The organism is Clostridium sp. 001 (assembly GCF_019056555.1).
Lineage (GTDB): Bacteria > Bacillota > Clostridia > Clostridiales > Clostridiaceae > Clostridium_B > Clostridium_B ragsdalei.
Genome location: NZ_CP020473.1, coordinates 4,382,317 through 4,613,002, shown reverse-complemented (window position 1 = coordinate 4,613,002; position 230,686 = coordinate 4,382,317). Strand labels below are relative to the sequence as shown.

Below are 230,686 nucleotides of genomic sequence, written 5' to 3'. Positions count from 1 at the left end.
CATAATACATTATCACCTAATTCACGTCCAGGCACTTTCATCTTTGCAAACCACATAGCTGCAAAACTTTGCAGAAAAGTTTCCATAGGTATTCCTGTACATGTGGGAGCTGAATCCATTTCATCAAGTATAGGAAGTTCTGCAGCCTCTATAAGTTTTTCATCCACTAGTTCAGGTCTTCTCCAATAATCAGCAATAGTCATTGTAGGATCTATAAAATTGTAATACATCTGTCCAGAGAGAAATATTGGAATTCTATCTGTTTTCTCCATATTAAGTGCAGCCATAACCCTTTTATTACGTATTTCAGTCATTTCTTGTGGTATCATTTTATTACACCCCCATAATTTTTACATTTCATATACAATTAGTTGTTCATTATTTTTCATTTCAATTGCCTCTATTACAATTTTAGTTATTGACACATTTAATTTATTTTGAGTATAATTTATCTGAGTACTTTAACTGATATTATTAATTTAGAATAAGTCTGGCAGGATTTATACCAAATCGTATCAGTATGTACTCTTTTTTAATAACATTTGTATATAAAACACATCCCTATCTTTTATATTATTATCTTTTATATTATTTTCCACAAGTTGCAGAAAGCATAGCTTTTACATTTTCTACTTTAGCATTTGCAGGAAGCATACACCCTGCAGCCATAATAAATCCGTCAGGCCCAATTTCTTTCATAAGGCGCATACAGTAAGCATGTACATCATCTGGTGTACCTAACGTTAAAAGCGATGGAGAAACATCTCCCATAATGCACATATGACCATCTAAAACTTTTTTTGCCTTAAATATATCTGTTGTACTATCTGGCGAAAAGATGCACTTAGCTTTTGGGAGTTCCAAAAAGTAGTCTAGAAAACGATCCCAACACATGTCTAAATGGAGATATGCAAATGATCCTTCATCCACTACCACTTCAACTATCTTTTTAAGGTATGACCACATAAATCTGTCAAATAATTTTAATGATAAAAAATCTCCAGCTGCACGAGCTGCTCCAACAAACACTGTCAAAGGCTTAACCTCACGTATCTGTTGTCTTAAACTCTCCAAAGTATCTTCTAAAATTACATCAAGGGCAGCTTGTACTTTATCAGGCATCCTATATAGATCCCTCATAAATTTTGAGATGGAACGTGCTCCGCTTATAGTTTCAAAAGGAGGTAGAGCTACAGCTTCCGTTAAAATTGCATATCCCTCATCCACAATTTTTTTATTCAACTTAGGAGCAAGCGGAATAAAATATTCAATATCTTTATAAAGATTTCCCAACCTTTCCTTTATAAATTTCTGTGAAAAATAATTCCATCCTTTATCTATAATCGTATCATAATCTTCTTCTGTCATAAGACCTTTTTCATCGATTTGCCATAAATTATCACAAGGAAGTTCTCTACCTGGAAGCTTAGTTGGTGAAAGGTACACAGTGCCCATCATAGGTGGAAAGTCTGCTCCACCTTGTATGCAATCTACTACTCCAAGAGATTTTACCGCCTTCAAAATTAAGGAGTTTCCATATTCTACATTAGTAACCATATCCGATAATTTTCCACCTGCATATTTAACACAAAAGGCAGATGAATTCATAGAAAAAGGAGGTCTATCATTTTTTTGCAATGTTATAGCTGCCTTTATTCTATTTAATCGTTCACTATATAGTTCTTCTGCAGTTTTCATTTTATTATACCCCATAGCTTTTTTACAGAAATCTACAGTTTGCTGTGCATCTTTACAAACTAAATCTGCACCCATATATTTTCCTGCATTTTCATCTACAGGTCCACCTCCAACAAGAATTTTTAAATCTTTTCTAAGTCCTGCATCTTCTATTTCCTTTATACACTGTTTTACATTGTCAAAACATGTAGTCAAAAGACAGGATATTCCTATTACCTTTGGTTTATATTGTTTTATAGCCTCAATGTACTTTGATGTAGGTACATCAACGCCTAAATCCTTTACATCAAAACCATTGCTCTTCATTACTGTAGTTACTATATTCTTTCCTATATCGTGTATATCATCGTAAATTGTTCCCATTACAAATATACCATTGCTTGATCCAGAGCACTCTCCCAATCCTCCAATAATTTCTGAAGCTTCATTAAAAACTTCTGCCGACATAATAAGTTCGGATAAAAAGTATTCCTTTTTTTCAAATCTGCTTCCTACAATTCCCATGCCTTCCTGTAGATCTGCTATTATATCTAATACCGGTGTTCCATTTTCCTTTTGTGCTTTTACCTCTGATAAAACCACATCTTCATCCAAATCTGCCATTGCATCAATTAGTTTTTTACTCATAACATTTCCCCCTTTAATATAAAGTAATTACTTGTTTAATAACAGAATAACATATATATTATGGGAATTCACCCTGCATAATGACTAAATATAGCATATTTATTTATACATTATGAGTATTTTCAATAATCATAATGACTAAATAAATATGCTTCCTTGAAATAAACAGTTTTATTATTTTAACTATTCATCACAAAGGAAGCATATATAAGTTTTAATTTTCTAATTTTTTACTCTAATTTTTTCTTGCTTTAATTTCTTCTTGCATCTTTTCAAGACTATCAGGTGTAATTTTATAAAGTAACACAATAAAAATCAATCCTACTATCATGATAATTGCTGGAATTAATGCCATTCCATTCTTTATACCTGATATTAATTGAGTTGTAGGCTTCATATTTGCAACATACCCTGCCCCCACAAGGACAGCTGTTATAATAACACTTCTTAAAAATATTGCAATTTTAATTGGGAAACTTATTAGTGACATAATAAATCCTCGTGCATTTTTTCCAGTTTTCCATTCACCATATTCCACAGTAGATGAATACATAGCAACACCTAATGCATCAGGAATTCCATATCCTAAATATGCTACAAACATCAACGCTATAAATGACATATAATTCATTGGCATTGCCCATACAATAAGTAATCCAACTATAAATATTACAAGTGATAAAATATAAGTATTTCTTTCTCCAATTTTTTTAGCCAGCGGATTTGTAATAACAGCACCAAAAAGACACATTATACTAAGACCTGTAAAAAATACAGTAACTACTGCCAAATTATTAACAACATATTTAAAATAATAAAATGCCATTCCAAAAATAATAAACCTTCCTAAATATCTTCCAAGTTCACCTAATAGCAATCCTATAAGAGGTGGATTTACTACTATTTGTTTTAGCATCTCACCTATAGACATTTTTTCTTCTGATTTACCTGTTTGAGTTGAAACTCCAGCATTTGCATAGTCTTTAGTCATAAAAAATAATATATAATAGCATCCCATCATAAGAATACCTGCAATTGCAACGGTAAAAGTATATCCACCTGCAGGATTGCCGATAGCTTTACCTATCATCAATATTAAAGGCATACTTAACAAAGAAAAGCAAATATTACCTAATGAATTAAACATACCTCTGTTTGATGCCATAGCAATTCTTTCTTCCCTTACTTCTGTCATAGAAGAGTTCATTGCTATATGTCCTGCATAAAAAATATTCCAAATTAAATGACTTACTATAAATCCTATTGAAATTATAACTGCATTTACCCCTGCAGAACCTATCTTGGAAAATTGTAAAATATAAAACAATACTGCAAAAGGAGGTCCTACTAATAGCCATGAACGATATTTCCCCCACTTCAGGTTGGTTTTTTCCAATATAACTCCTGCAGTAGGAACCCATACCAGATCAAATATACTTGTAATCATCAATACAGTGCCTGCTAGAGCTGCCGATATTTTTGCGTAATCAGTTAAGAATGCAGCGAAATAATATATTTCCACATTTACAAATAACTGAAATCCAAAAGATGGTACCCCATAAAAATTAATAATAGATTTTTTCAATTTCTTTCCATAATATTCTCCTTTCATAATATATTTTAGAAAAGTATAAACCTTAGTTGAATTTATACTTTACTTGCCTATTGCAGCTGAAATTATAGCTTTTTTACAAAAATCTACAGTCTGCTGTGCATCTTTACAAACTAAATCTGCACCCATATATTTTCCTGCTGCCTCGTCTACAAGTCCTCCTCCAACAAGAATCTTTAAATCTTTTCAATGTATTTTGATGTAGGCACATCAACACCTAAATCCTTTACATCAAAACCATTGCTCTTCATTACCGTAGTTAATATGTGCCTTTAGCTCTGATAAAACCACATCTTCATCTAAGTCAGCCATTGCATTAACCAATTTTTCATTCATAACGCCTCCCCTTTAATAGAATTAAACATTTATGTTAACTTATACTAATAATAGCATATCATGTATATTTTCATAATTCAACTTACATAGTGTTTAAATTTATCATATTTATTTATACATTGTGAATATTTCTATTATATACTATTTTCAGTAAATTGTAAAAATAGAATATATAATAAGAGGAACTATTAAAAATAGTCCCTTATTCAATCAATATCAATCCATAACAATTTAATTCATTTTTGCTTTCACTTTTTTCACCTTTCAATACCTCTATAGGGAAACCGCTTTCCCTTACAGTTGCAAATACATCTATACCACAAGCTTCCATAGAAGGTCTGGCTTCCTGTGGATGTGCACAATGTTCCATATTGCATTTCTCACACAATCTGCAAGGCCCTGCACCAAATCCAAATGCCTTATAATAACCTGAAAGGAAAATTTCATTTTCTAATTTATTTATAATTTTTGTAGTAGCTACAAGATCTGATTTAGATTGCACTATCAATCCAGTACTATAACAATCGATTATATTTTGAGTTTCCTTATAAGAAGGAGTCTTGGGAGGACAACAATAACTTGTATTATAATTTTTACAACCATACCTACACTTTAATATTGTCCATGCCCCTGTTTTTATAGTATCTGTACTTATTATTTTAGCATTATAGGCCCCAAGTTCCTTTGCTTTTTCTACATATTTTGTCATGTCATTTTTCATTTCAAATTTCCCCTTTTCCACAAATATAATTTTTACATATATAAATTATAACATTTCACAATTAGTGTGGTTAATTTATCCTAATATCTGATGCTGCTTTTTTGCATAAAATGCTTTTAAAAATTCATATTTAAAATTTTTATGTACATTCTTATGTGTAAGTTAGTTCCATATTCTTAGCCATGTACTTTAAAATTATATAATAATTTAAAATTTACTTAGAATGTGATATTATACTTATATGACATTCTACTAATTTAAAAATTCATAAATTAGTTTTAACAAAACTTAAATTATAAGAAGGAGAATTTATATGAAGTACTATTCACTTATGGCTATCGGGCTGTATTTACTTATTTTGCTCTTGATAGGCTATTATTCTTACAGGAAAACCCACGACATTTCAGACTATATGCTTGGGAGTAGAAGTCTAAGTCCTATGGTTACAGCATTATCTGCTGGTGCAAGCGATATGAGCGGTTGGATGCTTATGGGTCTTCCTGGTGCTGTATATACTACAGGTATCTCCAGTATGTGGCTTGGAATTGGTTTAACTATAGGAGCTTATTTCAATTATCTCTTATTAGCACCACGTTTTAGAATTTATACAGAAGTCTCAAATGACTCTTTAACTGTGCCAGATTATTTACAAAACAGATTTAAAGATAATGCTAATATGCTGAGGCTTGTATCCGGAATAATAATTCTCGTTTTCTTCACTTTATACGTTTCTTCAGGTATCGTAGCCGGCGGAAAATTATTTAGGGACATTTTTGGATTTACATATACATCAGGAGTAATAGTTACACTGTCCATAGTTGTAATATATACATATTTTGGTGGCTTTTTAGCAGTAAGTCTCACTGACTTTTTCCAGGGAAGTCTTATGTTTGTAGTTCTCGTCATGGTACCTGTAGTTGCATACATGAATATAGGGGTAGATCCTGGAACTTTTGTAAGTAAAGTAAAACATATCAATCCAGCACTATTTGACATACTTAGAGGAACAAGTTTTTCTACTATTATTGGATTTTTAGCTTGGGGACTTGGTTACTTTGGACAACCTCATATTATTGTACGTTTTATGGCAATAAAATCTGCAAAAGAATTAAAATCTGCAAGAAGAATAGGTATAAGCTGGATGGCTATTGGCCTTTTAGGTGCAATAAGCAGTGGACTTATAGGTCTTGTATATTTTACAATGCACAATCAACCTCTAAAAGATCCTGAAATGGTATTTTTGCGTCTTGGTGATATATTATTCCATCCATTTATTACAGGTATAATACTATCTGCAGTGCTTGCTACTATTATGAGTACTATTTCTTCCCAACTTTTAGTTTGCTCCAGCTCTATTACAAAAGATTTTTATCTTACATTTTTAAATAAGAAAGCACCTGAGCACACTCAGGTATTTATAGGAAGAATATCTGTACTTGTAGTTGCAGCTGTTGCAGTTTTATTTGCTTATGTTCCAAATAAAACTATCTTAAGTATAGTAGGACAGGCATGGGCAGGTTTTGGTTCCGCTTTTGGTCCAACTCTTTTAATAAGTCTCTACTGGAAGAGAATGACAAAATGGGGAGCTTTGTCTGGAATGGTTGTAGGAGGACTAACAGTTATAATATGGATTGTATCAGGGTTATCTGCTCATTTATATGAGATGATTCCTGGCTTTACCTTATCTCTCATATCCATCGTAGTTGTAAGTCTTTTGACTAAAAAACCTGATGAAGCTGTAAATAAGGAATTTGAATCTATGGAAGAAAAGTTGAACTTGATGTAATTATTTAAATATTAAAAATGCTGTTTTCAAAAAACAGCATTTTTAATTTAACTTTAATTCTTTTTAAATGTTGTAAATTTAATACTCATCCACCCAAAAATCAATCCGATGAAATTTGCTCCTGTAATCCAAATTGCTGCATTAAGCAGAGCAGGCATTCCTTTAATTGTCATATACGCTCCTGCACCATAACCTATGAACATACATGAATAAGCATTAAAAGACATAAGAGAAATATTCAATGCAGATATTTTTAGTGATATCATTAACAAAAATACTGTAATAAAAACTGAAACTATGGTAGCTGCCATAGCTGGCATAAATCCCGTAAATATATTGATAAGGACAAATGCTAAAATTGCAAGTACTGATCCTGTAATCATCGGTGGTATTCCCTTTGCAATAAGGTCTGGAGTTGCCCCTAAAGTAAAGTACCATGCCCAGCCTATAAACAAAGCCCAAACAGGAACTTTTATATACATAAAAAGACATGATACTGCTGCTAGAACTGCTACCGATACATCTAATGCTTCAATTTTTTTCATCTCTACTCCACCTCCTATGTTTGTCCAAAGTATCCATTCAGGTTTGTAACTGTTACACCACTGTTTTCTAATGATTCCCTCACCGCAGTTGCCACCATAGTAGCATTAGGTGAATCACCATGAATACATACTGTGCATCCATTAACATCAATTAGTTTTCCATCAATTGTATCAATTTTTCCTTCTTTTGCAACCTTAACGGCCCTATCAGCTACTTCCTCTGGAGAACGTGCTTTCTTTACTCTTTCAAGCATCCAGTTTCCATTTTTATCATAGCCAAGGTCAATCAATACCTCTGGTGCTGTCTTCAAGCCTCTCTTTTCTGCACGTTTTAAAGCCTCGCATTCTGTATGAAGCATAATATAAAGATCCTTATTATATTCCTCAATAGTATCGAGAAAAGTATCAATATATTTCTCCTGCTCACCAACCATTCGGTATAATATTCCATGAGGCTTTACATGCTGCATTTTAAGGCCCTGCAATTTTAAAAATGCATCCATTGCTCCTAACTGATATAACATATCGGATCTAAGTTCTTCAACTGAAATATCCATCTGTCTTCTTCCAAATCCCTGCCTATCAGGAAGACCTATATGTGCACCTATTGCTACTCCATACTTTTTTGCCCATTTTATGGTACGTTCCAAAACAAGTGGATCGCCGGCATGAAAGCATGTTGCAATATTTGCAGATGTTACATAAGGCATAAGTGCTTCATCGTCTCCAAGAACATAACGTCCGAAGCTTTCACCCATATCAACATTAATATCTATCTTCATACTGATTCACCTCCATTAAACTTCTAAAATAATCATAGGAGATCCTATATCCATTTCATCCCATTCAGCAACAAGAACTTTCTTTACTACACCTGCTTTTTCTGTCTGGCAGCTCATTTCTGTTTTCATACAGTTAATAACTGCAAGCTCCTGTCCTTCTTCAACCTTGTCACCAACATTTACTACTACTCGAGCTACAAGCCCAGGCATATGTGCTTTTAATGTATATTCCATAATCTTATCCTCCATTTTCCTATTTTTGTTTTTATTAACCAATTACTAAATCAACTGATTCAAACATTGCTTCTCTTTCTTTACGTGCTTTTATTGCATCTTCTACAGTAACCAGCTTAAGTTTTACTTTATCTCTTGCAGGTATCCCCTGGCCAATTTTCCACAAATCTACATTAATAACATTTGCAACACATACAAAACCACCTAATGTAGGCCCATCTGCTATAAGCAGAGAAGGGGTATTTCCAGTTACATTAACTGCACCACGCATATTGTAACCATGATCAACAATATTTGAAGGATGGCTTCCGCCTTTTCCACCATCCTCACGTGCCCAAAAATAATCTGGTACTTCCTGCAAACGATAAGCAGCTCTGTTTGCATTATGTGAGATTTTCATTGGCGTACTAAACAAATAATCCATTCCACTTTCCGTTACGTAGTCAGGTACTGAATTAGGTCCTGGAATAGTTCTTAATTCCCATTCATTCACGTATTCAGGTATATACTTAGGATTTAATTTTTTACCAACAATTCTTGAAACATCTTTTTTATTCACCTTTATAACATCATCTTTTGCAAGCTTGCGCCCTTCAAAACCGCCATAGCTTCCAAAAAGACAAGTTGATTTGCTTCCAAGATATTCTGGCACATCAATTCCTCCTGCTATACACACATAAGCTCTGAAACCAGCTTGTCCAAAGTGTGAAAATTTAAGTATATCACCTGCTTTAACTGCAATTGCCTTCCACATTGGTACAACACTTTCATTAATTGTAGGGCTCATGTCACTTCCTGTTATTGCAATAACTCCGTCTTCTACAATTTCAAACTGGCAATAACCACCAGCAATTTCTAGAGCTGCGTCACCTTTTTTGTTTCCTAAAATTAAGTTTCCAAGCTGTAATGCAAGGTTGTCCATTGCGCCTGCGGCAGCCATTCCAAGTCCCATGTATCCAAGTCTTCCTGGCCAATCTTCTACCAAAACTTCAATTCCACCGTTTATAACTTTAATCATATTTTTTACCTCCTTCTTATATTATTTATTAGAGCTTAGGTGCTATTTTGGAGCCTTGTTCCTGGCGCTTCGCAAATTCTTTGGCACCTTTAACGACTTCTGGTTTTTCAAGGAATTCCAGATAATCCTTAACAACAATTTGGCTTTCCTGAATATCATATACATAATCTGTTTTTTCATGAACATGATCATATATATCTAATATTTCTTTTTCTGAAACTTCTACAAATTTTATGCGATCCCCTGATGGACGATATAAAAATGGTCCGTCTTTAAATTGTGGATGTTTCATTGATAACTGAAATGTAGGAATAGTACGTCCAAATAATTGATATCCACCACCAGTTGCTGTAGTGTAAGTAAATAGACAGGCTCCACCAATACCAACTGCTCCTTCTGGAGTCCATATACGGGGAGGATTGTATTTTGGTACAATCATTTTGCACCTTGGATCCATTGGCCAGAAAAATCCACCGCCCGGCCAGAAACCGCATCCGCTGTTATACCAATAAGTATCTAATAACATATGTTTAATATCATCTACAGTGCATCCATTACATAGAGCCATATAATCAAGATTATATCCATCCTTGCAGTTTGGTGCATCAGGACGAATCTGTTTTAAATACATTTCAACTGCCTTTTTAGTCTGGCTATCTTCAAAAGCAATTGGCAGCGTAATGATTCTTGAATCAATTACCATATCATCAACACCAGCAATAGATTCTTCTGCATCTTTAATTTTGTCAATAAGTTCTTGTGGGGAAATAATGGTAGGATCAAAATGTATCATATTTGCTCTTAAACTTGGTAATGTCTCAATTAATCCCTTGATATTCATTTTCTTAACCTTTGAATCTACTGCCAGAATTCTAAAGGAATCCAGCAGTTCCACCCTCTGTTCATAACCATATTCCACTTGAATAAAGCCATCACCTGCCTGACGGAATAATATTTCAATTCTGTCGCCTTTAGCAGGAAGAGTATCAATAATAACATCATACTTGCTCATACTTTTTCCTCCCTTTTCACATTTAATTATTTGATTCAATTGTGTAATTTATAATAGAAAAGTAACTTACTTTTGCATACACTTATAAATTGCTTTTTCAAAAATATCTAATCCTGCTTCAAGCTGCTTATCTGTAATTACAAGTGGTGCTAAAAAGCGGATAACATTTCCATAAACACCCGAGTTCTCAATCATAAGTCCATTTTGGGCTGCTTCTTGAATAACTGCTGATACAATTTCAGGATTTGGATCTTTCTTTTCTTTGTTTTTTACAAATTCTATTCCAACCATTCCGCCGAGTCCTCTTACATCTCCAACAATCTCATATTTTTCTTTCCATTCCATATAGCGTTTCATTACTTTCTTACCTATTTCCATAGAACGGTCAGCCAAATTATCTCTTTCCATAATTTCTATCACTTTTAATGCTGCTGCACATGCCACTGCATTTCCACAAAAAGTTCCTCCAATTGTTCCAGGTCTTACTGCCTCCATAATCTCTTCCCTTGCTGTTATTGCGCTTAATGGCATACCAGCTGCAATAGATTTTGCAGTTGCTATTATATCTGGAGCTGCTCCTGCTTCCTTCCAATATTCAGAAGCAAACATTTTACCTGTACGGCAAAACCCGCATTGTACCTCATCTGCAATGAGCAATATATCATATTTATCACAAATAGTTCTTACTGCTTTAACCCATTCAATCGGAGCTGGAATAAATCCGCCTTCACCCTGAAGTGGTTCTACTACTATAGCTGCTACATACTCTGGTGGTGAAGCTTGATCAAATACTTTTTTAATGCTTTCTATATAATAATTAATGGTTTCACTTTCTGGCATTCCTTCAGGTCTTCTATATAAATATGGGAATTCTGCACGGTATACACCGTCTGGAAAAGGTCCCATTCCATAGGCATAAGATTTTTTCGATGTCATTGCCATGGTCATAACTGTACGTCCATGAAATGCTCCTGAGAATACAATTATATTTGGTCTCTTTGTAAAAGCTTTTGCTATTTTTACTGCATTTTCATCAGCCTCTGCTCCACTATTTGCGAAAAACGTTTTTTTATTTTCTCCCTTTACAGGAACAATGGAATTCATTTTTTCTGCCAACTTAACATATCCTTTATGCGTAACAATATTAAACATACCATGAAAATATTTCTCTGATTGTTCTTTCACAGCTTCAACCACTTCTGGATGGGAAAATCCAATGTTTAGTACGCCTACCCCCCCAGTCCAATCAAGAAAATAATTCCCATCAACATCCTCAATCACCGCACCTTCTGCCCTTTTTATTACAACAGGATATACACATTTAATTGCGGAAGGTACTGCATCTTTTCTTCTTCGTATTACTTCTGCCGCTTTCGATCCCGGAACTTGATCAGTTATTATTTTAGGTAATTCTTCCTTTAACATTTTTAAGCCTCCTTAACTGGCAACTAATTCTTTAAACATGGCATTTTGTATTAAATTATTTAATTGTTAAATTGTCAATTTCAAATTATGTAAACTGTTACAATGTTTTGTGGCTATTTTTGCAAGAATCAAAATAATAAATTTCAAAATAAAAATTAAAAGTGTAATATTTACTTTTTTTTCATCAATATTGAATAATTAAATACTACAATATTTCATTTTGTATAACAATAGCATATGAACACAAACTTTATTTGTCTAATTTGTGCTGAGTATACATAAGGCGCATGTATAAAGCTTTTCCATATCTTTTTTTCTTTGATCTCGTATATTTTTTAAATAAAATATCATAAATTGCATGATAAATTATTAAAAAAATCAATTTTATATTTATGATTTGTTAATTTTAGAGGTATGTATTTGAAAATTATTGTTAGTTATAATTACCATTTATCAATAAAATTACTATTAAGGAAAATACTTAAATTGAAGAATTGAATTTAACAAAATATTTATCTTATACATCTTTTACCATAATATAACAAGAACTATCTCATCCATATTTTAATATTGATAAGATAGTTCTATATTTTATCCGATGACTACCTGCTCTAATACTCTCACATACTCTGTGAAAGCGACTGTCACCAAATCAAAGAATTTGGGACATCTGCTTTTCTCTAAGTGTACGTTGCGAGTATCTACGTCCCTGGATAACGATTTTTCCTAAAGGGTAACGCCTTCTAAGTGCTGAAGCATTAAGAATCCTGTTAATAAGCATCATGTGGAGTAAAAACTCCATCTGATGCCAAGAACTCTGTTTATCATGCATTTACAATCTCAGATATTCTTTAATATAAAAGGCCATCCTTAAATTAAACTTATCCTCCGTTGAGGTTAAATCTTTTTTTAAAAGATCATGTATTTTCTTCATGCGATAATTGATGGTATTGCGATGGTTATATAGGAAATTTGCAGTTTCCTGAATGCTGCCATCAAAATCCAAATATACTTTCAGAGTTTTTAGCAGTTGGGTGTTATTCTTCCTGTCATAATCTATTATGGGATCAAGCATTTCAAAATATATATTTCGTAGTAATTCTTTGTTAGATACAGAACTCAGTATGCGAAATATACCAAGATCATCAAAATACACACAGTCCTTATTCGAAGCTTTAGCTGTTTCTAAAGCATAGGAAGCAGTAGAGTAGCTAAAATAAAGTTTTGATAATGAAGAAACTTTTTCACCTATTCCTATTTGAGGTCTCAATATTGATGAGTTTAAAGCTATTTCATTATCAATTATTTCAAAATAGTTTTTCATAAGATTATTTAGTAATTTTTTTGAGCATTCCTGCAGAATTAAAATATAATAGTTATTTTTTAAAAATATATGATATTTTATCGACAAGAGATTAATACAATTTTGTAATTTCAACGGCGAACTAATATTAGTTATTTTAGCTGCATAATAAGAAGATTCTGTAGGATAACCATTTGAATTTAAAAGAGGAATATAATTTTTAACATTTTGTGAATCGAATATTACATTGTAAAACAGCTTAGACAAAGTATTTTCCAGGTATTTATCCATAAATATCTTATTACAGTAATCTTGCATAATATCAGAAATGTGTATCTTCCAAGGCATTATAAAAAGAGGGAAATTTTCTGAATTACACAGTTCAATAACTTCTCTAGAAATATCCTTAATAAGAATATATTTATCAGTATTTATTAACAAGCCGCTGCACTTTCGGTAAATTAATTCTCTAATTAATTCATAAAGCCAGCTTATTTTTGTTCCAGCTGACAAACCAGTAGTAATAACTAATTCATTTCCTCTTAGAAAATCTGCATTTTCTATATCTTCAGCAAGGTACACCCAGGTTATATCATTTATGAGGCCTTTTTCCCCTGCGATTAACTTGATCTTATATATTTCTTTTGAAGATGAATAAAATTCGGATAAAAGATAACTCATATTTTGACTCCCTTTTATAATTTTAAATTGATTTTTTAATAGTATATCATAAATTTTTTTATTTGTTTTGTACTCACAGCATAAAAAAATCAGGAAAATTTGTGTTTGTTTACTGTTGTCATAAAATTTAAAATATGCTATAGTTTAATCTAACAAGGACATGGCAATGTATCTGTTATAGTTATTTTTGCCATGTCCTTGTTTTTTATCTGCATAATTTGTAAACTGTTATCTCCCACTTTGATAGAAGTTGGAGTGTTACAGTAGGTAGCCATCAGATAAATGGTTATTGTAAAACTTAATTAATAAAACAATAATTTATTGAAAAGGAGAGCTAACATGATAAAAAAAATTTTAATTGCAAATCGCGGTGAAATTGTAAACAGGATTATTCATACATGTAATAAACTTAACATTGAAACTGTTGTTGTATACTCAGACGCTGATAAAAATGCTGATTACATTAACAAAGCTGCAGAAAGCTATAATATCGGCCCTTCCGCACCTGTTAAAAGTTACTTAAATATTGATGCACTTGTAGATGTTATTAAGAAATCAGGGGCAGATGCAGTACATCCTGGATATGGATTTTTATCAGAGGCAGCATCATTTGCTAATGCAGTTACTGCTGCAGGTGCAAAATGGATCGGACCTGACCCTTCAATTCTAGAAAACATCGAATCCAAATGTTATTGTCGTATTATTGCTAATAAATTAGGAGTTCCTGTTACACCAGGAACAATTAAGCCGATTTCCAGTATAAAAGAAATTTACGATACTGCAGAAAAAGTCGGATTACCTATTTTACTTAAACTGGACAAAGGCGGCGGAGGTAAAGGAATAGAAAAAATCACTTATTTTGAATCTGAAAAAGTCACACAGGCTATTTTCGAAAGCATGCAGAGAATAGGAAATATGGCATTTGCAAGTGGAGATATTTACATTGAAAAAGCAGTACTATCTCCTAGACACATAGAAGTACAGTTTATAGCAGACGACTATGGAAATGTAGTCTGCTTAGGAGAAAGAGAATGTTCTATTCAGAGAAGATATCAGAAGATTATTGAGGAATCACCGTCAACTGTAGTTACTGAAGAAGACAGAAAGAAACTTTATTCATATACACAAAAGATAATCAAGGAAATGAAATATTCCGGAGCAGGTACCATTGAATATTTAAGGGGTGCTGATGGAAACTATTATTTTATGGAAATAAATGCAAGGCTTCAAGTAGAACATCCAGTATCCGAATATGTTGTAAATATGGATTTAGTAGAAAATCAGATTCATGTTGCAAACGGAGAAAAATTGCCATTCAAGCAGGAAGATATTAAACTAAAAGGCCACAGTATTGAATGCCGTATTTATGCAGAAGATCCCAAAACCTTTAAACCTTCGCCAGGTACAATTACAACTTTATCTTTTCCTGATGCCTCGGATGGAACTGTTCGTATAGAGCATGCTATTCACGAAGGATACAAGATTTCTCCATTTTATGATCCTATGCTCTGTAAACTTGTTGTTTGGGAAAAAGATAGAACTACCTGCATTGCCAATATGATAAAAGCATTGAAAAACTTTAAGCTAGACGGAGTTTCCACAACCATAAATACTAATATTACAATAATGCGAAATAAAAGTTTTGTCTCCGGCAACTTTACCACAGCTTTTCTAGAAAATGAAAAGGTAAATATCGGATTAGAGAATTATGTAATAACTATTTCTCGCCAATTCGGGAGCCTGGGGCGTCCCATTGCTAAAAAAATGGCTGAATTGTTAGGTGTTGAATACTACGACAGGGATATCGTAGAAGAAGCTGCAAAGAAGATGAATTTGCCTGTATCTACTATTGACAGTGGAGAAGAAATAGATAAAAATGAATATAAAAAAATGAAATTTCCACTAGGAACTAGTTCAGAAAAGATACAGGAAGAAATATTTGAAGCCCAAAAGAAAATCATTTGTGATCTGGCAGATAAATCATCCTGTATATTTGTAGGAAGGTGTTCTGACTATATTTTAAGAAATCATTCAAATCATTTCAGCATATTTATCTATGCTCCATATGAGATACGAAAGGAAAATTGTATCAATATACTTCATATAAATCCGGACGAAGCAGATAAGCTGATTAAAGAAGTTGATGAAGCACGTCAGCTATACAGCCTAAGTTATGCAAAATCATACAGTGATAATGTACTTTACAAGGACATTTTAATTAACAGCAGCCTATTCGGCGGAGTTGATGAAACAGCAAAGGTATTAGTTAATATGATTAGAAAGAAATTTAATCTTGCTTAATAAAAATGGAGGTATAGATTGTTTTTACACAAATCTATACCCATTCCCTTTCATATTTAATATTCGTACAATTTCGCATCAATATATAGTGTTTATCAACTTATACGCATTCTTCCGATATATCACCTTCTATACTGCTGATAATTACAACTTGATCTGGTAAATCTTCAATTTCAATTTTAATTTCTGTAGATTCGTCTACTATGTCTTCATTACAACTTTTCAGGTACTCATAAAGATTACAAGAATTAATATAACTGTTTTCATTTACATTCACAGTTAATTTGTTTACTCTTGAAAATTTTTTTGATTTACAGCATTCTATTAAGCCTTGGGATATCTTACTCAATAATATGGTATTATCCATGTCCGTGTCCCTCCTCTAAATTTAATTTTCATACCACCCTTATGGCATTTCATCTATAATTTTAAATAAGTTCTTTACTTCAAATATTAATTTTGTATTCCCATCTTTTAAAATATAATTTGTCTATATTAAGTATATAATTTTTATTTGCTAATATTCCTATTTATAAGTAATATTAGCAAATAAAAAAATACCTCTTTGCCTTTAATATAGTGATTCTAATTGAAATTTTAACTTATACATAAAATATACTAACAAAATGGAAATCACACTTAAAAACTTTTTTTATAAGTCTTAGTGAGGTATTTTAGAAAATTTTAGAAGCTTATATATGTCTGAGGTACGAGTTTATATAAGCTTCTTTAGATTTTCAAAATACTGAGCTTTAGACTTATAAGAAGTTTTTAGTGTGATGATTTTTGTTAGTATATGGCTGGCATAAGTAAACTTTCAAACTAGAAACTCTATATAGGGTTTCTAAGTGATAATTTAACTTATACTAGGAAACTTCTAGCATAAGCTAATGAATGAATCTTAGCAAAATTAGAATTAAGTTCGTCAAAAAGAATTTTAATATCTGATACTAATTCCCATATACAACTTCTAGCAGATGGTTTAAACAACTTTGCTTTTAGGTTTCTCCACATATTTTCTTGAGGGTTCATATATGGGGAATACCTTGGTAGAAGTACTACCTTCAATTTATCTTTGTTATCATAGTAAAAGCTTTGCATTAGCTTACTTGTATGGGTTTTAGCATTATCCATAAATATTACAATTTTTTTATTAGGATTAAGTTCCATCAGATATTCTATATGCGACTTAATTTTTTCAGATGTTATAGATTCTTGGGAAGAATAAACATCATTGACAGTATGAAAATTATTTAAAATTGAAGTAGACCCTACAATATTTACCCCTTTATGCGAAGCATTCTTCTCTAGTATAGGGGGATTACCTACAGGGCTCCAAGATGAATAGTTGTCCGACTCTATGCTGATACCAGTCTCATCTAATGCATATACAATAGTATCAGATGAAGACTCTAAAGTATCTAGCAGTTTTGGCATTTTTTTTAAAAGCTTCTTGTTCATCTTTATCAGCTTTTGTAGGTTTAGGTTGAGATCTTTTATAAGATATATTATGAGATATTAAAATGGATCTGATAGTTTCATTACAAACTTTTACTCCATATGTTTTTTCAACATATAGAGCTAAAAGCGCTAAAGTCCAAGTATGACATGTAAAATCAAAATCTATAGGGGATTTTTTTAGAACTACGTCTATAAGATCATCAACTATTTCTGGTTCTAATTTAGCTTCACTACCGCCACGATGATCTTTTATAGCTTTGATGCCAACTTCGTTCCAATTTTTAATATGTTTAACTATAGATACTTTACTTAGACCTGTTTCTATCATAATATCTCTATTTGAGCATCCTCGATATCTCATAGTAACCACAGCTAATACTAATCTAGTAAATTTAGAATTCGTAGTGTTTTTTAGCTCAATTAAATCTTCAATTTTATAATCATACAGTGATTCTATTTCAAATGATTTTCTTCCCATAATTAAAACTCCTTTCTCCGTACATTTAGTATTTGGAGAAGAATTTTAATTATTCTGTATAAGTTAATATTTTAGTTAGAAACCCTATATATTTAAGACAAAAGAGATATTTTTTATTATAAATTTGCATTTAATCTTCCAGCTTACTTCCCCTTTGAAGTGCAGTAAGTCCAGTACGTATAATTTCCTTTATTCCATAAGGCTTCATTAGTTCAATAAAAGCAGTTATTTTCTTTTCATTTCCGGTTATTTCAATTATCATACTTTTTTCATTCATATCTACAATTTTACCTCTAAAAGTATTTACACTCTCCATAATTAGCAATTTATTGTTGGACTCTGCAGAAACTTTTATAAGAGATAACTCCCTATAAACAGATGTATCTTGGTTCAATTCTATTACTTTTATAACTTCAATCAATTTATTCAGCTGCTTACTTATCTGTTCAAACATATAGTCATCCCCAATGGATACAATAGTCATTCGTGATATTTCAGGATCTCCTGTAACTCCTACAGTAAGACTGTGAATATTATATCCCCTTCTACTAAAAAGTCCAGCTACTTTACTTAAAACACCTGAATGATTTTCCACTAGCACTGACATCACATACTTTTTTATAATACTCACCTCTTTCTAAAAAGTTCTCTCATGAGGATCTACAATACACTCTATCAAAAATGCCCTATTTAAATTTAACGCTTCTTTAAAAACTCCGTTAAATTCAGAATCATTTTCTACTCTCTTAGCTTTTAATCCATAAGCTTCTGCAAGTTTTACAAAATCTGGATTAGTCCTAAAGTTTACTCCAAATTCACCAGAATATTTATTGTCTTGTATCTCCCTAACCATACCCAGTCCTGAATTGTTAAACAACACTATAATAATATTTATATTATTTTCAGCAATAGTTCCAAGTTCAAAAAGACTCATTTGAAATCCACCATCACCTGCAAAAGCTATAACTTGTTTGTCGGGGCAGGCAATTTTGGCACCAATAGCTGCTGGTAGAGAATAACCCATAGTTCCAAGGCCTCCGGAAGTTAAAAATTTTCTATTTCCTACCATCTTAAAATTGCGGACACACCACAATTGATTTTGTCCTACATCTGCAGTTAAAATTACCTCTTCCCCTAATATGTCAGAAACAGTTTGCAAAACATACTTAGGATTAACTTTATCTGTAGGTTTTCTTTCTATATGCAAATCTTTCTTCCAATTTTTAATTTCCTCCATCCACTTTTCTATCTGTGGAGATACTATTTCTTTGTTTAAATCTGATAAAATATTTCCACAATCACCGACTACTGGAATATAAGTGTCCAAATTTTTACCTATTTCAGCAGGATCGATATCTATATGAATTATATCTGCATCCTTTGCAAAATTCTTTGCCCCACTGATAGTTCTATCTGAAGCTCTAGCTCCAATAAGTATTAAAACATCTGCATTTTGCACAACTTTATTGGCATAAGCAAAACCATGAGTACCTATTAAGCCTACATAATAATCACTATTTTCATTTATACATCCTTTTCCCATAAGAGTATGGACAACAGGTATATGTGATTTTTTAACAAATTGCTCCAATTGATTTTGTGCATTTGCCAGTATAACTCCACCACCTGCGCAAATAAGAGGTCTCTTGCTAACTTTGATTCTGTCTATTATTTTCTTTATTTGCCCAGAGTGTCCCTTAACAGTAGGTTTGTAACCTCTTATATTAACACTATCAGGATATTCAAAATCAATATCCTCTTCCATTATATCCATAGGTATATCTACAAGTACAGGACCTTTTCTACCAGTTTCAGCTATATAAAATGCTTCCTTTATAGTCTTAGATATGGATTTAGCATCTCTTACAAGAAAATTATATTTTGTAAAAGATTCTGTAGCACCTGTGATATCTAATTCTTGAAATACATCCCTTCCAATTAATGTAGACTTAACCTGGCCTGTAATAATAACAAGAGGAATGGAATCCATATATGCAGCAGCAATAGCAGTAATGAGATTAGTTGCACCAGGTCCTGACGTAACTATACAGACTCCCACTTTTCCAGTGGATCTAGAATATCCACTAGCGGAGTGTCCTGCAGCTTGTTCCTGTCTTACTAATATATGCTTCACATCTGATTTTCTCAAAGCTTCATATATAGGAACCACTGCAGCACCAGGATACCCAAATACCATATTCACATTTTCTTTTTTTAAACATTGGATAACTGCTTCAGCAGCTTTCATAGCCATCTCTCCTTATAAATTCAATTTAATAGGATTTTTGGGTACAAAAAAACAGACTCCTTATGGGGTGAGAAGTCTGTCACGGTACCACCCAATTTTATTACTCAATTTAATAACGGCAAAGCCGGCCCAGCTTACTAACTTCAGCTTACAGCTCAAGGGTGAGTTTCAATATTACATATCTGTGAGTTTACACCAAAACCCTCACTCTCTTTAAAATATTATAATATCTATTTATCCCTTTCAAAGCTTTCATATATTAATACGTATTTTATATTTTCTAATTTACATTTACAAATATTTTCTAAAAATTAAATTACTTAAATCAAATTTAAATTTGATACACTTATACACACTAAATATTTATCTGATGGTTACCTACTGTAACACTCCCACGCGCACAGCGAAAGCGACTATACCAAATCAAAGATTTGGAATATCTGCTTTTCTATCAAAGTGGGAAATATTAGAACCCTTGAGCTTCAGTGATTTAGAGTTCTTATGCTGTGCATAACAGTAGCTACGCCCCTAGATAATTCATCTAAACTTAGTGGGAGAAATAAAATCCCACTAAGTAAGATTCATTGATAATTCAAAGTAATTATATAGGTAATTTTAGGTTAAAAATTAGCACAAAAAAACAGCCTTTCTCTTGAGGCGAGAAGTCTGTTCGCGGTACCACTCAATTTTATTACTTAATTCAATAACGACTCACACCGGTACAGCTTACTATAATTTCAGCCTACAGCTCAAGGGTGAGTTTCAATATGAAATATTTATGGGTTTACACCAGATCCCACTCGCTTTAAAATATACATCACATTTAATAGTCCCTGTCATAGCTTTTATTATTTAAATATGAATATATATTACTATAAAACAGTTTAAATGTCAATAGTTTATTTTAATTTTTTTAGTTAAATAATATATTTACTCAACTTTCACATATATCAAGTTAAGAATTAATAATGAAAAATTAATAGTGAAGGATTATTTTTAGCTGTCGCAAAAAATCTTTAAATTTATATAAATTAGCAATGTTTCGCTTTAGCGAAACGAGTAGTGGTGAAAAGCTTAATCAAAGATTTTTTGTAGTGTAACGGAAAAAAATCCACATTAACTATTAATTCTTCATTCTTAACTATTAATTAAAAATATTGCTTAGCAAAATTTTTAAACTGCAAAAGTTGAGTATATTTGCAAATTAAAAGTAGATTAAAAGTCTATCTTTATTTAAGAACTGCACCTGTATTTGCAGAAGTAACTAATTTTGCATACCTTGATAAATATCCTGTTTTTATCTTAGGTTCAGGCTTTACATAGTTCTTTCTTCTCTTTTCAATTTCTTCTTCACTTACTTTTAACTCCAACTTTTTATTTGTAATATCTACAAATATAGTATCTCCTTCTTCTACAAGTCCTATTAGTCCACCTTCCATAGCTTCTGGTGATACATGGCCTATAGATGCCCCTCTTGTAGCTCCTGAAAATCTTCCATCTGTTAAAAGTGCTACATCTTTATCTAGCCCCATACCAGCTATAGCAGAAGTTGGTGAAAGCATCTCTCTCATTCCAGGTCCACCTTTTGGTCCTTCATATCTTATTACAATTACATCACCTTTATTTATTTCATTGCCAAATATAGCCTTAACTGCTTCTTCTTCAGAATTATATACCCTAGCTGGTCCTTCATGTACCATCATTTCTTTTGAAACTGCAGATTCTTTAACTACAGCTCCATCTGGTGCCAAGTTTCCTCTAAGTATTGCTATTCCGCCTTCACTGCTGTAAGCATTATCTACACTTCTTATAACTTCATAATCAATCACTTTAAAATCTTTTATAGTTTCACCCACAGTTTTTCCTGTAACAGTAAGTGCATCTTCATTTATAAGACCTTTCTTAGAAAGTTCATTCATAAGAGCTGGTATTCCTCCTGCCAGATGAAGATCTTCCATATGATGTTTACCACTTGGACTTAATTTTGTAAGACAAGGTGTTTGTTTACTTATTTCATGAAATAAATCCAAATTAAGTTCTATACCTGCTTCATGGGCAATTGCTGGAAGATGAAGTACTGTATTTGTAGATCCTGCCATAGCCATATCTACTGTTATAGCATTTTTAAATGCATCTAAAGTTAGTATATCTCTTGGTCGTCTATTGTTCTTTACACAATCCATTACATACATTCCTGCATATTTTGCCAGCTGATTTCTCTCACCAGTTTGTGCAAGGGCACTTCCATTCAGAGGTAAACCCATTCCAAGTACTTCTGTAAGACTGTTCATACTGTTTGCTGTAAATAATCCTGAGCAGGAACCACATCCAGGACAAGCTCTCTTAGCTTCCTCTTCAAGTTCTTCCTCGGTTACTTTTCCGTCACTGCAGGCTGCCACCTTTTCAATACAAGTACTAAAGTCAAGTGCTTTATTATTTAGCTTACCTGCCCTCATAGGTCCTCCACTTACTACTACAGCTGGTATATTAAGTCTTGCAGCTGCCATAAGCATTCCAGGTACAATTTTATCGCAGTTAGGAATGAGTACCAATCCGTCAAAACCATGAGCCATTGCCATAGCTTCAATTGAGTCTGCTATTAGTTCTCTTGAAGCAAGAGAATACTTCATTCCAACATGACCCATTGCAATTCCATCGCAAACTGCAATAGCAGGGAACTCTATAGGAGTACCCCCAGACATTGCTACTCCAAGTTTTGCAGCTTTTGCTATTTCATCTAAATGCATGTGACCTGCAACTATTTCATTTTGTGAATTTACTATTCCTATAAGAGGTCTTTCAATTTCCTCTTTTGTATATCCCATTCCATACATAAGTGCTCTTGCTGGAGCTGCCTTAATTCCCTTTTTTACTGAATCACTTTTCATTTTTAGTATCCTCCTTAAATCTGGAAATTTTTTGTAAAAAAATAACCGCCTGCCTGGGTCAAGAAGCTTTGCGGTACCACCCAATTTTTTCTTAATTCTAATAACGGTAATACCGACACAGCCTACTAATTTCAGCTTGCAACTCAGGAGTGATTTTCAAAAGTTTCGCATTCATGAGTTTCCACCTTATCTCAATTCTCTAAAAATACTACACTACTTACTCTTCTCCATCATAGTTTTTATAATACATATATATAATTTCGTAATAATTTTCGCACATTTTATCTGATGGCTACCTACTGTAACACTCCCACTTCTATCAAAGTGGGAGATAACAGTAGCTACGCCCCTAGATAATTCATCTAGACTTAGTTGGAGAAACAAGCTCCCACTAAGTAAGATTCATTGATATTTATAAGCCCTTTTTTATTTACAAGTAATATCTACCTATAATTATTTTGCCCCTAAAAAGATAGATATTGATATTACAGGGATTAGGGGAAAATACCCCTACTTCTCCTGTAAACTTAAGTCATCCGCTAAACGATAAGCCCCCTTATTCATAAGCGTTATTCATAAGTAACTTTTTTATTGATATACTGTTAAAATATTGCCCCAATTTAATCAATATTTTAATACTATCAAATGAACATTCTACTTTTTAACTACTCATTATCAGGATTTTCATTGATCCATGACATCATTGATCTAAGTTGTTTACCAACTTTTTCTATTGGAGCATCTTGTTCTATTCTTCTTCTTGCTGTAAATCCTGGTCTTCCAGTTTGGTTCTCAAGAAGCCATTCTCTTGCAAATGTTCCATCTTGGATCTCTTTAAGAGCTTTCTTCATCTCAGCTCTAGTATTTTCATTTATTATTCTCTTACCTATCTTATAATCTCCATATTCAGCAGTATCACTTATAGAATATCTCATTCTATTTATTCCGCCTTCATATATCAAATCAACTATCATCTTCATTTCATGTAAGCATTCAAAATATGCATTTTCAGGAGCATAGCCAGCTTCAACTAATGTATCAAAACCTGCTTTGATAAGTTCAGCAACTCCTCCACAAAGTACTACCTGTTCACCGAATAAATCAGTTTCAGTTTCAACTTTAAATGTTGTAGTCATAACTCCTGCTCTAGTTCCGCCAATTCCTTTTCCATAAGCTAAAGCAATTTCTTTTCCTTTTCCACTGTAATCTTGATATACTGCATAGAGACATGGAACTCCATTACCTAATGTATATTCTCTTCTAACTATATGTCCTGGTCCTTTAGGTGCAATCATCAAAACGTCTATGTTCTTAGGTGGTACTATTTGATTAAAATGAATGTTGAATCCATGTGCAAAGAACAATGCATTTCCTTCTGATAAATTATCTTTTATGCTCTCATCATAAACTTGTTTTTGTTTCTCATCTGGTAGAAGTACTGTTATAATATCTGCTTGTTTAACAGCTTCAGCTATTTCATATACCTTAAATCCATAATCTTCAGCCTTTTTCCATGATTTACTGCCTTTATATAAACCGACTATTACATCGAGTCCACTTTCTTTTAAATTCAAAGCATGTGCATGTCCCTGACTTCCAAAGCCAAGTATAGCTATCTTTTTTCCTTTCAAGAGATTCAAATCTGCGTCCTCATCATAATAAACTTTTAATTTTTCCATAATACTTTCCTCCTGAATAATTTATTTATACTATTTTTATATATATTGAATTTTTTAATACTTTAAATATTTAAATAATATACTATTTGATATTTAAAAAATGACTTGTAATTCCCATAATTAAGAACTTTATGACTATTACAAGTATATGTATTTCTATAATTATTTTGTCCCTAAAAAACTAGATTATTATATTACAGGGATTAGGAGGGAAAAGTGCCTCCCCTACTTCTCCTGTAAACTTAAGTCGTCCGCTAGATGATAAGCCCCCTTATTCATAAGCGTTATTCATAGTAATTTTTTTATTGATATACTGTTAAAATATTACCCCAATTAATCAATATTTTAATACTATCAAATGAACATTCTACTTTTTAACTACTCATTATCAGGATTTTCATTGATCCATGACATCATTGATCTAAGTTGTTTACCAACTTTTTCTATTGGAGCATCTTGTTCTATTCTTCTTCTTGCTGTAAATCCTGGTCTTCCAGTTTGGTTCTCAAGAAGCCATTCTCTTGCAAATGTTCCATCTTGGATCTCTTTAAGAGCTTTCTTCATCTCAGCTCTAGTATTTTCATTTATTATTCTCTTACCTATCTTATAATCTCCATATTCAGCAGTATCACTTATAGAATATCTCATTCTATTTATTCCGCCTTCATATATCAAATCAACTATCATCTTCATTTCATGTAAGCATTCAAAATATGCATTTTCAGGAGCATAGCCAGCTTCAACTAATGTATCAAAACCTGCTTTGATAAGTTCAGCAACTCCTCCACAAAGTACTACCTGTTCACCGAATAAATCAGTTTCAGTTTCAACTTTAAATGTTGTAGTCATAACTCCTGCTCTAGTTCCGCCAATTCCTTTTCCATAAGCTAAAGCAATTTCTTTTCCTTTTCCACTGTAATCTTGATATACTGCATAGAGACATGGAACTCCATTACCTAATGTATATTCTCTTCTAACTATATGTCCTGGTCCTTTAGGTGCAATCATCAAAACGTCTATGTTCTTAGGTGGTACTATTTGATTAAAATGAATGTTGAATCCATGTGCAAAGAACAATGCATTTCCTTCTGATAAATTATCTTTTATGCTCTCATCATAAACTTGTTTTTGTTTCTCATCTGGTAGAAGTACTGTTATAATATCTGCTTGTTTAACAGCTTCAGCTATTTCATATACCTTAAATCCATAATCTTCAGCCTTTTTCCATGATTTACTGCCTTTATATAAACCGACTATTACATCGAGTCCACTTTCTTTTAAATTCAAAGCATGTGCATGTCCCTGACTTCCAAAGCCAAGTATAGCTATCTTTTTTCCTTTCAAGAGATTCAAATCTGCGTCCTCATCATAATAAACTTTTAATTTTTCCATAATACTTTCCTCCTGAATAATTTATTTATACTATTTTTATATATATTGAATTTTTTAATACTTTAAATATTTAAATAATATACTATTTGATATTTAAAAAATGACTTTTAATTCCCATAATTAAGAATTTTATGACTATTGCAAGTGCATATATTCTATATTTTATAAATTATTTAATTGTAAAATAATTTATTTCAATTTTAAGAACCAGCATTTGAACAATTACCACTAATTTTTTGTATAAAAAAACAACCAACATTCTCTGCTTGGGGCGAGAAGTTTGGTCGCGCGGTACCACCCAATTTTTTACTCAAAGTAATAACGGTTTTACCGGTAAAGCCTACTTAGTTTCAGCTCACGACTCCAAGGCTACCTTCAATAGTCATATTTATGAGTTTTCACCAAAATCTCACTCTCTAAGAAATACTTCCTATTTACTCTTCCCTATCATTGTCTTTATACTCTACAATTGTACCAATTCAAAATATCAATTAGAAATAACCCCCATGGATATAACTAATAAATACCACTATTTATTTTATTAATACTAAAATAAACCTAATTAGTTTTAAATCACTTTGAAAAATTTATTTGTTTTTGAAATTTACTTTATCAATATTTAGTGTATGTGACGATAATAATACCTTATGAGAATAATGTCAATAGTTTTTCTAAAACTTTCTTTGTTTTTTTATTGCATTATGTTTTTCCTACATTATATTACCGTAAAAAATATTTTTCATAATTTCATAAAAGCAAATACTCAAATAAAGTTTACAACTCAAAACTTAACTTATATTCTAAAGCATATTGGTAATATTTCAATTTAAAATGAATACCTTATAGAAAACAAAGCAATATTTATGATTAACAATTTTGAGTAATTATCAATGAATCTTACTTAGTAAGAAAATCGACTATCACCAAATCTTTGATTTGGTGATAGTCGATTTCGCTGTGTGCGTGAGAGTATTACATTAGGTAGCCATCAGATAAATTAAGCAAAATATATAAAAAAATTGTTGACATACATATTTTTTTATAGTATAGTTAGTGCAAATAAAAAAACGATGACGGAGAAGAGTAAACAAAGATATGCTTTCAGAGAATGGGGATTTGGTGGAAACCCATAAGCTACAGTTGTTGAAAATCACTCCTAAGTTGCAGACTGAACTTTATATAAAGTAAGTTATGCCGGCACAGCCGTTATATATACGAGTAATAATTTGGGTGGTACAGCGACAGACCTTCGCCCCATTGGGGTGTATGTCTGTTTTTTTTATACTCTATTTTAAGTTTATTTGTTTTTTAATTTATTTTATCAAAAAAATTTAGTGTGTGTATGTAATTTAAATATTAAAATTTAATACTAATGTATTTTCATATTTTATCTTTTTTATCCAATTATCCGATAACTATAAAACTGCAATTGTATTTTAATTTGTTTTTACGTGTTTACTTTATTATTTAGTAGTGTATAATTTTATTAATTTTAGAAATAAGTGTATCATAGTTAAGTGAAAAGTTGATAATTGAAAGTTGAGAGTAAATGCTAACTCTCAACTATATTATAGCCATATATATAGGAATAACTAGTAAACTTAAGGCCGTTGTCAATGATGTAACCACTGCTGCATATTCATAGTCAGCACCATATGCCTTTGCCACTATAGAAGTATTTGTCATTACTGGCATAGCAGCTTGTATTATAAACACTTTTTTCATGAGCTCAGGTATAGGAAAGAAACCTGCCAGAAATATTATTAAAACTGGTGATATAATAAACCTTCCTATTAGAACAAAAAATATATCTTTACTCATCTTCATTTTCTTTATATCCACATAGTAAATTGTTATCCCTATAAACAACATAGAAAGTGGAGTCGTCATATCTCCAAAGTATTTACATGTATCCATAACAAACTTAGGAAGTTTTATTCCACAAAATATAAATATCATTGCTATTATAAATCCCATAAGTGGAGGAGAAAATATTCTATTTAAAGTTTCCTTTGAAAAAATACTTGTTTTTTTATCAGCTTGTCCATCTGAGCTTATTCCATAAGCACCTATTGTCCAAAAAAAAGTAGTATTTGCTATATAGTATAAAAGCACATAGGGAACACTTTTTGAACCAAACAATGCCAAATTTATAGGGAGTCCAATAAATATGGAATTAGATACAAAAAACATAGACCTAAATGTACCAGTTCTCTCCTTTTTCACCTTTATGATCTTAGAAATCAATATAGCTAGTATATAACCTATAGCCATAGATAGAACTGGTATAATAAGTCCTTTCCCTATATGATCCAATTTATCTCTTGTAAAATTACCCATTAAATTAGAAATCATAAGGCAAGGAAGGGCTACATTGCACACTAATTTTGAAAATACTTTTGATATGTTCTCATTAAGCCATTTAAATTTTGTAAGCACACATCCTGTGCATATCATAATTACTATGCTAAGCACACTTCCAATTGCATTTAATACTACCATCTGTTCATCCCACCATCTTCATCTTTAAATTTACCAAGTGCATCCGCTAATGCAAAAGATGACAGCTTTTGTCCAAAATTGCAGCTGTGGTACACGTAAGTATAGTTATTAATATAAAATTTTGCAGTAATATCATAAGCGTCATATTACATAATATATCCTTTTTCAATTAAGGTCAACTCACTTGTCTTATACTTTCTAATTTGGTCAGTAAAAAACTGAGTTATATATGGTATAACTCAGTTTTTCACAATGGCTTCAATTAAATTAATGTGACTCACTATTTATTAACTTTTCAGAGCTAGAAACTATCTCTTGACTCTTAGCACTTATTTCTTGGATAGTTTCAGATATAGTTAATATATCGTTATTTATGTTATCCATTTTGTTCTGTAATAAATCAGATACTTCAATAACCTTTAAAATAGATTGCATCATTTCATTTTCTTCATTTTTAGTAGATTGTGCAGTAGTTTTAGATTGCTCTGCTAGCTTTTTTACTTCATCTGCTACTACCGCAAAACCTTTCCCATGTTCATTTGCCCGCGCTGCTTCTATTGCGGCATTTAGCGAAAGTAAATTAGTCTGCTCTGAAATAGCCACAATACTATCTGATGAATCCGTGAATTTATCTAACTTTTCATTTATTTGATGAATATTTTCCTTTAACTTACTTGATATATCCATTATTGACTTTAATTCTTCTACTATATCTTGGATTGCAGATGCACTTTCCTCATTCCCTTTACTCACTTCATTTATAGCTGCCAACAGAGTATTTGCAAATTTAATTATTTCATCTGATTTTCGTTGTCTTTCCTCAGCTAATACAGTTATTTGATTTATAGATTCTTTGACCTCTTCATTTTTTTCTTCCAATTCGCTATATTCCATATTGATTTTTTTCTTCACATAATAAATACAATTTTCCTTAGAATTTATACCGTTAAAAATCATCTTTACCATTTCTTTGCAAGTACCATATCCACAAGCAGAACAGTTAAATTCTTTTCCCAAAGTTGTAGTTTTCATCATCTCATTAAATATGTTGTCATAATCTTTTTGAGTAGGTTCAATTATTTTTTTAACCTTCTGTGCAGTATACTTCCTTACGAAATCATTTAAATTAAGATTTTTATCAAAGTACTCATCTATTGATTTGATTTTTTTCTTAAACAGGCCAGTTTTTTCTCTTAACTTTTCCATCTTCATATCATGAAACCTATATTGAATATCATATTCTGTTAAATTGTCTAAGGAAGCTGTACCTATATTACATCCATTTTTGCAATTTAAAATATCTAGTAAACTAGGTAGAAGCTTATTAGCTTTAACTCTATCAGAGTACTTATTCAAGTACTCTATTGCCTCTTTATGTCCCTCTACCTGAAGAACATGTAATTCTTCAGTTCTAGCTTTTACATTTGCTTTTAATCCACCTGGTAAACTGTAAACAACCCCAAGGGAAGCAGGAACATTATCAAATTCAACTTCATCGTAATTGTTCAAATTCACATTATTATCTCTCAAATAATCTAAAATCTTTTTATAGGTTACATTATATTTCACATACCCATCTGTATTCTTATCATTGATTTCAATTAGCTTGCCAATACAAGGTGACAGAAAAGCTATATCTTCACATATATGCTTATATTTTTTCAAGTAAACAGCAGTACACATCATAGGACTGTGTATAGGAGCTAAATATTCTATTAATTCAGGCTTATATTTTTCAATATAATTAACTACAATAGGGCATGGCTGAGATATTAAAGAAGAAATATTATTCTCCTTCATTGCTTTTAGATAAGCCCAGGTAGTAATATCTGCACCGAAAGAAACATCATAAATTATAGATATTCCTAAAAATTTAAGATATCCAAAAAATTTCTTGTAATTTTTAATATTAACTATAATAGATGGTGCAGCTATTACTGTTATTTTTTTGCCTCTTTTCAAATCCTTAAAAAAGTCTTCAGTACTATCTTTAAAGTCTCTAGCCCCATGTTCGCAAACCTTTACACACTCACCACATCCAATACATTTTTCCTCATCTATGTAAACCTTACTTACACCATTTTCAGTTGCTGTAACATTTGCACCAAGAATAGGACAAGTTCTTATACACTTATTACAACCTGTACATTTTTCTTTTAAAACAGTTACAGGACTTTTATTCACACTAAAACCCCCTCAATTTCCCCTAAGCTTCAATGAATTTTACTTTAAACTCAATTCTATTCTATTTTACAATAAACTAATTGGCATAACAATGCTATAATGATAATATTTACCCATTTTTTAAAAAAGCGTAAAAAAATATACCCTTAAAAGGGTATAAAATTTACCTATTCAATTAACTTTATTATATTTAAAAGTGTCCTGTTAACAGGAGTGTCTACACCATATTTCTCTCCTAACTTACAAACAGTACCTGCAAATATATCAACTTCAGTTTTTCTGCCATATACAATATCCTGACACATTGAGGTCCTGCTGTCACGTCCTAGAGTATTTAACACTTTTTGCCATTCTTCTATATCATTTTTGCTTAAATTAACCCCTACTTTTTGTGATAATTTTACCACTTCCCACATTGCAGATTCCATAAGTTCTTTAGCCTCATTTTTAGTTTGAAATACACCATAAGTTGCTCTAAGAACTGCTGAAGTTTGATTTATGCCTACATTTACCATAAACTTATACCACAGAGCACGCATCATGTCTTCTGGAATTTTATAAGGAATTTTTGCATTGTCAAAGAGAGTCTTTACTTTTTGTACTTTTTCTGAATAAACTTTATTTACCTTTTCTCCAAAGGTTATATTTCCAATATTAGAAAAACTGATATTGTTTTTCTTACGATTTCCATCAATGCCAATGCATAAGCCATAAAGCATCTTATCCATTCCATATTCTTTTCCTATAATCTCCTCACTAGTAATACCATTCATAAGAGAAATTATGATAGTATTTTCTCCTACATGGTTTCTCATATCACAAATAGCTTGAGTTAACTGATTTGACTTTACGGAGACAATAATCAAATCTGCTGGCTGGCATTTTTCCTTTGGATCTATATACGTAAAATTATACTTTTTCCCGTTAATTATAAATCCACTTTTTTTGTACCTTTCAGCCCTTTCTTCTCCAGCTATAAATTTTATTCCTTCTGGATTAAAATCATACAATTTACTGGTGTAGGCACATCCAATAGCTCCTAATCCAATGGCAGATATATTTTTTATGGTTTTCATACTACACACATCTCCTTTTTCAACGTTATACTGGAAATTTAATATTCAAAAAGCCTGTGCTACTCACAGCACATAATGAGCTAACACAGACTCTTATTAGAATTAGAAATTGATATAACTTTTAATCCACTATATTTCCAGGACTTAAAATACTATTTGGGTCAAAAGCTCTTTTGATATTCTCCATGATACTTATTTCAGCCTGACTAAATTGAAGAGGCATATGCTTCTTTCTAGTCTTTCCTGTACCATGCTCTGCTGTTATTGTTCCACCATACTTTATTGCAGTCTTGTATATTTCTTCTTTAAGCTGCTCATAATTAGCAGGGAGTTTGCCATTGTCACCCATGATAAAGTTATGAATATTTCCATCTCCTATATGGCCAAGGGATACAATTTCATTGCCATACTCTTTAGTCAACCTTTTTACATCATCAAAGAAATCAGGTACAGAAGACGGTGGTACAGCTACATCCATAATATCTGCTATATTATCTTTATAAGGACCATATGCATTGCTTCTTATCTGCAAAAGATGTCTCTGATCCTTTTCAGTTTCCGCTACAATGCTATCTACAGAACCATGTTTTTCACATATTTCTACAACTTTTTCACTATTAGAATACAAATCATCTTCACTGCATTCATCCAGTATGAACATCAAATCCACAGAACCTTTAGCTGCAGGCCAGGTAGTTCCAAGCTGCTCTGCTGCTTTTTCAGATATTACTCTATCCATGTATTCAATGGCAAGAGGTGTGATTCCCTCTTGCAGTATTTCAGGTACTGCATCACAAGCATCTCTCTGGCTGTTAAATGAAACCAGTAATGTTCCATTGCATTTACTTCTTGCATATAGCCTGAGCGTTACTTTTGTAATAATGCCAAGAGTTCCTTCACTTCCTATCATAAGTTGAAGCAGATCATAACCCATATTATTTTTTAGTAATTTTCCACCTAAAGTAATTATCTCTCCTGTGGCAAGAACTACTTCCAACGCTTTAACATGATTTCTCATAATTCCATGCTTTACAGCCCTTGTACCACCTGCGTTTGCTGCAACCATGCCTCCCACTTGTGCACCTTCATCTCCCGGATGTACAGGAAAAAATAATTTGCCATTCTTATTTAGTTCTTCAAGTAGTTGAGACAGCGTTGCTCCAGATTCTAAAGTAATCATAAGATTCTTTTCGTCAAATTCAACAACCTTATTTAGTCTCTCCAAGGATAAAATAATGCTTGGCTGTGTTGGTATTGCTCCAGCAACTACTCCTGTACCGCCGCCCCTGACGATTACAGGCAATACTTCCTTATTTGCATACTTTAACACTTCTGATATTTCCTCAGGTGAAGCTGGTTTAACTACCACACAATCTTTACATGCTTCTGGACGAAGTAATGTTTCAGTCTCATCATAAAGATAACCCTGCATTTGAGATAAATCGTTAGTAACCCAATCATCTCCTACAACTTTTCTTAAACTTTCAACTACTTTTTCTGGTGAATTTTTTATTAAATCAGTATTCATTTTTAATGCCCCCTTTTTTATTTTAACAGCTTACAGTTTCTAAACTTCCCTGCTTTATTTTACTAATTAAATCAGGTACTACCTTGTACATATCATCTACTATTCCATAGTCAGCTACATTAAATATTGGAGCTGATGGATCTGTATTAATTGCAACAATAAAGTCTGATTCCTTCATTCCTGCTAAATGCTGTGGAGCCCCTGAAATTCCACAAGCTATATATAATTTAGGTTTTACCCTGTTTCCACTGTAGCCTACCTGGAAGTCCTTAGATATAAAGCCATCATCAACTATCTCCCTGCTAGCTCCTACTACCCCAGAAAGTAAGTCAGCAAGTTCTTTTATCATAGCCATATCTTCTGCTTTTTTTAATCCTTTGCCTGCTGCAACTACAACACTTGCATCAGAGATGTTTACTTCCTGGGATTTCAATTCTTTTATAACTTTTACAAGTTCATTTTCAGGCTTAACTGCATCTACCTTCACAATTTCACCTTTTCTATTTTCATCTCTCTTGCTTTCATTAAATTCCTTATATCTTACTGTAGACATCTGTGGATATGTGTCTGACTTTATATGTGCCAATATATTCTCACTAAAGGCGGGCCTTATTTGTATAAGCTTTCCATCTTCATCTATTTCAAGGCCTGTACAATCTGCTGTAAGCCCTGTTTCAAGAGAAGCTGCAAGCCTAGGTGCCAGTGATCTCCCAAGACTTGTTGCGCCTATTAAACAAATTTCAGGTTTAATTTTCTTAATCAAATTTTCCAGGTTAGTTTTATAAACTGTCTCTTCCGGTGCATTAAATATATCATCTTCAACATAAAATACCTTATCTGCACCCCTGTATATAAGTTCCTCAGCTTTAATACCACAAGGTCCTAAAAGTGCACTGTACACAGGTATATCTAACTTACCTGCAAGTTCCCTAGCTTTTCCAAGAAGTTCATAACTTACTTTATGGATTTCCCCTTTTTTCTGTTCTGCAAATACTAAAACTCCATTATATTCCTTTTCCATATCATTATGCCTCCAAAATTTTCTTTTTTCTAAATATATCTACAAGTTCATCTTCTGCCTTAGCTGCATCCGCTTCTCTATAAATTTTTCCTTGTCTTTTCTGTATTTTGGGTACTTCTATCTTTTTAACCTTTGTAGGTGATCCTTTAAAACCAACTTTATCAGCATCTGTATATTCCTTTAAATCTTCAAATTTTAAAGTCTGTATTTCTGCCTTTCTAGCTTTCATTTTATTTTTAAAGCTCGGAAGCCTTGGTTCATTTATATCTTTAGTAACTGTAATTAAAGCTGGTAACTTTACACTTTTTAAATAAGTTCCTTCCCATATTTCAGAACAAACTTCAATTTTATCATCACTTGCATCTGTAATCTTACTTACATAACTTGCATGAGGTACATCCAAAAATTCTGCAACTTCAGGTCCAACCTGTCCTGTATCTCCATCCACAGTTTTTTCTCCAGCAATGACCAAATCACAGCTGCCTATTTTTTTTATTGCACTTGCAAGTATAGATGATGTGGCCTTAGTATCTGACCCCCCAAATTTTACATCGCTTATAAGAATTCCTTCATTAGCACCTCTTGCAATGCATTCCCTTAAGGCCTGATCTGCACTTGGAGGTCCCATGCTTACTACTGTAACCTTAGCATCAATTTTTTCACTTATTTGCACTGCTGCTTCCAGTGCATTTAGATCAAACGGATTGATCTCTACACCTGCAGATTTACGATCCACTACTCCCTTTTCTCTGTCAAATTTTACTTTTTCCATATCAGGAACCTGTTTAATTAAAACTACAATATTCATTACCAAGTCTCCATCCCTTCTGTAAATTTTTTTAAATTAACTGATATGCTGTCATACTTATATCGAACAAAGCTTCACCGCGTTATCAATGTAAAGGCGACAAATAAAGCAATATCTACTACACCTCCAACCTAATTAATCAAGTGATTCTTAGGTTCAGATGGAGTTTGCTTATAAAGATGACTTTCTCCAGCTGAACCTTAGAAGAACTTATCCAGGCACGTAGCAGTGCTTACCCCCCACTTCAATAGAAGATGGGGGGGTTAGCAATGGTAGTGATCGGATAAAATTTCCTTTTGGTGTATAAAAAAAACAGCTCTCTTTCGCTGGGGCGAAAAAGTCTGTCGCGGTACCACCCAATTTCTACTTGATTCATATAACGGCCTATACAAGCCGGATCAGCTTACAATATATTCAGCCTACAGCTCCAGGGTGATCTTAGATATGTATATTTATGGGATTTCACCTTGCCCCACTCTCTTTAAAATATTTAACATATCTACTAGTCCTGTCATTGCTTTTATCTTTAAACACGAGTTTACTATAAGTTTAAATCAATGTCAATAAATAATTCCAATGATTTCATAATTAATTTATTTCTATTTTAACTTTGCTTCCACCCATTCCTGACTCTGCAGGAGTAACTATAAGCTTTACAGGCATCCTATCTTTAATTGATTCAAGATGACTTATTATACCTATGGACAACCTGTCATTATGAATTTTCTCCAGGGAATCCATAACCACCTCCAGAAGGTTATCATCAAGAGTTCCAAAACCTTCATCCAGGAAGAATAGTTCTAGCGGCGCACTTCCCTTTAATTGTATTTGGGCAGATAGTGCTAGCGCCAGTGCCAGTGATGTTACAAAAGTCTCTCCTCCAGATAAAGTAGATGCATCTCTTTGTGCTCCACCATTTTTATAATCCCTTATAATAAATCTGCCATCCTTATCAACTTCCAATCCATAATTTCCACAGGTAATTTCCTTTAACCTCTTGTCTGCTTCTATGGATATATATTTCAGCTGATTCTGGGCTACAAATTCTACAAATTTTTTCCCTTTGAACAGTTTATCCAAATCATCTAAAAGACTTAATTCATGTTCTAGTTTCTGTTTTTTATTTAAAAGTTTTGTAAGCTGACCTATTTTTTCGTCTATATCCTTGACTTCCCTTTCAAATTCTATTTTGTCTTTTTTTAACTTTTCTAAAGTTTCAATATTTTTATCTCTAGTACTTTGTATTTCAATCCATCTATCTTCACTTAAACTCCTGTCACCTATTTTTGTATTAAGGTTTTCTATAGTACCAATTATTTTAGCACTTGCATTTCTATATTGTTCTATTTTAATCTTAAGTTCCTCAATTTTATCTTTAGGCATATAGTTATTTTTAGCCTCAACCATATTTTGAATTTTTTCTTCTGATAAAGCCTTTCTTAAATTTTCCAGGTCATCTGTACATCTCTCATTTAAGCTAACTAAATTTTTCTGAGCTGCTATTATGCTGCTGCTGCATTCATTATACTGCTTTTCTATTTTTTTGTTGTTTTTTTCTATCTCCTCATATTCATACTCTATTTTTTTTATGTTACCTGATATTTCTCTTTTTAAATTTTCTAAGTCTTCCCTACCACAGGCTTTATCTTTTATACTATTTTCTTTTTCCACTATGCTTTTATTTTTTTCTACGAAGGTAGCACTGTTTTTGCTTAACTGCGTCTGTAAAGTCATTAATTTTTCATTTAAGCTCTCTTTTTTTCTTTGCTCAATTTCTAAATCTTTTCTTAGATTTTTTATAACATTTTCAAGTAATGTTCTACTTTTCTCCTTTTCAAGGATTTCCTCATTCTTTTCTTTAAAATTACAAATACCAAGTTCTTGTTTCAATGATTTATATTCTCTATTTACTTTTGCACACTTCTGGTCTATTTTCTGAAAACTTTCCTGTAACTTTTGAAGCTGAGACCTGTTTTCTACCTTTCTCGTAACTGATTTACTGTACTCAATTTCTATGATATTTTTATCTTGATTTAAAATTTTAATCTTATTTTCCAGAGCTATTTTTTTATTATTAAATTCATCCACAGCTTTCTTTAAATTATTAAACTTACTTTCAACATCTTTTAAAGGAAATGCTTTAAAATTCTCACCTAATTCTTTCATTTTTTTATGTCTGTCTGCTGTGTTTTCTTTTTGTACTTTAATATTCGTATCTATTTTCACTATTTCATTATTTAGTTTATTACTTTTTTGAATTTTTGCATCTAAATCAAGTTTTAGTTCTTTCAAATTATTTGAGTCTAAAATTATAACATTTTCTACAACATGATGAACTGATCCACATACAGGACAGGGCTCTCCTTCTACTAAAGATTTCCTCAAAGTATGTGCCAAATTTTCAGCTTCAATCTTTTTTACTTTTTTATCTATTTCTTCAATTTCATTTTCCAAATTACCTTTTTCACTTTTCTTGTTTTGAAGCTCAATTTTAAGTTTTTCTATTAAAGTAGTGCTGCTGTGTAAATCACCTTCATATTCATAATATTTACTCCATTTATCTCTTACATCTGTTAAATTTTTCTGCAAAGTTAAAAGTGAGTTTTGATCCCCAGGACAGTTCTCTATTAAATTATTCAATAACTTATTATTATCTTCTAATAAATTGGATTTTTCATTATTTTTTTTAGCTAGTATTTCACTTTTCTTTTCTTCAGTTTCAATACTTGATTTCAAACTTTCCATATCCCTAGCTGTACTTTTTTTCTGTTCACCAATACTTTCAAGGTTGTTCAAAATCACTATGCCTTCATTAATCTTTTTCTTATACTCTTCGGGAATTTTCAAAACCTGCATTTTATTTTCACTATCTTTTATCTGACATTTTATCCTACTAATGTCTACCTCACTTTTTTCTATAGTCCTGCTGTTAGTTTGCAAATCTTGTTTTAAAACTGCAATATTTTTTTCTAATTTTTCTTTATCATGAATTAGTATATTCAAAACTGACTTTTCTTCTATTGCCTCAATAGCCTTTTGTTCCTTTATTTTTAAATTAGGCAATTCATTATTTCTTTTATTTTTGACATTCTCTAATTTGCTCTCTATTTCATCTTTATTATTTTTTATAGATACCATAGTATCATTTAAAATCAAAATCTCTTCTTCTATACTTCTAATTTTTGAAAGTGTATTTTCATATTCATCAACATAAGGTTTTACTTTTGACGCACTTTCCCCTAATAAAACTTTTTGCTGGATTTCATTTATGTATACTTCACTTTTCTTAAGTTTCTCCTGCTCTATAACTTGATGTTTCAAATCTTCTTGAAGGTTCCACAGCTCTTTTCCATCGTTAAATTCATTTTGTGAATTAACTAGTTCACTTTGACACTTATCATAATTTTTATTTAATTCGCAAAGTGTATTTTTCTTCTCTTCCAAAACTTTCTCATTTATATTTTCATAACCTTTTAACTCACCTTCAATTAAATTTGCCTTATCTTTTTCCCTGCCTATTTTCTTTGACAATTTTTCAGAAAGCTCATAACCATATTCTTGAAGGTTAAAAAGTCTTTCAAGCATATTTCTTCTGTCTTTTCCCTCAAGCCTTAAAAATTCATTAAATTTCCCCTGGGGCAAAACTACAGTCCTTGTAAAGTCTTCTAACCTAAGGCCAATAATATCCTCACATTTTTCAGTTACATTTCTAGCTCCTTCTTCTAATATCTTTTCCACATCATCTGTAACATCCACTATTTTAGCTAACTTACTTCTAGGGCTGCCTGTTTTATTGTCTCTTTTAAATTCTCTTTCAACTCTATATTTTTTTATATTTCTTCCAGATATCTGGAATTCAAAACTAACACTTAAAGTATTACAATTTATATTGATGTAATTTGAACTTTTTCTGGATGTTTCACCATATAAGGCCAGAGTCATACCATCAAGTATGGTCGATTTTCCGCTTCCCGTAGGTCCAAATATTCCAAACAAACCTCTTTGGGTTAATTTTCCAAAATCTATACATTGTGATTCTATAAAACTGTTTAATCCTTTTATTTTAAGTCTAATTGGCTTCATTGTTTTCGTCACCTTCCATAACAGACAATAACATATTAACTAATTCTTCCTGAGGTTCTACTTTTCTCTCTTTTAAATAAAACTCTTTAAAAATATCCTTAAAGGATTTCTGCGAAAAACTATTTATATCAAAATTGTCATTGCTTTTTTCAGCTATTTTAGGCATAATTTCAATTATATCTTTCTTAGTAGTTTTCATTATTTTTATTTCATCTTCTCTTATATACCTGTCCGTAGTTATCTCCAAATAAACCCAACAATTCCTATCTTTATTTTCTTCACATTTTTCTATTGCATCCTGAATACTTTTACATTTCCACACCTCTATGGGCTTATATGTTTTAAATTCTATATCCTTTACTATACACTTTTCTCCTGCTTTTACATCTATAATGAAACATTTCTTTTTAAAATGAATTTCCTTTTTATTGTATTCTAAAGGAGATCCCGAATACCTAGCCCTCTTTTCCGTAGCTGGTACTATTTGAGGTTTATGTACGTGACCAAGTGCAATATACTGGGCATTTTGAGGGAAACAGCTTGAATCTACAATAAAGCTTCCTCCAAGCTGGGCATTTCTCTCTGAGCCTGATTCTTCACTACCCATAGTAAATAAATGAGATACTACTATATTTATAGTATCCTCTCTATAATTTTCACTTAATTTACTAAACAATGCCTTTATTCTATCACCATAGGACTTAGCCCTCTCCTCTTCATCATCCATATCTCCGTATAAAACTTCATTTAGCCTTTTTTCACTTGGAAAAGGAACTGTAAGTATGACAGCTTTTTCTCCATTTACATGAATTTCAATAAATCCTTCTCCTGAATTCACAACTGTATGTCTACCATAATTTCCTATGGACACTACAGATTTTGGTGTCCCCACCATTATAATTCCATGATCTCTAGCTAAAGGTCCTGCTGCTACTAACCTGTCCGGATTATCATGATTGCCTGCTATAACCAAAGTTGCTCTCTCCCCATTTGAAGACAGTTTTTTTAGCGTATCATAAAACATTTTTTCCGCCCTTGCAGGTGGATTAGGACTATCATAAATATCTCCTGCAATAATTATTAAATCCACATTGTTATCCGAAACTATATGTACAAAATCTTTGAGGAAAGCCTCCTGTTCATCCATACGACTATGCCCCTCTAGATTTTTTCCCAAATGCCAATCAGAAGTATGTAAAATTCTCATTAATTCTCCTCCAAATCTTTCATCAAAAACATCATAAATAATTGGCTACTTATGATGTCTTTTAAGCATTTACTTACACTTACTATGAGTTCTAAATTTTACTATATTATAACATAAAATTATTTCACTCACCTTAATAGACGTATATTTAATCCTTATGTAATTTGCACCATATAAGTTAAATTTAACTTAATACATATATTTCTATAAAAGCAATATAATAAATAGTATTAAAGTATGATTTTTGAAAGAAGTGATATTATTAGAAGCCGTAAATTTATTATATTAACAATTATAATTGCACTTACTGTTTTTACATTATTGGGTGCGATAATTTTTAAAAGCAGTATTTTTAATGTAAAAGGCAGCTCCAGCTATAAAAATTTTTCATTAGACAGCTTCGACTTAAAAAAAGCACCTATAAACTTAGTTTATGAAAACAAAAAAATTAAGATTGACTTACCTATAGGTGTAAAAAACAACATATATTACATACCTGTAAATGAAATAGTATGTACTTTAAATGGAAAATTTTCAATAAAACATGGGAAAGCTGAATTAAATTTTCTCTCAACACGTTCTCTTATTGATACTAAAGGGACTACTTATAAAATAAATGGAACAACACATAAGTTAAGACACAAAGTATTTTTAAAACAAAACATTATATATATATCCCTATTTGATTTTACTAATATGTTTAACTTAAAAACTTATTGGAATGAAAAAGGTTCAGAAATATGCTTTTACAAAAATAAGGATATAATTACCTTAAGTACTACCCATGTAAAGAAAAAAGCAGCTTTACTGAGATTAGAGGATATTTCTGCCGGAGGACTTTACAACTCCCATGAAACCTTGGAAAAATTGCGGATAGTAACTGATTATTTATATGCTAAAGGAACAATATTTTACGTTGCCTGGGTTCCAAGATATGTTGATCCTTCCATGAATATAGACAACAATTTATTGGAGAAAAATAATATGTTTAATGCTGATTTTGTATTTACACTGGATTACATGATAAATAAAAATGGTATTTTAGGACTTCATGGATATACCCATCAATATGGAAATACAAAAAGCATTGACGCAATAGAATTTCACCGAAGTAAAAAAGATAACATTCCAGCAAGTGCTGAATATGCTAAGGATAGAATTGCAAAGGCTATACAGACAGCAAAGGCATTGGATATAAATTGTGATTTTTTTGAAGCACCACATTATGCCATACTACCCGAACAAATGACAGCAATAGAAAAATCCTTCAACTATATGTATGAACCTTATTCAATAAATGGAGGTTTTACAGAATCCAAACATATTGTAAAGTTTGAAAACAGTCATAGAAAAGCTGTTTACATTCCAACTCCTCTTGGATATGTAGATGGTAAAAGTGATTGCAGAAATATGTTGAACAAAATAAGGGAAATAAGCGACAGTACGGTTGCAAGTTTATTCTACCACCCCTACATTGAGTTTGACTATATAAATCTTTCAACAGAGAAAAATGGATACCCAACTTACACTTATTCAAGCAATTCACCACTGCACCAGATGGTAGAAGTACTTAATAAAAAGGGATATAACTTTAATAGTATAGATAATTTACTAAGAAGCAAATAAAGGAACTTATCTTCTCATACATTTTATACGCTTTCTAACTTAAAAATCAACTTATACGTAGGCATATTTTTACAATAATGAAGCTCATTTAAATATTTTGCAAATAAGTCTTAGAAAAAAATTCGTAAAAACTTAGGACTTTTGAATTGTCTGAGGTACGAGTTTTCAAAAGTTCTTAGCTTTTTAGAATTTTTTACTTAGCCTTATCAAAATATTTAACTGAGCTGAAGGTTGTAAAAAATATCCGGAGTATAAGTTGATTTTGGTTTAGAAACTCTCTATAAATTAAAATTCTCGTTCTAACAGTTCTATTTTTTTCTCATCCTTAAAATCATCTATAGAATGTATATCCAAAGCATGTAATACTCCATGCATACATTCACTATCTACAGCAACTTTTATTTCAGAATCTTGCGCAAATTTATTTACTCGATCCCTACCCTCATCCTTAAGTGCAATTGCTTTGGGACCACCTACACATCCACCAATACAGCCCATTCCTTCAATAAAATTAGCTTTTATTTCTCCATTTTGCACCTTGGTAAGCATTTCTTTACATTCTCTAATGCCATTTGCCTGAATTGCATTAAATAATTTATGCTTTTCAGGGAAAATCCTTTCCACAGCTTCGCTTACTGCAATAGAAACTCCACCTGTGCGGGCATATAATCTTCCACCTCTAGAAGCATATTTAGATGAAAAATCTCCTTCAAGTTTAGATGGAACTATATGAAAAGCATCAAATATATCTCTTAATTCTTCAAAAGTAAGTACAAAATCTATTGCCCCTTTTATATCTTCTTCCTTTGCCTCAGATTTTTTAGCAATACAAGGGCCTATAAACACTACCTTGCAGTAAGGGCTTAACTTTTTAAGCACTCTTCCTCCTGCAACCATTGGAGATACAGAGGGAGATACGTGTTTAACCAAATTACTGTATACCTTTTTTACCATAGCCACCCACATAGGACAACAGCAGGAAGTTATCATAAAATCTCTTTCATCTTTTACATGATTGTCAAATTCAATAGATTCCTTTAAAGTAAGCATATCCGCAAAAAATGCCACTTCAATCATATCAGTAAATCCCAGTTTTTTAAAAGCAGTCCTAAGTTGATCCATAGTAACATCTTCCCTAAACTGTCCTATTATGGCAGGAGCCACTATAGCTACAACTGGAGATTTACTTTTTAAAATATCGAAAAGAGGAATGAACTGAACTTTATCCATTATTCCCCCAGTAGGGCAAACATCTACACACAAACCACAATCGGTACACTTTTCTTTATCTATGTAAGCACAATTTTTCTTATTGTCTATAAAAATTGCATCAAAAGGACAAGTTTTTTGACATAGTATCTCACCTTTTTCATTCACACATTCCATGGAACAGTCTTTAACTTTATTGACTACTTTACCATCTTGTTTATAAGACTTTATTGCTTTTTTTAAATTTTCTATAAAGTTAGAGCTGTAATCTACATTAGTGCCGCACAATGTAGATATAATCTTACACAATTCCTGTTTATCCATTTTAGACTCTAATAAAAATGACATCACTTCTTCTTCAAAGTTTCCATTATAATATGCCTTTATTATGAATTTAAATAGATTCCTATAATCATCTCTCAATTTACACTACATCTCCTCTTAACTGTTCATCAAAAACTTGCTAATTACAATTAATTTTCTATGATTCAATAGTTTCTAATAACTAATATACTTTCCTTATCTAAAGGATAATAATCACAAATTTTTGTTAAACCTAAAGGAGCATTTAAGTACACTATTCAAACAGTGGAATATAGTACTGCAGCAATTAATATTCATTTAATTTTATTATTTATATTAAAGTATGAAGAATAAATATCTTTAGCTACAGAAGCTGCACCAACTCCTCCATGGCCACCATCGAATAAAACCACACACACTGCTATTTCTGGTTTATCACTAGGAGCAAATCCTACATACTCTGCATAGTCCGTTCTTCCAACTTGTTCTTGATTACCAAGACTTTGAGCAGTACCTGTTTTACCTGCTGCACTTATTGGGAATCCTTTAAATACATGAGCTGCTGTACCATTTTCATTAACAGCATTCATCCCTTCTTTAACAGATTCCAAATTTGCAGCACTGACACCAGTTTTTTTCATAACCTCTGGCTTGATTTTTTCAATTACTTTTCCATCTGTATCTAGATATTGATCTACCAAGTGTAGTTTATATTTAGTACCTCCATTTGCAAGAGTTGCAATATAATTCACTATTTGAAGAGGTGTAAATTGATTTAATCCTTGACCTATAGCAGCATTTTCTATATTTGCAGGTACTTTTAGTTGTGCATTGGCATCTGAAATAGTAATACTATATATTGAACTGATTAAACTATTCATCTGGCTGTCACTTATATCCTTTTTATTATTAGCATCCTTTGATGTAAGTTCTGAAAATAATTCCTTATATTTTGATTTGTCAAAAGAACTAGTTCCATTTTTTATACAATCTTTTATAAGATTTTTAATACTATTTTTAATTTCAGTTGTTTCTTTTGAATCATTATTGTTATCGTATAAATTTATTGCAACAACCTTATGGCCGTAGTCATCTTGCCCATTTTTAAGCACAGACATAGTTTTCCAAAGATAAGTGCTAGCATAAGCAGTTTTATTTGACACAGTATTATATACCTGTCCAAACTTTTCTGATATCTCTATTCCCGTAGCAGCTTTAACATTGCTGTTTGGATCTATACCCAATCCGAACTTCCATGCATATTTTGCCAGAATATTATCTCCCAACGCATTTCTAAGCTTTTCTGCAACTGTCATAAAATAGGGGTTACTGGATTTCTCTATGGCAGTTATGAGATTTACAACTCCTTGAGGACCATCCGACTTAAACTCTACTATTTTTCCTCCCTGATCAAATTTTCCTTGATCATCTACAGTAAAATCTGGAGTTATAACTCCAGTTTCAAGACCTGCAATGGCAGTCATAGGTTTAAAAGTAGAACCTGGAGGAATAAGAGATTGAGTTGCATAATTATAAAAAGGTTTTGGATATATATCATATACATCTTTTCTCATAGTAGTATTGTTTTTTATGCTTTTATCAATTGGGAAAAGCTCACTCAACACTTCATCCTCATTTTCCCCTGGATAATTAGATGTAATTCCTCGTGTTTCAATATAATTTTTCCCAAATTGTTCTAGATTGGGGTTGAAATATTTATTGTACATTTCTGAACTCAAATTTCCTGGTACCGTAAACAAATTTGGATCATATCTTGGTACTTGAGCCATTGCTACTATTGCTCCCGTATTTACATTTACTGCTACAGCTGCTCCTCTTGTGGCATTTGAAGTATTTGATCCTTGCTGCTCATAAGGATGGCTCCTAAGACCTGCCAGAGTATTTTCAAGGGAATTTTCTGCAGCTTTTTGCACATTTGTATCTATAGTAAGCTGTACTGTCTGTCCAGGACACGATTCTTTTTTCCCAAGTTCTTCAGTTATTTTCCCATTTTTATTCAGCTTTACTATCCTTCCACCTTTTGATCCTTTTAGTCTGTCCTCAAGAGCTCCTTCAATTCCTGCTTGCCCTATGTAATCACTATTTACATCATATCCTTTTTCTGTATATTTTTCATAACTAGAAGATATTTTTGATATATACCCTAAAAAGTTGGATCCTAAATCTCCATTTGGATAAGATCTTATAGGTTCCGTGGTCACATCCATTCCTGGGAGTTCATTTAATATTTGCAAAAATTTAAAGGCAGTTTCTTTCTTTATATTGCTGGCCACAATAACAGGTTTATATCCTGAAAAGCTATTCATTTTTAAAGTATCTTTTATAATCATGAGTCTTCTCTGTTGTTCGAGAGGATAAGTATTACTTATACCATATCGCTTCATAAGCTTTTTGAAGGTATCCTCTGGAGACATATCCAAAAGTTCTTTATTAACCTGTACTTTAAGTTCATCATCAGATATATTCTTACTTTTTTTCTTGATGTTTTTTTCTAAATCCTCATTTAATCCTCGATCTCTTTTGAACTTAACTTCAAGATTTTTTCTTGTATCCTCATCATCACTTCTAAATTCAAATCTATAAGGATTCACCTTTAGTTCAAAATCATCCCGCTGACTTTCACCACTGTCGTCCAATATTTTAAATACCTTATTCATAGTACTGAAAAAAACTTTATCCTGATTATCAGTTTGATTATATATCAACATATATCCTTGGGTACTGGCAGCTAAAATATTGCCCTTAGAATCCAAAATTTCCCCCCTTGGAGCTATGTCTGAAATTTCTTTTATAGATTTATTACTTGCCTTCTCCTTGTACGCATTGCCTTTCACTACCTGAAGAAAAAAAAGCCTTACGATTATTGTGGAAAAAATAATTATCATAATTGCTATAAGAATAGTATATCTTGTAATACTAAATCTCTTTTTTTCATTCATAAAATATCTCCCCTAAATTTATATAATTACATTTATTTTAGATTATATACAAAAATGATATAACATGGTAAATAATAAAATTATTGTAATATATAAATTATAACATATAACATGCATATATTTTTCATGTTTACCATAATTTATTTAGGGGAGAATTATATTAATCAATTTGCAAATATATCTTGTTTGATATTTTCATTAAACTTTTTAGCTTTAAGCATAGCAATTTCGTATTTATAAGGAGGTCTTTTTACACCTTCAGTATTTGCTAAATAAGGGGTTTCTAAAATTTTAGGAACATCTTTTAAATCTTCATGATTTGCCACATAAGAAAGTGCATCAAATCCAATGCTGCCAAATCCAATCATTTCATGCCTGTCTTTTCTGCTCCCTTTAGGATTTTTACTGTCATTTAGGTGAATTACTTTTAATCTATCTATACCTACTATATGATCAAACTCATTCAATATCCCGTCAAAATCCTCTGCTATGTTATATCCAGCATCGTTAACATGGCAAGTGTCAAAGCAAACTGTAATTTTTTCGTTGTATTTTACTCCATCTATTATTTTTGCAATTTCCTCAAAATTTCTTCCACATTCCGATCCTTTTCCTGCCATGGTTTCAAGGGCTATCTGTACAGTTTGATCTCCAGTTATAACTTCATTTAATCCTTTTACAATCTGTGTTATTCCAACTTCCGCACCTGCCCCTACATGAGCACCAGGATGCAGCACAAGCTGTTTTACTTTTTTTATAGCAGAAGACCTTTCTATTTCTTGTCTTAAGAAATTCACTCCAAGTTCAAAAGTAGCAGGCTTTATACTATTCCCAATATTTATTATATAAGGAGCATGAACTACTATTTCATCAATGCCATTTTCATTCATTTTTTCTATTGCTTCATCAATTCTAAGCTTTTCTATTGGCTTTCTAGAAGTATTTTGAGGTGCTCCTGTATAAAACATAAAAGTATTTGCACCATAAGAAAGAGCTTCTTTTACAGAACCTAAAAGCATATCTTTTCCATTCATTGAAACATGTGAACCTATCTTAAGCATGTAATCACCTTTTTCCATAAGTATTTTTATTAAAATTTATACCCTACGCATTTCTAATACATAATTATACTACAAATCTCAATTATTGTACCAAAAGGATATGTAAATCTATCTTCACAAATGTAAACTATTTTATCAAAAGTACTAAAGTACCTATTACGATTATTATTAATCCCCAAAATGACCTTTTCGTAAGTTTTTCTTTTAAAATAAAATATGAAAATACAATTGAAATAACAATACTCAATTTATCTATAGGTACAACTACGCTTGCAAGACCTTTTTGTAGCGCTCTATAGTAGCAAAGCCATGAAGATCCTGTTGTAACTCCTGAAAGGCAAATAAATAGGCAGCTCCTTTTATCAATGTTTTTAATTTCATTTTGTTTTTTCGAAACAAAAACTACTGCCCACGCCATAATTAATACAACAATGGTTCTGATTGCAGTTCCTAAATTTGATTCAACTCCACTGATTCCCACTTTTCCAAGAATTGAAGTCAAACTTGCAAACACCGCTGACAGCGCAGCATAAAATAACCATCTGCTATCTACAATTTCTTTGTTTTTCACTTCCTTCTTAGTTATCATCATGTATGTGCCTATTCCTATAGCACACATACCAATGAATTTTATCCAAGTAATCTTTTCCCCTAATAAGATAAAAGCTAAAATCATAGTTAATACTGTACTTGATTTATCTATTGGTGTTACTTTATTTACATCCCCAAGCTGAAGAGCCTTAAAATAACAAAGCCATGAAGCTCCTGTTGCCAGTCCTGACAATATCAAAAAAAGTAAACTTTGTCCACTTATTTGATAAATCGTATTTTGGGAACCAACAATAAGAACTATGAACCATGAAAAAATTAATATAACAATAGTCCTGATTGCAGTTGCCAGATTAGAATCTGTTTTTTTTATTCCAATCTTAGCTAAAATAGCTGTAATCCCAGCAAAAAATGCTGAACCAAATGCAAATAATACCCACATTAAAATTTCCTTCTTTCTATTTATATATAGATTATTTCTTATTGGATTCAAACTTGGAATTCTCCCGCAAATCCCAGAACACTTTAAATTCCAGTTTTTCAACTTCTCTCTGCTGTTTATAACTGATACGCAGCGTGGAATTGTCAGGAATTTCTATATCTTTGTCGAGTTGTTTCAAAATTGATTTTATGTTATAGCCGTGCTCCTTCACTGTTTTGAGAGTTTCATCAATTTTATCCAATAGAGCAGTGGACTTACCCAAAATATCCTCTGAAACAATGTATCGTTCACTTTGATTGATGTAATCGATAGAATCTCCAGACGCAATCCAATTTATCAGTGCCTGTTTGTTGAAGCGCCATTCACGCCCGATTTTTCTTGCAGGAACATGTTCTTCACGCAATAATTTGATTAAAGTTTTTTCGCTGACTCCTAAAAAATCAATAGCCTGTTCAAGGTTTAATATATTGTTGTCCAAAACGTAACACCTCTCCTTTATTACTTACCTTTTAATAACATTATAGTATAGCTAAACAGCTATATCAACACAAACTGAATTTAACATTAATATAACTGAATTTAATTGCTATATAGTATTAATATAATTGATTTAACTATTATTTTCATTTCTTAGCTTAATAACTATGAGGTATTACCCCTATAATAAACAGAGTTCTTGGCATCAGATGGAGTTTTGACTCCACCTGATGCTTAGAAATCGTTATCCAGGGACGTAGTTGCTATTTACTCCAACTTGGAGAAGTGGGAGTATTAGAGCAGGTAGTCATCGGATAAATAATCAAATTTTGTACATAATATTATATGAATCAATATTGATTCCTCTTTGATTAATTTTAGCAAGAAATATTAAAAAAATACCCTATAGAGTATATTAAAAACTCTATAGGGTATTTTTATATATGACAAAACATAAGTTACTAAAACCATTTTTTTAACCAACATTATAAAAAATTTTATATCTTTATATTATACTTTTCAATCTTGCTGTACAAAGTATTTCTTCTTATACCAAGTGCTTCTGCTGAATGGGTTATATTCCCCTTAAATTTCTTCAATACTTTAATTACATGTTCTTTTTCCACATAATCTAATTTTAGACAGTCATCATTAACATCCACAAGTACCTCATTATCACAATTTTCTTCTGTAAAATAATCTGCAGGTATAGATCCTGTATTTACAATTAGCTCAACCAAATTTTCTAATTCCCTTATGTTCCCAGGCCAGTTGTATTTAATCATTTTCTTTAAGTATTCTTTTGATATAACTGGCTCCTTTTTATTTAATTTTTGTGAAATATTCTTAACAAAATATTGAATAAGAAGAGGTATATCCTTTTTTCTTTCTCTAAGTGGGGGTAAGAATAAAGGCAGCACATTTAATCTGTAATATAAGTCTTTTCTAAATCTTCCACCTTCTACTTCCTTTTTTAAATCTCTATTGGTGGCAGCTATAATTCTTACATCTACAGGTATAGTCTTTGAACTTCCAATTGTCGTTATTACACCCTCTTGTATGATCCTTAGAAGCTTTGTCTGCATATCCATAGGCATTTCTCCAATTTCATCCAGCATTATAGTTCCACCATCTGCCAATTTAAATTTTCCAAGATTTCCACCTTTTTTAGCCCCTGTAAAAGCCCCCTCTTCATATCCAAAAAGCTCCGACTCTATAAGTTGTTTAGGGATAGCACCACAATTTAAAGCTATAAATGGTTCATCTACTCTTCTACTGTAATTATGAATGGATTGTGCAAACACTTCTTTTCCTGTACCACTTTCCCCCATTACAAGTATAGTTGATTTGCTATCTGAAATCTTTTTTGCGTAATTTATTACTTTTATAAAGTTTTCATCCTGGCCGATTATCTTATCAAAAGTATAATAAGCCTGTCCATTACTTATTTTCTTTACCCTTTTGATTTCCTCAAAAACATATACTATCTCAACATTATCGTCTTCACAGTTATATATACAACTAGTAGTTAACTGATATCGGGTTTTGTTTTTCACTACTACTATATTTGTTTCTTTTAAATCATTTTGTCCTAAACATATGGTTGTCTTTATATCATTCCAATTTTCTATGATATCTTCTATTTTATATGTTTGTAATTTACTGTTTGTAATGCTAAACATATCTTGAGCTTTTTTATTGCAAATTTTAATTTTTCCATTTATATCAGAACTTACTATAGCAATAGGACTGGAATTAAATATGTTCTCCATATATTTGTAGTTCATATTTTTAATCTTGTTATACTCTTTTACTTTAAGCATTTCTTCTATAGCATTTGATGCTGCTATAACCATACCAAGGGTATGGGAATGTACAAACTCAATATATCCAGTAAGACTCAAAACTCCTATAAGTTTTCCTTTATTATCTTTTATAGGTGACGCAGAACATGTCCACTTATGATATGCATTAATAAAATGATCATCTCCAGAGATTTGAACTGGCAACTTACTCTTTATAACCATGCTCATAGCATTTGTCCCAATATTTTCTTCATTCATAAAAGCTCCTGGCACCATTTTCAAAGAAAAAGCTTCTGAAAGTATTTTTTCATCACCTAACGCATTTAATATACATCCTTCTTCGTCTGTAAGTAATACAAAAAAGTTAAATTTTCTTAGAAAATTTACTAAATGTTCCATATAAGGTGCTGCAGTCAATATTAAATTTCTGTTAGCTGCAAATCTTTTTTGTAATTCAACATCATATATTATTTTTTTACTAAATACCTGATGTGGGTCAATAAGGAACTTTTTGCACCTTTTATGCGAAAGTTCTATATCTGATTTGGATACAACTACATTGCCTAATTTGCAAATAGCTGCATTCATTATAATTCCTCCAATCATAACAACAATTCCAATTCCACTTTCCATTATTATAGGAAAATTCATCTAAACTTAGTAGGAGAAACAAAATTCTAAAGAGAAAGCGATTCACTTTAAATCAAAGATTTGGGATATCTGCTTGCACACAGCGAAAGCGACTATCACCAAATCAAAGATTTGGGATATCTGCTTTTCCCACTAAACTAAGTAAGATTCATTGATAAATTTTTACCCAAGTGGAACTATGTCATACTCAGTTGAGAGAAGATCTATAAAGACCATCTTTTTTCTTAAAAGTTCTCCTCTCCCTAAAAGAATCTTTATTACTTCACTTACTTCAATTGAGGCTGCTAAAGCTGGTGTAAATGATGGATTACCCATTTCCTTTTCGATTCCTTTGGCTGTTCGCTTATCTACATTATAAATCTTGTTTAAGGTATCATCTCCTGGGAATATAGTAGTAACTTGAGCATACCATCCTGCTATAGCTCCATAAACCATTGGTATATTAAGTTTTTTACAGCTGCGTTGAAGTAACAATCTTACTGGTATGCTGTCAAGAGCATCTACTACTACATCGTGATTACTTAAAATACTGCAGGCATTATCTTCTGAAAGCATTTTTCCTAATGCTTTTACCTCTATTAATGGATTTACTTTTTCCATTCTAACCTTTGCTTCCAATGCTTTACTAAAACCTATAGTGTCTGTACTTGAAAGTATTTGCCTATTCAAATTAGATTCCTCAAATACATCCCCATCTACTGCAGTAATATTTCCTATTCCTATTCTTCCAAGCATTTCAATAACATAACCACCAATTCCTCCACAGCCAACAACACAAACTTTAAAGTTCTTTAAGTTATCATTTTCTTCTTTTGATAGGGTTTTCATATTTCTAACATAACGTTCCAAATTTAACCGCCTCCTACTGGTGGGAACAATGATAAGACATCATTGTCATTAAGTTCTGTATTTGCTTTACCATCCCTACCATTTATAAGTAAAATAGCTACTTCTTCTTCCTTAATATTTATCTTTTTAAATATATCTGCAGGTGTTACTGGCTCGTCAAATTCTAAAAACAATTTTTTATCTCTATCTTTTCTAAAATAAGCAAATAATCTAACTTCTATTTTCAAGTTTCCACCTCCTTAGGCTAAGAAAATAGACTTCATATACAGAGACAAGATGTCTTTTTTAATACATGAAGTCTAATCTCTAATTAATTTAATTAAAACTTACCTACATATTCATCTAATCCTAATTTCTTTAACGTTTCCTCTGTAGGTATACCATTTTTATCCCATCCACGTACTGAATAATATTCAGGAAGAAGTACATCTAATCTATGAATCTCTCCTTTTGATGGTCCTTCTGGAACTGGTTCCTCAAGCAATCTCTTTGGAAGAGTATCCTGTGAACTATCTATGCCTGCCTTTAAGTTAAATATTTTTTCTAAAGTCCATATTCTATCTCCAGCTAACATTAAAGAGTCTACATCATGTAATTCTCCACCAACTACTGCATTATACAAATCAACATAATCCTGTGCACCAAGACCAAATGTTGTAAAAATACATAATCCAAGTGAATCTATAACAGCTGTTAAATCATGGAATACTCTAGCATATCCTGCTTTTCCTTCCACTGCAAGTCTATCAAGTTTTTCTGGATAACCAAGTATTTCAGGGCTTACCATATATCCCTTAATATGACACCCTCCCCTATTGTTAACAGCATAAGTTATACCATGTCCCTGTATTCCTCTTGGGTCATATGCTGGGATTTCTTGTTTTTTTACAGTCATTGAATACTCAGGTACACCGTATGAGTCACAAAGTCTGTATGAACCATCTGCCATCTTGTCTCCAAATCCTTCTCTAAGTCCCATTTTCTTTACCCATTCAACCATGGACTTAGCATCTCCCCAATTAAGTGACAATCCATCTGCTGCTATTTCTTCATCCTTAATATAACCTCTTTGATAAAGTTCCATAGCTGCTGCAATAGTACATCCTGCTGTAATGGTATCTAATCCATATTCATTACACAACATATTTGCTGTATTTACAGCATTTATATCGTATACATCACAATCAGATCCAAATGACCATAATGTTTCATATTCTGGTCCTCCACATTCAGTTCCATCATCAAGTTTTACCCATCTTCCACAGGCAATTGGACACCTATAGCAAGGATTTTTTCTAACTAAGCAATCTTTAGTTAAAGTTTCTCCACTGATCTTATCTGCCTGATCTGTATAAGATTTTTGGAAATTTTTTACTGGATGTACGCCATTTTCATTTATAATATTAACAAGTACAGCTGTTCCGTATGTTGGAAGTCCTCCACCAGCTACTGGATCTTTTCTTAAAATATTTGTTTTCTCAAGTGCTACTTCTTTCACTTTTTGCTCATCAAATAATTTTACTTTTCCGCTTCCTTTAACTACAATAGCTTTTAAGTTCTTTGAGCCCATAACAGCTCCAACACCACCACGTCCTGCTGTTCTATCAACATCATTCATAACTGCTGCCATAAGTGATAATTTTTCCCCAGCTGGTCCTATGCATAAAACCTTAGCTCTCGAATCTGTTTCCTGTTGAAGCATTTTTGTAGTTTCTTCTGTTAGTTTTCCCCAAACATGAGAAGCATCCCTAAATTCTACTTTATCATCTACTATATTTACATAAACTTCTTTATCAGATTTACCTTCAACGATTATCATATCGTATCCAGCTGCTTTGAATTCTGCTCCCCATTTTCCACCTGAATTTGCAATAGCAATAGTTCCTGTTAAAGGTGATTTAGTAACTACCATGAATCTTCCGCTTGTTGGAACAGGCGCACCTGTAAGTGGTCCCGCTGCTATAATAAATTTGTTATCAGGTGATAATGGATCTACCTTTGGATCTACTTCGTCAAATAAGGTTTTTACGCCTAAACCTCTTGCACCTATAAATTTTTTAGCTTTGTCAATTTTCAATTCTTCCACTATATAAGTTTTACTACTTAGATTAATTCTTAATACCTTACCATTATATCCGTACATAAAAACCCTCCTAAAAAATTGATTATTCAAACAATTATTATATGTAGCATAAACCATGCCAATAATAAAATATTGTGTTTTGAGGGTATTACACCAAGCAAACTGTTCCATTCTGGTGCAATTTTGTTCCATTCCAGATCATTGTTCTGTTTCGGAACATTCTATGTGATACTTTTCCATCTTTCTATATAAGGTATTTCTTCCAATTCCCATTGCCTTAGCCGCTAAACTTATATTTCCACTGAAGCTTTTAAGAACCTTTATAATATGATTTTTTTCTACATCTTCAAGCTTCATACTTTCAAAATTCATAGAACCTTCAGCAACTTTATTGTTTCCAACTACAGAAGTTTTATGTAGTTTAAGTATATAATCTGGAATCTTTTCTGTATTTACTATAAGTTCAACAACATTTTCTAATTCCCTTATATTCCCAGGCCAATCATATTCCAAAAATTTATTCATTACAGTACTATCAATTTTAAACTTATTCTTGTTTAGCTTCTTACTTACTTTAGTCATATAGTAATCTATCAAAATAGGGATATCTTCTTTTCTATCTCTTAAAGGTGGAAGCCATAGAGGAAGTACATTAAGTCTATAAAATAAATCCTTTCTAAATCTTCCCTTTTTTACTTCCTCTTGTAAGTCTTTATTTGTAGCTGCTATAATCCTGACATCTACAGGAATCTGTTTAGAACCTCCAACTCTGCTTACAACGCCTTCTTCTATAACCCTTAAAAGTCTTACTTGTGTCTCTAAGGACATTTCACCTATTTCATCTAAAAAAATAGTTCCACCATGAGCTAATTCAAATTTACCAGCATTGCCACCCTTTTTAGCTCCTGTAAAAGCCCCTTCTTCATAGCCAAGCAACTCTGACTCGATAAGATTTGATGGTATAGCGCCACAATTTACTGCAATAAAGATTTTATCTCTTCTACTACTTAAATTATGTATAGCTTGTGCAAAGATCTCTTTACCTGTACCACTCTCACCAGTTATCAATACAGTAGATGTACTATCAGATATTTTTTTTGCATACTCTATTACGCTTACAAAACTTTTACTTTTTCCTATTATTTTATCAAAAGTATATATAGCACAACTTTGAGATATCTTTTTTACTGATTTTCTATATACTTTTTCATTATCACTTTTCATATTATTTCAATTTTATCTCCTCTTTTAATCCATCCAGAACTTAGCACTTTAGCAAATACGCATTCTCTAGTCATAACACAGTCATCTGCTAATTTTCTTCTTTCACATCCTTTATGACACTGTTTTCCAACTTCAGTAATTTCTAAAACAGCTTCACCTATTTTCACTTTTGTACCAACAGACAACTTATATAAATCTAAACCAAAGGTAGTAAGATTTTCAGTAAATTTAACTGTACAAAAGCCATCTATTCCTGATTTTTTTATCTTATCAATGCTTTCCTGTCCCAGTAAACTCACCTGTCTATCTAATTTTCCTGCATGAATATCTCCTACAATACCATGATTTATTTCAAAATATCCCTTTTCAATATTCTTCTTAACAACTCCTTTCTTCTCACCTATATTTATCGATAAAATGCTAGGCATCCAAGTATCTCCCTTCATACAACTTATCTTTTAAATATATTACTCAACTTTCGCACATACAAAACTTTAACTTAATATACTAAGCAAAGCATTTGAAAAGTACAAAGTTTAAAGAACAAATAACAGATAAGGATGATTTCCTTCGTGCCTCAGGAAATCTATAATATTAATATTTTCTGACGTTAGAAAGAAAATTATCATTAATTATTTGATATTTGTACTTTGTTCTTTGTTCTTTAAAAAATATTGCTTCGCAATATTTTTAAACTGCGAAAGTTTAGTATATTATATTACATATATCCGAGTAATCATAGCCTCCAAGTTCATCAAGCTTCTTTAAAAATTCACTGCTTTTCATAACCTTAAGCAGCTCTTTAATTATATCAAGCTCCAAATACTGTACAGGCACTGCAAAATCGTATTCCTCATTGCAAACTGGAATGAAATCAAGGCCCATCATATCTGCTGCGGAATATACTCCAAGACCACAATCAACATCTCCATTAGCTACTGCAGCTGCCACTGAAAGGTGTGTAAACTCTTCTCTTTCATAACCATTAATTTGGTCAGGTGAAATATGAAGCTTTTTTAAATAGTAATCTAAAAGTAATCTTGTACCTGCTCCTCTTTGTCTATTTACAAAACGCACATTTTTTTCTGATATATCTGAAATACTTTTAAGTGACAAAGGATTACCCTTTTGAACCATAAGTCCTTGAATTCTTTTTACTACTTTTATCAATGCTATATCTTTATTTTTTAAATACTTATTGATATAAGAAATATTATATTCTCCAGTTTCCATATCCAATAAATGAATCGGAGCAATATGTGTTTCTTCATTTTTAAGTGCCATTATTCCACCCATACTTCCTGTATGAGCTGAAGATAAATAGTAATGTTTACTGCTTAAATGAAGCATATCTGACAATACATCCAAAATAGGATCATGGCTGCCTATACACACAATAGTGTTTTTAATTTCCTCCATATCCCTCATGAGACTTATTTCAACTTTTGTTCCTGCTTCAATACCTTCTACATTTTGAGGAACCTCTAATGTTCCATCGGCTCTAACAAGTGACATAGTGGCACCTGCTCCTCTTGATAGTGGTGTTGCAATAATCTTATTTCCCACATATCCAAGCTTCATTCTCACAAATTCTAAATGTTTTAAGGATGACATAATTCTTCTGGATAAAATTGCATCTACCTTTTGAGGTTCTTTTGTCTTCAATCCTTGATAATTTTCTACTATTTTCTTAAGGACTTTTTCCATTATGATATAAGCAGAAACAGGATATCCAGGTATACCAAGAACAGGTTTATTATTAATTCGTCCCATAATAGTAGGTTTTCCTGGTTTTATAGCAATACCATGTACATAAACTTTTCCTAAATCAGCAATTAAATCACTGGTAAAATCTTCTCTTCCTGCAGAAGAACCAGCATTGATTATAACTATATCACACTCTGAAACAGCTTTTTTTAAAGTTTCCTTTAAAATTTCATAATTATCTTTTACTATACCATACCTTTTTGGTGTTCCTCCATATTCAATTACTTGTGCACTAAAAGTCCTTGAATTAAAATCAATTATATCTCCAACTTTAAGGTCACTGCCTGGTTCCACTATCTCAGTACCTGTTGGTATAATGCCTACTAAAGGTTTTTTGTAAACTTCAATTGTATTCACTCCTCCTGCCAGCATTGCTCCTATGTCTACAGGTCTTACAGTATGACCTGATGGAACAATAAGTTGCTTTTCCACTATATCTTCACCTAATGGACGTATATTCTGCCAGGGAGCTGCACTTTTATATATTTGAATTCTATTTTCAGCTATGTTAACTATATCCTCTACCATTATCACACAGTCATATTCCTTTGGAACTGGATCTCCTGTATCTACTACTATATAATCCTTCCCTTCCTCTAGCACAATAGGATGCTTTTCGGATGCTCCTATAGTTTTAGAACTATGAAGGGCAATACCATCCATGGCAGAACAATTATAAAAAGGGGAAGAAATTTTTGAATAAACCGCCTGTGCAATAACTCTGCCTAAACCTTCTTCTGTGTTTATTACTTCTTTATTAAGAAATACAGAACTTATTTCACTTAAATATTTATTTAATGCTTCTTTAAATTCATAATTTGATAAATATACTTTCTGTGCCATAATATCACCTCTGAAATTTATAAACATATACCTGTTGATCTTTAAAAATTCCCTCTACATTTTTATCTATCTTTACATAACCCCAGGCCTTGGTAAATCCACTAATTGCAGCAGACTTGGTTAAAACAGGTACAGCTATATATTCTCCTTCTATATTTTTAATTGTAACTGGAAGATATTCTTCCCTTCCTTTGGCTTTATGATAGTTAGTACTAAACTTACAAGGAATAGGATATTCAACTTCTTCAAATTTCATCATTCTCTGTAAAAAATATCTAACTATTATTCTATAAACTACTGCACAGGAAAGAGGATGTCCTGGCAACCCAAATATAGGTTTATTTTTAACTTTTCCTAGTATAGTTGGTTTACCTGGTTTTATTGATATTCCGTGAAGAAGTATACCTGGCTTACCAAGTTCATCAATAATTTTCGCAGTTTGATCCTTCTTTCCTACTGAACTTCCACCAGATATGAGAACTACATCACATTCTTCATTAGCTTTTTTTGCAGTTTCAAATAATTTTTCATAATCATCTCTTATGACTCCATAGAATATTGCTTCTCCACCATCTTCAATGACAGAAGAATACAAAAGATATGAATTTATGTCTCTGATTTGACCAGGCTTTGGATATTCTTCTGGTGATATAATTTCATCCCCAGTAGAAATTATCCCCACCTTTGGTCTGCAAATTACTGGTACCTTAATAATTCCCAAACTGGACAGCATGCTTATACTATAGGGTTTAAGTACTGTTCCTGCTTTAAGCACAGTTTCCCCTAATTCCACATCTTCATCTTCATTAAGCACATTTTCACCAAATGCAACTGGCTTATTCACAAGTATAGTAGTATCATCCATTTTATCAGTATACTCAATCATTACCACACTATCTGCACTCTCAGGAAGCATTCCTCCAGTTGGTATGTACATACATTCTCCTGGAAATTCCAATGATTTAGAAGGCATCTTGCCCATTATAACTTCTCCCTTTAAATCAAGCATAGATGGCATACTTTCACTAGCTCCCTGTACTTCCTTACACTTTACTGCATATCCATCCACAATAGATCTTTTAAAACCTGGAACATTTAACGGTGAAACAATATCCTCATATAATATTCTGTCATTACATTCTTTTAAGTCTATTAATTCTTTCCCTAAACTTATAGAAAAATTAGAATTAATTGTGTCTTTTACCTCCTCAACTGATGACACCTTATAAAAGTCCATACTTTATTGCCTCCTATCTTTCACCATCGAAGTGATGATTTTAGTATTTAATCCTATTTTATGCAATCTGCATTTAACCACATTTTAAGTTTTTCATTTGAAGGATTTGTAAAAAACTGAACCTTATCTCCATATTCGATAATTTTACCTTTATCCATATACAGAACATAGTCAGCTATTCTCTTTGCCTGATACAAATCATGGGTAATCATTATTACAATTCTGCCATTTAAACACATACTTTTTATTAATTTTTCAGCAACTAATGTGCTTTCTAAGTCCATGCTGGCAGTTGGTTCATCTAATAAAGTTATCTTTGTCTCCAGCATAGCTACTCTTAAAAGAGCTGTTTTTGCTTTTTCTCCACCAGATAAAGTTTTTGCATTCTTATCCATTAATTTTTCCATATCAAAATCTTTAATATAGAAACTATACTTTTGTAAAAGCTCTTCCCACCTTTTCTCTTTAAATAGAAGTCCTTTTATTATATTTTCCTTAACAGAAGTATTGAAAATATATGGTTTCTGAAGTAACATTGAAATTTTATCTTTTGCATCTTCAAAACCTTCATCGTCGTATTTTATGCTTCCTGAATTAACCCTATTTACTCCTGCTATACACTCAAGAAATGTGCTTTTTCCACTTCCATTTAAACCTAAAATTATATATATTCCTGCCTGTTTAAAATTAAATTTATCTATATTTAGCACTACCCTATTTCCATATTGTTTTATAATATTTAAAACCTCAATATTCATCAATTTCACTTCCCCGAAATTTGTGTAAAATGACATTTATAATTAGAGAAATAGAAAGTAGTATTACTCCTATGATGATAGCTCCTTCAAAATTTCCTTTTCCTGTTTCTAATGCTATATATGTGGTCATTACTCTTGTATGATCTTTAATATTTCCTCCTACCATCATTACTGCTCCAACTTCTGAAATAGCTCTTCCAAAGCCAGTAGCAGCTATAGTAAGTAACTGTTCCTTCATTTCGATAATTATGGTTAATAAAGTTTTAAATCTTGAAGCACCAAGCACTTCACAATTTTTTTTAATCTCCCTACCTTGCTTTTGTGTTGAACTAATTGTAAGGCCAATTATTATAGGAAATACCAATAGTGTCTGTGCTATAATCATAGCTGTTGGAGTAAATAAAAGCTCCAGACTGCCTAAAATACCTTTTCTTGAAAGTAATAAATATACTAAAAGCCCCATGAGCACTGGCGGAGTACTCATAAGGGTCTCTAATAACCTTACCATAACCTTTTTCAATTTGAAATCTTTTAGTCCTGCTAAAACCCCTATAGTTATTCCTGCTGCTGCTGCCATAACTGTAGATGATAGGGATACTATTAGGGACATACTTATAACAGGAAGTATGTCTTTTATAAGTATTAGCATTTTAAATTTGTCTCCCATTATAAATTATTTTTTAGCATTTGGAATAAAAAGTGCCTGACCATATTTGTCTTTTCCATATTCACCTATATTTTTTTGAATTTTATCAGACAAAATCCAATTGTAAAATTCATCTGCTTCTTTTTCCTTAAGCTTAGGGTTCTTTGCAGGATTTAATTTTATTACTCCATATTGATTATATAACTGAGGACTTTTCTCTGTAACAATTTGAAGCTTTAACTTGTTTTTCATAGATAAATATGTTCCCCTATCAGTTAAAGTATAGGCTTTCATTTCATCTGCCATTTGTAATACTGCACCCATTCCCTTACCTGCAGATACGTACCAACTTCCACTAGGTGTAATTTCTGCAGACTTCCATAAGCCTTTTTCCTTACTGTGAGTACCTGATTCATCTCCTCTTGAAATAAATTTAACATTACTATCCTTAATTATCTTCAAAGCATCAATTGGATTATTATAAGCCTTTTCTTTAATCTTAGCAGGATCTTCAGTTGGTCCTACAATAATAAAATCATTATACATTACATCATTTCTTTTAAGTCCATAACCATTTTTTATGAATTCTTCTTCTTTTGATTTATCATGTACTAAAAGACAATCAGCATCACCATTTTGTGCAAGCTTTAAAGCTTCTCCTGTTCCTTTTGCTACTACCTTTACATCTATTCCAGTGTCCTTTTTAAATAATGGAACTAGATAATCTAAAAGTCCCGTATCCTGTGTACTGGTAGTAGTAGCTAGTACCATACTTCTAGCTTCCTTTGGTTTGGCAGCTTCTTGTTGTTTAGTAGTACATCCCACTAAAAAAACAAAGATTAAACTTAATAATAGTGCAAGTTTTTTCTTCATAAAAAAGACCTCCTATTTAAAATTTGCATAAAAAAGAACAAAAGTAAGTTCTTTCTTTTTAGTAGAATGTGTAACCTTTTATAAATCTATTCATTTGAAATCTGTTAACTTATTTTTTAAGTTATTACTCAGAACTTTATAACTATTATTTCATGTATAATATCTTGATTACAATATTATAACTTTTTTATTGTCAACAATTGTTTAAAAATGAATAAAACAACAAAATATTGTATAAAATTTAATATCTATCTGTATAACCTTTAAGTATTTCATTTTCACAGCATCACTCTTAAATTTTCATACATAAATACTGTAATTCTTCACATAATATTATATGAAGAAATATTTACTATTCCTTGATTAAATTTTGGAAGAAATGTTTAAAAAATATCTTATAGAGTATATAAAAAACTCTATAGGATATTTTTTATATACTACAAAATAAAAAATATTTTTTCTTAAAAGTTCCCATCTCTCTTTCTTCTCTGTATAAAAAATTTATATTTCTATTTCATATTTTTTTATTTTGCTGTACAAAGTATTTCTTCTTATACCCAGTGCTGCTGCTGAATGGGTTATATTTCCTTCAAATTTCTTCAATACTTTAATTACATGTTCTTTTTCCACATAATCTAACTTTAAACAATCATCACTAATATCTACAAGTACCTCATTATCACAATTCTCTTCTGTAAAATAATCTGCAGGTATAGATCCTGTATTTACAATTAGCTCAACCAAGTTTTCTAATTCCCTTATGTTTCCAGGCCAATTGTAGTTAATCATTTTCTTCAAGTATTCTTTTAATATAGCTGGCTCTTTTTTATTTAATTTTTGTGCTATACTCTTAACAAAATATTGAATAAGAATAGGTATATCCTTTTTTCTTTCTCTAAGTGGAGGTAAATATAAAGGCAGAACATTTAATCTGTAATATAAGTCTTTTCTAAATCTTCCAGCTTCCACTTCTTTTTTTAAATCTCTGTTTGTGACAGCTATAATTCTTACATCTACAGGTATAGACTTTGAACTCCCTATTCTCGTTATTACGCCTTCCTGTACAACTCTTAGAAGCTTTGTCTGCATATCAAGTGGCATTTCTCCAATTTCATCCAGCATCATAGTTCCACCATCTGCCAATTCAAATTTTCCAAGGTTTCCACCTTTTTTGGCACCTGTAAAAGCTCCTTCTTCATATCCAAAAAGCTCTGACTCTATAAGTTGTTTAGGGATAGCACCACAATTTAAAGCTACAAATGGTCCATCTACCCTGCTGCTGTAATTATGAATTGATTGTGCAAACACTTCTTTTCCAGTACCACTTTCCCCCATTATAAGTATAGTTGATTTGCTATCTGAAATCTTTTTTGCATAATTTATTACTTTTGTAAAGTTTTCATCCTGCCCCATTATTTTACCAAAAGTATAGTAAGCCTGTCCGTTATTTCTTTTATTTATCTTTTTAAATTTTTCAAAAACATAAACTATCTCAATATTATTATCATCATCATAGTTGTATATTGAACTGGTAGTTACTTGATACTGAATCTTATTTCTTAGTGAAACCATAATTGTCTCTTTTGAAGTACTTTCTCCTAAATATATAGGTTCTTTTATATTATTCCAGTTTTCTATAATATCTTCCATATTGTTTGTCTCTAATTTATTGCCCCTTATGCCAAACATATTTTGTGCCTTTTTATTACAAATTTTTATCTTACCATTTATATCTGAGGTTATTATAGCAACAGGACTGGAATTAAATATATTTTTTATATGCTTGTAATTCATATTTTGAATCTTGTTGTACTCTTTTACTTTAAGCATTTCTTCTATAGCATTTGATGCTGCTATAACCATACCAAGGGTATGGGAATGTACAAATTCAATATACCCAGTAAGATTCAATACACCTATAAGTCTTCCTTTGTTATCTTTTATAGGCGCCGCAGAACATGTCCACTTATGATATGCATTAATAAAATGATCATCTCCAGAAATTTGAACTGGCATTTTACTTTTTATAACTACACTCATAGCATTTGTTCCAATATTTTCTTCATTCATAAAGGCTCCCGGTATCATTTTTAAAGAAAAGGCTTCTGAGAGTATTTTTTCATCACCTAATGCATTTAATATACATCCTTCTCCATCTGTAAGTAATACAAAAAAATTAAATCCTTTTACAAAATTAATTAGCTGCTCCATATAAGGTGCTGCAGTCAATATTAAATTTCTGTTAGCTGCAAATCTTTTCTGCAATTCAATATCGTCTATTATTTTTTTACTAAATATCTGATGTGAATCAATATTAAACTTTTTACATCTTCTATGTGAAAGTTTTATATTTGGCTTGGATATAACTACGTTGCCAGATTTGCAAATAGCTACATTCATTATAATTCCTCCAATCACAACAACAGTTTTAAATTTATTTCTTCCATTGAAAGATTGCCTTTTAACTTTTATCTGATGGCTACCTGCTATAATACTTATTGCTATATCTTTAAGAGTTTATGCAAATATGATAATATCTATTTGGAATGGTACTTCTATATATATCAGTAAATATTATATTTCTTGATTTTTCTATAAAGAGTGTTCCTTCCTATACCCATAGCCTTAGCAGCTAAAGTAAAATTTCCTTTAAACTTTCTTATTACATTTTCTATATGTGTTTTTTCTAAATTTTCAAGGTTCATATTAAACATAAAATCTCCATCATAATATATACGACTATTTTTCACATTATCTTCTTTAAATAAGCCTTCTGATTGAATAATATTTTCATCTATATGCTCAATATTTATAAAAAATTCAATAACATTTTCTAGTTCTCTTATATTCCCAGGCCATTCATATTGTACTAACTTATCCATTTGATCACTAGTAATTTTTATTTTTCTTTTATTTAACTTCTTACTTATTCTATTCATATAGTAATCAACTAATAAACAAATATCATCTTTTCTATCCCTTAAAGGGGGAAGTGGGATAGGAAGAACATTTAATCTATAAAATAAATCTCTTCTGAAATTTCTATTTTCAACTTCTTCTTTTAAATTTTTATTTGTAGCTGCAATTATCCTAACATTTACGGGTATTTGACTGTACCCTCCGACTCTTACAATTAACCCCTCTTCTATAACTCTTAATAACTTTACCTGCATCTCAACAGGCATTTCCCCTATTTCATCTAAAAATACAGTTCCACCATTTGCTATTTCAAACTTTCCTAAATTTCCTCCTTTTTTAGCCCCTGTAAAAGCACCTTCCTCATACCCAAAAAGTTCAGACTCTATAAGTTTTTCCGGAATTGCACCACAGTTAACAGCCATAAAAACATTTTCTTTTCTGTCACTATAATTGTGTATAGCCTGAGCAAAAATTTCCTTTCCTGTACCACTTTCTCCTGTTATTAATATAGTAGACTTACTATTAGATATCTTTTTTGAATACTCTATTATGTTTAAGAAATTCTTATTTTTCCCTATTATTTTATCAAAAGTATATATGGCCTTTCCTTCTAATCGCCTTTCTTCTAATTTTCTTTTCTTTTTTATTTCTTTAAAAACAACTATGATTATCCTGTCATCCATTTTTTTTGTGTATAATGGATATATATTTAAATTTAATTTAAGTATATTCTTAACAGACTTTACGCTAGTTTCTATATTCTGTTGAATGCTTATATTATGTATATTACTTGTTATATTATTCCAGTTACATACCATATCTTGAATATTCATGTCCATTATACACTCTTGACTATATCCTGTAATTTGTAGTAAGGCACTATTTACAAATTTAATTTCTCCATAAATGTTACAAATCATAATGCCTTCAGGTATAGATTCAATAAATGCTTCAAAGCTTTGCTTATTACTATTGAAGTTTATCATAACAACCGAATTTCATCTCCCGAACTTATCTAAGCATAACTTAACACTTTTGCAAATATATAAGCAACTAATGTAACTTCTATTCTCAAATTCACATCTTTCTATTAAAAACAGACTTCATATATAGAGAGAAGCTATCTTCTTTAACACATGAAGTCTACTTTCTAGTTTACCAAATCAAACTAGAACTTACCTATATATTCATCTAATCCTAATTTCTTTAATGTTTCTTCTGTAGGTATACCCTCTTTACTCCATCCTCGTACTGAGTAATATTCTGGCAGAAGAACATCTAGCCTATGAACGTGTCCCTTTGATGGACCATCTGGAATAGGTTCTTCTAACAATCTCTTTGGTAGAGTATCCTGGCTGCTGTCTATTCCAGCTGCAAGATTAAATAATTTTTCAAGAGTCCATACTCTATCTCCTGCCTCTAATAGTGAATCTGAATCACAAGTAGATTCTCCTACTACTGCATTATACATATCTACATAATCCTGTATTCCAAGCCCAAATGTAGTGAATATGCACAATCCTAAAGAATCAATTACAGCAGTTAAATCATGCATCATTTTGGCATAGGCTGCTTTACCATCTAATGCAAATCTATCAAGTTTTTCCGGATAACCTAATATTTCAGGATTAATCATATATCCCTTAATATGACATCCTCCTCTATTATTAACTGCATAGGTAATACCATGTCCCTGTATTCCCCTTGGATCATATGCTGGAATTTCTTGTTTTTTAACTGTCATAGAATACTCAGGTACTCCATAACCTTCACAAAGCCTATATGAACCATTTGTCATCTTTGCTCCAAAGCCTTCACTATATACCATTTTCTTTATCCAGCCAATCATAGACTCCGTATCTCCCCACTTGAGAGATAGGTTATCTCCGGCTATTTCTTCATCTTTTACATATCCTCTTTGATAAAGTTCCATAGCTGCAGCAATTGTTGCACCACAGGTAATAGTATCAATACCATATTCATTACATAACATATTAGCTTCATTTATAGCATCTAAATCATATGAACCACAGTCAGAGCCAAAACACCACAGTGTTTCATACTCCGGTCCTCCGCACTCTGTACCATCTTTTAGTCTAACCCATCTTCCACAACCTATAGGACAGCTGTAACAAGGATTTTTCCTTACTAGTTGGTTAGCAGTAAGAGTCTCTCCACTTATTTTATCTGCTTGATCCGTATAAGATTCTTGAAAATTATTTACAGGATGAACTCCATTTTCATTTATTATATTAACCAGTATAGCTGTACCATAAGTTGGCATTCCCTGACCAGCTACTGGATCATTTTTTAATGTTGTAATTTTTTCTACGGACACTTTTTTTACTTTTTCTTTATCAGCTAAAGCTATTTTTCCAGTTCCTTTAACTGTAATAGCTTTTAAGTTTTTAGATCCCATAACTGCACCAACGCCGCCTCTTGCTGCAGTTCTATCTACATCATTCATAACTGCTGCCATAAGGGACAATCTTTCACCAGCAGGTCCTATACATAATACCTTTGATCTATTCTCAGTTATCTTTTCTAACTCTTTTGTAGTTTCTGATGTAACTTTTCCCCAAAGCTGTGACGCATCTTTAATTTCTACTTTATCATCTACTATTTCAATGTAAACTGGTGAATCAGCCTTATCCTCTACTATTATCATATCCCAGCCAGCTTTTTTCAAGTCTACTCCCCATTTTCCACCCGAATTTGAAATTCCTATAGTTCCTGTAAGCGGTGCTTTAGTAACTACCATAAACCTTCCACTAGTTGGAACTGGAGCTCCAGTTAACGGACCTGTTACAATTATAAATTTATTTTCTGGTGATAATGCATCTATTTTAGGATCTATTTCATCAAATAAAGTTTTAACACCTAGTCCCCTACAGCCTATAAACTTTTTAGCTTTATCTAAATCTAAATTTTCTGATTTGCAAGTTCTTTCTTTTAAATTAATTCTTAATACTTTACCATTATAACCATACATTGAAATTCCTCCTCATATACATATATTTATTTCAGAAATGTTATAGAGCATAAATTGTGCCAAATATGGTTACAAAAAAACACTCAATAATCAACATTACATGCAATGTGTTGATTATCAAGTGAATTCATAGTAAATAATTTAATAACGTTTTTTTATTTTATAATAAAATGCTTAAATAATAAGCAATACAGTTCTCCATATTGCCAAAATGCTCAAAAAAAATACAATATTATCATTTTATTTTTAAAAAAGTGGTCAAATAACGTACAATACTATTTCTGTTTTTTTAAAACGTTCCAATATGGATCACAATTAGCATATACTTTAGAGCTTACTTGCTTATTCATTACTATTTTCCAGGAGATTGTGCTTTCAATATTTTATCTACCTCTTCATTAGTAAGATTATAGTTTAAAAATGTTTTATAGAAATTTTTTGTTTCAGCAGCTATGTCTAAATCTTTAAATTTATCTGGATGAATTGTTTTAGCAGCCCATTGAACTTGAAGCGCTTCTTCACAACTGTAACGATCCCATAAAAATGCACCAGTAGGATTTTGATATACTTTTCCATTTTTAACTGCTGATATCTTCTGCCAATTTGGATCATTAATTAATTTATCTATAGAGTTAACTTTACCACTAGCACCATTAGCCCCAAATATAATAATATCAGGATTCCACTGAATTACTTGTTCTAAGGATACTTCCTTCATATTTCCAGTAACATCCTTTGCAGCGTTTACTCCTCCAGCTGCTTCAATCCATTCATTAATAATAGTTTTGCTTCCATCTACACCAATTGGAGACAGCGACTCTACATGAAGAACTTTAGGTCTTTCACTATCTGGTATTTTTGAGGTAACATCTTTAACCATTTTAACCTTATCATCTAAATATTTGTTATATTTATCTGCACGCTTTGCAGCATCTCCACCTAAAATTTCACCAGTTAAAGATACACATTTTTTCATTGTGTCAAAAGTAGTAAAATTTAATTGAACTACTGGAATTCCTAAACTAGAAATTTTATTAGCATTTGCATCACCAGAAGATACAAATACTATGTCAGGTTTATTTTTCATTAAATCCTCTGTATTAAAATTTGCACCAAAAGTAGTAACTGCTTTTTTCATAGCTGGATTAACTTTATATAACCAAGGCATAGATTTTTCACTAAGCACTGTTTCCACAATTTTATCACCATCGCCTAATACTGATAAAACTTCATTATGTGCCTTCCAAGAATCAGCAACCTTGTTTATTTTTGTAGGAACTTGAACTTTTGCACCAGAAGTATCTGTAATAGTTTTTGTTTTTGAGCTAGTTTCTTGTGTCGAAGAAGATTTGTTTGATGATTGAGTCGATTGACTTGAATTGCAAGCAGTAAAAAACATCATTAAGAAAATACATAGAATAATTGTTGTTATTTTTTTCATTTTTATACATCCTTTCATAATAAAAATTATAATAAATTAGGTATTAGTTTTGTTTTACCAGATTACTTAAAATATTTTTATTAAATATACCAATTTATTAGAAGTTCACTAATTTTTAGCTTCATATTACTGCCTCCTTCCTTTTAATAAAATAGTTATAAAGAATGGTGCGCCTATTAATGACGTTAAAATACCTAGTGGTATTTCCATAGAAAATATGGTACGAGAGATGTTATCAATTAAAAGAAGATAAGCGCCTCCAATTAATATAGAACCTGGTAAAAGATCTTTATAATTAGGACCTACAATCATCCTAGTCACATGAGGAATAACCAAGCCTACCCATCCAATTATTCCAGCCATAGAAACAGAGGCAGCAGTTAATAAAGTAGAACAAAATATTAAAATAATTCTCATTCTATCTGTATTTATTCCTAGTGATTTTGCTTCTTCTTCACCAAAAGAAATAACATTTAACTTCCATCTCAATAATAAAATTGGAACAACTCCTATAATAAATGTAATTAAAAGAATATGAATTTCTTTAAAGGTTATGGTAGAAAGACCACCCATAAGCCAGAACGTTATTGCTGGAAGTTTACTGTCTGGATCAGCTACATATTTTGTTAAAGAAATAAGGGATTGAAAAAGGGATGATACCACTATACCCGTAAGTACCAATATTAAAGTTGTATTATTACTACGTCCAATAACCTTACTAACAGCATAAGTAATAAGAACTGCACCCATGCCAAAGGCAAAAGCAAGAAATTGTACTCCTGCCATATTAAAAGATAATAAAAGTCCCATTGCAGCACCAAAACCGGCACCTGCTGAAGCACCTAATATATCAGGAGAAACCATAGGATTTTTAAATAGGCATTGATATGTAGTCCCAGCTACTGAAAGTGAAGAACCAATTAATAACGCAGCTATAATCCTTGGTAATCTTATTTTAAATAATACAGTATCAACATTTTCAGACCAGATTTGAGGTAACCCAAATATTTTTGCATAAAATATATAAAAAAGATCTTTAAATGATACTGAATACCTTCCCATAGTAAATGAAATCAAAAATGTAAAAAGGGCCAGGATAATAAGTATAATTTTTATAGATATTATATTGCTTTTTTTTACACTTTCTCCTCTTAACGTTTGCATGAAACAGCCTCCTACTCCTATTTTGTTTATAGAAAATGTCTCTTTAATGTAAAATATTTTAGTTAATCATAGGTATGCAGGCTTTGATTTGCTGTCCATTTGAATCAACTGTAGTTATAATTTTTACATTAATACCATATGCTTTTTTAAGCATATCCTCTGTTACAACCTCATTCACGCTGCCTACTGTAAATACATTGCTTTTTTCCATAAGTGCCACTTTTGTGGAACATAGAAAAGCATGATTGGGAAAATGTGAAGTCATAACAACTGCTAATCCTCTTTCAGAAAGCTTATTTATCTGTTCTAGTACTCTAATCTGATTTCCAAAATCCAAATTAGAAGTTGGTTCATCCATTATTAACATTTTGGGCTGCTGAGCAAGAGCCCTAGCAATTAAAACCATTTGCCTTTCACCACCGCTTATTTCCGTATATACCTTGTCCTTTAGATAGGATATTTTCAAAGTATTTATGGCCTCTTCTGCAATGTCCATATCTTCTTTTGTAGGAGAAGAAAACATTGAAAGGTGAGCAGTTCTCCCCATCAATACCACATCAAAAACTTTAAATGGAAAAGGGGGTGTATGTGCCTGAGGTACATAACCAATAGTTTTAGCTAATTTCTTTCTAGACCAATTATGTATATTCTCTCCATCCAAAAGTATTTCCCCACCCTTTAACTTTAAGAATCCTAATATAGTCTTAAAGAAAGTTGTTTTTCCTACACCATTAGGTCCTAACAAACATAATATTTCTCCCGAGCTTACATTCATAGATATATTTTTTACTATAATGCTTGTACCATAACCACAAATAGCGTTTTTAACCTCTAATTTCATATCAGTTCTCTCCTTCCTGCAATAACCGAACATCCTTCCTTTGCCTAGGTGTCATTAATTTTGTCAAGTTTTTGCCAATACAGATATATAAAAAATAGGCACATGCCAAAAGCACATACCTATTCTCTCGATATTTGCAATGGCCTTCTTCTCAAACACGGAAAGCACATCATTTTCATGACATACTCATTGGTTTTATCTCCATAGGCTTAGCGTTAGGATCAAAAACTTGAAGTCCTGTAATATTATACTTACTTATATATTTTTTCTAAAAGATAACGCCTTCTAAGTGCTAAATCAGCAAGAATCCTGTTTATCACAGGGGAATTATATCATACTCAGTTGAGAGAAGATCTATAAAGGCCATCTTTTTTCTTAAAAGTTCTCCTCTACCTAAAAGAAGCTTTATTACTTCACTTACTTCAATTGAAGCTGCTAAAGCTGGTATAAATGATGGATTACCCATTTCCTTTTCAATTCCTTTAGATGTTTGCTTATCTACATTATAAATCTTATTTAAGGTATCATCCCCTGGAAGTATAGTAGTAATTTGAGCATACCATCCTGCTATGGCTCCATAAACCATTGGTATATTAAGTTTTTTGCAGCTGCGTTGAAGTAATAATCTTGCTGGTATGCTGTCAAGAGCATCTACTACTACATCGTGATTACTTAAAATACTGCAAGCATTATCTTCCGTAAGCATTTTTTCTAATGCTTTTACCTCTATTAGTGGATTTACTTTTTCCATTCTAGCCTTTGCTTCCTGTGCTTTGCTAAAACCTATAATGTCTGTACTTGAAAGTATTTGCCTATTCAAATTAGATTCCTCAAATACATCCCCATCTACTGCAGTAATATTTCCTATTCCTATTCTTCCAAGCATTTCAATGACATAACCACCAATTCCTCCACAGCCTACAACACAAACTTTAAATTTCTTTAAGCTATCATTTTCTTCTTTTGACAGGGTTTTCATATTTCTAACATAACGTTCCAAATTTAACCGCCTCCTACTGGTGGGAACAATGACAATACATCATTGTCATTAAGTTCTGTATTTGCTTTACCATCCCTACCATTTATAAGTAAAATAGCTACTTCTTCTTCCTTAATATTTATCTTTTTAAATATATCCGCAGGTGTTACGGGCTCGTTAAATTTTAAAAATAATTTTTTATCTCTATTTTCTCTAAAATAAGCAAATAGTCTAACTTCTATTTTCAAATTCACACCTCCTTAAAAACAGAATTTATTTAATGTTTCTTCTATAGGTATATCCTATTTACCCAATTATATATATTTAAAGCATAAATTGTACCAAACATATTTATAAAAAATACTTAATAACCAGAACATATATGATATACTGATTATTAAGTACTGATAGTAAATGCAGCAATAATAGCATTGCTATTTGAGATGAAAAACAATATATTATTCTATATTAACAAAATGATCAAATAAAGAACAATGTATTATTTTATACTAATAAAATGCTCAAATAAAGAGCAATGTTACTTTATATCTTTGAAAAGTGTTCGAATATTATAAAAATGCAAGCTTTATGAAACCATTTTCACTTAGATTATTTTGTGATATAATATTCACACAGATAGTTTCTACTAAAATTCAAAATAAATTTATCATATTATTATATCGCAAATTTAGTCTAAAATTAAAAAATTTATAATTTCATTAAAAAATTTATAATTTCATTAAAAAGAAACAGCCTATGTTTTAGTCATAATATTAAATTGTGTGGAAACACAGGTAAAAAGAACTACAATACTTAAACTTAGGTAATTGCGAAACTCACTGATAAAAATGAATAAAAGATGTTTAGAAGTTGCAAAAGCATTGTTAGAAGTTTAAATACAAACTTTTATGATTTGAAATAACCATATTGATAAAAAAGGGTGCACGAAATAAAGCAAAGATGGGTTCCTATTTTTTAAAAATAAAATTTATGCAATTAATGGTTTTAGGCTTCGTATATATTCATTTTTATGTATTTTATTTGCTGCAATGACTGTTATTAGCTGAGTTATACCGGATAGAAGTAAGTCAGTATGAAGCGTTAGCTCATTTTGTGTCTTACGATCCACAACGCAATAACTGCCTTTGAAATGGTTGATGTTTTTCTCGACAACAGTCCTGATTTTATAAGTGTTTTCCCATTGGAGATTTCCACGAGTAGTTCCAGGATATGCACGAAGATTCTTTTCAGGATAAATGTAAAACATTTTTCCGCAGGAAGATTTTGTACATGGATTTTCACATAGAGTTACACGTTTGCTCTTTTTAGTTTTTTTATTGTATACCCATTTCATTTTGGGACATACGAATTTCATTGATGGAATTCCAGAACGTAAGTGTGTTTTACTACCTTCTCGTTTCATTGGAAGCGAATGGTCATAAGGACAGCATGGAATACCATCTTCATTTAAAGGGCAGTCGGATTCTTTTGATGCAAGTTTAGTTTTTAATGGAATAAATGCCTTTTCAAATTTCAAATCATGCAAAATGTATCGATAAATCAGAATGCTGTCAAAAGCAGCATCACCTAAAAAGATTTTTGGATTTATCAAAGGATGTTTTGCAAAGAAATCCATAAGAACAGGTATAAGAGCTTTAGAATCAGCAAGAGATTTATCTTCATCTGGTGAATCAGATTTTTTCTCAATAACAATATCAGGATGTGCTTTAAGGAAATTCTGATTGTAAAATGAAATATCTCTTACAATACCAAGGCCGTTGGTTACAATGCCAAATTTAAAGGCATAACAGAAATGCCCGTTAATATACATCTGCTGAACAGCATGATTGGCATTAGCATGAGAAGGCATGGCACCGTAAGCAGCTTTATAAGGATCATAGGAATCATTTAAACCATGTACTTTCTTAAAAGTCTTAAGCTGTTTTATGATACGATTAGCATATTTAGGATTATTTTCAGTAACGAAAGCTTCAATACCAGAAGTATCAAAAATAGTCATAGAAGCAAGTTTGGGGTCAATTTGCTGGCATATTGGTTCAGTAATATCAACGAGATTATCAAACATCAATTGTAAGTCCAGAATAAAATCCTGTTTAAAACGTGTGAATTTAGAAGCATCAGGGACTTTAAGGAAACCGCAGAAATCTCTTAACTCTTGAGAATATTTAAGAAAAATAATCAAAAGGGAATCAGTAGGAATAGAAAAAATGCGCTGCAAAATCAAAGCACGGAGCATGGCGTAAAGACTATATTTACGGGGCCTTCCGATAGAAGCATAAAAATGATTTATGAAGGAAGCAGGGATTAAATCATCAAGATTAATAGTATTTTCAAGTAAAGAAAGAAACTGAGGCTTGTTATTTTGAAATTTTTCTTTGCAATCAGAAAAAATATCTGCCAAAGAAAGCTGTTTATATGGTATCATAAATATATACTCCTTTCTGAGGTATATGGTGATTTTGTTTCTTTTCAATTCAATTTTACCATAAATCAGTGAGGAGTTATTTTATTTTGCAACAAAAAATACACCGCATTTATGAGGGTTAAGGCGTTTCGCAAACGCTTAATACTTAAACTTAAAGAAAGGAGTGTAAGAATGTGAAAAGTATACTAACTACTTGTCCTTATTGTGGAACAGGATGCACATTTTTCTTAAATGTAAGAGATGGAAAAATTGTTAGTGTAACCCCAGATGATAATGTAAATTCAGTAAACCAAGGGAAGCTTTGTTCAAAAGGACGTTTTGGTTTTGATTTTGTACATCATAAAGATCGTCTAACTAATCCTTTGATTAGAAAAGAAGGAAAGCTGGTTGAGGTTACATGGGAGGAAGCAATTGGCTTTATTGTTTCTAAAATCAAAAAAACTGTAAAAGAATATGGTTCTGACAGTGTTGCGGCTTTTAGTTCAGCCCGATGTACTAATGAAGAAAATTATCTTATGCAAAAATTAATGCGTGCAGTGATTGGTACTAATAACATTGATCATTGTGCCCGTTTGTGACATGCTCCTACAGTGTCTGGTCTAGGCACAGCATTTGGCAGTGGAGCAATGACAAACTCAATACATGAACTTGATGAAATGGGACCTAAAGATGCTATTTTTGCAATTGGTACAAACACTACAGAATGTCATCCTATAATTGGTATTAAAATGCTAAAAGCTAAAGAGCGCGGTACTAAGCTAGTAGTGGCTGATCCCCGCAAAACCGATGTGGCATTACATGCTGATATTTGGCTGCGGCATAAACCAGGTACAGATGTAGCACTTCTAAATGGAATGTCATATGTCATATTGACAGAAGGACTAGCTGATGAAGCATTTATTGCTAAAAGAACTGAGAATTTTGAGGCTTTCAAAGAAGTTGTAATGAAATTCACGCCAAAGTATACATCAAGTATAACTAAGGTTCCAGCAGACAAGATAATAGAAGCGGCAAGAATTATTGCTAAGGCTGATGCTGCTGCTTTGTATTATACTATGGGTATTACACAGCATACTACCGGTGTTGATAATGTACTATCTACAGCAAATATCATGATGCTTACTGGTAATATTGGCAAGCCTAAAGGAGGAGTTAACCCTCTGCGTGGTCAGAATAACGTGCAAGGAGCATGTGATATGGGAGCTTTGCCTAATGTCTACACTGGTTACCAACCAGTAACTAATCCTGATGTGAAAGCTAAATTCGAAAAAGCATGGAATGCTCAGTTAAGTGATAAAGTTGGACTTAATATTCCGTCTATCTTGAATGCAATTGAAAAAGATGAGGTCAAAATGCTGTATGTATTTGGTGAAAATCCAATGCGCAGCGACCCTGATATAAATCATGTGGAACATTGTTTAAAGCATTTGGATTTTTTGGTTGTTCAAGATATTTTCTTAACTGAAACAGCTAAAGTTGCTGATGTTGTTCTTCCGGGCGTATCCTATGCTGAAAAAGATGGAACTTTTAGTAGTACTGATCGTACAGTGCAGCGTATTCGTAAGGCTGTAGAACCAATAGGTAATAGTCTTCCAGATTGGCAAATACTCCGGGACATTATGAATGCAATGGATTATCCAGCAGATTATAGTTCTCCTGAGGATATATTTGATGAAATGAGATCTTTAACACCAAGTTATGCTGGTATTAGTTATAAACGGTTGGAGAATGGTGGCATTCCATGGCCATGTCCAAATGAGAATCATCCTGGTACACCTATTTTGCACATTGGTAAGTTTTCCCGTGGTTTAGGTAAGTTTTCCACAATTGAGTATAAAGAACCTGCTGAGCTTCCTGATGAAGAATATCCATTGATGCTGACTACTGGACGTATCGTTACTCAATATCATACAGGGACTATGACAAGACGTTGTTGGGGCCTAAATGGTGCGGATCCAGAAGGATTTTTGGAAATTAATCCTACAGATGCAAAAAATCTCAATATTGAAGACGGTGATGAAATTAGCGCATCAACACGACGCGGCTCATTAATCACAAAAGCACAAGTAACAACTAGGGTACCAGAGGGATTAACATTTATTACTTTCCATTTTACTGAGAGTCCAGCTAATATTTTGACTAATAGTGCCCCTGATCCTGTTACTGGAACACCTGAGTTTAAAGTTTGTTCGGTAAAAATAAAAAAATTAGATTTCTCAGATTTCGGATGTCAAAAGCGTAAGATTTTCCGTAAAAAGAGTATGCGTAAAGACGCTTAAGGAGGTAATTGTATTGAATACCTTTGTTGTTGCAAATCCCCATAAGTGCATTGGATGTAAGTCTTGTGAAATTGCCTGTGCAACTGCACATTTAGATGTTAGTATACTTACTGCAGGATCTGCAGGTGTTCCTTTTTCACCTCGTATCAATCTAATACGGGCAGAAAAAGTTACCGTGCCGATACAATGCAGGCAGTGTGATGATTCACCTTGTGCAAATGTTTGCCCGGTAGGTGCAATTGTTCATCAAGAGAATAAAATTGTTGTAAAAACAGAATTATGTATTGGATGTAAAATATGTATGCTTGCTTGCCCATTTGGTGCTATGGATATGGTACCACAATACAAAAATAGCCATAAACAAACACAAATCTTAAATGTAATCACTAAAGAAGAAAGTGAGAATAAAGAAGTTATGGCAGCACATAAATGTGATTTGTGTGCAGGCAGGCCTGAAGGTCCAGCTTGTGTAGAAGTTTGTCCAGCTGATGCCTTCGTCATAGTTAGTCCAGAAGTTATAAATAATAGTATTAAAAATAAGCGTCAATCTAATGCTTTAGAGTTATTAAAAAATAAAAGCATATAAAAATTGAATTAGTTTTGGAAAAATGTACCTAGATTTGAATAAATCAAATCTAGGTACGTTATTGTATAAAGAATAGCATTGAGATTATACTATTAATATTTAAGTAGGTAGTCATCAAACGAATAAGTGGATTGGAAAAGGAGGAACAAAATGGACAAAAATATTATATTGGAAATTATAGAGAGCTACTGCAAAATACATAAGGATAAGAAATGTCTAGCATGTTCTGATGCTTATAAAATAGCAGAAAAACTGAAAATAAATATTTCAGATATAGGAAAGTTATGTAATGAAAATTCTATAAAGATCATAGGTTGTCAGCTTGGCTGCTTTTAAGGCATTTGAAAGAAAATAAGCTAGCATACTGACTAGTTATTTCTTTGAAAATGCCTAAAATATTAATTGATAAAGAGGTGATCAAAAATAGTGACTAATAAGTATACTATACCCAATATGATTTTAATTGGTTCAACTGCTAGAAACAGTGGGAAAACTACTCTTGCTATTTTAATAATAAATAAATATAAATTAACTAGACCAGTGATAGCACTAAAAGTAACAACTATTCAAGAGAAAAACGGAAAATGCATTCACGGAGGAGAAGGCTGCGGGGTATGTTCAAATTTGAAAGGAAATTTTGAGATAACGGAGGAATTAAATGCAGCTAATAATAAAGATACTTCTCTATTATTAGCTGCGGGAGCAGAAAAAGTTTACTGGTTAAAAACATTAAAAAATAATATGTCCGAAGGATTTAATGCGTTTATTACCCAAATACCTGAAAATTCTCTTATAGTATGTGAATCAAATAGCTTACGAAAAGTTGTTAATCCAGGTGTTTTCGTTATGATCAAAAATACCAAAGACAGTCAAATGAGAAAGTCAGCAAGTGAAGTTATAAATCAAGCTAACATAATTATAGAAAATAATTTTAATGATAATTTTGAAAAAGTAATAAAAGAAATAGCTAATATAATTAAATGATACTATAATTTTAAATTTACTAAAGCTGTAAACAATGCTTAAGATAAAGGAGTTTGTAATAAAAATTCTGTAAAATATAGCTTTCTATGATAAAATCAAAATATCATAGGAGGCTATTTTGTTATGTAAATATATCTTGACAAATGTAAACTATATTATTATAAAGGACTTAAATGAACAAATTACGAAAGGGATGTATTTATGACTGATTATTTTGATTTAATCAAGCAACGTGAAAGCTGCAGAAACTATAAAGAAAAAGAAGTAGAAAAGGAAAAGTTAGTTGCCTGTATAGAAGCAGCTAGAATTGCACCCTCAGCTTGCAATGGTCAACCCTGGAGATTTATTATTGTAAATAATAAAGACCTGTCACCTAAGGTTTCTAAATGTCTTCAAGATCTAGGAATGAATAAATTTACAGATAATTGTCCTTCATTTATTATTGTACTTCAGGAAAAAACAGATATTAAAGCTAGAATTGGTGGTAAAATTAAAGATCAGGATTATGCCCCCATAGATATAGGAATTGCAACTGCTCACATATGTCTAGCAGCTACGCAGCAAGGACTATCTACCTGTATAATGGGCTGGTTTAATGAAAAAAAGCTTAAGGATTTACTCAACATACCAAATTCTAAAAGAATTAGACTTGTCATAAGTGTAGGATATTCTGCAGATACAACTCTCCGCAATAAGGTACGTAAAAGCCTAGATGAAATTGCTCAATTTATAGACTAAGCCTTATATGAAATTCTATATTGAAGGTTGGCTTAAGTCAACCTCTGAATATCTCACTCAGCTGCAAACTTATATTACTTACCACCTTTAAAATGGTAACAAATAATTTTAAATTGTTTATTTTATAAGATATAATAGTAAATATAAAAACTTGTATAATTAACTTATACATCTAATTACATAGGCTGTGTACATGCTTAGAATAGAGAGGTGCTTTCATGTCTGTATCCATTGGAATTTTAGCTTCTGTACCATTAATAAGTAGAATAAAAACTTATCAGCATATATTAAAAAATGAGAATAACATAGTACTAATACCTTACGAAAATTTAAACGATGTTGAAAATTTATTTATAAAAAACATGCCACTAGTAGATGCATTTTTATTAGGTGGAGAACTTATTTTTTCAAAAATAAGTGATGATTTAAAATCTACAGTACCCTGTTTTTATTTAACTGTATCAAATGAAGATTTATATAAGCTATTCCTAAAATTAATTATAGAAAATAATAAATTTGACTTTTCAAGAACTTATATTGATTTCTTAAATGAAACAAATGATTATATGGGAATTAAAGAAATTTTACCTAAAGATAATTTCCCATATACATATTATTTTAAAAATGATAATACAATTTATGAAAAAGTATTGGATAAACATATAGAATTGTGGGAAAATGGATTAATAGATATATCTATTACACGAGTTGGAAATCTTGAAAAACCACTGAAAGATATGGGAATAAAAACTTTTTATATTTCCCCATCCTCTAAAAATGTAATGAATGCTTTAGCTAAAGCTGTGAATTATGTAAAAATAAAAAATTTTGAAGATAGCCAGATTACTATAGGACATATCTCTATTTGCGATATTAAACCACACAATACTACCTTTAATTATGAAGAAGAAGTACGCCTACTAGCATTAAATAAATCTTTAATTGACTTTCAGCATGAACACAATCTGCCAAATTCTATAGTAAGAAATGATATTAACTTTGAAATTATAATTTCAAAGAAAATTCTTAAAGAATTAACTGGTAATTATAAATATTGCTCGCTTCTTAATTATATAAAAACTTCAAATACATTCAATTTAAATATAGGTTGGGGTATTGGCAGTACAATTATGGAAGCAAGAAAAAGATCAATAAGTGCAAATATCGAAGCTAATAGATATGATAAAAATTGCAGCTTTATTCTAAATGAACAAGACCAAATTATTGGACCATTATCAGAAAATATTTGTATCCATTTTATAGAACATAACAATTCAGATATAGAACTAATTAGCAGTAAAACAAAACTATCTTCCGTTACAATACTAAAATTAATTGGAATCACTAAGAAGTTAAATACTAATGAAGTTTCATCAGACGATTTATCCTTTTATATGGGTATCACAATTCGAAGTGCCAATAGAATACTGAATAAACTGTGCAAAAGCGGTTTTGCAAAATCTATAAATAAAAAATCAGATAAGTTAGTAGGACGTCCAAAGAAAATTTATTTGCTTTATTTCGATTATAATTCCAAATTTTAATGGTCTGTAAATAATTTTTTCTAAATGCTTTTTATTTTTCATGAATGTCCATGTTATATCTTTGTAATTTATCAACAAAATAAAGTACTTACAAAAGCTGCCATATTAAAGATGTAACTTTATAGTGCAGAGATCACAGGATAAAAATTATCCATGCGATCCTGCACAGATCATTGGGCCATCATTCTTTTTATTAAAATATCAAGCATAATTTGTAAAAACTTTATTCACTTTCTGAAACATTACCAATTTTCAGCTTTGTAAAAGCTATCACTAGTGACATAACTACACAGGCGCTTAAAAGACATACTGAAGCTACAACCCAATCAGCTTTTGGACCCTTAAGAGCAAATATACTAGTTATTGATCCTAAAATAATAGGAGATACAAATTGTCCCAATCCCTGTAAGGCAACAGATACTGAAAAAGTACGTGCAGAAATAGATTTATCAGAAGAAACTACTAACTTAGCTGCATAGTCTGGATTATATGTACCAAATCCTAATCCAAAAATAATTCCTGCTAACAAATACATTGAATATGTATTTACATTGAGTAAAATCAAGAATGAAATTCCAAGCAGCCCAACAGAAATTGCTATGGTAAACCTTTTAAATATATTAAATATCCTTCCGTATAAAAGACCTGCAGCAAATGCACCTCCGGTAAATGCAGTGAGCACCATGCCAGCTTTAGCTGCATTTCCCACTTTTCCTGCAGCCATTACTATTGCGATATTTGTCATAAATGTAAATTGAAGAATGTTTAGTAATAAATTTAAAATTGAAAGAATATAAGTTTTCGAAGTCAATTTACTCTTTGAAGTATCATTTTTATCTCCAGAAACTTTTTTATCTCCGATGTCAGGTAATTTTAATATGATCAATAAACAAATTGGTATCATAAGAAGGAATCCTAAAAATGAGTATCTCCAGTTTATCGCTGCTAAAAATCCTCCTAGCATCTGAAATACTACTCCGGTAATAGCCCCTATTGAAGCTTTATAGCCTAGTAGTCTTTTAAACTCATCTCCCTGGAACATATCTGCAAGAAGTGGGGTAGAAAGTGGAAACAGCAGTCCATAACCTACTCCGAAAATTACCCTTGTAACCAAAATGAAAGTAATGCTATTTGCAAATATAGGCAGCATGCCTCCAACAAATTGAAATAACATGGCAATACATAATATTTTTTTCTTACTCATGAAACGCTCAAGTTGACCTGCTACTAATGAAAATGCTACCATCATCAAAGATGGCAAAGAAGCGATTTGTTTTACCAATTCAGAACTGGCATTAGGAAATGCTTTGGATATTTCTCCAAGTGCAGGTGTAGTCATACTTGTCGTATACATTAATAATGCTACCGATAATACTGCTACTTTTTCTATAAAACCATACTTCTTTTCTATCATATTTTTCCTCCATATTTAAATTTTATATCAGATAAATTCAATATTTACCCTTGATATTTTTCTTATTTAAGCCTCAAATTTTAAGCTTTTTTAGGCGTAGGTGCTTTTATGTCCCTTGGTATAGGGCAAATATAACTTTCTCCACCTAAGCGTTCTTTTAGTTCGGCTTTTGCATTTTGAATTAATTCAGGATTTTTCAAAAGTTCTACTGCAGTTGAAGCAATCAGCTTTCCTGCATGTAACATTCCTGTATGAGCAATGGATGTATTTCCCTGTGAAACAAATGCCCATGAATGTATCGGAGTTCCTAAAGCTGCACAAGCTACATTAAATATTCCCGTTGGTACAATCCAGCTCACATCACCTACATCAGTAGACACAGGTACTGTTTTTTCTTGTTTTATAAAAGGATTAATGACATCTGAAATATCTTTGCCTTTCAGTTCCCCAACTGTTAATACATTTATATCGTTTCTCTTATTATCCTCTGGCAGCACATCTCTAATTTTTTTAGCAAATTGTCTATCATTTTCATTATATTTAGGTATTCCTAACTTTTTTAAATTTTCATATAGCATTGTTTCTAGTATTTTATTTGGGATAAAATTTGAAAGAGCAGATTGTATAGATCCTTCAACCTTAGTACCGGTCATCAATGCCGCCCCTTAGCAATATTACAAATTCTTTCATAAATGTCTTTTACTTGAGATACTTTTGGTGCCCGGATAGAAAAGTTATCCTCAGCCTGTGCTTGTACAACATTTGGAGATTGTCCTCCAGCATCCGTTATAGCATAATGAATCCTTGCCTCTTGAATGACGTGTTCTCTTAAATAATTTACACCTACATTCATAACTTCTACTGCATCCAATGCACTCCTGCCTAAATGTGGTGCCATAGCTGCATGAGCACTTTTTCCTTTAAACTTGAAACATGCATCATAAACCGCAAGAGTAGAATTTAAACCAACCCCATTGCCTGTATCAGGATGCCATGTTAAAGCACAGTCCACGTCGTTGAATACTCCTTCTCTGCTCATAAATACTTTACCTGCCCCACCTTCTTCAGCAGGACATCCATAATATCTGATTGTTCCCGGTAAATTATTCTCTTCCATATAATAACGAATAGCTATAGCTCCAGCAAAAGCACCTGTGCCAAGAAGATTATGTCCACATCCATGACCGCTTCCACCAGGTATAATTGGCTTTTGCTCCGCAATTCCACCCTCCTGGCTTAACCCATGAAGTGCATCATATTCCCCAAGAACGGCAATTATCGGTTCTCCCTTACCATAACTTCCAATAAAAGCAGTTTTGATTCCGGCTGCTCCCCTTTTAACTGTAAATCCCTCTTCTTCTAAAGCTTTACATAATATTTCTGCAGATCTAAATTCTTCAAATTTAGTTTCTGCACATTTCCATATTTCATCACTAACTTTAACTAATAAATCTTTCTTTAACTCAACAATTTCTGAAACTCTTTGAAAATACTCCATACTTTGATTTCCTTTCTACTTTTACTTCTCTGCTATTTTTTAATTTCAATACGAACTAAAATCTCACTATTTTAACTTCCATTTCATTGCCACCACCAGTGACACAAATAGTTGTAAAAAAATAGTTGTAATTTTACCACACTATTAATAATATGATTAATACATGATTATTTCGCGTTCACGGAGCCATCAATACGCAATTGAGAGCCACCTATTCGCATAATGATTCCACTCTGTTTTTTATAAGGTCATTCGTGGAATGATTCCACTTATTCATAAATCTTCTGTACAATAAATATGGAGCTAAAAGCTACCTAATTTTACAGAAGGGAGGCCTTTTTATGGCCAATAAAATCAAAGTGAAGCTCATCCTAGAGCTTCGAGCAGCACGTATGTCACGTAACACAATTGCAGCTACCAGGCATATGTCTAAAAACTCTGTTAGTGATGTGTTTCACATCGCTGATTCTCTCGGCATTACCTTCGATACTGTCAAAGACATGGATGAGGAAATCGTATATCGGATTTTCTATCCGGATAAGCATGTCATCGAAAATATGTATAGGAATCCTGATTATGAGTATGTTCACAAAGAATTGAAGAAAGTTGGTGTTACATTAAAACTGCTTTGGCAGGAATACTGTGATAAATGTAATAGCTCCAACGAAATCTCTATGGGCTACACTAAATTCTGCGAGGGATACAGTGATTATACGATTGCAAACAAACTGACTAATCATCTGGATCACAAGCCAGGTGTCATCACAGAAGTAGACTGGTCAGGACCAGGGATGTCTTATGTTGATGCTACAACAGGTGAAGTGATTACCGTATATCTGTTTGTTGCTACACTTCCATATAGCCAGTATTCATATGTAGAGCCCTGTCTTGATATGAAGCAGGACACATGGCTTAGATGTCATATTCACATGTATGAATTCTTTGGTGGTGTCACCATCCGTACTGTTTGCGATAATCTCAAAACTGGTGTTATATCCCATCCTAAAGAAGGCGATATCATACTTAACGACAATTATGAGGCACTTGGTTCTCATTACATGACAGCAATCATGCCAACCGGAGTCAGAAAACCTAAACAGAAAGCATCAGTAGAAGGTACTGTTGGAAAGGTAGCAACTGCCATCATTGCTAAACTTCGTAATAAGCTCTATTACTCATTTCATGAATTAAAGATGGGTGTCTCAAATGCCCTTACGGACTTTAATAACCAAAAGTTCCAAAAACGTGAGGGAAGCCGAAAGGCAGTTTTTGAAGAAGAAAAGAGTTATCTTCATAATCTTCCAATCATCCCATATGAAATCGCTGAATGGATTTATGGCAGAAAAGTAAATCTTGACTGTCACGTGGTCTATAACAAGAATCGATATTCCTGCCCTTATCAATATGTTGGTAAAACAGCAGACCTAAAAGTTACCGATTCTAACTTGGAAATATATATATCAAGGGAACGTGTTGCTACCCATACAAAGTTTCCTGATTATGTAATCAATCGTTATTCAACACACGCTGAAGACATGCCTGATCAGTTCCAACAACCTGAATGGGATAATACACGAATCAGACGACGGGCTTATTCTATCGGAAGCAGTACCGGTGAGGTTATTGATAGGATATTTGCTGGAGTAAAAATAAAAGAACAGGGATACAACCCATCCCTGTCCGTTTTACGCTTGAGCAAAACCTATTCAGAAGCCCGTCTGGAAACTGCCTGCGAGTTGGCACTAACTAGAGTCAAAACGCCCCGCTATCATCATGTTAAATCTATTCTTGCTACTAATCAAGACCAGATTTATCTAGAAAATAAAAATGCATCCGTAAAACCCAAGAAAAATACAGGTGGATATGTACGTGGTGCAGAGTATTACGGAGGTAGCAGTAATGATTAATGACCCTTACCCACTTTGATAGACACGAGGAACTCGTGTTATATTAAAAGTGAAAGGAATGGTAGGGTTATGAAAAAACAATATAGTGCAGAATTTAAAATTGAAGCAATAAAAAGATTAGAGAAATCTGGAGAATCATTAAATAAGATAGCAACAGAATTAGGAGTAAGACCAACAACAATGCATGGATGGGTAAAGAAGTATAGAGAATCACCTGATACACCTTTTCCTGGCAGTGGACATCTTAAGCCTGAAGATGAGAAATTAAGAAGATTAGAAAAAGAAATTAGAGATCTTAAAGAAGAAAATGAAATATTAAAAAAAGCGGCAGCCTACTTCGCCAAGAACCTAAAATAAAGAGGTTTGAGTTTATCAAGGCTAGTTGCCATAAATATAGAATAGCGAAGCTGTGCAAGGTTTTAAGCGTGTCAAGAAGCAGTTACTATGCATGGGATAAAAGACCTGAAAGTCAAAGATCAAAGGAAAATAAACAGTTATTAGAACAAATTCAAACAATCCACAAAGAAAATAGAAATGTATTCGGTTCTGTTAAAATTACTAAAATAGTAAATATGAAAAATGATAAACCTATTAATCATAAAAGAGTAGAACGTATCATGAATCAGAATGGCATAAAATCAAGGGTTTCAAAGAAATTTAAGGCTACTACTAATTCAAATCATAAACTTCCAGTAGCAAAAAATATTCTTAATCGAGATTTTACTGTGGATAAACCTAATGAAAAAATGGTCAGTGATATTACATATCTGTGGACAAATGAAGGATGGCTTTATATAGCAGCAGTAATGGATTTGTGTGGACAAAAAATAGTTGGTTTATCTATGAATGAAAGAATGACAAAAGAATTAGTAATCAACGCATTAAATGACGCATATCAACGTGCAGGAAGACCAACTGGTGTTATTCTACATTCGGACAGAGGGTCACAATATTGCTCAAATGATTACCAAAATTTAATAAATAAGTATGGATTTATATGCAGTATGTCTCGTAAAGGTAACTGCTGGGATAATGCTCCTATGGAATCATTCTGGGGTAAAATGAAATGTGAATGGCTTTATGGGAATCACTTTAAAACACGTGAAGAAGCTCGTGCTGCTGTATTTGAATATGTTGAGATATTTTATAATAGGCAAAGAATACATGCTTCTAATGGTTATGTAACGCCTGAAAAATATTATAACAATTCAAATAAAAAATCAAAAGCAGCATAAAAATTATGATAATCTACGAAATAAAGAGATATTACGAGTTTAAGATGTCTATTTTATTGGGGAAAGGTCATAACGATGAAACAAAACGAAAACTGCGTGAACTGAATCTTAGTGAACTCATTACTGCATTGGAAATACAGCAGCGAGACATCAACTGTGTCACTCTGCAATTTGATGAACGCATACAAAGGCTGATGGATTATCTTTACCAGGAGAAATATAACAGTAAGATTCAGCGACTTATGAAGCTTTCAAAGTTCAGGCTTCCCAAAGCCGAAGTAAATGATATCTATTATTCAGAACGTGGTATTGAAAAGCAGGTGATTCAAGAATTGTCCACATGCCAGTTCATTGGAAACAATTCAAATGTCATTTTTCAAGGCTTTACCGGTTCTGGCAAAACATATCTTGCATGTGCACTTGGAAGGCAAGCCTGCAAATATCAGATCAAAACTAGGTATATAAGACTTCCAGACTTATTAGTAGAGCATGATGAGGCTTCTCTAGTCACTAAGGGCTCAGCAAAACTACTTAAGAAGTATAGCTGTTATGGATTGCTAATTTTGGATGAATGGCTACTTGAAGATATCTCTGAAGAAGAACAGCATTTCATCTTCGAACTGATTGAACGCAGACACGATTCAACATCTACTATCTTCTGCACGCAATACCGTCAGGAAGACTGGCATTCAAGACTTGGTGGTGGTGTTCATGCTGATGCCATCATGGACAGAATAGTACATAATGCAATCTGGGTTGAAACAGGATCCCTGAACATGCGTGAGTACTGTGCTAAACACAAGCTATAATTTCAAGTGGATTCATTCCGTGAATTGCTGGATTCAAGACGGATTATTACTGGTACGGAGCTATGCTCCGTACTGGATTCTTTTCCGCGAAATAATCAATACACATTTAATTTTAGTCGTATTAAAGACATGTCTTTAATTTAAGAATACTAATTTGCTTTTATAGTGTCAATAAAATTGTCAGATTATTTTCAATAATATTAATTTCATGTAAAAAATCAGAGCTGTAGTTTTGCTCTCAGCTCTGATTTTGTTTAATATTTAATCAATCTAATTTTTGACTTAAATTAAATTTTGTTAAAGTTCTATTCAACCGTTCACTACTTCTCCTCCATTTACATGGATAGTCTGACCCGTAATATAAGAGGCGTTTTCAGAAGCTAAAAATACATAAGTTCCTGCACATTCCACAGGCTGCCCTGCTCTTGCCATTGGAGTATCCCCTCCAAACTGGGAAGTTTTTGTTTCATCAAAACAAGATGGTATAAGAGGTGTCCAAATTGGCCCTGGTGCAACTGCATTTACCCTTATTCCAGTCTTCCCTTTTGCAAGTGCAGTAGATAATGATCTAGTAAAAGCTACTATTGCACCTTTTGTCATGGAATAATCTATGAGCGTAGCACTTCCTTTAAAAGCTACTATAGAAGCTGTATTTATTATGCATGCTCCTGATTTTAAGTGATTCATTGCTGCCCTTGTCATATAGAAAGTTCCGTATGCATTGGTTTTAAAAGTTCTGTCAAATTGTTCATCTGATAACTGCTTTATATCAGTACATTCATATTGGACAGCAGCATTATTAACTAGTATGTCTATTTTTCCATATTCGCTTATAGTTTTTTCTACAACGCTATTGCAAAAATTTACATCACTAATATTCCCTGCTATAAGTGTGCACTTTGTTCCCTTACTTTCTACAAGTCTTTTAGCTTCCTCAGCATCTTTTTGTTCATTTAAGTATACAATTACTACATCTGCACCTTGGTTCGCATAAGCTATAGAAACAGCTCTACCTATACCGCTGTCACCACCTGTAATTATGGCAGTTTTTCCTTTTAAAAGGTCTCCTTTTCTATTATACACAGCATCATCACATATAGGCATAGGATTCATTTCATACTGAAATCCCGGATGATGATTCTGATGCTGCTTTGGAAAAGATGTTGGAAAATTCATATTTGCTCCTCCTTCGATTTACTATTTATATAAACTAGTATTTTCAATTGAGGAGAAAATATTTATATCAATTATGTGTGCTATTTATTTTTTCTCCAATGCTCATTAATTTATCTTTTACCTCTATCTTATTTTTCCATCTTTCAGGAATACTGTCATATCCATAATAGGTACCTGCAAGTCCCCCTGCAACTGCAGCCACAGTATCAGCATCTCCACACAAATTTGCAGCCTCACATACTGTATCTCCTAAATTTGAATTATTCATAAAACACCAGAGTGCACACCTTAAAGTGTCAACTACATATCCTGAAGGTATAAGTTCTTCTTTTTTCATATTCATTACATCTTTATAGTCTTCACTACTGTAAATTGTCTCTGTAATAGCCCTTTCCTTAGTTTCTCCATTTAAATATTTATAAATAACGGTATTATATATTACACAGGCGTCTGCTGCTTTTTCATCATAATGTGTCATTTTAGATTGCAGCCTGGTTATATCTATCATTTTGCTGTAATCTCTATAATATAATGCAACTGGTATACATCTCATAATGGTCCCATTTCCAGCCGTCCTGCCATTAGATATATGATGGACATAAAATGAAGCCTCTTTCCAATTGCCAGTTTCAATGTACTTTTTTATAGCTAGCTCACAAGTCATTCCAATATCCTTAGGATCACTATTGTACCATTTCACAAATCTATTACCTATAGATTCAATAGGACATTCAGGATTCTCAAGTATTCCTCCTGCTACACATAAAGTCATCATGGTATCATCTGTAACCTGTCCAGGCTTCAACTTCCAATGACCTCTGCCTATAATATCTTTTAGATACCCATAAGTTTTACGTCCTTCTTCTTGAGATAAGAATTCCAAAGTTGCCCCTAATGCATCTCCACAGGCTACTCCAAATAATCCTCCCAAAAGTTTATTTAATCTTTTCATAATCAACACCTCTATACTTTAAATCTTGAAACTATGCCCACTAATGAGTCAGATTTTTCTTTTGCTTTTTCAGTTAATTCTACAACATGTCCTGCCATTTTAGTTATGTAAGAGGTTTCACCTGCAATATTTTGAGCACCACTTGCCTGTTCATTTCCACTGTCTGATATCTCTTGCATTAGTTTTGATACATTTTGAACTGATACAAGAAGTTCATGAGAAGTAGTACTAAACTCTGTTACTATATTATTTACGTCTAAGAAATTCTTACTAGATTCTTCATGAGATTCTACAATTTCATTGTAATCAGGTAAAATCTTTTTATCTATAAATTCCAATATTTCATAAGCACTAGATGATAAATTATCTACCACTTCTAAGATAGTTTTTGTAACCTGCTGTATTCTATTAACAGTATCTTTAGAATCATCAGAAAGAGTTCTTATTTCATTTGCTACAACTGCAAAACCCCTACCTGCTTCTCCTGCTCTAGCAGCTTCAATAGATGCATTTAGCGCTAATAAATTAGTATCTTCCATAATATCAAGAATTGCTGAGGACAGTTCATTAATCTTAGAAACCTCTTCTGATTTCTCAATGGCATCTTCCAAACTTTCTTTTGTGTTTTTGTATATGCTCATTATACTTTCTCTGGATTTCATTGCTTTTTGTTTCATTTTCTGTGATGTACTGCTTGCATTTGAAACACTTTCAGAACTATATTGCGCCTTTTTCGATATAGATTCTGCATCCTTTTCAATTTCCCTTGATATTGCACTTATTTCTTCAGTAGATGCTGCAGTTTCCTCAGTAGTATCTGACAACTGTTCTGTAGTTGCAGATATCTCCTCTATGCTTTTATTAAGATTCTCCATTTCCACATTAATTTGTTTCATATTTTCAGTTACATTAGAAGATTCTTCTATTATATTCTTAATTATATTTCCCTGACTTTCCTGCATATTCTTTACCGCAACCGCAAGCATACCTGATTCATCTTTCATTTTTAACAACTTTTCAGGTATTGGCATTGTAAAATCACCAGATGCCACTATTTTTAAATGCTTTGTAATTACATTTATAGGTTTTGATATAAGTGAAGTAATGAAAAATGCTATTAATACACCTATTAATACAAAAATAATAGTTGTAATTACCTGAAAGATTTCATTTTTTGTGAGGCTTTCCATAACTTCAGATTTGGGTACAGATATTCCCAAGGACCAGTTAGTACCTTTTACAGGTGCATATCCTATATATTTTTTTGTTCCATCTCTGTAAGTATACCCATCTGCGCCACTCTTTCCCTCCATCATATAAGTTTCAAATTTCATTAGTTCCTGCAAGCTTGGATCTTTTTTACTTTTCTCAATTACATTTTCCATTTTACGTACAAGGGATGTATCTTTATTTGCTACTGTATGTCCAGTTTTACTTATCATAAAAGTTGTTCCAGTTTTACCATACTTGATATTATTAGTTATTTTACTCAATTCACTTCCATCACGTGTGGCAATTAAAACTCCCTTAACTTTACTACCGTCTTTAATAGGAACAGCATAAGACATAACAAGCCTATTATCTGCCTTTCCTAAAATTGGATCTGAAACTGAACTTTTTCCTTGAAGTGCTTCTTTATAATTCTCTCTATCATATAAATTTGCCTTTACTCCATCTGTAAATGTAACATTACCATTAGCATCTCCTATACCCATACTTATATGTCCACTTCTTTGTACCTCATCTTTTAAAATATTTAATTTTTGATCTGTAGATAATACATCACTTTTTATATAATAGTTTCCTGCAAGCCCTTTCATTACATCTAATTGTCCTTCAATTTTAGTTTGAACAAATTTTGCAGATTGCTGAGCCATTTGAAGCAAGGATTCAGTAGCATTTGAAGCTAACGTATCATAAGATTCTATAAAAGATACTGTACCAAGTCCTATGCACATAATTAGAATCAAAATTCCAAAGGATATAGCCATTTTTGTCTTAATACTCTTAAAGTACAAATTAATTCCTCCCATTCCTAGTAAAGTAATTTTGCTTAAATTGTATATTAATTAATAATTATTGTTACTTACATTGTACTACAAATTAATAATTTTTCAACAATATATTTAAAATGGGTAGGAATTCACCTTTACAAAAAGTCTTAAATCTATCTTCTGGTAGTTAGTAACCTTTATTATGCTTATATTTAAGTAATAAATAATATAGTGTTAATCAACATAAGATGGAGCTTAAACCCCCATCTTATGCTAAGATTCTATTTAAAATTAATTTAATCTCTCCAATTCCTGTTGTATATTCTGCATCTTAATATCTGTTCTTGATATAACATCTGCACATTCCTTTAAATCACTCTTTATATGTACTGGAGCCTTCCCTGCTGTTTTATAATATAATTTATGTTCCAAGCTTGCCCAAAAATCCATAGCAATAGTCCTTATCTGTACTTCTATTCTCGCTGGTTCTACATGGTTTGAAAAGAATATAGGAATTTCCAGAACCATATGAAAACTTCTATATCCATTTGGTTTTGGATTTTTAATATAATCTTTTTCTTTAATCAAAGTTATATCATCCTGTCTTTTGAGCATATCTGCAATTTCATATATATCACTTACAAATGAGCAAATAACTCTTATGCCTGCTATATCATTCAAATTTTTCTTTGCCGATTCAAGTGTTAGTTCTAAACCTTTTCGCTTAAGTTTTCCTATTATGCTTCTAGGTTCCTTAACCCTAGATTTAATATATTCTATGGGATTTCTTTTCCTCTTTACTTTAAATTCTTTATCTAATATTTCAAGTTTAGTCCTAACTTCTTTTATAGCAGAACTATAACTCATCATAAAAGATTGAAATTTCTCTATTCCCTCATCAATATCCACCGATACGTCCAAAGGTAGTTCGATAATTTCTGTGGATTCCATTATAAATATTTCCCCTTTCAAAAACTCACTTTAAGTTCAATTCATTCACATAATACTACAGTTTATGAAATCATAAAAGTATTTTAGTCATTTTTCACTTTATGTTAATATTTATCCGATGACTACCTGCTCTAATACCCCCCTTCTTCAAGGGGAGTAAAGAGCAGCTACGTCCCTGGATAACGATTTCTAAGCATCAGGTGGAGTCAAAACTCCACCTGATACCAAGAACTCTGTTTATATATCTAATAGGTGGACTAATTTACAAATTTATGAGTTAAACGGATGGTTTAGTACCATCCGTTTAACTAAAAAATCTTGAAAAAAATCCCTTTTTAGGTTTTTGATCTTCTTTTGAAATAACCTCATCGTTATTTAATTCATCAACACCTTTTTCCAATTGTTCAGCTTCTTTTATTAAATCTCTTTGCTCTCTAGTTCGATCCTTAAGCTTTGAAGGAACTCCATGGGTTGTTATTATCTGGCTAAACCATTTTAAACTTTCATCATTATTTCCCAATCTTCTATTCAATTCACCAATAATATACATAGAAGTGAACTTATCCATGTTATATAAGGGAAACGCTTCATTAAAATAAGCATAGTTAAACCCTTCTAAAGCCTGTCTTAAAAATACAGCTTCATTTTCAGAGTCCTCTAATATTCGATACATCCAGGCTAATTTTAAACAATTCATTGCCTTTTTACTAGCTTTTGCACCTATCACATAATAATTTAATAAAGAAAGTTTAAACCTTTCTATAGCTACATTTACGTCATATACCTCCGGGTAAGATCTAGGCTGCCATTTTGGTCTGATTTTTTCTTTTACTAGATCAATTTCAGAATCTCTAATTTTATTAAAGTCCCTTTTCATTGCGGCATATCCACATTTATCACAAACCCATACATCATAAAAATAAGGATTTATAACATCAAATATAATAAATGAATCAGAATCTCTTTTTAAAATTCTTGCAGCTGAAGTTTTAACTGCTCTAGCTTTAAAATCATTATCACAAACCGGACATGTAATTTCACAATCATATAATAATTTTTTTTGTTTTTCTTCATCCGTTAATTGAATCGATTCCTCTTTTTCTATTTTTTCTTTTTTGCTATGGTACAAATCTATTTCATCTATATCATCAAACCCTAAATCTTCTAAACCAGAAAATATATTTTTTGGCACTAGAACATCACCTTCATCATCTAAAAATTTTTATATAAGTATTATATCAAAAAAAGCAATTAAATTAAATTATATCAACCTGTGCTATAAAGATTAATGTCAAGGAGTTTTATAAATAATCAGAGATTTAGCACCTAAATTCCAGTGAAAATTTTATTTTTACTGGAATTATATTTTTTTACACTTATTTAAAGGTCTGGTAAGCCCTTAAACCGGTAGATCGTAAAAATTGTTATACACTCCCCTACCCCTAAAAATCTTAATGCAAAGTTTCCAGTTTTTATTTTAAAATTACGTCTTTATGAATAGTGGATTATCCCAATCATCTTCTATAGTAAATCTTTCATCTTTTATATCTTCAATAATATCTATTTGGAGCATTTTTTTCTTCCTAAAACCTCTGATACACCTAAAAAAATATAACTGCATTAAATTAAATGCTAGTATCATAAACATTAAAACTGTCTCTACCCCTGTAGAACTGTGAAGAAAACAATGATCTAAATGCCATTCAGTTTTCAACTGATGAAATACATTATTTTCAATATCCCATCTTTTATGCATTATTTTCCATAAAGTTTCTACTGATATAAATTTATCTGTTGTTATGATCCATTCTTCTTTAATTTCTGCTTTATCTCCAGTATGAATTTCTTCTATAAATTTTATGAATCTTACTTCTATACTTGAATCAGACATTTGAAAATTATCATCATCCCACGCTTTAATCTTTCTATAGGTATTTACATTTTCCTTTACAGTCCAATCTTTATCTGCCTCCCGGCATTTAAATAGGGCTAATGCATCTTTTACAATGTGCAGCCTTTCATCTTTTACTCTTACCAATGCATCCATTCCTATAGAAAGAACTTCTTTTATCCAAGTAGATTTACAGTAAAGAGCATCAGCCACTATGATGTCAGCGAAATGATGATACTTCTTATATAACTTCTTAATTAGTCGTTTACTACCCGTAATTTCACCTTCATCTTTACTTGAACTATCTTTTTTAGGTTCAAGCATCTCTTGACCTAAAATAATATGTGGGTCTGATCCTACTGTTGCACACACTACAGATCTATGAAAATAATGGGTAGTTCCATCTCTATTCTCTCGAGAAAGGCATTTATTGCAACATTTTTTAGTACTTTCAAATAACTCTACACCATCTATGGCAGCTACTTTTAAACCATCAATAGTACCATTTCGAAATACTTTGTTTTTTATAGTTGTTTTTATTATGCTGATATGAATGTTTTTCAAGCCATCCATATCAAAGTTACTTAAACACCGCCTGACTGCGTCAATGTGCAGCATTTTAGTATTTTTAGGTAACACTTTTTTAAATTTATTCTTTTCAATCCAATGTTCTAATCTATTGAAACTTCTTATTTGAAGCATGAATCCAAATAACACTACGAAAACTATTGTTGAAACTTTTACTGGAGATTTTACTCTTTTATCTTTTAAACTATTGATTTTTTCACCTATATCATATACTTTATTAATATAAGTAAGTAATTGTTTTAAATAACTTTTACTCATTTTATCAGCATCCTTTTATTTTTAGTTTTCAGCAAAACCATTATAAAAAGGATGCTTTTATTATGCAAATTTTTTCCGTATAATTTCCAGTAAAAATCGGAATCTATTACTTCTACTGTAAATATTCATAAGACTTTATAATCCAAAGGACTACCGTCCTAAAAATTTTTTAAGTGCTAAACTTCTGATAAATAATGGTAACCAATTCAAAAAGCTGAAAAATTACCTTGACATCCTTAAAATTGTATCTATAATGTATATGTAGACCAGTCGTTATATTATAAGAAAGGACATTACTTTAATGAAAAATAAAACTTACTCAAGAGAAAAAATACTTACAGCAGCATCAATGCTTTTTCAAGTTAAGGGATATAACGCTACAGGATTAAATGAAATTTTAAAGGAAAGTGGTTCACCTAAAGGTTCTCTATATTACTATTTTCCAGGTGGAAAAGAAGAATTAGCTTTAGAATCTATAAAACTTGCCAATGAAGCTATTCAAAATAAATTGCAAACTACATTAAATGAACACTCAAATCCAATTGAAGCTATTCAATCCGTAATTAAAAACATAATAGAAGATTTAAAAAGGGATGGAAAACTAAAAGATATTTCTTTAAGTCTTATAGCTCTAGAAACTTATTTATCAATTGAACCTTTAAGAAAAGCCTGTGAGTTAGCTTTTCTAGATATACAAAACACATATACTAAAAAGTTAATTGAAGGTGGGTTTTCTAAAGAAACTGCACAGGAATTAGGCATTTTTATTCAAGTTATAGTTGAAGGAGCCATTACAGCCTCAGTTACTGAAAAAAACCCTATTGCTCTTTTAACGGTTAGTAAACAAATCGGTATTTTATTGAATTCATACATAAATTAAAAATATTGCGAAGCAAAGCTTTTGAAAATAACAAAGTTCAAATAACAAAGAACAGATAAAGATGATTTCCATCGTACCTCAGGAAATCTATAATTTTAATATTTTCTGACGTTAGGAAGAAATTTATCCTTATTTGATATTTGAACTTTGAACTTTGTTCTTTAAAAATATTACTTTGCAATATTTTCAAAGTGTTCGTTTACGCCCTTAATATATAGACCGGTCTACAAAATAAATTTAAGGAGATTATAATTTATGGAAGCAAAAAAAATTTATACAGAAAAAAGACCTAAGTACAATGCAAAAGCAATTATGTTTGTATTATTACTTGGAAGTTTCATAGCACTATTTAATGAAACCATATTGAATGTAGCATTTCCTAAATTAATGGTAGAAATGCACATTACAGCTACTACAGCACAGTGGCTTACTACTGGTTATGTACTAGTAGTTGGAATTCTTGTGCCAGTTACAGCTTTTCTTATTCACACTTTTACTACAAAGCAACTATTTTTAAGTGCAATGGTATTATTTCTAATTGGGACTCTATGTGCTGTATTTTCTAGCACTTTTACAGCACTATTAATTTCAAGAATAATTCAAGCATTAGGCACTGGTATGCTCATACCTATTATGATGAATTCAGCTTTAGTAGTAACACCACCAGAAAAACGTGGTTCAATAATGGGGTTATGTGTTTGTATAATCACATTAGGACCTGCACTTGGTCCAGCGGTTTCTGGTTTACTTCTGCAGCATTTTAGCTGGCATTCATTATTCGTGCTCTTAATTCCAATTTTATTGATTTGTATTATTGGAGGTTATTTTTATTTAGAAAATATCTCTGTGATAACAAAACCTAAAATTGATTACTTATCCATACTGCTGTCAACTATAGGATTTGCAGGTATTATATATTCAGTAAGTTCAGCTGGTAATTCAAGTTTATTATCTACTGCTGTTGTTTTTGTAATTGGATTTATAGCATTAATTTTCTTTTGTAAACGCCAGTTATCTTTAAAACAGCCAATACTTGAAATACGATCATTTAGGCACCCTATATTTGCAATAGGTGTACTATTAATTATATTAATGCAAATGTTTAACTTTTCAATAAATGTCATATTACCTTTGCTGCTTCAAAATGGCTTAAAAACATCTTCTTTTACGTCAGCAATGGCTATATTACCACCAATTCTTGTGGGATGTGTATTAACTCCATTTGTTGGTAAGATTTATGATAAAATAGGCGGAAGTATACTGATTCCATTAGGTTTTCTAGTAGCATGTATTTTTACTTTTATGCTATCACGTATTTCACCGTCAACTCCTATAAGGACAATTACTCTTATCTATTGTGCTATAATGGTGGGAACATCTATGTCTATGTCAACTACCCAAACAACTTCACTTAGTGAATTATCAGGTAAAAACCAAGCAGATGGTGTTGCTATAGTAAATACTGGAATGCAAATAGCTGGTGCTTTAGGTTCAGCTCTATTTGTGGGTGTTATGACAGCTTATCAAAATATCTACTTAAAAAATATGAATAGTGGGGCAGATCCAAGCAGTCAAGTAAAAGCAATATACATCGGCTTTAGTCGTTCTGTAACAGTTGCTGCTGTGCTAATTGGAATAGGTTTTATATTATCTCTAATTCTTAGTAAAAAAAGTAGAACTAAGGATAGTGTAAAATAGTTACATTTTTACCTGACAAGAAAATTACAAATAAAACCTGTAATTTTCTTGCCTATGAAATATATTTATTTAACTTTGGAAAATGAATTGAAACTTCAGTGCCTTTTCCATATTCAGATTCTATAGCTATATAATGCCCTAACTTTCCTGCAAGTTTTTGGCTTATATAAAGCCCCATTCCAGTTGAATGCTGCTTTACCCTCCCATTATAACCTGTAAAACTTTTTTCAAAGACTCTTCTAATATCTTCTTTCTTTATACCTATTCCATTGTCTTTTATATATAAAACTTTTTCCTTTTCTTGTGCTTTTGTATATATATTTATAACCCCATCTTTAGAAGTATATTTTATGGCATTATCTAAAATTTGTTTTATTATAAATTGAAGCCATTTATAATCTGTATCAACCTCTACATCTAGATCTTCTATCTTCAATTTTATGTTCTTATTTATAAACCAGGATGCCTCACTTTTTATACTTTCCTTTACTGCAGTTTCAATTTTAACATTATCTATTCTGTAATCTTTAGAAAAATCATTTATTCTGGAATAAAACAAAGCTTTTTGAACATAATCTTCTACTTTTTCTATCTCCATCTCTATTCCATATAATGTCTTTTCATTTTCTCTACTTAAATTATTTTCAATAATTAGTTTAGATGCAGCAATAGGCGTTTTTATTTCATGAACCCAGGTAGTTAAAAATTCAACACTTTCATTGTTATTATTATTAAGACTTTCTATTTGTATATTAGCATTTTCATACAGATTATTAATTACATCAAGATAAAATTTTTGTTCATAATTCCTTGGACAAGGTAAACTGTGAATCCACTCTAATCCTTTCTTAGGTATATTTCTAATTTTGTTCACATTAAATCTAATTAAACTATAATCAATTGCAAGATATATTATAAAAAGCAAAATGGAAACTGTAACTACATATTCCGCATTAGATTTTAACATTCTTATAGAACTATCAAAGAAGATCATTCCGCCTATAAATACCATGAGTATGGTAAAAAAAGCAATTAAATTTCTCCTATCTTTTAAATATTCTCTTAAGCTCATACTATATACCCCATACTTTTTTGGGTCTCAATGTAATTAGGAAGGCCAATATTCTTAAGTTTTTTTCTAAGTCTTGCAATATTTACAGTTAAAGTATTGTCATCAACAAAACTCTCATCCTGCCATAACTCTCTTATAATCCTATCACGACTTACTATAGTACCTTTATTTTTCATAAGTATGTGTAGAATTTTAAATTCATTTCTAGTAAGCTGAATATTGTTACCATCATACATAACTGTATCATCTTTTAAATTTAATATTAATCCTTTATGAGTAATTACATCTGATTCTAAATCATTGAAATAGGAATAGGTTCTTCTGAGTAATGCATTTACCTTAGTTAGTAATATGTTTATTGAAAATGGTTTTGTAACATAATCGTCTCCTCCCATATTTGTTGCTATTATTATGTCCATTTCTTCGGTCCTGGAAGATATAAAAATTATAGGAACTTTTGAAAGCATTCTTATTTTTCCGCACCAATAAAAGCCATCATAAGCTGGCAGGTTTATATCTAAAAGCACCAGATCTGGTTTATATTTAACAAATTCTTCTATGACCTTATTAAAATCTTCAATTCTTTTTCCCTCATATCCATGCTTTCTCACAGCATTAAGTATTTCTTCTCCTATAACTTCATCATCTTCAATTACAAGTATTTTAAACATAGCACACCCCAGTCTTTAAATATCCCTTATTCTTTTTTACAAACAATATTTGTATAGGAATTTACAGTTACTATATAATATAGAAAATACATAAGTATATATCCTAGCATTATTATTACACAGTAGTTCATTATTCCCTCATTCATCAATCTTTGAAATACTATTAAAGCTGCTGTGCTGTGACAAATAGCAACTACTAAAGGCATTCCAAATGTTACTGATAATTGTTTCGCTATGGACTTCTTTATTTCCTGCCTGTTCATGCCTATTTTTCTTAAAGTTGAATACCTTCTTTCATCATCAGATGCCTCCATCAATTGTTTAAAAGATATTATACTACCTGTTGCTAAGAAGAATAATATTCCTAAGAACATTCCAATAAAAATTAAAACAGCTCCACCTTTATAAAATCCCTGATAAGAGTCATAATAAGAATCTACATATATGTCTTTAGATACTTCTTCGTTCAACTTTTTTGTAAGTTCCTTTGATTTTTCTGGATTTTGTACTATATATCCATTCATATTAGTAATTTTATTTTGAGAACTTATACCTTTAAAGGCTTTGTCTGAAACAACAATTGTGCTTGCTGCTACAGCAGGACTTACTACTTGTACATCTGTAGATTTTATAATTGTAAAATTCATTATTGAATTTTCTAGCTTAACTAAAACCGGATTACGTAAATAGGTATACTTTTTACTGCTTCCCTTACTTGTTTGAATAAATAAGCATTCATTGCCTTTTAAGTTCACCTTGTTTCCCCTATTTTTTATTGTAATCACACTGTTATAATCACTTTGTGATATTATTTTTCCCTCAAAATCATCTTTATTCAAAATAGGTAGATTTACTTTTGCACTTATGAGTTTTAAATTATTTCGTGAGATCAGTTTATTATCATATTTATTTATCGTATCTTCAATTTTTTTATTTAAAGAGCTATCTGCATTAACAAATTCATAAGAAAAGACCATATCCTTTCCCATATCTTTTTCTGTAGTTTTATAAAATGAATACGATGCTGCAACAGAAGTTAAGGTTACTGCACTTAAGAGTGCAATAACAGAAAGAGTTTTTGCATTACTTTTTATCCTATAGAGTATTTGTGATACAGATATCATATTTTCTCCCCTATAGTAAACACTTCTATTTCTCTTAATAGTTCTTATAAAGATTATAATGAAGCTGCTAAAAAGAAAATAAGTTCCTATAGACACTAAAATAACTATTGGTATTCCAATCTTCACTAACTGCATTGTAGTTTTATCATATGTCATAATATATCCTGCTGCAATAAATACCAAAGATAATATTGATGTAATTAATGAAGTATTAGGCTGCTTTTCTCCTTCTTTTTGTGCTGACAAAAGTTCTATTAGCTTGTATCTATATATTATGCTGTAACTATGAAAGGAATTTAATAGGAAAAGTATGCAAAATACTACAATAGTTATTTCAAAAGCTTTAAGTGAAATGATAAATTTTATATTCAAGGTTTCCTTCATAAGATAAATTAGCATAAGTGAGAAGTATTTAGAAAACATTGTGCCTAGTACTATTCCACATAGTATCGCTAGAACTCCTATAATTAAGTTTTCATAAAATAACATTTTTGCAATCTGCTTTTTCTCCATACCAACCATAGAATAAATTGCTATTTCCTTTTTTCTTGTTTTCAAGAAAAAACTATTTGAATACCATATAAATACAAAAGAAAATAATGCAACTATACCCGCTGAAGCTTTGAATATAGCTTTAACTATAGGCTTATTATCTGCTAGTTTCATAATCACCTCATTAAAGGCTATAGAAGAAAATATATAAAATATCATAACAGAAAACACAGCACTTATTAAATACATAACATAATTATTAAAGTTTTTCTTAACATTATTTACAGCTAGACTAATGAAGGTCATTTACTCCACCTCCAAGTACTGCTAAAACTTTTAAAATTCTGTCAAAGAATTCCTTTCTATCTCCACTACTTCTTATTTCAGTAAACAATTCTCCATCTTTTATAAATATAATTCTTCTGCAGAAACTGGCTGCAAAAGCATCATGAGTTACCATCAAAATTGTAGCACTTTGCTCCTTATTTAATTCACTCATACATCCAAGTAGCTCCCTTGATGACTTAGAATCAAGAGCACCCGTTGGTTCATCTGCCAGTATGAGCTCTGGATTGGTTATTATAGCTCTAGCTGCAGCAGTTCTCTGTCTTTGTCCCCCTGACACTTCATAGGGATATTTATTAAGTATCTTACTTATACCTAAGGTAGAAGCTATTCTTTCTGCCCTTTCATCTATTTCATTAACCTTTACTTTAGAAAGTGCTAAAGGCAATATTACATTTTCCTTCAAAGTTAAAGTATCAAGTAAATTATAATCTTGAAAAATAAATCCCAATTTTTTTCTTCTAAATCTTGAAAGTTTAGGTTCTTTTAAATTAACTATATCCTGGTTACCTATTTTTATGCTTCCTGAAGTCGGTGTGTCTATAGTTGCTATAACATTTAGTAATGTGGATTTTCCTGCTCCTGAAGGTCCCATAATGCCGACAAACTCTCCTTTTTCCACATCAAAACTAACTCCATTTAATGCACTTGAAACATTTCCTCCATGTCTTTCTCCATATACTTTTTTTATATTTTCAACTGTCAATACTTTCATCATAATCCTCCCTGTTTGCACTTATATTTTCTAATATTTAAATCCTAAAAAGTTCCAATAATTCAAAAACCATATATAAAACATTCCTGTAAAAACTAAAACCAAGTAATATATCCTATAACATAATTTACTGTTTTTCTTCATCCGATCAATTGCTGCATAAACTAAAAACAATAAATTTAAAATTAAACTCAATATTGGTACACATAACAACAACTTAGCTTCTATGCTTATGCCATACCTAGTTGGTTCTCCCAGCACAAATAACGCTGCTATAAAGAAAAACACATTTAAAAAACTAACTAGAAACGACATACCAAAAAGAGATTTCCCTAGCTTGTTTAATTTATTACCTTTTCTTTTTATCACAATATAAGCTGCTCTTACAATAGAAAATATAATTGATGCTAAAAATACTATTGAGCAAAATACAAATATAGAAATTTGGACAATTGAAAACTCATACCATTTGAGTTTTTCATAAGTCCCGTGCCAGCTGTCCTGCTGCTGTGCTAGGTAATAAATTTGTCCATTCCTATTTTTCTTAAATACTACATACTCTCCTGTATCAGCTCTTTTAAATACCAATGGTTCTATTTCTTTAAGAGTTGTGCTATATTTATTTTCAACGAAAACATCTTTACCTGTTAATGTTAAGGCTTTTCCATTCTTTAAGCTTACAGTGACATCCTCTCCTTCTGGAAAAGCATCTGCTTTATGAAAGGTACTTTTTGGATTTTCACTAAATCTATAAGTTCCTACAAAATCCTTTAGATTGCTTTTTGATGTATAATAAGGCTTTTTATTCTTTGCTTCTTCTTTCTTTGGAAAATATTTTTCAACCATTTCTGACACAATTTCATCTGGTAGATTATTCATTCCTTGATTTATAGATATAAAAACTCCTAAATTTTCATCTGGAAATAAAGTCATATCACTGTATATATTATCTGGTGAATATCCTGGATGCTCAATTGCCCTATACCCTTTTATATATTTTTCATTAAACCCATAAGCCATTCCAGGCAATCTCTTATCAAAAGTTGCATGCTGACTGTGCATATCAATAGCTGTGCTTTCCTGTAAAATTCTTTTATCCCTATATACTCCATTATTAAGCTGAGCTATCATAAATTTAGCCATATCTTCAGAAGTTGATATTATACCCCCAACAGCATAATTATTAAAATATCCTTCCAATAGTTCAGCTTTAACTATCTTGCCATTTTCATAATTGTAACCACATTCCAAGCCTTTTGGATTCATATCTCTATTTAATGTTGAATTGCTCATTTTAAGTGGTTTAAATATATTATCTTCAATAAAATTATTAAGGGGTTTTCCAGAAACTTGCTCAACAATCCCACCCGCTAACGCTGCATCATAGCTGCTGTAATTAATGACAGTTCCAGGCTCTCTTACTACTTTAGGTAGATGTTTTTTTAAAAAATCATTCATAGGAAGTAAATCTCTTTTATCTTTTGACAAATCTGCTATTCTATTATCATCTATACCAGATGTATGTGTAAGAAGTTCCTCCACTGTTACTGGATTTGAATATTTATTTTTTAAGGTATATCCTTTTAAATATTTATTTACATCAGCCTTCAAATCTACCTTACCTTGTTCAGAAAGCTGCATCATTGCCGTATAAGTAAAAAGCTTTGATACCGATGCTATTCTTACTAAAGTTTTATCAGGTGTCACAGGTACTTTATTTTCTAAATCAGCATATCCGTATCCTTTGCTAAAAATAACTTTTCCATCCTTAACCACAGTAATAACTGCTCCTGGAACATGTTCTTCCTTCATCTTTTTCTGAAAAGTATTATACATAAATACTTTCAAATCATCTTTATTACTTAACAAGTTATCACTTGAATTAGATTCTGCAAAGACTGTAACGTTGCTTCCAAAACATATTATAAACATTGATATAATTGCAAACATCCGTTTTATTAACTTATTTTTCAAGAAATTTATATTTTTTTTAAATCTTTCATAACACATGTTCATGTTCCTCCATAGCTTTAACATATTAAGAAATTAACTAGTATTTTTCTTAATATTACTTATTTAAAGTTTCAAGTTTAGAACTGTACATATTCTTTAACTTCAACCTTTAAATAAATTATAAAAAACATCCTTAACATGAGCCATTTATCTACCTTACAATATTTATTAAGCAGCATTACATTATTGTAAGGTTAAGAAGATAATTAAAAAAAAGCCATCCAATCAAAGCTCATATTTTATGAAAATATTGGCTTTAACTAGATGGTCCTTTATTTTAAAAACATTGCATTATTCACAAAGAAATTGCATACTTCCTTTTGGTGCCATTAGTCCACGTTCTAACAAATCAGCTAATGCCTTTGTTTTATTATAAACTTGCTCATGAGTCCATAAAAATATGCCAGGATCAAATAAAAAACAATATGTAGACAATATAATCTCAGCAGTTTCCTCTGGCTTATCGCACTGAAACAACTTTTCATCAACGCCTTGTTTAATAATAGTCGAAAAGATGATAACATAAATATATAAATTTGACCATTAGTCAAATCTATTATTAAGAAAATTTATTATGTAATTAGTTTAATTCATATTTTTGAGGAGTAACTTTTATGATACAGATAATTATTTTTTCAATACTTCTTATTTCAATTATGGGAACCTTTATAACAGAGCTTATTATTGGGATGTTGTGGATACTAAAGATAAGAAAAAAAGCTCCCTTGAATAACATAATCTTAAAATTAAAAAGAAATACCATAATTTTAGGAAGTTTATTTATATTGATACTTATATTAATAATATTTAGTTATTTTTCAGCTAACACTCCCAGAATTGTGGATAAGAACGGAAATCCCCTGCCAAAAAGCATTGCTGAATTAAGAAAAGTACAATTAAATGGTAGACAAGAGTGGATTATCATAAGGGGAGAAAACAAAAATAATCCAGTACTATTATTTTTAGCAGGAGGCCCTGGTGGGACTCAAATGGCTGCGGTACGCTATAATCTTCAAAAACTTGAGAAGAATTTTGTTGTTGTGAATTGGGACCAGCCTGGTTCTTGCAAATCCTATTATGCTGCAAATGTCAAAAATTTAAATGTAAATACCTATGTTCAAGATGGATATGCATTAACTAAATATCTATGTAAAACATTTAAAAAGGATAAAATCTATTTAGTTGGCGAGTCATGGGGAAGTGCCCTTGGTATCTTTTTGTCTGAAAAATACCCAGAAAAGTATTACAGTTTTGTTGGGACAGGACAAATGGTTGATTTCTCTAAAACAGAAGAATTAGATTACGAGAACGCCATTAAAATAGCTCATATTAAAAATAATACTAATAAGATTGCAAAACTAAGATCAAATGGTCATCCACCATATTATGGAACTGACGTTACCTGGAAAAGTGCAGAGTATTTAAATTACTTAAGCTCTTATATGCAAAAAGACCCGGGAATATATAATTCTCATTTTAATACATGGAGAGATATTTCTTCATCGGAATATAGCCTTATAGATAAGATCAACTTTTTGTGGGGTCTTACTAATACCTTCAATCATGTTTACCCTCAGCTTTATAGTATCGATTTAAGAAAAGATTATGCCAAAGTAAAAATACCAATCTATTTTTTTATAGGAATGCGCGACATTAATGCTCCAATTTCATTAGTTGAAGACTATTATAACGTCTTACGTGCACCCCATAAGGAAATTGTTTGGTTTGAACACTCTGGTCATAGTCCTTGGATTAATGAAAGTGATAAATTTGTCAATCAACTGAATAAAATTTTAATTGACAAATAACCAATGTGAAGATTATATAAAAATTAACTTATGCTTTTCAAAGTGTCTTAGTAAAAGGCCTTGAAATAGACATAAGTTAATAATCTAATTTTGATTTACAATTTTACCAGTTTCCTGAAGAACCACCTCCACTAGAACTGCCTCCTCCAAATCCGCCCTGGTTACTTCCACCAAAGCCTCCGCTGCCTCCCCTTGGACCTCCCCAAAAAGAATTCCAAAACAGCAAATAGAATAAAAATTTAGTTATCCTTGCTTTATTAAGTAAAATATCCAATAGGAAAGCACCTAGGATATAGTATATTATTACAGGATTTATAGAAACTGATTTTTGCTTCTGTGCAGTTTTCTTACTTCCTTGCAAACTAACATTATATTCTTTCGCTATATCTCTTGCAAAAACTGAATAAGCATTCTTTAAACCTTCACCATATCTTTTTTCTTTAAAGAGCGGAACCGCTTCACTATTCATAACTCTAGAAGAATATATATCTGTAATTACGCCTTCCAACTCTCTTCCTACTTCCACTCTCCACTTTTTATCATTTATTGACAATAATATTAAAAGCCCATTGTCCCTACCTTTTTGTCCAATTCCCCAGCTTCTAAAAAGCTCATTGGAATAAGATTCTATATCTTTTCCTTCAAGTGAACTAATTATAACTACTGCTGCTTGTGATCCAGTTTTATTTTCTAATTCACTTCCAAGTGATACAATATAGTTTTTAGAATCTTCATCAACAATTCCTACATAATCATTTATATACTTTAATTTAGTTGGTACAGGTATATTTGCAGCTCCTTTTACAAAATAAGGCAAAATCAAAATTGAAATTACTACAGAAAATATTATACCTAAAGATGATAAAATCACCTTTAACTTAGTATTTATTTTATTCATTTAAATTTTCCATCTTAGATTATCTAAAATAGCTTTCTTACAACCTAATTTTATGAATATATAACTTGTAGGTTGTAAACTAAACTATCTTGTAAAATCCACCTTTGGAACTTCCTGTGCTCCCTGACTAGCCTTATAATATGTTTTTTGAGAAAAACCAAATATACCTGAAATTATTGAATTTGGAAATCTTTTTATAGATGTATTATAGTTATTCACAGCGGTATTATAATCTTGTCTTGCTATTCCTATTCTATTTTCTGTACCCTCTAAAGCAACAGATAAATCTCTAAAATTTTGATTGGATTTTAAATCCGGATATCTTTCAACAATTACTAAAAGTCTTGAAAGTGCTGAGGAAAGTGCTGCATCTGCATTTGCTCTATCAGTAATTGTTTGAGCTCCAGCAAGCTTAGCTCTTGCATTTGCCACATCTGTAAATATTGTTTTTTCTTGAGCTGCATAACCTTTTACCGTTTGAACTAAGTTTGGTATTAAATCTGATCTTCTCTGCAGTTGAGTATCAATATTAGACTCTGATGCATTAACTTTTTGATCTAATCCTACAATAGAATTATAACTACCTATTAAAGGTAAAAATATAACTAATAATATTCCTATAACAATTAAAGATGTTTTTAATCCTTTACTCATTCGATACACCACCATTTTTTATAATAGTATATTTATTTTAAGGAATTTTTTTAATAAATATACTAGGCATTAAATTTCTATTTTGTAATATAAATTCATATTTAACGCTAAAATTTTAAAAATTAAATCTCAAAAAATAATAAAGCCAAGAATTTTTGAGATTTTAATCATAACCTTTCAAAAATTCCTGACCTTTTATCAATGTATACTATCATTTTTTATCCTTATTAGTTGGAATAGCAGCAATGTCTGAAATCATAAGATTCTCAATATCTGCTTTTAAAATATTTACAGCCATTTCAATTTCGTTTCTTTCCAAATAATCAATTAAAACCCTATGCAAACTCGTCCTGCTATAATGTTTTCTTTGTATAAAAAAAATAGTCTGTATATTCATAGCATCTTCCAAAAGCTTATATGCATACTGATTCCCATAAATAGAGAATAGTTTAAGGTGAAACTCGCAATTATAATTCCAGCGAACCATAAAATCATTGTCAGGACAATTAGCATGACTCATACAAATGTTTTTAAGCTTCTCGATAAAAGCTTCATCTATATACATATAATAATTTTCCAAAAAAGAACCCTCTAGAATAGAACGAAATTTTACAATTTCCAATAATTGCTGTTTACTTGGCTGAATAATTTTATATCCCTGCCTTGGAATACTTGACAGTATATGAGTTCCAATAAGCTGTGTAAGTGCTTCACGTATTGGTGCACGACTAACGCCGTATTTCTCCATCAAAAACTTTTCAGTTAGAATGGTATCTGGAGAATATACACCATTAATAATATCAGAAAACAAAGCATTATAAATTTGATTTTTTAATGTATTATCGTTTTTTTCACCCATAGAACTACCCCTTTTATTCCAATATTATTGTCAAATCATTATACATTCTAAAAAAAAAGAAGTCAATATAAAAGAACCTGATTTTTGAATAACATATAGATCATCGTTTGTAATCATATCACAAGATAATATATATTATTATCTTTTCCATTAAATTTTAAATTTTTCATAATATATTTGATGTAATCAAACATATTATATACATATAGTATATAATATTGATTATTGAAGCTTACCGTGATATGATTAGTAGAAATACTAAAATATCAATGAATCTTACTTATGTTAGGAATGTATTACATATTCTTATAATCATATTAGTTAGTAACAAAGGGGGCTTTTTAATGGATAAAATCCAATATGACAATTACGTTAAAATATTAAAAGAAGAGTTAATTCCAGCTATGGGATGCACAGAACCAATTGCCATTGCATTTACAGCTGCAAAAGCAAGAGAAGTTCTTGGACAAATGCCAGAGAAAATAGTTATTTGCTGCAGTGGCAATATTATTAAAAATGTAAAGGGAGTTATCGTACCTAATTCCGGTGGAGAAAAAGGTGTGGAAGCTGCAGCTATTTTAGGTGTCGTAGCTGGAAAAGCAAATTTGGAACTCCAAGTTATCAGTGAAGTGAAGCAAGAAGACATCGATAAAGCTAAGGCATTACGCAAAAAGGGGATCTGCAGCTGTAAACTAGAAGAAGGAGAAGAAAATCTTTTTATCCGTGCAGAATTAACGGCTGGACATAATATGTCAGCTGTAGAAGTCAGAACAAAACATAACCACATTGCCAAAATTGAAAAAAATGGTGAAGTAATATTTGAACAGCCTGACGTAGTAACTAAACAATCTGGAGATAAATCAAAGCTCAATATCAAAGACATACTTCAGTTTGCCAATGAAGTAAACTTGAATGATGTACGAGATATTATTAGCAGACAAATTAAATATAATTCTGCCATATCAAAAGAAGGCTTGACTCATAATTGGGGCGCTCAAGTTGGACGAACTCTTATAAAATTTGGTAGTAATGATATACGTACCAAGGCAAAAGCAGCTGCCGCAGCAGGTTCTGATGCAAGAATGAATGGATGTGCCCTTCCCGTAGTCATCAACTCAGGAAGTGGTAACCAGGGAATCACCTGTACCATGCCAGTTTTAGTTTATGCTAAAGAGATGGGAGCGGATGAAGATACACTTTATAGAGCTCTTGTTTTAACTAACCTTATATCACTACATCAAAAACGTTATATAGGAAATTTATCTGCTTACTGTGGAGCTGTATCAGCAGGGACAGCTGCAGCTTGTGGTATTGCTTATTTAAATGGTGGTGATTATGATACAATTGGAAAGACCATAATCAATTCTATCGGCACTGTTGGTGGTATTGTATGTGATGGAGCCAAAGCTTCCTGTGCAGCAAAAATTTCTAGTTCAGTCGATGCTGGTATAATGGGATATGAAATGGCAAAACATGGTTTAGTATTTCCATTTGGTGAAGGACTTGTAGAAAAGGATTATGAAAAAACAATTCAGAATATCGGTCGTGTGGGACATCAAGGTATGAAATCAACTGACGTAGAAATTCTTAATATTATGATAGGTAAATAACCTCTTTTTTATAATTTTTGAGAATGAATTACTATACTCAATTAAACCATAAATATTACCTATAACAACCATCGGATAAAAATATTATTTTTAACTCAACTTTCGCACATAAGAAATTAATTTTATCCGATGGTTATCTATTATAGTACCCGTCACTTTGTTAAAAACTCCTTCTACCCTCTGGCTTTCTAAAAATTTTTTAAAATATTGTAAGATTTTATGACTTTAGTCCCTATATCAATGTGACTATAGAAATCTATTAATATACAAAAAAAGGCTTTATAATTAGATCATCAAAGGAGAGAAATATTAGATTTGCCAACCTAATTCAATAATAAATTTAAGGAGGGGTACAGATGACAGTTAAAAAAAGCTTTTTGATATTCATTACAACAATTATTTTTCTAATTTCCAACATACAATTTGCTGCAGCAAAAAAAAATAATTCTCCACCACCAACTCCAACAGGATTAACTATTTCTAATATTAGTACAAGTTCTCTTACATTGAGTTGGTCTTCAGCATCTGGTGCATCGGGATACTATGTTTATATGGCTTCACCAAATGATGCTAACTATACCAAAATTGCTACTGTTACTAGTACAAATTTAATAAAGTCCGGACTAACTTCTAATACTAATTATTGGTTTTATGTCACAGCTTATAATCGCTACGGTACCTCAACAAGTTCAATCCATGTAACTGCTGCTACCCTACAGGCTTCTATAATACCAACCACATCTAAAAAGCAAATTTTAGGTTTTACAACCTATTATTATTCGGGAGATTCGTCCTCTTACAATTCAATGGCAGCTAATACTTCAACTATTGATGAAATAGCTACGCAAACCTATACTACAGACAGTCTTGGCAATATTTCAGGATTAGTTCCAACTAACCAAATTAGCTATGCAAACAGTAATGGAATTAAAACCTATGCAATGCTTCAAAATAATTTTGATGGCAATATTGCAAAATCAGTACTAGAAAATCAAACAAATAGACAAAAATTAGAAAATAATCTTTTAAACGCAATAAAGGTAAATGGCTACAAAGGCGTAAATGTAGATCTTGAAGGAGTTTTCTATTATGATAGAAACTACTACACAACTTTTGTACAAGAACTTTACAATTTGTTAACTCCACAAGGTTTTTCAGTAACCCTTTCAGTACCAGCTAAAACAAGTGATAGTACAACAAATTCTTGGAGCGGAGCATACGATTATGCTGCATTAGCAAAGTATTGTGATCAAATAGCTATAATGACCTATGATGAGCACTATCCTGGTGGGACGGCAGGTCCAATTGCATCTATATCTTGGGTTGAAAATGTAATTAAATATGCAGTTACGGTAATTCCAAGAGAAAAAATTATGTTAGGTGTTGCAGCTTATGGTTACGATTGGTCATCAAATGGTACAAAAGCTTATGGAATAAATGGTATGTACAATATTGCAGCTGCAAACAATGCGTCTATACTGTGGGATAATATATCAAAATCACCATATTTCAATTACACAGATACTTCTGGTATAGCTCACTCAAATTGGTTTGAAAATGGCCAAAGTTTAGGATATAAATTAGATTTAGTTAATTCCTATAATTTAAATGGTATTGCCATTTGGAGATTGGGGCTTGAAAATGCAGACTATTGGACAAGCATAAAAACAAAATTTAATAGATAAAATATCGGTATAATGACAAATTTAATTACCATAAATTATTTGCTCAACTTTTACAGATGACATTTGACAGAAGACAGAGGACAAAGAAGGTAAGTTTTCCTCCTTACGTCAGAAACCTAATTTATTTTTAAGCTTGTTTTGCTAACGCAAAACAAGCTTAAAATTTATATAAGTCAGCAATATTTCGCTTTAGCGAAATGAGACATTAAAAATTTAATTAAAGATTTTCCGTAGTGTAACGAAGAAAAATTCTCCTTCCACTGTCCTCTGTCAATTGTCCTCTGTCCTCTTAAAAATATTGTTTCGCATTATTTTTACATTAAGTAAAATCTTCATATGTGCGAAAATTAAATTATTTACATTCTTCTAATTGCCTTATATAATCAATAGGAAACTGAGTACGCTTAGCTGTTTCTTCAGGTGTCAAACCTTCATTTAAAAATCGCTTTATAACACTTACCATGCTTTCTCCAACCTCAATAATATGTTTATCGGGATCATAAAACCTGATGACTCTCTGCCCCCATGGATGTTCTTTAACATCATGAACATATTCTATTTTATCAAAATTCTTTAACCTATCTACAAATCCATTTAAGTCCTCTTCTTCAAAATAGAGTTCAAAATTATTTGACTTATTGGCAACTTCATTTTTATTTATATCAATAAGTTCTGCAAAACCTTTCTGTATTGCAAAGCTGTTTTCAAAAGTAACATTTTCTCCAAAATCCATGGTTACCTTCTGATTAAGCACTTTTTTATAAAAATTTTTTGAAATCTCAATATCACTAACGGCTATAAGTGGACATACAAATTTCATTTCAAACATCTCCTATATATATACTTTTCTAACATTATTCATTATATATCAATATTTAAAAAGTTCATTGTAAAAATCAGACGTGTTCTTGAAAAATTCTTTAGGAGAAACTCCACATATTCGCTTAAAATCATGAATAAAATGTGATTGATCAAAATAACCCAAGATTTGAGATGCATTTATGTAACTTTTATTCTCAGCTTTTTTTAACATATTTATTGAATAATTTACCCTAGAAATTCTTAAAAGCATTTTTGGATTTATCCCAATATACTCATTAAACAATCTATTTAAATGACGCTGGCTTACATATTCACTTGATGATAATTCTTTTACTGTTATCACTCCATTTGCAGCTTTAATTTTCTCTAAGCTAGATCTCATAACTGCATGCTGCTTATTATTTTTCTCTACTGCTTTCAAAAAAATCCTGTTCACCATTGAAATCATATCATCTGCATTATTTGCAATCTCGGCAGCATGATTTAATGAATCATACAAACACTTGTCAACTTCATCTACTTGTGTTTGAATATCACATAATTCTGATTGTTTTATACCAGTAATAGCATGCAGGCCACCAGGTACAAACTCAATAAAAAATCTTATTTTTTTAGAGTTCACATCATTTTTTACTATAACCGTCTTCGTTGTTGCTCCCCAAAGGCTTAATAAAAAATTATTATTTTCATAAGTATATATAATACAACCACTGCAGTCAGGTATTAAAGTTAAATCACCAATATTATCACTGCACCTTCCCATTTCTTTTGGATTGGGAAATAATATAGTATAATGTGCAATATATTTTCTAAGCAGAGGATGAGGCTCTATGTATATGTAATTAGGTGTCTCTTTTATTTTTAAATGTTTCTTTACTGAAATATCATTAAAGAACAAATCTACTCCTCCTATGTAAAACTATTTTCCTGTTAATTTCACATATGTTGGAAGATGTTCTGTATGTGGAAGAAACTTATCTATAATATATTTGGTCTTAATCTTAAGACTTGAAGTATTAATACAAGGATGACATCCCACATATTCCTCTTTTATTACATCCTCGTCTATCAAAAGTTTTACGTTATGATCTGCATCATTCATAAGTCCCATAACACTCACAGATCCTGGTGTAATATTAAGATATTTTTCCATATACTCCGCTGGTGCAAATGACAAACGAGAAGATTGAATCTGAGCAGACAATTCTTTTGTCTTGAACTTTTTATCGCCAGGCATCATAAGCAAATAAAAGTCAGTTTTCTGGCTGTTACACAAAAACAAATTTTTACAAATAGTAATCCTCAAAAGCCTTTCTACATTATGACAATCCTCAATGCTTGCCGTTACATCGTGATCTATACGACTATAAGGGATGTCAAGCTCCTCCAGCAAATCATAAACTGCCATCTCCTTAGATAATCTAGAATCTGCTGGTTTTGTAGTATAAATAGTTGAATCAATATGTATCTTTGTCACTAATTTAATTACCTCTCTTTCTTAAACATGGTATTATAAGTATCAAAAGCTCTTGTAAAAATAGAACATTTTGTCTCTTAAAAAATTACCTTTATTGCGGTACCCTCTCCAACCTTACTTTCTATATCAATCCTAGCATTATGAATTTTAGCGATTTCCACACACAAAGAGAGTCCAAGCCCTACACCATTACTAGCCCTTGCCCTGGATTTGTCCACCATAAAAAATGGTTCCATTACCTTTGATATGTCCTCTTCTGGAATACCAATTCCGCTGTCCTTAACTTCCAATATTATATTAGAAGCATCATATTTATATACCTTTAGGTATATTTTATCACCAATTTGAGATGCTTTAACGGCATTATCAACAAAATTAGTTATCATCACCGTCATTAACTCTTTATCCATTGATAAATTTAAATCTTCAGCTGAAATTTCTAAATGAATATTTTTCTTCTCCAATTTTGGCTGCATGGAATCTTTAATTTCAACTAGAAGCTTAAGAACATTTTCACTTTTCATTTTAAAATCTTTTTTTCTCAAAATAATTAAATCCATTAATTTGAAGGCTAATTTTTCTAATCTCTTGCCTTCGCTGTATATATAACTTAAGGAGTTTATAAAGGTTTCCTCATCATACTTAGTAGTTCTAAGAAAATCAGCATAACCTATTATAGAAGTTAATGGCGTTCTAAGCTCATGAGCAAGATTATCAATAAATCTCTGCTTATCCTCTGAAGCCATCTTTAGTTCATTTATTTTATCCTCCACAACATCTGCCATATCATTAAAGTTTTTTGATAATAATCCAATCTCATCATCCGATATTACCTTTATTCTTTCACTAAAGTTTCCAGCAGCTATTTTTTGAGTGGTTCTAATTAATTTATTTATAGGATTTACTATAAGCTTACTTAATGCTACAGTTACTATAATTAAAATTATACAAACAAATATATTTAATTTTAAAAGAAGATTCAACAAATATTTCTTATTGTCATAAATACTTGAAACATCCTTAACATAAGAAATTTTATAGTAATTATTGTCTAAATTTATTTTTTTCGTTATAAATAAATAGTTTTTTTCATCAATATCACGTATTATATACTTCACTTTATTAAGCTGAACATTAAGTTCCTCTCTTCTATCTGATATATTCATGCTTAAATTAGTAAAAATAACTTTATTTCTATTATCTATTACCTCAATATATATATCCTGTTTTCCAAAATTATTTAAATATGTACTAATCATTGAATCTATACTTTGTTTATCAAGCTCAGTCTTGTAAGAATTAGACTCTTTTTGAATTTTAAACAAAAATAAATTTGATTCTACAAAAGAGCAAAATCTTTGCTGTTCATTTATTCCAGAATTAATTTCTGTATTAAGATTCAGTTTAAAATTACTGTTAATTAAATATATTGACGAAGGAACAAAAAATATTTCAAATATAACCAAGGTACATAAAAATATCTTCTCCCAGAACTTCATTTAACCCTCCAGCCTATACCCTAATTTAAATACAGTTTTAATTTTATCTTTCCACTGAAGCTTTTTTCTCAATTTTTGTATATGGTTATCTATTGTTCTAGTTTCTCCAACATAGTCATATCCCCAAATTTTTTCTATTAACTTTTCTCTGGTTAATACAACATTTTTATTTTGTACTAAAAACACTAATAATTCAAATTCCTTTAAAGTAAGCTCTACAGCTTCACCTGCTTTCCTAGCTGTCATTTCTTCTAAATTTATCTCTACATCTTCAAAATTTATTACATTAGTATTTTTATTATAATGTCTAAGCACATTATCAATTCTAGCCAATAATTCAATACCTTCAAAAGGTTTGGTTATATAATCATCTGCTCCAGATCTAAGACCATATACCTTATCTGTAACAGAAGTTTTAGCAGTTAAAAATATAACTGGAATTTCTAGAGGCTTTATCTTTTCAAGTAGTGTAAATCCATCTATTTTAGGAAGCATAACATCTAAAAGTATTAAGTCAAAGCTGTCATTTTCAATTTTCTTTAAGGCTTCTTCCCCATTGAAAGCTGTTTTACACTCATAATTTGCCATATTTAAATTCAACTTTATTAAGTTCGATATTGGAAGCTCATCCTCAACAACTAATATTTTTATCATGATTTGCTTGTCCCCCTATTCATATCTGTAATTTCACTTTTTTAAGCTTTTTATTTCTTAGTTTTATACTAATCCACCATTTAACTTAAGTGGAAATAATCAAATTAAATATATAGTCTCTGATTATTTCCACTTTAAACTTATTTACTAATTAATTTTAATTTGTCTAATTTGGTTATTAAGGTCCTTTTTCATAGAAGGCAAAAGCTTAATACTCTGTAGTTGATAATATACTACAGAATAATCTTTAAGATTTATTTCAAATTCAGCATCTCTTCCGTCATCTAGCTCACATCTTACTAATAGCCTGCCAAAGTTAATATTTTTATCAACTTTTATAGTATTACCTTTAATTTTCTTTCCTATTTTTTTGCAGAAGCTTAAAGTCGCATCTTTAATTCTATTATCAACAATTGCAGGCTTAAAATCCTTGTCCGAGTCATTTTCAGCTCTTACACCTACTATTTCACCTGTTTTCTCATCTATAGAAACAGAATAGTTACACATCTTATTTTCATCATAATTTTTAGGAGTGAAAAGAATATATATCATTCTCTGATCTTTTGCTTTAGCCATATTTTCTGCCTCTACTTTTGCATCTTCTGGATGTTCTTTTGAATATTTTTCCCTTATTTCTTCAAATTTTTTTTCACCCTCTGAACTTTCTTTTTCGTCTTTCTTATTTAATTGTTGTGTTTCCTTCGCAATATCAGCTGATCTGTCTACTTTAATTTGTGAAAAATAGTTTGAATCTTTTCCCATGTAATTTTTCATTGCTTCTGTAGCTATTTTAATTGCTTCTTCATCATTCATAGTTCCCTGCTTTAAAGCATTACTATTACTCCTATTTTCTGCTGCTGCAACTACATTTTTAGTAGTATCCATTTTTTCACTTGCATAGGTAATTCCTGAAGCACCTCCTACTACTAATAATGTTAAAGCCCAAACTAATATTTTTTTTCTATTCATAATAAATACCTCCAAAATTGTATTTAGCTGTTTAGCATGCCAAAACATCTTTACTACAATATAAAGTATATATTAGAGATATGTAAAAACCATCCTTCACTTGTCACCAAGTTGTAAAATCTATGAACAATTTACCATATAATAATATCTATTATATATACATTATAATATAATATTTAAATGTCTACAAAATCAGTTTAAAAAATTGATGTTAAATTTATAAAATCGTATAATTATTAAAAAAGAATGACAAAACAAAATTTAAGGAGAATACAACTATGAATAACAAAATTCTAATTATAGATGACGATAAAGAACTTTGCTCACTACTTCAAAAAAGCGTTAGCACAGAAAACATAGAAGCAGACTGCTGCCATTTTGGAACTGCTGGTTTGTCTGCCCTTAAAAATAGTGAATACCAACTAGTTGTTCTTGATGTTATGATGCCTGGAATAGACGGCTTTGAAACACTAGAAAGAATTCGTAAAAAAAGCAGTGTTCCTATTCTTATGTTGACTTCCAAAAATGACAACAGCTGCAAGGTGAGAGGACTGAGAGCTGGAGCTGACGACTACCTTACAAAGCCTTTTAATATAGACGAATTTATTGCTCGTGTTATTTCGCTAATTCGCCGCTATACTCGTTTCAATCCTTCTGATGTACAAGCTTCTCAACTTGTTTATAAAGGACTAACAATAGATTTAGACAGCAGGACGGTTACTGTTCACAATGGCACAGTAGAACTACCACCAAAAGAATTTGATATTCTTTTATACTGTGCAAAAAATCAAGGAAAAATTTTAACAAAAAAACAGATTTATGAAGAAGTTTGGGGTGAACCCTATGCATACGATGACAGCAATATTATGTCCCTTATAAGTAGGATACGTAAAAAAATCGAGAAAAATCCAAGCAAACCTACCTTCATTCAGACAGTAAAGGGAATTGGATATCGATTTAATAAGGAGGTATAGCAAATGGATTCATCTACTTTGTTAATGCTTGCTGCTGTTATTACAATTGCCTCACTTATACTAGCTTTTAGTTTCTTAATCAGGTTACTTCAAGCAAAAAGTAAATTAAAAAACATTTTAGAGATCTTAAACGATATTCAAGCAGGTAATGGAAACCATAAAATTTTAGCAAGTCCCAATGATATAACTGCTGTTATTTGTTACAAAATCAATGACATTGTTTATAATTATGAAGAACAGCTTGCTTCTCTTCGGAAGGCTACTGAAACTAATAAACAGCTTATGACAAGCCTTTCCCATGATGTACGTACGCCTTTGACTACTTTAATTGGCTATTTAGATGCAACACATAAAGGAATCGTCCAGGGAAAAGAACGAGAAACTTATATAGAAACAGCCAGGCACAAGGCACATGATTTAAAAGATTACATTGATGTTCTTTTCGATTGGTTCAAATTAAATTCTAATGAAGAAACTTTTTCTATTCAGCCTTTTGAAATTTCAGAGTTGACAAGGGATATATTAAAAGACTGGATACCTATTTTCGAGGAAAAAACATTGGATTATGATATAGATATTCCTGAACGCCCCATAATAGTAAAAGTGGATTCAGAAGGATATACTCGTGTTATCAATAATCTGATACAAAATGTTCTGACACACAGCAATGCAAGTCATATTAAAGTTTCCGTTTCAAACAGATCTAATCAAGTTGAAATATGTATTACTGATAATGGAAAAGGAATATCTAAAGAAGATATTAAACATATTTTTGAACGACTGTATAAATGCGATAAAGGTCGATCTGAAAAAGGAAGTGGCTTAGGTCTTTCCATTGTACAACAAATTGTGAAAAACATGAGTGGTACAATTTCCGCATGTAGTGAACCATATAAGTATACATCATTTACTATAAAGTTTCCTTTAAAGAAATAATTAAATCTCTACTTTAACTATACTTTTTATCTTTTTTTAAAAGCAAGGTTAATACAAGACTAATGCAAGGTTAATGCAAGGTTCACATGTTATACTTTTTCTTGTAACTACAAAGGAGGTTTGAATAAATGAATGATTATGTTATAGAAACTAAAAATTTAACTAAACAATATGGCACTCAAAAGAGTGTTGCTGATCTAAATATTCATGTAAAAAAGGGACGTATTTATGGACTTCTAGGAAGAAACGGTGCTGGAAAAACAACTACCATGAAAATGCTTTTAAACCTTACCCAGCCAACTTCCGGAGAAGTTTTCATTTTTGGCAAAAATATTAGGAAAAATGAAAAAAGAATTCTCCCACGTGTTGGTTCTCTAATTGAAGCACCAGGCTTTTATCCCAATCTCACTGGTACAGAAAATTTACGTATCTTTGCAGAATTACGTGGTATTCCTAAGCTTGATGCAATTAAAAATTCGCTAAAATTAGTTGGTTTGCCTTATAGGGATAAAAAACTATTTTCAGAGTATTCTCTTGGTATGAAGCAACGTTTGTCAATTGCTCTTGCTGTAATGCATGATCCAGAGTTATTGATCTTAGATGAACCAATTAACGGACTTGATCCTATTGGTATTGCAGAAGTACGTACCTTTATCCGTGATTTATGTGACGTAAGAGGAAAAACAATCCTCATTTCAAGCCACATTCTTTCAGAAATTTCCCTTTTGGCAGATGACATTGGTATTATTGATCATGGCGTACTACTAGAAGAAGAAAGTCTCCAAGAATTAGAAAATAAAAATAGTAAGTATATTCACTTTGATCTTTCAGATACCTCACAGGCAGCACGCATATTAGAATCTGTATTTAAGAGTAAAAATTTTAGAGTAGTTGATGATCATAATATTTTGCTATATGATACCAACTTACCACAATCAGCAATTAATAGATCCTTTATGCAAAATGGATTGGAGGTTTCTGAATCTCATCTTTGTGAAGATACTTTAGAGGACTACTTCAAGAAAGTAACTGGGGGTGCCGGAATTGCTTAAACTAATAAAATGCGAATTTTGGAAACTTAAGCGAAAAAAATTTATTCAACTGGTAATTGCTGCAGCTTTTATGTTTCCTATTCCCTTGACATATTATGCTCTCAAACCATCAGTTATGCAGAGATACAATGGTCCTGCAGATGCCTTTAATGGATTATTTAACGATGTACTTGGTTTCGGAATGCAGTTTCTTTTACCTTCTGTAATTGGTATAATTGCAGCTATACTTTTCTTTATGGAACGTGACAGTAATACATTCAAAAGTTTGAAGACAATCCCAGTTACTATCGAACAGATGATTTTTGCTAAAATTTCAGTATTGTTTATATTTAGCATTATCTTTTGTGTAACCTCTACAATAGCCACGGCATTATGCGGCATGATGGTATTTAAGGTAAATGGAATGTTACTAAAACTACTTATGTCTGTTGAAATAGGAATCTTTATAGCAGCAGGAACATTGCCTCTAATTGTACTGGTGGTCTTCTTCAGCAGAACATACATTTTCTCTATCTTGCTGTGTGTGTTTTACAGTATATTAAGTTTGAGCGCTACATCCCTTTATAACACACTTCCCAAATCAATATTATGGCTTATTCCCATGTCGCTTACTGAATTTTGGAGTGCAGGTTTTATGGCACGTCATACCAAAATGAATTTATCTGAGCTATCAGGACTTATTCCATCAACACTTTGTGTCGTCACTATTTTGTTCATTATGGCTGTAGTCTCTATATATTTGGCAATTAGGTTATACAAAAAATGGGAGGAGTAATAAAAATGTGGAGAATTGTTAAAACAGAACTTTGGAAACTAAAACGTTATAACATTATTTGGGCTGGAATTACACTTATGCTCCTTTCGATATTGTTAACTTTATTCACTTCTATGGCAAAGGATGGTTCTGTATGGGATTTTAGATATCTAATAGAACAAGTGATTAAAAATAATATGTCTACCATTTTTCCAATGTGTATTACTTTGATTGCTGGATATATTATCACCCGTGAACAAAAAGATGACACTTTGAAAAATATTTTGACAATTCCTATTTCCTTCAAGCAGCTTCTTATAAGTAAATTGATTGTATGCGGAATGTTGTCTTTATTTCTTGGTATTGTGTGCACTGTTTTTACAATTATAGCAGAAATCTTTGCTGGCTTTCCAAATTTTTCTTTAGGATTGACAATACAAGCTCTGTGGCAAATTACATTAGTTAATCTTTTTCTCTATCTTGCTGTGATACCAATCATCATCATAACAAGCCATTTAACAAATGGTTTTCTAGCTGGTGTTATTGTTGCTTTTGTATATGGTTATGTTGGTATGCTGTCATCAGACAATATGCTGCTTGCAAATCTGTGTCCAATTACTGCAGGTCTTGGCATAATTCAATATAGAAGCTACGATTCTTCTATTCATTGGAATGTACTATTGAATCTTTTAAGTATAGGAATTTCACTGTTTTTTTCCATCCTTTTGATTCATTTCACTGGAAATTCTATTAAACTAAAAAAAGCTTCTAAAAAAGCTGCAAAACATACACCAAAAAAAGGATGGTAATAAATACAGTGAATTTAAATATTGAATAGCTAAAAGTTAAACAACAAAATCTACTATCTTTTGTTGTTTAACTTTTAGCTTCTGATATAAATGCCCTCATTGCAGCTGTTACCCATTTATTCTTATGATATAGTATTTGTGTTGTCATATTAAATTTACACCCATCCAAATCAAATCCAACAAGCTCACCATTTTCAAGCTCCTTTTCTACCGTCATAACAGGAAGCAGGGTTATTCCAAGATTGCTTATGGTAAAGCTCTTAATTGCCTCAATACTTCCAACTTCCAAGGCTATATTAGGTTTTAAACCTGATTTTTGAAACATTTTCTCAAAAATATTTCTATAGCTGCACCCTTTTTCCGTTACAATTAAAGGCTCATCTTTAATGTCTTCCATTGTAACTTGTCTTTTACCAGCAAGCCTATTTACTGGAGACGTTAAAAATATCATTGGTTCATTATAAGATACACAGGATATCAAATCTGGGTCAACAATTGGTTTATCCAAAATAAATGCCAAATCAACTATATTGTTTTTAAGCATACTTCGCAAATCTGAACAAACACCTACTTTAATTATCACTTCCACTTCAGAATATTTCATATGATATTTTTTAAGCAGTTCTGGGAGTCTCATAGTGCATAGGGATTCTACAATCCCTATTTTTAGAATTCCACAGGGAAGATCTATTTCACTTACTGCCTCTTTAGCTTCCTCTGTAAGGCTTATTATATTTTCTGCATATTTAAGAAGCACTTCACCCTTTGAAGTAAGGTGTATTTTCCTTCCAACTCTTTCAAAAAGTTTTACACCAAGTTCTTCCTCTAAAAGTTGAATTTGGGTCGTAATAGTAGACTGGGCATATCCCAATTCCTCTGCTGCCTTAGTATAACTTTTTAAATGTGCAATTTCAGAAAATGTTCTTAGGTTTCTAAATTCCATATCATACCTCCACTTACTTCAATAAAACTGAACTGTACTTTCAAATAATTCAATTTTATTAATAGTTAATCTTATGCTACTATAAATCTATTGGAAATTCAATGAATTTTTTAAGGTAAGCTTTTGCAAAAGTATACTGGTTTTAATTGTTCAATTATGGCGCGTTTTTGAATCTATTATTAAAAATAATATTATACTATTAGGGAGGAAATTTATGGATAGTAATTTTATTAAAGAAATGGCATATTCATTTGGTGCCGACGTATGTGGAATTTCAAATATAGAAAGATTTGATGATGCTCCAAAAGGCTTTCATCCCTTAGATGTCTATGCTAAAACAAAATCTATCATAGTATTTGGTAAACAATTTTCAACAAGTTTGTTTGAAACAAACACTAACGTTCCCTATACATTTGTTAAAAATAAGTCTGTTGAACTACTAGATAACATCTCTATTCAACTTACTATTAGTATTGAATCAAAAGGCTACAAGGCAATCCCTATTCCATCAGATGAACCTTATGAATATTGGGATTCACAAAATAGGCATGGACGAGGAATATTATCATTAAAACATCTTGCTCAAGCATCTGGAATAGGATGTATTGGTAAAAATACTTTACTGATAAATAAAAAATATGGTAATAGGCTCTACCTTGGAGCAGTGCTTACTGATACAGAATTAGAAGCAGATAATTTATTAGACACGCTATGTCCTGATAATTGCACTATTTGTCTAAAAGCTTGTCCTCAATCTGCACTAGATGGAACTACAGTAAATCAAAAAAAATGTAGAGAGAAATGTGCTTCAGTAACTGAAGGCGGAGGATTTGTATATTCATGCAATATTTGTAGGAAAGTATGCCCATTTTCAAAAATATAACTAGCTATAATAAAATTAAAGAAAGGAAGTAAATTTTAGTGAAAGTTTGGTTCTTATTAATACATTCCATCACTAAATATAAAATATGAATAAGAGTAAAAATATTGGAACAATAACACTTTGTGGTCTTATAGTAGGCCCGGTGCTAGGATCAGGAATAGTTCTGTTACCACCTCTTGCCTACAAACTGATTGGAAAATGGGCAATACCAGCCTGGATTATAATAATGCTGCTTGGCATTATATTTGCCTATGTTTTTGTATTTCTAAGCTTGAAAAGTCCTGGAAATGAAGGCGTTGCAATCGCTATTGGAAATGTATTTGGGAATTTTTTTCGAGAACTGACTTCAAACTTTCTTACAGCTGCAGTTTGTTTTGGCCCCACAGCAGTTTTAATTACAGCTGCAAACTTTTTAAAAAGTTTTAGCATATTTTCAAATATTAAAGTTGAAATGATTGCATTTGGAATGGAAATTATATGTGCCCTAATTCTTATATGTGGTGTAAAAACTCTGGCAAAATTTACTTTAATTTTAACAGGACTCACAGCTGCACTATTATTTTGCGGAAGCATATATACCTTGATTTTTGCTTCAAATGTACATGCACCTGAAACATCATTTTCTTTTTCTAAGTTTGGATATACCCTTTTACTTTTATTTTGGGCAATCATAGGATGGGAAATCATAGGAAACTATATAGAAGACATAAAAAATCCAAAAATGACACTTATAAAAGCAATGACAATAAGCCTTATAGTTATTATAAGGTTATATATTACTGTTGCACTTTCCGTACAAAATGTATCTTCAAGCAATCATGACCCCATTATTTGGTTCATTTTCTCTGCCTATAATTGCTGTTGCTGCATCGGGGCTGTGTATGTGTACTTATCTTATGATAGTTGGAGGAGTTTCAAGAATGAGTGCAAAGCGTGCTGCAAACAATAAACTGCCCTTTTATCTCTCATATATAAACAAAAATGGAAGTCCCATCAATGCCATAATAACACTGGTATGTATACATCTTGTAGTTTTATCTCTAGCAGCTGCAAATTTTTTAAGTCTGGACAAGATTGTAACCTGTGCTAACGTATTTTTTCTATCCAATGCAATAGTTTGTTTAGCTGCGGGATTTAAACTACTCCACAACATTAAACTCAAAATTGCAGTTTCAATACTCATTGTATCATTTACACTATTGTTGTTTAAAGCAGCTTTATGGAGCATTTCACTTTTAATTATAGTTATACTTTTATCTTTATATAGCAACAAAAGACTTAACAAGGAGAAAGTCCCTAGTTCCTGCGGTTAAAATACAAATAACTCAACTTTCGCATATATAAAATTTTTAATTAATAGTTAATAATGAAGAATTAATAGTTAATGTGGATTTTTTTCCGTTACAATACAAAAAATCTTTGATTAAGCTTTTCATCACTCGTTCCGCTAAAGCGAAACATTGCTGATTTATATAAATTTAAAGATTTTTTGCGATAGCTAAAAATCATCCTTCACTATTAATTTTTCATTATTAATTCTTAACTTGCGAAGCTTTGCTTCGCATTATTTTTAAACTGCGAAAGTTGATTAATTAAAAATTGCCAATTTGATTTGTTAGCATATTCCTCTTTACTTAATCAAACTGCAAACATCATTTGCAAATTCCACAGGATCATCTACAGGCAGTCCTTCAATCATAAGTGCCTGGTTATACAATACATTTGAAAGCATTTTAAGTTTATCTTTGTCATTTTCAAATGCATCTTTTATTGATTTAAACATTTGGTGATTTGTATTTATCTCTAAAATTTTATCTGCTTTTACATTTTGATTGTTTGGCATTGTATTAAGCACCTTTTCCATATCAATTGACAATTCACCACCATTTGCAAGGCAAACAGGATGGGTCTTTAATCTGTTTGATGCCCTAACTTCTTTAACTTTTCCATTTAATGTTTCCTTCATGAAATCAAACAGTTCTTTATTTTCCTTTGTTTCCTTTTCACTTTCCTTGTCATCAGATTCAAATCCTAAATCTTTGCTTGAAACAGATTTAAATTCCTTTTCCTTGTATTTCATAAGCATCTTAATTGCAAACTCGTCAACCTCATCTGTAAAGTACAATATTTCATATCCTTTATCCTTAACAACTTCAGTTTGTGGTAATTTTTCAATTTTATCTATGTTTTCACCAGTTGCATAGTATATAAACTTCTGGTCTTCCTTCATACGGGAAACATATTCGTCAAGGCTTACAAGCTTTTTCTCTGTAGAAGAATAGAACATGAGTAAATCTTGAAGTACCTCTTTATTACTTCCAAAATCAGCATAAACACCATATTTAAGCTGTTTTCCAAAGTTTTTATAAAACTCATCATACTTTTCTCTATCATTTTTCTGCATTAATAAAAGTTCACTTTTAATTTTTTCCTTTATCTTTTTTGCAATAAATTTAAGCTGTCTATCATGCTGCAAAAGTTCTCTTGAAATATTAAGTGAAAGATCTGCTGAATCAACTAATCCCTGTACAAAGCTAAAGTAATCTGGTAAAAGATCCCCACACTTCTCCATTATGAGAACGCCATTTGAATAAAGTTCCAATCCCTTTTCAAATTCCTTAGTATAGAAATCAAAAGGTGCTCTAGCTGGAATAAAAAGTAAAGTATTATAACTTACAACACCTTCAACACTCGAATGGATTACCTTAAGCGGTTTTTCATATCCAAAATGTTTATCCATATAGAACTGATTATAATCTTCAGGCTTCAGTTCATTTTTATTTTTTCTCCAAATTGGAACCATACTATTTAAAGTTTCATCTTCAAAATACTCTTCATGTTCATCCTTACTGCCTTCTTTTAGTTTGCTTTTCTTTACCATCATTTTAATTGGATATTTTATAAAGTCAGAGTATTTTTTAATTAATGATCTTATTTTATATTCATCTAAAAATTCATCATACTTTTCATCATCAGTACTTTCTTTAATTTTTAATGTAATTTCAGTTCCTACTTCATTTTTTTCACAAGGTTCAATTGTATACCCTTCTACACCCTTTGATTCCCATTTGTATGCTTCATCTGAATTCAAGGCACGGCTTTTTACAGTAACTAAATCTGACACCATAAAAGCAGAGTAAAATCCAACTCCAAACTGACCTATGATATCTACTCCTTCTTTTGCTTCATTTTCATTTTTAAATGTAAAGGAACCACTTTTTGCAATAGTACCTAGATTATTTTCAAGTTCATCTTTTGTCATACCTATACCAGTATCAGTAATAGTAAGGGTTTTGTTTTCTTTATCTGCTGCAATTCTAATATAAAAGTCTTCTTTATTAAAACTAACATTTTCGTCAACTAATGAACGATAATAACTTTTATCAATTGCATCACTGGCATTTGATATAAGTTCCCTCAAAAATATTTCCTTATTTGTGTAAATAGAATTAATCATTAAATTAAGTAATCTTTTAGATTCAGCCTTAAATTGTTTTGTAGCCATTTTATCATTTCCTTTCATCTAAATAAAAACGTTTTGTTATATTTAATAAAATCAATTTAAGAAAGCCTCGCTTATAAACGTAAGTTAGCGCGGCTATTTAACAGTAATCAAGCCGTCCTTACTACTTCCTTCTGTTTCGAATAAATAAGTATTAATCGGAACATAAAAACGCCTCTTTAAATTATTTTTATTAGCACTCATAATAACTGAGTGCTAATTTTATTTTAGCAATTATTTCATCTTTGTCAATATGTTTTTTATAAGTTTTGCGAAAAACAATCCTTTAAATTAATTATATATATCAGAAAACTCTAAATTGATTTTCTCAATGTAATTTTTTTCTATACCATATTCGTTCTTACTAGAAGTTTTGCCATCTACTAATTTACATGGAATATGAATGATAAATTCGCTGCCATAACCTTCCCTACTTTTTACTGATATAGTTCCACCGTGCAATTCTACTAAAGCTTTTACTAGTGAAAGCCCTATTCCACTTCCTTCATTCTCTCTTGCAAGAGATTTATAAACTTGTACAAAACGTTCAAATATAGAATTTAACTTTTCTTTAGGAATACCCTTGCCTGTATCTTTTACCTTTATAGAAATACTTTTCTTGCCATCTTCTATACTAACCATAATCTTCCCGCCGCGGGGAGTAAACTTTATAGCATTTGATAACAAATTCAACATAATTCTCTCTATTTCTTCCGGATCACAGGCTATAACTTTTTCTTCTACATCAGTATCAAATACTACAGCTAATCCTTTGCTTTTTATATAGTCAGCTATAGAAAGAGTCGTATCTTCTACAAGGCTTACTATATTATAATTAACTTCATCTATACTAAAGTATCCCGAGTCTATCTTTGTTATATCAATTAAATTGTTTACCAACCTTAAAAGGCGATAGCAATTTTGTTCCATTATTTTTATATATTTGTATCTATCTGAACATGGATTCTCGCAGATACATTCCTTTAACTTAAGTTTGTACACCTGTATAGCTGAAAAAATAAGATTAATAGGGGTCCTGAGTTCATGAGAAATGTTGGCAAAAAAGTCTGTTTTCATTCTATCATACTTTTTGATCTCACTTAGCCTAATTCTCTCTTTTTCTATGTTTTTTTGCAATTGTTCCATACATCTTTTTTCGGTTATATCTACAGCCACTGCTATTAACATATTTCGTTTATCAGTCAATTTTCCAATACAGGCTAAGTAAAAATCCCATATTCGTATATTACCATGTTTTGTCTTTACAGAATACTCGCCACTGCTTTGTTTTTCACTAAAGTTTGATAACTTGTGCATATCTTCTTTAAATACATCCGATATTTCTGCCAATTTAGATATTGTAGGAATATCTGCAATGGTATATCCTGTAATGTCACTCCATGTTCTATTGATCTTTAATACTTCACCATCTTGCATATACAGCATTACAGGAACTGGAGCTTCTTCTATGGAATAACGAAATTTTCTCTCACTTTCTCTTAAAGCTTCTTCAGTTTTTGTGCGTTCAGTAATTTCTTCTTCCAGCGTAATATTAAATTCTTTAAGTTCTTCAGTTATATCCTCTAACTGACGCTTTCCTTCATACACTTGTTTTTTCAAATCATCATTGTTTTCTTTCATTTCAAGCTGTATCGCCCTAATCTTTAGCTGATTATCAACTCGTGTAGTAACCTCTTTATAATTAAATGGTACAGTTATATAATCAGCAGATCCTGCAGTAAATACCCTATCTTTATCAATAGGTTTACTTTCATCAATGATAAAAATAACAGGAATTTTCTGAAGTTTATAACTAGCCTTTAACCTTTCACATATTTCATATCCATATATATTTCCTATATTAACTTTAAGTAAAATTATGTCCGGTATATTTTCTCTTACAGATTTAAGCCCTAATTCATAACTATAAGCATTCCTAACACAGTATTCTTTCTGTTCAAACATTGCTGTAAGTATTTTAACATTGTAATAGGAATCATCAATAATAAGTACATTAGAATTATTTAAAAGAATTTGCATATTATCCATATCCATGATTTGCTGCCCCATTTCATAAAATTTAATCTGTATATTCTCCTAATTATATAAATAATAATTCTTTTATATATTTGTTTTTGACTTAAAAACTAGCATAGTAGCTGTTTGATTCATGTGCCCTATAAATTCTTCACCATAACAAGAAAATCCAATTGTAGGAATATCTTTAAATATATCTCCGTACTGTTTTTCAAAACCTTTTTCTTCAAGTTCACGGGTTCTCTGAACACAGTTAAAATTTATAATTCCATCAATTTTCCCAAATTCATTAATCTTATTTTCAATAGCCCTCTTCGTATCTTCAATAATATTTGTAGACTGAAGTAGTCTAACTTCTGTGCCTTCCAGTATATTACAATAAAACAGCATACTTGTACCTTTTACTTGCTGAGGACTTCTAACAAACACATCATTTTTACCTATTACTAATCCAACAGGATTTATCGTAAAATAATTTTGTGCATCTTCAATTGAATGTGCCCCTACAGCATTTGAATAAGCCACAATAGCCGGCTTATTGTTAAATTCAATGACTTCCCTGTTGCTTTCATCCACTTTATTTGCAGTTAATACAGTATCTAAACACTTAAAACTTTCCGTTTTAATAATGCCAAACTCAGCATTATCACTTATTTTAAGCATTATAATCACTGCTGAATCTGTATATGCCTTTCCATTTGCTAGTACATAGGTTTTTTTAAAATTATAATCATCTCCAGCAGATCCACCAATAAAAAAAACATTGGTTCTATTGCCTATCAAATCCATAATATTTTCTTCTTTCTTACTTACACCATCTATTAAAACTATACCAACAAATTTTTTCGTATTCATTGTATATGCACTTTCATTAAAATACTCTTCTAAAGATGTAAAAGCCCTCTCCATATCTAAGCCTTGTTTCATATTTTCAATTACTTCAACTTTAGCATCGGAAACAATATTTGAATTAAAAGCCATTGCCACTACAGAATTCTTTAATAACTTTCCACTAACTATTTCACCTGAAGTAGAACATCCTGCTACTAGACAATCTTTAAATCCTTCCTTCATTAAATTACTTAACTTATATTGGTCAAATTTAGAAGAAGCAAAAAATATTATAAGTTTGGCATTACATGGAGATAGTTTATTTTTAATATCTTCTACCACTTCTTTTTCTAAGGATTTAGTTGAAAAAACTGATTTTATATTTATCCCCTTATATACTGAGTTTTTTACATTCATCTGTTCAACAATTTTAATAAGTTTTTCTATGATAATTGGATCATCATAGGAATTGCCATCAAATTTATTTGGATTGATTCCTTTTAAAATAAATTTGGTTTTAGTCATTTCTGCAATAGCAGGATTTCCTTTAGAACGCTGTTTAATCACATTGTCAATAATTTCTTTTATCTTACCAGCCAAGAACAATTCCCCCTTTTATGCTTAGTTAATTCTTCGCTAATATCAGATTTTTATGTGGAAATACAAAACTATTATATACTATACAGTTAAGTATAATTTTATATAGTATATTAAAACTTAAACATATTTTTTAAATTCAAACTCGAATGGAAATTATGTCTTGCATTGTGAACTATTATACTTAAAACAACTAAGGCTGAAATAAGTAGAAATATAGGTATGAATATGAGGATTGCATTAGTTGAATATTTTATTGAAATCACCCCTCCTAATAAAGGTGCTACTGCAAATCCAGCATTGCCTACCGTTCCCTGGATACCAAACAATAAACCTCTTTTGTCCACAGGAGTATCTTCTGTAGTAATGGACATTATCATAGGTTCCACTCCACCTGTAATAAAGAAGACAATACCTAAAATAAATGTAAATAACCATAATTTATTTATATAAACAAGTGGTATTGCAAATACCATACCTAATGTTAGGTATATCATTAATAATTTCATTTTGTCATACTTGTCACCTAGTTTACTTAAAATCAATCCAGACATAGCTGTCATTAAAGCCAAAATCCCATTTATTATACCTGTAATGCCTGATGCTCCTTTTGTTGTAGCTGTAACTTCTTGTACATATATTGGAATATATGGGTTAAACACAGTACGTCCTATCCTTATAAATAAAATAACTAATAACATTGAGACAGCTGTAACAGTAAAAATAGAAAGTATAGATGTCTTTTCTTTTTTTTCAGTGGAATTAATGTTTTCCTTTGCTACATGCTTTTCTTCTTTTACAACAAATAAAACTAATAGGAAATCAAAAAACATAAGGATACCACCTATTATAAAACTTACACGATATCCAACAAACTCTGCCACTATACCTCCAATTACTGGTCCAATGGATTGTCCAATAAATGTTGATGAAGATAAAAAACCTAATGCATAAGAAATTCTATTTTTAGGTGTATTAGCCGCTACTAAAATTTGAGCTGCAGTAACAGTTCCCGTAAACACACCTTGTAAAAGTCTTAATATTATAAGTTGATTTACATTGGTAACCATACCTGTAGCCCCAATTATAAATGATGCAAAAAGCATAGCCCTTATGAGCATAAGCTTTCTACCATATTTGTCTGAAATAATCCCCCAAATAGGACACATAATTGCCATGGTGACAGCTGGTGCTGCATTTAAAATACCAGAATAAAACTTAATATCATTTGGAGCTGTAATGCCAAGCTGCTGTATATAAAATGGCAAAAAAGGCATACCAAAATTAAAACTCATTATGGACAATATCTGGGAAAACCAAACAGTATAAAGATTTACTTTCCAATGTTTCATTATTATTTATTTCCTGACTTTAAAAAATACAACAAATAGTATAATGTATTAATCTAAAAATTATAATGCTTTTTCTATTCGTCAAATATTATCAGGTTTTCACACTTCCCTTCTTTTATAAGCATAATTTTACAAGCATATATTGCTTATTATAGCATCAATTATATAGATTTGAAAGTTATGGAATTTAAATTAGTTATTTTTGGATTTGTAATATATTTATGCATCATATGTAGACTACCGCAATAAATGATCCATAACTATTAACTTTTAATTTTTAATTGAAGCCCCCCTAAAATACATTTATCAGCCGTATATTTTAGTGAATAGTTAAATGACATTCATAAAAAATATAATTTACATTTATATATTTAAGGAGGATTATTAAAATGAAAAAAATAATGGTTTTAGTAACAAGTATAGTGGTAACAATGAGCTTAGGCAGCAGCGTATTTGCTTCTGATGCAACAACTTTAACAGATCAAGCAGGTATAACACCAGATAGTATCTTATATTCAGCGGATAAAGCTGTAGACAATTTAAAAGTTACACTATCTTCTTCAGAAGAAGATAAAGCTAATACATTATCAGAGATAGCTGAGGAAAGATTAGGTGAGAGTGAGGTAATGGCAAGTGAAGATAAACAAGATCTTGCAAATACAGCCCTTACTGACTATGAAAATAACATGAATGAAGCTCAAACTAAAATTGAAGATGCAATAGACAAAGCTCAAACTTCAGGTGATGAAGATAAACTTAAAGATGTTGAAAACATAGAAAACAAAATTATTGATAAGCAGAAAAACTCTTTAGATGTATTAACCAAACTTCAAGATAAACTTCCAAATAAAGCAAAAGCTACAGTAGCAAAAGTTATAGAAATGCAGACAGCAAAAAGAAATGCCTTAATAGCTGTAAAAAAAGAACGCCAAATTTATAATGATGCTAAAAAACAATATAACGAAGCCAAAGCAGCTCTTGAGACAGCAAAACAATCAGGAGACGAAGCTGCAATTAAAGCTGCAGAAGATTTGCTGCAACAGAAAAAACTAGCATTAGATACAGAAAAGCAAAATCTTGCAAAAGCTGTTGAAGCTAAAAAAGAAGCTTCTAAAATAAGTGTGGGTAAAACAACAAAAGAAAATAAAGGCCAGACAAAGAAGGATTCAAAAAATAATGAAACTACATCGGAAAGTAAAAAACAAACTTCACCAGCACCAACTACCCCTACTACGACAAATACTACTACAAACACTACAGAAGCTAGCTTAACTTCCACTGATTCAGCTTCAACTCCAGCAAAGTCAGCTTCACCTAAATCAACTTCTGTAAATAGTGAAAATACAAAAAAACAAACCTCACCAACACCAACTTTAAAAAACAAACCTAAAACGGAAGTAACTAACAGTAATAAAGAAGATAAAAAAGATGAAGCAAAGTCAAACAATGGCAATGGTGAAAAAAAGGAAAAATCACAACACTAATTTGTTATGAGATTATATAACATGTCAAAAATACCTTAAAGATATTTTTGACATGTTATTTTTATACATTTTAAAAAATTGATACCATATATTCCTTTCAAATAATTATTGGAATATTCTAAAAGCACTTGTTCATAATATAAAAAGTGTGATATGCTATCGCTATAAAATCGTCGAAAAATCACCAATTGATAAATATTCAATATTTCATGGGGGGCACAAGAATGGATATTTTTCTAGTTATAGGTATTATAACAGGCATCCTTGCTGTTGTTGTAGGAATGATTGTAAAAGGTGCAAATGTAGCTGTACTATTAAATCCTGCTGCAGCAATTATAATTTTGGTTGGTACTACAGCAGCAGTAATGAACTCTTTTCCCAAGGAAGAGTTTATTAATATTCCTAAAATATTAAAAGTTCTTTTTAAAAATAAAAAGACTGATGATCCCGCTGCAATTATAAATCAACTTGTGGACATGTCTCACCAAACTAGGAAAAATGGATTGTTATCTCTTGAAAATACTTTACAATCTTTGAATAATGAATTTATGAAAAAAGGTCTTGAAATGGTTGTAGATGGAGTAGAACCTCAATATATAATTGAAGTGTTAGAGCTTGAAATTGAAAATAGAGAAGAAAGACACCGTGCAGGCGCTTCAGTAATGACAACAGCGGGTGGTTCAGCTCCAACACTTGGAGTTCTAGGAGCTGTTATTGGACTAATTGGAGCTCTTGGTAATCTTAATGATACTGAAAAATTAGGACACATGATAGCAGCAGCCTTTGTTGCAACTCTATATGGAATTTTTTTGGGATATGTGATTTGTCACCCCTTTGCTTCCAGACTGAAAAGAAAATCACAAGAAGAAATACGCACTATGTACATAATAATGAGCGGTGTCCTAGCCATACAATCTGGAAATAACCCAAAGAGTATTGAACAAAAATTAGTGAGTATGCTACCTCCTAAGCTAAGAAAAAACATGGAAAAAGGCAGTGAAAGTAAAGGAGATTAATTATGGGTAAAAAGAGACAACACCATGAAGAACATGTAGACGAAACGTGGCTCATTCCATATGCAGATATGCTTACTCTCCTATTGGCTCTTTTCATAGTTATGTTTGCCATAAGTAAAATTGATCAAGAAAAACTTGCTAAAATAAGTCAGCAATTCAATGTCATTTTTTCAGGAGAAAAAAGCATACAAAATACTGGTGGCAGCAGTACCAATCAATTTATTGAAACAGGACAATCCACTGATAAGCCCGATGAAAGTGCTGGCAAAACCGAACAATATACTATGAATGAAATTAAGAAAACTCTAGATGCAAAAATCAAACAAGATGGATATGATGGTAAAGTTAAAGTTGAAATTAGCAAAGACGGTCTGGGTATTTCAATACAGGAAGCAGTTTTATTTAATTCTGGAGATGCAGAAGTTCTGACTCATATACATCCACTTCTCATATCCATTTCAGAAATGATTGAAAATTTAGATAATAATATTAGAATTGCAGGACACACAGATAATGTGCCCATACATAATTCAAAATTTCGGTCTAATTGGGATTTAAGTGCTATGAGAGCTATAAACGTAATGAATTTTATGGTAAAAAGTGGTGGAATTAATATAACAAAAGTTTCAATACAAGCTTATTCTGAATATCAGCCAAAGTCTACTAATCTTACTAAAGAAGGTAGAGATCAAAATAGAAGAGTAGAAATATTTATAGTACGTAAATATCCATTGTCCACAAACATCAAGTGATTCTTAGGTTCAGATGGAGTTTGCTTTATAAGGATGGACTTTCTCCATCTGATGCCAAGAACTCTGTTTATTTTAAGAGCTGTACTTTTCATATAATTCTGTAAACAACTTTAGATGTAACTCTTCATCCATAATTATTCTTTTAATAAGTTCTACTATATATCTATCCTTAATTATTGATGTTTGATACTTATAATTTTTAATAGCCTTTTTTTCTGATTTAATATCCTCTAAAAGCATATCTTTAATGAACGTGATAAAGTTAACGTAAGCAGGTGTCCATAACTGTCCAGGAGGACATGCAGAATTAATATAAATTGGCTTTATACCAAGAAGTTTAATTGTTTTTCCTATAAGCTCTAGATGTTTCATTTCAGCCATAGATATGCCCCCAACAATTTTGGCATAATCTTCAAATCTCCCTTCACTTACCATATGTTGATACACATAAAGGGAAACTGCAGTAAATTCACTTACTTCTCCTGCATAATCTTTAAGAAGAACATTTGCATATCCTATACTTGTTCTTTCCACTCTTGGCTTAGGATAAGGTAAATTAACAATATATTTTGTATGTTTTGATATATCGCCTGGCATACTTGCCTCCTAAAAAATATCATTATAGTTAATTTTATTATAAATTTAAAATTATATTACATTTTATTATTTTTTTATGTATTATTGGAAACACTAATTAGGAATAGAAAGTTTATAGTTTACATTATATAAAATTCTAATTAGATTAGGAGAAACAGAAAATGAAAATCTTAATTACTACCGACACATATTTCCCTATGATAAACGGTGTTGTCACTTCAATATACAATTTATATAAAGAATTAAAGAATAATAATTACGATGTTAAAATTCTAACCCTATCTCCTACAGGAAATGAGAAAATCATAGGAGATATATGTTATTTAAAGTCCATTGGCGTTGGAATTTACCCTAATGCCAGAATTAAAGTTCCCTTTCGTAATAGAATCATAAATAGACTTATAGATTGGAAACCCGATATGATCCATTCCCAAACAGAATTTTCTACCTTATTTGCAGCCAAGTACATCGCCAGTAAAATAAATGCCCCCCAAATCCACACCTATCATACAATGTATGAGGAATATTTGGACTATTTATTGGGCGGAAAACTTATAAAAAAAAGTGCCGTTGGGAAAATAGCACGTCTACTTTTAAATAGCCTTGACGGCGTAGTTGTTCCAACAGAAAAAACAAAGAAGATGCTTCTTCATTATGGAGTAAATAAACCTATTAATGTGATACCAACGGGAATTGATTTAAATAGATTTTGTAGACCTTTGCTTACAAATGAAAAAAATGAAATTCTTTCAACACTAGGAATTAGAAATACAGATAAGATTATAGCTTATATTGGAAGAATCGGAAAGGAAAAAAATATAAGTGAAATCATAGAACTCTTTAATACTGTAGTTAATAAAGTTGAAAATGTTAAACTTTTAATTGTAGGAGATGGTCCCTATTTACAAAACCTGAAGGATCAGGTACACACTGAAAGTCTTGAAGATAGTATTGTTTTTACAGGGATGATAGATCCAAAAGAAATTTATAAATATTATAAAATAGCAGATATATTTGTCACTGCTTCTACCAGTGAAACTCAAGGACTAACCTATATAGAAGCTTTAAGCAGTGGGTGTCCTGTAGTTTGTAAATACGATCCATGTATAGACGGAATTATTATCCAAGGCAAAAATGGATTTTCTTATAGGGAGTCCTGGGAATTTAGCTATTACATAGATAAAATCTTAAAAGATGAAAATTTAAAAAACAAATTGAGTGAAGAGGCAGTTCATACTTCAAAGAAATATTCCAGCTGCATTTTCACCCATAGGGTAATTGAAACTTATAGTAAAATTTTAAATACAAAATGTCAAAACATTACTGTTCAATAATATCATTTTTTAAACGTACATTTGGAAATGCTAAAATAAACATGCTTGACACTATAATAGACAGGTAATAAGTAATCATCCTCCACACAAAAAGGGCTATGACGGTTTTAGCTTTAAAAAACAAATTAAAAATTACATAAAATCCCCCTTCTGCCCCTCCTTCTGCTCCTGGAAGAGGAATTGCAGTCATAAATACTGTTAAAAACACTTGTGCAGACATAATTGTGCATAAATCTATAGAATTAAATCCAAAACTTCTGTATATAAAATAGGGAATACTGAAATAAGTAGTCCATTGAAGAAGTGAATACACTATAGCATGAGCACACATGCCTATATGTTTTCCTATCAAAATTGCATTCTTATGAAAACTTTCTATTTCATTTTCAATTTTCTCTTGCTTTGATTTTATATCTTTCATAATATGAATCTTTCCTAGCAATTTTACAATAAAGTTTATTATACTTTTCGCTAATTTTTTATTTATTATAATGGATATCGCCAGCAGCATCACCCCTATATTAATTACAATTCCCAAAATTGAAAAGTAAAAGAAATATTTAATCTTTAAATTGAAATAGTTAAACTTAAATAGTAGTGCTACTACTAAGAAAAACATACTTACTATTTCATGTATCATAAACTTTATTATTAATATAGACCCAGAAAGTCCTGCAGGCATTCCTGTTTCTGTCATTGCATATAATTGAGAAGGGTGACTTCCTGCTCCTAAAGGTGTAATTGCGCCAAAAAATTGACCAACCATTTGAAATTTTATTGACTTGGAAAACAAACGTTCCCTAGGATAAAGATTTTTCATTATAGTATATAAAATCATTGTTTCAAATGTCCAAAATAGAATAACAGCTATTACAGCTAAAAATATCCAGTAAATATCCAGTGATTTTAACTCTTTAATCATAGAATGAATGCCTTTTGTAAAAATGAAAAATGAGAAAAAAATACAGGTGGAAATAAGTACAACAATTATATTAAACATTTTATTTTTCATTTAAGTTTTCCTTAAGCTTTCTTCTTTTATTCTTCTCATAATATATATTATCATAAAATTGCTTCCACGTGTTTAAGATGTATTCCTTGGAATAAAACTTGTGACATTTCCATGACCTTTCACACCAAGTTCTATAACTTTCACCTTTATCCTGTAGTCTTTCTATACATTTTACAAATTCATCTATATTTTTTCCTTTTAAATAGTCATCAAATAGAATGTTATGGTATATATCTAGATCTCTCAATAATACGGGAATTTCAAGTGCCATGGCTTCCAAAACAGACATTGGAAATAACTCATTATAGGAAGGCAAAAACATTATATCTGCAATATTATAAATATCATTCATACTTTTTCTATCAATGATGCCTAAAAACCTTACATTTTCAGGTGGATTTTCTACAACCTTTTTTAATTCCTTATACCCATCTGTTATCACACCAAAGGAAAAACCACCTGCCCATATAAATTGAATTTGTGGAAGTTTTTTGGCAACTTCAATAAAGTCTAGTATACCCTTTCTGTGCTGCACCTGACCTACTCCCAGTACCACAAATTTTTTAAGTGGAATATTTAACTCCTGCTCTATTTTTTTTACTTTTTCCTTTTCATATTTAAAAAAGTTATCTTCAGATACAAAATTAGGTATGTAAACTATTTTTTCCTCTTCTATATTGTATTTTTTCAAAATATCAATAAAATATGGATTCACAACTACCAAATAATCTGCACTTTTGTAGAACAAAATTATGTACTTGTAAAATATCTTTTTTATAATATAAGGTAGTTTCAAGCTATTATCTATAGTTTCTGGGACAAAATGTACGTAAGCAACACTTGTACCCAATAATTTTGCAAATGGTATACTTAAAAAGAACTTAAAATCAATAGTATGGTAATGCATAATATCACATAATTTAAAAGCATTTACTTTTACTTCATAATTGTCTTGAAGTCCGTCTCTAACTAAATTAACTTGTTCAACATAAGCAGACAACACCCCCTGCCCTTTTACTTGTTCTGCAGAAGAGAGCATATTAATAACAGGCATATTAAATTTCCCCTTTCAAATAGCTTTGTCTATGCTCTTGTAGTTTCTGCAAATTATTATAAATATATTCTTTAAATAGACGCAATATGATAAAAAATAGACTAGCATACTTACTTGTTATTTCTTTGAAAATGCCTAGATATACTCTTCTCTTTTTTCTGCTATAATTGTACTTAATCCTAAAAATAATACGGACCATCCAATCATTATCAAGCTTGCAGATAAATTATTTATATAGTATGCCCCTGTATCTTGTACAATTCGTCTTGTTATTATACTTACAGAGCTTCCAAGGGCTATAAAAAATGCTGGCATAATGTCTGACTTATCAGACAATGCAGGAATTTTTGATAGTATCATGTAAGCTACTCCAAATAGTATGGCTATTGATGCCGCTGCTGCATTATTTTTAATTAAAGTAGATGTTAGAATACAAAAACTTGTAGCTGCAATTATAAAAATTATCTGTAAGATCATAAATTCAATTAAAAATTTATAAAGAGGCATAATACTTGACGTTCCTGGAATGACAGATATAAATTTATGCAAGTCCATATTTTGTATGCTGCTGTGTTTAAATGCAGGTTCTATAGAAACTGGATATTTGAAGCTGTCAAAACCATATACAATTTCTCCAAACAAAAAAAATATCAAATTGAAAATCACTACAAGTGCAGAGCTTGAAATGGCACAAGCTAAAAATTTGCCAAGTAGAAGTTTTGTCTTTGTAACAGGTCTTAAAAGCAAAAGCTTTAATGTAGGAGGTGCATATTCACTTGAAACACTGTCTACTGTCATAAACACTGCTACTAAAAATATCACTATCATGCCATAATCCAAAATAAGGCTGTAATCATTAAACAATACGTATCCTGTAGCTTTAATACTGCTAACTGGCTTTATGTTATTCTCTAATAAATACTTCTTATAAGTAATTTCACTTTTTCTTTGTTCTTTTTTAGCATCATCCAATTTACTGTCATCAACACTTTCCATAAGCTTTACATCCTTTTTTAAAGTATCTTTCCAGGCTAGTGGATGTGTTTTTTGAAATTCATAATCCTTTACCATTTTATCAATGTTATCGATATGTGTTTGGATTTCAGCAATTTTTGCTTTATCCTTTACTAATTTTTTTTGATCTTTATAGTATTGTTCTATACTTTTGTCTTTTTGCAGTCCCCTCTCTCCATTTTCACTATTCACAGCTAATACTGAAAATACAGCTACAAGCAGTAATATAATAGAACATATTAAAAATTTCTTTCTATAAAATATCTTAATGATTTCGTTTTTAATTATTGGAAAAATCATCTTCTTCTCCTCCTACAATTTCCAAATATCTTTTTTCAAGATTTCCCTTCATGGTATTTACATCCTCTATTCCCTTAATTTCACCTTCATTTAAAAATGCAACCCTGTCACACATGGATTCCATTTCGCCAAGTATGTGAGATGATATAAATATGGTAACTTTCTTTTCTCTAGAATATTTTTTAAACAGATTTCTAAAATGAATCATTCCGCTTGGATCAAGCCCATTAGTAGGTTCATCTAATATCCATATCTTTTTGTTTCCCATGAGAACCTGTGCAATGCCAAGCCTCTGTTTCATTCCAAGTGAATACTTTTTAAATTTATCATTTATCCTATCACTTAATCCAGCTAATTTTACAGCTTCATCTATTTGACTTTGACTAATATCTCCATCAAGCCTTGCCAGCTGCCTTAAATTCTGAGTTCCAGTTAAATATGGATACATATCCGGTGCTTCAACCATAGCTGCCATATTACTTATAGAGCTTATCCTACTATTTTTAATATTCTTTCCATTTATATAAATTTTACCGTTAGTAGGTTTTAAAAATCCAACGATCATCTTTATAGTTGTGGTCTTTCCTGCACCATTGGGTCCTAAAAATCCAAAGATTTCACCTTCCTTTACACTCAAATTTAAATTTTTCACAATTTCTCTCTTTCCTATAGTCTTTGATAGATTTTCCAATCTCAATACTTCCAAAAAATTCACATCCTTTTCTATATGATGACTTCATTATAGTGTGCTCATATTACAAACCTGGTACATTTTGTATTACAAAATTGATACTGTTTATTAAGATTTTATTACAGTTGGCCAAAGCAATAAAAAAATGTATATAATAAATATAGGACAATAGGAAGGTGAATTTTTACATGGACAAAAATGTAGTTTTAATTGTAGACGACGATGAAAATATAAGAGAACTTTTAACTATAATGTTAAAAAATCAAAACATAGATTCCCTGTGTGCAAAAGATGGAATTGAAGCTCTGGAGATTTTAAAAAGTAATAAAATAGATTTGATACTTTTAGATGTCATGATGCCAAGGATGGATGGTATGATGGCATGTATGAAAATACGGGAAAGCTTAAATTTACCTATTATAATACTATCTGCTAAAATTGACGATGCTGATAAAATAATGGGACTTACTATTGGAGCCGATGATTACATCGCAAAGCCCTTTAATTCAATGCTCTTAATTGCAAAGATAAGATCTCACCTAAGAAGATATAAGGAATTTAATTCAAACTTTCATGACAATTCAAGCTTGATTAAAATTCAGGACATGCTTATAAATATGGATAAACATACTGTAAAAATAGATGACAGTGAGATAAATTTAACTCCTCATGAATTCAAAATTTTGGCTTTCCTTGCAAAAAACAAGGACAATGTACTGAGCATAAAGCAAATATATGAAAACATATGGAAGGAACCTTATATGGAATTTGACAGGACAGTTACAGTACATATAAGGAGATTAAGACAAAAACTTAAAAAAGATTATATAAAAACTGTATGGGGAGTTGGGTATAAAATTGAAAGTTAAAATAGCAGGTATCCAAACTAAATTTGTAATTACATTTATATTTTCACTAATTGCAAGCTTTTTTATATATGACATATTATATTCAGCTTACATAAATTTTGAATCTCAAAAATATCCTTATAGGTTTCAAAATTACACTTACAGCTTAAGCAAATTATCAAGTATTTCTAATGACATAAGTTTAGATACAAGTAATGTTAACTTTAATAATAAATCAAAATATAAATCTGTATTATCTAAATACGAAAATAAATATTCAAAATACAAGCTTGGTTTTATTATAACTGATCCTGAAAACAGGGTATTATATAATTCGTCGAAGCTTTCCAAAAATATAAATTTTGAGAAATCATACTCAGACTTTTTAAGATACTTTATACACACAAGAGATTTTACCATTTATCATGACTATATACACAAAATACCTATAAAAACAGGCAATAGCATTTCCTTGCTTTGGATAATTGCATCTCCTGTAAGTATTCTCCATGATTCAATTGGAACACTAGTAGGAGACAAAAATATTTTAATTTTGATTTTCATATGTATGTTGCTATTTTTCATAATAACCCATCATAGAATGAAATACATAAATGAAATATGCTGCGGTATAAAAACTATTGCAAACGAAAACTTAAATTTTAAAATACGCCAAAAAGGTCATGATGAACTATCTGAAATATGCAAAAATATAAACTTTATGGCAGACAAGATAAAGGAAAAAATTAAAAATGAGAGAAAAATTGAAGCTTCTAAAAATGCACTCATAACAAATGTAGCTCATGATATAAGAAGTCCTCTTACAAGTATAATTGGTTTTTTGCAAATTGTAGAAAACAATGAATATAAATCCAAAGAAGAAATGCAAAGATTTATAAATATATCATTAAAGAAAGCTGAAACCATGAAGAAACTTACGGATAACTTATTTATGTTCACAAAACTAAATGGTGGAGACTTAAAATTGCACTTATCCACAGTATGCTTAAATGAACTCATTTACCAGTTAATTGACGAGTTTTCAATTACTTTTGAAAATTCAAAGTTAAATATTGTAGATAACATATGTGCTGAAAATATAATGGTTACAATTGACATCAATTTATTTGTAAGAGCTTTAAATAATCTGATGTACAATGCTCTAAAATACAGTTTCAAACCTTCAGATGTGAATGTATCTTTAACCCAATGTGATAAAAATGCTATAATCAGTATAAGCAATAAATGTAAAAACTTAAATATAGAAAATGTAAGTATGCTATTTGAAAAGTTTTATAGAGCAGATAAATCCCGTACAAATCCTGATGAAGGCTCCGGATTGGGTCTTTCTATAACAAAAAGCATAATTGAAAGGCACAATGGTAAGATATGGGGAAATTATGAGGAAGGAATAATTACTTTTACAATATCACTACCAAATTAGACATTTTACCTAACATTATAAAAAAGGCACTAAATTAAGTGCCTTTAAAATTTTCTTTATTCCTTTAACCTATAAATAATGAGATTGGATTGGTTTTAAATATAAGAATTGGTAGTTTAAATATAGAAATTTAATGGTATTATATATATAATATTTTTAAATTTTTAGAAAGAGTGATAGAAATGCGCATTTCTATAGACAAAAAAAGCTCCATACCAATTTACGTACAAATTAAAAATGAAATAAGAAATATTATTTACTCTGGTATGCTTCCATCAAATTTTTTACTTCCATCTGAGCGCAAACTTGCAGAAGAACTTAACGTCAGCAGAAGTACAGTAATTAGTGCTTATGAAGAATTAAAATCTTTAGGCTTATTAGAGTCCCATAAGGGAAAAGGAACTATAGTGGCAAATAACACAAAAAATAAGCAGTTAAGTATTAGAAATCATACTGTACCGCTTTCATGGTATCAATTTTTCGATTCAAATGTAAGTTCCGCTAATAATCATGACATTGTTGACATAATAAATTCAGTAGGAGGAGAAAAAAATATATCTTTTTCAGCTGGTATTGCAGATCCAAGTTTGCATCCTCTTAAGGACATAGTAAAATTGCAAAAAGACTTATGGGAAAACTGTGGAAATGACATGCTAGCTTATATTTCTTCTTACGGATATTATCCTCTTAGAGAAAGCTTAAGTAGATTACTAAAATCAAGAAATATATCTGTTTCTCCTAAAGAAATAATGATACTTTCAGGCTCTATGCAGGGAATAGATTTTATTGGAAGAGCCTTTCTAAGTAAAGGAGATGTGGTTATAGTAGAAGAACCTACATTTATGAGTGCAATTGAACTATTTAAGTTGTCAGGGGCAAAAGTTATAGGAGTTCCTATGGAAAGTGATGGTATAAACTTAGATGTGCTTGAAATTTTGCTAAATAAATATAAGCCTAAATTTTTATACACAGTACCTACTTTTCAAAATCCAACTTCAATAGTTATGAGTTTAGAAAAAAGATATAAGCTGCTAAATTTAGCATATAAATATCAGCTTCCAATTATCGAAGATGACCCTTACAGTGAAATAAACTATGAGAATATATACTTGCCATCTTTAAAATCCCTGGATACATACGGCTATGTCATATATTTAAGCACATTTTCTAAAACTATGTTTTCAGGTATGCGTGTTGGATGGACTGCTGCACCTGTACAAGTAATAAAAAAATTTGCTTTATTAAAGCAAATGACAGATCTTCACGTTAACACAGCTTCACAATATATATTAGATAAGTTTTTACGAGAAGGACTGTATGAAAACCACATAAAGCTAATATGTAAAGAATATATGAAAAAAAGGGATTTAATGCTCAGCATACTTGAAAAAAATAAATCTCTTGGTATTAGTTTTAATCTTCCTAAAGGTGGTTATTACATTTGGTGCAAGCTTCCTGAAAATATTTCACAAACACAATTATTATTAAAATGCTCTAAGAAAGGTGTTTCCTATGCTCCCGGTAATGTATTCTACCCTGAAGGAAGCGATGGTAAAAGCTATATGAGGTTAAATTACACTTTCGAAAATGCAAAAAATATAAGTATTGGATTAAATAAGCTTATGAAATCTATAGCAGAACTGATTCAAAATACAAATTCTTCAACAGTTAACCAAGATAATTATTTTGGGAAACCTATTATATAAGGAGTGTTACTTATGAATTATAGTAAATTTTCAAAAAGAAATAATTTTGTTAGGCCTTCAGAAATACGTGAGATTTTAAAAGTTACAGAAAGACCTGAAATAATATCTTTTGCAGGAGGTCTACCTGCTCCAGAACTTTTTCCTGTTAATGAATTAAAAAACGTATGTACAGAAGTTTTAACTGAATGCGGCGAAGCATCTCTTCAATACAGTACTACTGAAGGATATATCCCCTTAAGAGAAGCTATATGTAAGAGAATGGAGACACTAAGTATAAAAACATCTATGGATAACATAATAGTTACTACAGGTTCCCAGCAGGCTTTAGACCTTTCAGGAAAGGTATTTATAGATGAAGGTGACACTATAATTTGTGAAAGTCCAACTTACCTTGCAGCTATCAGTGCTTTTAAAACCTATCTTCCAGACTTTAAAGAAATTCCTATGGATGAAGAAGGAATGATTATGGAAGAACTTGAAAAGACCCTTAAGGATAATCCTAATGCAAAATTTATCTACACCATACCAGATTTTCAAAATCCAACTGGAAGGACTATGAGTCTTGAAAGGAGAAAAAGGCTAGTAGAAATAGCAAATAAATTTGATATAGTAATAATAGAAGATAACCCCTATGGTGCAATAAGATTTGCTGGAGAAGAACTTCCACCAGTAAAGCACTTTGATACTGAAGGAAGAGTAATTTACTTAAGTACTTTTTCAAAGATATTTGCTCCTGGCTTAAGACTTGGCTGGATATGTGCAGATAAGAGTATTATTCAGAAATATGTTCCTTTTAAGCAAAGTGCAGATTTGCATACTGATATATTCGCACAAATGATTACTGCAAAATATATGGAAATGTATGATATAGAGGAACATATACAAAAAATCAAAGAAGTATACAGACATAGGAGAGAACTTATGGTACAGTGTATAGAAAAGTATTTTCCTAAAGATATAAAGCATACTCTTCCTGACGGTGGACTTTTCATATGGATTCAACTTCCTTCAAATATGGATGCTTCAGATACTTTTACTAAAGCAATAAAAAACAATGTGGCATTTGTAGCTGGAGAATCTTTTTTTCCAAATGCTAATTTCAAAAATTCCTTTAGATTAAATTATTCAAACATGCCAGATGATAGGATTATAGAAGGAATTAAAAGATTAGGAGAAGTACTCAAAAAATAAATATAGTTTTTGGCATTAGGTGGAGTTTTAAACTCCACCTAACTTCCATTTTTAACTAACTTCTCTTTTTATTTCTCCTAAAATAACTACTTTTGCGGCTTTTTCCATCAGATACTTTCTTTTTAGCATCCTTATTTTTCACTATACCTGAAGTACTTTCAACCATATCTGAATTATCCATAACATAAGGATGATCTTTAATCACTGGTATTGACTTTGATATAACTTTTTCAATATCTGTTAAAAGCTGTTTTTCTTCCCTATCACAAAATGAAAGTGCAACTCCATCTGATCCTGCCCTTCCAGTACGTCCGATTCTATGAACATAGGTTTCCGGTACATCCGGTAAGTCAAAGTTTATTACGTGAGATACTTTTTCTACATCAATACCTCTTGCAGCTATATCCGTTGCTACTAAAACTCTTATTTTCTTTTCCTTAAAGTTACTTAAAGCAAGTTGTCTTGCATTCTGTGACTTATTTCCATGAATAGCTTGAGCCTCTATGCCCGCTTTAACAAGATCTCTAGTTATTTTATTTGCACCATGCTTTGTTCTAGAAAATACAAGAACGGATTCAAAAGATTCATCCTTTAACAGGTGAATAAGCAAAGATTTCTTATTTCTTTTTTGAACAAAATACACTGCCTGGTTAATAGTATCAATAGTAGATGAAACAGGAGTCACTTCTACTTTTACTGGTTTTATAAGAATAGAATCTATTAGCTTTAAAATTTTCTGAGGCATAGTAGCAGAAAACACCATGGTCTGCCTGTCCTTAGGAAGTTTTGCTATGATTCTTTTTACATCCTGCCCCATTCCCATATCAAGCATTCGATCTGCCTCATCAAGTACAAGAAACTTTATATGCTGTAGATTTACATATTTTTGTTGCACTAGATCTAGTAGTCTACCAGGTGTGGCAATTAAAATATCTACTCCCGTCATTAATACATCTGTCTGAGGTTTTTGTGAAACTCCCCCAAAAATAACAGTGTTCTTTAGCCTCGTGTATTTGCCATAGGAAGTAAAGTTTTCTCCAATCTGGATAGCTAATTCTCTAGTTGGAGCTAATACTAAGGCTTTAATATTTGAAGACCCACTTTGAACTCTTTGTTTACTATAAATAAGCTGCAATATAGGTATAGCAAAAGCTGCTGTTTTTCCTGTACCCGTCTGGGCACATCCCTCAAAATCATTTCCTTCAAGTATAGCTGGAATAGATTGTTCCTGTATAGGGGTAGGGTTAACATATCCTTCGTCTTTTAGAGCTTTTAAAATAGGGTCAATAATATTTAATTTTTGAAACAACATTTTTCTCCCTTATAAGTAACTGCCAATTTTATATTATTAAATTCAATAAAACTAACTGTCTTTTTTATGTTAATTAACACTTCTATTTTATTGTAAAATCTAATCGTAGACAACTAAAAACCCCTCAAATAGAATAACTATTCAAGGGGTAAAATTCATTAATTAGAGAACAGTAATATTTTCTGCTTGAGGTCCCTTTTGTCCTTGACCTTCGTCATAAGAAACTTTTTGACCTTCTTCAAGTGTTTTATATCCATCTGAATTTATTTGAGAAAAATGTGCAAAAATATCTTTTCCGTCTTCTCCTGTAATAAATCCAAATCCTTTTTCTCCATTAAACCATTTTACTGTACCATTCATATGATGTGTACCTCCGAAATTTTATTATTCTTAAATTCATCGCAATAACTCACTAATAAAATTCCCATATCAACGTACTATGTCGTTAAGTACTAATTGAAATATATTTGTGTTTAATTATTAACTATTAATTTAAGTTCTTGTTAAGAATAACACAGTTTATTATATAACGCAAGTTATTTATGCTAAATACAGAGATTTAGCACCTAAATTCCAGTGAAAATTTTATTTTTACTGGAATTATATTTTTTTACACTTATTTAAAGGTCTGGTAAGCCCTTAAACCGGTAGATCGTAAAAATTGTTATACACTCCCCTACCCCTAAAAATCTTAATGCAAAGTTTCCAGTTTTTATTTTAAAATTACGTCTTTATGAATAGTGGATTATCCCAATCATCTTCTATAGTAAATCTTTCATCTTTTATATCTTCAATAATATCTATTTGGAGCATTTTTTTCTTCCTAAAACCTCTGATACACCTAAAAAAATATAACTGCATTAAATTAAATGCTAGTATCATAAACATTAAAACTGTCTCTACCCCTGTAGAACTGTGAAGAAAACAATGATCTAAATGCCATTCAGTTTTCAACTGATGAAATACATTATTTTCAATATCCCATCTTTTATGCATTATTTTCCATAAAGTTTCTACTGATATAAATTTATCTGTTGTTATGATCCATTCTTCTTTAATTTCTGCTTTATCTCCAGTATGAATTTCTTCTATAAATTTTATGAATCTTACTTCTATACTTGAATCAGACATTTGAAAATTATCATCATCCCACGCTTTAATCTTTCTATAGGTATTTACATTTTCCTTTACAGTCCAATCTTTATCTGCCTCCCGGCATTTAAATAGGGCTAATGCATCTTTTACAATGTGCAGCCTTTCATCTTTTACTCTTACCAATGCATCCATTCCTATAGAAAGAACTTCTTTTATCCAAGTAGATTTACAGTAAAGAGCATCAGCCACTATGATGTCAGCGAAATGATGATACTTCTTATATAACTTCTTAATTAGTCGTTTACTACCCGTAATTTCACCTTCATCTTTACTTGAACTATCTTTTTTAGGTTCAAGCATCTCTTGACCTAAAATAATATGTGGGTCTGATCCTACTGTTGCACACACTACAGATCTATGAAAATAATGGGTAGTTCCATCTCTATTCTCTCGAGAAAGGCATTTATTGCAACATTTTTTAGTACTTTCAAATAACTCTACACCATCTATGGCAGCTACTTTTAAACCATCAATAGTACCATTTCGAAATACTTTGTTTTTTATAGTTGTTTTTATTATGCTGATATGAATGTTTTTCAAGCCATCCATATCAAAGTTACTTAAACACCGCCTGACTGCGTCAATGTGCAGCATTTTAGTATTTTTAGGTAACACTTTTTTAAATTTATTCTTTTCAATCCAATGTTCTAATCTATTGAAACTTCTTATTTGAAGCATGAATCCAAATAACACTACGAAAACTATTGTTGAAACTTTTACTGGAGATTTTACTCTTTTATCTTTTAAACTATTGATTTTTTCACCTATATCATATACTTTATTAATATAAGTAAGTAATTGTTTTAAATAACTTTTACTCATTTTATCAGCATCCTTTTATTTTTAGTTTTCAGCAAAACCATTATAAAAAGGATGCTTTTATTATGCAAATTTTTTCCGTATAATTTCCAGTAAAAATCGGAATCTATTACTTCTACTGTAAATATTCATAAGACTTTATAATCCAAAGGACTACCGTCCTAAAAATTTTTTAAGTGCTAAACTTCTGTGCTAAATATACTAATTTACTATTTGCAAATACTATTACACCACTTTTTAGCTCTATTTATATTTTTTTCAGTATCATTTTTAAGAGGATCTTTAAATTCAATTTCCCCTAGGAATTCGTTACCTTCAAGCTGCTCTTTCATATTTTCAAAAGTTTTTCCATTTCCTCCACCATTGCAACTAAATAGAGCTATCTTCTTACCTTTTAAATTTGTATTGGCAAAAAAGCTCCTTATAGCAGGTGAAAAAGTCCATGCCCAAACTGGAGTTCCAATAAATAGGACATCATAATCCTCAGGATTTATATCATAAGGTAAAATCTCTGGCTTTTCCTTAGTCATGGCCTGCTTTCCACCTATGAAGTATCTCATTTTACTATGTGGATCTATACTTTTTTTAGGCTTTATTTCTAAAATGTCACCAGATATCTCCTTTGAAATAGTTTCAGCTATAAGTCTTGTGTTTCCCTCAAGTGAGTAGTACACAACTAAAATCTTACCTTGCATAAAAAATCACTCCCTTTTTAATATTTCCAATTACCATTATTATAGTATAACTTATTATGAAAAATTTATAAAATTCTGCAAAATATTTTACTCCATTTCCGACTTTAAAGCTTCCTCCATCCTAATTCTATTTATTTTTCTTTTATTTAACATCTTTGAAATTTCATAAGTAAACCATAGTATAATAAATCCTAAAATGATATAAGGATAGTCTATAACAATAGGAAATTCAAAATTCATACTCTTTGTCAAAGATTTAAACATAGCCTCAAGAGATATCAAAAGCAAAGGTATTCCTAAAATATATCCAAGAACTACTATGAAAAAAGAGCTATTCAAAATGAGTGAGTAAATTTCCTTCTTTCTATATCCCAAAACTTTCATCAGAGATATACTTTTTCTATTTTCATCTATGATTAAAGAAGTTACAACATATACTATAGGGTTTCTAACTAAAATATTAACTTATACAGAATAATTAAAATTCTTCTCCAAATACTAAATGTACGGAGAAAGGAGTTTTAATTATGGGAAGAAAATCATTTGAAATAGAATCACTGTATGATTATAAAATTGAAGATTTAATTGAGCTAAAAAACACTACGAATTCTAAATTTACTAGATTAGTATTAGCTGTGGTTACTATGAGATATCGAGGATGCTCAAATAGAGATATTATGATAGAAACAGGTCTAAGTAAAGTATCTATAGTTAAACATATTAAAAATTGGAACGAAGTTGGCATCAAAGCTATAAAAGATCATCGTGGCGGTAGTGAAGCTAAATTAGAACCAGAAATAGTTGATGATCTTATAGACGTAGTTCTAAAAAAATCCCCTATAGATTTTGATTTTACATGTCATACTTGGACTTTAGCGCTTTTAGCTCTATATGTTGAAAAAACATATGGAGTAAAAGTTTGTAATGAAACTATCAGATCCATTTTAATATCTCATAATATATCTTATAAAAGATCTCAACCTAAACCTACAAAAGCTGATAAAGATGAACAAGAAGCTTTTAAAAAAAATGCCAAAACTGCTAGATACTTTAGAGTCTTCATCTGATACTATTGTATATGCATTAGATGAGACTGGTATCAGCATAGAGTCGGACAACTATTCATCTTGGAGCCCTGTAGGTAATCCCCCTATACTAGAGAAGAATGCTTCGCATAAAGGGGTAAATATTGTAGGGTCTACTTCAATTTTAAATAATTTTCATACTGTCAATGATGTTTATTCTTCCCAAGAATCTATAACATCTGAAAAAATTAAGTCGCATATAGAATATCTGATGGAACTTAATCCTAATAAAAAAATTGTAATATTTATGGATAATGCTAAAACCCATACAAGTAAGCTAATGCAAAGCTTTTACTATGATAACAAAGATAAATTGAAGGTAGTACTTCTACCAAGGTATTCCCCATATATGAACCCTCAAGAAAATATGTGGAGAAACCTAAAAGCAAAGTTGTTTAAACCATCTGCTAGAAGTTGTATATGGGAATTAGTATCAGATATTAAAATTCTTTTTGACGAACTTAATTCTAATTTTGCTAAGATTCATTCATTAGCTTATGCTAGAAGTTTCCTAGTATAAGTTAAATTATCACTTAGAAACCCTATACAATAAGTCCAATCAAAAATGATACAATTGATACAATTGCAACAGAGTATTGAAGTGGTTGTGTCATTGAATTAAATGCATTTTTAAGATCATCAACTGTTCCACTACTAAGTAATTTAGATTGAGAAATATCTATTTTATTAATATTCCAAAGTCCAATATAGCTATTAGAAGGATATTTAAGCATATTATTGAGATGTGAAATAGGCATAAATATATATTCTCCCGCATAAGTTTCAGCTATGTTATCAATAGTTATTTTATATGATTTTGAATTCAGTTTATTTATAATATCAATTGTATCACCACTTCTAATTTTTAATCTTTCAGCTAACGGCCTTGTTATTATAACTCTTTTATAATTGAGTTTTTCACCTGACCTATTCTTTAATAACACATATTTGGAATTAGGATTTATTCCGTATATAGTTAAATTTGTATTATTATCTTCTTTAACTACAAATGGAATTTCTAAAAAAGCTTCTCCAATTGCAGGTTTCTCTATTTGTAGAGAGTTAAATACATAATAGTATCTGTAGCTAAAAGCTTCGCCAAAGCTTTTATTTATTAAAAAATCAAAAGAGCTCTTTTGTGCAAACCCTAAAAGCAGCAGCATAGTTGCAAAAATAATTCCAAGTAATAGGAATGCACTTCTTCCAGTATTTCTAAGCTGTTCTCTTATTTTAAATTTAGTTGAAAATTTGAATCTATCAAGTTTTAAGTTTCTTTCAATAAAGCTGACTTTTGACTTTTGATCTCCTCCTCTCATAAGCTGTAAGGGTGAATATTTAAGTGCCTTATTTATAACAAAATATCCACTAACTCCAAGGAAAATCACTGGCAGTATAATACTTATGAAAATATATTTTAAATTAAACTCTATGCTTTCTATAGGCATATTAAAGTAAGTAATCATTAAATTTAACATGGGCTTTAGGGCAAAACCACCCAAAATTGTACCTAATATTCCCCCTAGTATTGCAATTTAAATAATCTTTAACATTGGACATTCTAAAATTTAAATTATTTCTACTGCCTTTAAATCTTATTGAGTAAGACCTGCTTCCCATATTTATTTTATCAAAATCGTCTTTTCCAATAACCGCTATTTCAAAACTATTTGGATCGCTAAGCAAATCATTTTCAGATTTCAAAGGATATATATAATTTGGAAGCGACATGAAGCCCGATATTTCAAAAATATTTTTATACAAAGTAATATGATCGCCAATTTTTAATTTATTTGCTCTTGCATATGCAGGATCTATAAGTATCTCTCCTTTATCAGGTAATTTTCCCTCAGTTACAGCAGGTATATTTACTTTTGTATTATAAGTTAATATTCGTAAAATCTTACCACTAGAAACTTCATAATCAACTGACGTGCTTTCTTCTAATACCATATTGAATTTTGATTCCAAACTTTTTACATCTAAAATCTTTTTTTCTGTTACAAAGCTTGCATCCTCAAGATTGTAATTTTCCTCAAATGAAGAAGTTATTTTGTTCATATTGCTTTTAAGTTGATTGAACATGGTAAAAAGCAAACAGCTTATTATGATAAGAGCTAGGGATCCAAAATACTGTGATTTATTTTCCATTATAGTTCTCTCAATTTTCTTATTTATAACCACTACCACTCAATCCTTTCTGCAGGGACAATTCTGTCATTTAAAATTTTATCTGTAATTTTTCCATTTCTAACTTTGTAAATTCTGTGGGCCATATGACTTATTGCTGTATTATGAGTTATCATAAGTATGGTCGTTTTAAAGTCTTCATTTACTTTCTGTAAAAGTTTCAATATTTCCCTAGACGTTGAAAAATCTAACGCTCCAGTTGGTTCGTCACATAAAAGAAGCTTTGGGTTTTTAACTACTGCCCTTGCAATTGAAACCCTCTGCTGCTCTCCTCCACTCAACTCTCTTGGAAATCTATATCTTTTATCAAACATCCCTACTGCTTTTAATATTTCATCTGTCTTTAAAGGTGTCTTACTTATATTTGAAACCACTTCTACATTTTCAAGAACAGTTAAGTTTTGTATCAAGTTGTAAAACTGAAATATGAATCCTATATAATTTCTTCTATAATCCGTAAGTTCATCTTCATTTAGCTTTGTGACTTCAATTTTATTTACTACTATTTTCCCAGAATCGCACCTGTCTATTCCACCTATCATATTAAGGAGTGTTGATTTTCCAGATCCTGATGGTCCTAAAATCACTCCAATCTCACCTTCATCCAGGTTCATTTCAACTCTATTTAAGACATTTGTAATAACTTCTCCGGTTTTATAGCTTTTCTTTAAATTTTCTACTTGAATAAGCATGTTTTTCCTCCTGAATTTTTAATTACATGAATTAGTGTAATTATTTTCAACTAGGATTATGCTTTAAAAATTAAAAATAAGAAAGGTAAGTAATCACCATATGTGTGAAATTAGGTGGTATAATAAAAAATAATTGCTTATTATATAAATAGTATGAAAGGACTTACTTCACATGAATAATAATTTAAAAATATTATCTGATACCTCTAAGAAGAGCAAATCCAATGACTTATGCTGTGTGTTTTCTAATGGAAAGCTGTTGGTAAAAAAAGATGGAACTACTTTAGTTATTCCCACTTTTGACAATATTAAATTTCTAAATATTGAGTATGAAACTGAATTTTTTTTAGGAAAGATTGGAGAAAAATCTTGTTTTGCCATTGAATCAACTTCTAAATTGAATTTACCAATTAATTTCAACTTAATGGACTTGTACGACCTTGGCTCTCTACTTGATGAACAATCTTTTTTAATATCAGGACGGGCTAGTCAAATACTGAATTGGGATAAAACTCATAGATTCTGTGGCAAATGTGGCTCTAAAACGGAAAATAAAAAAGATGAAATGGCTAAAATTTGTCCAAACTGTAATCATATAATGTATCCTGTAATTTGTCCGGCCATAATAGTTGCAGTTACTAAGGGTGATAAGATACTTCTTGCACATAACAATGGATTTAAAGACAATATGTACGGCTTAATTGCGGGATTTGTGGAAGCTGGAGAAGACTTAAATAGTACTGTAAAAAGAGAAGTTTTTGAAGAGGTTGGTATAAAAGTGAAAAATATTGAATATTACAAGAGCTCTCCATGGCCATTTCCAAATTCCTTAATGATAGGATTTTTTGCAGAATATGAATCCGGCCAGATAAAAGCTGATGGAAGTGAAATAAAACAAGCTGATTGGTTTACAAAAGATAATTTTCCTAACATACCTAAAAAATTCACTATTGCAAGAAGTTTAATTAATGAATTTTCTAAAAGAAATCAGTAATAGACATCACAAATTTTTAGATAACTAAAAGCCCCTCAAATAAGATGATTATTTAAGGGGTAAATTTCATTAATTAAATAGTAGTAATATTCTCTGCTTGAAGTCCTTTTGGTCCTTCAACTACATCATAAGAAACTTTCTGACCTTCATCAAGTGACTTGTAACCATTTGAATTTATTTGAGAAAAATGTGCAAAAACATCTTTTCCATCTTCTCCTGTAATGAATCCAAATCCCTTTTCTCCATTAAACCATTTTACTGTACCATTCATATAACGTGTACCTCCCAAATTTTATTATTCTTAAATTTATCATAATAACTCACTAATAAAATCTCCATATGTAGTTGATTTTATAATAAATTACTATCAGTCTATTTAAATTTTTAATATTGTACTAAGGTTGTGTTAGAAAATTCTTAGACTAATTACAAATTTAGTATGGCAGTAAAAGAATTTATTATGTATAATTGTCAAAAATTTATTGTTTACATTAATTTTAATTTACATAATATTTAAAATGTTAATACATATAAAAAATATCACATTTAATATAAATATTGAAAATTTATATTAAATGTGATATTCTAACATTATATATTAAATAATAATAATTTTATTTTAATATCTAATATCTTCACAATGCTAACTTTTGAGATCTCAAGGAAAATTGTATAATTTTATTTTATATAATTTATACTAAATTATGATTTAATTTAAACTATAGAAGGAAGGAAACTTATACTATGTTAAGTGATAAACTTATAAAAGCTATAAATGATCAGATAAACTATGAAATGTACTCGGCAAATATATACTTTTCCATGCAAGCTTACTGTGATTCATTAGATCTGGATGGATTTTCAAACTTCTTTAAAGTACAAATTGAAGAAGAAAACTACCATATAACAAAATTTTACGATTTTCTAAAAAGAACAAATACCCGAATACTCATTGGATCTATAGATTCACCTGATAACAATTATGATTCAATAAATGATGCTTTCAAAAAAGCACTAGCGCATGAAAAAAAAGTTACTGCAAGAATTTACAATTTAATGGATCTTGCCACTGAAGAAAAAGAACATGCCACAGCAAGTTTACTCAAGTGGTTTATAGATGAGCAAATTGAGGAAGAAGATACTTTTAATAAGCTAGTTAAAAAGTTGGATAAAATAAGTGGTAATTCTGCAGCACTTTACATGCTAGATACAGAACTTCAATCAAGAACTTTTGTACCACCTGTAAATGCAAATGCCAACTAATAATTTTTTAAATATATAAGGGAGGGGGATTACTTACATAATCTTACATGTAAGTATATAAATTTATGATTGATAATAAAGCTTTTTACAAATTAAGCTATGGGTTATACCTTGTAAGCTCTATTTCGGAGGGAAGAAAAAATGCTCAAATTGCAAATACAGTTTTTCAAATAACATCAAATCCTGCTATTCTCGCAGTGAGCATAAACAAAAAAAATCTTACCCATGATTATATCCAAAGAAGTAAATTGATAGGTGTATCTGCCCTATCCATAGAAACTCCTATTGAATTCATAGGCAAATTTGGATTTAAATCAGGAAGAGACATTGATAAGTTTGAAGGAGTATCATTTAAAACAATGGAAAGTGGCGTCCCTATAATATTAGACAACACATCATCCTATTTTGAATTAAAGGTTGAAAAAGAAATTGATGTTTTAACTCATACAATATTTATCTGCAAAGTGATAAATGCAGAACTACTCAACGATGTAGAACAAATCACCTATAAATATTATCAGGATATAAAACGTGGAATATCACCTAAGGTTGAAGCAAATATCCAACAAAATAAAAATGAAGCTTCAGAAAATATAGGAAAATATGAATGTGCAGTATGTGGATACATTTACAATCCAGCTGTTGGAGATCCTGACTCAGGAATTCCAGCTGGTACTCCATTTGAAAACATACCAGATGATTGGACTTGTCCAATATGTGGAGTTACTAAAGATAATTTTAAACAAATTGTATAGATCCACGATTATAGCTCAATTTTTTAAAGAACAAGGTTCAAAGTTCAAATATCAAATAAGGATAATTTTCTTCCTAACGTCAGGAAATATTAAAATTATAGATTCCCTGATGTACGATGGAAATCATCTTTATCTGTTCTTTGTTATTTGAACTTTGTTATTTTCAAAAGCTTTGCTTCGCATTATTTTTATATTAAGTCAAAGTTTTATATGTGCAAAAGTTAATTTATAATTTATAAAGAGGTTATTTATCAAAAGTAACTATATAAGTATTTATCTTGTCTTTATTAAACGGATCTGCAGAACTTCCATAAGTAAATGATAGTGCAGTACTTGTACTATCCCAACAAATATTTGAAATACAAGGCACTTTTGCAATCTTCTTTTCTTTAATTTTGCCATCTTTATCTTTAATTTTAATTGTAAGATAATTATTCCCCTGATTTTTATCCTTTAAGCTGGCCGCTTTTACTATTTCCTTTATATCACCTGTTTTAATATCTATAACTTTAATGGATATATCAAGATCCTTATTATTCGAACCTGGCTGACGACTAATTTCATTATTGCTCTCCACATAAGCAGCTTTACTTCCATCAGGTGATACTATATAGTCAGAAGTAGGTAATCCAGAGCTTATTCTACCTTTAGGAAGTTTAATATCTTGAAGTACCTTTCCGGATTCACTCATAACAAGTGCTCCAAAAGTTCTGTTTACATAAACTCCATCAACTGCCCCACCATTAACTGGCTTACCATTGTTATTATAGTTGTCCATTATAATTGTCTTTCCCTTTTTATCTGCATACAAGGAATATTTATTGGCGTAAATATTCTTTATCTCCTTAGTCTTCACGTCCATGGAGCATACTTTTACTCCTTCTTCTCCACTCTTACCTTGAGTATAATAAAACTTACCTTCTACACTGCTTCCCAAATCTTTAATATCATCTACACCAGATATCCATGCATCATCATGTTCTCCACCATTGTAACTTCCATCAGAATATACTTTTCCAGTTGTATCAATTACTGCCCAATGATTAAAATAATTTGCTAAAATTTTATTCTTACTTACCCATATAAACTGGGCATCACTGTTTAACTTTTCCGTATTTACATCGGTAATTTGACCTGTAGACAAATTTAATAATTTTACATTTTTGTGGAGTAAATCTCCTGAAGCAAGAGCATTTTTCCACTCCTGGCTTTCGACTTTTGGAATATTCCTTGCTTCTGCATAAAGAACAAATTTATTATCTGGTGATATTCCTAAAAATTCATCTATATTTGCATTCTTAAAATCTTTAGAACTTTTTGTATTCAAATTATAAATGCTGCAATATCTTATAATTCTAGTTGAATCGGGATCTTTAAATTCACTTTTTCTAGTTAAAGTCAGCACTTCATTTTCATTAAGCCATGCAGTACTTTCAATATTTTCATATTTATCAATCTGGTATCCATTTTCATTGACTTTAGCAGAAGGTTTATATGCTGTTACTTTTATGTTCTGTGTAGATTTAGCAATTGCATGATGAGTTAATTGAATTGCACTTACACCTTCAATAAATCCTACAGCCAAAATCAGAGATAAAACTTTTTTACTCAACATTGAACTTTCCCCCTTTTTCTTAATAAGCAGAGTTCTTGGCATCAGATGGAGTTTTGACTCCACCTGATGCTTAGAAATCGTTATCCAGGGACGTAGCTGCTCTTTACTTCCACTTGGAGAAGTGGGAGTATTAGAGCAGGTAGTCATCAGATAAATTCATGTTATCAAAACTTGTTCACAAAATTATAAATAGATGTCACAATCTTGTAAACTTTATGTGGAAAATTCGACACAAAAAGTAGTACCTTCATTTAATTTAGAATTTACCTTTATGGTTCCTCCTTGTTTTTCAACTAGCTTTTTAACTAAAGCTAGTCCAAGTCCAGCTCCTCCTGTTTCACGACTCCTGTGTTTATCAGCTCTATAAAAAGGTTCAAAAATTTTAGAAAGTACTTCTTCACTCATACCTATACCAGTATCTTTAACACTTATAGTTATCTTGTCTTTATCATTTTTATAACACTCAATATATATACTGCCACCTGGTCTATTATATTTTATGGCATTATCAATTAAATTAATTAAAATATGCTTTAAGCTATCTTCATCCAAATTAACAACAATATCCTCTGCATCATATTTTAAAATCAAATTATTTTTCTTGACTTTTGCCATCATTGTTTTGAATATTTCATTCAATATTTTCTTTAAATTAACTTCATTTTTTTCAATTTCAAAATCATATTTTTCAAGGGCAGATAAGCTCAATATATTATCTACCATGCTCGAAAGCCTATCACATTCTTTTGATATACTTAAAGTACCTTCTTCAATTAATTTAAAATCATCCGTGTACATTCCAATCACATCTGCATAGGCCTTTATACTGGTAATTGGAGTCTTGAATTCATGAGTTACATTTCCTATAAACTCTTTTTGTTGCTTGTCCATTTTTTTTAATTTATCCACGGCCCTACTTAAAGAATCCCTTTCAACTTGAAGTTCATCAATATTTTGTTCTATAGTATTACTCATAAATATAAGACCGCTGCTCAATTCTCCCAATTCATCATTTCGATTTACCTTATGTACTTTACTAAATTCACCCTTTTGAATGTTTTCTACCGAATCTTTCATTTCATATATATCTCTAGTTAGTCTGGAAAAATAAAAGGTTCCTACAAATATACCAAGAACTAAAGCCAAAAAACCTATACCATAAAACAATTTTTCTATATCACTATAAAATAATTTATTTTCTCTAATTGAATATTCCAATTCTAAAATTGCTGCTGTATTTCCCTTATATTTAATGGGTGAATAAAAATATATCACATCATTAATTTCTCTATAAGATACTTTGCCTTTAATTGCATAGTCTATCATAATCTTTTTCTCATCATTTTCATTTAGCTTTGCATCTGTCTTAAACCCTGAAAGGAGTTCACCTTTTGTATTATATATATTTGCAGGTATAGTTCTCAGCCATGCTTTATTAAAAATACTACCTCTAGCTAAGCTATCATCATAATTAGTGTTTTTATTCAAACTCATGCGTTCACTAAAGTATTCTTCAAATATATCCTTTTGCTTAAATAAAATGGCCTGTGTTTCCTTATTTTGATAACTTTTTATTCCATTAAGTACCAAGAAGCTCAAAAATAATATTACAATCAATAAAAGTGAAGCTGTAAAAGATATGAGCTTAAATTTAATTCCCACCTTCAAATAACTCATCAACCCCTTTATATCCAATACCATAGACAGTTTGTACTAAATCTTGATAACTATGACCTAACTTTTTTCTTATCCTTTGGATGTGTGTATCTACAGTTCGTGTTCCTCCAACATAATCCATATTCCATATTATATTTAAAAGCTGTTCCCTGGAGTATACTATGCCTGGATTTGAAAGGAGTAAATATAGCAGATCAAATTCCATAGGTGTAAGCTCTAGCAAAACATTTTTTATACTTACAGTTCTCTTTTTTTTATTAATAATAAGATCACTTATTTTTATGACACCGATATCCTTTTTTTCATCAATAGTTTTATTAAGTCTTCTTACAAGTGACTTGATTCTTGCAAGAAGTTCTCTTATGTCAAAGGGTTTCGTCATATAATCATCTGCTCCAAATTCAAGGCCAAGTATCTTGTCCACAATATCTTCTTTTGCTGTAAGCATGATGATCCCTATATTTTTGCTTTCTAATTTTTTACAAACATCGTATCCGTTTATTACAGGGAGCATTAAATCCAAAATTACTATATGCGGATTAAAAATATCTACTTTATGAAGTGCTTCCTCTCCATCATAAGCTCTTTCTACTAAATACCCTTCTCTTTTTAGTGCATAGGTCAGCACATCTAAAATGCTCTTTTCATCATCTACTAAAAGTATTTTTTCATTCACTTTTTATTCCTCCGCTCAAATTATCGTCCTTATACAGTGAAATTATACCATAAAGTAGATGTTTATTTAGATTACATTACATTTCTCCTCTTCATATGTAAATAAAAATAATTGTATCAATTTACATCAATACAATTATATCATAATCCCATTTTCTATAAAAAAGATAACTGACTATCTCTATATGACTTCATCTTTCTATCTACAATCTTTTCATCTCCACATAATTCGCCAATCAGCAGAGGGAACTTTTTATTATGCTTCAATAAATTCTTTTCAACAGCATTCCTATTGAAATTTGCATAGCAGTATAAACAACCATGATTACATGTATTATAAGCTCCTATATCAATGCTCTTTACACATCCACAAACTTTCCTCTGGTTTGGATCTTTATCTATAGACATCTTTTCCTTGGCTATCTTAGAAATCAACCTACTATCTATACATTTACCATGCTTAATATTAAATTTTGATAGATCTACTTCTTCCGAACAAGTTTCAATAGTCACATTATACTTAGAAGCTATCTTTGAAAACTTCCCTGCTAACTCAAACATATCATCCTTATCTATTGGTAAAATGTTTATCTTTTAAATTGCGCTCAGTTTTCCTGTATAAATCTAAAAAGCTGATAACACACTTATTTGTATATGGGCACAATCTTTTTGCAAGATACTCAAACCACTTATAATGGTAATTCTTTGTAAACTTATCAGTTAATATTATGGGATCATACCTCCATATAACTCTATCCTTACCAATTCGTTTTGATAATTCTATAAATGTATTTATCAAATACTTTTTCTCTGGAATGTTTGTCTCCAATGTCTTATCATATGAATTTAAAGTGAATTGAAAATAATAGTTGTATTCTTTAATTTCCTCCAATCTCTTCATCATTTTCTTAGGATTTTTGGTCCAAAATACTATACAATCTATGACTTTAGTACTCAATTCAACTTTACTTACCTGATTTGAGTTAAATGGATTTTTTACTAATACAAATCCTTCCTTTATTCTATTGAAAAACCAATCACTATAAAAAGCCGGTATATCCGTTCTTCTACTTACACTTAATATCATAAAATTATCCTTTTAATCTAACATATATTCCTTTTCATCTGATTTTTTTCCTGATAACTCATTGATAAAAGTTGTCCCCAATATGAGAATGCCACCTAGTACCTGTATAAATGTCATTCTTTCTCCTAAAAATATACTGGACATAACTATTGCCGATATGGGATCAATATAGCTGAATATTGCTATTGTCTGCCCTTTAAGTTTTAGTATGGCAGAAAAATACAAAAGATAAGCTATTCCCGTATGTATTATTCCCACAATCAAAAGAAGTACAATGGACTTAAAACCTAACTGTGAAAGTGACACTTTTTCCGTAACAAGTACATAAGGCAGTAGAACTACTGCAGCTGCAGTAAGTTGTATCATACCGCTTTCCATACCTGATAAATTTTTTATAAACTTATTTATTATAATCACACTAGCATAGAGAGCTGCTGCTGCAAGACCATATATAATACCTAGCAATTGATTGTTTTCTGCCGCACTACTTCCAGCTCCTACTATTAAAAACATACCTGCCATAGCACCTATAATACACATAATCTTAACTGCATTTAATTTTTCCTTCAATATAAATGGCGATAAGAACATGACAATTACAGGAGCAAAATAATAACACAAAGTAGCTTTTGATACGGTAGTATACTTATATGCTTGAAATAAAAAAATCCAATTCACACCTATTGCAGCTCCAGATATTATTAATGGAATCAAATTAGATTTGATGGCTTTCCACGATGTCTTTTGTCTTGTTATGTAACTTGCTGTAAATAAAAATATACTTCCTATTATTCCCCTTACCAATGCAATCATGCTAGAAGACAAGTCTATATTTTTGACAAACAGCCCAACACTGCCGAATATGAGCATTGCAGCTACAATTTTTATCTTTGCATTTTTCATCATTTATCTCCTCATAACTATATATTAATATTTCCCACCATATATAGTGAAGCTCTTCCACTTATTTTAACCCTATCACCACAAAGTTCACAATATAATGTTCCACCGCGTTTTGACAGCTGTTTTGCTATCATCTTATCTTTATTCAATTTTTTTGACCAAAAAGGTATTAAATTACTGTGTGCAGAGCCTGTTACAGGATCTTCATTTACACCAAGCTTTGGATAAAAACAGCGAGATACAAAATCCACATAACTGCCCTTTGCAGTTACGATAATTCCTGAGCCATCTTCTAATTCTAACATTTTAGAAAAATCAGGATCTAAATTTTTAACCTGCTCTTCTGTTTCAACTACTACAAATAAATCCCTTGATAAATATGTTTCTATAGGTTCCACCCCAATGATATCCGAAATTGTTTCTGGTATTTGAATTTTTTTAGGTTCTCTTGTAGGAAAATCCATTTCATATAAATCACTTTTATGATTGACTTCAAGTATTCCACTTAAAGTATGAAATATCATTTTATCTGTTCCAACATCTACATAATTGGAAACAACATAGGAAGTCCCCAGTGTAGCATGTCCGCATAAGTCTATTTCTGCCTTTGGCGTAAACCACCTTAGTTCATACTCATTTTTATTTTTACCTTTAACTACAAAAGCTGTTTCTGACAAATTGTTCTCTTCTGCAATTTTTTGCATTACATCCTCCTGCAGCCACTTATCTAATACACATACCCCTGCCGGATTCCCCTTAAATACTTCATCTGTAAAAGCATCAACAACATAATATTTCATATACTTAGCCCCCTTTTTTAAATAATATTATATTACTATACTAACCACTTCTTGTAAACTGAACTTCATCAAACTTGAACTTTACTTACAAATGAAAAAATAGTTGCGCAAATTTATTGTGCTAAAAATATATCTCTATCGATTCCTTAATCTACCATATATTATCTACTTGCAATGACATCTTAAATATGTTATTATAATCTCACAAAAGGAAAACGACTACATTCCTAGTTGATAATTTTTCTTTTTATTATGAATTTTATAGTGTACAACTTCTGAAATACACGTTAAGCTTTTATTTTGAACCTACATTTAAACATCGGGAGTTCAAATTTAGATGAGAATATGTACTTTTTTATGAGTCCTTTTAAGGCATTAAGAGCGATAGATACATCTGTGAGAACACCCACCTATCGAGAGATAGGTGTCAAAATTAAAGCACCGATATTTTGGATATAAATATAAAATTCAAAGCCAATGCTTAATTAAGCATTGGCTTTTTAATATTTAATAAAGTTATCCGATGACTACCTGCTCTAATACTCCCACTTCTCCAAGCTATACATTGCACATAACTTTGGTAACTAATTGGTAAGCTGGTTCAAGCCTTATGGAATATCCAAGTGGGAGTAAAGAGCAGCTACGTCCCTGGATAACGATTTCTACGCATCAGGTGGAGTCAAAACTCCATCTGATGCGTAGAACTCTGTTTATAAATAATTCACTTTTTACTTGATTTTAAAAATTTCATGTGATATATTTATAACATAAGTTACAAATATATCACATGAAGGAGATTATATTATGAAAGATAAAAAGATTAGTTTAAGAATTTGGATTAGTGCTAAAATAATCCCGGCTTTATTATTTCTCATGTATTATTGGATGAGTGTAAGTCTCACTTTCAAACCCATTCATACACTAATAGAATATTTATTACTAGGACTCACACTTGTATTTTTAGCACTACTCAAAGGAAACTCAGAGATCTTTGATGAATTTGCAAAAGAAACCCTTAATAAAACAGATTCTATTTGTCTAAAACTTTCTTATCTATTTATGGCCGGTATTTTACTTCCATCAGCATTTATAACCCCAAGTGGCGTAATGACAGGCTACTTGATTGCTATAGGTATAGTAGCATTAACTATCCTGCGGGCAATTATTTTCTGTGTAATTGATATGCGGGGTATATAATATGCCAACTCTTAAAACAAAAGTAAAGGAATATAGAGAAAAAATGAATATGAAACAAAGTGAATTAGCAGAATTAATAGGGGTAAGAAGAGAAACCATTGTTCACCTTGAAAATGGTAGATATAATCCATCACTTAAATTGGCAATGGACATCGCAAAAGTATTCAATACTTCTGTGGAAGAATTATTTAAATTTGAAGATTAGGTTATCAATTTGGTGGAGGTTATATCCTCCACCAGTCCACTTAAAAACAAATTATATGATAAATTTAAAGCTCTTTAATACAAAAATCCAGAACGTTAGAGTAAAAGCTGATAATAAAGTAGTGGCTACAACAACGCTTGAAGTCAAAACACCATCATTGTTCATATTCTTTGCCATTATATAACAGCTTACTGTAGTTGGAGAACCAAGCATGATAATTAGAGCAACAAGTTCTTGATCTCTAAATCCAAAATATGCTGCTAATGGCAAAAATACAGCAGCTTGGGCTACCAATTTTATAAAGGAAGCTGCTAAAGTTGGTTTTATTTTTGCAATGGCTTTTGTTCCTTCAAAGCCAGCTCCAATAGTTACAAGTGCCAAAGGAGACGCCATAACTGCAAAATTTTTAAGTGTTTTATCTATTATTTTAGGAAAATGAATATTTAATAGTGACACTATCATTCCTAGCAAAATTCCTATGATAATGGGGTTTTTTATAATATTGATACATGCTTTTCTTATACTATCATTTCCTCCTCTGCTATCTTCACTTTCAAAAGTAAGTACAATAACAGAATATATATTATAAAGTGGAACAGCTCCTATAATCATCATAGGAGCCATCCCCGCATTTCCATAAATATTTTGAACAAAAGCAATTCCTAGTATAGCTTGCACTTCCTCGGAAAGATGCTTGTACAAAAGCCCCTGTCATAGAAGAATTCTTCATAAATTTTTTAGTAAAAAACCAAATTGACCAGAAGCAAATGGACGTAACTACTGCACAAAACAATATGTACTTTCCATCAAAATTTTTAATTATATTAGTTGATCCAATATCAGTTAATAATAATATTGGTAAAGTAACTTTAAAGTTAAATTTATTAGCTACCTCTATGAAATTATCATTTAACATTCCTATTTGTTTTAACGCATATCCTACTACAATAACTAAAAACACAGGTACTGTCGCATTTAAACTGTATATTAAACTCTCCATTTTGTAATTTTCACCTTTCTAAAGCATATAGCTAAATTTAAGTACACATATTACATTATAATAGAACCTGTCTAATATACAAATTTTATTACGAAAAATGAGATATCTCAAAATAGAAAATACTTTCTAAGTGAAATATCTCATTCATTTTTAATATACCTTTTTTAAAAGATCCTCTTTTGTCATATTATTTTCTTTCACCATTTTTACCCATCCGTTATTTCCGTTAAGTATGAATTGTGATCTAGGCACCTTAGGGCTTACGAATACTCCTTTTTCATCATCCTCTCTGCCACTTTCTATACTATCTTTAAGTTTGCAAAGTGCTAGATAGGTGTCTCTTTTTACTTCACTCTCAATTGGTATTATATCTTTTGTACCCTTAATGAATTCGCCTCCGCCTATGCCTATTACAAATTTGAATTCAAATCCTGTCTTTTTCGAAAAGTTATAAATTATATTTACAGCATTTCTGTTTTGAACACCTTCTACAAATCCACAATTGATAATACCGTATAAATCTGGAAGTTTATTTTTATCAATCTCATTTTCTTTTATATAACTTTCAAGTTTCCATAAAAAATCAAGAAAATTAGATGGTATGCTATCAACATAAAGTGGGAAAACAAATATTACGCTATCTGAGTTTACAATTTTCTCAAAACTTTGAGCTATCTTACCTGATTTTAAATCTTTAATTGCATAAACACATTGAGTTTCTATATCATTATCTTTAATTAATTTCTGTATTTCTCCTATGAAATAAGCTGAAGTGCTTCCACTTTCTCTAGGACTTCCATTTACAAAACATACCTTTTTCACTTTACCTAACCTCTCTTCCTTTTAAATAGCTTTCAAAATCACTTATATATTCATCTATATCAACATCGTTTTTGCACACATAAGCTTTTGCTCCACTTTTTTGAAGATTTATTCCATTAGCTGTAACAAGAGAACTAAAAGTTTCTTCTTCTTCACTAGAAACATCTTCACCATATCCTAAAGTAACTAGTTCTGGATACTTGTCATAACGTGGTGAATGATGCATTTCTCCATTTACTTCTTCAAAAAACGGAAGTATATTAGGTATTTGCCTATCCAGTGCTCTTTTTATAACAGGACTGTAACATCCATATTTTATTGGACCTACATATAATACGATGTCACTTTTTATAAAATCCTCACATATATTTCTTCCCAGGTCATCAAATACACAAATGCCCGGCGTTTTAATCCAACAATTAAAGCAACCAATACAATAGTGCAAATCGTCTAAATTTAAATTGTAATCTTTAAATTCAAATTTTTCACTCTTAAGCATTTTCACAGTTTTCTCTCTTATTTTCTTTCCAAACTTGTCCTCATTTTGACTGTCATTTATAACTAATATTTTCATGGGTTCAAATTACCTCCTTAATATGTTACCAGTGTTAACTTATGAATATATATTACATCACTAAGTTTACATTGTCAACATAATTTTAGGAAAGTGAAAGTCTAGTTCTCAACTCTCAACTCTCGATTATGTCATATTATGTTAGCCCAATTCAATGCAAAAATGTATTCCTTTACAACTGTGCTTATATCTATATTTAACTTTTTTGAAAATTCTATAGATTTATCCCATCTAGCCCTTTCATAGGAAATTATTAAATCAAGAACTTCCCTATGTTTATTACCTTTTCCAATTAGGGCTTCCCTTACATCCTTCTCTAAAAATAGTTCATCTAACAGACTTTCCATATTCCTTTCAAGTATTACATCAAGCATAGAAAGCATACCTACTATAAAAAAGTTATACTGCTTTTCCAAATTATCAGGGTATAACCTTGATCCAATTCTTTCACAAAATTTAGCCCTTACAAGAGATGCCCTTACAATTTCACTTGATTTATAAGATCCCATACTTCCTAAAACTATAACATAAAGCCATTTGCGAGATTCTATTTCTCCAAGATAGGTTATTGCTTGATGTGGTGAAACAATTTTACTTTTAAGCCCATACATAGATGAATTTATGAGCTTTAAAAATTTATATATTATAGATAAATCTTTTATTATAAGTGATTTCAATTTTATAATATCTACATTTTTTTTGCTTAATTCAAAAAGTATTTCTACGTATATTAACTTTTCCTTTGGAATATCTTTAGCTGATACTATAGTTGGCTTACTAAAAAAATATCCCTGAAAAAGGTCATATCCTAAATTTTTTGCTTTATTATAGTCTTCTTGTGTTTCAACTTTTTCCGCTAAAAATTTAATATTATTGTTTTTAGTATTATTTAATATGAACTTCTTTTCATATCTTGCCATCTTAAAATCCACTTTAACTATATCTGTCAAATCCAATAATTCTATGTACTTTTTATCAAATATAAAATCATCAAGTGCAAGTGTATAGCCACACTCTTTCAAATATCTGCATGCATGCACTACTCTTGGAGTTGGCTCAACAGTTTCAAGTATTTCAATTACTACATTCTTAGGTAACATTGGAATAATATCATCCGTTATGAGATTTTTAGGGAAATTGATAAACGCCTTTTTACCCCATGTAATTTTATCTACTCCAACGAGAGAAAAAACGTTTGCTATGACATTACAAGTGGCTTTATCTTCATCATTACCATTATAGTAATTTTCAAAACTATCCCTATAAAGTAATTCATAAGCTACAACTCTTTCTTTTTTATTAAATATTGGTTGCCTAGCTATAAATGCATCCAAATTATCACTTCCTTAAAACATACTTAATATATATATATTAGCGTTTATTGGAATTATTTTAGAAGTTATCCTATTATAAACTTATCGTACAAATTTGGGTACTTCTTTATTCTTTATTTTTTAATTAAAAAACTAGAAGAACACTTTTACCCCTTAATAAATAAATTATACTATAAAAACTATTATTGAGAGGGTACAAATGCCACATAATCATAATATTTCAAAAAATATCTGTCCATTTGCTAAATACTTTTTTAGAAATGAGTCAAGTAGTGGAGTTATCTTAAATACAGCAAAGATATCACCTGAAAAATTTAGTATAAGCTATCCATTTATACCAAATCCAAATAAGGATCAAATAATGAATAAGATAAATACTTCTATTATAAATGAAGTAAGTAAACTTTTTACATCTCAAGTCCTATTTCCAGAAGAAATAGATTTTAATGAAATTTTAGGTACTTATGACGTAATGTTAAATAAAAACGGTCTTTTAAGTATACTGTTTAATATGTATACTTATGTAAACAAAGCTGCCCATGGATTTACAGCTTATTCTTCCATAACACTAAATGTTAATACAGGACAAATTTACAACTTCAGCGATTTATTTAACCCTAAAATCTATTACGTAGGTTTTTTAAATGAACTTGCTAATCAATATATTAAGGACAATAACATTACACTGATAAATGAGTACAAAGGTATAACTCCAGATCAAAAGTATTACCTTACTCCTAATTCACTAGTACTTTATTATCAAGTTTATGAATACACACCTTACTACTATGGAATTTTTGAAATTGAATTGCCTTATAGTAAAATAAAAAATCTTTTGAGTCCAACAAGTCCAATAACTATGCTTAGGCATTTGAAATAAAATAACAAGTCAAAGATGCGACGGATATTTTTTATCAGACAAGGAGGCAGGTTCCGCAGATAGTGAATCCTATCTAAGGGTTCTGCCAACGCAGTATGATAAAAAATAGGCTAGCATACTGACTTGCTATTTCTTTGAAAATGCCTTAAAAAACCAGGGCCATGCACCCTGGTTAACTATTTACCCCTATGAAATTTTGAAAATTAAGATATTATTGTAATTCTTTTTTACTTTTCTTTTCATATGATCCATTCATCTTTATTAATTTATTTATTACATTTTCCCGTATAACTGAACTATTTTAAGTATTACTTCTACAGCTTTTTCCATAGAATACACGGGTATGTACTCAAATTTACCGTGAAAATTATGTCCTCCAGTAAATATATTTGGCGTAGGAAGTCCCTTAAAAGATAAGCTAGCTCCATCTGTACCACCTCTTATAGGTTGAACTTTTGGAACCACATCCACCAATTTCATCGCTTCAAAAGCAATATCAACTATATGTTTTACAGGCTCAATTTTTTCCTTCATATTTTTATATTGGTCTTTTATTTCAATTTTAACTATACTTTTGCCATATTTCTTGTTTAAGCTTTCTACAGCACCAGTTATAAATTTTTTTCTTTTTTCAAAATTTTTCTCATCAAAGTCTCTTATTATATATTCAAGCTTTGTTTGCTCTACTCCACCGTTAAGTGCAACTATATGATAAAAGCCTTCATAACCTTCTGTAGTTGATGGAGTTTCATTCTGTGGAAGCATACTCATAAATTCTCCAGCAATAAGCATTGAATTTATCATTATCCCTTTTGCACTTCCCGGATGAACATTTCTTCCATTAATAATTACTTCTGCACTTGCAGCATTAAAATTTTCGTATTCCAATTCTCCAAGAGATCCTCCATCTACAGTATAAGCTGCATTTGCATTGAATTTTTCAACATCAAAATGATCTGGTCCTCTTCCAATTTCTTCATCTGGTGTAAATGCAACTTTAACGCTTCCATGCTTAATTTCTGGATTTTCTATTAAAGTTTCTAAAGCAGTAATAATCTCAGCAATTCCTGCTTTGTCATCAGCACCTAAAAGAGTAGTTCCATCTGTAGTAATAAGTGTTTTGCCAACATAGTCTTTTAATTCTGGAAAATCCTCTGGAGAAAGGACAATATTTTTTTTCTCATTTAAAACTATATCCTTACCATCGTAGTTTTCGATAAATTTAGGATTTACATTCATTCCTGAAACTTCTGGGCTTGTATCCATATGTGCAATAAATCCTATAGTAGGAACTTCTTTATTAAGATTAGACGGTAACGATGCCATTACATATCCATTTTCATCTATTGAAACCTCTCTCATTCCTATTTTTTTTAACTCTTTTTCCAATTCTTTTGCTAGCACCATCTGTCCTGAAGTAGTAGGAACCGTATTCATTTCTTCGTCTGATCTAGTATCAAATTTTATATATTTAGTAAATTTTTCTACAACCTTAGACATGTTCATCCTCCTTAAAATAATATTATTGTAAATGCAATCCACCTAAAGTATGATTACATTAATAGGATTTCCTTCTAAAAACTTTTTTAAGTTTTCCACAGCAATATTTAGAAGTCTCTCTCTTGTTTCCTTTGCTGCCCAGGAAATATGTGGAGTAATTATGCAATTTTCTGCTTTTAAAAGAGGACTTTCTTTTTCTATAGGCTCTCTAGAAGTTACATCCAGTGCAGCACCATATACTTTTCCATTATTTAATGCATGAGCTAAATCTTCTTCTACAATTAAAGAACCTCTAGCATTATTTACTATTATCACTCCATCTTTCATACGTTCTATAGATTTACTATTAATTATACCCTTAGTTTCTTCAGTTAATGGACAGTGGAGGAAAATCACATCTGATTTTTCAAATACATCATTTAGCTCTGCATATTTTACATTTTCACTCTCAAGTACCTTATTTTTATGTCTATTATATGCAAGCACTTTCATTCCCATAGCCTGAACTATCTTACTAGTTGCTTGCCCTATTTTTCCATATCCTATTATCCCTGCTGTTTTACTGCCTAATTCCATAAGTGACTTTTTCCAGAAACACCATTCTCCAATTTCATTCCACTGTCTCTCCTTTACAGCCTTATTGTGAATCGATACATGATTTGTGAGTTCAAGCAAAAGTGATACTGCCATTTGTGCTACAGCATCTGTGCTGTAATTTGGAATATTTGTCACTACAACACCAAATTTTTTTGAGGCCTTTATATCTACAATGTTATATCCTGTTGCAAGTACTCCAAGATATTTTAATTTAGGACAATTTTTAAATACATTTTCAGATATTGGAGTTTTATTTGTAAATACTATTTCTGCATCCTTAATCCTCTCAATTATAAGATCATCATTGCTATTATCAAATACAGTTTTGTCATAGACAGTTAAATCTCCAAGCTCCTCTAAAGATGACCAGCTTAAATCACCTGGGTTTAGTACATATCCATCTAATATTACAATTTTCAAATATACCACTTCCTCTATGTAAATTATACTTTTTAGTATAATACTTCTTCAAATTAGAATCACCATAATAATTTAATTTTATTTTGAAATACTATTAGGTAATTGCGAAACTCGCTAATAAAAATGAATAAAAGATGTTTAGAAGTTGCAAAAGTATTGTTAGAAGTTTAAAGACAAATTTTTATGATTTGAAATAGCCATATTGATAAAAAAGGGCGCACGAAATAAAGCAAAGTTGGGTTTCTATTTTTTACAAATAAAATTTATGCAATTAATGGTTTTAGGCTTCTAATATATTCATTTTTATGTATTTTATTTGCTACAATAACTGTTATTAGCTGAGTTATACCGGCTAGAAGTAAGTCAGAATGAAGCGTTAGCTCATTTTGTGTCTTACGATCCGCAACGCAATAACTGCCTTTGAAATGGTTGATGTTTTTCTCGACAGCAGTCCTGATTTTATAAGTGTTTTCCCATTGGAGAGTTCCACGAGTAGTTCCAGGATATGCACGAAGATTCTTTTCAGGATAAATGTAAAACATTCTGCCGCAAGAAGATTTTGTACATGGATTTTCACATAGAGTTACACGTTTGCTCTTTTTAGTTTTTTTATTGTATACCCATTTCATTTTGGGACATACGAATTTCATTGATGGAATTCCAGAACGTAAGTGTGTTTTACTGCCTTCTCGTTTCATTGGAAGCGAATGGTCATAAGGACAGCATGGAATACCATTTTCATTTAAAGGGCAGTCGAATTCTTTTGATGCAAGTTTAGTTTTTAATGGAATGAATGCCTTTTCAAATTTCAAATCATGCAAAAGGTATCGATAAATCAGAATGCTGTCAAAAGCAGCATCACCTAAAAAGATTTTTGGATTTATCAAAGGATGTTTTGCAAAGAAATCCATAAGAACAGGTATAAGAGCTTTAGAATCAGCAAGAGATTTATCTTCATCCGGTGAATCAGATTTTTTCTCAATAACAATATCAGGATGTGCTTTTAGAAAATCCTGATTGTAAAATGAAATATCTCTTACAATACCAAGTCCGTTGGTTACAATGCCAAATTTAAAAGCATAGCAAAAATGACCGTTAATGTACATTTGTTGAATGGCCGGATTAGCTGAAGCGTGTGGAGGCATAGAACCATAGGCAGCTTTATAAGGATCATAAGAATCATCTAAAGCATGTACTTTCTTAAAAGTCTTAAGCTGTTTTATGATGCGGTTAGCATACTTAGGGTTGTTTTCAGTAACAAAAGCTTCGATACCAGAAGTATCAAAAATAGTCATAGAAGCAAGTTTGGGGTCAATTTGCTGGCATATTGGTTCAGTAATATCAACGAGATTATCAAATATCAATTGTAAGTCCAGAATAAAATCCTGTTTAAAACGTGTGAATTTAGAAGCATCAGGGACTTTAAGGAAACCGCAGAAATCCCTTAACTCTTGAGAATATTTAAGAAAAATAATCAAAAGGGAATCCGTAGGAATAGAAAAAATGTGCTGCAAAATCAAAGCACGGAGCATGGCGTAAAGACTGTATTTACGGGGCCTTCCAGTAGAAGCATAAAAATGATTTATGAAGGAAGCAGGGATTAAATCATCAAGGTTAATAGTATTTTCAAGTAAAGAAAGAAACTGAGGCTTGTTATTTTCAAATTTTTCTTTGCAATCAGAAAAAATATCTGCCAAAGAAAGCTGTTTATATGGTATCATAAATATATAACTCCTTTCTGAGGTATATGGTGATTTTGTTTCTTTGCAATTCAATTTTACCATAAATCAGTGAGGAGTTATTTTGTTTTGTAACAAAAAATACACCGCATTTATACGGGTTGTAGCGTTTCGCAAACGCCTATTGAAATACTATATTTGAAGGGAGTGATTTTAATGCCACTTACAACTGTAAAAGCTGTAGTTGAAAAAAAAGATGGAATAGCAGTAGAAGCACATTCTGGTGGATTTAAAGTATTGCTAGATAAGACTAAACAATCAGGTGGCACCAATAAAGGTATGAACCCTGCCCAACTTTTACTATGCACTTTGGGAGGATGTCAGGCAATGTCTATAGCATCCTACGCGGATAAATATGGAGTAAATATAAAATACTTATCAATAGAACTTGAAGGTGATATGGATTTAAATACCTCTCCAGGTCCTTCTACCTCAAGATCTGGATATCAGGATATAAGATTTAACGTTAATATAAGAACTGATTCCCCAGAAAATAAAGTAAGAGAACTTGTTGAATTTGTTGAAAAAACATGCCCTATGGGAGACAGTATAAGAAATAGCGTACCAATAGAACCAGCTAAAATTTCAATAGAAAAACAAATGCACTATATGGGCAGTTTATAGTTTATAAGCTTAACAACTCAACTTTGGCAGTTTAAAAATATTGCGAAGCAAAGCTTCGCAAGTTAAGAATTAATAATGAAAAATTAATAGTAAAGGATGATTTTTAGCTATCGCAAAAAATCTTTAAATTTATATAAGCCAGTGCTTAATAATGTTTTGCTTTAGCAAAGCAAGCCTTCAAAAATTTAATTAAAGATTTTTTGTAGTGTAACGAAAAAAATCCACATTAACTATTAATTCTTCATTATTAACTATTAATTAAAAATATTGCTTCGCAATATTTTTATATTCTTCCTATTATTGATACATCATTAGTATCGGAAATGCTGTTTATATATTTTTATGTTAATATAAATATATAAAAGGATACTACTATACAAATATCTATATAAAAATAGGAGTAATTAGCATGACGATACGCCATTTAAAAATATTTATAACTGTATGTGAGGAAGGAAATATGACTTCTGCTGCAAATAAATTATTTATGACACAACCTTCCATAAGCCAAGCCATTAAAGAACTTGAAAATTATTATGAAGTTACCCTTTTTGAACGTTTATCTCGCAAATTATATATTACTTCATCCGGAAAAAAATTATATCAATATGCTAAGCATATCATCAAGCTTTTTGATGAAGCAGGCAATGACCTTAGGCAAAATTCTCTTCAAAAAAAACTTATAATAGGAGCGAACTATACAGTTGGTGTTGTTTTAATACATAAATATATAAAAAAGTTTAATAAGTTATATCCAAATTCAGAAATCATGGTAAATGTAAATAAGTCCTCTATTCTCACAGAAATGCTTAGAAAAAATGAACTAGATCTTGCCCTTATTGAAGAATTTAAAAATAAATCTGATTTTGTAGAAGACTTTTTTTATAATGATCGTATTGTGTGTTTATGCTAATCTAATATTAGGTCAAGTGCTCATTGAAAACTAGGTCACTTCACAAAGAAATTATGATATCCTATTAGCAATATGCTAATAGGAGGATAGTGGGAAGTGATTGAATTGTTACAGAAACAGAAAATTATTTTAAAACACATTGAGGGAATGAGCAATAGAGCCATTGCAAGGGAGTTACATATTAGCAAGGATACCGTCAATAAGTACATTAAAGAATACCAGAATCAAAAGTCAGAATTACTACAAACTAATCCAGAAATGGACCCTTCAGAGCTTATTCAAGCAATTGTAGAGAAACCTAAATATAATTCTGATGGACGCAGGCCTACTAAAGTAACACCTGAAATGATGGAGGAAATTGAAGCTCTTTTAGAACTCAACCGTAAAAAACGTGCAGAAGGAAGACAAAAACAAACTCTCAAGAAACTTGATATACATGAAGAATTGTTAAAAAAAGGTTTTAATATAAGTTATGCCACTGTAAAACGTCTTGTAAAAGAGATATGTGAAAGACACAAAGAAGCCTTTATTCGCCAGGAATATGATTATGGTGATGTGTGTGAATTTGACTGGGGAGAAGTTAAACTTAATATAGGAGAAGAAGGCTTTAAAAAATATCAGATGGCAGTATTTACTGCTGCTAAAAGCAACTATCGCTTTGCAATGTTGTTTAAATCACAGGATACTCCAGCATTTCAACAGGCACATGCTGATTTTTTTGAACACTGTCAGGGTTCGTTTAGAAGTATGGTGTATGACAATATGAAAGTTGCAGTTAGAAAGTTTGTCGGGCCCTATGAAAAAGAACCAACAAAAGCTCTTATGGGACTCTCTATATATTATGGATTCAATTTTCGATTTTGCAACATTGCTGCTGGAAATGAAAAAGGTCACGTAGAGAGAAGCGTTGAATTTGTAAGAAGAAAGGCATTTAAAATTAAGGAATGTTTTGACTCTATTTCAGATGCTAACAAGCATCTATTAGAATGCTGTATGCAGATAAATAGTAAACCTATTTCTAATGATACAGTTCCATTAGAAGTATTTCATCAGGAAAAAGTGCATTTAAACCCACACTTGCCTATATTTGAAAGTTGTATTGCCCTGGAATATAGAGTAGACAAATATTCAACTATTATAATAAGTCAAAATCATTATTCAGTACCTGATTTCCTGGTTGGGAAAATGCTGCTAGTTAAAGTATATACAGATAAAATTGTTATTTATCATGAAAATAACATTGTTGCAGTTCATAAAAGAAACTATCTTAATCACAGCTGGAATATTCAGCTTAAACATTATCTTAAAACTCTATATAAAAAACCAGGTGCCCTACATAAAAGCACAGCACTGCTTCAAGAGGACACCAAAATACAAAACATATTCAATAAATATTATAGCAAAGATGCAAAAACATTTCTAGAAGTTTTAGAGATTATCTATGAAAGAGGTGTTGATGATGTTGCCGGTGCCTTAATAAAATTAGAAAGAATATCGCCACTGGATATGAGTAGAGATAAAGTGATTGCTATTTGTGATTATGCTTCACAAACTAAATGCAGTACTAGGAAAAACTATACAGATACCCTGTCGGAAAAGTCAAGGACAAGCCTTTCTTTGTACAATAAACTTGCTAATCTACAATTTGAAAGGACGGTGTAGGTATGAAAATAAAATTCAATGAAGAGATTAAAGAATTCTGCAATATACTCAAACTCAGAGGAATACATGACCACTTTGAGGAAGTTATTGAGGAATCTAGAGATTATGAAGAATTTTTGCACAAACTACTGCTGCTTGAGATTGATGAAAAAGATAAACGCGGAGTTGAGTGCCGGATACGTAATGCAAAGTTTCCATATAGAAAATATCTTGATGATATTGACATAAGATATCTGCCTGAAGGTATGCAGAAAAAGCTTCCTGAACTCAGTACTCTGGCATTTATAGAAAAAGGTCAGAATGTAATTTTAGTAGGTAATCCAGGTACAGGTAAAACGCATGTAAGTATAGGACTAGGTATAAAAGCTTGTATGGAAGGATACAAAGTGTTGTTTACCACTATTCCATTGCTAATAACTAAACTTAAGGAATGTAACAGCCAGAAAACATTAACTTATTTTGAACGTAGATTTGAAAAGTATGACTTAGTGATAGCAGATGAACTTGGGTATATTTCTTTTGATAAAGAAGGTGCTGAGCTGCTCTTTACAAATCTTTCTTTAAGGGCATCAAGAAAATCAATAACTCAACTTTCGCACATAAAAATTAAGGGGAAAGCCTTGAGAATAAACACATAAAGCAAAGAAACATTCCTTTTGGTATAATAGAATTGCAAAAAACACCACACCAAGGAAAGGAATGTTTCTTATGAATACTATTATATCAAATGATACTAATGATAAACAATTTAATTTTACTATAAATAGATTTTTTAAAGACAACAAAATTGGACATATACTTAAGCAATGCAATTTTTCTAAAGAAAAAGGATTTCCATGTATTAAAATATTTCAATATATTTTTATGCTTGTTTTTACTGGAAAAAACTTATTTAGGAACTTGGAGTCTGGAAAAAATAATCAATTTTCAAAGGATACTGTATATAGATTTCTTAATTCACCAAACTTTAATTGGAGAAAGTTTTTGTTTTTACTTTCTTCATTAATCATAAAAAATATTATCGTACCACTTACTTCAAAAGATAGAGTTAATGTACTTGTAATTGATGATTCTTTATACAGTAGGTGCAGGAGCAAATCTGTTGAACTTCTTGCAAGAGTTCATGACCATGTTGAACATAAATATGTTAAAGGCTTTCGCCTTCTCACCCTTGGTTGGTCAGATGGCAATACTTTTTTACCTCTTGCTTTCACTCTGCTTTCTTCCGAAAAGGAGAAAAACAGACTTTGTCCTGAAAACCACAATATTGATAAAAGAACCAATGGTTCTAAGCTCCGTAAGGAGGCTGTTTTAAAGTCACCTGAGGTTATGATTAGTTTACTTCAACAAGTTTCAAAATATGCTATTCCTGCATCGTACGTTCTTTTTGACAGTTGGTTTACGTACCCAAAAACTCTTATACGGATTCTAGAACTCAAACTTAATACTATTGCCATGGTCAAAGCAATGCCAAGGGTTTACTACAATTATAACGGTAAGTTATTGAACCTTAAAAATCTCTATGCTAATTTAAGAAAAAAGCGTGGTAAGGCAAAAATTCTTTCTTCTGTTATTGTAGGTATTGGCTCTGACAAAAATGGTAATGAGGTAAAAGCAAAAATTGTATTTGTAAGAGATAGAAACAGAAGTAGAAAATGGCTTGCTTTAATTTCTACCAATATATCCTTAGATGACAATGAGATAATAAGAATTTACGGAAAACGCTGGGATATAGAGGTTTTCTTTAAAATGAACAAGTCTTTTCTAAAACTTGCTAAAGAGTTTCAGGGGCGTTCTTATGATTCCATGGTTTCACATACTTCTATAGTTTTTACCAGATACATTATGCTTACTTTAGAAAGCCGTAAGAATAATGATGTTAGAACTATTGGTGGATTTTTTTATCAGTGCTGTGATGAACTTCAAGATATCCAATTTTGTGAAGTAATGAATCTTATTGTAGATATTTTAAAAAATGTATTAACTGAAAAACTTCTTCTTTCAAAGGACGTTATTGACTCAATAATAGATAGTTTTATTGCTGCTTTACCTTGTTACATCAAGGAGAAATTAGTCTTTTTGTCCTGCGAAAGTTGAGTCAATAATAATAACCACCAATTTATCCTTTGACCGGTGGGAAGAAATATTTGGTGACCCAGTTATAACAAGTGCTATGGTAGACAGGCTTACACACAAAGCACATATCATAGACATGACAGGTGACTCCTATAGACTTCGTGAGTCTCTTAGCCAATGCTAAAATTTAGCACCTATGAAAATTCATAGGTGTAACATCTTATAATTAGTGACCTAAAATTCAATGAGCAGATGACCTAAATTTCACTTGACATATACATATGCCATGAACCATAAAATATCATGTCCTTAAGAATTTCTAACACACATTTGTATCTTTGAAATTCCTAAGGACTTTTACTTACTTTTGGAACAATCTTATGTAGCTTGCAAAAATTTTATATAATTTATACAGCCATCATAACAGACGTAGCTTTAATAACAGCTTTTGCTTTAACTCCAGGTGCAAGTCCAAGATCTTTCACTGCAGCCATTGAAATGGTAGAAGTAATTGTGTTTCCATCATCAGTCTTTAAAGTAACAGATGCGTTTACTACACCTTCCTTAATAGATTCAATTTTCCCTGCTATTTGATTTCTTGCACTGAGTTTCATATCTCCTATGCCAATCATTACTTCTGTAGCCTTAATTACAGCAGTTGCTTCTTTTCCTGGAGCAAGTCCAAGATCCTTTACAGCTGACATTGAAATAGTAGAAGTAATAGCAGCACCTCCATCTGTTTTTAAAGTAACAATTGCATTTACTGCACCTTCCTTAACAGATTCAATTTTCCCTGTTATTTGATTTCTTGCACTAATAATCATTTTTTACCCCCATCTTGCCGCCATAAGCGACATAAAATATTAATATTTACTATGTTTCCATAATATCACATAGCCTACCATAAGTATAATTGTATAATATTATATTTATCATAGCTAAATGCCTATATATAATTTAATATTTAATCTTTTCTTTAATTATCACTTAACGGATATAACTGACTATACAGCATTCTTTATCTCTTCACATTAATAGATAAAACTCTAAAAAAATAACTCCGGTTTAAACCTAAACCGGAGTTATTTCTAAAATTCTCACTTAGACGGTTTGAATGTTGTACAGCAAGTATCATCACTAGTGTCGGGGTCTTTACCTTGCATTGGGTTAACTTCCAAAGACTTAGCATTACAGCAGTCATTTTTCCAATAGTGACAACAATCAACGCCACATTTAACTTCCATTTTTGGTGCATCCATAATTAAATCCCCCTTTCAATATATATATTATATATTTAAGTTATATATGTAGTATGACCTAAAACATAAATACTATCCAAGCAATCCATTAAATAAATCAAGTAATTGTGGAAATTTTTTCTTATGAATAACATCTTTATATTTCTATGTTCTATATTTAAAACTTCCAATAAATTTTACATATACACTGTTGTCATGATCTTCTATTACAGAACCATCATAATTAAAGTTATATAATAATATAATTGAGTTATACTTCCTATCCAGTTTATCTGAAAACTTTTTGCTATAATCTGAAATAATATTTTGTGAAAAAGATTGATCTTTCATTATATCAGAAAACAAATCCGAATCTCTTTCAATAAAGTTTATTTCCTTTAGTTCCTCATCAAAACACTCAACGTTAAAATTTTTTTCAAACTTAGAATTTAAATAGTCACCAAAATTAGAATAATTTACTTGAAGATAATGCTGTAAATCTTTAATATCTTCACATTTTGCCATCCATATAGATACTATTCCTTCATACTCCATTAAGACTTCTCCTTTACATTTCTAAATATACCTTTATTTTATCATAGGAATAAAGGAAAATAACTTTATAAATCCATAAGAGTTTCTAACTTAAAAATAAACTTATACGCAGAAATATTTTTACAATAAGCAAGCACATTTAAATATTTTGAATATAAGTGTTAGTGGAAAATTTATAAAAAAACTTAGGACTTTTTAATTGTTTAAGGCACGAGTTTTCAAAAGTCCTTAGGTTTTTATAAATTTTCTGCTTAGACTTATCAAAATATTTAACGAGCTTTTAGTTGTAAAAATATCCGGAGTATGAGTTTATTTTTATTTCTGAAATACTATATCTCTCATAAAAAACTAATACTATTTATTTATATCAAAGGTAATTCTCTCTTCCCCATCCATATAAATATCTGTCTTTTTAGGTTCAGTTTTTGAGAGTATTTTTCCCTTTCTTATGGAATACAGCACCTCTGATTGTTTTCTTATAACATCATATTCATCTTTTCCATTTAATATAATGAGATTAGCAGTATTTCCTTTCTTTATTCCATAATCATCTTCAATATGCATTGTCTTTGCACTATTTTTTGTTATGAGATCAATAGAATTTACAATCTGATCATAGCCCATGAGCTGACATACGTGTATACCCATTTGAAGTACCTGAAGCATATTACCTGTTCCCATTGGATACCATGGATCACATATGTCGTCGTGTCCAAAACATACATTAATGTCTGCATCTATCATCTCTTTAACTCTTGTAATGCCCCTTCTCTTAGGATAAGTATCAAACCTTCCCTGAAGATGGGTGTTTACTATAGGATTAGATATGAAGTTTATATTTGACATCTTTAAAAGCCTAAAGAGTTTATAGGCATATGCATTATTATAAGAATGCATAGCAGTAGTATGACTTGCCGTAACCTTTTCTCCTATTCCGTACTTATATGCCTCTGCTGCAACTACTTCCACAAATCTAGACTGCTCATCATCAATTTCATCACAATGGACATCAACCAGTTTATCATACTTTACTGCAAGTTCTATTGCCTTTTTTACAGAATCAACTCCATATTCCCTTGTAAATTCAAAATGTGGAATAGCCCCTACTACATCTGCACCAAGCTTCAATGCTTCCTCCAAAAGTTTTAATCCGCAGGGAAAAGAATTTATACCCTCCTGTGGGAAAGCAACTATCTGTATATCTACAAATTCTTTCATTGCTTCTCTTACTTTAATTAAAGCTTTTAATGCTGTAAGATCTGGATCTGTAACATCTACATGCGTTCTTACATATTGTATTCCATTTGCTATCTGCCATTTAAGTGCAGTTATAGCCCTTTTTATAACATCTTCTTCTGTAAGCATTTTTTTTCTAAGTGCCCAGGTTTCTATACCTTCAAAAAGAGTTCCACTTATATTCCATTTTGGCTCTCCTGCAGTGAGAGTCGTATCAAGGTGAACATGGGGTTCAACAAAAGGTGGAAGTGCTAAATTTCCATTCCCCTCAATTATGTTTTTATCTTCTTTTGCTATATTTTTAGAAATCTCCTTTATAACTCCATCTTCAATTAAAATATCATATATTCCATCTTTATTTCTAAGTCTTACATTTTTTATTAACATGTTGCGCTTCCTTCCTATATTATTTGTTCTTTAAAAATATTTTACTACTTATAAAATACAAAATTGCCGAAATTATAATTATAGGATAAATGGCTCCTATGGTTTTGGTAAACATAGGTAAATTCTTCATAAATAAAAATATAATGACAGAAATTATCCATACACTAATAGTAACAAGGTTAAATCCAGATTTATACCAATACTTACCTTTTTCATCATCAAATTGTTCTGCAGCATACTGTTTTTTTCTAACCAAATAGTAATCTGTTATCATAATTCCAAAAATAGGTCCAAATACCATGCCTATATAATCAAGGAACATTTCAAAGGAGTCCAAAAAACTAGAAGCATAAATTGGAACAATAGTTAACAGAGCTGCAAGTATTGTAACTGCAAAAAGAGCTGTTTGGGATTTTATTTTTTTATTTAAATTTGTAACAGAAATTCCTGCTCCCATAAGATTTATTGCATTTGCTGTAGTACTCGTCAATATAATAACTAAAAGTGCTATAACTCCAAGGCCAAGCTTGCTTACTATAGTGCTTGGATCAGAATTGTTAGGATCATATACTCCTGTTGTAACTGCTGTACCAATTGCTCCAATTATGCCCACAAAGGCAAACCAAAATAATCCAACATTTGCCCCAATTATAGGAGCTACTGTAGATGCTTTTTTACTCTTACTATATCTTGTAAAATCTGCAATAGCAGGAACCCATCCTAAACTAAAAGCAGCCATAGCATCAAAAGCAGAACCAATGTCCATAACTTTTCCAGAAGGAGGTCTCCAAGCTATAATTTTACTTAAAGGAACCTGTTTTAAAACAACTGCTGTTTCCCATACTCCTAAAATTAATATAAATATAACTCCTATTTTTTCTACCATTTTTACAGACTTATGTCCTGTAGCAATGGATATAAGATGAAGTATGCTCATTACAGCAATTCCTATAAGCATCGTCTTTTCACTTCCGTTTGAACCATAAGCAGGAAGCCCAAATATATCTTTTAATATAAAGCTTATAGAAATTGCAGCTATAAAAGTATTTACAGCCGTCCATCCTATAAATTGAGTTATGTTGAGAACAGATGGTAGAAAGCTTCCTCTAACACCAAAAGATGGTCTTGTGAGCGCCATAGTAGATGTTCCAACTTTGTAGCCTATAAAGCCTATTAAAGCCATTATTATATAGGCAATTGGATTTGAAACTAAAGTTACCAGCACAGCTCCACCAAAAGTAGCCCCTGCTACAACTCCTCCAACATACCAGGTTCCGTTGTTTGCATTGGCACCAATCCAGGTTGTGAGCATGTCCAAAAAACTTATTGTTCTTTCACTCTGTGGTACAGTTTCAAGGGCAGCATATTCCTTATGTACTTTTTCATTTGTTTCCTTGTTATCCATCAATTACCTCCTAAATTAATAATTTTTTCTTCATATTATACCACGCTTTTCTAAAAAATGCATATATTTTTTGATAATTTAGCAAAATAGTTTTGCAATTATAAATTTAATTTTATGAATTTTACATTCTACCATAAAAATTATGATACTATTAGAAGATAAATAAAAGGCTAAAAATACCATATTATAAAGGAGGACATACTTATGTTGGAATATAATATACAAAAAATATTGAATAACTTTATGATAGATTATTATGGAGTTGCAGATATAAGTAAATATGAAAATGAACTTGTAAAATATGGGGGATCTCTTGTAAAAGGTTATCCAAGAGCTATTTCATTAGGTATTGTGTTTCCATCTAGTATTGTAGATCATTTAAACGATGACTCCAACAATATTGCTAAATTGGAATATGAAAATTGTTATAAAACTATAAATGCTAGGTTAGATAATATAGCCTCTATAATAAGTTCTTATATAATAAGAAAGGGTTATAGAGCTTTGCCTATATCTGCAGCAGAAAGAGTAAATAATGATTATATAAATGCAGCCTTTTCACATAAACTTGCAGCAAGACTAGCAGGGCTTGGCTGGATAGGCAAAAGCTGCTTACTGATTACTCCAAAACATGGACCGAGAGTAAGATGGGTAAGTATATTAACTGATTTACCATTAAACCCTACAGGTAAAGAAATGGAACAAAAATGCGGTGAATGTATGGCCTGTGTGAAAATATGTCCGCAGAAAGCATTATATGGTAAAAATTATGTAGAAGGTGAAGATCGTGAAAAAAGATTTGATGTAAAAAAATGCGACAGCCATTTTAATGAAATGGAGCATAATAAACAAGTACCTGTCTGCGGCATGTGTGTGTATATATGCCCTTATGGCAGACAAAGTGATAAATAACTCAACTTTCGCACATATAAAGTTTTAATTAATAGTTAAGAATTAATAGTTAATATGGATTTTTTTCCGTTACACTACAAAAAATCTTTGATTAAAATTTTGATAGTAATAAAATACTTGTCTTAAGTAAAGACTATAAAGAAAGTAATAACCTTTATAGTTTTTACTTTTTAAAGATTTTTTACTTTCCATATACTTCAAACTTATTAATTTTATAGGAGGAACTTTATATGGATAACAATAAGAATAGAATGAAAGATAAACCTAAGTCTAATGCTGAAATGAGAAAAATGTACTCTGAAGCAGGATCTGAAATAGGTATTGAACACGGTAAAAAGATAGGTTCTCATTCAAATGGTAAAAAATATACAAAAAGATCAAAGTTGTCTCATAACAAATAGGTGGTGATATTATGAGTAAGAAAAATTCTTCTAGTAAAAATTACAGTAATACACAATCTCCTACATCTAAAAATTATACTAAAAATGTAAAAAATAAAGCCATTGAAAAGAGCCCTTATGGAAAAGATGAACCTTCTACCCATACAGAGTACAAATAACATTAACTTATACCGACTATAGTAATTCTAATTAAAATTTGAACTTACACATGAAATATAATGACAAAATTGAAATCACATTTAAAAACTTTTTTAAATAAGGCATTTGAAAGAAAATAACAAGTCAAAGATGCGACGAATATTCTTTATTCGATGACTAACCCGCTCTAATACTCACACTTTCCCAAGTGTGAGTAAAGAGCGGCTATGTCCCTGGATAACAATTTCTAAGAATCAGGTGCCAAGAACTTTGTTTATCAGACAATGAGGCAGGTTCCGCAGATAGTGAATCCTATCTAAGGGTTCTACCGACGCAGTATGATAAAAAATAGGCTAGCATACTGACTAGTTATTTCTTTCAAAATACCAAACTTTAGACTTATTAAAAGTTTTTATACTAATTTTCACTTGAAGTGATAGAATATTAAAATTATAATATTTATATTATTATCTTCAAGAAAGGATGTAATAAAATGACTAATTATAAAATGAATACAAAATGTGTACAAGCAGGCTACAGGCCAGGCAACGGAGAACCCCGTCAGGTTCCTATTATACAAAGTACAACTTTTAAATATGATACCAGTGAAGATATGGGAAAGTTGTTTGACCTGGAAGCCACTGGCTATTTTTATAGCAGGCTTCAAAATCCAACAAATGACCATGTAGCTGCTAAAATTGCAGATATGGAAGGCGGTACTGCTGCAATGCTAACTTCCTCAGGTCAAGCTGCCAATTTCTTTGCTTTGTTTAATATTTGTACTTGTGGAGACCATATTGTTGCTTCTTCCAGCATCTATGGAGGTACCTTTAATCTGATTTCCACAACTATGGCCAAAATGGGTATTACTGCCACATTTGTTTCTCCTGATTGTACAGAAGAAGAACTAAATGTCGCTTTTCAACATAATACAAAGGCAGTTTTTGGTGAAACAATTGCTAATCCTGCTCTTACCGTACTAGACATCGAAAAATTTGCAAATGCTGCTCATGCACATGGTGTTCCACTTATTGTAGATAATACTTTTGCAACACCTATTAATTGTCGTCCTTTTGAATGGGGTGCAGACATTGTTACCCATTCCACTACAAAATACATGGATGGTCATGGTGCAGCCTTAGGTGGAGCTATTGTAGACTCTGGAAATTTTGATTGGATGGCTCATGCTGATAAATTTCCAGGACTTTGCACACCGGATGACAGTTACCATGGTATTACCTATGCCAAGAAATTTGGCAAGGAAGGAGCTTTCATTACTAAATGTACTTCCCAATTAATGCGTGACTTTGGTTCTATTCAATCACCACAAAATGCATACATCTTAAATCTAGGACTGGAAAGCCTTCATGTTCGCATGCCGCGTCATTGTGAAAATGGTCAAGCTGTTGCAGAATTTCTTCAAAGTCACCCAAAGGTTGCCTATGTTAACTACTGCGGCCTGCCAGGTGATAAATACTATGAAGTTGCAAAAAAATATCTACCAAATGGTTCCTGTGGTGTTGTTTCCTTTGGTTTAAGAGGCGGACGTGAAGCAGCAGGAATATTTATGAAAAATCTTAAGCTTGCAGCCATTGAAACCCATGTGGCAGATGCTCGTACCTGCTGTCTAAATCCTGCAACAAGTACACACCGTCAGATGAATGACGAACAATTAAAGGAGGCTGGTGTTCCCGCAGAGTTAATTCGTATAAGCTGTGGCATTGAAGACAAAGAAGACTTAATTTCTGATATTTCACAAGCACTAGATTGTATTAAATAACTTTAATCACAAAAAGGGATCGGTCAAATGTATTAGCCAATCCCTTTAATATTCATGAATTTGTTTTAAATATGTGAATTTAAATATTTAAAATAAATTAGGACTTATTTTTGAAAATTTTTGCCTGAAACTTCCACACTTTGCATTACTATAAGAGCATCATCATCTATATCATTTACAATTGACTTCAAGCGTGATATCTCAAGTCGCGATACTATTACAAAAATTACATTAGTAGGAAGATTGGAATATCCCCCTTCTCCTTTTATAAGAGTTATTCCATGTCCTGATTCTTTTAAAATCCTATCTTTTATTTCTTCATGTTCGTCTGAAATTATCATAACTGACCTTGACTCATCAATTCCCTGAGAAGTTACATCTATAGCTTTAGATGCTATAAAATAAGCTACTAATGAGTACATTGCCCTGTCCCATCCAAATGCAAAGCCTGCACTTCCAAGTATGAATACATTAAAACACATCACTATTTCACCAACAGAAAATCCACTTTTTTTATCTAAAAATATAGCTACAATTTCCGTTCCATCCGATGACCCTCCGCTTCTTATCATAAGCCCTACACCTATTCCAAGTATTATACCACCAAATATAGCTGCAAGAAGTGGGTCATTTGTTACCCCTATTTTAGGATTAAACACTGATGTCATAACTGAAAGTGAAATTACTGAAAAAAATGTAGCAATTGTAAAATCCTTGCCAATATTTTTATATCCCATAATGATAAATGGAATATTAAATAATAGTATAAATACTCCAAGTGGTATTGATGTAAAGTGACTTACCATAATAGATATACCACTTATTCCCCCATCAATAACATCATTTGGTATCAAAAAAAACTTTAATCCTACTGCGTCCAGACACGCTCCCACTAACATTAACAATATTCTTATTGCAATAGAAACTCTTCTATCGTGCTTTTTTTTCATAGTACCCCTCCAATTGTATTATCTTCTTTTGCTATATAATAATTTTACCATTAATTTTATTAATTGTGCAAACCTAACTCCCCTATAATGTTATAATAGATATAGCTTAAATTTAGGAGGACGTCTTTGAATGAACATGATATTTTTTGACACAGAAACAACTGGTTTAAAGCCTGGGAACATATGTCAACTAAGCTATATTCTTGTTGACACTAGTGTAAAGCCAACCAAAACCATAGGTAAAAATATTTTCTTTGCTGTGGATTATATAGAGCCTAGTGCAGAAAAAGTACACGGTTTTTCCGTGGAGACCTTGTACAAGCTAAGCAGTGGTATGAATTTTAAAGATCATCTAAATGAATTTTTAAATGATTTTCAAAATGCAGATATTCTAATAGGCCATAATGTAAACTTTGATATTAAATTTTTATCTTCTGAATTTAAAAATTGCAATGAAATATTAAACATAAAACATACATTTTGCACTATGAATTACTACAAAAATATATGTAACCTTAAAAACAGATATAATAAATGCAAGGCCCCAAGACTTGAAGAAGTTGTAAGATTTCTTCATATAGAAGATCCATACATAAACGCTGTAAGCAAAAAATACTTTAACGGTACTGGAAATTTTCATGATGCCAGGTTTGATACTACAGCCACCTACTTGCTTGTAACAGAAGGAATTAAAAAAGGATATATTCCCAAAAGATATTTTTCTCACATAATACAATAAAGTTATATTCTAACTCAACTTTTGTACATATAAAATTTTTTAATATAAAAATAATGTGTGGCAACTTTTAGAGGACAATTGTCCTCTTAAAAAGTTTATATTCTAACTAATATTTCATTTATTTCCTCACTTACTTTTATTCTTTCACTGTAAACCCAGTCCACATCAAATTTCAAATTAAATATTTTAGAAAATGAGTAATACATATTTATCTTTTGATAATATATTTCCAAGTCATCTAAATTGCCCACAAAACATTGTGGTTTAAATAAACTATCTTGTTTATTAATAAATAATTCATCTACATATTCTAAAAACTCATTCATCAAATCTTCTCTTGAAACATCAAAGGGAACCTTCAACAAATCCCATTGATCTTCTTCTTTTAGTTTATATTTCTTTATTTTATCTAAAATCAATATATATTCGCTGATGTCCATCTTTGTATAATAATCTAATTTTTCTTCTCTAGTCCCCCACAAAGCCAGCTTTTCATTTAAAGGTAAGCTTTTAATCTTTAATATAGCATCTGATGGACCAATAACTGCTTTTTCTATTTTTTCGTCTTCAGCTTCTAATTTGGATTTAATAAAATCTTGAGTATCTCCAGCACTAGCTACATAACCTATATCATAAATACCTTTTCGCCCTGCACGTCCACTTACCTGTTTTACTTCCTGTGATGTAAGTTCTCGTACTTCTTCGCCATCAAACTTTTTTATATTGATAAAAATAATTCTTCTAATAGGCAAATTGACTCCCATACCTATTGCATCAGTGGTAACTAGCACTTTTGTTTCCTTATTGGTAAATTGCTCATACTGCATTTTTCTAACTTCAGGAGGCAAATCTCCATATATTATACTGGCTTTAATGCCTTTACTTGAATATTTCTGCGCTATCTCCAAGACTCTTTTTTTAGAAAAAACTACAACAGCATCGCCTTCCTTAATATCATCATAATTAAATTTTTTATTTTCAACCTCTAGAGGAATACTTCTTTTATATTCTTTTATCTCATACTCATCTCCACAATCATTTATAATTGTTTCTATTATGTCTTTAGCATTAAGAGCTCCACATATATGAATTTCATCACATTTTAACCCTAATAAAGCCCTGCTCCATGCCATTCCTCTTTGTTTATCACTAATCATTTGAATTTCATCAATAACAGCTATATCATAGTGCTCCCTTAAGTTAAGCTTTTCTATTGTACAAGAAGTATGGGTTGAACCTATCTTTAACACTTCTTCTTCACCCGTTAATAAATCACAAATTATACCTTCTTTATTTAACTTTTCGAAATTCTCCAAAGCAAGAATTCTAAGTGGTGATAAATATACTCCTTTCTTTGCAGTTTTAAGGCGCTCTACAGCATTGTACGTTTTACCCGTATTCGTATCCCCTAAATGAATATAGAATTTTCGCTTCATGTGTCTAGTCTCAATATATTCATCCTTAGGATTATCAGGAAATGTCTTTTCAAACTCTTCAGCAATTAATTTAGGTATATGATTTTTAGTAAGTACTGTCATTATGCCTGAATTTAAAAAAGCATTGTAATTTTCTTTTATAATTTCATAAAAATCAAAGTGTGTATCATTCTTTTTATTGTAATTATCAAGTATTCTCTTTGACACATTTTCTAGTAATTCTTCATAGGTTTCATATACATATTCAAAATCTTTTAATCCTTCATTTTTCATCTCTTTAAGTTTAACAAGTTTTTTTCTTATAGCACTCTCGTGTTCTATAAGTGCTCCTGGTTTTGAATAATATACGATCTCTTCAATATGATTAATTTGACTCTTTAATTTTTTAAATTCTTTTTGCGATGAATTCTTCTTCATATGTTTTCCTCCGCTTAGTTCATTTAATTTTATCCTAGGTATTTCCAAAGAAATAACTAGTCAGTATGCTATCCTATCTTCTTTCAAATGCCTTACACAGTTTCTAACATGTCTAATAATTCATCAAATCTCTTTATAGTATCCTCTAAAGGCTTAGGTGAAGTCATATCCACTCCTGCTTTTTTCAATACACTTATTGGATAATCACTAGACCCACTCTTTAAAAATCCTTTATAAGATTCTATGGCCTTTTCTCCACTTTCTAATATTGAATTAGCAAAAGAATGTGCTGCTGCATAGCCTGTAGCATATTGATATACATAAAAATCCCAATAAAAATGAGGAATTCTTGACCACTCCATATCTATTTCTTCATCTACAACCATATTCTCTCCAAAATATTTTACATTCAATTCTCTCCAAATCTTACACAAATCGTCTCCTGTAAGTGGTGTTCCATTTTCTATTTTTTCATGAGTTACTTTTTCGAATTCGGCAAACATAACCTGTCTGAATACAGTAGTCCTGATTTGCTCTAATTCTTGATTTATGAGATAAAGTTTTCTTTTTTTTTCCTTTTCGTTATCAATTAAATAATGTATTAACAAGCTTTCATTAGTAGTTGAAGCTACTTCTGCACAAAAAAGAGAGTAATCCGAATATATATAAGGCTGATTTTTTCTCGAATAATAGGAATGTATGGAATGACCCATTTCATGTGCTAAAGTAGAAACATCTGTAAGCTTATAGTCATAGTTTAAAAGTACATATGGCATAGTATCATAATCACCTGTAGAATAAGCCCCTCCTCTTTTGCCTTTGTTTGGATATACATCTACCCATCTATCCTTTATTCCTTCATCAAAAATGTCTAAATACTCTTTTCCTAAGGGCTTTAATCCTTCTTTTACTATTTTCACTGCTTCATCAAATTCTATATGTTCTTCTACAGTGTCTATTAGTGGTACATACAAGTCGTACATATGCATTTCATGAAGTCCTAAAAGTTTCTTTTTAATGCTTACATATCTGTGCAAGGATTCTAAATTGTTATTTACAGTATCAACCGTATTATTGTAAACATCTAACGGAATATCATTAGGTTTTAATGAACATTCCATGGAACTTTTATACTTTCTAGTTTTTGATATAAAAACAAAATTTTTAATATTTGAGGTAAGTGATGCAGCTAAAGTATTTTTATATTCTTTATAAGTGTTAAATAAGGTTTTAAAGGATTCTTTTCTAACAGATCTCTTTTTAGATCTTATAAAACCTGAATAATTTACATCAGTAAGCTCGACTCTTTTTCCCCTCTCATCTTTTATTTTTGGGAAAGTCATATCTGCATTAGACAACATACTGTACACTTTCTCTGGGGCATTTAAGCAATCTGATACTGAAGCTATAAGTTCCTCCTGCTCCACGCTTAAAGTATGAGGCTTCTTTTTCAAAATTCTTTCTAGTAAAAACTTATACATATTTAATTCGGGAACAGCCTTCATAAATTTATCTATAGTTCCTTCTGGCAAACTCAATATTTCAGGAATAAAAAATGCTTCCTTGCTTCTTATTTCAGCACTATATGCATATATTTTATCTCTTAAAACTTGAAAAGTAGGATTAGCAGTATCTTCATCATTTTTCATATGTGCAAAAATAGCTAGTTTTCCTGCCAATCTTGAAACTTCTTCATCCAGCTTAAAATATTCTAAAAGTTTCTTGCCTTCAAATAGTTTACCAGCATACTCACTTAGCTTTGGTGCCATGGATTTTAACCTTTCAAAATCCTTTTTCCAGCTTTCTATATCCTTATATATTTTCTCTACCTTCCATTTATCTTCTTTTAATATTTCATCTCTTCTTTTTGTCTGTACCATATAAAATTTTACTCCTTTTCTATAATTACTAATTATTCTATGTTTTGCTTTAACTGTAAATGTTTTTACTTTCTATTACTATATCATTACTTTAAGAATAAAAAAAGATAGTCTGCAACATTATATTGCAGACTTTAAACAAATATAGTTATTAAATTAACCAATATTGTCTCCAAATTGTAGAATGTACAATTTTACCATGAATATATAGTTCCATCAGTCCTCCAATCAGTTCCTCCTGATAAAACTCCATTTTCATCTCTCCAAATTATCTGACCTCTTCCAAAATCAGTCTCGTCAACGGCATAACTTATTTTGTGCCCTTTATCGTATAAAGCTTTTGCCAGATACTGAGGAAAAGCATGCTCAATACTAATATTTTTTTCCTCATTCCACATCCACCTTGGAGCATCCAATGCTGCTTGTGGATTTAAATTAAAATCAATACAGTTCATCAATACTTGTACATGAGCCTGAGGCTGCATAAAAGCTCCCATAATTCCAAAAGGTCCTACAGCTTTGCCATTTTTCATTAAAAATCCAGGAATTATTGTATGATATGGCTTTTTTTCAGGTTCCAGTGCATTGGCATGATTGGGATCAAAGGAAAAATTTTTTCCTCTGTTATGCAGAGCAATACCTGTTCCAGGTACCACTAGCCCTGAACCAAAGTCCATATAATTACTCTGTATGTATGACACCATATTCCCATATCCATCAGCAGTAGCAAGATAAACCGTTCCACCTTTTGGGTTTTTACTAAATTCAGGCATAAAAGCAGTTTCTTTTATTCTTTTCCTTTTTTCATCAGCATAAGCATCAGACAGCAAGTCCTCTATTTTAATTGTCATTTTATTTCTATCTGTTACATACCTTAAAGTATCTTCAAAAGCCAATTTCACTGCTTCCATTTGCTTGTGATAAGTATCTACAGAATTTTTTTCATTGAATTCAAACCCCTTTAATATATTAAGAGCTATGAGTGCAGTGATACCCTGTCCATTTGGAGGAATCTCACACACATCATAACCTCTGTAATTAATACTTATAGGTTTTACCCATTCAGCATGGTATTTTTCTAGATCCTCTTTTCTTATATATCCACCAGTTTTCCTTGAAAAATCATCTATTTTTTCAGCCAGTTCTCCTCTATAAAATGCTTCACTTTTAGTCTCAGCTATAATTTTTAATGTTTTTGCATGATCCTTTAAAGTAAACATTTCCCCTATTCTTGGAGCCCTTCCCTCTGGTGCAAAAGTATCAAACCAGTATTTAAATTTTTCATTAGTTAAATTTCTTTTGTATAACTCATAAGCTCTTCTCCAAAATTTTCCTACTGTTGGAGTTACAGGGAAACCTTCCTCTGCATACCTTATAGCAGGTTCTAATAGCTTTTCAAAAGGCAATTTCCCAAATTTTTCTGAAAGTGATGCCCATGCTGCAGGAATTCCTGGAACATTAACAGGTTCCCATCCAAACTGTGGTATTTGATTATATCCTGCTTTTTTCAAAATAGGTATAGAAATTCCTTTTGGCGATGGTCCACTTGAATTTAATCCATGCAATTTACCATTAAACCATACTGTAGCAAAAGCATCACCACCAATTCCATTTGATGTTGGCTCACATACAGTCAAGCAGGCAGCTGTTGTAATAGCAGCATCTACTGCATTGCCCCCCTTTTTTAGAATCTCAAATCCAGCTTCTGCTGCGAAAGGTTGAGATGTAGCCACCATTCCTCTTTTCCCATAGGCCGTGCTTCTTGCTGAACTAAAAGGATTGTATAAGGCATTAAAATTCATAATATCCACCCCCTATAATACTAATATGAAATAAAAGTAACATATTACATATATTATTAAAGTCATGATACAGCAACGTAAAACTTATGTCAATATATTCCTCTATCCTTTATCCGATGACTACCTGCTCTAATACTCCCACTTCTACAAACGTACGTTGCGAGCAGCTACGTCTCTGGATAACGATTTTCCCTAAAGGATAACGCATTCTAAGTGCTTAAGCACTAAGAATCCTGTTAATAAGCATCAGGTGGAGTCAAAACTCCATCTGATGCCAAGAACTCTGTTTATATGTTTTCCTCCCCATCAGCCTTACATCTTATTTAATTGTTTCGCAATACATTGATATTCTTTATCCAATGCTTCTTTATCACAATCTTTTAAGGACATTCTAGAAACAATTTCAGTAAGCTTCATCTGTAAAATTGATTTTTCTATATACACATTTTCCTGATTTTTTGATACCTTTTTATTTTTCTCAAATTGTTCCAAATTTCCTTCAAATTCCGTTATTTTTTCATTTTCAAGTATAAACACTCTATTCGCTACAGAATTTATAAAAGCTCTATCGTGAGATACAAAGAGTACAGTTCCTTCATAACCTTTTAGGAAATCTTCTAGTGCCTCAATAGACTGCATATCAAGATAGTTTGTAGGTTCATCAAGAAGCAGTACATTAGCCTTTGATGCAAAAAGCTTTGCAAAAGAAACCTTTATTTTCTCTCCACCGCTTAAAACTTCAACCTTTTTATTCACTGCATCACCAAAAATCAATAATCTTGCTAAAATTGTTCGAACACAGCTTTCACTTTGAATGCTACTAACCATAACATTTTGGAGTACAGTTTTATCAAAATCAAGATCTTCAAAGTTCTGATGAAAATATCCAATAACCGCTTTTGGCACAGTATAAATTTGCTCATCCTGCATATTTATAAGATTTAATAGTGTAGTTTTTCCAGAGCCATTATCTCCTACAACTGCTGTCTTCATTCCATTATAAACCTTAAATTTAGCATTATGAAAAATCTCATTTTTATTATATTTAAAACAAAAATTAGAACTAGATATAATAATTTTATTCTGTGGAGGGTTGGTCAAAGAAAAATCAATTTTTACTTTTAAAATTTTATCGGGTTTTTCCTTAACTTGCAGCTTTTCAATACGTGACTTTATGCCCTTTACTGCACCATCTAATTTTTTCTTCTTTTCATTGACTGCACGTTTGTGAAGCCTTGCTTCAGAATTTCCCATTCTCTTTGGAGTTTTTTTCATAGATTTTGATTTACTGTTTACATCTCTTGTTGCTTTTTCAAGCCTTATTTTCTCCTCTATATATTCTTCATATTCCGTCTTCTGCCTTTTTATTCTCAAATCTTTTTGCTTTTTGTAAAAAGAATAGTTTCCTTCGTAAAAGAAAAGTTTGCCATTTCTTATTTCAATAATTTTATTACATAGGGTATCCATAAAATCTCTATCATGGCTTATCAGCACAATAGTTTCTATCTTACTCAACTTTTCCTTTAGTATTTTAATACTTTTATAATCTAAATTGAACGTAGGTTCATCTGCCAGAAGCAAAAAACTGTTTTTACTTAACTCAGCTGCAATACTAAGTTTAGCACGTTCACCTCCACTTGCCTTCTGACAATCAAACTTATCATCGACTCCAAATTCTTTAAAAAGCTTACCTTGCGTATTCACATTTTCATCTGAAAATTGTTTTATATACGCTGCAGAACAATACCTTTTAATAACACCTGTATCTGCATCTGTCTCTCCTGATAAAATATTCAAAAGTGTAGTTTTACCTGCACCGTTTTCTCCTACAATACCAATTTTATCTCCTCTTCGTATTTCTAAATCATTGGTAGATATGATTAATCTATCTCCATAATATTTTTTCAAATTCACAGCTTCTAAAATAAGCATAAAAAAAATCTCTCCTTTGCAAACGCTGGAAAGATAAATGAATCCATAAGTATATAGCTATGCCAAAAAAGCATAAACATCTATAGTAATTATTATTTCATTTAAACTAACCCAGCAAAAATAAAGGCACAAAAAGCCTTAAAAATAAATCACAATTGATTTTAAAAAACGCTGAATTAGTTAATCTTCATTAATTACATACCTTGACCTTTCTATAATATATTTTATATATTACTATATTTAGAATAATATATCAACCTATCTCATTTCACATAACAATCACTGTTTATCTCATCTCTTGAAATTTCTTTTCCATATTCATAAGTAACTTTATAAGCTTTTGCCTCACAAACTGCCTTACCAGATCTATTTACTGTTTTCACACTATTTACAAGTTTATAGGTCTTTTTAGTCAACTTAGAATTGGAATAAATATTAAATGTAAGTTTCTTATCATCAGTAGTACATTCTATATATATGGGATACCCCAGTGTATTTTTAAATTTATAATCTATGTTTCCATAATCCACAGTAGCATCCATTCCAATACCTACATAACTCACAGGCATATTATGGTGATCTCTTTCTGTAGGCACTATACCTGATTCTACTACAGCATTATGAAGAGTACTTGATACCTGACATACTCCTCCTCCTAGCCCAGATTCTACTTTATCACCTACAATAACATGTGCAGCTTCATATCCTCTTTCTGCTGTTCTCTCTCCTACTATTTTGTTAAAACTAAAGGTTTCATTTGGCATAACAACAGTTCCATTCAGTGCTTTAGAAGCTACCTGTATGTTATTAGCTCTGTTTGCTGTAGAAGAAGAAAAATCCGTAGCAAAGCTGGATATTTTCGTATCTATTTTCTGCAAATCCGATTTCTTTATAGCAGACTCAACTTTTTTCATTTTAACATCAACTATAATATCCTTAATATCCCTATTTCCTATTTCCCTATCAATGTCTTTAAAAAGCTTGTACTTATCAACTTCATATCCTACTTTTTCTTTAGTAATTTGAAATTTATCGTTTTTGTCTTTAGTCATACTTGCATTTACTGGTTTTTTATCACATTCACCTTGAATTTTTGATATAGTTTTTTCAATTTCTTTTTTATCATAACTGTATTCTAGAGAAAAATTTTTTTCTTTGCCACTGCTTATGATCTTATATTTGTAAGATATATCTCCACTTTTACCATAGTCAAAAGCATTTTTTATTGTATCTTCTAGGTTATAACTTATGTTCAACTTTGAATAATTTATTGTATACATCTTATTGTCAATTTTAATTACTATATTTTTCTTTAGTATCTCATTTATGTACTTATTTCTTAAAGTGTTTACCGCTTCTTCTTGTGTTTTTCCGCTTAATTTTATACCTTCAACTTTAACTCCTGGATATATGATCTTATTATATCTATTAACCAAAAAATGTACCCATATTACGTGTAAAACATATATAAATAAAACTAATATACAAAGAGACCTTACTGCTTTCTTTTTATTAATTTTTAATTTTTGTTTTTTTATTACTCTTTCTTCTCTGTCTATACTTTCTACCATTTACTACTATGAATCCTCCTAAAGCTCAAACTTACTTTTAATAAAAGTTAATATATACCCGAAAATGTACCCTCTCTATTTCCGAGTATATATCAACTTTTCACTTAGTATCTATTTAGAAGCTTTTTCTTTAAGTATGTTAAATTCTTCTTTTGACGGATAACCTGTAGCCACATTCGAACCTTCTTCTATTGATTTCAATGCTGATTTTTTATCTCCTGCTTTTATTTGTGAATCTGCTAAATAGTACCAGTAAAATCCTGCCTTTGGCATTTCTTTCACTTTTTGCTCGTAGTAAGGTACTACTTTCTGTTTAAAGTAATCAGGGCAAAGGTCATCTGCTGATTCAAAAGTTTTTCCATTCAACTTTAATACATTAATCATATACGCATTTCCTGTATCATGGTTCCATACAGCTATAGCTTTCATATCCTTTCCTGGAATATCTACTATATCTACTTTAGAATAATCTATCTCTCCAACCGGCATTTTATCTAAAACATCACTATTCCACTGAATTGGCATTTTATCTAAAGTATTATTGTTCCACTTATAAATAGAAAGTTGTCCTAGAGTTCCCCCAACTCTTCTACCTAAAAGTACTTCATCTTTTCCATCGCCATCTATATCTGCTGTCAATGCTATATCTGCCTTAAAGCCTTCCACAGGTTCGTCCAAAGCTTTAATCCAATTGTTTCCTATTCTTTTCAGAACTATTATATTTATTTTTTCACTTTGACCTATTGATTTATAAGCACTTACAATTTCAATTCTGCCATCATTGTTCAAATCCTTTAATAAAATATTTTCTCCCTCTTTCGTATTACTTGAAGTTACAATCTGTGCATTTTTAGGCAAAAACTTTTTAACTATATTTACATAGGTTGCCTTACTTTGTACAGTTTCAACCAATTTATTTTGAGTTTTCAACCCTATAGCTTTAGTTGGCAAATTAGTTATGCCAACCATACATATAGCTGCCAAAATAGATACTGGTACCCCTATCCATTTAAATGTATTCTTCTTAAACTTTTTTATCATGATTATCCTCCTCTTTACATTTGACTTTCTCTTTATCATCCCGCTAGTTCCGGGAATCAATTTGATACCTGAAACAAATTTTGCAAGTTCGATAATAGTTTCCCCATATTCTTTCTGTTCCTTCTTGTTTAAATAAGATAAGACATAAGCGTCACAAGCTAATTCCGAATCTTCCTTCATTCTACTAAATGCAAACCATATTATGGGATTAAACCAATGGATAATTTCCAGAAATAATATTACCCAATTTATAAAAATATCTTTTCTCTTAAAATGAGAAAGTTCATGTAAAAAAATATGCCTTTTTTCTTCAAAAGAAAGCTTTCCTATTAAATCAGGATCAACTAAAATCTTAGGATTTATAACTCCCAAAAGCGAAGGTGTATTTATATACCCATCATAAACAACTGGTATAAATTTTGAGATATTCATAATAGACTTAGACTCTTTGAGTATCTCATTCATTTCTTTATCTTGACAAAATGAAAGCTTTCTTATTTTTAAGTAAAACATTCCATATGAAAATAACATAACAGCTAAAATAAGAGTTGCTCCTATCATCCATACTATACTTGCTATATTGACATAATAATTAAAGTCTTTTACTTTTGTTTCTCCAAAGTTGTTCTTTTTTTCTAAATTAGGTTTTAAAATTTTGTTATTACCTTCAACCACATTTTTTATATTACTGCTATTTCCAGCTATATTTTGAGATGTTTGAATTCTCTGAGTAGTATTTGCAAATACATTAAACTTACTTAGCGGGGTATCAAACCCAGTAGGTATAATCAATCTAATGATAAGCAAAAACCATATAAAATATTGCCAAGAAGCATTAAGTTTATTTTTTAATAAGCTTTTTAAAGCAAAAATTATAACTGCAACTATACTGCCTGCGGCTGACGATAACACAATCATTTTAAATATAAAAGAAAGCTGCATGAAAACTGTCCCCCCTACTTCTTTTTAGGGATTTGAAAGAAACTAACAAGTCAAAGATGCGACGGATATTTTTTATCAGACAAGGAGGTAGGTTCCGCAGATAGTGAATCCTATCTAAGGGTTCTACCGACGCAGTATGATAAAAAATAGGCTAGCATACTGACTGGTTATTTCTTTGAAAATCCCTTATCATCTAATATTTGTTTTAATTCTTCTATTTCTTTCTCGGACAATTTTTCGTCTTTTATAAAATTGGAAATCAGCAAATTTATTGAGCCGTCATAAACCTTTTTAATAAAAGATTTTGTCTCCACCTTTTTACATTCTTTCTCGGATATATTAGGGGAATATAAATAAAAAGGTTCATCTTTTTTTACATTGATAGCATCTTTAGTTACCAGTCTGCTAATAAGAGTATGAATAGTTTTGGGATTCCAAGAACTATGCTCCTTTAAAATCTCAATAATTTCGCTGGAAGTAAGGGGTGATTTTTTCCATAAAACTTTCATCACTTCCCATTCTGAATCTGATATTTTAGGTATTTTATTCAATTTTTTCGCCTCCTTTCGTACTACAAGTGTAGTCTTTAATATCATACTACACTTGTAGTCTCCATTTGTCAAGCAAATTTTATTCTTTTAATATGTCAAGGCCTTCGTTATCATATATACTAAATTCTTTTATAGACCTTAATACTTCTTTTCTAGCAAGATCAACAAAATCATATTTATTATATAATTTTCCAAGGTAAAGAAACGCATATTTATTATCTATCAAATTGAATAAATTTACAGCTATCTTTAATTCATCAAATTTCATATTTATAAGCAATATTTCACATACTTCTAAAATCATTTCATATTCTATTTGGCTTTCATTTTCAGATATAATTTCTGTTGGTTCATCTTTAAATAGTTTTACTAGTTCAGAATATATTTTCAATAATTTTTTATCATTATCTGATAAAGTATTTTTCTCAAAACTACTCAATATAGATGATGCATAATCAATTTTATTACTTAATATACAGCTTAAAACCCTATACATGGAAAAATGTGTATAAAAAGGTGACTCAACTTTTATAGAATTCATATTAACACATTCATCAAAAGCACCAGTTCTTATAAGGCATTTCGCTTTTAGCATATTAATAGACTCTGTAACTATTTTTGCTTCTTCACATTTTTGAATATATTCTAATGCTATTTTATAAAGTCCTTCTTTATAAAATATATCAGCAATAACAGGATAACCTTTCGTAGAACCAGAAAAAAATTTTTCTATGATACTTTTAAATTTAGCGTGACTAATATTTTTTTCTTTTAATATGTGTGCAATACAATATAGTGGATCAATAAAATCCAGTTTTGATTTAAGTGATTTAATATAATAATCATATGCAGTATCATAATCTTTAAAATGCATATAAACATTACCTAATTCAAAGTATGATTTAAAGCTCTCACTTCCATAAAAAAACTTTAGTTGTGAAGGAGGCTCTCCAATTTCAACACATTTGTTCAACGCCTTTATCTGTAGTGTAATTTTACCTAAATTTTTATAAACAAGAGATTTAAAGAAATATAAATCAGTAAATTTAGGATAATACTTAGTTGCAGTATCAATAAAATCCAGTGCTTTAGTATATTCTCGTATATTATAATTACAAACAATTATTCGTAAAACCAACGCCGGGCTAAAGCCTGTATCAGGATTAAAATCTTCATAAGCTTTATAATAATACTCTAGTGCTTTTTTAGGATTATCTAAAGCTACATATTCATTACCTAGATTAAAATAATTAAATTTATTATTAGGTTCTTTTTCGATCAGTTTGTTTAAAATTGATATATTTCTTTTTCTCTTATTTTTAGACACTATATTTTTATTCAGATATCCATAATGATATATTTTTACATCATTACAAATTGCACCACGTTCATTATTTGGACATATTAACTGATTATGAATCTCTCCTTCATAATGAAATCCACGACCATTTTTAAAGATTCGTGGATTTAGATTTATAGTAATACAATTATCATCAGGTTTGTCCCCATAATAGTTTAATGTTTCAAAGAAATAAACTAGATTGTCGTCTAATTTGCTATTTAGTAACAATTTAAAATTTTCTTTATATTTACCCCGCAATTCATCATCTGCATCCATTATTAATATCCAATCCTTAGTGGCATATTTTAACGAAACATTTCTGGCTTCACTAAAATTATTATTCCATTTGAAATAATACACCTTAGCACCATAGTTTCGTGCAATCTCTACTGTTTTATCTGTAGAACCTGTATCAACAACAATTATCTCGTCAACAACATCTTTAACACTTTCAAGACATGTCGGCAAACATTTTTCTTCATTTTTTACAATCATACATAAACTTATTTCATTGTTCATCTTTATTCCTCCTGATGTACAATATTGTACTATATTTTGCGTTATTAATTAACGTATTTAAGAGTTATATATAAAATATACAATGTATTGATTTTAATATAGGTATGTAAAAGGAAATTTAATGAATATAAGCATTTATTGGCAGGAAATTATTTGAATTTTACAATAATCTTATATTTTGAAAAGGATACAGGTAATAAAACAAATTGTTGTTGTTTGTATAAAATAATACTAATCATAAATTATTCATTTGTTAATTATAGTAATTAAATTGACAACATATAAGTTAATTTAATATGCTCATATTCTTTGGTTTTATGTCTTTTTGTCTTCCTTATATGAACCATAAAGATTCACCTTTTCAGTATCACCTTTTCTTTCTTTTGGAATAATAACAACTTTGTAATTTTTATCTATCTTAAGGGGAGTAACTCCCGATGAGTTATCATACTCATCAGCAATATAATAATTTCCCACCTTATTGCTTTTATGCCTTTTTACTTCAACATTTAAGATTGACATATATTTTGATTCAGGCGCAACCGTTCCCGTAACATTGACTTCTCTTATGGTAGCTTCTCCATCACAACAGCTTATGCAATACACCTTATATTTAATATCAATAAAAGGAATAATATAACTATCGCTGCTTATTGAAGAACCAAATGATGAAAGACTACAATTTGAATCTCCAGCCAGCATTAATCCTGTACAAATAGATTTTGATTTAATCCACAACAAGACAAATTTTGTAACATCTACTGTTACAGAAATTTTTGAAGTAAATGGGCTAAAGTTTTCTTTAATATCCTTGTTAACTTTAGGACGATTATTATAGGTTGTATAACTGCTAAAATAATCATCTAACTGATAAATAACTAGTTCTTTATTATCTTTATAAAAATTATTTGTTTTAAATAATACAAGTTTTGCACTCAAAATTTTGGCATTGGGAGGAATACTGGAAATATCAAAAAACAGATAGCTAATATATTTAAATTTCTGATGATAACCTACCTTTATATGGTTAGAATTTATATTTTCCTTTGGTGATTTATTGGTTACAGTAAGGCTTTTACTGGCAGGAATTATTATATTGGACAATTTATTTTCCTCCTTTTTTATTATTAAATGGAGCCAAAATAAAATGGCTCCACAAAACTTTAAATTTTAGCAATGATTAATTGAACTTATAGCTTTAAGATAGTTCAATTAATTCTGCTCAAATCAAAGACATTATCTTACAACCCAGTCAATAGTTACTTGATCTTCTCTAATTGAATCTGTAGTACGAATCTTTGGTACAATAGCTATACTAACGTTGGCTGAAGCTGATACTCTTTCTACAGAGCTTGTATTATTAAAAACATATACGCTAGAATATGCGCTATTGGCTCTGTTAACAGTACCGCTAGTGTTAGTAACCTGCACCGTAACATAAGCATATGCCTGAGACTCTGCAGGAATAGTTCCTGTTACATTTATAGACCTAACACTACCAGATTGAGGTGTATCAAAACTTGCTGAAAGTGCCAATTTAAACATCTCCTTTTAAAGGTTTTGGGGATTTTCATTTCCCACTACACATACTATGCTGCAATTATTTAATGTGTTATAAAAAATTAGAACTTTATAGGTCATCAATTTCAGTCCATACACCTATCCAGAATATATTCTCTAAAAGAGAAAAACACAATAAATAAACGACCATTTTAATAAACGGTCGTTTATTTATTGTGAAGTTGTATTATTTTTCGCATACAGCCATCATATTGTATGCAGATAAATTCATCCCTTTAGTTAATCTATTGTTTACTATAGAGTAATATTGTACGTTAGAAAAATATTTATATAATAACTCATCAAATTCTAAAAAATTATATTCCTTAACATGGAATGGATTTCTAACATTTTCTCTCACAGCTTTATTTGGAGTAGATATAATCATTTTACCCTTATTTTTTAAGACCCTAACAGCCTCAGAAAAATATCTTTCTACTAAGTTTAATGGCAAATGTTCTAATGTCTCAAATGAAATATATACATCGAAATAATTATTAGCATAAGGTAATTTTGTTACATCTCCTACAACCCAATTAATATTTTCAAAACTATACGTTTTTTTACCAAATAAAATATTCTCTTTAGCTAGGTCTAATGCTTCTACTTGTTTACATTCCTTTGAAATATATGCTGCACCATATCCAAATCCACTAGCAGCTTCCAAAACAATATACGATTTTTTTATAAAATTAAATGCTAATTTGTACCTTTCAATAACATTTATATAGCCGACTAATGGCATAAATTGAGTAGCTGGTATTCCTCTTTCCCAATTATATGCTAATTGGTTTTCTTTTATATCATCAACTATTTTCTTATCATTAATAAAACCTGCTATACCTCTATTGTTGTATTCCATATCGCTATTAATCACCCTATTAATTATTTCAATCAGTTTATTTCTATTACTTGAAAAATTTAAATAGTTAGGCAGGATTATTTCTTTTCCTTCATTATCATAAATAACTCCTGTAACTATTAATTGTGCTTCATTATTAGCTAAAATAAATTCTATTAAAGCATATCTGCTATTAATTTTTTCTTTTTTACCAATAATAGCTTTGGAATTATCAAAATCATACTTATCAACAAAATCTGTATCATAGCCACTGAACAAATTAATTTTTTCATAGACTTCTTTTATAGTATATTTAGATAAAATTAAATTATTAACATTTTGTTGTATACGTATCAATTCATTGTTATTATAAAACTCCTTATTATTTTCAATATTTTGCAAAGCAGACTTAATATTATCACTTATATTACTTTTTTCCCATATATCGTCAATGTCAATATTAACATTAATCCTATTTTGCTTCTTTTTTATAATCAGCAACTTTTCAGACAATCCATATTTATAATTGGATAAACATAATTTATCAACATAATACAAATATTCTAATACAATTTTCTTATTTTCTCCTTTTATATTACAATAATTTTGATTAAGAAATACTTGTATTAAATTAAAAATATTAATGGCTTCCAATGATTCAGTTTGTGATCTATTAATATCGAATGGGCTACTAGCAAAAAAATACATAGGAATACATGTTTCTATTTCCATACCATTTTCACTAAGTACTTTTCTAATATATTCAACACTCCTAATCCTTACGTGTGGTGACGTACTTTTTACTTCATTTTTACTTATAGCATCATAAATAATCATATAGCCATTATCATTTAATACATTTTTCATATTTTTCAATGCAAGTTTAAATTTATTTTCATCAGTTAAATGTAAAAGTACATCTGCACTGAAAACTAAATCATATTTACTATTTTTAGGATAATTTTTACCTTCACTTATGTCACCTTGTATAAAATTAAAATTATTATATTTTGATGATAATACTTCCACTGATTTTTTTGATATATCAATAGCATAATAATTACTTATTCCATTTTGTTTAAAATAATTTGTAAATACTCCTATACCTGGACCTATTTCAAATACTGTTGTTAGTTTAGATTTTTTAAATAATTTTTTAATTATTTTATCTAACGTATAAAGCCTTGCTTTATATAGATATTCATTATATTCTCTTCCTAATCCTATATAACCAACACCCTCTATATCAAATTTATTATCCAATCTATCATTCCAATATTGTTTATAATCAAACTTTTGTTGTCCTATTTTACTGCTAATTTCTATATTCTTAATTATTTGTTTTATCTTATCTATTTGTAATTCATTTCTGTAATTATCTTGAATAAAATTTCTATATTCTCTAGAATCATATTTTTCTTCTGTTATCATTTTTATTGCTTCATCTATAGAGCAAAACAAAAATTTTTTATCCCATATTTCATCTGCAAATACAAAATTATGAATTATAGGTTTTATCCCACTTGCCATAGCTTCTGCAATACCATATCCAAAGCTTTCATGTATACTTGTTGATAAAACATAATTCTTATCTTCTAACCAACTCTCTACATTGTTTTGCCATCCCTGAAAAATTACACTTTCTTCAAGCTTCATTTTCTTTATCTGGTCAAACCAATATAACTTAATTAAACCATCCTGAAACTGGCCAGCAACATATAATTTATATCTTTTATCTTTTTGAGTAAGTGCTTTCATTATTTGAAGTACTAAAACAGGATTTTTTCTAGAGTGGATATATCCTATATAAGCAATATTAAAACCTTTTTTTCTTTCTTTAAATTTATATTTGCTTAAATTCACTCCATTGTTTACAATTACAATATCAACTTTTGAATTTATATCTGGAATTTGAGCTTTTAAAAATATTTTTAAATGTTTTGTTACAATTATAAGTTTATCTACATTATCCCAGTTAACTTGTTTAGGATAATTGGTAAAGACTTCATATCTATGCAGCCTACATATTACTTTCTTCTCTCTAGCAATCGCTAATTTGCTTCCATACCCTATAAGTTCGTCACACCATTCAAACCAACATATATCAGCCCACTGCATACCTTCATCAATTTGTTTGAAATCACTAACTACAATTTTTCTATTTATATACTCATTAGATAATCCATTTATAATATCATCTAAAAAACTATCCATTCCTTGTTTTACAAAAAATACAAGTTTAAGTTTTGGACTACTAATTGGTTGTGTATGTTCGCCATCTATCTTATTAGCTGCACTATTTATTTGTTCATCATCCTTTAATTGATCTTTTACTAAGTTATCCTTACTATCCACTATTTAATTATCCTCCTTCAGAAATTTTACATTTTATAACTTGTTACTAATTTATATTTTTAAATCTTACAAGTAATAATTTTGAACTTAATATACATCACACTAAATTATATTTTGATACTATAAAATTTATGTTAAATAATTTTTATAGATTTGCATCAAATACGTCTACCTTAAATAATTAAAAAAATAGCACATCAAAAATATTCTTTTTCAAGATATTATTGACATGCTATCACTTAGTTATTTTTTTGTAACAAATTGCAATTTATTCAGCAGCCAGAGAATCTTCAAATTGGCTATTATAAAGATTATAGTAAAATCCTTTATTTTTCAAAAGTTCTTCATGATTTCCCTGTTCTACAATATCACCATTATTCATTACAAGAATTAAATCTGCATCGCGCACTGTAGACAATCTGTGTGCAATAATAAAACTAGTACGATCTTTCATAAGATTATCCATTGCCTTTTTTATCCTAACTTCTGTACGGGTATCTACAGAACTGGTTGCTTCATCAAGAATAAGAACTTTAGGATCTGCAAGTATAGCCCTTGCAATTGTTAAAAGCTGCTTTTGACCTTGGGATACATTAGAGGCTTCTTCATTTAAAATCATATTGTATCCATCTGGTAGAGTGCGCACAAAACTATCCACATGAGCTGCCTTCGCTGCAATTTTAACCTCTTCATCGGAAGCATTAAGCCTCCCATACCTTATATTCTCTATTATACTTCCATTATAAAGCCATGTATCCTGGAGCACCATACCGAATATAGATCTCAGATCATTTCGCCTAAAATCTCTTATGTCATGTCCGTCTACTAAAATAGACCCGCTATTTATATCATAAAATCGCATTAAAAGTTTTACCATAGTAGTTTTTCCTGCACCTGTTGGTCCTACAATCGCAACTTTTTCACCTGGTTTTACCTTAGCTGAAAAATCATTTATAACAACTTTGTCAGAATTATATCCAAAATGAACATTTCTAAATTCTACATACCCTTCAACCTTTTCAAGTTTTACAGGATTGCAAGTCTCAGGTACTGCTTCTTCCTCTTCTAAGAATTCAAATACACGCTCTGCTGAAGCAGCAGTTTGTTGAAGTATATTTGATATATTTGCTATTTGAGTAATTGGCTGGGTAAAAAACCTTACGTACTGTATGAAAGCTTGAATATCTCCAACTTCAATAGTCTTTTTTATGGCAAGCCACCCTCCAAGCACACACACACCTACATAACCAAGATTGCTGACAAAGTTCATAATTGGCATTATCATGCCTGACAAAAACTGTGATTTCCACGCAGATTTATACAGTGTATTATTTAGTCCATCAAACTTTTCAATGCTATCTTCTTCACCATTAAAAGCTCTCATAACTATATGACCACCATACATTTCCTCTACGTGCCCATTTACGTGTCCCAAATAATCCTGCTGCTCTTTAAAATATTTCTGGGATTGTTTGATTATGAACATCATAATTACCATAGATAGTGGAATTATGCAAAGTGCTACTAAAGTCATAGTAAAGCTTATGCTCAGCATCATCACAAGTACCCCTACTACAGTAGTAATGGAAGTAATTATCTGAGTCAAGCTCTGATTTAAAGTCTGACTCACCGTATCCACATCATTGGTAACACGAGATAGTACTTCCCCTTGATTTGTTCCATCAAAATATTTAAGAGGTAATCTGTTTATTTTCTTTGAAATTTCCTTTCGCATCTTGTAGCTTACTTTCATGGAAACACCAGACATAAGCCATCCCTGAATATAACTAAAAAGTGTACTTAACGCATATAGTCCTGCAAGTATTATTAATATCCTAGCTATATAATCAAAATCTATTCCAGAGCCTGAGCCTGAAATTTTACCCATAATTCCCTCAAAGAGCTTAGTTGTAGCCTTACCCAATATCTTAGGTCCCACTATGGAAAACACAGCACTTGCAGCTGCAAATATAAATACTATGATAACAGCTAATTTATATTCATTCATATATGACATGAGCTTTTTCATAGTACCTTTAAAGTCATTTGCCTTTTCGCCGCCCTGTATCATACCACCAGGTCCATGCTGATGTGACTTTTGTCTTTTTATCTTATATTTATCACTCATGCCAATTCCTCCTTTGAAAGCTGTGAAAGAGCAATTTCCCTATAAGTTTCACAATTTTTCATAAGCTCCTCATGAGTACCTATTCCTACTACATTACCATCATCAAGAACTATTATTTGATCTGCATCCATAATTGTAGAAATACGCTGTGCCACAATAAGGAATGTACTTGAAGTAGTCTCTTTTCTAAGTGCCTTTCTAAGGGCAGCATCCGTTTTAAAATCGAGAGCAGAAAAACTATCATCAAATACATAAATTTCAGGTTTCTTCACAAGAGCACGGGCAATAGAAAGTCTCTGTTTCTGACCTCCAGATACATTTGAGCCTCCCTCGGAAATTTCACTTTTAATTCCCTTAGTTTTTTCATTTATAAATCCTTCTGACTGAGAAACTTCTACAGCATGATTTATACCATCATAACCTACATTTTTATCTCCATATTTAAGGTTGGATTCAATTGTGCCGCTAAATAAGTATCCTTTCTGTGGTACATATCCAATTTTATCCCGAAGTTCATGCTGAGTTATTTTCTTTACATTCACTCCATCTACAAGCACTTCACCTGCTGTTACATCATAAAAACGCATAATCAAATTTACAAGGGTTGTCTTTCCAGAACCTGTAGAGCCTATAAATGCCGTTGTTTTTCCAGAAAGAGCTTTAAAACTTACATTTTTTAAGACATCTTCACCTGCTCCAGGATATCTGAAAGATACATTGTTAAATTCAACAATTCCCTGTATATTGTCTTCAAAATGTGCCCTATCTTCTGGATCTACAATTGAAATATCTGTTTCTAAAACTTCTTCAATACGGCCTGCAGAAACAGATGCTCTTGGTATTAAAATAAACATCATAGCAAGCATTAAAAATGCCATAATTATCTGCATTGCATACTGCATAAATGCCATCATATCTCCTACCTGCATATTTGAATTTGCAACTTCATGAGCGCCAACCCATATTATAAGCAGTGTAATTCCATTCATTACAAACATCATTACAGGCATCATGGACACCATCACACGATTTACAAACAAATTTGTCTTTGTCACATCTTTATTTGCCTTGTCAAAACGCTCTTCTTCAAACTTTTGTGTATTAAAAGCCCTTATTACCATCATTCCAGAAAGATTTTCACGAGTTACAAGGTTTAGTTTATCTATAAGCTTTTGTATAATTTTAAACTTTGGAAAAGCTACTGCAAATACTACAAGTATCAGTCCTAAAAGCACTATAACTGCAAGTGCAATAATCCAGGACATGGATTTACTTTTTCCCATAGCCCTTATTACACCACCAATTCCCATGATTGGTGCATAAAATACCATTCTTATCATAATAACCATGAGCATTTGTATTTGCGTAATATCATTTGTACTCCTTGTTATAAGAGATGCCGTTGAAAATTTATCAAATTCCGCATTTGAAAAGTGTTCAACTTTTTCAAATACATTTTTACGTAAGTTTCTGGCAAGTCCTGCTGCAGTTCTTGCTGCTAAAAATCCAACTGCAACGGTACACACACCTCCAAGAAGTGATATAAAAAGCATAGTTACTCCAACATTTATTATATATTTACTCTGGATTTTATCCGTATTCATTCCAAGTGCCTTGTATTCTGCTTTAATTTTAGAGGCAGTCAATTGGACAACCATATTATCATCCAAACTAGATGTTTTTTTGTTTATATCTTCAATTATTTTTAAACGCTGCTCATCTGGCATTTTAGAAATCATATCAAATAAATCTGCACTAGCCGGTATTTTCATGCCATTAAATGAAATCACTCCATTTTTCGCACTGGACTTAATCTGTTCAACACCTGAAGCATCTATTATGGATCTTCCCATTATAGAACTTAATTTGTTCATTTCATTTTTATCAACATCCTTAAGTACAAAAATAGGTTCATTTTTGAGATTTGGATACTTCTTTAAATACCTAGTATAGTCTGCATTTGATTTATCAACAGGAACATAACTTTTAGAAACTTCCTCTAAATCACTCTTATTCATAAATATTTTTATTTTTTCCATTTGGCTTTCTCTTATTGCCTGAGGTACAGAACTTACAATACCACCTTGCTGTATACCTTTATTTACAATATTAGATGTGTAATCTGGAAGCGCAAGATCACACATGGCCTGTACGAACAAAAGCATTACAGCTGCAATAATCAATCCTGCAAAAGGTTTTAAATATTTTATTAATTTAATCATATTGTTTAATATTCTCCTTATATGAATACTATAATTTCATTTTAAATTACTTCTTCTTATTAACTAAATTTTTTAATAGATGAAGTCCATTAAGTATACTATCAATTTCCTCCGGGGAAGCTTTACTCATCATATTCTCAAATTCTTGTTCAATTTTTTTAAAATTCCCCTGGAATACATTTTTAAACTTATCAGTTACATCTACATAAATTACTCTTCTATCCTCGTCACTTCTAGTCCTTTTTACTAGTCCTTGTTTTTCTAATCTATCTATAATTCCAGACACAGTGCTATTTGATAATCCCATCCTTTTACTCAAATCACTTATTTTCATATCACCATATCTACGCAATATTTCAATAAGCATTCCTTGAGGTGCAGTAAGATTAAAACTATTAAAACTACTTTTCATTTTCTTTTTAAAAGAATATAATATTGTTTTCATTTCCCTCATTATTACAATGCTTTTATTATCATCCATTTACTCACCTCTTTTACATTTTTAATTAAGTATTCCATAATATTTTGTATCGAAATCTTTCGTATGCGAATCTTTGTGTGTAAAATATTTTACTACTAATGATTTTTTTTATCAATATCTTTTTTATTACATTATTGTTAACAAAAAATAAAGACATAGCCCCTCTAATATCTCCCCTTTAAAAAAGTAGAGCTATTAGAAGGGCTAGTCCTAAAATTAGCTTGTTTTACTTACTGCCATTTTAAAAATTTAAATCTTAAATTTCTTAATTGTACTGTTTAAGGTCTCAGCTAATTCTGCCTGGCTTTCCATACTTTTAGCAATTTGAGCCATTTTCTCTGCTGCGTCATTTATATCATTCCGAATTTCATTGGTACTTTCCGAAGATTTCTGAACAACTTCAGACATGCCGCCAACAGCCTTTGTAATCTCATTTACCGTAGCTGCTATTTCTTCAGTCATAGAAGCTACTTGTTCTACAGCATTAGCTGTAAACTTAGAGTTTTCATAATATTGTTGTCCTGTACTCAAATAGTTATCCAATTGCATATTTACACTTTTATCAATAAATTGCAGCAAATTATGACTAGTTTTTGAAAGATTCTCAAAAACTTGCTGAACCTTTAATACCGTACTCTTAATTGTAGAAACTGTTTCAGAAGACTGTTCTGCAAGGCTTCTCACTTCTTCAGCAACTACAGCAAATCCTTTTCCCTGCTCACCAGCCCTCTGCGCTTCAATAGCTGCATTTAATGCTAATAAGTTAGTTTGATCTGCAACACTCTCTATTACATTCGCCATTTCTTTTATTTGTAAAACTACTTTTCCATCATCTATAGCTTTTAATATCTTTTTCTCCTCATCCTTATAGACATTTTTACATTCCTTTATGGCACTTTCAGCATTTTGTTGAACAGAGAGAGCATTTTGTTGAGATTTACTTGCAGTTTTATTTTCATCTTCAGTCTTATTTGCAAGCTGTACTGTACTGGAATCTATCTCTTCTATGGATGCAGTAATTTCTTCCGCAGAAGCGGTTGTTTCCTGAGATCCATCTGCTATACGATTTATTGAATTATTTATATTTTCAAATTTTGATGTCATTTCCTGAACCGTTGCAGAAAGCTGCTGACTTGAAGCATTAATATTTTTAAAATTTGCAACTATTACTTTAACTAGTGACTTTACATTTTCTTGAGCTTTATTTAATGAATTAGCTGTATCTGCAAATTCATCATGTCTGTCTATTTTTATAGGAGTAGTAAAATCACATACAGATAACCTTTTAGCAAATACCTGTATTTTAAAAAGAGGTTTGCAAATGTATTTTGCAATGAATATGCCACAAATTACTGCAGCTGCTAACATAATTATAAGAACTACAATACTTATAAATTCGCTCTTATTTAAATCCTGTGCATAATCACTTTGTGGAAGAATGGTCACAACTATCCATCCTGTTGCTTTGGATTGGCTAAATCCAATTACTTGAGCTTTTTTACCTAAGCCATACTTAAAATTACCGTTTTTCTCATCTATAATTTTTTGTCCATTCCCAACTTCATTTTTTATATTGTGCATTATACTGCTATTATTTGAATCTGCAATTATTGTACCATCATCTAAAGCAAGTATTGCATATCCAGTTTTACCAACCTTAGTTGTAGTTAATTTCTTTTGCAGAGCAGATAAGTCAACATCTGCAGCCACAGCACCCTGTTTTCCACTACTAAAAGTTACTTTCTTTGCTATAGTTATAATAATTTTACCTGTAACTGCATCTTTATAGGGCTTAGTTACAAATACTTGTCCATCTGCAGCCATAGTGTCTTTATACCACTGTCTACTAGTTGGATCATATCCTTCCGGCAGCTTAACACTTTCAGGGTATATTAACATCTGTTTTGTTTCATCTGCTGCATAGCACTGCATTATATCTTTATTACTCTCATTTATGCTCCTAAGGGCATTCATTACGTCATCTTTGTTTTCACTTATTATATTATTATTAATTGATAAAGACTGTATATTCTGTTTTAATGAATTGTTATGCAAATCAATAAATGAAGCTTTTTCCCTTGCTATTTGACTAGTTAATTGATAGGCCTTGTTACTTACAAGTTTTGTTTCCATGTAAAAAGATAAAAATGATATTACTAATAATGGTACTATAACAAAAAGTATCAATATTCCCACCAATTTACGCTGTAATGAAACTTTTCTCACCATAAATGTCACTCTCCTTTATTTGTAGTCATAATCATTAGCGATAATGTATATACTATACATTATTGTTGATATTATTACTAATATTATTGTTAATAATAGCATTATTCGTAAAAAAAATCTATAAGTATTTTAATTCGTGAAAGTTCTTATCGTACATTGATTCATTTATACTTAACAACCATATTTTGAATCACTTCATTGTTATGTCATTTATTATCTATATTATTTAAATTTCATGCTAATTTTTATCGTATTTTGCGGTACAATAAATTTATACTATAAAATTTATAGAAATGAAACATATTATGTTGAATATGCATCTATTTAAGGATAAAATAATAAGGTATGAATAAAATATTTTCATTAGACTAAATTTTAAATACTATATTGAAAGTGAGAAACTATATGTTACTAAGTTTATTTAAAGGAATACTTATAGGATTGATAACAGGTATGCCCTTAGGCCCAATTGGTGCAATGTGCCTTAAAAATACTATCACGTTTGGGCGTAAATGTGGTTTAATATCCGGCCTCGGTTCAGCACTTACAGACACTATCTATGCAACAATTGCAGCATTAGGTTTTATATTAATAGAAAAATTCATTCTCATTCATAAATTATATTTTCATGTAATAGGTGGAATTATATTGATTTGTTTTGGTGTCTATTCTTTTATTAAAAAAAGTCCGGGCAAAGATATAGATAAAACAGGAAATATGAAATCTTATTCACCTAGCGGTTCTATGTTTAAAGCTTTTATATCAACATTTTTTATTGCGCTAGCAAACCCAGCAACAATTTTTTCTTTTATAGCTGTATTTACAGGACTGCGCTTGGCACATATCGGACAAGAACCAGATCATAAATTACTTTTAATACTAGGAGTATTTATAGGAAGCATGTTGTGGTGGATTCTATTAGTATTTACCATGAGTAAATTTAATAATAAGCTTAATGTAAAAAATGTAAAATTTATAGATAAAATTTTAAGTTCGATAATAGTTTTTTCAGGAGTTGTAATAATTTTAGCAGGCTTCAAATATTTTGGTCCAATGAAACCTCATTTTATATTACATTCCAAAATATTTAAAATATTTTTAAATATTAAATATAATATGTCAATACATCATTAAAAGTGGAGAATATACTTATTCTCCACTTTTAATATATCTAAATAATAAACAATTCTTTATTTACATTTCTCTATTGCAACATTTACTCGAAATGAAAGTCCATCTATAATCATTTCCACACATATCGTCTTATCTGCATTTGATGAAGCTTTAAAATTTCCATACATCAATGTAGGGGTTGATATATCTATTCTAATGCCTTCATTTGAAAATGATGTGGATGCATTGGCAGTAAGCATATTTGTAAGCTCTTCAATTGCACTTTGAGCCATTTCATCTAATTCTTTGACTGGAGCTCCCATCATCATCTTAGAGGCTATAGCTTTTGCATTCTCTATAGTAGTCTCATATATGATGTTACCTTTCAAATCGCCTACAATTCCAATGATAATTAAAACTCCCATACTTTCTATAGTTTTTCCCCTAAGACTAATCTTGCCTCTTTTTATATCATTTATTCCAAGCTCAGGCATGACATTTAAAAACGCATCAAAAAATGGATTTATATATTTGACATCCATTCTCCAGACCTCCTTTGAAATCCTACATTTACATATATCTCACCAAATTCAGTATTAGCTACAGAAGATGTAGTTGTATCTAATTCCGCTTTAGATATATTTATGGAATTTCCATAAAATATACTTGGAGGTGCTACACGCAGTCCTAATAATTTATTTTTTCTATTGAGTACAGAAGATGCATTTCCTGCCACCATGTTACAAATTTCTCCCATAATGTTTAACATTTCCTCTGCATTTTTAGGCTTTCTCCTTAATGCAAATTCAGAAAGTTTCTCTGCAGTATCATAAGACATATCTAGTAACATTCTTCCTGAATACTTACCTATAATTCCCATAACAACTGATATTCCCCTGGATACTAACTCTACATCTGAGTTACTTTCTTTACCAAACTCTGGTACTGTTTTCATTAATTTATTAAAAACATCCATAAAGGATTCTTTATAAACCTTGTAATAAACTTCATCAAGGTCCTTAAATAATTCATCATCTGCCATTATTCTATTTATCAATAAAGTAAGTTCTTCAGGGTCAACAGGTTTTTGAATATATCCACAAGCATGATTTTTTTTAGCTTTTTTCACTATTTCATCATCCATCATGGAACTTACTATTATAACATTTATGTTTGGATCTATGGAATGAATTGCTTTAGTACATTCAATGCCATCTGTACCTGGTATAGTCATATCCATAGTTACAATATTTGGTCTTAATTTACCTACCACTTCAATGGTCTCCTGAAGGGAAGTAGCTTCACCAACAACATCAAATCCATTATCAGTAAGCATATCCCTGAGTAATGCAATTGAAAAAGGTGAATCATCCACAACTACTACTTTAATATCTTTCATAATTCCACCATCTTTCTTAATTTAAATGTTATTCCTTTATTTTCTACACTTTAGATAATCGACTTACTTATAATTATATTAACATATTTTTTATAGTGTTTCCAAAAAATTTTTCATATATGTTCAATTTGCTCATAGTAATTTATTAACATTTAATATTATATGAAATTTCATAAAAATTCATATAAATAAATTTTAAACAACACTTTTTTTGCAAACTTATTTATATTTTTCAATATAAAAATATAGCTTTTATTCTAATTATCCTTAAGATGTAGTAGCTTGTACAATTAAAGTGAAAATTTATTAAATTCTGAATTTTAATTTTATATTATAAAAATCTTTTAATTTTAACTATAATTTCAATTGACATTTTCTTTTTATGAGTATATAATAGTAAAAACGAAAGGGGTTGGTAACTTTGAATAAACTAAAAGATAAAAAATCAATATTAATAACTTCTGATGTTATTGAAGAATGTCTATCTGAATCTCTAGATATTATTGAAAAAGAAGCTGCATCACATAGTAAAAGTAAAAAACAAGTAAAATAACTTTGTATACCCTATTCTATTTTTATTTTAAAAATAGAATAGACTATACAAGGTTTATCCTTACTACATATAATTACCAATTAATATTTTTATATAATGAATTTTCAATTCAACTTTAACCTTTCTTTTCTCATTTATTTCTCCTGAAAATAATTAATGTAAACTCTCATCCTATCTCCTATTATGTTATCTGATAGGATAGTTTTAACATATATAAAGAATATATACTTCTTAATTATTAATACGACTTGCTACATAAACATTTTGATTTTGAGTTAGTCTTATAATTAATGTCATAACCATTTTTTGGTTAATTATTTCAAAAAACGTTTTTCCGTTAAATTTATTGTAAGTACTTTGAATATCTTTTATGTTTATTTCTTCAAAACTAGCATGAATGAGATCACATGATATTTTAGACGGCTCATTATAACTTTCATAAAAAATTTGCTCACAATTTTGAGCATTAGCTAATGTGGATTTATTTTTATAATTTTTTTCACACATCAATGGGTTGACAATATATTTAATTTTAGTAACACAATGAAATGGAACTTTTATTACAATATTTCTAATTTGTCCATTTGATAAATTAGTATTATCTGCCACTAATTCTGAATACTCAATACTTTTTTTTACAATTCCACTTAAGAAAAGCTTTCTCACATTAGTGATTAAACTACATTGAGTAATGAAAACTGTTCTCCTAATAGACTTTATATAAGCAACTGGTTTTGAAAAACTTACAGTATTTTCAATATTAATTCTAACAGAAGGTTGTGATATTATAACAGGTAATCTTACAGGAAAAAGTCCATTATTGACAAAAGGTTTTACCATATTACTATTACATTCTACAATCATCTTGGAATTGCACATATTTGATTTTATTTCATCAGTTTTCATTTTAACATTAACTTTTAATGTCTCCTTATGAAGTTCACTATTTTTACTAACCTTGCTTTTATTTTCAGAAGTATCCTCCTGTTTTGTTTTAACACAGTATTTATTATGTTGATTTTTTACTACATTTGAAGAAGTTAAATATTTTTTGTTTTTGAATTTACTTTTTCGCATATTCTTGCTCCAATTTTGCTTTCCATTTATAATATGCATTTTAATATATTTTGTTGACTTAAGGGACTGGTTATAAATAACCAGTCCCTTTATAAATAATTACTATTTTCTTTGAATAAAATCATTAATTGAAAAATTCCAATTAGATTTTAATGGCATATCATCATTTCTAATTGATTTTTTTATATTATTTCTAGCACCACACTTGCCAGTCTTATCATCTAAAGACCAAACTTGCTGTTTTTGCAATAATTTTAAGCATAGATATACCACTGATTTATCAGTAAACTCTTGAAATTCTTCTTCATTCTTAAATCCATCAATTGGGATTCCCCTATCGTCGATATCTGCATCAAAAATTGCAGACCATTCGAGTTCACAAAAAACAGGCTCATTAAAAATTTCAATATTTCCCCTGTCTGCTTCTCTTATATTTTTTCCTTTTCTTTTTGCATCAAAATATCTAGCTACTACCGGAGGAAGATTTGGAAGAACTCTTGGTAAATTAGTGAAATTTACTTGAGTGTATGCTTTAATTGGAATATGAACGGTAGTATCCTTAATAACTCCACTTATTCCAGAACGAGTTGTGCATTCTTTTGTAGCATATTCTATATTTTTTCTTATATATCCCTGAATAAAAACTTTATCTGTTGGAGCGATATATCTGCATTCAGTTAAAAATATTTGTTTTTCTATTCTTTTTATTTCATAAGCAGGCTCATTGAGTCTGATTTTTGATTCTGAATCCAATTGAACTACAAATTCTGCAAGAACCTTTGGAACCTTGTATGCTCCTCTTGGTAAAGGATAATTATTAGCACCTGATAGTGTATCTGCGCTTATAACTCTAGCACTACAAGTAGGTTCAGGACAAAAACTAGAATTATCCATTTTAATATCTCCTTTTTAAAACTTTAGGATATTATTACAATAATTTATATCCTGATATATACTATTCTAAAGTTTCTAAAAGTTCCACTTATTAAATAAAAATATGAAATTTTTTGCTGCAAATATATGTCATGAAATTTTCTTAACTATAGTATACTATAAAAAATCACAACTATAATTTTCAAGCATAATATATAATGTAAATATTGTATACTTTTTAAAAGGAGGAAGGTTATGTCAATAAGCTTTAATAAATTCGTACCACGTCCCGGACGTGTAAATAAGCAAGGATGCCTACCAGATCCATCAGAATTAGTCTGCGTCGAGGTACCTAAGGTTTTTGACCAATGTTTGATTAAAAAATGTCTATCCTACTGCGAAGGACCTGATACAAATACTACAGATTGTGAATTGAGAAGTAATCCTTTAGAAAATCCTAAAATATTTTTAGGATGTAGAGATTTCAAAATTTCATTAAAATCTGTAGAAAAAATACCTATACCAAGAAAGAAGAATTATAAAAAACTAGTAATATGTTATGTAATATCATTTTATGCTGATTATATTGATTGCAATGCAGTAAACAGAAGTGAATTTTTTGAAATTAACAGGGAAGATGTAATTTGGAATTTTTATTGCCCTGATTCTGTTGCTAAAATGTCAAGCAGTAGAATGCATTCTAAAGGATTAGAAGATTGTGATACAAGTATGATAAAACTTGAAATGGTAGCAGATGCACTTCATGGAGAGATAACTAAATGTGATGATAACAAATTTTTAGATATCACTTTAGGTTATTATATAGTAGTTAAATGCCAAATAATAGTTCAACTTTTAATACCTGCTTACGATTATTGCGCAATACCTAAAGAACCTTGTCAGCCTGAACCAGAAGAAAATATCTGTAATAGATTTAATAAATCTCCTGTACCTAAATTTTATCCAAATCAAAACTTAGAGCCTCTATTCCCAGAATCCGATGAAGATGAAGACGAAGCAAATGAAGATGAAATGAATGGATGTGATTATGAAGGAAATGACCCTATGGAGTGATTGAAAATCTAGTGCACAAGTAAATTTATGGATAAAAGCTTATTTCAAAATAACATTAAATTTTAACTTTACTTATTATAATATTCATAATAGAGTAAAAACAATCATTATGGATCATGTGTAAATTATTTTCAAAATCAAACTTACCATGTAATTCTCCAACAGAGCATTTTTTATCCTTATGATTAGATACACTCAAACTAATATAAAAAATGGTATTAATCACCACAATGTTAAATGGCATTCAAATAAAGATGGGATTACAGATATTATGCATTACTAAAAAATCCACCTAGGACTTTAAACTCTAGGTGGATTTATTTTATTCTTTCTTCTTAAATAATTTATCTACAATAGATTTATTTTTTTCAAGTTTCAATTCCTGTTTAACTTTTAAATTTTCATTCATTAAATAAGTAATTTCTTGTTTCAATCTATTATTGTTCTTTTCCTTCTTATCCAAACTATTTTGTAATTTATTAATGAACAGTTTATAATTTTCCAATTGTTCTTTTGTATTTTCAAGTTCTTTTTGTATATTTTTCTTCACCTGTATAAAAAAATCGTAATTTTCTTTCAATATCTTTTTTTCTCCCCCAATTTTTATAAGCCTATTTTCATATTCATTTATACTAAGCTTTTTTTCTTTTATTTTCTTATTTAAAAAATCTATTTTTTCTTTAAGAATATTATTTTCATAATATATGTTTTTTGATTTTTGTTTTAGTTTCTCAACATATTCATCATAATTAGACATATCAGATTTTTCTTTGCTTAATGCTTTAACTGTATTTTTTGAAATTTCTTTAAAAGAGATAATTTTTAAACTGGTATTTTCTATTCCATATACTATATAAGCATCATTTAACTTTTTGTTGTTCAAAAAAACATATGCATTAATTGGTTCTTTTAAATCTTTATTAATTTCAATAGGCGTTTCCCACTTATCTAGATTATATTTTGAACAAAATACATTATTTTCTTTAAGCCAAGAAGTAAATAAAATACCATCTACCGAAAATATAATTGGTTCAACAGGCTCCTCTTTTCCTTCATAGATTTTATAACTTTTCATATTCATAGTATCTTCTTCGATACATACATGCTCCAATGAATATGTAAAATTCTCTTTCATCTTGTTGATTATATTTATAGTATAGTGAGTTTTTAGAACTTTAAATGTTACATTGCTGCCGTGAATCCCATAAAGTCTCTTTGAATCTGTCCATAATCCATCCTTATATTCAGAATAACCAAGAGAAAGCTCATCTTTATTATTTGAAGCGAAAAAAATTTTGATTAAATTTTTTTCTTCAGCATAAACTTGATAATATGTCTTAATTCTGTCTGACAAAACAATATATTGTATATTATACTGCTTTACTTTTTTTCCATCCCATATACAATGTCTTAAGATTCCACGCTTACTACCACCTTTTGATTTAAGCAAATAAAATAAATGCATTTTATCCTGTGAAATCAAAGCTTTTAAAGTTTGTATTTCAAAATTATTTTTTTGTATATCACAAATTTTTTCTCCAAACCACTTTTCATCTTTTCTAGTACAATATCTCAATTCATATTTTTTATTTGCATATACTATATGGATAGTTTGGTCTTGTATGCATATAGAAAACTCAACTACATTAGTATCAATAAGTTTTTCCTCTGTCCATTTGCCATTCTCATATATTATTTTATACATCAATTCACTTGAACTATTTAAATAAACTTTCCACATATTATTATCACTGCTAATAAACACCCACGGATAACTATTTTCCATATTATTTCACCTCTTTTATTTCCATAAAAAAATTTATTAAATCACAATTATATCAATAAAACATAATATATAAGTGATAATTATATATTTTTCTATTATATTAATATTTAAAAGGAGGATAATTTATGTCCATTAATTTTAATAAATTTGAGCCACGACCTGGTCTTGTAAACAAACAAGGACAATTACCTGATCCTTCCGAACTTGTTTGTATTGAAGTTCCAAAAATATTTGATCAATGCTTAATCAAAAAATGTCTTGTATACAGTGAAGGACCAGATACAGATAAAACAGATTGTGAATTAAGGAGCAATGTCATTATCGATCCAAAAAGATATATAGACTCCAGAGATTTTAATATAAAATTAATTTCTATAGATAAAATTCCTATAAAAAATAAAGAAGGTTTTAAAAAAATAATTCTTTCTTATATAATTTCATTTTACGCCGATTATGTAGATATTAATGGTGTAAATAAAAGTGAATTTTATGAAATTAATAGAACAGATTGTATAGAAAGTTTATATTGTCCTGATCCTGTGTCCGAAGCTTATAGCAGCATCAAACCCAAAGATCAGGATTCCAATATTATTAATTTGGAAATGGTTGCAAATGTATTAGACAGTGAACTTATCAAAGATGACGATGGTAATTACGTACTTGATATAACCTTAGGATATTATATTGTTGTAAAAAGTGAATTTGTTGTACAGCTTCTTATACCAACTTACAGTTACAGCGTGATTCCAAAAGAAGCTTCTGGAGAAAATGATAAAGAAAACCCACGTGAAACATTCGAAAAATCTCCTGTTCCAAAATTCTATCCTGATCAAAATTTAGAGCCGCTATTTTCCTATTGTAACAAAGAAGTTTCAAAAGGAGTTTCAAATGATGATTTCGACAAAAATCATATGGAATAGCAAAAATGATAGAATAGCACTAGCACAAAACAAATAAATTACAAAAACTATCATCACCTTTTTTTAATGAAATCATATATTATAGTAGAAGATAATAGCAAGATTGCCAATATATTTTGATGTTATTTTTAATCAACTTATTTCATTTTTTAATATAAAAAGGAGGATTTTATCCATGAATTCTATGTCAAGATATTATTATAAAGACGATTGCAACCCTTGCAAAGAGGATTTTGATCCTTGTAAACATCACTATGATCCTTATGTAAGTAAAAAGGTATGTGACACCATTATAAAATGTGGATGTCCTAGTTCAACTACAATACCTACTACAACTGCAGCTTCAGGAACAAAATTTACTATTACTTCTTTAACATTAGATACCTGTCATTTAAAACATCCATGCATAAAGCTTGAATTTGCAAGCAATGTTATTGCAGATGCCACTTTTGTTGGTACTTTAGGTATCCAAGTATTTAAACAATGCAACAACCAGATTACACCTACCCCTATAGGACCTGTATGGTCTCTTTCAATACCTGCTTTAACTAGTGAGACATTTTCCTTCTTCGTTTGCGACTGTGACTGCACCTGCTTTAATGGATGCTGCACTTACACAGTAATTGCAAATGCTACCGTAGATGTTACTGGAACTCTTGCTATCAACAATGCAACACTAGGAGCAATAGTTACATCTGGCGTAAATCCATTCTGCTAATAAAAGTACTATATAACTCAAGGGCAACCTTGAGTTTTTTTGTAAACAAATTTAATATACATACATATGCTATATTAGGTCATTATTAAAAGGATTTTAAGACAAAAGAAAATAAAAGGGAGATGTAATTATGACTATTATACAAGTTTCACCTAGTGATAATGCCTATATATATTCGCAAAGTCCAGCTGAAAATTTTGGAAATTCTTCACTCTTATTTACAGGGACTGGATCCCAGCTTTCATATAAATATAGAACTTTATTTAAATTTGATTTATCAGGCTTAATTCCTCCAGGCAATACAGTAACAAGCGCCTCTTTAGAATTATTTGTATATACAAAAAGCAAGCCTGACACATTATTGTCACCGCAAAATATAACTGTGTCAACTAATTCAGGTGATTTTTCTCAGAAAACCGTTACGTGGAACAATGCACCTCAAGCAACTGCAACACCTTACTCTATAAATGTAACAGATGCAGATGTTAACAACTATATCAGCATAGATATCACTAATGTAGTTATTGACTGGATAAATACTCCATCAAAAAATCACGGAATAACCTTAACAGGAATAGAATATGTCCCACAAAATGGAGTATCAAATATTACAAATTCTGTAATAAGCTATTTTCCTAATAGCCGTCCATTTCCAACCCAAAAACCATTTTTAAAAATAGAATACGCTCAAAATTCAACGCTTTTACCTGACCATGCCTATATATTCAATACGGGAACACAAAATATTGGAGTTGAAGCAGATATTCCTTTTAATACAAATGGATCATTATCGGGAATTACCCATAGTATAAATTCATCAAATATAAATATAAAGAATTCCGGATTTTATGCTGTATTATTCAGAGTTACAGGAGATCTTTCAAATCAATTTGCAGTATTTAAAAACAATACCCTTGTTCCCGGTACAATATATGGCATAACATCTCCAACTCTAGTTCCACCTGTTTCAAGTTATGGAGATAATACAGGTATAGCTATATTATCTGCTAACGCCGGTGATATATTAACACTGAGAAATCACACAAGTACTTCCAGTATAAATCTTGTCAATAATGCAGGTGGTACAGCAACCAACGGCGTAAGTGCCTCAATCTTAATCATAAGGATTGGTGAAAATAATCTGATAAATCCAGCTTTAAATGCTGTCAATACAGCATCAGCTACAACTGGAATGGAAACAGCTATCACAAATCCCGACCTTGGACTAGACCTAACTGCATTTAATGCATTGAGTGCTGCAAATCAAACAATTGTACTGCAAGGCATGATTGACGATCGCCCTGTATCAGGTTACCCTACAGTTCAAAGTGTACAAGATGCTTTAAATTATGAAATTAGTAAACTACCACCTCAGTAAACTAATAACAGTATATTATATTTGTAAAATCAAACTTTATTGGAGGAAACGTTCAGCCTCGCTAACCTTTCCTCTTTAATATAAACCAGTATAGATATTAGTAATAGCAGACCTGCTTATTTATAAAAGACAGGTCTAACTATATGTTAAAGTGTTCATTTTATTTGCCTTTCTCATATCATTTATTCCCAAAAAATAGTGCATTGTTTTAACAAATAGAAAATTTACTTAGTATCTGTTAAATTTATTACTGATAGTTTCCCAGTAATCAGAATTCTCCAATCCTAATCTCCATATAGAAATTCCACCTAAATCATAATTATTTACAATATCAAGTTTATATGAGATGCTTGTACTATTTTCAAAATATACAGTGTGGTATATACCTGAACTATCAGTATAATTAAAGTATGGACTTTTAGCTGCAGAATCCCATTTAACCTGGGCACCCCTTTGTGCGGCCATACTATATGCTTGACTTATGCCATAAGATTTTGCTTTTGCTCCATTTGATGGCCAATCATAAGCATAGGCTGCTAATCCCAATAGTATTTTATCTCTAGGAATAACTGTAATTGCATAATTTATTACATTTTGAACCCATCCTATAGATGCTATGGCACCAGGTTCTCCGCCAGACCAATGTTCATCATAAGTCATCAATATAATCTTATCTGAAACCTTTGCAATCTCAGCATAATCATAAGCTCCAATCCAGCTCTGCCACATACTATCACTTGTTTTAGCAGGAAGCGCTATTGTGACTTCAAATCCCTGTGGATTCAGTGTATTATATAGTTCGCTCATAAATGTGGTAAAATAACTTCTATCATAATAGTAAACATTCTCTATGTCAATATTTACACCTTTATAATTGTTTGCTTTTAAATTTTGTAATATATTATTTATAAGTTTTTGCCTATTTGTTGAATTTTCCAGTACACCTTTTGCTGTATCTGCATTAAAACTATTTGTTATCATGGCATATGTCTTAATTTTGTTATCATTTGCATAGCTTACCTGATTATGTGGTACTGAACCTTTTATATTACCTGTACTATCCATAATATAAGTATCTGTAGCAATTGAATCTATTGCCTGTGAATGATTTACTAAAGAATTATAGGAAGAACTATCTCCTACATAATAATAAGTAGTATACCCTAATACAGTTTTATTTGGATACAAAATAGACTGTACTAAAGCATCTGGCATAGCAAATGTACCACCTAATATCTTTAATGAAGATATTAAATCTATCTTTGATCTAATTAAAAACTGTGACCTTGTGTAACTTTTGCTAACTAAAACAATAGGGGCAAAGTCCTTTGCTGCTGCAGCTGAACCACATAAAGCATCCGGGAAATCTCCTCCATATGCTAAATATAGATTGTTAAAATTAAAATCTCCCAAAAATTCATTTATTACATTTGAATTCGTTTCATATCTATCTATTCCACTAAGCCTTTTCATATTAGGTAAATCTTTAACAACATTAGCATTTATTACATTAATACCACCAACTACATAACTTTTAGAAATACTATTATTACTTATATAATCTTTAACACTATCAGGTAATATTTTAGCTGGTGTAAGAAGTATTGGCATTTGTTTTGCCGCTGCTATAGAAGCTATAGATAAAGCATCTGGAAAATTTTCTCCTGAAGCTATCACTATTCCATTACCTGTGCCTATACTTTCTGCCACCTTAGTGCTCGTTTCATATCTGTCTTGTCCACTTATACGAGTAACCTGGATATTAAGAGCAGTTAATTGTTCTTCAATAGTTTTAGAGACTGCTCCTATACCACCTACTATAAAAACATTTTTAGCTCCTAATCTTTTAATTTCTTCATCTACATTAGAATTTAAATTAGTACCTTCTGTTATTAAAATAGGTGCATTATACTTTTTTGCAAGAGGTGCTGCAGAAATAGCATCTGGAAAATTTTCTCCTGAAACTAAAACTACATACTCTGATTTTTGAAAATTATTTTGTGAAACATTTACTGAAGTTTCATATCTGTTCATTCCACCAAATCTGATATTGGATGGAGCTGCTGCTGCATCTTGAACTGCCATAAAAAATATTATAAATAGAAAGCAAAATAAAATATGCACTTTTTTCAATTTATATCCCCCCAATATCAATTAAATATCAATTAAGTTATCGAACACAATATGTATAATTTGAAGAAGTATGTTCATTCCTGTACACCATATTAATGGAATTTTATACTGTGTATACCAACTTAATAAATGGGGGTATCATAGATTATTATTTTTTTCCCTAACCTATCTCCTCTAAAAATGAATTTTTTAAAATATAAGAATGGGTAAGTAAAGATTTTTCTATTACTGTTTTATTTATAAACTCTCCTTTATTCATATAATCATAAGCATCATATATGCAAAGTATGGATGCTTTAGTATTGTATACACCTTCAGTTAGATTTGTTTCAAAAGCTAAAAAGTCATTTTGAGAAGTGATTTTAATAGCATAAGAGGGTTGTCCAATCCATCTTATGCCACTATATTTTTTAACTTCATTACTTAAAAGTGCTTTATTAATTTGATGTTTTAATTCAATTAAGCCACCATATCTATTACCTTTAATTAGTTTTTCTACACTATTAAACTTAATATGTTCAACAGAAACCTTATTAACTTTCAAAAAAGCCAATAATTTATTGTAAAGACTTTTTTCCATAGAAACATATATAAGTTCATTATTGTTGATACCTGCAGTTATATAAAAATACAGACTAGTAAAAAGATGCTGGTATCCATAATAATAAAAAGTTGAATGCATTCCAAATACGTTTTTTAAATTTAGTTTAGAAATATATTCTAAACTTTTATTGCAAAATACACATCTATAAACTAATTCATCCAAATATTTACTTAACTTAATAATTTCTTCATCAAGCAATTCATACTCTTTTTCAGCTATTAAGTTATTCAACACAATTTTCATATTTTTGCATAGAATTGTGAATATTTTTATGCTTAATTTCTACATGAAATGAATTGGCTATTTTTATTTTCTCCTGCAAAATCATATGTAATAATATCTTATTTATGTAATTATCACATAATTTACATATCTCTTTTTTGAAATGATCAATCTTTTACTGGAAATCCTGCAAATCGAAATTTAATCGTAATTTATGGAGCTTCTACAAAGAGTATACCAGCTCAAACAATACCTTATATAGTTGTTGTTATTTGTCAAATTTAACATTTAATCAAAAATACTGCAGTTACTTAAAACTACAGTATTTTTGACTTAGTATCTTGGTTCTGGCACTAACATAACTTCTAAAACTGGAGATTTTCCAACCAGACCAACTGCATACAAGGTATAGTAATTATTAGGATCCAATTTAACATTTGGAACAGTTAATACTACATTGTCCCTGCCAGCAAGGCTAACTGTGAAAGTATACGTTCCTGTAGGAACACAGGCATAATCTGTAATATCTTTATAACCAACATCAGTAAATACCTTTGTGCCATCAGACAACTTTATATCAACAGCTGGTGCATTTGGAGAAAGATGAACAAATCTTATACAAGGCCTTCCAAAGTTTTGAGCAGTAGTTGGTTCTTGTATAGGATATAAACTAATATCAGGAAGAGTTCCTATTACAGCTACATTAAATACAGTATTTGCAGGAATATTTAAATCCGTATTTATAACAGGGTTTGTCATTTGTCCTGAAGGATAAACCATAATATTGTAGCTGCCGGGAGCAACCGAAATATATTGTGAGAGTTCCGTATAGGAAATATTTTTTACAATAAGTTTTCCATTGGCATAAACATCTACAGCTGGTGCATTTGGTGCAGCATGAAATACCCTAATAGAAGAATTCATTTGATTAGCCCTATAATAATTATTTATTCTACGAGCATATGGACAATAAAACATACACATTCTCCTTATATTTTTAACCACTATTATAATACGAAATAAATATCAAAATGTTCACTTAATATTTATTTCATATTATAATTCTATTTTACACAAATATATGGACGTTCTCGCAAAATAAACATGTGCAGCCACAACTCTAATTATATCTCAAATTTCATCACCAGTTCATTTAGTTTCTGTGCAAGTTCTGCCTGACTTTGTGCAGTTAAAGCTACCTGCTCTATTGCTTTTGTGGTTTCATCTATACTTCCTACTATTGTTTCTGTATATTCTGAAGATTTTTGTGCAGTTATTGTCATACTTTGAACTGCCTGACTTACCTGGTCAATTGTAGCAGTAAGTTCTTCTGACATAGATGCTATTTCTTCTGACATTTGGGTCACAAAATCAGAATCATCATAATATTGCTTTCCTACATTTTCAAATTGCTCAAATTGAGGGTCTACATTTTCATTAATAAATTTCAATACATCACTGCCATTTCCAGCCAGATTTTTAAATGCATTCTGAACCTTTATAATGGTATCCTGTATACCAGTAACTGCTTCGGATGATTGCTCTGCAAGTTTTTTCACTTCTTCTGCCACTACCGCAAATCCTTTGCCCTGTTCTCCTGCTCTTGCTGCTTCAATTGCTGCATTAAGTGCAAGTAAATTTGTTTGCTCTGCTATGCTTGCAATAGTATCTGCCATAATCTTAATGTTTTCTACTACTTTGCCTTCCTCTATTGCTTTTAGCATATTATTTTTCTTTTCTTCATATAGATTTTTTACTTCCTTTATAGCATCTTTACCTTGCTTTTCTACATTAGTAGCTCTATCTTTGGATTTGTTTGCATTATCGCTTCCTTCCACAGCTTTTGCAGACAATTCATTGATACTCGAATCTACTTCTTCTACAGAAGCTGTTATTTCCTCAGAAGACGAACTTGTTTCTTCAATTCCAGATTGTATTTTTGTTAC

Annotated in this window: 189 protein-coding genes, 8 pseudogenes, 1 riboswitch and 6 other annotated features (2 of these 204 running past the window's edge); of the genes and pseudogenes, 57 read left to right on the top strand and 140 right to left on the bottom strand. The window is 30.8% G+C overall.

All coding sequences use genetic code 11. From position 1 onward, the window contains the following. The 5 genes and pseudogenes from B5S50_RS21345 to B5S50_RS21320 all read right to left on the bottom strand — a co-directional run. Positions 1-329: the beginning of a uroporphyrinogen decarboxylase family protein gene (locus B5S50_RS21345; protein ID WP_217302783.1), read on the bottom strand. 814 nt of this gene lie to the left of the window's left edge; only the first 329 of its 1,143 coding nucleotides appear in the window; its start codon is at positions 327-329; the stop codon falls past the left edge of the window. Positions 330-588: 259 nt separating this feature from the next. After that, positions 589-1,104, bottom strand: a pseudogene (locus B5S50_RS21755) (uroporphyrinogen decarboxylase family protein); the annotation flags it as partial. Positions 1,105-1,707: 603 nt separating this feature from the next. Further along, positions 1,708-2,325: pseudogene (locus B5S50_RS21335) on the bottom strand (B12-binding domain-containing protein); the annotation flags it as partial. A gap of 235 nt (positions 2,326-2,560) precedes the next feature. After that, positions 2,561-3,937 carry an MFS transporter gene (locus B5S50_RS21330; protein WP_217302782.1) on the bottom strand — a complete coding sequence of 459 codons (1,377 nt, stop codon included), beginning with the start codon at positions 3,935-3,937 and terminating at the stop codon, positions 2,561-2,563. Positions 3,938-4,475: 538 nt separating this feature from the next. Beyond that, complete coding sequence (locus B5S50_RS21320) at positions 4,476-4,994, bottom strand: DUF2284 domain-containing protein (protein WP_217302781.1); 519 nt, start codon at positions 4,992-4,994, stop codon at positions 4,476-4,478. Positions 4,995-5,307: 313 nt separating this feature from the next. On the opposite strand from B5S50_RS21320, the gene putP reads away from it, so the two are divergent. After that, positions 5,308-6,780, top strand: a complete 1,473-nt coding sequence (gene putP / locus B5S50_RS21315) for a sodium/proline symporter PutP (RefSeq protein ID WP_217302780.1) — start codon at positions 5,308-5,310, stop codon at positions 6,778-6,780. 53 nt (positions 6,781-6,833) lie between these two features. On the opposite strand, the gene B5S50_RS21310 is transcribed toward putP, so the two are convergent. The 7 genes from B5S50_RS21310 to B5S50_RS21280 form a co-directional block, all read right to left on the bottom strand. Beyond that, positions 6,834-7,325 (bottom strand): DUF1097 domain-containing protein, encoded by a 492-nt coding sequence (locus tag B5S50_RS21310; RefSeq protein ID WP_013238705.1) that lies wholly within the window; start codon positions 7,323-7,325, stop codon positions 6,834-6,836. 14 nt (positions 7,326-7,339) lie between these two features. Continuing rightward, positions 7,340-8,107, bottom strand: a complete 768-nt coding sequence (locus tag B5S50_RS21305; RefSeq protein WP_217302779.1) for a 5-oxoprolinase subunit PxpA — start codon at positions 8,105-8,107, stop codon at positions 7,340-7,342. Positions 8,108-8,122: 15 nt separating this feature from the next. Next, entirely contained in the window at positions 8,123-8,341 is a 219-nt protein-coding gene (locus tag B5S50_RS21300) for an acetyl-CoA carboxylase biotin carboxyl carrier protein subunit (RefSeq protein ID WP_013238703.1), read from the bottom strand. Positions 8,342-8,375: 34 nt separating this feature from the next. Beyond that, on the bottom strand, positions 8,376-9,359 hold the full coding sequence (locus B5S50_RS21295; protein ID WP_217302778.1) for a biotin-dependent carboxyltransferase family protein: 984 nt from the start codon (positions 9,357-9,359) through the stop codon (positions 8,376-8,378). A gap of 28 nt (positions 9,360-9,387) precedes the next feature. Then, positions 9,388-10,371, bottom strand: coding sequence for an allophanate hydrolase subunit 1 (locus tag B5S50_RS21290; RefSeq protein ID WP_217302777.1), 984 nt, complete (start codon positions 10,369-10,371; stop codon positions 9,388-9,390). 66 nt (positions 10,372-10,437) lie between these two features. Continuing rightward, entirely contained in the window at positions 10,438-11,796 is a 1,359-nt protein-coding gene (locus tag B5S50_RS21285) for an aspartate aminotransferase family protein (protein ID WP_217302776.1), read from the bottom strand. 832 nt (positions 11,797-12,628) lie between these two features. After that, positions 12,629-13,780 (bottom strand): PucR family transcriptional regulator, encoded by a 1,152-nt coding sequence (locus tag B5S50_RS21280; RefSeq protein WP_217302775.1) that lies wholly within the window; start codon positions 13,778-13,780, stop codon positions 12,629-12,631. A 339-nt stretch (positions 13,781-14,119) separates the two neighbouring features. On the opposite strand from B5S50_RS21280, the gene B5S50_RS21275 reads away from it, so the two are divergent. Next, a complete protein-coding gene (locus tag B5S50_RS21275; RefSeq protein ID WP_217302774.1) occupies positions 14,120-16,081 on the top strand; it encodes a cytidylate kinase family protein in 1,962 nt (653 codons plus the stop codon). A gap of 100 nt (positions 16,082-16,181) precedes the next feature. Here the strand turns inward: B5S50_RS21275 and B5S50_RS21270 are convergent, their stop codons facing one another. The 16 genes from B5S50_RS21270 to B5S50_RS21195 form a co-directional block, all read right to left on the bottom strand. After that, positions 16,182-16,448 carry a hypothetical protein gene (locus tag B5S50_RS21270; RefSeq protein WP_217302773.1) on the bottom strand — a complete coding sequence of 89 codons (267 nt, stop codon included), beginning with the start codon at positions 16,446-16,448 and terminating at the stop codon, positions 16,182-16,184. Between the two features lie 494 nt (positions 16,449-16,942). Beyond that, positions 16,943-17,518 carry a transposase gene (locus B5S50_RS21265; RefSeq protein ID WP_065079513.1) on the bottom strand — a complete coding sequence of 192 codons (576 nt, stop codon included), beginning with the start codon at positions 17,516-17,518 and terminating at the stop codon, positions 16,943-16,945. Beyond that, on the bottom strand, positions 17,481-18,020 hold the full coding sequence (locus tag B5S50_RS21260) for a winged helix-turn-helix domain-containing protein (protein WP_217301872.1): 540 nt from the start codon (positions 18,018-18,020) through the stop codon (positions 17,481-17,483). Before B5S50_RS21260 ends, B5S50_RS21265 begins: the two co-directional genes overlap by 38 nt. Positions 18,021-18,150: 130 nt before the next feature. Beyond that, the gene (ilvN, locus tag B5S50_RS21255; RefSeq protein WP_217303838.1) at positions 18,151-18,642 is read right to left on the bottom strand and encodes an acetolactate synthase small subunit; all 492 of its coding nucleotides are present in this window, start codon (positions 18,640-18,642) and stop codon (positions 18,151-18,153) included. Positions 18,643-18,657: 15 nt separating this feature from the next. Beyond that, entirely contained in the window at positions 18,658-20,268 is a 1,611-nt protein-coding gene (ilvB, locus tag B5S50_RS21250) for a biosynthetic-type acetolactate synthase large subunit (RefSeq protein WP_217302772.1), read from the bottom strand. Positions 20,269-20,328: 60 nt separating this feature from the next. After that, positions 20,329-20,524, bottom strand: a binding site (T-box leader). 394 nt (positions 20,525-20,918) lie between these two features. After that, positions 20,919-21,117, bottom strand: a binding site (T-box leader). Between the two features lie 380 nt (positions 21,118-21,497). Continuing rightward, on the bottom strand, positions 21,498-23,156 hold the full coding sequence (ilvD, locus tag B5S50_RS21245; protein WP_217302771.1) for a dihydroxy-acid dehydratase: 1,659 nt from the start codon (positions 23,154-23,156) through the stop codon (positions 21,498-21,500). Positions 23,157-23,207: 51 nt separating this feature from the next. Further along, positions 23,208-23,399: a binding site (T-box leader), on the bottom strand. A 422-nt stretch (positions 23,400-23,821) separates the two neighbouring features. Beyond that, positions 23,822-24,835 carry a ketol-acid reductoisomerase gene (gene ilvC, locus B5S50_RS21240; protein WP_217302770.1) on the bottom strand — a complete coding sequence of 338 codons (1,014 nt, stop codon included), beginning with the start codon at positions 24,833-24,835 and terminating at the stop codon, positions 23,822-23,824. Between the two features lie 378 nt (positions 24,836-25,213). Beyond that, a complete protein-coding gene (ilvC, locus tag B5S50_RS21235) occupies positions 25,214-26,227 on the bottom strand; it encodes a ketol-acid reductoisomerase (protein ID WP_217302770.1) in 1,014 nt (337 codons plus the stop codon). A 264-nt stretch (positions 26,228-26,491) separates the two neighbouring features. After that, positions 26,492-26,687: a binding site (T-box leader), on the bottom strand. A gap of 601 nt (positions 26,688-27,288) precedes the next feature. Further along, positions 27,289-27,487 (top strand) — a binding site (T-box leader). A gap of 303 nt (positions 27,488-27,790) precedes the next feature. Further along, positions 27,791-28,729: an AEC family transporter gene (locus B5S50_RS21230; protein ID WP_217302769.1), complete on the bottom strand. Its 939-nt coding sequence runs from the start codon at positions 28,727-28,729 to the stop codon at positions 27,791-27,793. Positions 28,730-28,996: 267 nt separating this feature from the next. After that, complete coding sequence (locus B5S50_RS21225) at positions 28,997-30,913, bottom strand: [Fe-Fe] hydrogenase large subunit C-terminal domain-containing protein (RefSeq protein WP_217302768.1); 1,917 nt, start codon at positions 30,911-30,913, stop codon at positions 28,997-28,999. Between the two features lie 167 nt (positions 30,914-31,080). Beyond that, complete coding sequence (locus tag B5S50_RS21220) at positions 31,081-31,989, bottom strand: ketopantoate reductase family protein (protein ID WP_217302767.1); 909 nt, start codon at positions 31,987-31,989, stop codon at positions 31,081-31,083. Positions 31,990-32,110: 121 nt separating this feature from the next. Then, the gene (locus B5S50_RS21215) at positions 32,111-33,517 is read right to left on the bottom strand and encodes an FAD-binding oxidoreductase (RefSeq protein WP_217302766.1); all 1,407 of its coding nucleotides are present in this window, start codon (positions 33,515-33,517) and stop codon (positions 32,111-32,113) included. A gap of 22 nt (positions 33,518-33,539) precedes the next feature. After that, positions 33,540-34,538, bottom strand: coding sequence for an electron transfer flavoprotein subunit alpha/FixB family protein (locus B5S50_RS21210; RefSeq protein ID WP_065078791.1), 999 nt, complete (start codon positions 34,536-34,538; stop codon positions 33,540-33,542). Between the two features lie 4 nt (positions 34,539-34,542). Next, entirely contained in the window at positions 34,543-35,346 is an 804-nt protein-coding gene (locus tag B5S50_RS21205; protein ID WP_065078792.1) for an electron transfer flavoprotein subunit beta/FixA family protein, read from the bottom strand. Between the two features lie 324 nt (positions 35,347-35,670). Continuing rightward, positions 35,671-35,870, bottom strand: a binding site (T-box leader). Between the two features lie 64 nt (positions 35,871-35,934). Next, entirely contained in the window at positions 35,935-39,429 is a 3,495-nt protein-coding gene (locus B5S50_RS21200; protein ID WP_065078793.1) for an AAA family ATPase, read from the bottom strand. Continuing rightward, the gene (locus tag B5S50_RS21195; RefSeq protein WP_217302765.1) at positions 39,416-40,636 is read right to left on the bottom strand and encodes an exonuclease SbcCD subunit D; all 1,221 of its coding nucleotides are present in this window, start codon (positions 40,634-40,636) and stop codon (positions 39,416-39,418) included. The genes B5S50_RS21200 and B5S50_RS21195 overlap by 14 nt, the downstream gene beginning before the upstream one ends. A 237-nt stretch (positions 40,637-40,873) precedes the next feature. On the opposite strand from B5S50_RS21195, the gene B5S50_RS21190 reads away from it, so the two are divergent. Then, on the top strand, positions 40,874-42,262 hold the full coding sequence (locus B5S50_RS21190; RefSeq protein ID WP_254306648.1) for a DUF2334 domain-containing protein: 1,389 nt from the start codon (positions 40,874-40,876) through the stop codon (positions 42,260-42,262). 285 nt (positions 42,263-42,547) lie between these two features. On the opposite strand, the gene B5S50_RS21185 is transcribed toward B5S50_RS21190, so the two are convergent. The 25 genes and pseudogenes from B5S50_RS21185 to B5S50_RS21065 all read right to left on the bottom strand — a co-directional run bounded on the left by B5S50_RS21185 (position 42,548) and on the right by B5S50_RS21065 (position 74,781). Further along, positions 42,548-43,894, bottom strand: a complete 1,347-nt coding sequence (locus B5S50_RS21185) for a [Fe-Fe] hydrogenase large subunit C-terminal domain-containing protein (RefSeq protein WP_217302764.1) — start codon at positions 43,892-43,894, stop codon at positions 42,548-42,550. A gap of 194 nt (positions 43,895-44,088) precedes the next feature. Then, complete coding sequence (locus B5S50_RS21180) at positions 44,089-46,734, bottom strand: penicillin-binding transpeptidase domain-containing protein (protein ID WP_217302763.1); 2,646 nt, start codon at positions 46,732-46,734, stop codon at positions 44,089-44,091. 164 nt (positions 46,735-46,898) lie between these two features. Beyond that, complete coding sequence (locus tag B5S50_RS21175) at positions 46,899-47,795, bottom strand: deoxyribonuclease IV (protein WP_217302762.1); 897 nt, start codon at positions 47,793-47,795, stop codon at positions 46,899-46,901. A gap of 127 nt (positions 47,796-47,922) precedes the next feature. Beyond that, entirely contained in the window at positions 47,923-48,786 is an 864-nt protein-coding gene (locus B5S50_RS21170; RefSeq protein ID WP_217303836.1) for an EamA family transporter, read from the bottom strand. A 31-nt stretch (positions 48,787-48,817) separates the two neighbouring features. Then, positions 48,818-49,264 carry a helix-turn-helix domain-containing protein gene (locus tag B5S50_RS21165; protein ID WP_065078799.1) on the bottom strand — a complete coding sequence of 149 codons (447 nt, stop codon included), beginning with the start codon at positions 49,262-49,264 and terminating at the stop codon, positions 48,818-48,820. Positions 49,265-49,760: 496 nt separating this feature from the next. Continuing rightward, a complete protein-coding gene (locus B5S50_RS21160) occupies positions 49,761-51,656 on the bottom strand; it encodes a sigma-54-dependent Fis family transcriptional regulator (RefSeq protein ID WP_217302761.1) in 1,896 nt (631 codons plus the stop codon). Between the two features lie 225 nt (positions 51,657-51,881). Beyond that, positions 51,882-52,568: a HesA/MoeB/ThiF family protein gene (locus B5S50_RS21155; protein ID WP_217302760.1), complete on the bottom strand. Its 687-nt coding sequence runs from the start codon at positions 52,566-52,568 to the stop codon at positions 51,882-51,884. Positions 52,569-52,570: 2 nt separating this feature from the next. Further along, on the bottom strand, positions 52,571-52,795 hold the full coding sequence (locus B5S50_RS21150; RefSeq protein ID WP_023161668.1) for a MoaD/ThiS family protein: 225 nt from the start codon (positions 52,793-52,795) through the stop codon (positions 52,571-52,573). A gap of 92 nt (positions 52,796-52,887) precedes the next feature. Then, positions 52,888-54,711: an aldehyde ferredoxin oxidoreductase family protein gene (locus tag B5S50_RS21145; RefSeq protein ID WP_065079101.1), complete on the bottom strand. Its 1,824-nt coding sequence runs from the start codon at positions 54,709-54,711 to the stop codon at positions 52,888-52,890. A gap of 138 nt (positions 54,712-54,849) precedes the next feature. Continuing rightward, positions 54,850-55,815, bottom strand: a pseudogene (locus B5S50_RS21140) (sigma-54 interaction domain-containing protein); the annotation flags it as partial. Positions 55,816-55,871: 56 nt separating this feature from the next. Next, on the bottom strand, positions 55,872-56,303 hold the full coding sequence (locus tag B5S50_RS21135; protein WP_065079099.1) for an MOSC domain-containing protein: 432 nt from the start codon (positions 56,301-56,303) through the stop codon (positions 55,872-55,874). Positions 56,304-56,580: 277 nt separating this feature from the next. Next, a complete protein-coding gene (locus tag B5S50_RS21130; protein WP_065079108.1) occupies positions 56,581-58,485 on the bottom strand; it encodes a molybdopterin biosynthesis protein in 1,905 nt (634 codons plus the stop codon). A gap of 4 nt (positions 58,486-58,489) precedes the next feature. After that, positions 58,490-59,722 carry a molybdopterin molybdotransferase MoeA gene (locus B5S50_RS21125; protein ID WP_217302759.1) on the bottom strand — a complete coding sequence of 411 codons (1,233 nt, stop codon included), beginning with the start codon at positions 59,720-59,722 and terminating at the stop codon, positions 58,490-58,492. 53 nt (positions 59,723-59,775) lie between these two features. Continuing rightward, positions 59,776-60,480 (bottom strand): ATP-binding cassette domain-containing protein, encoded by a 705-nt coding sequence (locus B5S50_RS21120; RefSeq protein WP_065079097.1) that lies wholly within the window; start codon positions 60,478-60,480, stop codon positions 59,776-59,778. Beyond that, a complete protein-coding gene (locus B5S50_RS21115; protein ID WP_065079096.1) occupies positions 60,470-61,129 on the bottom strand; it encodes an ABC transporter permease in 660 nt (219 codons plus the stop codon). Before B5S50_RS21115 ends, B5S50_RS21120 begins: the two co-directional genes overlap by 11 nt. Before the next feature lie 24 nt (positions 61,130-61,153). After that, positions 61,154-61,999 (bottom strand): substrate-binding domain-containing protein, encoded by an 846-nt coding sequence (locus B5S50_RS21110; RefSeq protein ID WP_065079095.1) that lies wholly within the window; start codon positions 61,997-61,999, stop codon positions 61,154-61,156. A 501-nt stretch (positions 62,000-62,500) separates the two neighbouring features. Beyond that, entirely contained in the window at positions 62,501-64,399 is a 1,899-nt protein-coding gene (locus B5S50_RS21105) for a sigma-54-dependent Fis family transcriptional regulator (RefSeq protein WP_217302758.1), read from the bottom strand. Between the two features lie 164 nt (positions 64,400-64,563). Continuing rightward, positions 64,564-65,904 carry a sigma-54-dependent Fis family transcriptional regulator gene (locus B5S50_RS21100; RefSeq protein WP_065079107.1) on the bottom strand — a complete coding sequence of 447 codons (1,341 nt, stop codon included), beginning with the start codon at positions 65,902-65,904 and terminating at the stop codon, positions 64,564-64,566. Between the two features lie 182 nt (positions 65,905-66,086). Continuing rightward, entirely contained in the window at positions 66,087-67,910 is a 1,824-nt protein-coding gene (locus B5S50_RS21095) for an aldehyde ferredoxin oxidoreductase family protein (protein ID WP_065079106.1), read from the bottom strand. A gap of 352 nt (positions 67,911-68,262) precedes the next feature. After that, on the bottom strand, positions 68,263-69,351 hold the full coding sequence (locus B5S50_RS21090) for an ABC transporter substrate-binding protein (RefSeq protein WP_065079105.1): 1,089 nt from the start codon (positions 69,349-69,351) through the stop codon (positions 68,263-68,265). A gap of 126 nt (positions 69,352-69,477) precedes the next feature. After that, positions 69,478-70,515 carry an iron ABC transporter permease gene (locus B5S50_RS21085; protein WP_065079104.1) on the bottom strand — a complete coding sequence of 346 codons (1,038 nt, stop codon included), beginning with the start codon at positions 70,513-70,515 and terminating at the stop codon, positions 69,478-69,480. A 58-nt stretch (positions 70,516-70,573) separates the two neighbouring features. Beyond that, a complete protein-coding gene (locus tag B5S50_RS21080; RefSeq protein ID WP_065079103.1) occupies positions 70,574-71,356 on the bottom strand; it encodes an ABC transporter ATP-binding protein in 783 nt (260 codons plus the stop codon). Between the two features lie 128 nt (positions 71,357-71,484). Next, a riboswitch (molybdenum cofactor riboswitch) is annotated at positions 71,485-71,603 on the bottom strand. A gap of 69 nt (positions 71,604-71,672) precedes the next feature. Next, positions 71,673-72,356, bottom strand: coding sequence for a HesA/MoeB/ThiF family protein (locus B5S50_RS21075; RefSeq protein WP_217302757.1), 684 nt, complete (start codon positions 72,354-72,356; stop codon positions 71,673-71,675). A gap of 2 nt (positions 72,357-72,358) precedes the next feature. Beyond that, positions 72,359-72,583: a MoaD/ThiS family protein gene (locus tag B5S50_RS21070; RefSeq protein ID WP_065079510.1), complete on the bottom strand. Its 225-nt coding sequence runs from the start codon at positions 72,581-72,583 to the stop codon at positions 72,359-72,361. An 853-nt stretch (positions 72,584-73,436) separates the two neighbouring features. Further along, positions 73,437-74,781, bottom strand: a pseudogene (locus tag B5S50_RS21065) (transposase). Between the two features lie 173 nt (positions 74,782-74,954). On the opposite strand from B5S50_RS21065, the gene fdhF reads away from it, so the two are divergent. From fdhF to B5S50_RS21035, 6 genes are all read left to right on the top strand, one after another. Beyond that, complete coding sequence (gene fdhF, locus B5S50_RS21060) at positions 74,955-77,060, top strand: formate dehydrogenase subunit alpha (RefSeq protein ID WP_217302755.1); 2,106 nt, start codon at positions 74,955-74,957, stop codon at positions 77,058-77,060. Positions 77,061-77,073: 13 nt separating this feature from the next. Beyond that, the gene (locus B5S50_RS21055) at positions 77,074-77,646 is read left to right on the top strand and encodes a 4Fe-4S dicluster domain-containing protein (RefSeq protein WP_065079340.1); all 573 of its coding nucleotides are present in this window, start codon (positions 77,074-77,076) and stop codon (positions 77,644-77,646) included. 150 nt (positions 77,647-77,796) lie between these two features. Next, positions 77,797-77,982, top strand: coding sequence for a hypothetical protein (locus B5S50_RS21050; RefSeq protein WP_065079339.1), 186 nt, complete (start codon positions 77,797-77,799; stop codon positions 77,980-77,982). A gap of 90 nt (positions 77,983-78,072) precedes the next feature. After that, positions 78,073-78,630 carry a hypothetical protein gene (locus B5S50_RS21045; protein WP_254306647.1) on the top strand — a complete coding sequence of 186 codons (558 nt, stop codon included), beginning with the start codon at positions 78,073-78,075 and terminating at the stop codon, positions 78,628-78,630. A 201-nt stretch (positions 78,631-78,831) separates the two neighbouring features. Continuing rightward, positions 78,832-79,368 (top strand): nitroreductase family protein, encoded by a 537-nt coding sequence (locus B5S50_RS21040; protein WP_065079919.1) that lies wholly within the window; start codon positions 78,832-78,834, stop codon positions 79,366-79,368. 218 nt (positions 79,369-79,586) lie between these two features. Next, positions 79,587-80,912 carry a hypothetical protein gene (locus B5S50_RS21035; protein ID WP_217302754.1) on the top strand — a complete coding sequence of 442 codons (1,326 nt, stop codon included), beginning with the start codon at positions 79,587-79,589 and terminating at the stop codon, positions 80,910-80,912. Positions 80,913-81,135: 223 nt separating this feature from the next. Here B5S50_RS21035 and B5S50_RS21030 read toward each other — a convergent pair whose 3' ends face one another. From B5S50_RS21030 to B5S50_RS21745, 3 genes are all read right to left on the bottom strand, one after another. Then, positions 81,136-82,326, bottom strand: a complete 1,191-nt coding sequence (locus tag B5S50_RS21030; protein WP_217302753.1) for an MFS transporter — start codon at positions 82,324-82,326, stop codon at positions 81,136-81,138. A gap of 80 nt (positions 82,327-82,406) precedes the next feature. Then, the gene (locus B5S50_RS21750) at positions 82,407-82,979 is read right to left on the bottom strand and encodes a hypothetical protein (protein ID WP_254306646.1); all 573 of its coding nucleotides are present in this window, start codon (positions 82,977-82,979) and stop codon (positions 82,407-82,409) included. Continuing rightward, a complete protein-coding gene (locus tag B5S50_RS21745) occupies positions 82,979-83,824 on the bottom strand; it encodes an amidohydrolase (protein WP_254306645.1) in 846 nt (281 codons plus the stop codon). Before B5S50_RS21745 ends, B5S50_RS21750 begins: the two co-directional genes overlap by 1 nt. A 341-nt stretch (positions 83,825-84,165) precedes the next feature. Here B5S50_RS21745 and istA (B5S50_RS21020) point away from each other — a divergent pair, with 341 nt between their 5' ends. From istA (B5S50_RS21020) to B5S50_RS21010, 3 genes are all read left to right on the top strand, one after another. Then, entirely contained in the window at positions 84,166-85,731 is a 1,566-nt protein-coding gene (gene istA / locus B5S50_RS21020) for an IS21 family transposase (RefSeq protein ID WP_217301825.1), read from the top strand. Positions 85,732-85,800: 69 nt separating this feature from the next. Then, positions 85,801-86,966, top strand: a protein-coding gene (locus B5S50_RS21015; protein ID WP_243121154.1) for an IS3 family transposase whose coding sequence is annotated in 2 segments (ribosomal slippage) — positions 85,801-86,059 and positions 86,059-86,966 — 1,167 coding nt in all. Because the reading frame shifts where the segments join, the coding sequence is not laid out codon by codon here. 5 nt (positions 86,967-86,971) lie between these two features. Next, the gene (locus B5S50_RS21010) at positions 86,972-87,775 is read left to right on the top strand and encodes an ATP-binding protein (RefSeq protein WP_254306644.1); all 804 of its coding nucleotides are present in this window, start codon (positions 86,972-86,974) and stop codon (positions 87,773-87,775) included. 309 nt (positions 87,776-88,084) lie between these two features. Here B5S50_RS21010 and B5S50_RS21005 read toward each other — a convergent pair whose 3' ends face one another. The 6 genes from B5S50_RS21005 to B5S50_RS21740 all read right to left on the bottom strand — a co-directional run bounded on the left by B5S50_RS21005 (position 88,085) and on the right by B5S50_RS21740 (position 95,585). Further along, the gene (locus tag B5S50_RS21005; RefSeq protein ID WP_217302752.1) at positions 88,085-88,951 is read right to left on the bottom strand and encodes an SDR family oxidoreductase; all 867 of its coding nucleotides are present in this window, start codon (positions 88,949-88,951) and stop codon (positions 88,085-88,087) included. A gap of 67 nt (positions 88,952-89,018) precedes the next feature. After that, positions 89,019-89,903 (bottom strand): ADP-ribosylglycohydrolase family protein, encoded by an 885-nt coding sequence (locus B5S50_RS21000; protein ID WP_065079924.1) that lies wholly within the window; start codon positions 89,901-89,903, stop codon positions 89,019-89,021. An 11-nt stretch (positions 89,904-89,914) separates the two neighbouring features. After that, positions 89,915-91,921 carry a methyl-accepting chemotaxis protein gene (locus B5S50_RS20995; protein ID WP_083985811.1) on the bottom strand — a complete coding sequence of 669 codons (2,007 nt, stop codon included), beginning with the start codon at positions 91,919-91,921 and terminating at the stop codon, positions 89,915-89,917. Between the two features lie 267 nt (positions 91,922-92,188). Beyond that, a complete protein-coding gene (locus B5S50_RS20990) occupies positions 92,189-92,848 on the bottom strand; it encodes a GTP pyrophosphokinase family protein (RefSeq protein WP_217302751.1) in 660 nt (219 codons plus the stop codon). A 304-nt stretch (positions 92,849-93,152) separates the two neighbouring features. Beyond that, positions 93,153-94,040, bottom strand: coding sequence for a DUF2225 domain-containing protein (locus B5S50_RS20985; protein ID WP_083985812.1), 888 nt, complete (start codon positions 94,038-94,040; stop codon positions 93,153-93,155). Positions 94,041-94,331: 291 nt separating this feature from the next. After that, positions 94,332-95,585, bottom strand: coding sequence for a transposase (locus B5S50_RS21740; protein WP_254306610.1), 1,254 nt, complete (start codon positions 95,583-95,585; stop codon positions 94,332-94,334). A 301-nt stretch (positions 95,586-95,886) separates the two neighbouring features. On the opposite strand from B5S50_RS21740, the gene B5S50_RS20975 reads away from it, so the two are divergent. Both B5S50_RS20975 and B5S50_RS20970 read left to right on the top strand, forming a co-directional pair. Beyond that, positions 95,887-96,465 (top strand): TetR/AcrR family transcriptional regulator, encoded by a 579-nt coding sequence (locus B5S50_RS20975; protein WP_217302750.1) that lies wholly within the window; start codon positions 95,887-95,889, stop codon positions 96,463-96,465. Positions 96,466-96,720: 255 nt separating this feature from the next. Beyond that, a complete protein-coding gene (locus tag B5S50_RS20970) occupies positions 96,721-98,163 on the top strand; it encodes an MDR family MFS transporter (RefSeq protein ID WP_065079928.1) in 1,443 nt (480 codons plus the stop codon). Between the two features lie 52 nt (positions 98,164-98,215). Here B5S50_RS20970 and B5S50_RS20965 read toward each other — a convergent pair whose 3' ends face one another. The 6 genes from B5S50_RS20965 to B5S50_RS20940 form a co-directional block, all read right to left on the bottom strand. Next, a complete protein-coding gene (locus B5S50_RS20965) occupies positions 98,216-99,235 on the bottom strand; it encodes a HAMP domain-containing sensor histidine kinase (protein ID WP_217302749.1) in 1,020 nt (339 codons plus the stop codon). Beyond that, positions 99,232-99,906 (bottom strand): response regulator transcription factor, encoded by a 675-nt coding sequence (locus B5S50_RS20960; protein ID WP_217302748.1) that lies wholly within the window; start codon positions 99,904-99,906, stop codon positions 99,232-99,234. The genes B5S50_RS20965 and B5S50_RS20960 overlap by 4 nt, the downstream gene beginning before the upstream one ends. Before the next feature lie 26 nt (positions 99,907-99,932). Next, positions 99,933-101,828 carry an FtsX-like permease family protein gene (locus tag B5S50_RS20955; RefSeq protein ID WP_065079931.1) on the bottom strand — a complete coding sequence of 632 codons (1,896 nt, stop codon included), beginning with the start codon at positions 101,826-101,828 and terminating at the stop codon, positions 99,933-99,935. Beyond that, positions 101,815-102,582: an ABC transporter ATP-binding protein gene (locus B5S50_RS20950; RefSeq protein WP_065079932.1), complete on the bottom strand. Its 768-nt coding sequence runs from the start codon at positions 102,580-102,582 to the stop codon at positions 101,815-101,817. Before B5S50_RS20950 ends, B5S50_RS20955 begins: the two co-directional genes overlap by 14 nt. Positions 102,583-102,612: 30 nt before the next feature. Further along, entirely contained in the window at positions 102,613-104,592 is a 1,980-nt protein-coding gene (locus B5S50_RS20945; RefSeq protein ID WP_217302747.1) for a serine hydrolase, read from the bottom strand. 294 nt (positions 104,593-104,886) lie between these two features. Next, positions 104,887-105,072: a hypothetical protein gene (locus tag B5S50_RS20940; protein ID WP_217302746.1), complete on the bottom strand. Its 186-nt coding sequence runs from the start codon at positions 105,070-105,072 to the stop codon at positions 104,887-104,889. A gap of 137 nt (positions 105,073-105,209) precedes the next feature. On the opposite strand from B5S50_RS20940, the gene B5S50_RS20935 reads away from it, so the two are divergent. Next, the gene (locus B5S50_RS20935) at positions 105,210-106,403 is read left to right on the top strand and encodes an alpha/beta fold hydrolase (RefSeq protein ID WP_217302745.1); all 1,194 of its coding nucleotides are present in this window, start codon (positions 105,210-105,212) and stop codon (positions 106,401-106,403) included. A gap of 103 nt (positions 106,404-106,506) precedes the next feature. On the opposite strand, the gene B5S50_RS20930 is transcribed toward B5S50_RS20935, so the two are convergent. The 3 genes from B5S50_RS20930 to B5S50_RS20920 form a co-directional block, all read right to left on the bottom strand. Next, positions 106,507-107,301 (bottom strand): YgcG family protein, encoded by a 795-nt coding sequence (locus B5S50_RS20930; protein WP_217302744.1) that lies wholly within the window; start codon positions 107,299-107,301, stop codon positions 106,507-106,509. Positions 107,302-107,385: 84 nt separating this feature from the next. Continuing rightward, positions 107,386-107,955 carry a LemA family protein gene (locus B5S50_RS20925; protein WP_065079936.1) on the bottom strand — a complete coding sequence of 190 codons (570 nt, stop codon included), beginning with the start codon at positions 107,953-107,955 and terminating at the stop codon, positions 107,386-107,388. A gap of 211 nt (positions 107,956-108,166) precedes the next feature. After that, complete coding sequence (locus B5S50_RS20920; protein WP_217302743.1) at positions 108,167-108,814, bottom strand: GntR family transcriptional regulator; 648 nt, start codon at positions 108,812-108,814, stop codon at positions 108,167-108,169. A 344-nt stretch (positions 108,815-109,158) separates the two neighbouring features. Here B5S50_RS20920 and B5S50_RS20915 point away from each other — a divergent pair, with 344 nt between their 5' ends. Both B5S50_RS20915 and B5S50_RS20910 read left to right on the top strand, forming a co-directional pair. Next, positions 109,159-110,424: a serine dehydratase subunit alpha family protein gene (locus B5S50_RS20915; protein WP_065079938.1), complete on the top strand. Its 1,266-nt coding sequence runs from the start codon at positions 109,159-109,161 to the stop codon at positions 110,422-110,424. A gap of 356 nt (positions 110,425-110,780) precedes the next feature. Next, a complete protein-coding gene (locus B5S50_RS20910) occupies positions 110,781-112,109 on the top strand; it encodes a glycosyl hydrolase family 18 protein (protein WP_065079939.1) in 1,329 nt (442 codons plus the stop codon). A 352-nt stretch (positions 112,110-112,461) separates the two neighbouring features. Here B5S50_RS20910 and B5S50_RS20905 read toward each other — a convergent pair whose 3' ends face one another. The 6 genes from B5S50_RS20905 to B5S50_RS20880 all read right to left on the bottom strand — a co-directional run bounded on the left by B5S50_RS20905 (position 112,462) and on the right by B5S50_RS20880 (position 117,530). Then, the gene (locus tag B5S50_RS20905; RefSeq protein ID WP_217302742.1) at positions 112,462-112,929 is read right to left on the bottom strand and encodes a VOC family protein; all 468 of its coding nucleotides are present in this window, start codon (positions 112,927-112,929) and stop codon (positions 112,462-112,464) included. A gap of 48 nt (positions 112,930-112,977) precedes the next feature. Beyond that, entirely contained in the window at positions 112,978-113,829 is an 852-nt protein-coding gene (locus B5S50_RS20900; RefSeq protein WP_065079941.1) for a helix-turn-helix domain-containing protein, read from the bottom strand. 21 nt (positions 113,830-113,850) lie between these two features. Next, positions 113,851-114,408 (bottom strand): prolyl-tRNA synthetase associated domain-containing protein, encoded by a 558-nt coding sequence (locus B5S50_RS20895; protein ID WP_065079942.1) that lies wholly within the window; start codon positions 114,406-114,408, stop codon positions 113,851-113,853. A 77-nt stretch (positions 114,409-114,485) separates the two neighbouring features. Continuing rightward, positions 114,486-115,907: a cell wall metabolism sensor histidine kinase WalK gene (locus B5S50_RS20890; RefSeq protein WP_065079943.1), complete on the bottom strand. Its 1,422-nt coding sequence runs from the start codon at positions 115,905-115,907 to the stop codon at positions 114,486-114,488. After that, positions 115,908-116,561 carry a response regulator transcription factor gene (locus tag B5S50_RS20885; protein WP_217302741.1) on the bottom strand — a complete coding sequence of 218 codons (654 nt, stop codon included), beginning with the start codon at positions 116,559-116,561 and terminating at the stop codon, positions 115,908-115,910. A 147-nt stretch (positions 116,562-116,708) separates the two neighbouring features. After that, positions 116,709-117,530 (bottom strand): hypothetical protein, encoded by an 822-nt coding sequence (locus B5S50_RS20880; protein WP_242872187.1) that lies wholly within the window; start codon positions 117,528-117,530, stop codon positions 116,709-116,711. Between the two features lie 278 nt (positions 117,531-117,808). Here B5S50_RS20880 and B5S50_RS20875 point away from each other — a divergent pair, with 278 nt between their 5' ends. The 5 genes from B5S50_RS20875 (at position 117,809) to B5S50_RS20855 (ending at position 122,055) form a co-directional block, all read left to right on the top strand. Next, entirely contained in the window at positions 117,809-118,504 is a 696-nt protein-coding gene (locus tag B5S50_RS20875; protein WP_065079946.1) for a response regulator transcription factor, read from the top strand. Positions 118,505-118,507: 3 nt separating this feature from the next. Beyond that, positions 118,508-119,440, top strand: a complete 933-nt coding sequence (locus B5S50_RS20870) for a sensor histidine kinase KdpD (protein WP_065079947.1) — start codon at positions 118,508-118,510, stop codon at positions 119,438-119,440. Positions 119,441-119,568: 128 nt separating this feature from the next. Next, a complete protein-coding gene (locus B5S50_RS20865; protein WP_065079948.1) occupies positions 119,569-120,492 on the top strand; it encodes an ABC transporter ATP-binding protein in 924 nt (307 codons plus the stop codon). Beyond that, complete coding sequence (locus B5S50_RS20860; RefSeq protein WP_065079949.1) at positions 120,485-121,267, top strand: ABC transporter permease; 783 nt, start codon at positions 120,485-120,487, stop codon at positions 121,265-121,267. The genes B5S50_RS20865 and B5S50_RS20860 overlap by 8 nt, the downstream gene beginning before the upstream one ends. A 5-nt stretch (positions 121,268-121,272) precedes the next feature. Continuing rightward, positions 121,273-122,055 carry an ABC transporter permease gene (locus B5S50_RS20855; protein ID WP_065079950.1) on the top strand — a complete coding sequence of 261 codons (783 nt, stop codon included), beginning with the start codon at positions 121,273-121,275 and terminating at the stop codon, positions 122,053-122,055. Positions 122,056-122,122: 67 nt separating this feature from the next. Here the strand turns inward: B5S50_RS20855 and B5S50_RS20850 are convergent, their stop codons facing one another. Further along, on the bottom strand, positions 122,123-122,998 hold the full coding sequence (locus B5S50_RS20850) for a LysR family transcriptional regulator (protein WP_065079951.1): 876 nt from the start codon (positions 122,996-122,998) through the stop codon (positions 122,123-122,125). A 214-nt stretch (positions 122,999-123,212) separates the two neighbouring features. Here B5S50_RS20850 and B5S50_RS20845 point away from each other — a divergent pair, with 214 nt between their 5' ends. Together B5S50_RS20845 and B5S50_RS20840 are read left to right on the top strand one after the other, a co-directional pair. Continuing rightward, positions 123,213-123,881 (top strand): epoxyqueuosine reductase, encoded by a 669-nt coding sequence (locus tag B5S50_RS20845; protein WP_065079952.1) that lies wholly within the window; start codon positions 123,213-123,215, stop codon positions 123,879-123,881. Positions 123,882-123,966: 85 nt separating this feature from the next. Then, positions 123,967-124,830, top strand: coding sequence for an APC family permease (locus B5S50_RS20840; RefSeq protein ID WP_254306643.1), 864 nt, complete (start codon positions 123,967-123,969; stop codon positions 124,828-124,830). 9 nt (positions 124,831-124,839) lie between these two features. Here B5S50_RS20840 and B5S50_RS21735 read toward each other — a convergent pair whose 3' ends face one another. The 5 genes from B5S50_RS21735 to B5S50_RS20820 all read right to left on the bottom strand — a co-directional run bounded on the left by B5S50_RS21735 (position 124,840) and on the right by B5S50_RS20820 (position 132,200). Next, positions 124,840-125,166: a hypothetical protein gene (locus B5S50_RS21735; protein ID WP_254306642.1), complete on the bottom strand. Its 327-nt coding sequence runs from the start codon at positions 125,164-125,166 to the stop codon at positions 124,840-124,842. Between the two features lie 345 nt (positions 125,167-125,511). Beyond that, complete coding sequence (gene htpG / locus B5S50_RS20835) at positions 125,512-127,386, bottom strand: molecular chaperone HtpG (RefSeq protein WP_065079954.1); 1,875 nt, start codon at positions 127,384-127,386, stop codon at positions 125,512-125,514. A 288-nt stretch (positions 127,387-127,674) separates the two neighbouring features. Next, positions 127,675-129,432: an ATP-binding protein gene (locus B5S50_RS20830; RefSeq protein ID WP_217303834.1), complete on the bottom strand. Its 1,758-nt coding sequence runs from the start codon at positions 129,430-129,432 to the stop codon at positions 127,675-127,677. A 72-nt stretch (positions 129,433-129,504) separates the two neighbouring features. Further along, entirely contained in the window at positions 129,505-130,851 is a 1,347-nt protein-coding gene (locus B5S50_RS20825; RefSeq protein ID WP_065079955.1) for an FIST signal transduction protein, read from the bottom strand. A 110-nt stretch (positions 130,852-130,961) separates the two neighbouring features. Beyond that, the gene (locus tag B5S50_RS20820; protein WP_065079956.1) at positions 130,962-132,200 is read right to left on the bottom strand and encodes an MFS transporter; all 1,239 of its coding nucleotides are present in this window, start codon (positions 132,198-132,200) and stop codon (positions 130,962-130,964) included. A gap of 389 nt (positions 132,201-132,589) precedes the next feature. Here B5S50_RS20820 and B5S50_RS20815 point away from each other — a divergent pair, with 389 nt between their 5' ends. From B5S50_RS20815 to B5S50_RS20805, 3 genes are all read left to right on the top strand, one after another. Next, positions 132,590-133,684 carry a DUF5667 domain-containing protein gene (locus B5S50_RS20815; protein WP_217302740.1) on the top strand — a complete coding sequence of 365 codons (1,095 nt, stop codon included), beginning with the start codon at positions 132,590-132,592 and terminating at the stop codon, positions 133,682-133,684. 224 nt (positions 133,685-133,908) lie between these two features. Beyond that, positions 133,909-134,700 (top strand): flagellar motor stator protein MotA, encoded by a 792-nt coding sequence (motA, locus tag B5S50_RS20810; RefSeq protein WP_065079958.1) that lies wholly within the window; start codon positions 133,909-133,911, stop codon positions 134,698-134,700. A gap of 2 nt (positions 134,701-134,702) precedes the next feature. Further along, positions 134,703-135,452 carry a flagellar motor protein MotB gene (locus tag B5S50_RS20805; protein WP_065079959.1) on the top strand — a complete coding sequence of 250 codons (750 nt, stop codon included), beginning with the start codon at positions 134,703-134,705 and terminating at the stop codon, positions 135,450-135,452. 72 nt (positions 135,453-135,524) lie between these two features. On the opposite strand, the gene B5S50_RS20800 is transcribed toward B5S50_RS20805, so the two are convergent. Beyond that, positions 135,525-136,049, bottom strand: a complete 525-nt coding sequence (locus B5S50_RS20800) for a ferritin-like domain-containing protein (RefSeq protein WP_065079960.1) — start codon at positions 136,047-136,049, stop codon at positions 135,525-135,527. Positions 136,050-136,210: 161 nt separating this feature from the next. Between B5S50_RS20800 and B5S50_RS20795 the strand changes: the two genes are divergently transcribed. Further along, entirely contained in the window at positions 136,211-137,383 is a 1,173-nt protein-coding gene (locus B5S50_RS20795) for a glycosyltransferase family 4 protein (RefSeq protein WP_065079961.1), read from the top strand. On the opposite strand, the gene B5S50_RS20790 is transcribed toward B5S50_RS20795, so the two are convergent. The 4 genes from B5S50_RS20790 to B5S50_RS20775 all read right to left on the bottom strand — a co-directional run bounded on the left by B5S50_RS20790 (position 137,370) and on the right by B5S50_RS20775 (position 141,478). Next, complete coding sequence (locus B5S50_RS20790; protein ID WP_065079962.1) at positions 137,370-138,395, bottom strand: lysylphosphatidylglycerol synthase transmembrane domain-containing protein; 1,026 nt, start codon at positions 138,393-138,395, stop codon at positions 137,370-137,372. The genes B5S50_RS20795 and B5S50_RS20790 overlap by 14 nt on opposite strands. Then, a complete protein-coding gene (locus B5S50_RS20785) occupies positions 138,385-139,449 on the bottom strand; it encodes a glycosyltransferase family 4 protein (protein ID WP_065079963.1) in 1,065 nt (354 codons plus the stop codon). The genes B5S50_RS20790 and B5S50_RS20785 overlap by 11 nt, the downstream gene beginning before the upstream one ends. A gap of 135 nt (positions 139,450-139,584) precedes the next feature. Further along, positions 139,585-140,763 (bottom strand): ABC transporter permease, encoded by a 1,179-nt coding sequence (locus B5S50_RS20780; protein ID WP_217302739.1) that lies wholly within the window; start codon positions 140,761-140,763, stop codon positions 139,585-139,587. Next, positions 140,744-141,478: an ABC transporter ATP-binding protein gene (locus B5S50_RS20775; protein ID WP_254306641.1), complete on the bottom strand. Its 735-nt coding sequence runs from the start codon at positions 141,476-141,478 to the stop codon at positions 140,744-140,746. Before B5S50_RS20775 ends, B5S50_RS20780 begins: the two co-directional genes overlap by 20 nt. Positions 141,479-141,642: 164 nt before the next feature. Between B5S50_RS20775 and B5S50_RS20770 the strand changes: the two genes are divergently transcribed. The 4 genes from B5S50_RS20770 to B5S50_RS20755 all read left to right on the top strand — a co-directional run bounded on the left by B5S50_RS20770 (position 141,643) and on the right by B5S50_RS20755 (position 146,643). Continuing rightward, the gene (locus B5S50_RS20770; protein WP_217302737.1) at positions 141,643-142,323 is read left to right on the top strand and encodes a response regulator transcription factor; all 681 of its coding nucleotides are present in this window, start codon (positions 141,643-141,645) and stop codon (positions 142,321-142,323) included. Next, on the top strand, positions 142,313-143,746 hold the full coding sequence (locus tag B5S50_RS20765; protein WP_217302736.1) for a HAMP domain-containing sensor histidine kinase: 1,434 nt from the start codon (positions 142,313-142,315) through the stop codon (positions 143,744-143,746). Before B5S50_RS20770 ends, B5S50_RS20765 begins: the two co-directional genes overlap by 11 nt. A 182-nt stretch (positions 143,747-143,928) precedes the next feature. Further along, positions 143,929-145,452 (top strand): PLP-dependent aminotransferase family protein, encoded by a 1,524-nt coding sequence (locus B5S50_RS20760; RefSeq protein WP_217302735.1) that lies wholly within the window; start codon positions 143,929-143,931, stop codon positions 145,450-145,452. 12 nt (positions 145,453-145,464) lie between these two features. Next, positions 145,465-146,643: a PLP-dependent aminotransferase family protein gene (locus B5S50_RS20755; RefSeq protein WP_217302734.1), complete on the top strand. Its 1,179-nt coding sequence runs from the start codon at positions 145,465-145,467 to the stop codon at positions 146,641-146,643. A 55-nt stretch (positions 146,644-146,698) separates the two neighbouring features. Here B5S50_RS20755 and B5S50_RS20750 read toward each other — a convergent pair whose 3' ends face one another. From B5S50_RS20750 to B5S50_RS20730, 5 genes are all read right to left on the bottom strand, one after another. Continuing rightward, complete coding sequence (locus tag B5S50_RS20750; RefSeq protein WP_217302733.1) at positions 146,699-147,955, bottom strand: DEAD/DEAH box helicase; 1,257 nt, start codon at positions 147,953-147,955, stop codon at positions 146,699-146,701. Positions 147,956-148,117: 162 nt separating this feature from the next. Further along, positions 148,118-148,315 (bottom strand): cold-shock protein, encoded by a 198-nt coding sequence (locus B5S50_RS20745; RefSeq protein WP_013238612.1) that lies wholly within the window; start codon positions 148,313-148,315, stop codon positions 148,118-148,120. 363 nt (positions 148,316-148,678) lie between these two features. Beyond that, complete coding sequence (locus B5S50_RS21730; protein ID WP_254306610.1) at positions 148,679-149,932, bottom strand: transposase; 1,254 nt, start codon at positions 149,930-149,932, stop codon at positions 148,679-148,681. Between the two features lie 206 nt (positions 149,933-150,138). After that, on the bottom strand, positions 150,139-150,624 hold the full coding sequence (locus B5S50_RS20735; protein WP_065079970.1) for a flavodoxin: 486 nt from the start codon (positions 150,622-150,624) through the stop codon (positions 150,139-150,141). Between the two features lie 87 nt (positions 150,625-150,711). Beyond that, positions 150,712-151,008 (bottom strand): FtsX-like permease family protein, encoded by a 297-nt coding sequence (locus tag B5S50_RS20730; RefSeq protein ID WP_217302732.1) that lies wholly within the window; start codon positions 151,006-151,008, stop codon positions 150,712-150,714. Positions 151,009-151,151: 143 nt separating this feature from the next. Here B5S50_RS20730 and B5S50_RS20725 point away from each other — a divergent pair, with 143 nt between their 5' ends. Together B5S50_RS20725 and B5S50_RS20720 are read left to right on the top strand one after the other, a co-directional pair. Then, positions 151,152-151,691 (top strand): winged helix-turn-helix domain-containing protein, encoded by a 540-nt coding sequence (locus B5S50_RS20725; protein ID WP_217301872.1) that lies wholly within the window; start codon positions 151,152-151,154, stop codon positions 151,689-151,691. Next, positions 151,654-152,229: a transposase gene (locus B5S50_RS20720; protein WP_065079513.1), complete on the top strand. Its 576-nt coding sequence runs from the start codon at positions 151,654-151,656 to the stop codon at positions 152,227-152,229. The genes B5S50_RS20725 and B5S50_RS20720 overlap by 38 nt, the downstream gene beginning before the upstream one ends. 22 nt (positions 152,230-152,251) lie before the next feature. Here B5S50_RS20720 and B5S50_RS20715 read toward each other — a convergent pair whose 3' ends face one another. The 3 genes from B5S50_RS20715 to B5S50_RS20705 are packed head-to-tail and all read right to left on the bottom strand — an operon-like array spanning position 152,252 to position 154,588. Then, entirely contained in the window at positions 152,252-153,172 is a 921-nt protein-coding gene (locus tag B5S50_RS20715; protein WP_217302731.1) for a hypothetical protein, read from the bottom strand. Next, positions 153,156-153,857 carry a hypothetical protein gene (locus B5S50_RS20710; RefSeq protein WP_217302730.1) on the bottom strand — a complete coding sequence of 234 codons (702 nt, stop codon included), beginning with the start codon at positions 153,855-153,857 and terminating at the stop codon, positions 153,156-153,158. The genes B5S50_RS20715 and B5S50_RS20710 overlap by 17 nt, the downstream gene beginning before the upstream one ends. A 32-nt stretch (positions 153,858-153,889) precedes the next feature. Further along, a complete protein-coding gene (locus tag B5S50_RS20705; RefSeq protein WP_065079971.1) occupies positions 153,890-154,588 on the bottom strand; it encodes an ABC transporter ATP-binding protein in 699 nt (232 codons plus the stop codon). A 172-nt stretch (positions 154,589-154,760) separates the two neighbouring features. Between B5S50_RS20705 and nudC the strand changes: the two genes are divergently transcribed. Beyond that, a complete protein-coding gene (gene nudC, locus B5S50_RS20700; RefSeq protein WP_217302729.1) occupies positions 154,761-155,582 on the top strand; it encodes an NAD(+) diphosphatase in 822 nt (273 codons plus the stop codon). A gap of 73 nt (positions 155,583-155,655) precedes the next feature. On the opposite strand, the gene B5S50_RS20695 is transcribed toward nudC, so the two are convergent. After that, a complete protein-coding gene (locus B5S50_RS20695; protein WP_013238604.1) occupies positions 155,656-155,853 on the bottom strand; it encodes a cold-shock protein in 198 nt (65 codons plus the stop codon). Positions 155,854-156,326: 473 nt separating this feature from the next. Here B5S50_RS20695 and B5S50_RS20690 point away from each other — a divergent pair, with 473 nt between their 5' ends. Both B5S50_RS20690 and B5S50_RS21890 read left to right on the top strand, forming a co-directional pair. After that, positions 156,327-156,845 carry a ferritin gene (locus B5S50_RS20690; RefSeq protein ID WP_217302728.1) on the top strand — a complete coding sequence of 173 codons (519 nt, stop codon included), beginning with the start codon at positions 156,327-156,329 and terminating at the stop codon, positions 156,843-156,845. A 65-nt stretch (positions 156,846-156,910) separates the two neighbouring features. Next, on the top strand, positions 156,911-157,600 hold the full coding sequence (locus B5S50_RS21890; RefSeq protein WP_217302727.1) for a flavin reductase: 690 nt from the start codon (positions 156,911-156,913) through the stop codon (positions 157,598-157,600). Between the two features lie 244 nt (positions 157,601-157,844). On the opposite strand, the gene B5S50_RS20680 is transcribed toward B5S50_RS21890, so the two are convergent. From B5S50_RS20680 to B5S50_RS20655, 6 genes and pseudogenes are all read right to left on the bottom strand, one after another. Beyond that, positions 157,845-159,215 carry a hypothetical protein gene (locus B5S50_RS20680; protein ID WP_217302726.1) on the bottom strand — a complete coding sequence of 457 codons (1,371 nt, stop codon included), beginning with the start codon at positions 159,213-159,215 and terminating at the stop codon, positions 157,845-157,847. A gap of 213 nt (positions 159,216-159,428) precedes the next feature. Then, the gene (locus B5S50_RS20675) at positions 159,429-160,892 is read right to left on the bottom strand and encodes a HAMP domain-containing sensor histidine kinase (RefSeq protein ID WP_254306640.1); all 1,464 of its coding nucleotides are present in this window, start codon (positions 160,890-160,892) and stop codon (positions 159,429-159,431) included. Further along, positions 160,867-161,568: a response regulator transcription factor gene (locus B5S50_RS20670; protein ID WP_065079977.1), complete on the bottom strand. Its 702-nt coding sequence runs from the start codon at positions 161,566-161,568 to the stop codon at positions 160,867-160,869. Before B5S50_RS20670 ends, B5S50_RS20675 begins: the two co-directional genes overlap by 26 nt. Positions 161,569-161,723: 155 nt before the next feature. After that, a pseudogene (locus tag B5S50_RS20665) lies at positions 161,724-162,654 on the bottom strand (DUF1848 domain-containing protein). 12 nt (positions 162,655-162,666) lie between these two features. Then, positions 162,667-163,557 (bottom strand): DMT family transporter, encoded by an 891-nt coding sequence (locus B5S50_RS20660; protein WP_207644842.1) that lies wholly within the window; start codon positions 163,555-163,557, stop codon positions 162,667-162,669. 17 nt (positions 163,558-163,574) lie between these two features. Next, positions 163,575-164,357, bottom strand: coding sequence for a PhzF family phenazine biosynthesis protein (locus tag B5S50_RS20655; protein ID WP_065079980.1), 783 nt, complete (start codon positions 164,355-164,357; stop codon positions 163,575-163,577). A gap of 804 nt (positions 164,358-165,161) precedes the next feature. Between B5S50_RS20655 and B5S50_RS20650 the strand changes: the two genes are divergently transcribed. Together B5S50_RS20650 and B5S50_RS20645 are read left to right on the top strand one after the other, a co-directional pair. Further along, positions 165,162-165,554: a hypothetical protein gene (locus B5S50_RS20650; RefSeq protein WP_065079981.1), complete on the top strand. Its 393-nt coding sequence runs from the start codon at positions 165,162-165,164 to the stop codon at positions 165,552-165,554. A 1-nt stretch (position 165,555) separates the two neighbouring features. Continuing rightward, positions 165,556-165,759 carry a helix-turn-helix transcriptional regulator gene (locus B5S50_RS20645; RefSeq protein ID WP_013238592.1) on the top strand — a complete coding sequence of 68 codons (204 nt, stop codon included), beginning with the start codon at positions 165,556-165,558 and terminating at the stop codon, positions 165,757-165,759. 51 nt (positions 165,760-165,810) lie between these two features. Here B5S50_RS20645 and B5S50_RS20640 read toward each other — a convergent pair. From B5S50_RS20640 to B5S50_RS20625, 4 genes and pseudogenes are all read right to left on the bottom strand, one after another. Beyond that, positions 165,811-166,759: pseudogene (locus tag B5S50_RS20640) on the bottom strand (AEC family transporter). A gap of 150 nt (positions 166,760-166,909) precedes the next feature. Beyond that, positions 166,910-167,581, bottom strand: coding sequence for a hypothetical protein (locus tag B5S50_RS20635; RefSeq protein ID WP_065079983.1), 672 nt, complete (start codon positions 167,579-167,581; stop codon positions 166,910-166,912). A gap of 1 nt (position 167,582) precedes the next feature. After that, a complete protein-coding gene (locus B5S50_RS20630) occupies positions 167,583-168,155 on the bottom strand; it encodes an NAD(P)H-dependent oxidoreductase (RefSeq protein ID WP_065079984.1) in 573 nt (190 codons plus the stop codon). A gap of 131 nt (positions 168,156-168,286) precedes the next feature. After that, positions 168,287-169,489 (bottom strand): EAL and HDOD domain-containing protein, encoded by a 1,203-nt coding sequence (locus tag B5S50_RS20625; RefSeq protein WP_217302725.1) that lies wholly within the window; start codon positions 169,487-169,489, stop codon positions 168,287-168,289. A gap of 199 nt (positions 169,490-169,688) precedes the next feature. Here B5S50_RS20625 and B5S50_RS20620 point away from each other — a divergent pair, with 199 nt between their 5' ends. After that, a complete protein-coding gene (locus tag B5S50_RS20620) occupies positions 169,689-170,369 on the top strand; it encodes a DUF3298 and DUF4163 domain-containing protein (RefSeq protein WP_065079986.1) in 681 nt (226 codons plus the stop codon). 273 nt (positions 170,370-170,642) lie between these two features. On the opposite strand, the gene pepT is transcribed toward B5S50_RS20620, so the two are convergent. The 3 genes and pseudogenes from pepT to B5S50_RS20605 all read right to left on the bottom strand — a co-directional run bounded on the left by pepT (position 170,643) and on the right by B5S50_RS20605 (position 174,607). Continuing rightward, a complete protein-coding gene (gene pepT, locus B5S50_RS20615; protein WP_065079987.1) occupies positions 170,643-171,869 on the bottom strand; it encodes a peptidase T in 1,227 nt (408 codons plus the stop codon). A 42-nt stretch (positions 171,870-171,911) separates the two neighbouring features. Beyond that, positions 171,912-172,886, bottom strand: a complete 975-nt coding sequence (locus tag B5S50_RS20610) for a D-2-hydroxyacid dehydrogenase (RefSeq protein ID WP_065079988.1) — start codon at positions 172,884-172,886, stop codon at positions 171,912-171,914. Between the two features lie 376 nt (positions 172,887-173,262). Further along, a pseudogene (locus B5S50_RS20605) lies at positions 173,263-174,607 on the bottom strand (transposase). Positions 174,608-174,781: 174 nt separating this feature from the next. Here B5S50_RS20605 and B5S50_RS20600 point away from each other — a divergent pair. From B5S50_RS20600 to B5S50_RS20575, 6 genes and pseudogenes are all read left to right on the top strand, one after another. Continuing rightward, positions 174,782-175,249 (top strand): OsmC family protein, encoded by a 468-nt coding sequence (locus B5S50_RS20600; protein ID WP_065079989.1) that lies wholly within the window; start codon positions 174,782-174,784, stop codon positions 175,247-175,249. Between the two features lie 409 nt (positions 175,250-175,658). Further along, the gene (locus B5S50_RS20595) at positions 175,659-176,162 is read left to right on the top strand and encodes a LysR family transcriptional regulator (RefSeq protein ID WP_217302724.1); all 504 of its coding nucleotides are present in this window, start codon (positions 175,659-175,661) and stop codon (positions 176,160-176,162) included. 96 nt (positions 176,163-176,258) lie between these two features. After that, the gene (gene istA, locus B5S50_RS20590) at positions 176,259-177,824 is read left to right on the top strand and encodes an IS21 family transposase (protein ID WP_217302723.1); all 1,566 of its coding nucleotides are present in this window, start codon (positions 176,259-176,261) and stop codon (positions 177,822-177,824) included. A gap of 2 nt (positions 177,825-177,826) precedes the next feature. Next, positions 177,827-178,462: an ATP-binding protein gene (locus tag B5S50_RS20585; protein ID WP_302180675.1), complete on the top strand. Its 636-nt coding sequence runs from the start codon at positions 177,827-177,829 to the stop codon at positions 178,460-178,462. 70 nt (positions 178,463-178,532) lie between these two features. Next, positions 178,533-179,921, top strand: coding sequence for a transposase (locus tag B5S50_RS20580; protein ID WP_217301860.1), 1,389 nt, complete (start codon positions 178,533-178,535; stop codon positions 179,919-179,921). Position 179,922: 1 nt separating this feature from the next. Then, a pseudogene (locus tag B5S50_RS20575) lies at positions 179,923-180,084 on the top strand (ATP-binding protein); the annotation flags it as partial. 223 nt (positions 180,085-180,307) lie between these two features. On the opposite strand, the gene B5S50_RS20570 reads toward B5S50_RS20575, so the two are convergent. The 5 genes from B5S50_RS20570 to B5S50_RS20550 form a co-directional block, all read right to left on the bottom strand. After that, positions 180,308-180,724 (bottom strand): molybdopterin-binding protein, encoded by a 417-nt coding sequence (locus tag B5S50_RS20570; RefSeq protein ID WP_065079991.1) that lies wholly within the window; start codon positions 180,722-180,724, stop codon positions 180,308-180,310. A gap of 273 nt (positions 180,725-180,997) precedes the next feature. Further along, positions 180,998-181,159, bottom strand: a complete 162-nt coding sequence (locus tag B5S50_RS20565; RefSeq protein WP_065079992.1) for a DUF1540 domain-containing protein — start codon at positions 181,157-181,159, stop codon at positions 180,998-181,000. Between the two features lie 144 nt (positions 181,160-181,303). Continuing rightward, positions 181,304-181,693 (bottom strand): immunity 22 family protein, encoded by a 390-nt coding sequence (locus tag B5S50_RS20560; RefSeq protein ID WP_065079993.1) that lies wholly within the window; start codon positions 181,691-181,693, stop codon positions 181,304-181,306. A gap of 354 nt (positions 181,694-182,047) precedes the next feature. Continuing rightward, complete coding sequence (gene codA, locus B5S50_RS20555; protein WP_065079994.1) at positions 182,048-183,316, bottom strand: cytosine deaminase; 1,269 nt, start codon at positions 183,314-183,316, stop codon at positions 182,048-182,050. 19 nt (positions 183,317-183,335) lie between these two features. Beyond that, the gene (locus tag B5S50_RS20550; protein ID WP_065079995.1) at positions 183,336-184,721 is read right to left on the bottom strand and encodes a cytosine permease; all 1,386 of its coding nucleotides are present in this window, start codon (positions 184,719-184,721) and stop codon (positions 183,336-183,338) included. Between the two features lie 204 nt (positions 184,722-184,925). On the opposite strand from B5S50_RS20550, the gene B5S50_RS20545 reads away from it, so the two are divergent. The 4 genes from B5S50_RS20545 to B5S50_RS20530 all read left to right on the top strand — a co-directional run bounded on the left by B5S50_RS20545 (position 184,926) and on the right by B5S50_RS20530 (position 187,952). Beyond that, positions 184,926-185,633: a 4Fe-4S double cluster binding domain-containing protein gene (locus B5S50_RS20545; protein WP_065079996.1), complete on the top strand. Its 708-nt coding sequence runs from the start codon at positions 184,926-184,928 to the stop codon at positions 185,631-185,633. A gap of 230 nt (positions 185,634-185,863) precedes the next feature. Next, entirely contained in the window at positions 185,864-186,034 is a 171-nt protein-coding gene (locus tag B5S50_RS20540) for a hypothetical protein (RefSeq protein WP_154105037.1), read from the top strand. 11 nt (positions 186,035-186,045) lie between these two features. Beyond that, a complete protein-coding gene (locus tag B5S50_RS20535; RefSeq protein WP_167351597.1) occupies positions 186,046-186,192 on the top strand; it encodes a hypothetical protein in 147 nt (48 codons plus the stop codon). Between the two features lie 473 nt (positions 186,193-186,665). Continuing rightward, the gene (locus tag B5S50_RS20530; protein WP_217302722.1) at positions 186,666-187,952 is read left to right on the top strand and encodes an O-acetylhomoserine aminocarboxypropyltransferase/cysteine synthase family protein; all 1,287 of its coding nucleotides are present in this window, start codon (positions 186,666-186,668) and stop codon (positions 187,950-187,952) included. 104 nt (positions 187,953-188,056) lie between these two features. Here the strand turns inward: B5S50_RS20530 and B5S50_RS20525 are convergent, their stop codons facing one another. Further along, a complete protein-coding gene (locus B5S50_RS20525) occupies positions 188,057-188,902 on the bottom strand; it encodes a YitT family protein (RefSeq protein WP_217302721.1) in 846 nt (281 codons plus the stop codon). A gap of 130 nt (positions 188,903-189,032) precedes the next feature. On the opposite strand from B5S50_RS20525, the gene B5S50_RS20520 reads away from it, so the two are divergent. Continuing rightward, entirely contained in the window at positions 189,033-189,641 is a 609-nt protein-coding gene (locus B5S50_RS20520) for a 3'-5' exonuclease (RefSeq protein ID WP_217302720.1), read from the top strand. A 95-nt stretch (positions 189,642-189,736) separates the two neighbouring features. On the opposite strand, the gene B5S50_RS20515 is transcribed toward B5S50_RS20520, so the two are convergent. The 15 genes from B5S50_RS20515 to B5S50_RS20445 all read right to left on the bottom strand — a co-directional run bounded on the left by B5S50_RS20515 (position 189,737) and on the right by B5S50_RS20445 (position 214,890). Next, the gene (locus B5S50_RS20515) at positions 189,737-191,494 is read right to left on the bottom strand and encodes a helicase-related protein (RefSeq protein WP_217302719.1); all 1,758 of its coding nucleotides are present in this window, start codon (positions 191,492-191,494) and stop codon (positions 189,737-189,739) included. 92 nt (positions 191,495-191,586) lie between these two features. Beyond that, on the bottom strand, positions 191,587-193,374 hold the full coding sequence (gene pepF, locus B5S50_RS20510) for an oligoendopeptidase F (RefSeq protein WP_217302718.1): 1,788 nt from the start codon (positions 193,372-193,374) through the stop codon (positions 191,587-191,589). Between the two features lie 194 nt (positions 193,375-193,568). Further along, the gene (ggt, locus tag B5S50_RS20505; RefSeq protein WP_217302717.1) at positions 193,569-195,176 is read right to left on the bottom strand and encodes a gamma-glutamyltransferase; all 1,608 of its coding nucleotides are present in this window, start codon (positions 195,174-195,176) and stop codon (positions 193,569-193,571) included. A gap of 312 nt (positions 195,177-195,488) precedes the next feature. Next, positions 195,489-197,108: a ribosomal protection-like ABC-F family protein gene (gene abc-f / locus B5S50_RS20500; RefSeq protein WP_217302716.1), complete on the bottom strand. Its 1,620-nt coding sequence runs from the start codon at positions 197,106-197,108 to the stop codon at positions 195,489-195,491. 263 nt (positions 197,109-197,371) lie between these two features. Continuing rightward, positions 197,372-198,679: a VanW family protein gene (locus tag B5S50_RS20495; RefSeq protein WP_217302715.1), complete on the bottom strand. Its 1,308-nt coding sequence runs from the start codon at positions 198,677-198,679 to the stop codon at positions 197,372-197,374. Positions 198,680-198,790: 111 nt separating this feature from the next. Beyond that, complete coding sequence (locus B5S50_RS20490; RefSeq protein WP_217302714.1) at positions 198,791-200,662, bottom strand: M56 family metallopeptidase; 1,872 nt, start codon at positions 200,660-200,662, stop codon at positions 198,791-198,793. 167 nt (positions 200,663-200,829) lie between these two features. Then, the gene (locus B5S50_RS20485; protein ID WP_127721076.1) at positions 200,830-201,213 is read right to left on the bottom strand and encodes a BlaI/MecI/CopY family transcriptional regulator; all 384 of its coding nucleotides are present in this window, start codon (positions 201,211-201,213) and stop codon (positions 200,830-200,832) included. Between the two features lie 79 nt (positions 201,214-201,292). Next, entirely contained in the window at positions 201,293-203,074 is a 1,782-nt protein-coding gene (locus B5S50_RS20480; protein ID WP_127721075.1) for a glycosyltransferase family 2 protein, read from the bottom strand. Positions 203,075-203,389: 315 nt separating this feature from the next. Further along, complete coding sequence (locus B5S50_RS20475; protein WP_127721074.1) at positions 203,390-204,178, bottom strand: DNRLRE domain-containing protein; 789 nt, start codon at positions 204,176-204,178, stop codon at positions 203,390-203,392. A gap of 132 nt (positions 204,179-204,310) precedes the next feature. Continuing rightward, positions 204,311-204,610, bottom strand: coding sequence for a hypothetical protein (locus tag B5S50_RS20470; protein ID WP_127721073.1), 300 nt, complete (start codon positions 204,608-204,610; stop codon positions 204,311-204,313). Positions 204,611-204,821: 211 nt separating this feature from the next. Continuing rightward, the gene (locus B5S50_RS20465; protein WP_217302713.1) at positions 204,822-207,830 is read right to left on the bottom strand and encodes a methyltransferase domain-containing protein; all 3,009 of its coding nucleotides are present in this window, start codon (positions 207,828-207,830) and stop codon (positions 204,822-204,824) included. Positions 207,831-208,098: 268 nt separating this feature from the next. Then, positions 208,099-209,958: an ABC transporter ATP-binding protein gene (locus tag B5S50_RS20460; protein ID WP_127721071.1), complete on the bottom strand. Its 1,860-nt coding sequence runs from the start codon at positions 209,956-209,958 to the stop codon at positions 208,099-208,101. Next, on the bottom strand, positions 209,955-212,180 hold the full coding sequence (locus B5S50_RS20455) for an ABC transporter ATP-binding protein (RefSeq protein WP_217302712.1): 2,226 nt from the start codon (positions 212,178-212,180) through the stop codon (positions 209,955-209,957). Before B5S50_RS20455 ends, B5S50_RS20460 begins: the two co-directional genes overlap by 4 nt. Before the next feature lie 46 nt (positions 212,181-212,226). Then, the gene (locus B5S50_RS20450) at positions 212,227-212,661 is read right to left on the bottom strand and encodes a MarR family winged helix-turn-helix transcriptional regulator (protein WP_127721069.1); all 435 of its coding nucleotides are present in this window, start codon (positions 212,659-212,661) and stop codon (positions 212,227-212,229) included. Positions 212,662-212,910: 249 nt separating this feature from the next. Then, entirely contained in the window at positions 212,911-214,890 is a 1,980-nt protein-coding gene (locus B5S50_RS20445) for a methyl-accepting chemotaxis protein (RefSeq protein WP_217302711.1), read from the bottom strand. A 405-nt stretch (positions 214,891-215,295) separates the two neighbouring features. Between B5S50_RS20445 and B5S50_RS20440 the strand changes: the two genes are divergently transcribed. Further along, entirely contained in the window at positions 215,296-216,024 is a 729-nt protein-coding gene (locus B5S50_RS20440; protein WP_127721067.1) for a LysE family translocator, read from the top strand. A gap of 56 nt (positions 216,025-216,080) precedes the next feature. Here B5S50_RS20440 and B5S50_RS20435 read toward each other — a convergent pair whose 3' ends face one another. Further along, positions 216,081-216,545, bottom strand: a complete 465-nt coding sequence (locus B5S50_RS20435; protein WP_013238540.1) for a chemotaxis protein CheX — start codon at positions 216,543-216,545, stop codon at positions 216,081-216,083. Next, positions 216,527-217,402, bottom strand: coding sequence for a response regulator (locus B5S50_RS20430; protein ID WP_217302710.1), 876 nt, complete (start codon positions 217,400-217,402; stop codon positions 216,527-216,529). The genes B5S50_RS20435 and B5S50_RS20430 overlap by 19 nt, the downstream gene beginning before the upstream one ends. Positions 217,403-217,823: 421 nt before the next feature. Between B5S50_RS20430 and B5S50_RS21885 the strand changes: the two genes are divergently transcribed. After that, complete coding sequence (locus B5S50_RS21885) at positions 217,824-217,955, top strand: hypothetical protein (protein ID WP_279230811.1); 132 nt, start codon at positions 217,824-217,826, stop codon at positions 217,953-217,955. A 231-nt stretch (positions 217,956-218,186) separates the two neighbouring features. On the opposite strand, the gene B5S50_RS20425 is transcribed toward B5S50_RS21885, so the two are convergent. Both B5S50_RS20425 and B5S50_RS20420 read right to left on the bottom strand, forming a co-directional pair. Next, on the bottom strand, positions 218,187-219,032 hold the full coding sequence (locus B5S50_RS20425) for a hypothetical protein (RefSeq protein ID WP_127721065.1): 846 nt from the start codon (positions 219,030-219,032) through the stop codon (positions 218,187-218,189). Positions 219,033-219,134: 102 nt separating this feature from the next. Beyond that, entirely contained in the window at positions 219,135-219,926 is a 792-nt protein-coding gene (locus tag B5S50_RS20420) for a CsxC family protein (protein WP_127721064.1), read from the bottom strand. Positions 219,927-220,160: 234 nt separating this feature from the next. Here B5S50_RS20420 and B5S50_RS20415 point away from each other — a divergent pair, with 234 nt between their 5' ends. Then, positions 220,161-220,979, top strand: coding sequence for a hypothetical protein (locus tag B5S50_RS20415; RefSeq protein WP_217302709.1), 819 nt, complete (start codon positions 220,161-220,163; stop codon positions 220,977-220,979). A gap of 322 nt (positions 220,980-221,301) precedes the next feature. On the opposite strand, the gene B5S50_RS20410 is transcribed toward B5S50_RS20415, so the two are convergent. Further along, complete coding sequence (locus B5S50_RS20410) at positions 221,302-222,765, bottom strand: hypothetical protein (RefSeq protein WP_217302708.1); 1,464 nt, start codon at positions 222,763-222,765, stop codon at positions 221,302-221,304. A gap of 125 nt (positions 222,766-222,890) precedes the next feature. Between B5S50_RS20410 and B5S50_RS20405 the strand changes: the two genes are divergently transcribed. The 3 genes from B5S50_RS20405 to B5S50_RS20395 all read left to right on the top strand — a co-directional run bounded on the left by B5S50_RS20405 (position 222,891) and on the right by B5S50_RS20395 (position 225,781). Further along, positions 222,891-223,685 (top strand): hypothetical protein, encoded by a 795-nt coding sequence (locus B5S50_RS20405; RefSeq protein WP_217302707.1) that lies wholly within the window; start codon positions 222,891-222,893, stop codon positions 223,683-223,685. 175 nt (positions 223,686-223,860) lie between these two features. Further along, the gene (locus B5S50_RS20400) at positions 223,861-224,403 is read left to right on the top strand and encodes a DUF4489 domain-containing protein (RefSeq protein ID WP_217302706.1); all 543 of its coding nucleotides are present in this window, start codon (positions 223,861-223,863) and stop codon (positions 224,401-224,403) included. A 130-nt stretch (positions 224,404-224,533) separates the two neighbouring features. Then, positions 224,534-225,781, top strand: coding sequence for a DNRLRE domain-containing protein (locus B5S50_RS20395; protein ID WP_217302705.1), 1,248 nt, complete (start codon positions 224,534-224,536; stop codon positions 225,779-225,781). Between the two features lie 228 nt (positions 225,782-226,009). On the opposite strand, the gene B5S50_RS20390 is transcribed toward B5S50_RS20395, so the two are convergent. From B5S50_RS20390 to B5S50_RS20375, 4 genes are all read right to left on the bottom strand, one after another. Further along, entirely contained in the window at positions 226,010-227,905 is a 1,896-nt protein-coding gene (locus B5S50_RS20390) for a cell wall-binding repeat-containing protein (RefSeq protein WP_254306777.1), read from the bottom strand. A gap of 169 nt (positions 227,906-228,074) precedes the next feature. Beyond that, the gene (locus tag B5S50_RS20385) at positions 228,075-228,752 is read right to left on the bottom strand and encodes an MEDS domain-containing protein (RefSeq protein ID WP_254306776.1); all 678 of its coding nucleotides are present in this window, start codon (positions 228,750-228,752) and stop codon (positions 228,075-228,077) included. 321 nt (positions 228,753-229,073) lie between these two features. Then, positions 229,074-229,718: a DUF4397 domain-containing protein gene (locus B5S50_RS20380; protein WP_127721057.1), complete on the bottom strand. Its 645-nt coding sequence runs from the start codon at positions 229,716-229,718 to the stop codon at positions 229,074-229,076. 146 nt (positions 229,719-229,864) lie between these two features. Next, positions 229,865-230,686, bottom strand: partial view of a methyl-accepting chemotaxis protein gene (locus B5S50_RS20375; RefSeq protein WP_217302702.1) — the end only. The gene runs 888 nt beyond the window's last position; the window shows 822 of its 1,710 coding nt (coding positions 889-1,710); the start codon falls outside the window, past its right edge; its stop codon occupies positions 229,865-229,867.

Coding starts and splice junctions, on each gene's coding strand:
- B5S50_RS21330 (WP_217302782.1), bottom strand. CDS start 3,937: ATGAAAGGAGAATATTATGGAAAGAAATTGAAAAAATCTATTATTAAT.
- B5S50_RS21320 (WP_217302781.1), bottom strand. CDS start 4,994: ATGAAAAATGACATGACAAAATATGTAGAAAAAGCAAAGGAACTTGGG.
- putP (WP_217302780.1), top strand. CDS start 5,308: ATGAAGTACTATTCACTTATGGCTATCGGGCTGTATTTACTTATTTTG.
- B5S50_RS21310 (WP_013238705.1), bottom strand. CDS start 7,325: ATGAAAAAAATTGAAGCATTAGATGTATCGGTAGCAGTTCTAGCAGCA.
- B5S50_RS21305 (WP_217302779.1), bottom strand. CDS start 8,107: ATGAAGATAGATATTAATGTTGATATGGGTGAAAGCTTCGGACGTTAT.
- B5S50_RS21300 (WP_013238703.1), bottom strand. CDS start 8,341: ATGGAATATACATTAAAAGCACATATGCCTGGGCTTGTAGCTCGAGTA.
- B5S50_RS21295 (WP_217302778.1), bottom strand. CDS start 9,359: ATGATTAAAGTTATAAACGGTGGAATTGAAGTTTTGGTAGAAGATTGG.
- B5S50_RS21290 (WP_217302777.1), bottom strand. CDS start 10,371: ATGAGCAAGTATGATGTTATTATTGATACTCTTCCTGCTAAAGGCGAC.
- B5S50_RS21285 (WP_217302776.1), bottom strand. CDS start 11,796: ATGTTAAAGGAAGAATTACCTAAAATAATAACTGATCAAGTTCCGGGA.
- B5S50_RS21280 (WP_217302775.1), bottom strand. CDS start 13,780: ATGAGTTATCTTTTATCCGAATTTTATTCATCTTCAAAAGAAATATAT.
- B5S50_RS21275 (WP_217302774.1), top strand. CDS start 14,120: ATGATAAAAAAAATTTTAATTGCAAATCGCGGTGAAATTGTAAACAGG.
- B5S50_RS21270 (WP_217302773.1), bottom strand. CDS start 16,448: ATGGATAATACCATATTATTGAGTAAGATATCCCAAGGCTTAATAGAA.
- B5S50_RS21265 (WP_065079513.1), bottom strand. CDS start 17,518: ATGCCAAAACTGCTAGATACTTTAGAGTCTTCATCTGATACTATTGTA.
- B5S50_RS21260 (WP_217301872.1), bottom strand. CDS start 18,020: ATGGGAAGAAAATCATTTGAAATAGAATCACTGTATGATTATAAAATT.
- ilvB (WP_217302772.1), bottom strand. CDS start 20,268: ATGAAAGCTGCTGAAGCAGTTATCCAATGTTTAAAAAAAGAAAATGTG.
- ilvD (WP_217302771.1), bottom strand. CDS start 23,156: ATGAAAAGTGATTCAGTAAAAAAGGGAATTAAGGCAGCTCCAGCAAGA.
- ilvC (WP_217302770.1), bottom strand. CDS start 24,835: ATGGAAAAATTAAAAGTTTATTATGATGAGGACGCAGATTTGAATCTC.
- ilvC (WP_217302770.1), bottom strand. CDS start 26,227: ATGGAAAAATTAAAAGTTTATTATGATGAGGACGCAGATTTGAATCTC.
- B5S50_RS21230 (WP_217302769.1), bottom strand. CDS start 28,729: ATGGTAGTATTAAATGCAATTGGAAGTGTGCTTAGCATAGTAATTATG.
- B5S50_RS21220 (WP_217302767.1), bottom strand. CDS start 31,989: ATGAAAACCATAAAAAATATATCTGCCATTGGATTAGGAGCTATTGGA.
- B5S50_RS21215 (WP_217302766.1), bottom strand. CDS start 33,517: ATGAATACTGATTTAATAAAAAATTCACCAGAAAAAGTAGTTGAAAGT.
- B5S50_RS21210 (WP_065078791.1), bottom strand. CDS start 34,538: ATGGAAAAGGAATATAATGGAGTTTTAGTATTTGCAGAACAGAAAAAA.
- B5S50_RS21205 (WP_065078792.1), bottom strand. CDS start 35,346: ATGAATATTGTAGTTTTAATTAAACAGGTTCCTGATATGGAAAAAGTA.
- B5S50_RS21200 (WP_065078793.1), bottom strand. CDS start 39,429: ATGAAGCCAATTAGACTTAAAATAAAAGGATTAAACAGTTTTATAGAA.
- B5S50_RS21195 (WP_217302765.1), bottom strand. CDS start 40,636: ATGAGAATTTTACATACTTCTGATTGGCATTTGGGAAAAAATCTAGAG.
- B5S50_RS21190 (WP_254306648.1), top strand. CDS start 40,874: ATGATTTTTGAAAGAAGTGATATTATTAGAAGCCGTAAATTTATTATA.
- B5S50_RS21180 (WP_217302763.1), bottom strand. CDS start 46,734: ATGAATGAAAAAAAGAGATTTAGTATTACAAGATATACTATTCTTATA.
- B5S50_RS21175 (WP_217302762.1), bottom strand. CDS start 47,795: ATGCTTAAGATAGGTTCACATGTTTCAATGAATGGAAAAGATATGCTT.
- B5S50_RS21170 (WP_217303836.1), bottom strand. CDS start 48,786: ATGTGGGTATTATTTGCATTTGGTTCAGCATTTTTTGCTGGGATTACA.
- B5S50_RS21160 (WP_217302761.1), bottom strand. CDS start 51,656: ATGAATGCAGCTATTTGCAAATTAGGCAATGTAGTTGTATCCAAATCA.
- B5S50_RS21145 (WP_065079101.1), bottom strand. CDS start 54,711: ATGTACGGATATAATGGTAAGGTATTAAGAATTAATCTAAGTAGTAAA.
- B5S50_RS21135 (WP_065079099.1), bottom strand. CDS start 56,303: ATGCCTAGCATTTTATCGATAAATATAGGTGAGAAGAAAGGAGTTGTT.
- B5S50_RS21130 (WP_065079108.1), bottom strand. CDS start 58,485: ATGGCACAGAAAGTATATTTATCAAATTATGAATTTAAAGAAGCATTA.
- B5S50_RS21125 (WP_217302759.1), bottom strand. CDS start 59,722: ATGGACTTTTATAAGGTGTCATCAGTTGAGGAGGTAAAAGACACAATT.
- B5S50_RS21120 (WP_065079097.1), bottom strand. CDS start 60,480: ATGAATATTGAGGTTTTAAATATTATAAAACAATATGGAAATAGGGTA.
- B5S50_RS21115 (WP_065079096.1), bottom strand. CDS start 61,129: ATGCTAATACTTATAAAAGACATACTTCCTGTTATAAGTATGTCCCTA.
- B5S50_RS21110 (WP_065079095.1), bottom strand. CDS start 61,999: ATGAAGAAAAAACTTGCACTATTATTAAGTTTAATCTTTGTTTTTTTA.
- B5S50_RS21105 (WP_217302758.1), bottom strand. CDS start 64,399: ATGAATGTAGCTATTTGCAAATCTGGCAACGTAGTTATATCCAAGCCA.
- B5S50_RS21100 (WP_065079107.1), bottom strand. CDS start 65,904: ATGATAAACTTCAATAGTAATAAGCAAAGCTTTGAAGCATTTATTGAA.
- B5S50_RS21095 (WP_065079106.1), bottom strand. CDS start 67,910: ATGTATGGTTATAATGGTAAAGTATTAAGAATTAATTTAAAAGAAAGA.
- B5S50_RS21090 (WP_065079105.1), bottom strand. CDS start 69,351: ATGAAAAAAATAACAACAATTATTCTATGTATTTTCTTAATGATGTTT.
- B5S50_RS21085 (WP_065079104.1), bottom strand. CDS start 70,515: ATGCAAACGTTAAGAGGAGAAAGTGTAAAAAAAAGCAATATAATATCT.
- B5S50_RS21080 (WP_065079103.1), bottom strand. CDS start 71,356: ATGAAATTAGAGGTTAAAAACGCTATTTGTGGTTATGGTACAAGCATT.
- B5S50_RS21050 (WP_065079339.1), top strand. CDS start 77,797: ATGGACAAAAATATTATATTGGAAATTATAGAGAGCTACTGCAAAATA.
- B5S50_RS21040 (WP_065079919.1), top strand. CDS start 78,832: ATGACTGATTATTTTGATTTAATCAAGCAACGTGAAAGCTGCAGAAAC.
- B5S50_RS21035 (WP_217302754.1), top strand. CDS start 79,587: ATGTCTGTATCCATTGGAATTTTAGCTTCTGTACCATTAATAAGTAGA.
- B5S50_RS21030 (WP_217302753.1), bottom strand. CDS start 82,326: ATGATAGAAAAGAAGTATGGTTTTATAGAAAAAGTAGCAGTATTATCG.
- B5S50_RS21750 (WP_254306646.1), bottom strand. CDS start 82,979: ATGACCGGTACTAAGGTTGAAGGATCTATACAATCTGCTCTTTCAAAT.
- B5S50_RS21745 (WP_254306645.1), bottom strand. CDS start 83,824: ATGGAGTATTTTCAAAGAGTTTCAGAAATTGTTGAGTTAAAGAAAGAT.
- istA (WP_217301825.1), top strand. CDS start 84,166: ATGGCCAATAAAATCAAAGTGAAGCTCATCCTAGAGCTTCGAGCAGCA.
- B5S50_RS21010 (WP_254306644.1), top strand. CDS start 86,972: ATGATAATCTACGAAATAAAGAGATATTACGAGTTTAAGATGTCTATT.
- B5S50_RS21005 (WP_217302752.1), bottom strand. CDS start 88,951: ATGAATTTTCCAACATCTTTTCCAAAGCAGCATCAGAATCATCATCCG.
- B5S50_RS21000 (WP_065079924.1), bottom strand. CDS start 89,903: ATGAAAAGATTAAATAAACTTTTGGGAGGATTATTTGGAGTAGCCTGT.
- B5S50_RS20990 (WP_217302751.1), bottom strand. CDS start 92,848: ATGGAATCCACAGAAATTATCGAACTACCTTTGGACGTATCGGTGGAT.
- B5S50_RS21740 (WP_254306610.1), bottom strand. CDS start 95,585: ATGAGTAAAAGTTATTTAAAACAATTACTTACTTATATTAATAAAGTA.
- B5S50_RS20975 (WP_217302750.1), top strand. CDS start 95,887: ATGAAAAATAAAACTTACTCAAGAGAAAAAATACTTACAGCAGCATCA.
- B5S50_RS20970 (WP_065079928.1), top strand. CDS start 96,721: ATGGAAGCAAAAAAAATTTATACAGAAAAAAGACCTAAGTACAATGCA.
- B5S50_RS20965 (WP_217302749.1), bottom strand. CDS start 99,235: ATGAGCTTAAGAGAATATTTAAAAGATAGGAGAAATTTAATTGCTTTT.
- B5S50_RS20960 (WP_217302748.1), bottom strand. CDS start 99,906: ATGTTTAAAATACTTGTAATTGAAGATGATGAAGTTATAGGAGAAGAA.
- B5S50_RS20955 (WP_065079931.1), bottom strand. CDS start 101,828: ATGACCTTCATTAGTCTAGCTGTAAATAATGTTAAGAAAAACTTTAAT.
- B5S50_RS20950 (WP_065079932.1), bottom strand. CDS start 102,582: ATGAAAGTATTGACAGTTGAAAATATAAAAAAAGTATATGGAGAAAGA.
- B5S50_RS20945 (WP_217302747.1), bottom strand. CDS start 104,592: ATGTGTTATGAAAGATTTAAAAAAAATATAAATTTCTTGAAAAATAAG.
- B5S50_RS20935 (WP_217302745.1), top strand. CDS start 105,210: ATGATACAGATAATTATTTTTTCAATACTTCTTATTTCAATTATGGGA.
- B5S50_RS20930 (WP_217302744.1), bottom strand. CDS start 107,301: ATGAATAAAATAAATACTAAGTTAAAGGTGATTTTATCATCTTTAGGT.
- B5S50_RS20925 (WP_065079936.1), bottom strand. CDS start 107,955: ATGAGTAAAGGATTAAAAACATCTTTAATTGTTATAGGAATATTATTA.
- B5S50_RS20920 (WP_217302743.1), bottom strand. CDS start 108,814: ATGGGTGAAAAAAACGATAATACATTAAAAAATCAAATTTATAATGCT.
- B5S50_RS20915 (WP_065079938.1), top strand. CDS start 109,159: ATGGATAAAATCCAATATGACAATTACGTTAAAATATTAAAAGAAGAG.
- B5S50_RS20910 (WP_065079939.1), top strand. CDS start 110,781: ATGACAGTTAAAAAAAGCTTTTTGATATTCATTACAACAATTATTTTT.
- B5S50_RS20905 (WP_217302742.1), bottom strand. CDS start 112,929: ATGAAATTTGTATGTCCACTTATAGCCGTTAGTGATATTGAGATTTCA.
- B5S50_RS20890 (WP_065079943.1), bottom strand. CDS start 115,907: ATGAAGTTCTGGGAGAAGATATTTTTATGTACCTTGGTTATATTTGAA.
- B5S50_RS20885 (WP_217302741.1), bottom strand. CDS start 116,561: ATGATAAAAATATTAGTTGTTGAGGATGAGCTTCCAATATCGAACTTA.
- B5S50_RS20880 (WP_242872187.1), bottom strand. CDS start 117,530: ATGAATAGAAAAAAAATATTAGTTTGGGCTTTAACATTATTAGTAGTA.
- B5S50_RS20875 (WP_065079946.1), top strand. CDS start 117,809: ATGAATAACAAAATTCTAATTATAGATGACGATAAAGAACTTTGCTCA.
- B5S50_RS20870 (WP_065079947.1), top strand. CDS start 118,508: ATGGATTCATCTACTTTGTTAATGCTTGCTGCTGTTATTACAATTGCC.
- B5S50_RS20865 (WP_065079948.1), top strand. CDS start 119,569: ATGAATGATTATGTTATAGAAACTAAAAATTTAACTAAACAATATGGC.
- B5S50_RS20855 (WP_065079950.1), top strand. CDS start 121,273: ATGTGGAGAATTGTTAAAACAGAACTTTGGAAACTAAAACGTTATAAC.
- B5S50_RS20850 (WP_065079951.1), bottom strand. CDS start 122,998: ATGGAATTTAGAAACCTAAGAACATTTTCTGAAATTGCACATTTAAAA.
- B5S50_RS20845 (WP_065079952.1), top strand. CDS start 123,213: ATGGATAGTAATTTTATTAAAGAAATGGCATATTCATTTGGTGCCGAC.
- B5S50_RS20840 (WP_254306643.1), top strand. CDS start 123,967: ATGAATAAGAGTAAAAATATTGGAACAATAACACTTTGTGGTCTTATA.
- htpG (WP_065079954.1), bottom strand. CDS start 127,386: ATGGCTACAAAACAATTTAAGGCTGAATCTAAAAGATTACTTAATTTA.
- B5S50_RS20830 (WP_217303834.1), bottom strand. CDS start 129,432: ATGGATAATATGCAAATTCTTTTAAATAATTCTAATGTACTTATTATT.
- B5S50_RS20820 (WP_065079956.1), bottom strand. CDS start 132,200: ATGAAACATTGGAAAGTAAATCTTTATACTGTTTGGTTTTCCCAGATA.
- B5S50_RS20815 (WP_217302740.1), top strand. CDS start 132,590: ATGAAAAAAATAATGGTTTTAGTAACAAGTATAGTGGTAACAATGAGC.
- motA (WP_065079958.1), top strand. CDS start 133,909: ATGGATATTTTTCTAGTTATAGGTATTATAACAGGCATCCTTGCTGTT.
- B5S50_RS20805 (WP_065079959.1), top strand. CDS start 134,703: ATGGGTAAAAAGAGACAACACCATGAAGAACATGTAGACGAAACGTGG.
- B5S50_RS20800 (WP_065079960.1), bottom strand. CDS start 136,049: ATGCCAGGCGATATATCAAAACATACAAAATATATTGTTAATTTACCT.
- B5S50_RS20795 (WP_065079961.1), top strand. CDS start 136,211: ATGAAAATCTTAATTACTACCGACACATATTTCCCTATGATAAACGGT.
- B5S50_RS20790 (WP_065079962.1), bottom strand. CDS start 138,395: ATGAAAAATAAAATGTTTAATATAATTGTTGTACTTATTTCCACCTGT.
- B5S50_RS20785 (WP_065079963.1), bottom strand. CDS start 139,449: ATGCCTGTTATTAATATGCTCTCTTCTGCAGAACAAGTAAAAGGGCAG.
- B5S50_RS20780 (WP_217302739.1), bottom strand. CDS start 140,763: ATGATTTTTCCAATAATTAAAAACGAAATCATTAAGATATTTTATAGA.
- B5S50_RS20770 (WP_217302737.1), top strand. CDS start 141,643: ATGGACAAAAATGTAGTTTTAATTGTAGACGACGATGAAAATATAAGA.
- B5S50_RS20760 (WP_217302735.1), top strand. CDS start 143,929: ATGCGCATTTCTATAGACAAAAAAAGCTCCATACCAATTTACGTACAA.
- B5S50_RS20755 (WP_217302734.1), top strand. CDS start 145,465: ATGAATTATAGTAAATTTTCAAAAAGAAATAATTTTGTTAGGCCTTCA.
- B5S50_RS20750 (WP_217302733.1), bottom strand. CDS start 147,955: ATGTTGTTTCAAAAATTAAATATTATTGACCCTATTTTAAAAGCTCTA.
- B5S50_RS20745 (WP_013238612.1), bottom strand. CDS start 148,315: ATGAATGGTACAGTAAAATGGTTTAATGGAGAAAAAGGATTTGGATTT.
- B5S50_RS21730 (WP_254306610.1), bottom strand. CDS start 149,932: ATGAGTAAAAGTTATTTAAAACAATTACTTACTTATATTAATAAAGTA.
- B5S50_RS20735 (WP_065079970.1), bottom strand. CDS start 150,624: ATGCAAGGTAAGATTTTAGTTGTGTACTACTCACTTGAGGGAAACACA.
- B5S50_RS20730 (WP_217302732.1), bottom strand. CDS start 151,008: ATGAAAGTTTTGGGATATAGAAAGAAGGAAATTTACTCACTCATTTTG.
- B5S50_RS20725 (WP_217301872.1), top strand. CDS start 151,152: ATGGGAAGAAAATCATTTGAAATAGAATCACTGTATGATTATAAAATT.
- B5S50_RS20720 (WP_065079513.1), top strand. CDS start 151,654: ATGCCAAAACTGCTAGATACTTTAGAGTCTTCATCTGATACTATTGTA.
- B5S50_RS20715 (WP_217302731.1), bottom strand. CDS start 153,172: ATGATTACTTACTTTAATATGCCTATAGAAAGCATAGAGTTTAATTTA.
- B5S50_RS20710 (WP_217302730.1), bottom strand. CDS start 153,857: ATGGAAAATAAATCACAGTATTTTGGATCCCTAGCTCTTATCATAATA.
- B5S50_RS20705 (WP_065079971.1), bottom strand. CDS start 154,588: ATGCTTATTCAAGTAGAAAATTTAAAGAAAAGCTATAAAACCGGAGAA.
- nudC (WP_217302729.1), top strand. CDS start 154,761: ATGAATAATAATTTAAAAATATTATCTGATACCTCTAAGAAGAGCAAA.
- B5S50_RS20695 (WP_013238604.1), bottom strand. CDS start 155,853: ATGAATGGTACAGTAAAATGGTTTAATGGAGAAAAGGGATTTGGATTC.
- B5S50_RS20690 (WP_217302728.1), top strand. CDS start 156,327: ATGTTAAGTGATAAACTTATAAAAGCTATAAATGATCAGATAAACTAT.
- B5S50_RS21890 (WP_217302727.1), top strand. CDS start 156,911: ATGATTGATAATAAAGCTTTTTACAAATTAAGCTATGGGTTATACCTT.
- B5S50_RS20680 (WP_217302726.1), bottom strand. CDS start 159,215: ATGTTGAGTAAAAAAGTTTTATCTCTGATTTTGGCTGTAGGATTTATT.
- B5S50_RS20675 (WP_254306640.1), bottom strand. CDS start 160,892: ATGAGTTATTTGAAGGTGGGAATTAAATTTAAGCTCATATCTTTTACA.
- B5S50_RS20660 (WP_207644842.1), bottom strand. CDS start 163,557: ATGAAAAATGCAAAGATAAAAATTGTAGCTGCAATGCTCATATTCGGC.
- B5S50_RS20655 (WP_065079980.1), bottom strand. CDS start 164,357: ATGAAATATTATGTTGTTGATGCTTTTACAGATGAAGTATTTAAGGGG.
- B5S50_RS20650 (WP_065079981.1), top strand. CDS start 165,162: ATGAAAGATAAAAAGATTAGTTTAAGAATTTGGATTAGTGCTAAAATA.
- B5S50_RS20645 (WP_013238592.1), top strand. CDS start 165,556: ATGCCAACTCTTAAAACAAAAGTAAAGGAATATAGAGAAAAAATGAAT.
- B5S50_RS20630 (WP_065079984.1), bottom strand. CDS start 168,155: ATGAAAATATTAGTTATAAATGACAGTCAAAATGAGGACAAGTTTGGA.
- B5S50_RS20620 (WP_065079986.1), top strand. CDS start 169,689: ATGCCACATAATCATAATATTTCAAAAAATATCTGTCCATTTGCTAAA.
- pepT (WP_065079987.1), bottom strand. CDS start 171,869: ATGTCTAAGGTTGTAGAAAAATTTACTAAATATATAAAATTTGATACT.
- B5S50_RS20600 (WP_065079989.1), top strand. CDS start 174,782: ATGCCACTTACAACTGTAAAAGCTGTAGTTGAAAAAAAAGATGGAATA.
- B5S50_RS20595 (WP_217302724.1), top strand. CDS start 175,659: ATGACGATACGCCATTTAAAAATATTTATAACTGTATGTGAGGAAGGA.
- B5S50_RS20585 (WP_302180675.1), top strand. CDS start 177,827: ATGAAAATAAAATTCAATGAAGAGATTAAAGAATTCTGCAATATACTC.
- B5S50_RS20580 (WP_217301860.1), top strand. CDS start 178,533: ATGAATACTATTATATCAAATGATACTAATGATAAACAATTTAATTTT.
- B5S50_RS20570 (WP_065079991.1), bottom strand. CDS start 180,724: ATGATTATTAGTGCAAGAAATCAAATAACAGGGAAAATTGAATCTGTT.
- B5S50_RS20565 (WP_065079992.1), bottom strand. CDS start 181,159: ATGGATGCACCAAAAATGGAAGTTAAATGTGGCGTTGATTGTTGTCAC.
- B5S50_RS20560 (WP_065079993.1), bottom strand. CDS start 181,693: ATGGAGTATGAAGGAATAGTATCTATATGGATGGCAAAATGTGAAGAT.
- codA (WP_065079994.1), bottom strand. CDS start 183,316: ATGTTAATAAAAAATGTAAGACTTAGAAATAAAGATGGAATATATGAT.
- B5S50_RS20550 (WP_065079995.1), bottom strand. CDS start 184,721: ATGGATAACAAGGAAACAAATGAAAAAGTACATAAGGAATATGCTGCC.
- B5S50_RS20545 (WP_065079996.1), top strand. CDS start 184,926: ATGTTGGAATATAATATACAAAAAATATTGAATAACTTTATGATAGAT.
- B5S50_RS20540 (WP_154105037.1), top strand. CDS start 185,864: ATGGATAACAATAAGAATAGAATGAAAGATAAACCTAAGTCTAATGCT.
- B5S50_RS20535 (WP_167351597.1), top strand. CDS start 186,046: ATGAGTAAGAAAAATTCTTCTAGTAAAAATTACAGTAATACACAATCT.
- B5S50_RS20530 (WP_217302722.1), top strand. CDS start 186,666: ATGACTAATTATAAAATGAATACAAAATGTGTACAAGCAGGCTACAGG.
- B5S50_RS20525 (WP_217302721.1), bottom strand. CDS start 188,902: ATGAAAAAAAAGCACGATAGAAGAGTTTCTATTGCAATAAGAATATTG.
- B5S50_RS20520 (WP_217302720.1), top strand. CDS start 189,033: ATGAACATGATATTTTTTGACACAGAAACAACTGGTTTAAAGCCTGGG.
- B5S50_RS20515 (WP_217302719.1), bottom strand. CDS start 191,494: ATGAAGAAGAATTCATCGCAAAAAGAATTTAAAAAATTAAAGAGTCAA.
- pepF (WP_217302718.1), bottom strand. CDS start 193,374: ATGGTACAGACAAAAAGAAGAGATGAAATATTAAAAGAAGATAAATGG.
- ggt (WP_217302717.1), bottom strand. CDS start 195,176: ATGAATTTTAATGCCTTATACAATCCTTTTAGTTCAGCAAGAAGCACG.
- abc-f (WP_217302716.1), bottom strand. CDS start 197,108: ATGCTTATTTTAGAAGCTGTGAATTTGAAAAAATATTATGGAGATAGA.
- B5S50_RS20495 (WP_217302715.1), bottom strand. CDS start 198,679: ATGGTAGAAAGTATAGACAGAGAAGAAAGAGTAATAAAAAAACAAAAA.
- B5S50_RS20490 (WP_217302714.1), bottom strand. CDS start 200,662: ATGCAGCTTTCTTTTATATTTAAAATGATTGTGTTATCGTCAGCCGCA.
- B5S50_RS20480 (WP_127721075.1), bottom strand. CDS start 203,074: ATGAACAATGAAATAAGTTTATGTATGATTGTAAAAAATGAAGAAAAA.
- B5S50_RS20460 (WP_127721071.1), bottom strand. CDS start 209,958: ATGAGTGATAAATATAAGATAAAAAGACAAAAGTCACATCAGCATGGA.
- B5S50_RS20455 (WP_217302712.1), bottom strand. CDS start 212,180: ATGATTAAATTAATAAAATATTTAAAACCTTTTGCAGGATTGATTATT.
- B5S50_RS20450 (WP_127721069.1), bottom strand. CDS start 212,661: ATGGATGATAATAAAAGCATTGTAATAATGAGGGAAATGAAAACAATA.
- B5S50_RS20445 (WP_217302711.1), bottom strand. CDS start 214,890: ATGGTGAGAAAAGTTTCATTACAGCGTAAATTGGTGGGAATATTGATA.
- B5S50_RS20440 (WP_127721067.1), top strand. CDS start 215,296: ATGTTACTAAGTTTATTTAAAGGAATACTTATAGGATTGATAACAGGT.
- B5S50_RS20435 (WP_013238540.1), bottom strand. CDS start 216,545: ATGGATGTCAAATATATAAATCCATTTTTTGATGCGTTTTTAAATGTC.
- B5S50_RS20430 (WP_217302710.1), bottom strand. CDS start 217,402: ATGAAAGATATTAAAGTAGTAGTTGTGGATGATTCACCTTTTTCAATT.
- B5S50_RS20425 (WP_127721065.1), bottom strand. CDS start 219,032: ATGCGAAAAAGTAAATTCAAAAACAAAAAATATTTAACTTCTTCAAAT.
- B5S50_RS20420 (WP_127721064.1), bottom strand. CDS start 219,926: ATGGATAATTCTAGTTTTTGTCCTGAACCTACTTGTAGTGCTAGAGTT.
- B5S50_RS20415 (WP_217302709.1), top strand. CDS start 220,161: ATGTCAATAAGCTTTAATAAATTCGTACCACGTCCCGGACGTGTAAAT.
- B5S50_RS20410 (WP_217302708.1), bottom strand. CDS start 222,765: ATGGAAAATAGTTATCCGTGGGTGTTTATTAGCAGTGATAATAATATG.
- B5S50_RS20405 (WP_217302707.1), top strand. CDS start 222,891: ATGTCCATTAATTTTAATAAATTTGAGCCACGACCTGGTCTTGTAAAC.
- B5S50_RS20400 (WP_217302706.1), top strand. CDS start 223,861: ATGAATTCTATGTCAAGATATTATTATAAAGACGATTGCAACCCTTGC.
- B5S50_RS20395 (WP_217302705.1), top strand. CDS start 224,534: ATGACTATTATACAAGTTTCACCTAGTGATAATGCCTATATATATTCG.
- B5S50_RS20380 (WP_127721057.1), bottom strand. CDS start 229,718: ATGTTTTATTGTCCATATGCTCGTAGAATAAATAATTATTATAGGGCT.